The 229,561-nt window shown below is 46.4% G+C and carries 246 protein-coding genes, 1 other RNA gene, 2 pseudogenes and 2 riboswitches (1 of these 251 cut by a window edge); of the genes and pseudogenes, 153 read left to right on the top strand and 96 right to left on the bottom strand.

Annotated features, from left to right (window positions below):
• From cmk to AY633_RS01085, 28 genes are all read left to right on the top strand, one after another.
• Positions 1–168, top strand: the final stretch of a protein-coding gene (cmk, locus tag AY633_RS01220; protein ID WP_068485812.1) for a (d)CMP kinase. It extends 513 nt beyond the left edge of the window; 168 of the gene's 681 nt are visible here — the last part of the coding sequence; its start codon lies beyond the left edge, outside the window; the stop codon is at positions 166–168.
• Complete coding sequence (locus AY633_RS01215; protein ID WP_068485810.1) at positions 165–755, top strand: lysophospholipid acyltransferase family protein; 591 nt, start codon at positions 165–167, stop codon at positions 753–755. Before cmk ends, AY633_RS01215 begins: the two co-directional genes overlap by 4 nt.
• Positions 756–823: 68 nt before the next feature.
• Positions 824–1,969, top strand: a complete 1,146-nt coding sequence (gene rpsA / locus AY633_RS01210; RefSeq protein ID WP_068462672.1) for a 30S ribosomal protein S1 — start codon at positions 824–826, stop codon at positions 1,967–1,969.
• Positions 1,970–1,990: 21 nt separating this feature from the next.
• Positions 1,991–3,025 carry a type 2 isopentenyl-diphosphate Delta-isomerase gene (gene fni, locus AY633_RS01205; protein ID WP_290438390.1) on the top strand — a complete coding sequence of 345 codons (1,035 nt, stop codon included), beginning with the start codon at positions 1,991–1,993 and terminating at the stop codon, positions 3,023–3,025.
• Positions 3,026–3,118: 93 nt separating this feature from the next.
• Complete coding sequence (gene der, locus AY633_RS01200) at positions 3,119–4,429, top strand: ribosome biogenesis GTPase Der (RefSeq protein ID WP_068462667.1); 1,311 nt, start codon at positions 3,119–3,121, stop codon at positions 4,427–4,429.
• Between the two features lie 131 nt (positions 4,430–4,560).
• Entirely contained in the window at positions 4,561–5,580 is a 1,020-nt protein-coding gene (locus tag AY633_RS01195; RefSeq protein WP_068485805.1) for an NAD(P)H-dependent glycerol-3-phosphate dehydrogenase, read from the top strand.
• An 88-nt stretch (positions 5,581–5,668) separates the two neighbouring features.
• Entirely contained in the window at positions 5,669–5,872 is a 204-nt protein-coding gene (locus AY633_RS01190; RefSeq protein ID WP_068462663.1) for a DUF2768 domain-containing protein, read from the top strand.
• A 13-nt stretch (positions 5,873–5,885) separates the two neighbouring features.
• Complete coding sequence (locus AY633_RS01185; RefSeq protein WP_068485802.1) at positions 5,886–6,605, top strand: hypothetical protein; 720 nt, start codon at positions 5,886–5,888, stop codon at positions 6,603–6,605.
• A gap of 164 nt (positions 6,606–6,769) precedes the next feature.
• A complete protein-coding gene (locus AY633_RS01180) occupies positions 6,770–7,042 on the top strand; it encodes an HU family DNA-binding protein (RefSeq protein ID WP_052651392.1) in 273 nt (90 codons plus the stop codon).
• 238 nt (positions 7,043–7,280) lie between these two features.
• A complete protein-coding gene (gene folE, locus AY633_RS01175) occupies positions 7,281–7,856 on the top strand; it encodes a GTP cyclohydrolase I FolE (protein WP_068465715.1) in 576 nt (191 codons plus the stop codon).
• Positions 7,857–7,882: 26 nt separating this feature from the next.
• The gene (mtrB, locus tag AY633_RS01170) at positions 7,883–8,104 is read left to right on the top strand and encodes a trp RNA-binding attenuation protein MtrB (RefSeq protein ID WP_058380559.1); all 222 of its coding nucleotides are present in this window, start codon (positions 7,883–7,885) and stop codon (positions 8,102–8,104) included.
• A 75-nt stretch (positions 8,105–8,179) separates the two neighbouring features.
• Positions 8,180–8,956, top strand: a complete 777-nt coding sequence (locus AY633_RS01165; RefSeq protein ID WP_068485800.1) for a heptaprenyl diphosphate synthase component 1 — start codon at positions 8,180–8,182, stop codon at positions 8,954–8,956.
• Positions 8,957–8,961: 5 nt separating this feature from the next.
• Positions 8,962–9,660 carry a demethylmenaquinone methyltransferase gene (locus AY633_RS01160; protein WP_068487840.1) on the top strand — a complete coding sequence of 233 codons (699 nt, stop codon included), beginning with the start codon at positions 8,962–8,964 and terminating at the stop codon, positions 9,658–9,660.
• Between the two features lie 22 nt (positions 9,661–9,682).
• On the top strand, positions 9,683–10,657 hold the full coding sequence (gene hepT, locus AY633_RS01155) for a heptaprenyl diphosphate synthase component II (RefSeq protein WP_082799154.1): 975 nt from the start codon (positions 9,683–9,685) through the stop codon (positions 10,655–10,657).
• 86 nt (positions 10,658–10,743) lie between these two features.
• Complete coding sequence (ndk, locus tag AY633_RS01150; RefSeq protein ID WP_068485797.1) at positions 10,744–11,190, top strand: nucleoside-diphosphate kinase; 447 nt, start codon at positions 10,744–10,746, stop codon at positions 11,188–11,190.
• 237 nt (positions 11,191–11,427) lie between these two features.
• The gene (gene aroC, locus AY633_RS01145) at positions 11,428–12,600 is read left to right on the top strand and encodes a chorismate synthase (protein WP_068485795.1); all 1,173 of its coding nucleotides are present in this window, start codon (positions 11,428–11,430) and stop codon (positions 12,598–12,600) included.
• A 3-nt stretch (positions 12,601–12,603) separates the two neighbouring features.
• Positions 12,604–13,677, top strand: a complete 1,074-nt coding sequence (gene aroB, locus AY633_RS01140) for a 3-dehydroquinate synthase (protein ID WP_068485794.1) — start codon at positions 12,604–12,606, stop codon at positions 13,675–13,677.
• Positions 13,677–14,060 carry a chorismate mutase gene (aroH, locus tag AY633_RS01135; RefSeq protein ID WP_068462648.1) on the top strand — a complete coding sequence of 128 codons (384 nt, stop codon included), beginning with the start codon at positions 13,677–13,679 and terminating at the stop codon, positions 14,058–14,060. Before aroB ends, aroH begins: the two co-directional genes overlap by 1 nt.
• Positions 14,057–15,145 carry a prephenate dehydrogenase gene (locus tag AY633_RS01130; RefSeq protein ID WP_068485792.1) on the top strand — a complete coding sequence of 363 codons (1,089 nt, stop codon included), beginning with the start codon at positions 14,057–14,059 and terminating at the stop codon, positions 15,143–15,145. Before aroH ends, AY633_RS01130 begins: the two co-directional genes overlap by 4 nt.
• 14 nt (positions 15,146–15,159) lie before the next feature.
• Positions 15,160–16,443, top strand: coding sequence for a 3-phosphoshikimate 1-carboxyvinyltransferase (gene aroA, locus AY633_RS01125; protein ID WP_068485790.1), 1,284 nt, complete (start codon positions 15,160–15,162; stop codon positions 16,441–16,443).
• Positions 16,444–16,527: 84 nt separating this feature from the next.
• Positions 16,528–17,781: a tetratricopeptide repeat protein gene (locus AY633_RS01120; protein ID WP_068487838.1), complete on the top strand. Its 1,254-nt coding sequence runs from the start codon at positions 16,528–16,530 to the stop codon at positions 17,779–17,781.
• Between the two features lie 14 nt (positions 17,782–17,795).
• Entirely contained in the window at positions 17,796–18,359 is a 564-nt protein-coding gene (locus AY633_RS01115; protein ID WP_068485788.1) for a ReoY family proteolytic degradation factor, read from the top strand.
• A complete protein-coding gene (locus AY633_RS01110; protein ID WP_260804408.1) occupies positions 18,352–18,816 on the top strand; it encodes a YpiF family protein in 465 nt (154 codons plus the stop codon). Before AY633_RS01115 ends, AY633_RS01110 begins: the two co-directional genes overlap by 8 nt.
• Before the next feature lie 140 nt (positions 18,817–18,956).
• Positions 18,957–19,460 (top strand): QcrA and Rieske domain-containing protein, encoded by a 504-nt coding sequence (locus AY633_RS01105; RefSeq protein ID WP_068485783.1) that lies wholly within the window; start codon positions 18,957–18,959, stop codon positions 19,458–19,460.
• A 21-nt stretch (positions 19,461–19,481) separates the two neighbouring features.
• Positions 19,482–20,156 carry a menaquinol-cytochrome c reductase cytochrome b subunit gene (gene qcrB / locus AY633_RS01100; RefSeq protein WP_068485781.1) on the top strand — a complete coding sequence of 225 codons (675 nt, stop codon included), beginning with the start codon at positions 19,482–19,484 and terminating at the stop codon, positions 20,154–20,156.
• A gap of 36 nt (positions 20,157–20,192) precedes the next feature.
• Complete coding sequence (locus AY633_RS01095) at positions 20,193–20,975, top strand: menaquinol-cytochrome c reductase cytochrome b/c subunit (protein ID WP_068462636.1); 783 nt, start codon at positions 20,193–20,195, stop codon at positions 20,973–20,975.
• A gap of 60 nt (positions 20,976–21,035) precedes the next feature.
• Positions 21,036–21,644 (top strand): lipoprotein heptaprenylglyceryl N-acetyltransferase LhaT, encoded by a 609-nt coding sequence (locus tag AY633_RS01090; RefSeq protein WP_068485779.1) that lies wholly within the window; start codon positions 21,036–21,038, stop codon positions 21,642–21,644.
• A gap of 63 nt (positions 21,645–21,707) precedes the next feature.
• Positions 21,708–22,391 carry a zinc metallopeptidase gene (locus tag AY633_RS01085; protein ID WP_068485777.1) on the top strand — a complete coding sequence of 228 codons (684 nt, stop codon included), beginning with the start codon at positions 21,708–21,710 and terminating at the stop codon, positions 22,389–22,391.
• A 55-nt stretch (positions 22,392–22,446) separates the two neighbouring features.
• Here the strand turns inward: AY633_RS01085 and AY633_RS01080 are convergent, their stop codons facing one another.
• Entirely contained in the window at positions 22,447–23,310 is an 864-nt protein-coding gene (locus AY633_RS01080) for a YitT family protein (protein WP_068485775.1), read from the bottom strand.
• A gap of 125 nt (positions 23,311–23,435) precedes the next feature.
• Between AY633_RS01080 and AY633_RS01075 the strand changes: the two genes are divergently transcribed.
• From AY633_RS01075 to AY633_RS01005, 16 genes are all read left to right on the top strand, one after another.
• Positions 23,436–23,756, top strand: coding sequence for a nucleotide pyrophosphohydrolase (locus AY633_RS01075; RefSeq protein ID WP_249929530.1), 321 nt, complete (start codon positions 23,436–23,438; stop codon positions 23,754–23,756).
• Positions 23,753–24,553: a 4-hydroxy-tetrahydrodipicolinate reductase gene (gene dapB, locus AY633_RS01070; protein WP_068485771.1), complete on the top strand. Its 801-nt coding sequence runs from the start codon at positions 23,753–23,755 to the stop codon at positions 24,551–24,553. Before AY633_RS01075 ends, dapB begins: the two co-directional genes overlap by 4 nt.
• 18 nt (positions 24,554–24,571) lie before the next feature.
• Positions 24,572–24,976, top strand: coding sequence for a methylglyoxal synthase (gene mgsA / locus AY633_RS01065; RefSeq protein ID WP_068462627.1), 405 nt, complete (start codon positions 24,572–24,574; stop codon positions 24,974–24,976).
• A gap of 20 nt (positions 24,977–24,996) precedes the next feature.
• The gene (gene bshA, locus AY633_RS01060) at positions 24,997–26,130 is read left to right on the top strand and encodes an N-acetyl-alpha-D-glucosaminyl L-malate synthase BshA (protein ID WP_068487837.1); all 1,134 of its coding nucleotides are present in this window, start codon (positions 24,997–24,999) and stop codon (positions 26,128–26,130) included.
• Positions 26,127–27,260, top strand: a complete 1,134-nt coding sequence (locus AY633_RS01055) for a CCA tRNA nucleotidyltransferase (protein ID WP_068485769.1) — start codon at positions 26,127–26,129, stop codon at positions 27,258–27,260. The genes bshA and AY633_RS01055 overlap by 4 nt, the downstream gene beginning before the upstream one ends.
• Complete coding sequence (locus tag AY633_RS01050; RefSeq protein ID WP_068485767.1) at positions 27,238–28,218, top strand: biotin--[acetyl-CoA-carboxylase] ligase; 981 nt, start codon at positions 27,238–27,240, stop codon at positions 28,216–28,218. The genes AY633_RS01055 and AY633_RS01050 overlap by 23 nt, the downstream gene beginning before the upstream one ends.
• Positions 28,219–28,440: 222 nt before the next feature.
• Positions 28,441–29,277: a pantoate--beta-alanine ligase gene (gene panC / locus AY633_RS01045; protein ID WP_068487836.1), complete on the top strand. Its 837-nt coding sequence runs from the start codon at positions 28,441–28,443 to the stop codon at positions 29,275–29,277.
• 3 nt (positions 29,278–29,280) lie between these two features.
• Positions 29,281–29,664: an aspartate 1-decarboxylase gene (gene panD / locus AY633_RS01040; RefSeq protein ID WP_068485765.1), complete on the top strand. Its 384-nt coding sequence runs from the start codon at positions 29,281–29,283 to the stop codon at positions 29,662–29,664.
• A 141-nt stretch (positions 29,665–29,805) separates the two neighbouring features.
• The gene (gene dinG, locus AY633_RS01035) at positions 29,806–32,568 is read left to right on the top strand and encodes an ATP-dependent DNA helicase DinG (RefSeq protein WP_068485763.1); all 2,763 of its coding nucleotides are present in this window, start codon (positions 29,806–29,808) and stop codon (positions 32,566–32,568) included.
• 43 nt (positions 32,569–32,611) lie between these two features.
• On the top strand, positions 32,612–32,782 hold the full coding sequence (locus AY633_RS16310) for a YpmA family protein (protein WP_068462614.1): 171 nt from the start codon (positions 32,612–32,614) through the stop codon (positions 32,780–32,782).
• A gap of 8 nt (positions 32,783–32,790) precedes the next feature.
• Positions 32,791–33,264, top strand: coding sequence for a cell wall elongation regulator TseB-like domain-containing protein (locus AY633_RS01030; RefSeq protein WP_068485761.1), 474 nt, complete (start codon positions 32,791–32,793; stop codon positions 33,262–33,264).
• Positions 33,265–33,278: 14 nt separating this feature from the next.
• Positions 33,279–34,469 carry a pyridoxal phosphate-dependent aminotransferase gene (locus tag AY633_RS01025; protein WP_068487835.1) on the top strand — a complete coding sequence of 397 codons (1,191 nt, stop codon included), beginning with the start codon at positions 33,279–33,281 and terminating at the stop codon, positions 34,467–34,469.
• Between the two features lie 29 nt (positions 34,470–34,498).
• On the top strand, positions 34,499–35,794 hold the full coding sequence (asnS, locus tag AY633_RS01020; RefSeq protein WP_068485759.1) for an asparagine--tRNA ligase: 1,296 nt from the start codon (positions 34,499–34,501) through the stop codon (positions 35,792–35,794).
• 116 nt (positions 35,795–35,910) lie between these two features.
• Positions 35,911–36,612, top strand: a complete 702-nt coding sequence (locus AY633_RS01015; RefSeq protein WP_068485757.1) for a DnaD domain-containing protein — start codon at positions 35,911–35,913, stop codon at positions 36,610–36,612.
• Positions 36,613–36,623: 11 nt separating this feature from the next.
• Positions 36,624–37,304 (top strand): endonuclease III, encoded by a 681-nt coding sequence (gene nth, locus AY633_RS01010; RefSeq protein ID WP_068485755.1) that lies wholly within the window; start codon positions 36,624–36,626, stop codon positions 37,302–37,304.
• Entirely contained in the window at positions 37,279–37,611 is a 333-nt protein-coding gene (locus AY633_RS01005) for a YpoC family protein (RefSeq protein ID WP_145915645.1), read from the top strand. Before nth ends, AY633_RS01005 begins: the two co-directional genes overlap by 26 nt.
• Positions 37,612–37,701: 90 nt before the next feature.
• Here the strand turns inward: AY633_RS01005 and AY633_RS01000 are convergent, their stop codons facing one another.
• Positions 37,702–40,377 carry a penicillin-binding protein 1A gene (locus AY633_RS01000; RefSeq protein ID WP_068485751.1) on the bottom strand — a complete coding sequence of 892 codons (2,676 nt, stop codon included), beginning with the start codon at positions 40,375–40,377 and terminating at the stop codon, positions 37,702–37,704.
• Positions 40,378–40,404: 27 nt separating this feature from the next.
• Positions 40,405–41,007, bottom strand: coding sequence for a Holliday junction resolvase RecU (gene recU, locus AY633_RS00995; protein WP_068485749.1), 603 nt, complete (start codon positions 41,005–41,007; stop codon positions 40,405–40,407).
• A gap of 189 nt (positions 41,008–41,196) precedes the next feature.
• Between recU and AY633_RS00990 the strand changes: the two genes are divergently transcribed.
• From AY633_RS00990 to AY633_RS00935, 12 genes are all read left to right on the top strand, one after another.
• Positions 41,197–41,565, top strand: a complete 369-nt coding sequence (locus AY633_RS00990) for a YppE family protein (protein ID WP_068485747.1) — start codon at positions 41,197–41,199, stop codon at positions 41,563–41,565.
• Positions 41,562–43,832, top strand: coding sequence for a DEAD/DEAH box helicase (locus AY633_RS00985; RefSeq protein ID WP_068485745.1), 2,271 nt, complete (start codon positions 41,562–41,564; stop codon positions 43,830–43,832). The genes AY633_RS00990 and AY633_RS00985 overlap by 4 nt, the downstream gene beginning before the upstream one ends.
• 4 nt (positions 43,833–43,836) lie before the next feature.
• Positions 43,837–45,093, top strand: coding sequence for a ribonuclease H-like domain-containing protein (locus tag AY633_RS00980; RefSeq protein ID WP_068485743.1), 1,257 nt, complete (start codon positions 43,837–43,839; stop codon positions 45,091–45,093).
• 75 nt (positions 45,094–45,168) lie between these two features.
• Complete coding sequence (gpsB, locus tag AY633_RS00975) at positions 45,169–45,462, top strand: cell division regulator GpsB (protein ID WP_068462597.1); 294 nt, start codon at positions 45,169–45,171, stop codon at positions 45,460–45,462.
• Between the two features lie 48 nt (positions 45,463–45,510).
• Positions 45,511–45,891, top strand: an RNA gene (rnpB, locus tag AY633_RS00970) — RNase P RNA component class B.
• Positions 45,892–46,068: 177 nt separating this feature from the next.
• The gene (locus AY633_RS00965; protein ID WP_068462595.1) at positions 46,069–47,202 is read left to right on the top strand and encodes a THUMP domain-containing class I SAM-dependent RNA methyltransferase; all 1,134 of its coding nucleotides are present in this window, start codon (positions 46,069–46,071) and stop codon (positions 47,200–47,202) included.
• A 53-nt stretch (positions 47,203–47,255) separates the two neighbouring features.
• Complete coding sequence (locus AY633_RS00960) at positions 47,256–49,163, top strand: ATP-dependent DNA helicase (protein WP_068485741.1); 1,908 nt, start codon at positions 47,256–47,258, stop codon at positions 49,161–49,163.
• A 159-nt stretch (positions 49,164–49,322) separates the two neighbouring features.
• Entirely contained in the window at positions 49,323–50,816 is a 1,494-nt protein-coding gene (locus tag AY633_RS00955; RefSeq protein ID WP_068485738.1) for a carboxypeptidase M32, read from the top strand.
• 63 nt (positions 50,817–50,879) lie between these two features.
• Positions 50,880–51,638: an SDR family NAD(P)-dependent oxidoreductase gene (locus AY633_RS00950; protein WP_068485736.1), complete on the top strand. Its 759-nt coding sequence runs from the start codon at positions 50,880–50,882 to the stop codon at positions 51,636–51,638.
• 91 nt (positions 51,639–51,729) lie between these two features.
• On the top strand, positions 51,730–55,311 hold the full coding sequence (locus AY633_RS00945) for a dynamin family protein (RefSeq protein WP_068485734.1): 3,582 nt from the start codon (positions 51,730–51,732) through the stop codon (positions 55,309–55,311).
• 1 nt (position 55,312) lies between these two features.
• Positions 55,313–56,245 carry a sulfurtransferase gene (locus AY633_RS00940; protein ID WP_068485732.1) on the top strand — a complete coding sequence of 311 codons (933 nt, stop codon included), beginning with the start codon at positions 55,313–55,315 and terminating at the stop codon, positions 56,243–56,245.
• A gap of 79 nt (positions 56,246–56,324) precedes the next feature.
• Positions 56,325–56,804 carry a DinB family protein gene (locus AY633_RS00935; RefSeq protein WP_068485730.1) on the top strand — a complete coding sequence of 160 codons (480 nt, stop codon included), beginning with the start codon at positions 56,325–56,327 and terminating at the stop codon, positions 56,802–56,804.
• 202 nt (positions 56,805–57,006) lie between these two features.
• Here the strand turns inward: AY633_RS00935 and AY633_RS00930 are convergent, their stop codons facing one another.
• Entirely contained in the window at positions 57,007–58,320 is a 1,314-nt protein-coding gene (locus tag AY633_RS00930; RefSeq protein WP_260804404.1) for a hemolysin family protein, read from the bottom strand.
• Positions 58,321–58,487: 167 nt separating this feature from the next.
• Between AY633_RS00930 and AY633_RS00925 the strand changes: the two genes are divergently transcribed.
• The 4 genes from AY633_RS00925 to AY633_RS00910 all read left to right on the top strand — a co-directional run bounded on the left by AY633_RS00925 (position 58,488) and on the right by AY633_RS00910 (position 61,402).
• Positions 58,488–60,068 (top strand): amidohydrolase, encoded by a 1,581-nt coding sequence (locus tag AY633_RS00925; protein WP_068485728.1) that lies wholly within the window; start codon positions 58,488–58,490, stop codon positions 60,066–60,068.
• 2 nt (positions 60,069–60,070) lie between these two features.
• On the top strand, positions 60,071–60,790 hold the full coding sequence (locus AY633_RS00920) for an SDR family NAD(P)-dependent oxidoreductase (protein WP_253183146.1): 720 nt from the start codon (positions 60,071–60,073) through the stop codon (positions 60,788–60,790).
• 17 nt (positions 60,791–60,807) lie between these two features.
• Positions 60,808–61,008 (top strand): hypothetical protein, encoded by a 201-nt coding sequence (locus tag AY633_RS00915; protein ID WP_253183145.1) that lies wholly within the window; start codon positions 60,808–60,810, stop codon positions 61,006–61,008.
• 136 nt (positions 61,009–61,144) lie between these two features.
• Positions 61,145–61,402 carry a hypothetical protein gene (locus AY633_RS00910; protein ID WP_068485724.1) on the top strand — a complete coding sequence of 86 codons (258 nt, stop codon included), beginning with the start codon at positions 61,145–61,147 and terminating at the stop codon, positions 61,400–61,402.
• Positions 61,403–61,446: 44 nt separating this feature from the next.
• Here AY633_RS00910 and AY633_RS00905 read toward each other — a convergent pair whose 3' ends face one another.
• Complete coding sequence (locus tag AY633_RS00905) at positions 61,447–62,091, bottom strand: SDR family oxidoreductase (protein WP_068485722.1); 645 nt, start codon at positions 62,089–62,091, stop codon at positions 61,447–61,449.
• Positions 62,092–62,262: 171 nt separating this feature from the next.
• Between AY633_RS00905 and AY633_RS00900 the strand changes: the two genes are divergently transcribed.
• From AY633_RS00900 to AY633_RS00890, 3 genes are read left to right on the top strand one after another with little or no spacing between them, the layout of a single operon-like run.
• A complete protein-coding gene (locus AY633_RS00900) occupies positions 62,263–62,472 on the top strand; it encodes a hypothetical protein (protein ID WP_068485720.1) in 210 nt (69 codons plus the stop codon).
• Positions 62,473–62,484: 12 nt separating this feature from the next.
• Entirely contained in the window at positions 62,485–63,495 is a 1,011-nt protein-coding gene (locus AY633_RS00895; protein WP_068485717.1) for a S66 family peptidase, read from the top strand.
• A gap of 16 nt (positions 63,496–63,511) precedes the next feature.
• Positions 63,512–64,009, top strand: a complete 498-nt coding sequence (locus AY633_RS00890) for a GNAT family N-acetyltransferase (RefSeq protein WP_068485715.1) — start codon at positions 63,512–63,514, stop codon at positions 64,007–64,009.
• A gap of 35 nt (positions 64,010–64,044) precedes the next feature.
• Here the strand turns inward: AY633_RS00890 and AY633_RS00885 are convergent, their stop codons facing one another.
• The 5 genes from AY633_RS00885 to AY633_RS00865 all read right to left on the bottom strand — a co-directional run bounded on the left by AY633_RS00885 (position 64,045) and on the right by AY633_RS00865 (position 67,315).
• Positions 64,045–65,058, bottom strand: a complete 1,014-nt coding sequence (locus AY633_RS00885; protein ID WP_068485713.1) for a PQQ-dependent sugar dehydrogenase — start codon at positions 65,056–65,058, stop codon at positions 64,045–64,047.
• Between the two features lie 246 nt (positions 65,059–65,304).
• Positions 65,305–65,631, bottom strand: a complete 327-nt coding sequence (locus AY633_RS00880) for a hypothetical protein (RefSeq protein WP_068485711.1) — start codon at positions 65,629–65,631, stop codon at positions 65,305–65,307.
• A gap of 18 nt (positions 65,632–65,649) precedes the next feature.
• Complete coding sequence (locus AY633_RS00875; RefSeq protein WP_068485709.1) at positions 65,650–65,862, bottom strand: hypothetical protein; 213 nt, start codon at positions 65,860–65,862, stop codon at positions 65,650–65,652.
• 371 nt (positions 65,863–66,233) lie between these two features.
• Positions 66,234–66,623: a ribonuclease HI family protein gene (locus AY633_RS00870; RefSeq protein ID WP_068485707.1), complete on the bottom strand. Its 390-nt coding sequence runs from the start codon at positions 66,621–66,623 to the stop codon at positions 66,234–66,236.
• Positions 66,620–67,315, bottom strand: coding sequence for a queuosine precursor transporter (locus AY633_RS00865; RefSeq protein WP_068485705.1), 696 nt, complete (start codon positions 67,313–67,315; stop codon positions 66,620–66,622). The genes AY633_RS00870 and AY633_RS00865 overlap by 4 nt, the downstream gene beginning before the upstream one ends.
• A 142-nt stretch (positions 67,316–67,457) precedes the next feature.
• Here AY633_RS00865 and AY633_RS00860 point away from each other — a divergent pair, with 142 nt between their 5' ends.
• Complete coding sequence (locus tag AY633_RS00860) at positions 67,458–67,655, top strand: zinc-finger domain-containing protein (protein WP_068485703.1); 198 nt, start codon at positions 67,458–67,460, stop codon at positions 67,653–67,655.
• 116 nt (positions 67,656–67,771) lie between these two features.
• On the opposite strand, the gene AY633_RS00855 is transcribed toward AY633_RS00860, so the two are convergent.
• Positions 67,772–67,978: a cold-shock protein gene (locus AY633_RS00855; protein ID WP_058380613.1), complete on the bottom strand. Its 207-nt coding sequence runs from the start codon at positions 67,976–67,978 to the stop codon at positions 67,772–67,774.
• Between the two features lie 162 nt (positions 67,979–68,140).
• Between AY633_RS00855 and AY633_RS00850 the strand changes: the two genes are divergently transcribed.
• The 4 genes from AY633_RS00850 to AY633_RS00835 all read left to right on the top strand — a co-directional run bounded on the left by AY633_RS00850 (position 68,141) and on the right by AY633_RS00835 (position 72,188).
• Positions 68,141–68,776, top strand: a complete 636-nt coding sequence (locus AY633_RS00850) for an HD domain-containing protein (RefSeq protein ID WP_068485701.1) — start codon at positions 68,141–68,143, stop codon at positions 68,774–68,776.
• Positions 68,773–70,662: an ABC-F family ATP-binding cassette domain-containing protein gene (locus tag AY633_RS00845; protein WP_068485699.1), complete on the top strand. Its 1,890-nt coding sequence runs from the start codon at positions 68,773–68,775 to the stop codon at positions 70,660–70,662. The genes AY633_RS00850 and AY633_RS00845 overlap by 4 nt, the downstream gene beginning before the upstream one ends.
• Positions 70,663–70,682: 20 nt before the next feature.
• Positions 70,683–71,813, top strand: coding sequence for a conserved virulence factor C family protein (locus AY633_RS00840; protein WP_068485697.1), 1,131 nt, complete (start codon positions 70,683–70,685; stop codon positions 71,811–71,813).
• Between the two features lie 69 nt (positions 71,814–71,882).
• Positions 71,883–72,188 carry a hypothetical protein gene (locus AY633_RS00835; protein WP_068485695.1) on the top strand — a complete coding sequence of 102 codons (306 nt, stop codon included), beginning with the start codon at positions 71,883–71,885 and terminating at the stop codon, positions 72,186–72,188.
• A 101-nt stretch (positions 72,189–72,289) separates the two neighbouring features.
• On the opposite strand, the gene AY633_RS00830 is transcribed toward AY633_RS00835, so the two are convergent.
• The 5 genes from AY633_RS00830 to AY633_RS00815 form a co-directional block, all read right to left on the bottom strand.
• Positions 72,290–73,942, bottom strand: coding sequence for a hypothetical protein (locus tag AY633_RS00830; protein ID WP_186008730.1), 1,653 nt, complete (start codon positions 73,940–73,942; stop codon positions 72,290–72,292).
• 4 nt (positions 73,943–73,946) lie between these two features.
• Entirely contained in the window at positions 73,947–74,177 is a 231-nt protein-coding gene (locus AY633_RS00825) for an ABC-three component system middle component 6 (protein ID WP_068485691.1), read from the bottom strand.
• Positions 74,178–74,191: 14 nt separating this feature from the next.
• Positions 74,192–74,740, bottom strand: a complete 549-nt coding sequence (locus AY633_RS00820) for an ABC-three component system protein (protein ID WP_068485689.1) — start codon at positions 74,738–74,740, stop codon at positions 74,192–74,194.
• Positions 74,741–74,753: 13 nt separating this feature from the next.
• A complete protein-coding gene (locus AY633_RS16520) occupies positions 74,754–74,930 on the bottom strand; it encodes a hypothetical protein (protein ID WP_186008729.1) in 177 nt (58 codons plus the stop codon).
• A gap of 63 nt (positions 74,931–74,993) precedes the next feature.
• Positions 74,994–75,350 (bottom strand): helix-turn-helix domain-containing protein, encoded by a 357-nt coding sequence (locus tag AY633_RS00815; protein WP_068485687.1) that lies wholly within the window; start codon positions 75,348–75,350, stop codon positions 74,994–74,996.
• A 231-nt stretch (positions 75,351–75,581) separates the two neighbouring features.
• Here AY633_RS00815 and AY633_RS00810 point away from each other — a divergent pair, with 231 nt between their 5' ends.
• The 16 genes from AY633_RS00810 (at position 75,582) to AY633_RS00735 (ending at position 87,087) form a co-directional block, all read left to right on the top strand.
• Positions 75,582–76,016 carry a BrxA/BrxB family bacilliredoxin gene (locus tag AY633_RS00810; protein WP_068485685.1) on the top strand — a complete coding sequence of 145 codons (435 nt, stop codon included), beginning with the start codon at positions 75,582–75,584 and terminating at the stop codon, positions 76,014–76,016.
• Positions 76,013–76,795: a class I SAM-dependent methyltransferase gene (locus AY633_RS00805; protein ID WP_068485682.1), complete on the top strand. Its 783-nt coding sequence runs from the start codon at positions 76,013–76,015 to the stop codon at positions 76,793–76,795. The genes AY633_RS00810 and AY633_RS00805 overlap by 4 nt, the downstream gene beginning before the upstream one ends.
• A gap of 250 nt (positions 76,796–77,045) precedes the next feature.
• Positions 77,046–77,639, top strand: a complete 594-nt coding sequence (locus AY633_RS00800; RefSeq protein WP_068485680.1) for a YpjP family protein — start codon at positions 77,046–77,048, stop codon at positions 77,637–77,639.
• Positions 77,640–77,762: 123 nt separating this feature from the next.
• Positions 77,763–78,704 (top strand): thymidylate synthase, encoded by a 942-nt coding sequence (locus AY633_RS00795; RefSeq protein ID WP_068485677.1) that lies wholly within the window; start codon positions 77,763–77,765, stop codon positions 78,702–78,704.
• Between the two features lie 19 nt (positions 78,705–78,723).
• Positions 78,724–79,218: a dihydrofolate reductase gene (locus AY633_RS00790; RefSeq protein ID WP_068485675.1), complete on the top strand. Its 495-nt coding sequence runs from the start codon at positions 78,724–78,726 to the stop codon at positions 79,216–79,218.
• Positions 79,211–79,930 (top strand): lysophospholipid acyltransferase family protein, encoded by a 720-nt coding sequence (locus AY633_RS00785; RefSeq protein WP_068485673.1) that lies wholly within the window; start codon positions 79,211–79,213, stop codon positions 79,928–79,930. The genes AY633_RS00790 and AY633_RS00785 overlap by 8 nt, the downstream gene beginning before the upstream one ends.
• A gap of 48 nt (positions 79,931–79,978) precedes the next feature.
• Positions 79,979–80,818, top strand: coding sequence for a DegV family protein (locus AY633_RS00780; protein ID WP_068485672.1), 840 nt, complete (start codon positions 79,979–79,981; stop codon positions 80,816–80,818).
• 29 nt (positions 80,819–80,847) lie between these two features.
• Positions 80,848–81,645 (top strand): GDSL-type esterase/lipase family protein, encoded by a 798-nt coding sequence (locus AY633_RS00775; RefSeq protein ID WP_068485670.1) that lies wholly within the window; start codon positions 80,848–80,850, stop codon positions 81,643–81,645.
• A gap of 11 nt (positions 81,646–81,656) precedes the next feature.
• Positions 81,657–82,232 carry a YpmS family protein gene (locus tag AY633_RS00770; RefSeq protein ID WP_068485668.1) on the top strand — a complete coding sequence of 192 codons (576 nt, stop codon included), beginning with the start codon at positions 81,657–81,659 and terminating at the stop codon, positions 82,230–82,232.
• A gap of 16 nt (positions 82,233–82,248) precedes the next feature.
• Positions 82,249–82,779: a peptide-methionine (S)-S-oxide reductase MsrA gene (msrA, locus tag AY633_RS00765; protein ID WP_068485666.1), complete on the top strand. Its 531-nt coding sequence runs from the start codon at positions 82,249–82,251 to the stop codon at positions 82,777–82,779.
• Positions 82,776–83,201: a peptide-methionine (R)-S-oxide reductase MsrB gene (gene msrB / locus AY633_RS00760; RefSeq protein WP_068485663.1), complete on the top strand. Its 426-nt coding sequence runs from the start codon at positions 82,776–82,778 to the stop codon at positions 83,199–83,201. The genes msrA (AY633_RS00765) and msrB overlap by 4 nt, the downstream gene beginning before the upstream one ends.
• A 51-nt stretch (positions 83,202–83,252) precedes the next feature.
• Positions 83,253–83,468: a YozE family protein gene (locus AY633_RS00755; RefSeq protein WP_068485661.1), complete on the top strand. Its 216-nt coding sequence runs from the start codon at positions 83,253–83,255 to the stop codon at positions 83,466–83,468.
• Positions 83,469–83,537: 69 nt separating this feature from the next.
• Positions 83,538–84,242, top strand: coding sequence for a purine-nucleoside phosphorylase (deoD, locus tag AY633_RS00750; RefSeq protein ID WP_068462501.1), 705 nt, complete (start codon positions 83,538–83,540; stop codon positions 84,240–84,242).
• 105 nt (positions 84,243–84,347) lie between these two features.
• Entirely contained in the window at positions 84,348–85,907 is a 1,560-nt protein-coding gene (locus tag AY633_RS00745) for a lmo1851 family serine protease (protein ID WP_068485659.1), read from the top strand.
• Positions 85,908–85,969: 62 nt separating this feature from the next.
• Positions 85,970–86,851 (top strand): CobW family GTP-binding protein, encoded by an 882-nt coding sequence (locus AY633_RS00740; RefSeq protein ID WP_068485657.1) that lies wholly within the window; start codon positions 85,970–85,972, stop codon positions 86,849–86,851.
• On the top strand, positions 86,848–87,087 hold the full coding sequence (locus AY633_RS00735; protein ID WP_068485654.1) for a hypothetical protein: 240 nt from the start codon (positions 86,848–86,850) through the stop codon (positions 87,085–87,087). Before AY633_RS00740 ends, AY633_RS00735 begins: the two co-directional genes overlap by 4 nt.
• Here the strand turns inward: AY633_RS00735 and AY633_RS00730 are convergent.
• Positions 87,081–88,430, bottom strand: a complete 1,350-nt coding sequence (locus AY633_RS00730) for an MATE family efflux transporter (protein WP_068485652.1) — start codon at positions 88,428–88,430, stop codon at positions 87,081–87,083. The genes AY633_RS00735 and AY633_RS00730 overlap by 7 nt on opposite strands.
• A 108-nt stretch (positions 88,431–88,538) precedes the next feature.
• Here AY633_RS00730 and AY633_RS00725 point away from each other — a divergent pair, with 108 nt between their 5' ends.
• The 9 genes from AY633_RS00725 (at position 88,539) to AY633_RS00685 (ending at position 100,364) form a co-directional block, all read left to right on the top strand.
• Entirely contained in the window at positions 88,539–89,615 is a 1,077-nt protein-coding gene (locus AY633_RS00725; protein WP_068485650.1) for an undecaprenyldiphospho-muramoylpentapeptide beta-N-acetylglucosaminyltransferase, read from the top strand.
• Positions 89,616–89,638: 23 nt separating this feature from the next.
• Positions 89,639–90,583, top strand: coding sequence for a diaminopimelate epimerase (dapF, locus tag AY633_RS00720; protein WP_068485648.1), 945 nt, complete (start codon positions 89,639–89,641; stop codon positions 90,581–90,583).
• 18 nt (positions 90,584–90,601) lie between these two features.
• Positions 90,602–92,248, top strand: coding sequence for a diguanylate cyclase domain-containing protein (locus AY633_RS00715; RefSeq protein ID WP_068485646.1), 1,647 nt, complete (start codon positions 90,602–90,604; stop codon positions 92,246–92,248).
• A gap of 244 nt (positions 92,249–92,492) precedes the next feature.
• On the top strand, positions 92,493–95,321 hold the full coding sequence (locus AY633_RS00710) for a 2-oxoglutarate dehydrogenase E1 component (protein WP_068485644.1): 2,829 nt from the start codon (positions 92,493–92,495) through the stop codon (positions 95,319–95,321).
• A 24-nt stretch (positions 95,322–95,345) separates the two neighbouring features.
• Complete coding sequence (gene odhB, locus AY633_RS00705; RefSeq protein ID WP_068485642.1) at positions 95,346–96,632, top strand: 2-oxoglutarate dehydrogenase complex dihydrolipoyllysine-residue succinyltransferase; 1,287 nt, start codon at positions 95,346–95,348, stop codon at positions 96,630–96,632.
• A gap of 109 nt (positions 96,633–96,741) precedes the next feature.
• On the top strand, positions 96,742–97,311 hold the full coding sequence (locus AY633_RS00700) for a DedA family protein (protein WP_260804396.1): 570 nt from the start codon (positions 96,742–96,744) through the stop codon (positions 97,309–97,311).
• A gap of 76 nt (positions 97,312–97,387) precedes the next feature.
• Complete coding sequence (locus AY633_RS00695; RefSeq protein ID WP_068487832.1) at positions 97,388–97,585, top strand: DUF6501 family protein; 198 nt, start codon at positions 97,388–97,390, stop codon at positions 97,583–97,585.
• A gap of 55 nt (positions 97,586–97,640) precedes the next feature.
• Positions 97,641–98,498: an AAA family ATPase gene (locus AY633_RS00690; RefSeq protein ID WP_068485637.1), complete on the top strand. Its 858-nt coding sequence runs from the start codon at positions 97,641–97,643 to the stop codon at positions 98,496–98,498.
• Positions 98,499–98,669: 171 nt separating this feature from the next.
• On the top strand, positions 98,670–100,364 hold the full coding sequence (locus AY633_RS00685; protein ID WP_249929369.1) for a vWA domain-containing protein: 1,695 nt from the start codon (positions 98,670–98,672) through the stop codon (positions 100,362–100,364).
• 48 nt (positions 100,365–100,412) lie between these two features.
• Here the strand turns inward: AY633_RS00685 and AY633_RS00680 are convergent, their stop codons facing one another.
• Positions 100,413–101,582, bottom strand: coding sequence for a toxic anion resistance protein (locus AY633_RS00680; RefSeq protein ID WP_068485633.1), 1,170 nt, complete (start codon positions 101,580–101,582; stop codon positions 100,413–100,415).
• Positions 101,557–102,261: a 5-bromo-4-chloroindolyl phosphate hydrolysis family protein gene (locus tag AY633_RS00675; RefSeq protein WP_068485631.1), complete on the bottom strand. Its 705-nt coding sequence runs from the start codon at positions 102,259–102,261 to the stop codon at positions 101,557–101,559. Before AY633_RS00675 ends, AY633_RS00680 begins: the two co-directional genes overlap by 26 nt.
• Positions 102,262–102,675: 414 nt before the next feature.
• Between AY633_RS00675 and AY633_RS00670 the strand changes: the two genes are divergently transcribed.
• From AY633_RS00670 to AY633_RS00660, 3 genes are all read left to right on the top strand, one after another.
• Entirely contained in the window at positions 102,676–102,876 is a 201-nt protein-coding gene (locus AY633_RS00670) for a cold-shock protein (RefSeq protein WP_033541967.1), read from the top strand.
• Between the two features lie 114 nt (positions 102,877–102,990).
• Complete coding sequence (locus tag AY633_RS00665) at positions 102,991–103,218, top strand: cold-shock protein (RefSeq protein ID WP_260804395.1); 228 nt, start codon at positions 102,991–102,993, stop codon at positions 103,216–103,218.
• A gap of 24 nt (positions 103,219–103,242) precedes the next feature.
• Positions 103,243–103,719 carry a YkvA family protein gene (locus tag AY633_RS00660; protein WP_068485629.1) on the top strand — a complete coding sequence of 159 codons (477 nt, stop codon included), beginning with the start codon at positions 103,243–103,245 and terminating at the stop codon, positions 103,717–103,719.
• A 64-nt stretch (positions 103,720–103,783) separates the two neighbouring features.
• Here AY633_RS00660 and AY633_RS00655 read toward each other — a convergent pair whose 3' ends face one another.
• Both AY633_RS00655 and AY633_RS00650 read right to left on the bottom strand, forming a co-directional pair.
• Positions 103,784–105,391, bottom strand: coding sequence for an ABC-F family ATP-binding cassette domain-containing protein (locus AY633_RS00655; RefSeq protein ID WP_068485627.1), 1,608 nt, complete (start codon positions 105,389–105,391; stop codon positions 103,784–103,786).
• 106 nt (positions 105,392–105,497) lie between these two features.
• On the bottom strand, positions 105,498–105,731 hold the full coding sequence (locus AY633_RS00650) for a hypothetical protein (protein WP_068462468.1): 234 nt from the start codon (positions 105,729–105,731) through the stop codon (positions 105,498–105,500).
• An 85-nt stretch (positions 105,732–105,816) separates the two neighbouring features.
• On the opposite strand from AY633_RS00650, the gene AY633_RS00645 reads away from it, so the two are divergent.
• Positions 105,817–106,995: an MFS transporter gene (locus AY633_RS00645; RefSeq protein WP_068485626.1), complete on the top strand. Its 1,179-nt coding sequence runs from the start codon at positions 105,817–105,819 to the stop codon at positions 106,993–106,995.
• Here the strand turns inward: AY633_RS00645 and AY633_RS00640 are convergent.
• Together AY633_RS00640 and msrA (AY633_RS00635) are read right to left on the bottom strand one after the other, a co-directional pair.
• Positions 106,979–107,278, bottom strand: a complete 300-nt coding sequence (locus tag AY633_RS00640) for a hypothetical protein (protein ID WP_068485624.1) — start codon at positions 107,276–107,278, stop codon at positions 106,979–106,981. The two genes, AY633_RS00645 and AY633_RS00640, sit on opposite strands and share 17 nt — an antisense overlap.
• A 492-nt stretch (positions 107,279–107,770) precedes the next feature.
• On the bottom strand, positions 107,771–108,301 hold the full coding sequence (gene msrA, locus AY633_RS00635) for a peptide-methionine (S)-S-oxide reductase MsrA (RefSeq protein WP_068485622.1): 531 nt from the start codon (positions 108,299–108,301) through the stop codon (positions 107,771–107,773).
• A 227-nt stretch (positions 108,302–108,528) separates the two neighbouring features.
• On the opposite strand from msrA (AY633_RS00635), the gene AY633_RS00630 reads away from it, so the two are divergent.
• The 3 genes from AY633_RS00630 to AY633_RS00620 all read left to right on the top strand — a co-directional run bounded on the left by AY633_RS00630 (position 108,529) and on the right by AY633_RS00620 (position 111,208).
• Positions 108,529–109,473: an LCP family protein gene (locus AY633_RS00630; protein ID WP_068485620.1), complete on the top strand. Its 945-nt coding sequence runs from the start codon at positions 108,529–108,531 to the stop codon at positions 109,471–109,473.
• A 57-nt stretch (positions 109,474–109,530) separates the two neighbouring features.
• Positions 109,531–110,721 carry an AI-2E family transporter gene (locus tag AY633_RS00625; RefSeq protein ID WP_068485618.1) on the top strand — a complete coding sequence of 397 codons (1,191 nt, stop codon included), beginning with the start codon at positions 109,531–109,533 and terminating at the stop codon, positions 110,719–110,721.
• A 67-nt stretch (positions 110,722–110,788) separates the two neighbouring features.
• Complete coding sequence (locus tag AY633_RS00620) at positions 110,789–111,208, top strand: sporulation protein (RefSeq protein WP_068462455.1); 420 nt, start codon at positions 110,789–110,791, stop codon at positions 111,206–111,208.
• 90 nt (positions 111,209–111,298) lie between these two features.
• On the opposite strand, the gene AY633_RS00615 is transcribed toward AY633_RS00620, so the two are convergent.
• From AY633_RS00615 to AY633_RS00600, 4 genes are read right to left on the bottom strand one after another with little or no spacing between them, the layout of a single operon-like run.
• Positions 111,299–112,048, bottom strand: a complete 750-nt coding sequence (locus AY633_RS00615) for an energy-coupling factor transporter transmembrane component T family protein (protein ID WP_068485616.1) — start codon at positions 112,046–112,048, stop codon at positions 111,299–111,301.
• Positions 112,029–113,465, bottom strand: coding sequence for an ABC transporter ATP-binding protein (locus AY633_RS00610; protein WP_260804393.1), 1,437 nt, complete (start codon positions 113,463–113,465; stop codon positions 112,029–112,031). The genes AY633_RS00615 and AY633_RS00610 overlap by 20 nt, the downstream gene beginning before the upstream one ends.
• Positions 113,452–114,033: an ECF transporter S component gene (locus AY633_RS00605; RefSeq protein ID WP_068485612.1), complete on the bottom strand. Its 582-nt coding sequence runs from the start codon at positions 114,031–114,033 to the stop codon at positions 113,452–113,454. Before AY633_RS00605 ends, AY633_RS00610 begins: the two co-directional genes overlap by 14 nt.
• Positions 114,026–114,628 (bottom strand): YkoF family thiamine/hydroxymethylpyrimidine-binding protein, encoded by a 603-nt coding sequence (locus AY633_RS00600; protein ID WP_068485610.1) that lies wholly within the window; start codon positions 114,626–114,628, stop codon positions 114,026–114,028. The genes AY633_RS00605 and AY633_RS00600 overlap by 8 nt, the downstream gene beginning before the upstream one ends.
• A gap of 80 nt (positions 114,629–114,708) precedes the next feature.
• Positions 114,709–114,813, bottom strand: a riboswitch (TPP riboswitch).
• A gap of 182 nt (positions 114,814–114,995) precedes the next feature.
• On the opposite strand from AY633_RS00600, the gene AY633_RS00595 reads away from it, so the two are divergent.
• Complete coding sequence (locus AY633_RS00595) at positions 114,996–115,208, top strand: hypothetical protein (RefSeq protein ID WP_068485608.1); 213 nt, start codon at positions 114,996–114,998, stop codon at positions 115,206–115,208.
• Positions 115,209–115,256: 48 nt separating this feature from the next.
• Here AY633_RS00595 and AY633_RS00590 read toward each other — a convergent pair whose 3' ends face one another.
• Positions 115,257–116,717, bottom strand: a complete 1,461-nt coding sequence (locus AY633_RS00590) for a protein adenylyltransferase SelO (RefSeq protein WP_068485606.1) — start codon at positions 116,715–116,717, stop codon at positions 115,257–115,259.
• Positions 116,718–117,196: 479 nt separating this feature from the next.
• Between AY633_RS00590 and AY633_RS00585 the strand changes: the two genes are divergently transcribed.
• The 7 genes from AY633_RS00585 (at position 117,197) to AY633_RS16515 (ending at position 125,097) form a co-directional block, all read left to right on the top strand.
• On the top strand, positions 117,197–117,997 hold the full coding sequence (locus AY633_RS00585) for a hypothetical protein (RefSeq protein WP_068485604.1): 801 nt from the start codon (positions 117,197–117,199) through the stop codon (positions 117,995–117,997).
• 176 nt (positions 117,998–118,173) lie between these two features.
• Positions 118,174–119,349: a M20 metallopeptidase family protein gene (locus tag AY633_RS00580; protein ID WP_068485601.1), complete on the top strand. Its 1,176-nt coding sequence runs from the start codon at positions 118,174–118,176 to the stop codon at positions 119,347–119,349.
• A gap of 11 nt (positions 119,350–119,360) precedes the next feature.
• On the top strand, positions 119,361–120,689 hold the full coding sequence (locus tag AY633_RS00575) for an amidohydrolase (RefSeq protein ID WP_082799152.1): 1,329 nt from the start codon (positions 119,361–119,363) through the stop codon (positions 120,687–120,689).
• Entirely contained in the window at positions 120,670–121,917 is a 1,248-nt protein-coding gene (locus AY633_RS00570) for a M20 family metallo-hydrolase (protein WP_068485600.1), read from the top strand. The genes AY633_RS00575 and AY633_RS00570 overlap by 20 nt, the downstream gene beginning before the upstream one ends.
• A complete protein-coding gene (locus tag AY633_RS00565; protein WP_068485598.1) occupies positions 121,901–123,214 on the top strand; it encodes a helix-turn-helix domain-containing protein in 1,314 nt (437 codons plus the stop codon). The genes AY633_RS00570 and AY633_RS00565 overlap by 17 nt, the downstream gene beginning before the upstream one ends.
• 21 nt (positions 123,215–123,235) lie before the next feature.
• On the top strand, positions 123,236–124,750 hold the full coding sequence (locus AY633_RS00560; protein WP_068485596.1) for an AbgT family transporter: 1,515 nt from the start codon (positions 123,236–123,238) through the stop codon (positions 124,748–124,750).
• Between the two features lie 185 nt (positions 124,751–124,935).
• A complete protein-coding gene (locus tag AY633_RS16515; protein ID WP_171900892.1) occupies positions 124,936–125,097 on the top strand; it encodes a hypothetical protein in 162 nt (53 codons plus the stop codon).
• A 96-nt stretch (positions 125,098–125,193) separates the two neighbouring features.
• Here AY633_RS16515 and AY633_RS00555 read toward each other — a convergent pair whose 3' ends face one another.
• The gene (locus tag AY633_RS00555) at positions 125,194–125,391 is read right to left on the bottom strand and encodes a hypothetical protein (protein ID WP_068462427.1); all 198 of its coding nucleotides are present in this window, start codon (positions 125,389–125,391) and stop codon (positions 125,194–125,196) included.
• A gap of 509 nt (positions 125,392–125,900) precedes the next feature.
• Between AY633_RS00555 and AY633_RS00550 the strand changes: the two genes are divergently transcribed.
• The 4 genes from AY633_RS00550 (at position 125,901) to AY633_RS00535 (ending at position 129,478) form a co-directional block, all read left to right on the top strand.
• Complete coding sequence (locus AY633_RS00550; RefSeq protein ID WP_068485593.1) at positions 125,901–126,380, top strand: DUF2243 domain-containing protein; 480 nt, start codon at positions 125,901–125,903, stop codon at positions 126,378–126,380.
• Between the two features lie 31 nt (positions 126,381–126,411).
• Entirely contained in the window at positions 126,412–127,167 is a 756-nt protein-coding gene (locus AY633_RS00545) for a cytochrome c oxidase assembly protein (protein WP_260804391.1), read from the top strand.
• Between the two features lie 122 nt (positions 127,168–127,289).
• Positions 127,290–128,180: an HNH endonuclease gene (locus AY633_RS00540; protein WP_068485589.1), complete on the top strand. Its 891-nt coding sequence runs from the start codon at positions 127,290–127,292 to the stop codon at positions 128,178–128,180.
• A 314-nt stretch (positions 128,181–128,494) separates the two neighbouring features.
• Positions 128,495–129,478 carry a LacI family DNA-binding transcriptional regulator gene (locus AY633_RS00535; protein ID WP_068485587.1) on the top strand — a complete coding sequence of 328 codons (984 nt, stop codon included), beginning with the start codon at positions 128,495–128,497 and terminating at the stop codon, positions 129,476–129,478.
• A 46-nt stretch (positions 129,479–129,524) separates the two neighbouring features.
• On the opposite strand, the gene AY633_RS00530 is transcribed toward AY633_RS00535, so the two are convergent.
• Positions 129,525–130,256, bottom strand: a complete 732-nt coding sequence (locus AY633_RS00530; protein WP_068485585.1) for a YqcI/YcgG family protein — start codon at positions 130,254–130,256, stop codon at positions 129,525–129,527.
• A gap of 194 nt (positions 130,257–130,450) precedes the next feature.
• Positions 130,451–131,452, bottom strand: a complete 1,002-nt coding sequence (locus AY633_RS00525; RefSeq protein WP_068485583.1) for an ion channel — start codon at positions 131,450–131,452, stop codon at positions 130,451–130,453.
• A gap of 136 nt (positions 131,453–131,588) precedes the next feature.
• Between AY633_RS00525 and AY633_RS00520 the strand changes: the two genes are divergently transcribed.
• Entirely contained in the window at positions 131,589–132,278 is a 690-nt protein-coding gene (locus AY633_RS00520; protein WP_068485581.1) for an SGNH/GDSL hydrolase family protein, read from the top strand.
• 202 nt (positions 132,279–132,480) lie between these two features.
• On the top strand, positions 132,481–133,575 hold the full coding sequence (locus AY633_RS00515; protein WP_068485579.1) for an acyltransferase family protein: 1,095 nt from the start codon (positions 132,481–132,483) through the stop codon (positions 133,573–133,575).
• A 24-nt stretch (positions 133,576–133,599) separates the two neighbouring features.
• Here the strand turns inward: AY633_RS00515 and AY633_RS00510 are convergent, their stop codons facing one another.
• From AY633_RS00510 to AY633_RS00495, 4 genes are all read right to left on the bottom strand, one after another.
• Positions 133,600–134,019 (bottom strand): DUF2892 domain-containing protein, encoded by a 420-nt coding sequence (locus AY633_RS00510; RefSeq protein WP_068485577.1) that lies wholly within the window; start codon positions 134,017–134,019, stop codon positions 133,600–133,602.
• Between the two features lie 93 nt (positions 134,020–134,112).
• Entirely contained in the window at positions 134,113–134,679 is a 567-nt protein-coding gene (locus tag AY633_RS00505) for a TlpA disulfide reductase family protein (RefSeq protein WP_068485575.1), read from the bottom strand.
• Positions 134,676–135,266, bottom strand: a complete 591-nt coding sequence (locus AY633_RS00500; protein ID WP_260804390.1) for a hypothetical protein — start codon at positions 135,264–135,266, stop codon at positions 134,676–134,678. The genes AY633_RS00505 and AY633_RS00500 overlap by 4 nt, the downstream gene beginning before the upstream one ends.
• A gap of 237 nt (positions 135,267–135,503) precedes the next feature.
• Positions 135,504–136,358 carry an NAD(P)H-hydrate dehydratase gene (locus AY633_RS00495; RefSeq protein WP_068485572.1) on the bottom strand — a complete coding sequence of 285 codons (855 nt, stop codon included), beginning with the start codon at positions 136,356–136,358 and terminating at the stop codon, positions 135,504–135,506.
• A 384-nt stretch (positions 136,359–136,742) separates the two neighbouring features.
• On the opposite strand from AY633_RS00495, the gene AY633_RS00490 reads away from it, so the two are divergent.
• The 3 genes from AY633_RS00490 to AY633_RS00480 all read left to right on the top strand — a co-directional run bounded on the left by AY633_RS00490 (position 136,743) and on the right by AY633_RS00480 (position 139,757).
• Positions 136,743–137,882, top strand: a complete 1,140-nt coding sequence (locus AY633_RS00490) for a M14 family zinc carboxypeptidase (protein ID WP_253183167.1) — start codon at positions 136,743–136,745, stop codon at positions 137,880–137,882.
• 107 nt (positions 137,883–137,989) lie between these two features.
• A complete protein-coding gene (locus AY633_RS00485) occupies positions 137,990–138,925 on the top strand; it encodes an MBL fold metallo-hydrolase (protein WP_068485570.1) in 936 nt (311 codons plus the stop codon).
• Positions 138,926–139,034: 109 nt separating this feature from the next.
• Positions 139,035–139,757, top strand: a complete 723-nt coding sequence (locus tag AY633_RS00480) for a 3-ketoacyl-ACP reductase (RefSeq protein ID WP_068485567.1) — start codon at positions 139,035–139,037, stop codon at positions 139,755–139,757.
• 81 nt (positions 139,758–139,838) lie between these two features.
• Here the strand turns inward: AY633_RS00480 and AY633_RS00475 are convergent, their stop codons facing one another.
• Entirely contained in the window at positions 139,839–140,108 is a 270-nt protein-coding gene (locus AY633_RS00475) for a phosphocarrier protein HPr (RefSeq protein ID WP_068485566.1), read from the bottom strand.
• A gap of 142 nt (positions 140,109–140,250) precedes the next feature.
• On the opposite strand from AY633_RS00475, the gene AY633_RS00470 reads away from it, so the two are divergent.
• The 3 genes from AY633_RS00470 to AY633_RS00460 are packed head-to-tail and all read left to right on the top strand — an operon-like array spanning position 140,251 to position 143,854.
• Entirely contained in the window at positions 140,251–141,003 is a 753-nt protein-coding gene (locus tag AY633_RS00470; RefSeq protein WP_068485564.1) for a DeoR/GlpR family DNA-binding transcription regulator, read from the top strand.
• Entirely contained in the window at positions 141,000–141,932 is a 933-nt protein-coding gene (gene pfkB / locus AY633_RS00465) for a 1-phosphofructokinase (protein WP_068485562.1), read from the top strand. The genes AY633_RS00470 and pfkB overlap by 4 nt, the downstream gene beginning before the upstream one ends.
• Entirely contained in the window at positions 141,929–143,854 is a 1,926-nt protein-coding gene (locus AY633_RS00460; RefSeq protein WP_068485560.1) for a PTS fructose transporter subunit IIABC, read from the top strand. Before pfkB ends, AY633_RS00460 begins: the two co-directional genes overlap by 4 nt.
• 56 nt (positions 143,855–143,910) lie before the next feature.
• Here the strand turns inward: AY633_RS00460 and AY633_RS00455 are convergent, their stop codons facing one another.
• Positions 143,911–144,186: an HPr family phosphocarrier protein gene (locus AY633_RS00455; RefSeq protein WP_068485558.1), complete on the bottom strand. Its 276-nt coding sequence runs from the start codon at positions 144,184–144,186 to the stop codon at positions 143,911–143,913.
• Positions 144,187–144,402: 216 nt separating this feature from the next.
• Here AY633_RS00455 and AY633_RS00450 point away from each other — a divergent pair, with 216 nt between their 5' ends.
• The 3 genes from AY633_RS00450 (at position 144,403) to AY633_RS00440 (ending at position 145,795) form a co-directional block, all read left to right on the top strand.
• A complete protein-coding gene (locus AY633_RS00450; protein ID WP_068485556.1) occupies positions 144,403–144,768 on the top strand; it encodes a nuclear transport factor 2 family protein in 366 nt (121 codons plus the stop codon).
• 187 nt (positions 144,769–144,955) lie between these two features.
• Positions 144,956–145,159, top strand: coding sequence for a hypothetical protein (locus AY633_RS00445; protein WP_068485555.1), 204 nt, complete (start codon positions 144,956–144,958; stop codon positions 145,157–145,159).
• Between the two features lie 48 nt (positions 145,160–145,207).
• Positions 145,208–145,795 carry a histidine phosphatase family protein gene (locus tag AY633_RS00440; RefSeq protein WP_068485553.1) on the top strand — a complete coding sequence of 196 codons (588 nt, stop codon included), beginning with the start codon at positions 145,208–145,210 and terminating at the stop codon, positions 145,793–145,795.
• 76 nt (positions 145,796–145,871) lie between these two features.
• Here the strand turns inward: AY633_RS00440 and AY633_RS00435 are convergent, their stop codons facing one another.
• Positions 145,872–146,087, bottom strand: a complete 216-nt coding sequence (locus AY633_RS00435; RefSeq protein WP_068485551.1) for a hypothetical protein — start codon at positions 146,085–146,087, stop codon at positions 145,872–145,874.
• Positions 146,088–146,193: 106 nt separating this feature from the next.
• On the opposite strand from AY633_RS00435, the gene AY633_RS00430 reads away from it, so the two are divergent.
• Positions 146,194–146,649 (top strand): SRPBCC family protein, encoded by a 456-nt coding sequence (locus tag AY633_RS00430; protein ID WP_068485549.1) that lies wholly within the window; start codon positions 146,194–146,196, stop codon positions 146,647–146,649.
• A gap of 240 nt (positions 146,650–146,889) precedes the next feature.
• Positions 146,890–148,902 (top strand): ABC1 kinase family protein, encoded by a 2,013-nt coding sequence (locus AY633_RS00420; RefSeq protein ID WP_068485545.1) that lies wholly within the window; start codon positions 146,890–146,892, stop codon positions 148,900–148,902.
• Positions 148,903–148,983: 81 nt separating this feature from the next.
• Here the strand turns inward: AY633_RS00420 and AY633_RS00415 are convergent, their stop codons facing one another.
• Complete coding sequence (locus tag AY633_RS00415) at positions 148,984–150,207, bottom strand: MFS transporter (RefSeq protein WP_068485543.1); 1,224 nt, start codon at positions 150,205–150,207, stop codon at positions 148,984–148,986.
• Between the two features lie 138 nt (positions 150,208–150,345).
• Between AY633_RS00415 and AY633_RS00410 the strand changes: the two genes are divergently transcribed.
• On the top strand, positions 150,346–150,711 hold the full coding sequence (locus AY633_RS00410) for a winged helix-turn-helix transcriptional regulator (protein WP_390176108.1): 366 nt from the start codon (positions 150,346–150,348) through the stop codon (positions 150,709–150,711).
• A 507-nt stretch (positions 150,712–151,218) separates the two neighbouring features.
• Here AY633_RS00410 and AY633_RS00405 read toward each other — a convergent pair.
• The gene (locus AY633_RS00405; protein ID WP_260804386.1) at positions 151,219–152,109 is read right to left on the bottom strand and encodes a DMT family transporter; all 891 of its coding nucleotides are present in this window, start codon (positions 152,107–152,109) and stop codon (positions 151,219–151,221) included.
• Between the two features lie 323 nt (positions 152,110–152,432).
• Here AY633_RS00405 and AY633_RS00400 point away from each other — a divergent pair, with 323 nt between their 5' ends.
• From AY633_RS00400 to AY633_RS00390, 3 genes are all read left to right on the top strand, one after another.
• Complete coding sequence (locus AY633_RS00400; RefSeq protein ID WP_068485539.1) at positions 152,433–153,692, top strand: YeeE/YedE family protein; 1,260 nt, start codon at positions 152,433–152,435, stop codon at positions 153,690–153,692.
• A gap of 214 nt (positions 153,693–153,906) precedes the next feature.
• A complete protein-coding gene (locus AY633_RS00395) occupies positions 153,907–154,680 on the top strand; it encodes a helix-turn-helix transcriptional regulator (protein ID WP_068485537.1) in 774 nt (257 codons plus the stop codon).
• Positions 154,652–155,272: a VTT domain-containing protein gene (locus tag AY633_RS00390; protein ID WP_141705861.1), complete on the top strand. Its 621-nt coding sequence runs from the start codon at positions 154,652–154,654 to the stop codon at positions 155,270–155,272. The genes AY633_RS00395 and AY633_RS00390 overlap by 29 nt, the downstream gene beginning before the upstream one ends.
• 46 nt (positions 155,273–155,318) lie before the next feature.
• Here AY633_RS00390 and AY633_RS00385 read toward each other — a convergent pair whose 3' ends face one another.
• From AY633_RS00385 to AY633_RS00370, 4 genes are all read right to left on the bottom strand, one after another.
• On the bottom strand, positions 155,319–156,911 hold the full coding sequence (locus AY633_RS00385) for a long-chain-fatty-acid--CoA ligase (protein WP_068485533.1): 1,593 nt from the start codon (positions 156,909–156,911) through the stop codon (positions 155,319–155,321).
• Positions 156,912–157,268: 357 nt separating this feature from the next.
• Positions 157,269–159,695, bottom strand: coding sequence for a DNA topoisomerase IV subunit A (parC, locus tag AY633_RS00380; RefSeq protein ID WP_068485531.1), 2,427 nt, complete (start codon positions 159,693–159,695; stop codon positions 157,269–157,271).
• Entirely contained in the window at positions 159,692–161,662 is a 1,971-nt protein-coding gene (parE, locus tag AY633_RS00375) for a DNA topoisomerase IV subunit B (RefSeq protein ID WP_068485528.1), read from the bottom strand. The genes parC and parE overlap by 4 nt, the downstream gene beginning before the upstream one ends.
• A 116-nt stretch (positions 161,663–161,778) precedes the next feature.
• On the bottom strand, positions 161,779–162,192 hold the full coding sequence (locus AY633_RS00370) for a CoA-binding protein (protein WP_068487828.1): 414 nt from the start codon (positions 162,190–162,192) through the stop codon (positions 161,779–161,781).
• 129 nt (positions 162,193–162,321) lie between these two features.
• On the opposite strand from AY633_RS00370, the gene plsY reads away from it, so the two are divergent.
• Together plsY and AY633_RS00360 are read left to right on the top strand one after the other, a co-directional pair.
• The gene (plsY, locus tag AY633_RS00365; protein WP_068485527.1) at positions 162,322–162,912 is read left to right on the top strand and encodes a glycerol-3-phosphate 1-O-acyltransferase PlsY; all 591 of its coding nucleotides are present in this window, start codon (positions 162,322–162,324) and stop codon (positions 162,910–162,912) included.
• 21 nt (positions 162,913–162,933) lie between these two features.
• The gene (locus AY633_RS00360; protein ID WP_068485525.1) at positions 162,934–163,230 is read left to right on the top strand and encodes a HesB/YadR/YfhF family protein; all 297 of its coding nucleotides are present in this window, start codon (positions 162,934–162,936) and stop codon (positions 163,228–163,230) included.
• Between the two features lie 34 nt (positions 163,231–163,264).
• Here AY633_RS00360 and AY633_RS00355 read toward each other — a convergent pair whose 3' ends face one another.
• The 4 genes from AY633_RS00355 to AY633_RS00340 form a co-directional block, all read right to left on the bottom strand.
• Complete coding sequence (locus AY633_RS00355; protein WP_068485523.1) at positions 163,265–163,576, bottom strand: hypothetical protein; 312 nt, start codon at positions 163,574–163,576, stop codon at positions 163,265–163,267.
• Entirely contained in the window at positions 163,551–164,000 is a 450-nt protein-coding gene (locus tag AY633_RS00350; RefSeq protein ID WP_068485522.1) for an acyl-CoA thioesterase, read from the bottom strand. The genes AY633_RS00355 and AY633_RS00350 overlap by 26 nt, the downstream gene beginning before the upstream one ends.
• Positions 164,001–164,183: 183 nt before the next feature.
• Positions 164,184–166,898 (bottom strand): aconitate hydratase AcnA, encoded by a 2,715-nt coding sequence (gene acnA / locus AY633_RS00345; protein WP_068485520.1) that lies wholly within the window; start codon positions 166,896–166,898, stop codon positions 164,184–164,186.
• Positions 166,899–167,028: 130 nt separating this feature from the next.
• Positions 167,029–167,532: a DinB family protein gene (locus tag AY633_RS00340; RefSeq protein ID WP_068485518.1), complete on the bottom strand. Its 504-nt coding sequence runs from the start codon at positions 167,530–167,532 to the stop codon at positions 167,029–167,031.
• Positions 167,533–167,785: 253 nt separating this feature from the next.
• On the opposite strand from AY633_RS00340, the gene AY633_RS00335 reads away from it, so the two are divergent.
• The 3 genes from AY633_RS00335 to AY633_RS00325 all read left to right on the top strand — a co-directional run bounded on the left by AY633_RS00335 (position 167,786) and on the right by AY633_RS00325 (position 169,870).
• Complete coding sequence (locus AY633_RS00335; RefSeq protein ID WP_068485516.1) at positions 167,786–168,655, top strand: site-specific integrase; 870 nt, start codon at positions 167,786–167,788, stop codon at positions 168,653–168,655.
• A 316-nt stretch (positions 168,656–168,971) separates the two neighbouring features.
• Positions 168,972–169,514, top strand: coding sequence for a cysteine hydrolase family protein (locus AY633_RS00330; RefSeq protein ID WP_068485514.1), 543 nt, complete (start codon positions 168,972–168,974; stop codon positions 169,512–169,514).
• A gap of 92 nt (positions 169,515–169,606) precedes the next feature.
• Complete coding sequence (locus tag AY633_RS00325; protein ID WP_068485511.1) at positions 169,607–169,870, top strand: GlsB/YeaQ/YmgE family stress response membrane protein; 264 nt, start codon at positions 169,607–169,609, stop codon at positions 169,868–169,870.
• Between the two features lie 35 nt (positions 169,871–169,905).
• On the opposite strand, the gene AY633_RS00320 is transcribed toward AY633_RS00325, so the two are convergent.
• Positions 169,906–170,553: a lytic transglycosylase domain-containing protein gene (locus AY633_RS00320; protein WP_068485509.1), complete on the bottom strand. Its 648-nt coding sequence runs from the start codon at positions 170,551–170,553 to the stop codon at positions 169,906–169,908.
• A gap of 151 nt (positions 170,554–170,704) precedes the next feature.
• Here AY633_RS00320 and mscL point away from each other — a divergent pair, with 151 nt between their 5' ends.
• Entirely contained in the window at positions 170,705–171,094 is a 390-nt protein-coding gene (mscL, locus tag AY633_RS00315; RefSeq protein WP_068485507.1) for a large conductance mechanosensitive channel protein MscL, read from the top strand.
• Between the two features lie 40 nt (positions 171,095–171,134).
• Here the strand turns inward: mscL and AY633_RS00310 are convergent, their stop codons facing one another.
• The 4 genes from AY633_RS00310 to AY633_RS00300 form a co-directional block, all read right to left on the bottom strand.
• The gene (locus AY633_RS00310; protein WP_068487827.1) at positions 171,135–171,695 is read right to left on the bottom strand and encodes an SCO family protein; all 561 of its coding nucleotides are present in this window, start codon (positions 171,693–171,695) and stop codon (positions 171,135–171,137) included.
• A 98-nt stretch (positions 171,696–171,793) separates the two neighbouring features.
• Complete coding sequence (locus tag AY633_RS16305) at positions 171,794–171,922, bottom strand: YvrJ family protein (protein WP_082799150.1); 129 nt, start codon at positions 171,920–171,922, stop codon at positions 171,794–171,796.
• 60 nt (positions 171,923–171,982) lie between these two features.
• Positions 171,983–172,198: a DUF2922 domain-containing protein gene (locus AY633_RS00305; RefSeq protein WP_068485505.1), complete on the bottom strand. Its 216-nt coding sequence runs from the start codon at positions 172,196–172,198 to the stop codon at positions 171,983–171,985.
• An 18-nt stretch (positions 172,199–172,216) separates the two neighbouring features.
• Positions 172,217–172,435: a DUF1659 domain-containing protein gene (locus tag AY633_RS00300; protein ID WP_068485503.1), complete on the bottom strand. Its 219-nt coding sequence runs from the start codon at positions 172,433–172,435 to the stop codon at positions 172,217–172,219.
• 118 nt (positions 172,436–172,553) lie between these two features.
• On the opposite strand from AY633_RS00300, the gene AY633_RS00295 reads away from it, so the two are divergent.
• Positions 172,554–172,988 (top strand): DUF2621 family protein, encoded by a 435-nt coding sequence (locus AY633_RS00295; RefSeq protein WP_068462326.1) that lies wholly within the window; start codon positions 172,554–172,556, stop codon positions 172,986–172,988.
• A 21-nt stretch (positions 172,989–173,009) separates the two neighbouring features.
• On the opposite strand, the gene AY633_RS00290 is transcribed toward AY633_RS00295, so the two are convergent.
• The 7 genes from AY633_RS00290 to AY633_RS00260 all read right to left on the bottom strand — a co-directional run bounded on the left by AY633_RS00290 (position 173,010) and on the right by AY633_RS00260 (position 179,257).
• On the bottom strand, positions 173,010–173,516 hold the full coding sequence (locus AY633_RS00290) for a CcdC family protein (protein ID WP_068485499.1): 507 nt from the start codon (positions 173,514–173,516) through the stop codon (positions 173,010–173,012).
• Complete coding sequence (locus tag AY633_RS00285; RefSeq protein ID WP_068485497.1) at positions 173,509–173,832, bottom strand: thioredoxin family protein; 324 nt, start codon at positions 173,830–173,832, stop codon at positions 173,509–173,511. The genes AY633_RS00290 and AY633_RS00285 overlap by 8 nt, the downstream gene beginning before the upstream one ends.
• A 15-nt stretch (positions 173,833–173,847) precedes the next feature.
• A complete protein-coding gene (locus AY633_RS00280; protein ID WP_068485495.1) occupies positions 173,848–174,558 on the bottom strand; it encodes a cytochrome c biogenesis CcdA family protein in 711 nt (236 codons plus the stop codon).
• A gap of 229 nt (positions 174,559–174,787) precedes the next feature.
• Complete coding sequence (gene argH / locus AY633_RS00275; protein ID WP_068485493.1) at positions 174,788–176,161, bottom strand: argininosuccinate lyase; 1,374 nt, start codon at positions 176,159–176,161, stop codon at positions 174,788–174,790.
• Complete coding sequence (locus tag AY633_RS00270) at positions 176,158–177,390, bottom strand: argininosuccinate synthase (RefSeq protein ID WP_068485491.1); 1,233 nt, start codon at positions 177,388–177,390, stop codon at positions 176,158–176,160. The genes argH and AY633_RS00270 overlap by 4 nt, the downstream gene beginning before the upstream one ends.
• 226 nt (positions 177,391–177,616) lie before the next feature.
• A complete protein-coding gene (locus AY633_RS00265) occupies positions 177,617–178,219 on the bottom strand; it encodes a DUF3221 domain-containing protein (protein WP_068485488.1) in 603 nt (200 codons plus the stop codon).
• Positions 178,220–178,306: 87 nt separating this feature from the next.
• Complete coding sequence (locus tag AY633_RS00260; protein WP_068485486.1) at positions 178,307–179,257, bottom strand: MBL fold metallo-hydrolase; 951 nt, start codon at positions 179,255–179,257, stop codon at positions 178,307–178,309.
• Positions 179,258–179,628: 371 nt separating this feature from the next.
• On the opposite strand from AY633_RS00260, the gene proC reads away from it, so the two are divergent.
• Complete coding sequence (proC, locus tag AY633_RS00255; RefSeq protein ID WP_082799149.1) at positions 179,629–180,432, top strand: pyrroline-5-carboxylate reductase; 804 nt, start codon at positions 179,629–179,631, stop codon at positions 180,430–180,432.
• A 142-nt stretch (positions 180,433–180,574) separates the two neighbouring features.
• On the top strand, positions 180,575–181,591 hold the full coding sequence (namA, locus tag AY633_RS00250; RefSeq protein WP_068485484.1) for an NADPH dehydrogenase NamA: 1,017 nt from the start codon (positions 180,575–180,577) through the stop codon (positions 181,589–181,591).
• A gap of 497 nt (positions 181,592–182,088) precedes the next feature.
• On the opposite strand, the gene AY633_RS00245 is transcribed toward namA, so the two are convergent.
• The 6 genes from AY633_RS00245 to AY633_RS00220 form a co-directional block, all read right to left on the bottom strand.
• Positions 182,089–183,156: an ABC transporter ATP-binding protein gene (locus AY633_RS00245; RefSeq protein ID WP_068485482.1), complete on the bottom strand. Its 1,068-nt coding sequence runs from the start codon at positions 183,154–183,156 to the stop codon at positions 182,089–182,091.
• Positions 183,153–183,977: an ABC transporter permease gene (locus AY633_RS00240; protein WP_068485480.1), complete on the bottom strand. Its 825-nt coding sequence runs from the start codon at positions 183,975–183,977 to the stop codon at positions 183,153–183,155. The genes AY633_RS00245 and AY633_RS00240 overlap by 4 nt, the downstream gene beginning before the upstream one ends.
• A complete protein-coding gene (locus AY633_RS00235; RefSeq protein ID WP_068485478.1) occupies positions 183,977–184,861 on the bottom strand; it encodes an ABC transporter permease in 885 nt (294 codons plus the stop codon). The genes AY633_RS00240 and AY633_RS00235 overlap by 1 nt, the downstream gene beginning before the upstream one ends.
• Positions 184,845–186,089: an ABC transporter substrate-binding protein gene (locus AY633_RS00230; RefSeq protein WP_068485476.1), complete on the bottom strand. Its 1,245-nt coding sequence runs from the start codon at positions 186,087–186,089 to the stop codon at positions 184,845–184,847. The genes AY633_RS00235 and AY633_RS00230 overlap by 17 nt, the downstream gene beginning before the upstream one ends.
• An 89-nt stretch (positions 186,090–186,178) precedes the next feature.
• Positions 186,179–186,841, bottom strand: a complete 663-nt coding sequence (locus AY633_RS00225; protein WP_068485474.1) for a TVP38/TMEM64 family protein — start codon at positions 186,839–186,841, stop codon at positions 186,179–186,181.
• Entirely contained in the window at positions 186,838–188,721 is a 1,884-nt protein-coding gene (locus AY633_RS00220) for an FAD-dependent oxidoreductase (protein WP_068485472.1), read from the bottom strand. The genes AY633_RS00225 and AY633_RS00220 overlap by 4 nt, the downstream gene beginning before the upstream one ends.
• Before the next feature lie 184 nt (positions 188,722–188,905).
• Between AY633_RS00220 and AY633_RS00215 the strand changes: the two genes are divergently transcribed.
• The 4 genes from AY633_RS00215 to AY633_RS00200 all read left to right on the top strand — a co-directional run bounded on the left by AY633_RS00215 (position 188,906) and on the right by AY633_RS00200 (position 192,506).
• On the top strand, positions 188,906–189,487 hold the full coding sequence (locus AY633_RS00215; protein ID WP_068485470.1) for a CDP-alcohol phosphatidyltransferase family protein: 582 nt from the start codon (positions 188,906–188,908) through the stop codon (positions 189,485–189,487).
• 14 nt (positions 189,488–189,501) lie between these two features.
• The gene (locus AY633_RS00210; RefSeq protein ID WP_068485467.1) at positions 189,502–190,593 is read left to right on the top strand and encodes an FAD-dependent oxidoreductase; all 1,092 of its coding nucleotides are present in this window, start codon (positions 189,502–189,504) and stop codon (positions 190,591–190,593) included.
• Positions 190,594–191,098: 505 nt separating this feature from the next.
• The gene (locus AY633_RS00205) at positions 191,099–191,797 is read left to right on the top strand and encodes a DUF2294 domain-containing protein (RefSeq protein WP_068485465.1); all 699 of its coding nucleotides are present in this window, start codon (positions 191,099–191,101) and stop codon (positions 191,795–191,797) included.
• Between the two features lie 223 nt (positions 191,798–192,020).
• A complete protein-coding gene (locus AY633_RS00200; protein ID WP_068485463.1) occupies positions 192,021–192,506 on the top strand; it encodes a DUF948 domain-containing protein in 486 nt (161 codons plus the stop codon).
• A 71-nt stretch (positions 192,507–192,577) separates the two neighbouring features.
• Here the strand turns inward: AY633_RS00200 and AY633_RS00195 are convergent, their stop codons facing one another.
• The 9 genes and pseudogenes from AY633_RS00195 to gnd all read right to left on the bottom strand — a co-directional run bounded on the left by AY633_RS00195 (position 192,578) and on the right by gnd (position 201,672).
• Positions 192,578–194,383: a beta/alpha barrel domain-containing protein gene (locus AY633_RS00195; protein ID WP_260804385.1), complete on the bottom strand. Its 1,806-nt coding sequence runs from the start codon at positions 194,381–194,383 to the stop codon at positions 192,578–192,580.
• Positions 194,384–194,487: 104 nt separating this feature from the next.
• Positions 194,488–194,853, bottom strand: coding sequence for a cupin domain-containing protein (locus AY633_RS00190; protein WP_068485459.1), 366 nt, complete (start codon positions 194,851–194,853; stop codon positions 194,488–194,490).
• Positions 194,854–194,871: 18 nt separating this feature from the next.
• A complete protein-coding gene (locus tag AY633_RS00185) occupies positions 194,872–195,336 on the bottom strand; it encodes a VOC family protein (RefSeq protein WP_068485457.1) in 465 nt (154 codons plus the stop codon).
• Positions 195,337–195,394: 58 nt separating this feature from the next.
• Positions 195,395–195,835, bottom strand: coding sequence for a hypothetical protein (locus AY633_RS00180; protein ID WP_068485456.1), 441 nt, complete (start codon positions 195,833–195,835; stop codon positions 195,395–195,397).
• Positions 195,832–196,713, bottom strand: a pseudogene (locus tag AY633_RS00175) (phosphotransferase family protein). The gene AY633_RS00180 and the pseudogene AY633_RS00175 overlap by 4 nt, the downstream one beginning before the upstream one ends.
• 74 nt (positions 196,714–196,787) lie before the next feature.
• Positions 196,788–197,345 (bottom strand): P-loop NTPase family protein, encoded by a 558-nt coding sequence (locus AY633_RS00170; RefSeq protein WP_068485454.1) that lies wholly within the window; start codon positions 197,343–197,345, stop codon positions 196,788–196,790.
• Positions 197,346–197,807: 462 nt separating this feature from the next.
• Positions 197,808–199,352, bottom strand: coding sequence for a gluconokinase (gene gntK / locus AY633_RS00165; protein WP_068485452.1), 1,545 nt, complete (start codon positions 199,350–199,352; stop codon positions 197,808–197,810).
• Positions 199,353–199,415: 63 nt separating this feature from the next.
• On the bottom strand, positions 199,416–200,759 hold the full coding sequence (locus tag AY633_RS00160; RefSeq protein ID WP_068485450.1) for a GntT/GntP/DsdX family permease: 1,344 nt from the start codon (positions 200,757–200,759) through the stop codon (positions 199,416–199,418).
• A gap of 31 nt (positions 200,760–200,790) precedes the next feature.
• Complete coding sequence (gnd, locus tag AY633_RS00155; RefSeq protein WP_068485448.1) at positions 200,791–201,672, bottom strand: phosphogluconate dehydrogenase (NAD(+)-dependent, decarboxylating); 882 nt, start codon at positions 201,670–201,672, stop codon at positions 200,791–200,793.
• 130 nt (positions 201,673–201,802) lie between these two features.
• Between gnd and AY633_RS00150 the strand changes: the two genes are divergently transcribed.
• The gene (locus AY633_RS00150; RefSeq protein WP_068485446.1) at positions 201,803–202,654 is read left to right on the top strand and encodes a MurR/RpiR family transcriptional regulator; all 852 of its coding nucleotides are present in this window, start codon (positions 201,803–201,805) and stop codon (positions 202,652–202,654) included.
• 67 nt (positions 202,655–202,721) lie between these two features.
• Here AY633_RS00150 and cls read toward each other — a convergent pair whose 3' ends face one another.
• From cls to AY633_RS16510, 11 genes and pseudogenes are all read right to left on the bottom strand, one after another.
• Positions 202,722–204,176, bottom strand: coding sequence for a cardiolipin synthase (cls, locus tag AY633_RS00145; RefSeq protein WP_068485443.1), 1,455 nt, complete (start codon positions 204,174–204,176; stop codon positions 202,722–202,724).
• A 114-nt stretch (positions 204,177–204,290) separates the two neighbouring features.
• Positions 204,291–205,028: a YwaF family protein gene (locus tag AY633_RS00140; protein ID WP_260804382.1), complete on the bottom strand. Its 738-nt coding sequence runs from the start codon at positions 205,026–205,028 to the stop codon at positions 204,291–204,293.
• Positions 205,029–205,076: 48 nt separating this feature from the next.
• The gene (locus AY633_RS00135; RefSeq protein ID WP_068485441.1) at positions 205,077–205,820 is read right to left on the bottom strand and encodes an ABC transporter ATP-binding protein; all 744 of its coding nucleotides are present in this window, start codon (positions 205,818–205,820) and stop codon (positions 205,077–205,079) included.
• Complete coding sequence (locus AY633_RS00130) at positions 205,813–206,577, bottom strand: ABC transporter permease (RefSeq protein ID WP_390176114.1); 765 nt, start codon at positions 206,575–206,577, stop codon at positions 205,813–205,815. Before AY633_RS00130 ends, AY633_RS00135 begins: the two co-directional genes overlap by 8 nt.
• Before the next feature lie 2 nt (positions 206,578–206,579).
• Positions 206,580–206,873, bottom strand: a complete 294-nt coding sequence (locus AY633_RS00125) for a thiamine-binding protein (protein ID WP_068485437.1) — start codon at positions 206,871–206,873, stop codon at positions 206,580–206,582.
• Entirely contained in the window at positions 206,873–207,880 is a 1,008-nt protein-coding gene (locus tag AY633_RS00120) for an ABC transporter substrate-binding protein (protein WP_068485435.1), read from the bottom strand. The genes AY633_RS00125 and AY633_RS00120 overlap by 1 nt, the downstream gene beginning before the upstream one ends.
• Before the next feature lie 127 nt (positions 207,881–208,007).
• Positions 208,008–208,117: riboswitch (TPP riboswitch) on the bottom strand.
• 97 nt (positions 208,118–208,214) lie between these two features.
• Positions 208,215–208,511: a putative quinol monooxygenase gene (locus AY633_RS00115; RefSeq protein ID WP_068462260.1), complete on the bottom strand. Its 297-nt coding sequence runs from the start codon at positions 208,509–208,511 to the stop codon at positions 208,215–208,217.
• A gap of 29 nt (positions 208,512–208,540) precedes the next feature.
• Positions 208,541–208,969 carry a MarR family winged helix-turn-helix transcriptional regulator gene (locus AY633_RS00110; RefSeq protein ID WP_068485433.1) on the bottom strand — a complete coding sequence of 143 codons (429 nt, stop codon included), beginning with the start codon at positions 208,967–208,969 and terminating at the stop codon, positions 208,541–208,543.
• 107 nt (positions 208,970–209,076) lie between these two features.
• On the bottom strand, positions 209,077–209,721 hold the full coding sequence (locus tag AY633_RS00105) for a nitroreductase family protein (protein WP_068485428.1): 645 nt from the start codon (positions 209,719–209,721) through the stop codon (positions 209,077–209,079).
• Positions 209,722–209,878: 157 nt separating this feature from the next.
• Positions 209,879–209,980 (bottom strand): annotated as a pseudogene (locus AY633_RS16750) (GNAT family N-acetyltransferase); the annotation flags it as partial.
• Positions 209,981–210,180: 200 nt separating this feature from the next.
• Entirely contained in the window at positions 210,181–210,333 is a 153-nt protein-coding gene (locus AY633_RS16510; protein WP_186008728.1) for a hypothetical protein, read from the bottom strand.
• Positions 210,334–210,420: 87 nt separating this feature from the next.
• Here AY633_RS16510 and AY633_RS00100 point away from each other — a divergent pair, with 87 nt between their 5' ends.
• Positions 210,421–211,383 (top strand): LacI family DNA-binding transcriptional regulator, encoded by a 963-nt coding sequence (locus tag AY633_RS00100; RefSeq protein WP_068485426.1) that lies wholly within the window; start codon positions 210,421–210,423, stop codon positions 211,381–211,383.
• Positions 211,384–211,534: 151 nt separating this feature from the next.
• Here AY633_RS00100 and AY633_RS00095 read toward each other — a convergent pair whose 3' ends face one another.
• From AY633_RS00095 to AY633_RS00080, 4 genes are all read right to left on the bottom strand, one after another.
• Complete coding sequence (locus AY633_RS00095; RefSeq protein ID WP_068485424.1) at positions 211,535–211,840, bottom strand: hypothetical protein; 306 nt, start codon at positions 211,838–211,840, stop codon at positions 211,535–211,537.
• 65 nt (positions 211,841–211,905) lie between these two features.
• A complete protein-coding gene (locus AY633_RS00090; RefSeq protein WP_068485422.1) occupies positions 211,906–213,462 on the bottom strand; it encodes an AMP-binding protein in 1,557 nt (518 codons plus the stop codon).
• Positions 213,455–214,315, bottom strand: coding sequence for an SDR family NAD(P)-dependent oxidoreductase (locus tag AY633_RS00085; protein WP_068485419.1), 861 nt, complete (start codon positions 214,313–214,315; stop codon positions 213,455–213,457). The genes AY633_RS00090 and AY633_RS00085 overlap by 8 nt, the downstream gene beginning before the upstream one ends.
• A gap of 335 nt (positions 214,316–214,650) precedes the next feature.
• A complete protein-coding gene (locus AY633_RS00080) occupies positions 214,651–215,439 on the bottom strand; it encodes a GNAT family N-acetyltransferase (RefSeq protein WP_068485414.1) in 789 nt (262 codons plus the stop codon).
• A 965-nt stretch (positions 215,440–216,404) separates the two neighbouring features.
• Between AY633_RS00080 and AY633_RS00075 the strand changes: the two genes are divergently transcribed.
• A complete protein-coding gene (locus AY633_RS00075; protein WP_068485412.1) occupies positions 216,405–217,445 on the top strand; it encodes a zinc-binding dehydrogenase in 1,041 nt (346 codons plus the stop codon).
• 167 nt (positions 217,446–217,612) lie between these two features.
• Here the strand turns inward: AY633_RS00075 and AY633_RS00070 are convergent, their stop codons facing one another.
• Together AY633_RS00070 and AY633_RS00065 are read right to left on the bottom strand one after the other, a co-directional pair.
• The gene (locus tag AY633_RS00070) at positions 217,613–218,782 is read right to left on the bottom strand and encodes a helix-turn-helix domain-containing protein (protein ID WP_068485411.1); all 1,170 of its coding nucleotides are present in this window, start codon (positions 218,780–218,782) and stop codon (positions 217,613–217,615) included.
• Positions 218,772–219,323 (bottom strand): sigma-70 family RNA polymerase sigma factor, encoded by a 552-nt coding sequence (locus tag AY633_RS00065; RefSeq protein ID WP_068485409.1) that lies wholly within the window; start codon positions 219,321–219,323, stop codon positions 218,772–218,774. Before AY633_RS00065 ends, AY633_RS00070 begins: the two co-directional genes overlap by 11 nt.
• A gap of 181 nt (positions 219,324–219,504) precedes the next feature.
• On the opposite strand from AY633_RS00065, the gene AY633_RS00060 reads away from it, so the two are divergent.
• The 5 genes from AY633_RS00060 (at position 219,505) to AY633_RS00040 (ending at position 222,585) form a co-directional block, all read left to right on the top strand.
• On the top strand, positions 219,505–220,059 hold the full coding sequence (locus AY633_RS00060) for a sigma-70 family RNA polymerase sigma factor (protein ID WP_068485407.1): 555 nt from the start codon (positions 219,505–219,507) through the stop codon (positions 220,057–220,059).
• Positions 220,046–220,723, top strand: a complete 678-nt coding sequence (locus AY633_RS00055; RefSeq protein WP_068485404.1) for a hypothetical protein — start codon at positions 220,046–220,048, stop codon at positions 220,721–220,723. The genes AY633_RS00060 and AY633_RS00055 overlap by 14 nt, the downstream gene beginning before the upstream one ends.
• 96 nt (positions 220,724–220,819) lie before the next feature.
• Positions 220,820–221,386 carry a YcxB family protein gene (locus AY633_RS00050; protein WP_068485401.1) on the top strand — a complete coding sequence of 189 codons (567 nt, stop codon included), beginning with the start codon at positions 220,820–220,822 and terminating at the stop codon, positions 221,384–221,386.
• 31 nt (positions 221,387–221,417) lie between these two features.
• Complete coding sequence (locus AY633_RS00045; RefSeq protein WP_068485399.1) at positions 221,418–221,990, top strand: YcxB family protein; 573 nt, start codon at positions 221,418–221,420, stop codon at positions 221,988–221,990.
• Positions 221,991–222,180: 190 nt separating this feature from the next.
• The gene (locus AY633_RS00040) at positions 222,181–222,585 is read left to right on the top strand and encodes a hypothetical protein (protein WP_068485395.1); all 405 of its coding nucleotides are present in this window, start codon (positions 222,181–222,183) and stop codon (positions 222,583–222,585) included.
• Positions 222,586–222,756: 171 nt separating this feature from the next.
• On the opposite strand, the gene AY633_RS00035 is transcribed toward AY633_RS00040, so the two are convergent.
• Complete coding sequence (locus AY633_RS00035) at positions 222,757–223,200, bottom strand: hypothetical protein (RefSeq protein WP_068485393.1); 444 nt, start codon at positions 223,198–223,200, stop codon at positions 222,757–222,759.
• 261 nt (positions 223,201–223,461) lie between these two features.
• On the opposite strand from AY633_RS00035, the gene AY633_RS00030 reads away from it, so the two are divergent.
• A complete protein-coding gene (locus AY633_RS00030) occupies positions 223,462–224,079 on the top strand; it encodes a recombinase family protein (protein WP_068462214.1) in 618 nt (205 codons plus the stop codon).
• Positions 224,080–224,352: 273 nt separating this feature from the next.
• Here AY633_RS00030 and AY633_RS00025 read toward each other — a convergent pair whose 3' ends face one another.
• Entirely contained in the window at positions 224,353–224,763 is a 411-nt protein-coding gene (locus tag AY633_RS00025; protein WP_068462211.1) for a hypothetical protein, read from the bottom strand.
• A 155-nt stretch (positions 224,764–224,918) separates the two neighbouring features.
• Between AY633_RS00025 and AY633_RS00020 the strand changes: the two genes are divergently transcribed.
• The gene (locus tag AY633_RS00020; protein WP_068462209.1) at positions 224,919–225,488 is read left to right on the top strand and encodes a zinc metalloprotease; all 570 of its coding nucleotides are present in this window, start codon (positions 224,919–224,921) and stop codon (positions 225,486–225,488) included.
• Positions 225,489–225,505: 17 nt separating this feature from the next.
• Entirely contained in the window at positions 225,506–226,264 is a 759-nt protein-coding gene (locus tag AY633_RS00015; protein WP_068462208.1) for a hypothetical protein, read from the top strand.
• 342 nt (positions 226,265–226,606) lie between these two features.
• On the opposite strand, the gene AY633_RS00010 is transcribed toward AY633_RS00015, so the two are convergent.
• Both AY633_RS00010 and AY633_RS00005 read right to left on the bottom strand, forming a co-directional pair.
• Complete coding sequence (locus tag AY633_RS00010) at positions 226,607–228,019, bottom strand: ApeA N-terminal domain 1-containing protein (RefSeq protein WP_068485391.1); 1,413 nt, start codon at positions 228,017–228,019, stop codon at positions 226,607–226,609.
• A gap of 235 nt (positions 228,020–228,254) precedes the next feature.
• On the bottom strand, positions 228,255–229,013 hold the full coding sequence (locus tag AY633_RS00005; protein WP_068485389.1) for a hypothetical protein: 759 nt from the start codon (positions 229,011–229,013) through the stop codon (positions 228,255–228,257).
• Positions 229,014–229,561: the final 548 nt, after the last annotated feature.

Raw genomic sequence — 229,561 nt, 5'->3', positions numbered from 1 at the left:
GAGTTGCAGGAGGAAATCGCCATGCGGGACAAGATGGATTCTGAACGTGAAGTAGCGCCTTTGAAACAAGCGCAAGATGCCGTATTTTTAGATACGACGCCTTTAACGATTGCAGAAGCGGCAGAAGCCATTTTGAAACTAGCGCAAGAGAGGCTGATGGGATCATGAATTTGTATGCAGTAGGGAAAACGCTCGTGAAGACGGCATTGAGTCCGCTGTACCGTTTTCAAGTTGAGGGCATTGAAAAGTTTCCGGAAACGGGCGGCATTCTTCTTTGCAGCAACCATATCCATGCGCTCGATCCGCCGGTAGTCGGTATGACCGCCCCGAGAACCGTTCATTTCATGGCCAAAGAGGAATTGTTTAAAGCGCCAATACTCGGCTCGATTTTGCCGAAAGTCAATGCTTTTCCGGTAAAGCGCGGCATGAGTGACCGGGAAGCTTTGCGGACTGCTTTAAAGCTGCTAAAAAGCGGCGAAGTCGTGGGGCTATTTCCTGAGGGTACCCGTTCGACAGATGGCGTATTAAAAAAAGGCTTAAGCGGCGCTGGCTTTTTTGCTTTGCGGGGCAATGCGGATGTTATGCCATGCGCACTTATTGGACCGTATAAGCCGTTCGGAAAAGTCAAAGTAGTTTACGGTGATCCAATTCGGATGGAACCTTACCGTGAGCGTAAAGCTTCCGCAGAAGAAGTCACGCAAGCCATCATGGCCAGTATTCAAAAAATTCTGGACGAAAACTCAGAAAATAAGTGATTATTTTTGTTTTTATTAGAGAATTCGAATAAAATAGAAGATGGATAGTTTGTGAAGGAGGGCTACTTATGTCAGAGGATATGAATTTGATGGAAAACCGTGACTTCCAAACAGGAGATCGCGTAAAAGGAATAGTCGCCAAGATCGAGGAAAAAGCAGTGACGGTGACAATTGATGGAGCGCCATTCGATGGGATCATTCCGATCAGCGAATTATCGAGCCTCCATATCGAAAAAGCATCCGACTCGGTCCAAGAAGGTGATGAACTTGAATTGATCATCACGAAAGTGGAAGATGAAAACTTTGTCTTGTCTAAGCGCAAAGTTGATGCTGAATCCGCTTGGGACGATCTTGAGAAAAAATTCGAATCCGGTGAAATCATCGAAGCAGAAGTGAAGGACGTCGTGAAAGGCGGCCTAGTCATTGATTTGGGCGTGCGCGGATTCGTGCCGGCTTCACTTGTGGAAGATTATTTCGTCGAATCATTTGAGGATTATAAAGGCCGTGTTATGACCTTTAAAATTGTCGAAATGGAAAAAGAGAATAACCGTTTGATTCTTTCCCACCGTGCAGTGGTTGAAGGCGAAAAAGAGTCTCAAAAAGAGCAAGTGATGGATTCGATTAACGCAGGAGATGTACTTGATGGGAAAGTGCAGCGTATCGCTTCGTTTGGCGCATTCGTCGATATTGGCGGAGTGGACGGCCTTGTGCACATCTCTCAATTATCACATGAGCATGTCGATAAAGTATCGGATGTTGTCACAGAAGGTCAGGAAGTGAAAGTTAAAGTTCTTTCAGTGGATCGTGACTCAGAACGCATTTCATTATCGATCAAAGATACATTGCCTGGCCCTTGGGATGCCATCGATGAAAAGGCTCCAAAAGGCTCTGTTCATCAAGGTACAGTAAAAAGACTCGTCAGCTACGGCGCGTTTGTTGAAGTGTTGCCTGGTGTAGAAGGCCTTGTGCATATTTCACAAATTGCACACAAGCATATTGCTACGCCGCACGAAGTGCTCCAGGAAGGCCAGGAAGTTGAAGTGAAAGTGCTTGAAGTCAATAAAGAAGACAAGCGCTTGTCCCTCAGCATTAAAGAGCTTCAAGAAAAAGAAGCGGAACAGGATTTCTCACAATACGATATGCCTGAAGAAGCATCTGGATTCTCGATTAGTGATGTTATCGGAGATAAATTAAAAGGGTTCAAATCCGAATAAATGTCACGGGCTAAACGAAAGATGGACCATATCAATTATGCGTTGTCTACTGGGCAAGGTCGGGCTACTTGGCTCGACTGCGTCCGTTTTGTCCATCAGGCGCTGCCGGGAATCGGCGTTGCCGACGTATCATTGGAACCGAAAACAGGTGATTTGCAACTAAAATCACCTGTTTTTATTAATGCCATGACCGGTGGAGGCGGTTCCGAGACGTTGCAGCTGAATGCCATGCTCGCGCGGGCGGCGAAAGAAACGGGAATTGCCATGGCTGTCGGTTCACAAATGGCGGCCCTGAAGGACAAAGATGAACGCGAAAGCTATAGCATAGTTCGAAAAGAAAACCCACAGGGAATCATATTCGGCAATCTTGGCAGTGAAGCTACCGTAAAACAAGCGATAGAAGCGGTCGAGATGATCGGAGCAGATGCCCTGCAGATTCACTTAAATGTCGTCCAGGAACTGACAATGCCAGAAGGCGACCGCCAGTTTCAGGGAGCGCTTGAGCGAATTGAGATGATTGCAGAGGCTTTAGATGTGCCGGTCATCATCAAAGAAACCGGCTTCGGCATTTCACAGGAAACCGCCGATGCGCTCGACAAGACCCAAGTGGCGGCGATCGATGCGAGCGGATTTGGCGGTACGAATTTCGCCAGCATCGAAAATGAACGCAGAAAACGCAAATTGGCCTATTTCGAAGACTGGGGCATCCCGACGGCTGCAGCAATCGTTGAATGCCGAGAAGGCTTCAGCCGCACTGTATTGGCGTCTGGCGGGCTTCAAAACGCCGGTGATGTCATCAGGGCATTTCGTCTCGGCGCAGATGCTGTGGGCATTGCAGGCAGTTTTTTGAAGCATGCGGTGAGCCTCGGGGAAATCGGTTTGATTGAAGAAATCCATGGGCTTCACGAAGATTTGCGTATGCTCATGACTGCACTTGGTGCCCGTACAATTGAAGAGATTCGCTCGACCCCTGCTGTCATCAATGGCGAATTGCTGGCCCATTTGCAGCAACGGGGGCTTGAGACGAAGCATTTTGCAGTTCCTTTGAAAAACTGAATATTGGACAATTTAAGGGGATGGACATTATTCAGATGCCATCCTCTTTTTCGTGTATAATAGGCTTATCAGAAGTGGAAGGATGAATTAATTATGTCAAAACCGGTAGTAGCAATTGTTGGCCGGCCGAATGTAGGGAAATCCACGATTTTTAATCGCGTGGTCGGGGAGCGCGTCTCCATTGTGGAAGATATTCCAGGAGTTACACGTGACCGCATCTACAGTTCGGCAGATTGGCTGACGCATGAATTTAATATCATTGATACAGGAGGCATCGACCTTAGCGACGAGCCTTTCCTAGAACAAATCCGCAGCCAAGCAGAAGTGGCAATGGACGAAGCGGACGTTATCATCTTTCTCGTCAATGGGCGAGACGGAGTGACAGAACAGGATGAGCAAGTAGCGAGAATCCTGTATCGCACGAAAAAACCAGTGGTGTTGGCTGTCAACAAGATTGATAACCCTGATATGCGCCACATGATCTACGATTTCTATTCTCTTGGAATCGGCGAACCCTATCCGGTTTCAGGATCTCACGGGCTTGGCTTGGGAGACCTTTTGGACGAAGTGGCTAATCACTTCCCGAAAGAAGACGAAGAGGAATATCCGGACAATGTCATCAAGTTTTCACTGATCGGGCGTCCGAACGTCGGAAAATCTTCACTAGTCAACTCATTTCTCGGCGAAGATCGTGTCATTGTCAGTGAAGTGGCCGGTACGACGCGCGATGCAGTCGATACGCAGTATGAATATGATGAACAGCCTTATGTCATCATTGATACGGCGGGCATGCGCAAAAAAGGGAAAGTTTATGAAAGTACCGAAAAATACAGCGTGCTTCGCGCCTTGCGTGCGATTGAACGTTCTGACGTTGTCTTGGTCGTCCTGAATGCAGAAGAAGGCATACAGGAACAAGACAAAAAAATTGCAGGATATGCCCATGAGGCTGGGAAAGCAGTTGTTATCGTCGTTAATAAATGGGACGCCTTGAAAAAAGACGACAAAACCATGAATAAATTCACACAGCAAATCCGTGAACATTTCTTGTTCTTGGATTATGCCCCAATCATTTTCGTATCTGCTATCAGTGGGCAGCGTGTGCACAACATTCTTGAAATTATCAACCGCGTTAATGATAACCACTCGCGTCGCATCCAGTCGAGCATACTCAACGAGGTAATCGAAGACGCGGTAGCGATGAATCCGGCACCATCGGATAAAGGGCGTCGCCTACGTCTGTATTACGTGACACAAGTGGCCGTCAAGCCGCCGACGTTCGTCGTGTTCGTTAACGAGCCGGAAATGATGCATTTCAGCTATGAGCGTTTCTTGCAAAACCGCATCCGGGAAAGCTTTGATTTTGAAGGCACACCGCTGCGCTTGATCACGCGAGCGCGTACGTAATTTTACTTAGTGATTACGTCTGCTTTCAAGTTGATACCAATTGATCCAATCGGACTTTACTGAACAGCATGACTCCCACTTGAAGAGGTGGGAGTTTGGTTTTCTTAAAGCAGGATAAAGGAGAGGTAAAAATGGAAAAAGTCACTATATTTGGGGCAGGAAGCTGGGGGACCGCGCTTAGTTATGTATTGGCGCAAAATGGCCATGATCTGCTATTGTGGAGCCACCGCCAGGACCAAGCGGATGAGATTAATAACCATACAAATGAGCGTTATTTAAAAGGTGTCGAACTTCCGGCTTCCTTAAAAGCGACAGCAGACCTGGATGAGGCCGTAGCGCATGCTGATGTGTTCATTCTGGCGGTGCCGACAAAAGCCATCCGGGAAGTTTCACAGGATATCCATAAGAGAATGACGAAAAAAGGATTGTTCGTCCACGTCTCAAAAGGCATTGAACCGGATTCGCTTAAACGGATCAGTGAGATGATCCGTGAAGAAATTCCGGCCGACTTGATTGAGGAAGTAGTTATTTTGTCAGGCCCTAGCCATGCAGAAGAAGTTGTGCAAGAGCATCCGACGACTGTCACTGCAGCATGTGAAAATACGCAAGCAGCGAACCGTGTACAGGATCTATTCATGAACTCTTACTTCAGGGTCTACACAAATACCGATGTTATCGGGGTGGAAATTGGCGGTGCGTTGAAGAATATCATTGCCTTAGCCGTGGGAATCACTGATGGCCTTGGCTATGGCGATAATGCGAAAGCGGCGATCATGACGCGGGGCTTAGCGGAAATTGCCCGCCTTGGCGTGAAAATGGGAGCAACGCCACTGACTTTTTCCGGCCTATCAGGAGTAGGTGACTTGATCGTTACATGCACAAGCGTCCACTCGCGCAATTGGCGGGCAGGCAATATGCTTGGCAAAGGAAAAAACGTTGATCAAGTATTAGAGGAAATGGGCATGGTCGTAGAAGGAATTCGGACTACAAAAGCTGCTCATCAATTGGCAGCTGAATACAAAGTACCGATGCCAATCACAGAAGCTTTGTATGCAGTATTGTTTGAGGGCGTCAAACCGGAAAATGCGGTCGAAGAGCTGATGGGCCGCATGAAGAAAAACGAAATGGAAGATTTAATCGACTTGCTTTAATTGTCACAAACGGAGGGGCTGCTTGCTGCTGTCCCTTCTTTTTTTATGCTATACTATGGACTGAAACTCGACGAAAGGCGGCTTATTCATGAGTTCTTTGGATAAAATGTGGGTATCGTTTGCAGGCATCGCTTTTTTGATCATTTCGATGGGATTGATCTATTTAAGCCGATACAAATTGCAAAACGGCATCCTGAAATTTCTATTTGCGCTGATCGCGTATGTTCTGCTGATCCTGGGCTTCTTTATTATGGTTTTCACTATATTCAGCGGACCAACCGGTGGCGCCTGAGGGGATGGGCATAATGAAAAAAACAACAGCGCTGCTGATGACCCTGCTGACAGCAAGTTTGCTGACGGCTTGTGGGTATCCTAGCAGCGAGCGGGCAGAAAATCAGATTCCCTATGAAGATCAGCTAGAAACAGCACAGCAAGCGGTTGAACGTTACCAGGAAGCAAAAGGTGGCTTATTGCCGATCAAAACGCGGGATATGGACGTCGATCAATATATCAAATATCCAGTCGATTTCTCGAAAGTCGTTCCGGAATTTACCGCAGAGCTTCCGAGCAATGCGTTTGAAGTCGGTGGAATCTATCAGTACGTGTTAATGGATGTAGAGGAAAGTCCAACTGTCAAACTCGTTGACTTACGGGTTGCAGAGGGCATCCGTTCGGTCAATGTCAGAAAAAGCGCGAACGGGGGGAGAGCCCCAATCGCCGAGATCATTGCCGACAATGTATACAAATTTAATTACGAAGCAATGGGCTTCTCGGAAGAGCCAATGGTTCAAAGCCCATATAGCGGAAAAATGCTGCCAATGGTCATCACTGGACAAGGTGATGTCTACATCGATTATTCCATCGATTTGTATGAGGCGATCCAAAGTTACGAAGGTGAGCTCGAACCAGGGCAGGATATCCGATTTATCCTTTACGAAAACAGCCCGATTGTGCCTGCCTACTCGCTTCCTTATACTGTCGATGAAAATGGCGAGCCCATTTTTTTGGCGGATGAAAAACCCTGATACAGCACGGATTTGCCCGAAATCCACATGTTTTTGAAAATGTTGGGAGTATTTGGTGGTTTTCTTTGAAATGCGGCCTATTTGTTGTTGCTATGCGATTTTCGTTGTGATACTCTTTTTACAGGATTGATGGCAAGCATCCCCTTTGAGAGGAGGTGAATAGCATGAACAAAACAGAATTAGTGAACTCTGTTGCAGAAGCGGCTGAACTTTCTCGTAAAGATGCTGCGAAAGCGGTTGACGCTGCATTTGAAGCGATTCAAGATGCTCTAACTAAAGGTGACAAAGTACAATTGATCGGATTCGGTAACTTTGAAGTTCGTGAGCGTGCGGCCCGTAAAGGACGTAACCCACAAACAGGTGCTGAAATCGAGATTGCCGCAAGCAAGGTTCCTGCCTTTAAGCCAGGTAAAGCACTTAAAGACGCAGTGAAATAAGCTTCGGCTACTGTACATAGAATGGCTTTTGCGAGATCTGATCTTGCAGAAGCCATTCTTTCTTTTTGGCCCCGTTTTTGCCAATACCCCCCGTAAATGCTACAATTCAGGTGAGAAAAGCGGTGCTGTCTCTCGGTACGGCTATTATGGCGCGTGAAATGGCAATGGCCATTGGCCGACTTTAACCGCTGCCCCAAATAGAGTGATTTTCGCTACAGGAGGAAACAATGTGATTGATATGAAAAGCCATAACGTAGATCTGGAAAAAATAGAGCAAGCTGTCGGGATGATTTTGGAGGCAGTCGGAGAAGATGTGGGCCGTGAAGGGCTGCAAGATACCCCGAAGCGCGTCGCGAAAATGTATGCGGAAGTTTTTGCTGGGTTGAAAGAAGATCCGAAGGAATACTTCCGCACCGTATTCCATGAAAACCATGAAGAACTTGTGTTAGTAAAGGACATCCCATTTTATTCGATGTGTGAACATCATTTAGTGCCTTTCTTCGGAAAAGCGCATATCGCCTATATCCCACGTGATGGGGTAGTGACCGGGCTAAGTAAATTGGCGAGAGCGGTTGAAACAGTCGCAAAACGTCCACAATTGCAAGAACGCATCACTTCGACGATTGCGGACTCGATGATGGAGACCTTGAATCCACATGGTGTGTACGTCATGGTCGAAGCCGAGCATATGTGTATGACCATGCGTGGCATCAAAAAGCCTGGTTCGAAGACCGTAACGGCCGTTGCACGAGGCGTCCTAGAGACCGACGATATTAAACGCTCTGAAGTTATTACGTATATCAATATGGACTAAATACAATGGAAAAGCAGGTGTAGACTATGGCACAAACTGAATATGTGGTAATCCGCGCACAAGAAGACGGCGTCAATGTTATCGGGCTGACGCGCGGCAATGATACAAAATTCCATCATACCGAAAAGCTCGACCGCGGCGAAGTGATGATCGCCCAATTCACTGAACATACATCGGCGATGAAAATTCGTGGCAAGGCGGAAATCCATTCCGCACACGGCATCATTGAAAGCGACGCGAAAAAGTAAGCGTTAATGGTGAAGGCCATAAGGGCGTTATGCTATAATATGAGCTATGGCTAACCTACGAATGGAGCAGGCAGTATGAACGGACAACAAATACAATCCAAAATCATCTCCATGGAAATCGACGTACTAAAAGCAGTCCGCCAACGAACGCTAGACCAGTTGACGGAAGGGCCTTTTGTTAAAGAGGCTCGCCTGTTTTTCTTGCTGCTGCCGTTTTTTAACGGAGAGCAATGGTCGGATAAAATGGAGTCAAGCGCACGCACTGTCGCGATCGTCTATGCTGCGCTGCACTCGCATGATCGTGTGAGAGAAGAAATGCCCATCAGCAAAGAACAGCAATTGACCGTACTCGCCGGAGACTTTTACAGCGGCATTTATTATCAATTGCTGGCTGAAAGCAAAAATATTGAAATGGTTCAAAAGCTCGCGACAGCCATCATTCAAGTAAGCGAGAAGAAAGCCTCTTTCCACGAATCTGCACTTCAGCAGCCGGAGCAAGTGGAAGAAACGGCGACAGTAATCGAGACAGCATTGCTGAATGCGTTCTACGAGGAAAACGGATTCACCCATTACAAGCAGCTAATGGAGCAATCCCTGCTCTATATACGCTATACAGAAGAGTTGGAAGCACTGAAAAACGGCGAGTTCAGCCATATATTGCGCTTATTTAGCGAGACTTTGATCCAGTCAGCATTCATCGAAAGTTGGCTCACCGATCGCCTGGAAAGCTTGGGCAATGACATTGTGGTGTCGATCAATGATTGCGAATTGGATTTTGAACTTAAAAATGTTTTGCTCCACCAAATTATTCCGCATCGGCTTAGTGCTGAACCGCTGACGCGAGAAGGATGACGATGATGCCGAAAACAAAAGAACAACGAGTTCACGAAGTATTTGAGAAAATATCCGAAAACTATGATCAAATGAATTCGGTCATCAGTTTTCAACAACATAATAAATGGCGCAACGACACGATGCATAAAATGCAAGTAGCAAAAGGCGCGTCTTGCATCGATGTTTGTTGTGGTACAGCAGATTGGACGATTGCACTCGGAGAAGCCGCAGGGCCAACAGGGCGCGTGGTCGGACTGGACTTTAGCCAAAATATGTTGAATGTTGGGCACCAGAAAACAGGCCATATGCCACAAATCGAATTGGTACAAGGAAATGCAATGTCTTTGCCATACCCAGACAATTCCTTCGACTTTGCGACAATCGGCTTTGGATTGCGCAATGTGCCAGATTATGAGCAAGTGTTATCTGAAATGCATCGAGTTTTGAAGCCTGGTGGAATGATTGCCTGCCTAGAAACTTCGCAGCCTGAAAGTGTTGTATTCAAACCGTTTTTCCGAATGTATTTCCGGTTCGTTATGCCAGTCTTCGGCAAGCTTTTCGCTAAAAGCTATAAAGAGTATTCATGGCTCCAGGAATCAGCTAAGACGTTCCCGGGCATGAAAGACTTGGCGAAATTGTTCAGCAAAGTCGGTTTCGACAAAGTAAAATATAAACCGTATTCAGGAGGGGCTGCTGCTCTCCATATGGGATTGAAAAAGTAAACAAGCGGGAGAAGGTTATTAAGTGGAAAAGATGAAGTTGAAATTGCTCTATTCCGACCTAAAACCGGAACTGGAATTGATCGAAAAAGAATTGGAACAGGCAGTGGATTCCGAATCCCTTCTATTAAATGATGCTTCTCTTCATTTATTGCAGGCCGGAGGAAAAAGAATCCGCCCTGTTTTTGTTTTGCTTGCCGGAAAATTCGGGGAGTACGATATCGAATTGCTGAAGCGTGTTGCGGTGCCGTTGGAGCTTATACATATGGCATCTTTGGTCCACGATGATGTCATTGATGATTCGGAAATTCGTAGAGGACGCCCGACCGTTAAATCGGAATGGAACAATAGCGTGGCGATGTATACCGGCGATTTCATTCTAGCTAGGGCGTTGGAGCGAATCACGGAAATTGAATCGCCAAGAATCCATGACATTCTCTCGAAGACCTTGATCGAAGTGTGCCGAGGAGAAATCATTCAAATCGAACATAAGTACAGACTCGATCAAAGCTTGCGGGATTATTTGCGGCGCATTAAGCGCAAAACGGCGTTATTGATTTCCTCGAGCTGTGAATTAGGGGCTTTGGTGTCCGGCACCGATGAGAAAACGGCTGCGCATTTGCGTCGCTTCGGTTATTTCATCGGCATGTCGTTCCAGATTATCGATGATATCTTGGACTTCACCGCCAGCGACCAAGAATTGGGTAAACCGGCCGGCAGCGATTTTATCCAAGGCAATATCACCTTGCCGATTTTATACGCACGCCAAAATCCTGAAATTTATCAAATGCTCCGTGATAATTTGAATCTGGACATTTCCGATGAAAAACGTCTGGAAATTGTCCGCACGATCCGCACGAGCAGTGCGGTTGATGAAGCGAAGCGGATGAGTGAACGTTATTTGGAGAAGGCACTGAAAGAGCTGGATTATTTGCCAAAAGGTTCCGCGACGAAAACGATGCGTAAAATTGCGTTTTTCATCGGCAAGCGAAAGTTTTAGTTTCCAGTTGACAAATGATCGGACAATGATAGTATTTTTTAAGGTGGGCAAAGTGCCCGAGCTTTTTAACAGAGGAGTGTTCTATAATGGAAAAAACATTTTTGATGGTAAAACCTGATGGTGTCCAACGCAACGTCATCGGTGAAATCGTTTCCCGTTTCGAGAAAAAAGGCTATCATTTGGCAGGCGCTAAATTGATGCAAATCCCGACTGAGCTTGCTGAACAGCATTACGGTGAGCACAAAGAGCGCCCATTCTTCGGCGAACTTGTAGACTTCATCACTTCCGGACCAGTTTTCGCAATGGTATGGGAAGGCGAAAACGTCATCTTGACTGCGCGTCAAATGATGGGAGCTACTAACCCGAAAGACGCAGCTCCAGGAACAATCCGCGGTGACTTCGCAGTTACTGTCGGCAAAAACATGATCCACGGTTCTGATTCAGCTGAAAGCGCTGAGCGTGAAATCGGCTTGTTCTTCAAAGAAGAAGAATTGGTATCATACGAAAAAACAATGAATAACTGGGTTAACTAATCTACCCTTTGAAAATGCGGCCGTGCAATCGGCCGTGTTTTTTTATTTTATAAGAAGCTTTCAATAAGGCGGCAGGACTAGCAAGCGAACGAAGAAATGAAAGCGGTTGCTTTAGCAAACCTAGGTTTCTTGCTATTCGAATGTTTAGTTTTCTTCATATTTGGGATAGAATTGAACAAATGCCGTATGGTATAGTGTTAGTTAAATACTTTAGCACGTTGAAGGGAGAAAGCGTACATGCGTTACTTAACAGCAGGAGAATCTCACGGTCCACAATTGACCGCCATTATTGAAGGGTTGCCAGCGCAATTGCCTTTGACGGCGGAAATGATTAATAAAGAATTGAAACGACGCCAAGGAGGACATGGCCGCGGCCGCCGCATGCAAATCGAAACCGATACGGTGGAGATTGTTTCAGGCGTTCGTCACGGCAAGACTTTAGGGTCTCCGGTCGCATTGGTAGTCAAAAACGACGACTGGAAGCATTGGACAAATGTTATGGGAATCGAACCAATCGAGGAAACCGATGAAGTGAAGCGCCAATTGACACGTCCGCGTCCAGGACATGCAGATTTAAACGGCGGCATGAAATATGGCCACCGCGACTTGCGGAACGTATTGGAACGCTCTTCTGCTCGTGAAACCACCGTCCGTGTAGCGGTCGGTGCTGTAGCGAAGCAATTGCTCGCTGAACTCGGCGTGAAAATGGTTTCACATGTCACAGAAATTGGCGGCATCAAAGTTGATCCGCAAAGCTATATCGGAAAATCCGCAGATGAAATTCGTAACATCGTTGAGCAAGACGCTGTTTATTGTGCAGATGCCACAAAAACGAAAGAAATGACCGATTTGATCGACGCCACGAAGAAAAACGGCGACTCGATCGGCGGAACGGTAGAAGTCATCATAGAAGGCATGCCAGCGGGTATTGGCAGCTATGTACATTACGACCGCAAACTGGATGCAAAAATCGCGGCTTCAGTGATGAGCATAAACGCATTCAAAGGCGTCGAATTCGGCCTTGGATTTGAAATGGCGCGACGCCCTGGCAGTGAAGTCCACGATGAAATCGTCTGGGATGAGCAACAGGGATATAGCCGCAGCACAAATAACCTCGGAGGCTTTGAAGGTGGCATGACGACTGGCATGCCGATTATTGTCCGCGGTGTGATGAAACCGATCCCAACTCTCTACAAGCCGCTGAAAAGTGTCGATATCGAAACAAAAGAACCTTTCCAGGCAAGCATTGAGCGTTCAGACAGCTGTGCAGTTCCAGCTGCCTCAATCGTGGCAGAGCATGTCGTCGCCTTTGAAGCGGCGAATGCCTTATTAGAGCAATTTGATGCAGATCAATTGCCGCGTCTGAAAGAAAACATCGAAAGCTATAAAGCCTATACAAAGGAGTTTTAATCCATGAGGGAGTTACGCGTCGAGACTGAACATCCATATACAGTGCATATCGGCCAGGGAGCGGTCAAGCTATTGACAGAGCGCTATGGCGATTTGCTTGGAGCGGTTGATCGCGTCGTCGTGATTGCCGATAGCCAAGTAGCAGAGCTGCACTTAGATAAGCTGCTTGATGCGCTAAAGGGGCTGGAGCCGAAAGTTCTTCGAGTACCGGCAGGCGAACAGGCGAAATCCGTTGAAAGTTTTATGGATTGCCACAGCTTCCTGTTGTCGGAAAATTGCTCGCGCAACACGGTCATTCTTGCTTTCGGAGGAGGCGCAGTTGGGGATCTTTCAGGTTTTGTCGCATCGACTTTCATGCGCGGCGTGCCGTTTATCCAAGTGCCGACTACGATCTTAGCCCATGACAGTGCAGTTGGCGGCAAAACCGCTATTAACCACCCGCTCGGCAAGAATATGGTCGGCACTTTCTATCAGCCGCGAGCAGTCGTTTATGATGGCGACTTTCTCGAGACATTGCCTGAAAACGAGATCCGTTCCGGAATGGCTGAAGTGGTCAAGCATGCCTTTATTTCAAATGAAGGCTGGTTGGATCAATTATTGGCGTATGACAGTCTCGAGGCGGTTTCCGGCGAAGAACTCGAAGGACATCTCGAAAAAGGCATCGCGGTTAAAGCTGCGATTGTGGAAGAAGATGAATTTGAAGGAGGCGTCCGTAAATTCCTCAACTTTGGCCATACGTTGGCTCATGCTATTGAAGCGCATCTAGGTTATGGGAGAATGACGCACGGAGAAGCGGTCGTGCTAGGGATGGCCTATGCGCTGGAATTATCCAGCAGCCCTGAATTACCACGTTTCCTAAATTGGGCGAAGGTGAACCAATATCCGTTAGAGCGTTTGAAGGACATGCCGTTTGAAGAACTTTTGCCTTATATGAAAAAAGACAAGAAATCGACAGCTGCATCATTGAATTTTGTTTTACTGGGTGCTGTGGGCCAGCCCTATATTGAAACAATTCCAGAACAACGAGCGCAAGCGGCTTACGATACGTTAAGAAAAACGATCAAGGAGATGATCTGATGATTCGAGGAGTCAGAGGTGCGATCACCATCACAAAAGATGAGGCGCCTGAAATTTTGGAGCAAACACGCCGCCTGGTCTTGGAAATGGCCAAAGAGAACGGCATTAAGCCGGATGAAGTGGCTTCGGTCATTGTATCGACGACGACAGACATTTCTGCAGCTTTTCCTGCAAAAGCCGTGCGGACTATTGACGGCTGGACGTATGTGCCAGTCATGTGTACGCACGAAATGGATGTGCCGGGTAGCATGCCGCTATGCATCCGCGTCATGATGCACGTCAACACGAAAATTGGACAGGATAAAATTCAGCATATCTACATGAACGATGCTGTAAAACTACGCCCCGATCTATCACAGAAAAGTCAGGTGAGCCGAGCGTGAAAACAGAAGTCCTCATTATCGGCCTCGGATTAATCGGCGGTTCTTTGGCAAAGGCATTGCAGCGCAACGAAGATGTTCACGTATCGGGATACGATACGGATGCGTTGACTGCCAGAAAAGCGTTTAAAATGGGCATCATCCAAAGCTCGCCACCTTCTCTAGAGCAGGCGGCAGCGGCGGCTGATGTCATCGTTTTTGCCACGCCGGTCGGAGCGACTATTAAATTAATGGAGCGCAGTAAGTTTTGGGATTTAAAGGAAACGGTTATTTTAACGGATACCGGCAGTACTAAAGTGCAGATTATGGAAGCTGCAAAAAAACTGAATCGCAACTTTATCGGCGGACACCCCATGGCTGGGTCCCATAAAAGCGGCGTTGAAGCAGCCAAAGATGTGTTGTTCGAGAACGCCTTTTATATTTTAACGCCGGGTGAGAATGCAAGTGAGAACGATGTGAATCGGTTGATTGGGCTATTATCCGTCACTAAGGCGAAGATCAAGGTGCTCGAAGCGAAGGAACATGATCACATGACGGCAATCGTCAGCCATTTCCCTCACTTAATTGCAGCGGCTTTGGTCCACCAACTGGACCGGGAAGAGCAATTTCCATTTGCACGCCAACTTGCAGCGGGTGGTTTCCGCGATACGACTCGCATCGCTTCTGCCAATCCGGACATGTGGCGTGATATCACGACGCAAAACAATGAAATGATTGTCGAGCAATTGGACCATTGGATGGATCAGATGACGCATTTGCGTGAGATTCTGCGGAAAAATGAACCCGAGCCAATTCACCATTTTTTCGCCAAAGCGAAAGAAACACGTGATGAACTGCCGGTTGCGGGACATGGCGCCATGTATTCCGTTTTTGATCTGTATATCGATATCCCAGATGTGCCGGGGATCATCTCAGAAATGACCGGTTATTTAGCAGAAGCTGGTATCAGTCTTGTTAATTTGAGAATTTTGGAGACGCGAGAGGATGTTTTCGGGATTCTTGTCCTGAGTTTCCAGACAGCACAAGACCGGGAAAACGCGCAAAGCGTTTTTTCAGATCGTACTGCTTACGATACGTATATCTCCTGAAAGGAATGAAATTCATGACCAAAACGATCAGTTACGCGAAACCGGCTTTAACGGGCCATGTACAAGTGCCTGGGGATAAGTCCATTTCACATCGTGCCATCATGTTTGGTGCATTGGCACAGGGGACAACGACCATCGAAGGCTTCTTAATGGGTGATGACTGCTTAAGCACAATCAGCTGTTTTCGTTCACTCGGAATCAATATCCAAATAGACGGCGAATACGTCACGGTGGAGGGTGGAGGCAGAAAAGCCTGGAAAGAGCCAGAAGTAGTATTGGATACCGGAAATTCAGGCACGACGACGCGCCTGATGCTCGGCTTGCTCGCAGGAACTGGTTTCCATTCAGTCATGGCGGGTGATGAGTCCATCGCACGCCGCCCGATGAAGCGCATCGTTGAACCATTGCGTTTAATGGGCGCAGACATCCGTGGGCGCGCAAATGGCCATTTCACACCGCTCGCCGTACAAGGCACGCAGCTTCAGGCAATCGACTACACAATGCCTGTCGCAAGCGCGCAAGTCAAGTCGGCTGTGCTGCTGGCAGGATTGTCGGCAGAAGGGACCACTACTGTACACGAACCGGTACCGTCACGGGATCATACTGAAATTATGCTGAAGCATTTCGGGGCAGATATCTCCCGGGATGGAGAAGTTATTTCTTTAAGTGGTGGACAAGAACTGCATGCTGCGCATGTGCAAGTACCTGGTGATATTTCTTCCGCTGCCTTTTTGATTGGTGCCGCACTGATTGCAGAAGGCAGTGAAGTGACATTGGAAAATGTCGGGATTAACCCGACGCGCACAGGATTACTCGATGTGTTTGAAGCTATGGGGGCCGACATCCAGGCAAGCGGACATAAATCCGAAGGTGAACAAGCAGCTGATCTAACAGTCCGGAGCACAGCGCTTTTAGGAACGGAAATCGGTGGGGACTTAATCCCAAGATTGATTGATGAGATTCCATTGATTGCGCTTGTGGCTACACAGGCGAACGGCAAAACCGTTATTCGCGATGCGGAAGAATTGCGCGTTAAAGAAACAGATCGCATACAGGCGGTTGTCACCGAACTAAAAAAACTCGGCGCCGATATCGAAGCGACAGAAGATGGAATGGTCATCCAAGGACCGACGCCATTGTCTGGCGCCGCACTCACTAGCTACGGCGACCATCGCCTTGGCATGATGGCGGCAGTCGCAGCATTAATCGCGGACGGTCCTGTGTCGATTGATGAGCCGGGGTGTATTTCGATCTCCTACCCGAACTTTTTTGAACATCTGGATAAGCTGACACAATAACTCTCCTGCGGGGGAGTTTTTATTATGCTAGGATGATGGTTTCGTGTACGATAACTATATAACAGCAAGGAATAGGTGATGCAAATGGCAACTTTACAAAATATCCAAGAAGCGGTGCAGGCTGGAGACACGGCTGCACTCGATACATTGCTCGAACAATATTTACTGAAGGGTGATCCGGATGAACAATATGCGGTCATGGAATGGCTGCAAGAAATCGGATTTATCGAAGAAGCGCTCCGTGTAGTGGAGCATCTTCAATACATGTTCCCGGAAGAGGCGCAATTGCGTGTCGACCGTTCGAAATTGCTGATTGATGCTGATCGTGAAGATGAAGCACTCAATGAATTGATGGCGATACCGAAAGACGATGAACTGTATCCTCAGGCGCTTGTCACATTAGCGGATTTGTTCCAGCTCCAGGGACTTCTCGAGGCAGCGGAACTGCGCTTAGACGAAGCGATCGAGCTTATGCCAGACGAACCGCTCCTTCAACAGGCGAAAGCGGAACTATTGCTCGACTCTGGGCGCTATTTGGAATCGGCTCGCATTTATCAAGAACTGGAAAGCCGCAAAGTCGTCATCGAAGGCGTCAACTTGAGTGAGCGTTTGGCGGAAGTATATAGCGCCGGGGCAGCTTATGAAGAAGCACTGCCTTATTACGAACGTGCACTGAAAGACGAAGCACAGCCGGATGTCTTATTCGGCGCCGCATTTGCCGCTTTTCAGGCGAAACAATACGAATTATCGGTCAACCGGCTGGATCAGTTATTGGAAGCGGATCCCGATTATTTTTCGGCCTATCTATTGAAAGCACAATGCTACAACATGATGGAAGATTACAAGCGAGCTTATGACGCCATCAAAGAAGGGCTCGCACGTGATGAATTTGACAAAGAATTGTATCTGTTCGCAGGAAAACTTGCTCTGAAACTTGGCAAAGGAGAAGAAGGCGTAGAGATGCTGCGCCAGGCCATTGCGCTCGACCCCGAATACATGGAGGCATTGTATGCACTGATCTCTTATTTCGATGCTGAAGAGCGGGATGACGAGTTGCTTGAGCTTGCTTCTATGGCAGTCGAGAGCGGCAACGATTGGCATGCATTGTATCCGATGATCGCAAAGGCGTATGACCGGACAGAACAGTTTGGCAAAGCTTTCGAGTATTATGAGAAAGCTTATCCGGCATTTTCCGACGATCCCGAGTTCCTCGAATCCTTTGCCTTATTTTTAGTAGAGGAAGGGAAACGTGACCGCGCTCTCGAAATAATCAAACAGCTTCAAGTATTGGAGCCGGAAAATCCACAATGGTTCGATTGGCTGCAATCGTTTGAATGAAAGGGGGAGACGATATGACTGCATCTGTTTCTGTAGGGGAGAAAAAACAATTTGTCCGCTGGTTCCTCGGATCCTATAAGATGAAAAGGCGTGAATGCATTTGGATTCTCAATTATTTATTAAGCAATGACGAATTGCTGGAGAAAACGCATTTTGTGGAAGAGGCGCATTATTGTCCCCGTGCCATGGTCATGTCGACGACTGAATCCAAGCAAATCCCGTTCCAATTTTATAAAGGCAAGTTGATGACAGCCGACGCAGAAAAGTCGTTTCACGACCTCAGGCTTCATCCGGATGAGCCTTTGTATATCCAGTTGAACTTCCCAAGTATTCCGCCGGCGTCGCTTTATCTGGCGGTGCTCGAGGAAAATCCGCATATGCCAAAAGGAGCTTTGGTCAGTGAACAGGACCGCCTGTTGGCAGAACAAGTTTTGAATGAAAGTCTATCATCTTACCAAGAAGAAACGATCCTCAAAAAAATCGATGAAGCACTGGACGCGGGAGATAAAGAACGATTTTTCGAATTATCTGCCTTGCTGTCTGTTGTGAAATCGGCGAAAAAAATGGAGAGTGACTGAATACATGCATTTTAATAGCAAAGACATCGATTTATATGCAGGACAAAAAGAGTATGTCGACACAGCGGTCGTTCCGCTGATCGAATTGGACCTAACCGATGCTGGCATGAAAGCGAGCGCAGGGGCATCTGAATATTTACAATCCTTAACTGTTATATTGGAAAAGCAATTCAAAGGGCGGATCCTATTGCTTCCGCCTATTTCTTATGCTCGTGCCGCAGACCGGTCACAGCTTGGCCAGCAATTAAAAGAAGAGCTGTCGGAAACGGCATTCAAGCACGTTTTCTACTTGACGACCGATCCGAAATGGCGCTCGATTGAGGAATTGGAAAATGTCCTGTGGCTGCCGGCCATTCCGACAGGGGATATGGACCAATCTTTCAAAAAATCGGTCATGGAAGACCAGTTGCGCCAAGTGTTGCCACTGTTTACAAAGGAATGGACACATCATTCATGAAATGTTCACAAACTGTTGCAATAGACGGAATGCAATATTGACCTTAAGTTTTGATTGATATATCATTAGGTTGTCCTAGTAATTATATTTGAATGAGTATGTCCTTTGGACTGACCTTGAATGTTAGAGGGGGGAAAAGAATGAGTAATAATCGTGTATCACGACGCCAATTTTTAGGTTACACACTGACTGGTGTAGGTGGTTTCATGGCAGCAGGGATGCTTATGCCGATGGTGCGCTTCGCAGTCGATCCAATTCTGCAGCAACATGACGGCGGTGATTTTGTTTTGACCGACCAAGCTGTTGCCGATATCACAGAAGAGCCTGTACGTGTCGACTTTACATTTGAACAAGTAGACGCATGGTATACATCTGAAGTCACGAATTCAGCATGGGTTTACAAAGAAGGCGACAAACTAATCGCCCTTTCACCAGTTTGTAAACACTTGGGATGTACAGTGAACTGGGCAGGGAGTCCAGATTACCCGACACAGTTCTTCTGCCCTTGCCACGCCGGCCGTTATGAAAAAAATGGCCAGAACATCGCAGGTACACCACCGCTTGGACCACTCGATGAGTATCAAGTCAAAGAACAAGATGGTTTTGTAGCCATCGGAGCAGTAAGAGAAAACACTTTAGTTTAATAGTTAGGGGGTACGACACCAGTGCTAAACAAGTTATATGATTGGGTAGATGAGCGATTGGACATCACGCCGATCTGGCGCGATATTGCAGACCATGAAGTACCGGAACACGTTAACCCCGCACACCACTTTTCAGCATTTGTCTATTGCTTCGGAGGACTGACATTCTTCATCACAGTCATCCAAATCTTATCTGGCATGTTCCTTACAATGTATTATGTGCCGGATATTGAAAATGCTTGGCAGTCGGTTTATTATCTCCAGAATGAAGTCGCTTTTGGGGAAATCGTGCGCGGGATGCACCACTGGGGAGCTTCTTTAGTAGTCGTTATGATATTTCTTCATACGCTGCGTGTATTCTTCACAGGGTCTTATAAAAAACCTCGTGAGCTCAACTGGGTAGTCGGTGTTATGCTATTTGGCGTAATCCTCGGCCTATCTTTCACAGGTTACTTGCTTCCATGGGATATGAAAGCATTGTTTGCAACAAAAGTTGGGATTGAAATTGCAGCTTCTGTACCCGTGATCGGCGATACGATCAAAATTTTGCTTGCTGGGGATTCAACAATTCTCGGGGCACAAACTTTGACACGCTTCTTCGCGATCCACGTCTTCTTCTTGCCTGCTGCTTTGCTTGGGTTGCTCGCAGCACACTTTATCATGATCAGAAGACAAGGTATTTCAGGACCATTGTAATTCATCCTTGACCAAGGATTTTAAGGAGGGGACACTATGCATCGCGGAAAAGGGATGAAATTTGTAGGGGATTCACGCGTTCCGAGCAAAGAGTTTCGGAAGCCGAATATCCCGAAAGATTACTCCGAATATCCTGGCAAAACAGAAGCCTTTTGGCCGAACTTCCTTCTAAAAGAATGGATGATCGGTTCTGTCTTCCTAATTGGTTATTTGCTCTTAACTGTGGCTCATCCTTCGCCTCTTGAAGGCCAGGCTGACCCGACAGACACGGCATATATTCCATTGCCAGACTGGTATTTCTTGTTCTTATACCAATTATTGAAATATGAATTTGCTTCGGGTCCGTTTAACGTCGTCGGAGCAATCATCATTCCGGGCCTTGCGTTCGGAGCTTTGATGCTTGCACCGTTCCTTGACCGTGGACCGGAACGCCGTCCGTCAAAACGTCCATTGCCGACTGGCTTTATGCTTTTGGCCATCGCGTCGATCGTCTTCTTGACGTGGGAATCCGTCGCTAACCATGACTGGGAAGCAGCGGCTCGCCAAGGGGAAATCACGGAAGAAGTGGAAATTGATACAGCAGACCCTGGATATGAAATCTATTCAGGCGCCGCGTGTATTAGCTGCCACGGCGATAACTTGGAAGGGGCAGTCGGACCGACCTTGATCGGAACCGGCTTGTCAGCAGAAGAGATCGCTGAAATCGCTGTGAACGGTATCGAAAAAGACGGAGCGCAAGTTATGCCTCCTTCTTGGGATGGTACGGACGAAGATCTTCAAGTTATGACAGAGTTCATCGCTGGACTTGAAGCTGAATAAACTTACAGAAAAAGAGCCGGGAAACCGGCTCTTTTTTTCTGCACAGGAAAGGAAGATTGGATGGTGGAATTCACTGCAAAAATTTCGGCTTGGCTAATGTTCCGCCCGTTTTTGATGCTGTTGTTCTTCGTCAATTTAGGGGGAACGATTTATGGATACATCTGGTACGGCTGGCAACTGCGCATCACCGAACCGATATTTCTCATCTTCGTGCCGGATAGCCCGACCGCGAGTTTGTTTTTCACGATTGTTCTCGGACTATGGCTCATCGGCAAGCACAGCCCGCTGATTGAAGCGCTCGCTTTTGTCACATTGATTAAATATGGCTTATGGGCAGTGGTTATGAATCTGCTCACGCTTTTGCAAACCGGATCTATCGGCTGGCTCGGCTGGATGCTCGTGTTGTCGCATTTCGCTATGGCGCTGCAAGCCGTGCTCTACTTTGAGCATTACCGCTTTGGGTTTGTGTCGGTTGCGCTAACGGCCATTTGGACTTTACATAACGATGTCATCGATTATGTCTTCGGGCAAATGCCCATCTACTCGAGCTTAAGTGAGTTCAGTGCAGCAATTGGCTATTTCACGTTTTGGCTGTCGATTGCCTGCATCGCGTTCGCTTGGTTCACGGCGTCACAAAACCGCCACTTGGAGACGCGCCGTATCAGTTGACCAAAAGTCAGAAAAACAAGTAAAATAGACATATAGAAACACAAAGAGAGGTTGATCATTAAAATGGGATTGGGCGGCTATATAGTTTATTTTATCGTCTTGTTGATTGTGCCGATTTGGGCTCAAATGAAATTGAAAAGCACATATAAAAAATATTCCAAAGTCCGGTCGACTTCCGGCCATACAGGAGCCGAAGTGGCTCGCATCATTCTTGATCAGAACGGCCTGAGCAATGTCAAAGTTGTTGAAAGCCGTGGCATGCTTAGCGACCATTACAACCCGATGACGAAAACCGTTGCACTCAGCAGCCATAACTACCACGAACCATCGGTAGCCGGTACTGCGGTTGCAGCGCATGAAGTAGGACACGCCATCCAAGACGCGACGGATTATTCGTTCCTGCGTTTCCGTCACCGCCTTGTGCCGATGGTTAATATTTCTTCGAATATGTCGTGGGTATTCATCATGATCGGTATTTTCGCAAACATTAGTGGAGCCATGTTGATCGGTATCGCGCTTCTTGCCGTCGGCGTATTGTTCCAATTGGTCACTTTGCCGGTCGAGTTTAACGCTTCGAACCGCGCGATGGATCAGCTGTTATCGCATAATGTCATCCGCAACGATGAAGAACGACACGCGAAAAAAGTATTGAACGCAGCAGCGATGACTTATGTAGCAGCGACTGCAGTTGCGGTCATTGAACTTGCTCGTCTAGTATTGATCTACACAAGCATGGATCGTTCATAACAAAGTAAACGGGCGGGAAAAGCATTTGCTTTTCCCGCCCGTTTTTTATATATGGTTAAAGTGGTTGTTTTTGTTCATCTAGCGTGAAGCCTTCACCCATAACATCGTGTACTTCAATCAATGAAACAAATGCGTGAGGGTCGACAGAGTTAACAATATTCTTTAGCCGTACAAGTTCATTGCGTGCTACGACACAATACAACACTTCGCGTTCTTCTTTAGTGAAATGGCCATAGCCCCGAAGAATCGTAATGCCGCGGTCCATTTCGATGGCGATGCGGCTGGCAATTTCTTCTTGCGAATTGGAGATAATCAAAGCGCCACGGCCTGAATATGCTCCTTCCTGGACGAAATCAATGACGCGTGCCCCGACAAAGACAGCCACTAAGGTATACATCATGGACCGGTAATCGAGGAAAGTCAGCCATGACAGCATGATGACCAGTGCATCGAATAAGAACATCGTCTTGCCCATGCTCCAGCCGAAGTATTTCTGTACCAGCCTGGCGATAATATCCACTCCGCCGGTTGTGCCCCCGTAACGGAAAATGATGCCAAGCCCCACGCCAACGAAGACGCCGGCAAACAAAGCGGCAAGGAATAAATCATCACGCAACGGAATTTGAACTTCGTAGATGAGGAAGATTTTCAAAAAGGCGGAAACAGCGACCGTGCCGATGATTGTGTAAAGGAAGACTTTACGTCCGAGCAGCTTCCAACCGATAAAGAACAAAGGAATGTTCAATAAGAGGTTCATTAACGCAGGATCCCAGTTCCAAAGAAAATAGAGGATCAAGGTAAGTCCTGCAAATCCGCCTTCCCCGAGCTCGTTTTGGATATTAAAATGAACAAAGCCGAAACTATAAATAGCGGAGCCGAGAAGGATAAAAAAGATATTTTTCAACTGAAGATCTTTCATGGAATAGCAACCTCCTTTTTTGACAACAACTTCTGTATTATCTGCCATAATGCCGTTTTTGACAACACCCCCTGTTTTCTTTACGATTAGATTGGAGTGTGATGACAGTGAATACAGAAAAAAGTATGAGACAATTACAAGAGGAAGTGGACCGCCACATCGGGCAGTTCAAAGAAGGCTATTTTGCGCCGATGGAAATGCTTGCGCGAATGACAGAAGAACTCGGTGAATTGGCACGGGAAGTCAATCATGTATACGGGCCGAAAAAGAAAAAAGCCACTGAAGCCGAAAAGCTCATTGAAGAAGAAATGGGCGATGTGCTGTTTGTCTTGATTTGCATGGCCAACTCCATGGATATCGATCTACAGCAAGCCCATGATGGCGTGATGGAGAAATTCCGTACCCGTGATAAAGACCGCTGGACCAGAAAGGAAGAACAACAATGACAATAAAAGTGGCAATTGCCGGAGCCCGCGGGAAAATGGGCAAAGAAGCTGTACATACTGTGATGAAAAATGCCGATATGGAACTGGTGGCTGCGCTGGATTATAAAGACATTGGCGCGACTTTAGCGGAGACGGGCTTGTTTCCTGACAGCTTTCAAGTGCCGGTCTTCACCGACCTTGAAGTACTTCACAAACACCATTCACCTGATGTCCTTGTCGATTTGACGACACCTGAGCATGTCTATGCCCATACGAAGCAAGCATTGCAGCTTGGCATCCGTCCGGTCGTCGGAACGACTGGTTTTTCTTCAGAAGAATTACATGAGTTAACGGAGCTTTCGAAAACTTCAGGGCTTGGCTGCATCATCGCGCCAAACTTTGCCGTAGGCGCGGTCCTGATGATGAAATTTGCCGAGCAGGCGGCGAAATATTTGCCGGATGTCGAGATCATCGAAATGCATCATGACCAAAAACTCGATGCGCCCTCAGGAACCGCAATGAAAACGGCACATATGATGAGCGAAACGCGCACTGCCCATCAGCAAGGGCATCCTGAGGAAAAAGAGACCTTGCAAGGCGCTCGCGGCGCAGACTATGAAGGCATGCGCATCCATAGTGTCCGGCTTCCGGGCTTAGTGGCGCATCAGCAAGTATTGCTTGGCGGTGATGGCCAATTGCTGACGCTGCGCCACGATTCGTTTAACCGCGGCTCATTCATGTCAGGTGTCAGCTTGTCAATTCGCGAAGTAATGGAACGCAAAGAATTAATTTACGGCCTTGAACATATCATTGGCTAAAATAATGGAGGCGATTGGATGAATATCGCATTGGTGGCACATGACCGAAAAAAAGATGATTTGATACAATTTGCGTTAGCTTATAAGCCCATTTTGGCAAAGCATCAGCTCTATGCTACAGGTACGACAGGCTCCCGTCTGGTCGAGGGAACAGGCTTAGCGGTCCATCGCTTTCAATCCGGCCCGCTTGGCGGCGACCAGCAGATCGGGGCGATGATCGCTCAAAATGAAATGGATATGATCATCTTTTTCCGCGATCCGCTGACAGCCCAGCCGCATGAACCGGACGTCACGGCTTTGATCCGTCTATGTGATGTTTATCAAATTCCGCTTGCGACCAATATGGGAACAGCTGAAGTCCTCTTAAAAGGCCTGGAAAATGGCTTGGTCGATTGGCGGCTCTTGAGCGACCGCCGGAAATAGGAGGAGAGAGTTTGCGAAAAATGAAAATTGGGATTACTTGTTACCCGACCGTCGGAGGATCTGGCGTCGTGGCGACAGAACTGGGAAAAATGCTGGCTGAAAAAGGCCATGAAATTCACTTTATTACTTCTAGCACACCGTTTCGGCTAAACGGCTTGTATGCGAATATTTTTAGCCACCAAGTGGACGTTAACAGTTATTCGGTATTTCAATATGCACCGTATGACATTGCGCTGGCGACGAAAATTGCTGAAGTCATCAAAAATGAGGAATTGGATTTGTTGCACGTTCATTATGCAATTCCTCATGCTGTCTGTGCGATATTGGGCCGTGATATGGCAGGTTCTGATATTGGCATTGTCACAACATTGCATGGCACCGATATTACAGTACTCGGCACCGACAGTTCGTTGAAAGATGCAATTCGTTACGGCATCGAGAAATCCGATATCGTAACGGCTGTTTCGGATTCCTTGAAACAACAAACCTATGACATGATAGCGCCGGATAAACAGATTGAAACGGTTCATAATTTTGTTGACGAACGGGAGTATCATAAGCATGATTCCGTAAAATTAAAGCAGGAACTGGGCATTCCGGCACACGAAAAAGTGTTGATCCACGTCTCGAATTTCCGCAAAGTTAAGCGTGTGGAAGACGTCGTTGCTACTTTTGCGAAAGTGCAAAAAGCGATCGGGGCAAAACTCTTGCTAGTCGGCGATGGGCCCGAAATGAGCGGCATCCACCAACAAGTAAAAGACCTCCAGATTGAACAAGAAGTCTTATTTCTCGGCAAACGCGACAACCTGTCAGAGCTTTACAGCATGAGTGATGTCAAATTACTGATGTCGGAAAAAGAAGCCTTTGGGTTAGTCTTGCTAGAGGCAATGGCTTGTGGTGTGCCGGCCATCGGAACACGGATCGGCGGCATTCCAGAAATTATCGAATCAGGGGAAAATGGCTTTTTGGTTGGGCTTGGCGACACCGATGCGGCAGCTGATGCAGCGATCCGCATCCTAACAGACGATGCACTCCATGGGCAAATGTCTGTGAAGGCTTTGGAAACCGCAAATCAACGCTTCGGTTCAGAGAAAATTTTGGCCGAATACGAAGCCCTTTACGAAGGTTTGCTGAAAAAGGCCGAGTTACAATGAAACACGCCAAGTACATTATCAAGTGTTTAAAAGAAGCAGGCTTTGAAGCGTATATGGTCGGGGGGGCAGTGCGTGATTATCTGCGCGGTGTTGTGCCGCATGATATTGATGTGGCAACATCTGCTGCCCCTGAACAAGTGAAGGCCCTATTCGAGCGGTCGATCGATACTGGAATCGAACATGGCACCGTGATGATCCTCATTGAAGGGCAAGGCATAGAAGTCACTACATTCCGCACAGAAAGCGGCTATTCAGATAATAGAAGGCCGGATAAAGTGGAATTTGTGAATTCTTTGCATGAAGATTTAAAGCGCCGCGATTTCACCATCAATTCGATGGCGATGACCGAACAAATGGCCATCATCGATCCGTTCGGCGGCCAAGAAGATTTGGCTGCCGGGATCATCCGCGCTGTTGGCCTCCCAGAAGAGCGTTTCGCGGAAGATGCCTTACGCATGTTACGGGCCATCCGCTTTTCTGGCCAATTAGATTTCCAAATAGAGCTAAAGACGTTAGGGGCAATTAAAAGCCACGCGGCGAGAATTCAGTCGGTTGCGATTGAACGCATTAAAGCAGAGTTAGACAAAGTCATGATTTCTTCAGCTCCTGACATTAGCATGACATACTTGGTGGAGACACGCCTGAATCAATTCCTGCCTTCGGGCGGGTTATTTGAAGTGGACTGGTCAAGGTATACTCGTACCGATGACCCATTGGCTGGATGGTTCTACTTATTGAATCAAAATGGCGAAACGTTTGCTGCTTTGCGAGAGTACCGTTTTTCCAACCAAGATAAAAAAGACTTACAGCGTGCCCTTGAAGCAAAAGGTTTATCGGAATGGGATGCTTGGGTGTATTACAGCTTCACCGAGCGTCAATTGACGCTCGCGTTATCTGATTCGGACGCTAGACATTCCGTGAGAGAACAGCAAGAGGCCTTGCCCATCCGGTCTAAATCCGAGCTAGCCGCCAATGGCCGTGATTTGATGGAATGGACAGAACAAAAAGCGGGCCCATGGCTGAAAGAATGGACCCTATTTATTGAAAAAGCTGTGGTTGAACGCCGCTTGGCCAATGATAAAGAACACATAAAGGACTGGTTCATAGATGAATATCACCGTCACGCATAAATTGGCGACTCGGCTATTAGAAGCCGGGGATCAACCGGTCTCCGGACAGCAATTGGCCGAAGAGTTTGGAGTTTCACGAACGGCGATTTGGAAGCATATGAAAGAGCTGGAGGAAATGGGCTATGAAATTGAATCGGTGCGCAAAAAAGGCTACCGTATTCAAAAAAGTCCGGACAGCTTAGAAGCGTTTCTAGTTCAATCGGGGCTCAAGACGAAGCGGCTCGGCAGCCGAATCGAGTATTTGGAGCAATGCGCCTCCACGCAAATCGTTGCGCATCAGTTGGCGCAAGAGGGTGCGCTGGACGGGACGGTCGTCATTGCAGATTTGCAGACAGAAGGCAGAGGCCGTCTAATGAGGAAATGGGATTCTGCTAAAGGCCAAGGAATCTGGATGAGCATCATTTTGCGCCCGGATGTACCACCTCATAAAGCACCGCAATTTACCTTGGTCGCCGCGGTCGCAATTGTGCGGGCGATCCAATCCATCACGGGATTGGAAGCTTCGATCAAGTGGCCAAACGATATCTTGTTCGGGAACAAAAAAGCGACAGGCATTCTGACAGAGCTGCAATCGGACGCTGACGGTATTCAAGCGCTGATCATCGGGATTGGGGTCAATGTCAATCAAGAACGCGAAGATTTTGACGCTGCTGTAAAGGAGATCGCCACTTCGTTGCGACTCGAGTCCGGGCAAGCGGTAAACCGCAGAAAGCTAGTGCAGGAAATCCTGCGCTATCTTGAAATTTATACCGAGATGTATATTGAATTAGGATTCGGCCCGTTAAAAGAATTATGGGAAGGGCATTCTGCTACGATCGGCAAAGCTGTTCGTGCCCGCATGACACGCGAAACATTAGAAGGCATTGCAGAAGGCATCACAGAAGATGGTGTCTTGCAGCTCCGCACAGCGGACGGTAAGCTACACGGCATCTATTCGGCTGATATTGAATTGAAGTGATGGATATAGGCATTTTTCAGAAATTCTGCTATAGTGAAAATAGCGGGCGGTATCCGATGTGAACTGCACCGCAACCGAGCAGCACCCAATAAACTAATACGATTCTGCCTTGATCATGATGTGACAGGGACGGAGGAAACCGAACTGGAATTTTCTGTCCTTCTGTCTTCTGACAGAAGGATTTTTATATGGTTTTCTCCTAAAAAGGAGAGGAAAATGAATATGCAAGTCGTAAATACGGTCCAGGACTTGAAAAAATGGGTCCAGAGCACAACACAAAGTGGACGATCGATTGGATTGGTTCCCACGATGGGTTTTTTACACGAAGGGCATATGGCGCTGGTTGAAGCGGCGAAAGCGGAAAATGACGTGGTAGCCATGAGCATTTTCGTCAACCCGGCACAATTCGGCCCGAATGAGGATTTCGACCGTTATCCTCGCGATTTCGAGCGGGATAGCATGCTTGCTGAAAAAGCAGGCGTTGATATTATATTCGCCCCGTCCGTAAAAGAAATGTATCCGCACGACTCACAAATCACGATGAGTGCGGGGATGCTTGCCAATGTCTTGTGCGGAAAAAGCCGGCCGGGCCATTTTGATGGCGTGTTGAAAGTGGTGACGAAATTATTTCACCTGGTACAGCCTAACGCTGCCTATTTCGGCCAAAAGGATGCGCAGCAACTGGCGATTATCGAATCGCTAGTGAGGGATTTTAATTTTTCGCTCAAAATCCGTCGCGTTGAAACAGTGCGCGAACAGGACGGGCTTGCCAAAAGCTCACGTAATGTCTATTTAAGTAATGCAGAACGAAGAGAAGCACCAGAATTGTATCGATCATTGCAGCGTGGTGTGAAAGACGCAAGAGAAGGCCAAGATCCCATCCCGGAGATGATCCGCTTGATCGAATCCGAAACCTCGGGCACCATCGACTACATCGAGCTGTTGAGTTACCCCGACTTACAGCAAGAACCTAAGGAGCAGGCCATTCTTGCGCTCGCTGTCCAATTCCAAAAAGCCCGGCTTATCGACAATATCATTTTCAATTTAAAGGAGAACTGACTTATGCTTAGAATGATGCTTAATTCCAAAATCCACCGTGCCACGGTAACTGAAGCCGATTTGAACTACGTGGGCAGCATCACGATCGACCAGGATCTATTGGATGCAGTCGGCATGTTGCCGAATGAAAAGGTCCATATTGTTAACAATAATAATGGTGCCCGCTTCGAGACCTATATCATTGCCGGAGAACGCGGCAGCGGGGTTATTTGTGTCAACGGAGCAGCGGCACGCCTCGTGCAGCGCGGAGACATCATTATCATCTTGTCCTACGGTTATGTCATGGACAAAGATGCCCCTAACCATAAGCCGACTGTGGCGATTATGGACACAGACAACTCGGTCAAGGAAATCATTCATTACGAACCGGAAGCGACGGTCATGTAAGAATCGGAACGCCAATACGCTGAAAAGGGAAACGCTTCCCTTTTCAGCGTGTTTTTTATTTTGCCGTGCTCTTGCCGGCGAACAGCGGGCGAATATGTTACAATTTTTCCTGAGAGAATCACCTGAGAAAGAGGGGTTATCATGAATTCCCAAAAATATGTCGTTGTCGATATCGAAACAACGGGCCATTCCCCTGCAAAAGGTGACCGGATCATCCAATTGGCGATGGTGACGATCGAACAAGGCGAAATCGTTGATACATATACGAAATTCATCAATCCGCAGCGGAAAATTCCAGTTTTTATACAAGACTTGACCAATATTACAGAACGCGATGTGGAAAATGCCGAGCCGTTTGAAGCTTATGCTGAGGAAATCTACAAGCAATTGGAAGGCGCCATTTTCATCGCTCATAATATTCACTTCGATCTGCCGTTTTTGCAAGCGGAACTGAGCCGTGCCGGCATGCCGAAGTGGCAAGGGCTGGCCATGGATACCGTGGAACTTGCGCGACTCGTCTATCCAACAGCCTTCAGTTATAAATTACAGGACATTGCAGCCGAACAAGGCATAAGTTTAACGAATGCACACCGTGCCGATGACGATGCCTTGGCGACGGCCGAATTATTCCTGCAGGCGAAACAGGAGCTGGCTGAACTTCCTTATGACACACTCGTGCTGTTGCATAAACGATCTTTCCAATTGAAATCGGACTTATCCCGCTTGTTGTTTGAGATTACTCAGCACAAGCGCAACGAACAAGCCGATAGATATGGCCGTTTTCGCGGCATTCCAATTGTCCCGAAAGCGGAGCGGGCACAAGTCCCGAATGATACACCACAAAAGACAGAATGGCGAAAAGGGCTGGAGACAGTCAAGCAGGAATACGAACAGCGCCCGAGCCAAGTCGCGATGATGGCGGCGGTGGAACGGGCGATCCATGAACAGAGTGAACTGGTCATTGAAGCCTCAACCGGAATGGGTAAAACGCTTGGTTATTTACTGCCGGCAGCGGCTTATGCCAAAAATTCCGGAAAACAAGTGATTATCAGTACGTACACAACCCATCTGCAAGACCAGCTCGTCTCCAAAGAAGTGAAGCTCGCCGAAGAATTTCTCGGCGCTAACATCCGCGTAGCGCTTATCAAGGGACTATCCCATTACATCGATTTAGGCCGCTTTTTCGAATTGCTCCATGGGGAGGATGAGTCTTACGACGAAACCTTCACGATCATGCAGATGATGGTTTGGTTGACTTCGACAAGGACCGGAGATTTAAATGAACTGAACGTATCGAGTGGCGGACAGTTGCTAGTCGATAAAGTACGCCGCTCGCATATGAGAAAGTTGACGCGTCTTGAAAAAACGGTCGACTTTTACGAGCATGCGTTGACAGAAGCGGAAAGCGCACATGTCATCGTCACTAACCACGCCTTCCTATTGAATCCGCATAACCAAAAGCGGGCCATTTTGAAAAATGTCGATGCCTATATATGGGATGAAGCGCATCAAGTCGTGCAGGCAGCTGTGGGCCATAAAGAAAAAACCTTTGTCTACACGCAATGGCGCTATGTATTCGGCCAATTGGGCAGCTATGATGAAAACCAGTTATTTTCAAAATTTTATCGAGTCGCTGAAACCCAAGGCTTTGCGAGAGTGCCAGAACTATTGCAAATGGAATCCTTGTATTTGAAGTACACCGGCCTATTCGATGAAATCACGCTTTATCTCGCTCAAGCCTTCCAAAACAAGTTCCATAATAGCCGTACCCGTAAATGCGCCTCATTATTGGATGAATTAGAGTTCGAGCGCGAGCGTTTCATGGATTTCTTGAGATTGTTGAACAGCTGGATCGACATGGCCCAGACGATTCTGCAAAAATCAGAGCGTTTTACCGAATTGACGATGAACGAACGGCTCGTGCTCGCGGATTTCCGTTATTGGACTGAGGAAATGATGTTAAAAGCAGTGGAGTTCAGTGAAATCTTCCTGTTCCCGAAAGAAGATGAAGTGTCTTGGATTGAAGGCGACCTGCGCAGCATGCCGACGAGCCTATCGTTATACAAACGGCCATATGAAGTGGCGTCGCTTGTCGACAATATTATCGGCGAGGCAAGAGGTCAAAAGGCGATCATCTGGTTATCGGGTACGATGAGCGTCCCGTCGAATGAACGCTTTATCGTTAATCAGCTTGGCATCCCGAGACATGTGCCGATCGATAAGTTCGAACCTGCTGATCAATTTTATAGCGGGGCAAAAGTTTATATTGTTGAGGACATGCCAGATATTCAGCAAGTGTCCCAGCAAGAATACATCGAATCGGTTGCCGATGCCGTCACCCAGACGGTGCTTGTTACGGAAGGGCGTTGTTTTGTCTTGTTTACCTCGCAAGATATGCTCAGGAAGACTGTCGATTTAATACAGGATTCCCAGCTGCTCGATGATTATATGTTGTTTGCACAAGGCATGTCTTCAGGCAGCCGCATGAAGTTGTTGAAATCATTCCAGCGCTTCCAGAAATCGGTGCTGTTCGGGACCAATAGCTTCTGGGAAGGTGTGGATGTGCCCGGGGATGCGCTGCGGGCAGTCGTTGTCGTCAGGCTGCCTTTCACGTCCCCCGAAGAACCTGTGTTCAAAGCGAAATCACGGATCATCTCGAAAGAAGGCATCAATCCGTTTATGCATTACGCTTTGCCGGAAGCGGTATTGCGCTTGCGCCAAGGGTTCGGCCGGCTAATCCGCTCGAAAAAGGATAAAGGTTTATTCATCGTGCTAGACCGCCGGATCGAAACGAAATCATATGGTGAGGAATTTTTACATGCCTTGCCGGATGTGCCGATAGCCAAAGTGTCATTGGAAAAGATGGTAACGGATATTGAACATTGGTATAATAAGCAAGGATAAAGAGGGAAGAATGGTTCCTTCAACCGAAAGGAAGTGCCGAACAATGGAATCCAAAATCGAAGTATTAAATACCGTGCAAGTCGATTATCAATCCGATCTGTACAAAGTAGTCGATGCATTGAACCGGACATTGAAAGATCGCGATTTGATGTTTGGCCTAGCGCTTGATAAAGACGACCAGACCAAAGCGGTTTTTACAATTTATAAAACCTAGGTGATCATATGAAAGAGTGGATGAAATTCATCATCGTTTTCCTGTCTTTTTTGGCTGTTGCCATCGTCTTGGTTATTTTATTCTTTGGCAATAAGCCGTTTTCTGAAGCGGAACAAGCGGCCATCGAAAAAGTGCAAGCGGAAGGCTTGCTCGAGGAAGTGGAGCGGGCATATGTCTATTCCAGTTCGGCTCAATCGGTGACGGTACTTGGGACAGACGGCGAAGGCAAGATCAAAGCAGCCTTTGTTCCGGAAGAAGGAGACATGGAAGCATTGATGCTCGAAGACCAAGTGACCGCTCAACAAGCGCGTGAAATCGTTCAGGAAGACATGGAAGTCGAGGAAATCCTCCATACGAAGCTTGGCATGGAAGAGGCTGGCGCAGTTTGGGAAATTGCCTTTTTGAATGAAGCGGGCCGCTTGAATTACGTCTATCTTCTAGCTGAAGACGGCACTTGGTGGAAACGCATATTGAATTTGTGAAAGGGTTGATCAATTTGTTGAAATTAGCAGACCGCGTACAAAGCTTGACGCCATCTACGACTTTGGCGATTACAGCAAAAGCGAATGAACTAAAAGCACAAGGCGTTGACGTAATCGGGCTTGGTGCAGGCGAGCCGGATTACAATACACCCCAGAACATACTGGATGCGGCTAAACGCTCCATGGATGAAGGCAAGACAAAATACACGCCAGCGGGCGGCTTGCCTGCCTTAAAGCAAGCTATACAAGATAAACTGCAGCGTGACCAAGGCTTGAGCTATGAGAAAAACGAAATTTTGGTTGGCATCGGGGCGAAGCATGTCCTGTATACATTGTTTCAAGTATTGTTGAATGAAGGCGATGAAGTCATCATCCCGATTCCTTATTGGGTCAGCTACCCGGAACAAGTGAAATTGGCAGGGGGCTCACCGGTGTACATAGAAGCAACAGCCGGTCAATCGTATAAAATCACTCCCCAACAATTGCGCGAAGCAATTACGGACCGGACAAAAGCTGTTATCATCAATTCGCCAAGCAATCCAACCGGCATGTTGTACTCAAAAGAAGAATTGGAAGCGTTGGCGGAAGTATGCCGCGAAGCGGATATCTTGATCGTATCTGATGAAATATACGAGAAATTGATTTATGGGGACGCGGTGCATACTTCCATCGCGGAACTGTCGGAAGATGCCAAAAACCGCACCGTCATCATCAACGGCGTGTCGAAATCGCATTCGATGACTGGATGGCGCATCGGCTACGCGGCCGGGAATAAGAATTTAATCAAAGCGATGACGGACCTTGCGAGCCATTCGACTTCCAATCCGACGACCACCTCACAATATGCGGCGATTGAGGCATATAACGGGCCGCAAGATGCCGTAGAAGAAATGCGACAGGCTTTTGAAAGTCGCCTAGAAGCGATTTTCCCTAAACTGGAGCAAATCCCAGGATTCACTGTATTGCGTCCACAAGGTGCGTTTTATTTACTGCCGGATGTATCGGAAGCGGCGGCAAAAACCGGCTTTGATTCAGTCGACGACTTTGTAAAAGCCTTGCTTGAAGAAGCAAATGTGGCCGTAATTCCAGGTTCAGGTTTTGGTGCACATTCAACGATTCGCCTGTCTTATGCGACATCGCTCGAATTATTGGAGCAGGCAGTCGAGCGTATCAGCCAATTTGTTCATAAACATTGGAAAGAATAAGCAATAATTATTTGGAGGCTATTTGACAGATGAAAAAAATCACTATCGCCGAAATGGCAAAACATAACGGACAAACCATTAAACTTGGCGCATGGGTCGCTAACAAGCGCTCAAGCGGTAAAATCGCCTTTCTTCAACTTCGTGATGGTTCAGGATTTGTACAAGGCGTTGTCGTCAAAGCAGAAGCGGGAGAGGAAATATTTGCCAAAGCGAAAGCATTGACTCAAGAAACATCCTTGTATGTGACAGGCGAAGTAAAAGAAGACGAACGCTCGGCTTTTGGCTATGAGCTGGCCATTACAGATATTGAAGTGATCCACGAAGCAAAAGATTTTCCAATTACGCCGAAAGAACATGGCACTGAATTCTTGATGGACAACCGTCATTTGTGGCTACGTTCAAGAAAACAGCATGCCATCATGAAAATCCGAAATGAAATCATCCGTGCCACTTATGAATTCTTTAACGATAACGGTTTCGTCAAAGTGGATCCGCCGATTTTGACAGGGTCGTCTCCAGAAGGTACATCGGAATTGTTTGCGACGAAATACTTCGATGAAGATGCGTATCTGTCGCAATCCGGCCAGCTTTATATGGAAGCAGCTGCGATGGCACTTGGGAAAGTATTCTCATTCGGCCCGACATTCCGCGCAGAAAAATCGAAAACCCGCCGCCACTTGATCGAATTCTGGATGATCGAGCCGGAAATGGCGTTTGTAGAACACGCTGAGAGCTTGGAAGTCCAAGAGCAATATGTGTCACATATCGTGCAATCGGTCTTGAAAAATTGCCAACTTGAACTAGAGCGCCTAGGCCGCGATACATCGAAATTGGAGAAAATCCAAGCGCCGTTCCCGCGCGTCACATACGACGAAGCAATCAAATGGCTCAACGACAATGGATTCGACGACATCAAATGGGGCGAAGATTTCGGGGCACCACATGAAACGGCATTGGCGGAAAGCTACGATATGCCAATCTTCATCACCCATTACCCAACTGGCATCAAGCCGTTTTACATGCAGCCGCACCCAGAGCGCGACGACGTCGTTCTATGCGCTGATATGATCGCGCCGGAAGGATACGGTGAGATCATTGGGGGCTCTGAACGGATTCATGAGTACGAATTGATGAAACAACGGATCCAAGAGCATAATCTGGATGAAGCCGCCTACGAATGGTATTTGGACCTTAGCAAATACGGCGCAGTGCCGCATTCCGGATTTGGCCTGGGCCTCGAACGCACAGTTGCTTGGATCAGCGGGGCAGAACATGTCCGTGAGTCGATTCCATTCCCGCGTTTGTTGAACCGTCTGTATCCATAATAAATAGCTATTAAAACAGCTGTAGCAAGTCCCGTTCTGCGGGATTTTGACTCAGCAGAGAATATCCTGATAGACTTAGACAGCTAGAAATTTTCATACAGAAAGGTGGTTGGGATATGAGACAGTCTGACCGATTGCAGCAATGGATTGAGCAGGGAAATGTGACCATTTCCCAGCTTTTTTTTCAGTTTTACCGGCGCTTGAAAATTACCGATGAGGAAGCGATCATGCTTTTGCAGATCCATTCTTTCCAACAGGCAGGAAATGTGTTTCCGACACCGGATGAAATTGCCTCACGGATGTCCGCTAGCCAGAACAGCGTGACGACAATGCTGCAGAAACTGATGCAGCAAGGCTATTTATCGATTCGCCAGGAAACGGCGAATGGCATGCTGACGGAGACGATCTCGCTTCAGCCTTTATGGGACAAACTCGTAGATTGCCTGGAAGTTCAAGCGCAAACCGAAAAAGAGCATACACAAAAAGAACAGGAAGGCGAGATCTTCCAGCTGTTTGAACAAGAGTTCGGGCGTTTTCTATCACCGATGGAAATCGAAACAATTTCCATGTGGATGGACCAGGACGGGCATACACCTGAAGTCATTCGAATGGCTTTAAAAGAAGCCGTCATCGCACAGAAAATCAGCTTGCGCTATGTCGACCGCATCTTGTTTGAGTGGAAGAAAAAGAATATCCGGACGTCTAGCCAAGTATCGCGGCATGCGAATTCGTTCCGTGAAAAAAATATTCGCATCCAGCCGCAGGAAAGCACTGCGAAAAAAGTGCAATTCTATAATTGGCTGGAAGAGCGAAATTAGCAGGTGATAGGATGATGACGAAAAAAGAATGGCTCACTTGTCTGGAAGAAATGGACCATATGTTTCCGGATGCCCATTGTGAATTGATCCACCGCAATCCTTTCGATTTGGTTATTGCGGTCTTGCTATCCGCGCAATGTACCGACAAGCTCGTCAATAAAGTGACGGCGAATCTTTTTGAAAAATACCACACACCGGAAGATTATCTATCGGTTCCCTTGGAAGAATTGCAGCAGGATATCCGTTCGATCGGCTTGTTCCGCAACAAGGCGAAAAATATCCAAGCGCTCAGCCGCATATTGATCGACCAGCACGGTGGACGTGTACCGGAAGACCGGGATGTATTGATGACCTTGCCGGGAGTTGGAAGAAAGACCGCAAACGTAGTCGTTTCTGTCGCTTTCAACAAGCCGGCACTAGCCGTTGACACTCACGTTGAACGGGTGTCAAAACGCCTTGGCCTATGCCGTTGGAAAGATTCTCCGCTGCAAGTAGAAGAAACCATTATGAAAAAGACCCCTGCGGATGATTGGTCGAAAACCCATCATCAAATCATTTTTTTCGGTCGTTATCATTGCAAAGCGCAAAATCCGGGCTGTCACGTATGCCCGTTATTTGATCGCTGCCGAGAAGGAAAAAAACGCGATAAAAAAGGGCTTGTGAAACATGACGCTGTCACGGAAGTCAATTGATCAAGCGGTTTTGCCATTCTTTAACGAATGGAGTAGCTTGGCTGATGAACTCAAGTCTTGTATGGGGCAAAGAGCAGCTGGCTGTCATGAGCTCATTATCCAAGCTTGGAAGGTTTACGAGGGATTGAAAGAAACTTTGGCTAGCTTATTCGGTAGTGATGCACCGACTCCTTTAAATGAAGGCGAGCGGCTTGAGTTTGTAAAAAACTCCAAAAGCACGCACGCAGCTTCGCGCCAGCTGGAGCAATTATTCGGGGAGCTGAAGAAAAAAATAGCACGTACGAAGGTCGGCTACCCAGCCGAATAAATCATTCAACCCCCTGGCTACTGCCAGGGGGTTTTTGCATAGAAAAAGACCTGCCCTAAGAGGGGCAGGTCTTTTGTTTGAAATGCGCGATTACGATTCGTCGTCTTCGCGATTAGCATTATTGTTATCATCATTACCATTGCCATTGCCATTACCGTTACCATTCGATGTAGCGTTGCTTCCTGAGTTTTCTTCATCGCCTTCTTCAGGCTCTACGGGCTGTTCAGGAGTATCAATGGGCTCGTCAGGTGTCTGGACTGAACCTTCGTCTTCCAGCTCTTCTTCAGGCTGGTCTTCGTCGGCAGGTTCTTCCTCTGCCGGCTCTTCGGCAGGTTCTTCTTCCGGTTGTTCTTCTTCAACCGGCTCTTCTTCGGCAGGTTCTTCTTCTGGCTCTTCCTCAGGTTCTTCTTCCGGAGGAGGAGTGATTTCGATAGTAGTGGAAGCAGGGTCGCTGCGTCTGCCGTTTTGAGTGGCCACAACGCGGAATGTATAGGTGACGCCTTCTTCCAAACCATTATAGGAATAGCTGGTGTCGCCAGTTGTCGTCAGCACTTCGCCGTTGACAGACACTTCGAACGAGACATCATCCGACCCATGGCTCCAACTCAAGTTAGCAGTTGAGCCACTGACTTCTGCTCTTAATCCAGAAGGTCGGTCAGGGTCTGCCACAAATCGCTCTGATACTGTACTGGGCTCTGTCCCCCTGGCAAATAGCTCTTCGCTGCGCATATTCCACGGAGTGAAGGGACTTGCCAAACGGAGTGGTTCAGTGCCGATTTCAATGACTTCCTCTGTTACGGATTCCGGCTGTTGGAAGCTTGCCGTTTCAGGTGAAGAGATTTGGCTCATCACTTGTTTGAACAATCGTTGTGCAAGCAAGCGCTCGTCTGAAGCCGTGTCAATAGGCGTTTGGACATTCGGGTATCCACTCCAGACAGAAATGGAATAATCGGTCGTATAGCCTGCAAACCAAACATCCCGTGCAGAGCTTGCATCAAGATTGTATTCTTGAAGTTTTTCTTCAGAATAATTGGATGTCCCCGTTTTACCAGCCATATCAAGTCCACTAATAGCAGCTTCTTTGCCGGTCGCTCCTGCCATGCCTGTGTCCACGACGTCGCGCAGCATGTCCGTTACCATGTAAGCGGTACTGTCTTTCATCGCTGTCACAGGTTCAGGGGCGACAACTTCTTCTGTCGAACCGTCACGGAAGACGATTTTTTTAATTGTGTGTGGATCATTAAAAACGCCATTGTTCCCGAATGCTGCGAAAGCGCCGGCCATTTCAACAGTGGAAATTTGGTTTTCTGGCGTACCCAACGCAGCAGATTCATAAATTCCACCGAAATCCAAGCCTAGCTTTTTGGTGAAGTCAGTAGCATTATCAGATCCGACTTCTTCCAAAGTTTTGACCGCCGGGATATTACGTGAGCGATACAAGGCTTCACGCGCTGTCATTGGCCCGAGAAACTCGCCATCGACGTTGCGGATTTCCTGGCCACTGCTATAGGAATATTCTTCATCGACCAATGTCTGGCCGGTCGACCAATCCAAGTATTCAATGGCGGGTCCGTAGCTGACTAGCGGTTTAATCGTCGAACCGATAACGCGATCTTTAGAAGTGGCGTAGTTTCTGCGCACATCGCCTTCATACTCGCGGGCAGCTCCGACTGCGCTGATGCCGCCGGTTTTCGTATCGACAACAGTCATCGCGGATTCAACATCTTCATCAAAAAAGAGGTCCGATGCCATTGTTTCATTTACGCGTTCTTGAACATATGGCTCGAGTGTCGTGTAAATCGTTAAGCCTTCATCGAGCGAATAATCGCCTTCGAGCGCTTCGAGTTCATCGACGACCATTTCCATGAACGCTGTATATTCCGTGCTTTCTTCTGTAGCAGTACGTTGGTCTTCAGGAATAAGGGTCGATTCGACTGGCGTGCTCCATGCTTCTTCTTTTTGGGCAGTATCGATTTTTTCGTGCTGTTCCATCAAATTCAAGACCACATCGCGGCGCTCTTCAGCCGCTTGCGGGTTCTTGAACGGATTGTAGCGGTTTGGACTTTGCGGCATACCAGCTAGCAACGCAGCTTCGTGCAGTTCCAGTTCGGCTGCCGGTTTTCCGAAAAATTGCTGTGCCGCTGTACCGAATCCGTAAGTGTTGCCTGACATCAGGATTTTATTGAAATACATCTCGAAAATTTCTTCTTTGGAATATTCCTGTTCGAGCTTGTAGGCCAGGTAAGCTTCCTGGGCTTTACGTTTCAATGTTTTTTCATTGGACAAAAAGGAGTTCTTGATGACCTGCTGGGTGATGGTGCTGGCCCCTTGAGACCCAAAGCCGCCGGTCACGTTGGCGATAACCGCGCCGCCGAGGCGGATTACGTCGATTCCAGAGTGTTCATAGAAGCGATTGTCTTCTGTTGCTAGAATCGCGTCTTCCAACACTTTCGGAATATCGTCATATTCTACGTATTCACGGTTTTGTGCAGTGAAATAAGGGATTTCGGTTTCGCCATCATTGGCAAGGAATACTGGGCTAATCGGATCTCTCAACAGTTCTTCATCGAGTTCGGGCGCACTGGACGCATAAACCGCAAATAAGACGACCCCGAACAAAAATCCGGCAACCGCTAATGCGGCAATGGCCAAAAACCCTCTCTTGATCCAGGTTTTAGCACCGGATTTCTTTTGTTTGTTCGAATGCTTTCGTTGCCGTTCAATTGATTTTCTGCGTTCTTCACGCGATATTTTCTTGTCACTCACAAGCGCTTCCTCACTTTCATGTATATGCTATGTCATTAGCTGATGGAGCACGGATAGATAATCGATTCTCGGGAATGCACCCGGCTTCACTTCAATGGATGCTTCTTCTACTTCCGCCAAGGTCATGGACTTCCTGCCGCCTGCGATCATGCGGTTCCAATACGTCTCTAAAGTTTCGAACGGCAAGACGAAGTAACGGTCGAGAGAAGAGAATCGGATGATGAGAAATGCAAGGCCTCCGTGGCGGATAATGTCTGCCATATGATGCACTTGATGCTCATGGATGTTCTTTAGCGGGAAAGAGGTCCGGATTTCCGTTTCTTTCGCTTCAAAGTCGATATAGCGCCCTTGCCAGAGCCCGTTATAATCGGTCGTCGACGGAGCTTGGAAATAAGCTTCCCGGATGACCGCAGCGCTTCGTGACGGGTATTCGACTCGGACGATTTGCACCGGCACGGGCTTTTTATGGATGACGGCAAGCCCGCGCTGCAAATAGAAACTATTCGTTTCATTCAGCTCATCTTCAAGTGTTTTTCCGCGGTTACTGAAGGATACATCTTTTTTCTTTTTCTGCACCGGTTGGTCTTTTGGTGGAGAAAACTTTTTTCCGTTTGGGTAATTGATCGCCATTTGTGATACACCTCGCTTACTTTATCATATCACACGCTCCTAGACGATAAATATGATGAAAGGTTTCCGAACTTTATTCCTAATAATAGCGGATTTCTGTGCCATCTCCAACTGAAAAGAATGCTTGTTCGGCAAACTGTATCTGGCATGACAGATTGTGATAAACTTAAGGCTATGGAGGGGAAGAATATGGACCTCAAGCAATTATCAACCAAACTATACGAAGAATGCGATGTGTGTCTTTCACGTTTTAAGAAAATGCGTGAACTGGACGCAGATCCTGATTTTTTTCAAGATGTTAAACCGTATGCCGATGACTGGCATGCTGCCATAGAGGAATGGAAAGATGCTTCATTACTGTTTATTCGAAATGAACGACCGAAATATGTCCATAAGCTGCAAATCGATAATGCAGCGGAAGGCATGGGGCAAGTGTTCGTGCAAAGTTTCTATAAGGATACGAGCAAAAAGCGTTTTGTCCAAACGATACAAGCGGCTCAGTATACAATACAGACTTTGCTGACAGCGATAGATGAAAAAGGCGATGAGAAACAATGAGAATCAAAAAAACGATACCGGAAATCCTTGCAGAATGGAAAGTAGAACCGGAGATGATGGAGCGTATTTACCATTGGCACACAAAGCCTGAGAAACCGGCAAGCTACGCCGATTTCCCGGAAGCGATGCACGACAGCCTGAAACGGGCACTTCGTAAAAAAGGCATTGAACAGTTATATACCCATCAGCGCCAGGCGTTTGACTTGGCACAATCCGGCCAGTCGTTCACAGCCGTCACACCGACCGCATCGGGAAAATCGTATTGCTATCATTTGCCGGTGCTGCATAAAATATTGAATGACCCGAATGCGCGTGCTTTGTACTTGTTTCCGACCAAAGCGTTGGCGCAAGACCAAAAAAGTGATTTGCACGATTTGATCGAAAAAACCGAGCAGTCGATCCTGTCCTACACCTATGATGGGGACACGTCTCCATCGATCCGGACGAAAGTAAGAAAAGCCGGGCAAATCGTCATGACCAATCCAGACATGCTGCATTCCGGGATTTTGCCCCATCACACGAAATGGGTATCTCTTTTTGAGAACCTTCATTATATAGTGATCGATGAGCTTCATACGTATAAAGGCGTATTCGGCACTCATGTTGCGCATGTCATCCGTCGCCTTAAACGCATTTGCAACTTTTATGGCAGCGATCCGGTCTTTATCTGTACGTCAGCAACAATCGCCAATCCGAAGCAGCTGGCTGAAAGTTTGACCAATACCGCACACGAGCTGATCGACCAGAACGGCGCACCGGCTGGCAAAAAACATATCCTGTTTTATAATCCGCCGATCGTCCATCCGACGTTCGGTGTCCGTCGCAGTGCGGTCCTTGAAGTGAGGGATTTGGCGACTTATCTCGTCAAGCAAGGCGTGCAGACAATTGTTTTCGCTAAATCTCGCGTACGCGTGGAAATGCTGGTAACTTATTTAAACGAAATTACCAAATATAAGTTGCAGGATGAATCGATTAAAGGCTACCGGGGCGGTTATTTGCCATCCGAACGCCGCGCCATCGAAAAAGGCTTGCGCGATGGCTCGATTCAATGCGTCGTTTCGACCAATGCGCTCGAACTCGGCGTCGATATTGGCCAATTGCAAGCGTGCATCATGACCGGCTATCCCGGCAATATCGCGAGCGCTTGGCAACAGGCAGGGCGTGCCGGCAGACGCCAAGACGAATCGCTCGTTGTCTATGTCGCCCAATCGACAGCGCTCGACCAGTACATCATCAATCATCCGGAGTATTTGCTCGACCAATCGCCGGAAGAAGCGCGCATTCATCCGGAAAATATTATTATCCTGATGGATCATTTAAAATGCGCCTCGTTCGAGTTGCCGTTTTCGACAGACGATATGTACGGCGAATTTGATGTCCAGTCTTTGCTTGAATACCTTCAAGAAGAAGGCGTTCTCGTCCGGACGTCCGATCGTTGGCATTGGATGAGCGACCGTTTTCCGGCGCACGATATTTCCTTGCGCTCAGCGACACAGGAAAATGTCGTCATTGTCGACCAATCCGTACCAGCTGACACGCGAGTCATCGGCGAGATGGATCGCTTCAGCGCCATGACGCTTTTACACGAAGAAGCCATTTACCTTCACCAAGGCACCCAGTTCCAAGTAGAGATTTTGGATTGGGAAGAGAAAAAGGCATATGTGCGTGAAGTGGATGTCGATTATTTTACCGATGCGAACCTCGCGATTGAATTAAAAGTTATCAGTGAAGACAAAAACCGCAAGCTCCACCAGTCGAATGTATTCTACGGCGATGTAGCGGTGCTTGCGATGCCAACAATCTTCAAGAAAATCCGTTTTGATACGCATGACAATATCGGCTCAGGGCCAATATCATTGCCAGCAGAAGAATTGCATACGTCTTCGACTTGGCTCAGTTTCGACAAGCCCGCCGATTTCAGCGATTCGGATTTATCGGATATGATGACCGGCGCGGCTTACGCTATCGAAAGCTTTATCCCGATATTCGTCCAATGCGACCGTCGGGACGTCCACGTGGTGCCGCAAGTGAAATCGCCGCATAATGACCAACCGTCGTTTTTTATCCATGATTCATATCCGGGTGGCATCGGCATCAGCGAACGGATTTATGATTTGTGGCAACCGCTGCTCGAAAAAGCACGGCAACACGTTGCGGAATGCCCATGCTTTGATGGCTGCCCGGCATGCATCGGGGCACAGGATGCCGCGATGGACATGAAAGGGCGCGTCATTGAATTGCTTGTGGAATTGGAGAAAGAGGGGTGAGGGGATGTCTTTTGAAAACAAGCTGATGCAGATGAAAGGCATGTTAAACAAAAAACCGGCTGCCAAAAAAGCGCAAACCGCCCCCGTCCGTCCGGCTCACGAACAGCAATGGAAAGAAATCGGTTTGACCTTAAAAGAGAATCAATTTGGCTTTGTCTATGAGAAGAAAATAGAGTACCCGCTCGATTACCGCCACGGCAACGTCGTAATCGGTGAACTTGACCGTGTGCTCAACGCTTGGCAAGAGACCGATTACGAACATCCATTTAAACTTATGAAACAAGCCCCTTTGCTGTTTTTTGATACGGAAACGACAGGCCTCGGAGGGACGGGTGCGTATATCTTCTTGCTCGGTGTGTTGGAAAGAAAAGCGGACCGTTTTGAAATGACCCAATGGATCATGCCGGATCCGTCACAAGAAGCCGCGTTCCTCTATGAATCGAATTTGTGGCAAGCAGAGGACTCTGTCATTTTTTCGTACAACGGTAAAAGTTTCGACTGGCCGCAATTGCATTCGCGTTGGACGATGCACCGGGGCATCTTGCCCAAGTTGCCGGACCCTCACCAGCTCGATTTGTTTCATGGAACGAAGCGGATCTGGAAAAATGAATTGCAATGCCTCAAGCTTAGCGTCATCGAAGAAGAAAAGCTTGGATTCGCCCGCAGTGGGGATGTGCCCGGTTATTTGATCCCGGCCATTTATCTTGATGCGGTTAAAAGCGGATTTCCAGAAGGTTTGGCGAAAGTGCTGTACCACAACGAATTGGATATTCTTTCGCTCGTGTCGCTTTATATCCGCTCTTCCGATTTGCTGATGGAGGATCTCTCGAGCGAATCGAGCGGTGCTTATACGAACATCGGCAAATGGTATGCGGATTTGAAGCAATTCGACCAAAGTGCGGCTTATCTTGAGCATGTCACATTGGAACGGGGAGCTGCAGGAGCACTGGCTCGCTTTTTGCTAGCGGTACAGAAAAAACGCAAAGGTGAATATGCGGAAGCGCTTCAATTGTTTAAAGAAGCGGCGCCTCATCTGCGCGGCGCTGCGGAAGTAGAGGCGTGGGTGCATTTGGCGAAACTTCATGAACACCAGTTTAAAGACCTTGACCAAGCACTTGTCATGACTGGATTTGCTAAAGAAGCAGCCAGTCATACAAAAGTTCGACAGTCGATAACGGACGATTTGATTAAACGCGAATGGCGGCTGGAAGAGAAAAAACGAAAAAAAGCCGCTGAATCTACGGTTCACAGAACACGATAAATATTGCTTATGCTATACTAACCGTAAGGAATAGACATATTTCGCGAAGTTTCTTTTAATGGAAGGACGATTTGAATGGACATTAAATATGCAGCAAAAGACATTCTAGAAAAAGACTTTAAAACCGCCATGCGCGGCTACAACCAGGATGAAGTAGACCATTTCCTGGATGAAGTCATTCAGGACTATGAATTGTACAACAAAAAAATCGAGCAATTACAAAACGAAAACCGCCGTTTGCGCGCAGAGCTGGAAGAATCACCAAAAAAGCAAGCGACTCCAGCCCCTGGAACGACCAATTTTGATATTTTGCGCAGATTGTCCCATTTAGAAAATCATGTGTTCGGCAATAAACTCGATAATCGCTAGCAGACTTGTCAACGATAGCCGAATAGCGTATACTTAGTTAGCCATTTAAAATTCTGGCAATCGCTCCCGCACTAGAGGCGGGAGAGGAAAGTCCATGCTCACACGGATCTGAGATGACCGTAGTGATCGCGCCCAGCGAAACAATAAGCTGGGGCAGCATTTTTATGCTGACGGCGGGTAGAACGCCTAAGTCTTCGGATATGGCCGAAATACCCTGAAGGTGCCACAGTGACGGAGCTGTCTAGGAAACTATGCAGGTGGAACGAGGTAAACCCCGCGAGTGAGAAACCCAAATTATGGTAGGGGCACTTTTCCAAGGGAATTGAACCGACGGAAGAGGCGGAGTGAATCTGCAGATAGATGATTGCCATCCGCCAGTACGAGGCTTCGGCTGCTTGAGTACGCGGAGACAAAACATGGCTTATAGAATTTTGAATGGTCTTAACTTATCTTCTTGAAAGGCTCTCCTGTCGGGGAGCCTTTCTTCATATGAACAAAGAAAAAAACAAGGTCAAAACTGCATAAAGTATGGGCTGTCGCAAATTGAATTTGCTTATACCAGATAAAAAAATGCAAATGAGGCATGAACACAGAAAGGAAGTTGTTATGACTAGCTATAAATTACTGGCCACTGCTGCAATGGGACTTGAATCCATCGTGGCGAATGAAGTGAAAGAACTTGGATACGAAACGACGACAGATAATGGGAAAGTATTTTTCGAAGGCACGGCTCGGGATATTGCTAAAACAAACCTTTGGCTGCGCACCGCTGACCGCGTAAAATTGATCGCAGGCGAATTCGAAGCGACTACTTTCGATGAGTTGTTCGAACAGACAAAAGCGATCGAATGGGAAAAGTATTTGCCGGTCGACGCCGAATTCCCGGTACAAGGGAAATCAGTCAAATCGAAGCTTCATAGCGTGCCGACTTGTCAATCAATCGTTAAAAAAGCCATCGTTGAACGCATGAAAAAAGCCTATCACCGTAATGCCTTCTTGGACGAATCAGGCCCGCGCTTTAAAATTGAAGTCTCGATCTTAAAAGATAAAGTACAATTATCGATCGACACAAGCGGTGCTGGACTTCATAAACGCGGTTACCGCGTCGGACAAGGTGAAGCACCGCTTAAGGAAACTTTAGCGGCAGCCTTGATCAAATTATCGCGCTGGAGCCCAGACCGTCCATTTGTCGATCCATTCTGCGGATCAGGGACAATCGTTATCGAAGCGGCGATGATCGGACAAAATATCGCGCCAGGATACAACCGGGAATTCGACAGTGAACAATGGCCATGGATCGGCTCTAAGATTTGGGATGAAGTTCGCGCTGAAGCGGAAGAACAGGCGGATTACGATCAGCCGCTCAACATTCTTGGCACGGACATCGATCACCGGATGATTCAGATTGCTGAAGAAAACGTCATCGAGGCTGGGTTTGCAGGGCTAGTGCGCTTGCAACAACGCCAAGTAACAGATTTTACAACTACTGAAGAAAACGGCGTTGTCGTCGGCAACCCGCCATACGGTGAGCGGATCGGCGAAATCGAAGTGATTGAAGAAATGATCGGCGATATGGGACAAATGTTCTCGAAATACCCGACATGGTCTGTGTATATGCTGTCGTCAATGGAGGGCTTTGAAAAGCTCTACGGCCAAAAAGCGACGAAAAAACGCAAATTGTATAATGGCTTTATCCGCACGGACCTGTTCCAATTCTGGGGAGAGCGTCCAAAAAAATAAATGAGAAAACGGAAGGGCTGATCGCCCTTCCGTTTCTCTATGAGGGGTTTTATATGAGACAAGCATTGCCATTTCCATTATCTAAAGATAAAACATTCTTTGACTCATTGAACGATTGGATCGGGGATATCTTCTACGATATATTGCCTGAAAAAGGCTATGAACTCCGCGATGAACAGATTTTCATGTCGTTTCAATTGGAAAAAGCATTAAAAGAAAGACAAGTGCTGTTTGCAGAAGCAGGTGTCGGGACAGGCAAGACGATGGCTTATCTACTGCCCGCTATCGCTTACGCGCGCTACACAGGAAAGCCTGCACTCATTTCTTGTGCAGACGAAGCCTTGATCGAGCAATTGGTCAAAAAAGGCGGCGATATCGACCGGTTAGATGAATTATTCGACTTGAATTTGGATGTCCGTCTTGCCAAATCACGTGATCAATACCTTTGCCTGCAACGCTTTGAAGGGGCAAAAAAACGCAGCGAAGCGGATTTTCTCGACCATATCGAAGACACGCTACCTGAATTCGTCAACAAAACCTATTCGATGCAACAAATGTATCCTTACGGCGAGCGCTCGAGTTATCCAGAACTGACGGATGATCAATGGCAGCAAGTCAATTATCATCCAATCCAAAACTGCAATGCTTGCGATATGCGCAATAAATGCGGATTGACCTTGCACCGCAACCATTACCGGGAAGCGACTGACCTGGTCATCTGCTCACACGATTTTTTGATGGAGCATATTTGGACAAAAGAAAACCGCAAGCATGAAGGCCAAGCCCCGTTGCTTCCGGAAGTTTCTCAAATTGTGCTTGATGAAGGGCATTTACTCGAATTTGCGGCACAACGTGCACTGACTTACGAAGTACAGGAAAGTTCGCTTTACGACGTTACGGAAAAAGTCATGGTCGATGGCGTCCGTGAAAAGACGCTCGGTTTGATTGAACGGACAATCGATTTGCATACCGAATTTTTCCGTGTGCTGCGGAGCAATTTGATCCCAAGCGAGGAAGATCGCAAAGCGATTCAGGAAGATCCGCTATTGAAACGCATCGGAACGGAATTGATCAAAACGGTCGATACTTTGTTGGAAGAGTTCGTCTTCGAAGGCGAATTGTTCAGCATTCCCGAATACGAACTGAACTTGGCTGAGGAGTATTTCGAGCAATACAACTTCTCGATGGGCTTGTTTGTTGAAAACGGCGACGCCATCAGCTGGCTCGAAGAAAAAGATGAAATCGAAACTTTAGTGATCATGCCGCGCCTTGTCACGGATATACTCGAGGAAAAACTGTTTGAAGGCAAATTGCCGATCGTCTTTTCTTCCGCTACCTTATCCGTAGCCAAAGATTTCACTTATTTGGCGGATACGCTAGGCATCGACGACTTCGAATCATTCTCGGTGCCATCTCCGTTTGAATACGAAGAAGTGATGGAAATCTTCAAACACCCCGTTGCACAGGAAGAAAAAGCGTCCCGTGTCATGGAGTTGGCAGCGGAAGGTGGACAGACTTTAGTGCTCTTTAAATCTAAAGCCGCCATGCAATCTTTCAAACGTGCAGTGCCGACAGATTCATCAATTGCCATCGAATTTGAAGGCGACCGTGAATTGTCTTCTGTTGTACGTGATTTCCAAGAAGGCAAATTCCAAGTATTGTGCTCTCACCATCTATGGGAAGGCATGGACTTGCCAGGAGATGCCTTGACCAAAGTCATCATTGTCGATTTGCCAATGCCGCCAAGCGATCCGGTATTTGATGCCAAACGCAAATTCAGCGAACATCCGCTTGATGAGATTGACTTGCCATTCATGCAGCTGCGGCTGCAGCAAGGCGTCGGACGGCTTATCCGTTCTTCTTCCGACCACGGCGAAATTCATTTGCTATTGACTGAAGAAGAACTGCGCATTGAACACCTCTGGCAGAATGTTTTGCCGGTAGCGGCGAAAAACCGTTGAATAAGATATAAGCTATAGAACAGCGGGGAATTGCCCCGCTGTTTTTTTCATTTTTTCATTGATGTCCCATCTGGAAATTAAAATTGGCAAAGCTAGAGAAGCGAAGAAAAGCCTCTATATGGTACAATAAATCGGTAAAGAAGGAGGAATATTGTGTCAATGGAACAACAATTCAGGGAACTACACCAGAAAATGACAAGTTATAACGAAGCGATTTCCTTGCTGTACTGGGATATGCGCACAGGTGCACCGAAAAAAGGACAAGACTTACGTTCGGAGACGATCGGAACCTTATCTTCCGACCTGTTTGCACTGTCCACATCCGAGGAATATGGCAAGCTAATTGCTGAACTGAAAACGCAACAAGGCTTATCAACGGCCATGCAGCGTTCAGTAGAAGAGGCGGACCGTGAATACCAGTTGAATGCCAAAATTCCACCGGAAGAATACCGTGAGTTTGTCGTCTTGACAAGCAAAGCGGAATCCGTTTGGGAACAGGCGAAAGAACAAAAAGATTTCGCGATGTTCCAGCCGTATCTCGAGCAACTCGTGGAAACCACACGCCGCTTTGTCGGGTATTGGGGCATGAAAAACGGCAGTGTCTACAACACGCTTTTGGACCAATACGAGCCAGGCGTCACGACCGAACAGTTGGATAAAGTGTTTGGACAGTTGAGAGAACGCATCGTGCCGCTCGTCAAACAAATCCAAGAATCTGAAAATCAGCCAAATACGGAATTTTTGTATGGGCACTTCCCGAAACAAGCCCAACAGGATTTCAGTTTGGATGTCTTGCAACAATTGGGCTATGACTTCGAGGCAGGACGTCTAGACGAAACGGTGCATCCATTTATGATCGCTGTGAACCGTGGAGATGTCCGAGTGACGACCAAATATGATGAGCAGGACTTCCGAACGGCCGTCTTCGGTACGATTCACGAAGCGGGACATGCCTTGTATGAACAAAATATCAGCGGTGAATTAAGTGGTTTGCCGGTCGATGGCGGTTCTTCCATGGGTATCCATGAATCGCAATCTTTGTTCTTCGAAAATTTTGTCGGGCGCAATGAGTCATTCTGGCGCAATAACTACGAAAAATTCCTATCCTATGCACCCGACTCATTCAAGGCGGTAACACTCGACGAATTCCTTGCGGCGATCAATGAATCAAAACCTTCGTTAATCCGCATCGAAGCAGATGAATTAACTTATGCTCTTCATATTATGATCCGTTATGAATTGGAGAAAGGGCTATTCGATGGCGATTACGAAGTGAAGGACCTTCCAGCCTTATGGAACGATAAATACGAAGAATACCTAGGCATCCGTCCGGAACACGACGGAGAAGGTGTGCTTCAGGATGTCCACTGGGCAGGCGGCAGCTTTGGCTATTTCCCTTCCTATGCACTGGGTTTACTATATGCAGCCCAATTCAAAAAAGCCATGCAACAAGATATCCCGAATTTCGATGAGCTATTGGCAAATGGAGAAATCGGACCCGTCACGGCATGGCTAACGGATAAAGTCCACCAACACGGTGCGGTGAAAAAACCACTTGAACTGCTAGAAGAAGCAACGGGAGAGGGCTTGAATGGAAATCATCTAGCTGACTATCTCGAAGCGAAATATACTAAGATTTATCAGCTGAAGTAAGGCTCGACAACATGCAGAAGATATCGATTAAGTGAATAATAAATGACTAAGGGGGCTGTGCTTGTGTTGGCATCTTTTCGACTAGAAGGCAAGACCGCCATCGTGACTGGCGCAGGGAAAGGCATTGGGCGCTCTATCGCGCTTGCACTCGGTGAAGCAGGAGCAAACGTCCTGCTCGTTGCGCGCACCGAAAGCGATCTTGAACAAGTGTTACAGGAAATGGATAGCGAGCGCACGTCCTATGCAGTGGCGGATGTAACGAATCGCAACGACATCCAAACTGCAATCGAACAAGCCATCGAGCGGTTCGGTAGTATCGATATACTCGTCAATAATGCGGGGATGAATATCCGCTCAAAACTGGATGATGCGACGGACAGCGAATGGCATAAAATCATGGACACCAATTCACAAAGTGTATTCATGTTTTCCCAGGAAGCTTCCAAGCATATGAATAAAGGTGCGTCGATTATTAACGTCAGTTCCGTCGGTGGCGAACGCGCATTGAAAACCGGTGTCATCTATGCAGCTTCTAAAGCGGCAATTATTCAAATGACTAAAGTGATGGCAATGGAGTGGGGCGAACACGGTATCCGCGTCAATGCGATTGGCCCTTGGTACTTCCGCACGCCATTAACTGAGAAAGTGCTTTCGGATCCGCAATACATGGATGACATTCTTGCTGTTACACCGCTTAAACGTGTCGGCGAGTTGCCAGAAGTGGCTTCACCTGTCGTGTTCTTGGCTTCGGATGCTGCAGGCTATATTACGGGGCAGACTTTGTTCATTGACGGCGGCATGTCGATCCACGGATTTTCCTGACAAAACATCCTTCCAGTAATGGAAGGATGTTTTTCGTTCTGCCGGAAAAAATGATATGATGAATAGAAGTAACGGTGAAGGAGATATACATATGACAGCGACAGACCATAAACAGGAATTAATTGATACGGCGCATCTTTACCGGATTTTCAAGAGCAACGAAGACATAGAACGCAAAGAAAAAGCGGAATTGTTTGCGCGCAAAATCTTGAAAGACCAATTCATCATCGGCTTTGCCGGCCATTTCTCCTCCGGAAAATCGTCGATGATTAATGCATTGACGGGAGAAACTTTATTGCCATCGAGTCCAATTCCAACGAGCGCCAACATCGTCAATGTACACAAGGCAGAAACGGATTACGCTATCGTTAATCGAAGAGAAGACCGTCCTGTGTACTTCCCGGAGAATTACGATTTTCAGGCGGTCAAGGATTTCTGTAAGAGTGGCGATGTTACGCAAATTGACATTGGGCATTCGGCGTCTGTATTGCCAGAGGGCATCACGGTCATGGATACGCCAGGCGTCGATTCGACGGACGACGCCCATAGAATGTCGACAGAATCTGCCTTGCACGTAGCGGACATGGTGTTTTATGTGATGGATTATAACCACGTGCAATCCGAGTTGAATTTTAATTTCACGCGGGAACTGCAGAAATATACGGATCTTTACTTGATCGTCAATCAAATCGACAAACATCAGGAAAGTGAAATGAGTTTTGAAGAATTCGAGCAATCGGTGGCCGATAGTTTTGCAGCTTGGGGCGTCGAACCGAAAGGCATCTTTTTCACTTCATTAAAAGTCCACGACTTCCCAGGCAATGAATTTCCAGAAGTTAAACAGCTCGTCTCTTCGGTCATGGACAATTGGCAAGGGCATCTTGGTGAAGCCACCGCTTCTGCCATGCGCCAATTAAAGGATGAACATATCGGCTTTTTGGAAGATGAAAAAGCAGAGCGGCTGGAAGCATTCTCGACTGTTTTGTCAGAAGAAGAATGGGCTGCGCGCGAAGACCTAAAAAAAGAGCACGAACTGATCAAGCGCCGCAGTTCGGTTCAGGACTACGACAATTGGCGAGCGAATTTTGAGAAAAAGCGCAAAGAGTTGCTTGAAAACGCCAACATCATGCCCTATGAAGTAAGGGATGCGTTAAGTCCTTATATCGAAGCTCGCCAACCAGGATTCAAAGTGGGTTTGCTATTTAGCGGCAAAAAAACCGAGGAAGAGCGAGAGAACCGCAAAAAAGATCTTAAAGACAAGCTGTCGAAAACGATCGACTCCCAAATGTCGGGCCATTTAAAAAAATTGATGAAGACTTCGCTCCGAGAAGCGGGCTTGTTGACGGATAATGAGTCGCTGGAAATCGACAAAATGCAATTCGACTTGCCGTTTTCAGTCGTTGAAGAGAATGTTCCTGAAACGGCCACGATGACGGCGGATACGGTGCTGAATGTCAGCAAAAGTTTGACTGCCCAAGTGCAGCGCTGGCTCATCGCGGAGACCGATCCATGGAAAGCCCGCCAACAGGAAAGCTTTGAAGGACTGCCGGATGATGCCGGAGTAGAAATCGACATGAAATCCGAATCGCTCGAACAAAAAGTGCACGCAATCCGCACGCTTGAGGAAATGGATGAAGCGATCGATAAAGTCAAAAAATCGTTCACGGCCATATTGCCCAAGCAAATGGATGCGGCGGAACAACAAGTAGCCCATTGGCAGGAAGAATTCGACTTGTCGGCTGACGACATGGTGGAATTTACGCCGTCGATGCTTGAAGAGGCAGAACAGCAGCAATGGAACGATGAGGAGAACGTACAAAAAACGGAATTAGCTTCGTTCGATGAGCAGGAAGTGCTATCACGAGTCAGCCAAACCGCTGACATTCTGGAGCCGGTCCGTGGATTCGCGGAGACGGTCGCGTATTTGAAGCGCAAAGCGAAGCGTTTAGAAGGCCAAGAATTCACCATCGCCTTATTCGGTGCTTTCAGTGCCGGAAAATCTTCTTTTTCAAATGCTTTGATGGGCGAGACGGTATTGCCGGCCTCCCCGAACCCGACAACTGCAACCATCAACCGTATTCGCCCGGTCACTGAAGCGCACCCTCACGAAACGGCCGATGTGCGTTTGAAGACCGTTGCGGCAATGACGGAAGATGTCAAAAATTCGTTTGCGATCTTCGGCATACATGTTGCAACGCTAGAGGAGGCTTATGCCAAAACAGATACCTTGCCAGATGAAGCCACGACAGAGCAGCAAATCCATAAATCGTTTTTGCTGGCCTTTAAAGGCGGCTATGAAGCTTTCTCTGGAAATCTTGGTGAAACTGTGCGCGTCAATCGCGAAGAATTCAGCCTCTATGTCGCCAAAGAAGAACGCAGTTGTTTTGTAGAGGAAATTGATTTTTATTTCGACTGTGAATTGACGAGAAACGGCGTGACTTTAGTGGATACACCGGGGGCGGATTCGATCAATGCGCGCCATACGAATGTCGCCTTTGAATACATTCGCAATGCAGATGCTGTTTTGTTCATCACTTATTACAACCACGCCTTTGCCCGAGCAGACCGCGAGTTTTTGATTCAGCTCGGCCGCGTGAAAGATGCATTTGAAATGGACAAGATGTTTTTCGTTGTCAATGCCATCGATTTGGCGAATAACGAAGAGGATAAGCAGGCAGTCATCGATTATGTCGGCAATGAATTGCAGCGATTCGGGATCCGTTTCCCGCGCTTGTTTGGCGTATCAAGCCTGCAAGCTTTGAAAGATCGCGCTGTTTCCGGCATGCCAGAGTTCGAAGAAGACTTCCAACATTTTTTGAAAGAAGAATTGAAAGGGATGGCGGTCCAGTCGCTTTCTGAAGAAGAACAGAAAACGGTAGACCGTTTCCGCCATTTGATCCAGTCAACCGAGAAAAACTTGGAGCGCAAGGATGAACGGCTAGAAGAGTTAAAGCAAGTGGAACAAAAAGTCCGCAAACGCTATAGCGAGACGATGGCACCGGTATTGGAGCAAGAAGCGAGCCAAGAACTCGGTGAACTGCTGTATTACGTTAAGCAACGCGTGTTCTACCGCTTTAATGATTTCTTCAAGGAAGCCTTCAACCCTTCCTTGTTTTCAAGGGAATCATCTAAGCAAGCGCTCGAAACGGCTTTGCGCGATTTACGGGAAATGACGGCTTTTGATTTCCAGCAGGAGATGAGAGTGACCAATCTGCGTCTTGCGCGGTTTGTCGAGAAAAAGTTGACGGAACGCTTTAAAGACGATGCAGCCAAACTAAAGGACTGGAATGCGGAGTTTTCCTTGCTTCCATACGAAGTGAAAGAAGCCCAGCTCTTAGAAGCTGGGCAACCGTTTAACGAGGCCGACTACTCGACAGTCAAATCGTATTACAAAAACAATAAGAGCTTTTTCGAGAAAAATGAAAAAGAAGCGATGCGTGACGCCTTGCAAGGAATGATGGAACCGGACGCTGACCGTTATTTGGAGCAGGAAAAAGCTGCATTAATTGAATGGGCGGAGTTCTGGATTGAACAAGAAGCAGAAGGGCTGCGGCAGCACCTCTTGCGCCAGGCGATCGAACAGATCGAATCCGAGCGCAGCCTGTTACAGCAAAGCGAGATTTTGGCACAATGGAAACAATTGCACGAAAAATTGATGGAAGGCAGGGGATAACATGACTGTTTTTATTGAAACGATAGATACAGAAAATATTCGGTGGATCGATGCGCGTTTTGACTTGAAGGATTCCGCTTGGGGACGCGAAAGTTTTGCGGCGGAACATGTGGAAGGTGCGATTCATTGGGATTTAGAGAGCGATTTGTCTGATATGGCGTCAAACAACGGCCGCCATCCAATGCCAGGCAAGGAGCAGCTCACACAATTGTTCCAAGCGGCTGGCTTGGAGTTGACCGATACAATCGTCGTTTATGACCAAGGAGGCTCTCCTTACGCTGCGCGGGCTTGGTGGCTGCTCACTTATGCCGGATTTGAAAATGCCCATATCAGCCGCGTCGGGTTTAACGAATTGAAGCAGCAAGGCGTTGCCACTTCAACCGAACTGACAGAATACTCGGCGTCATCAGTGACTCCGGAGTTTCACGATCAATTGCTCGCGACAAGAAGCGATGTACAGCAAATCGTCGATGGCAAAGAACTGGGCGTCTTGATCGATGCTCGTTCAGCTGAGCGCTATGCAGGGACGAGCGAACCGATCGATGCGGTCGCTGGCAGAATACCGGGCGCACGCAATTATGATTGGTCTCAATTGGTATCGAATCAGGCGTTCCGCACCGACGAAGAGTTTGGCAACTTGCTGCAGCCAAAAGAACCGGCTGTCGTTTATTGCGGCAGCGGCGTCACGGCAGCGGCTTTATATGCCATGCTTACGGAAAAACAACACGAAGGTTTGAAATTGTATGTCGGCAGTTATTCTGACTGGATCTCCGATGAGGACAGTGTTGTGGAGTTTGACCGCGACGAGCATCCGGAGGCGGCTGATGATCAGACAAAAGCCGTGTTGGCGAAATTGATCGAAGAAGGTTATACAGGCGAGATGCTGATGAAGAAATTCGAATACGAGAAATCGTTGTTACAAGACAAAGAATAAGAAAAATGGGGGCGCCTCGATACTAGCAGGTTCCCCATTTTCTGCGTTGACTAGAACAGCAACCAGCAGGAGGTCGCCCATGAAGACGCTATTTCATTATAATTGGATAGTTAGAGAAGAATGGTACCAATGGTGCGAAAAAATCAGCGATGAAGAACTGTTGAAGAAACGAACAGGCGGTATTGGCGGTATTCTTGAAACACTGTTCCATATTCTAGACGTTGAGTGGAGTTGGATTCGTGTATTGCAAGGAAAAGCGGATTTTAAAGGAACTTTTGATGACTACCATAGCCTTGAAAAAATACGCGCACTGGATGCATGCTTCAAAGAGGAAGTCGAAGAATTTGTTGCCAATTGGGACAGCCACATGGAAGACCGAGTTCTTGTTTCTATCGACAAAGACGGTACCGAATACAGGGACCGCTGGGGCGATGTGATGCATCACATTATCGCACACGAAATCCACCATATCGGCCAATTATCCGTGTGGTCGCGTGAATTGAACCGCCAGCCGGTTTCAGCCGATTTGATGGGCAGAGATCTTGGCAGCACAGAATAGCAAGAGGGCAAAGAGGAGCATCTTTGTCCTCTTTTTTGTAAGGGAACGTAGTGGCTATGCTTGTGAGGATTGCTTGTCCTTTATATAAATAAAACGGCAGATTGGAAACTTCAGCGTCAAGTGGAAAATATGCATCGTGCAATATGAAAAGAGAGCTGTCTCAAAAGTCGTTTTTCCTGACTTTTGGGACAGCTCTCTAGTATTAGGCTGTAATTTTTTTGTTTAATTGGACAGTAATAATCTGGTGATTTTCCATCTCGCGCACGATAAAGCGGAAGTCGGTCAAATCGATGACCCCGCCTTCTGCGATGTCGGTGTCCATCATTTGGACCCAGCCGCCGACCGTATCGATGTCTTCGCTTTCCTCGAATTCGATCGGGAAGCGGGCTTCGAGCTCCGACAATAGCACACGGCCGTTGACGAGAAAATTATGGTGATCCACGCGTTTGATGTCGTCGGTTTCATCGTGGTCGAACTCGTCACGGATTTCGCCGACAATTTCCTCCAAGATATCTTCCATTGTGATGACGCCGGCCGTACCGCCGTATTCATCAACGACGATCGCCATATGGACGTGCTGGCTTTGCATGCGCAATAGCACATCCTGGATTGGCGCCTGATCATGGACGAACGGCAAATCGTGGATCGTCAAGCTTTTGGCAAGATCTCCGGCTGTCGTGTAGCTCGTCAATAACTCTTTAATGTTAACAAAGCCGATGATGGCGTCTTTGTCACCCTCTTCGGTGACAGGATAGCGTGTATATTGATGTTCTTCAATAATTTCCATTAACTCATCGTGGTCCATCTCTAGTGAAATAGTAATCATCTGCGTTCTTGGCAACATGATGTCTTTTGCCAGCCGCTCATCAAAGGAAAAGATGTTTTGCATATACGCTAGTTCATTTTGGTTGATCTCGCCGCTCTGATAACTTTCGTGCATCAAATGCTTCAAATCCTCTTCAGAATGGCCGTACTCCGGCTGCAATGTCCGAATGCCAAGGGGACGCAATAAGAGCCGTGCCGCCGCGTTAAGAAGCCAAAGCACCGGAGCAAACAAACTGCCGGCAAGACTCAGGGCAGGTGCGAGGCGAAATGCTGCGCGCTCTGCATACTGTGCGGCTAAAGCTTTCGGTGCCAGCTCTCCGATGATCGCACGGACGATAAAGACTAGCACGAGCACTGTGATATAGGCGACAGGCCCCGCCGCAGCGGAACCGGCATAATCTGTTACGGACCGCACGGCAGGCAGCTCGGCGATGTTTTTCGACAGCCAGCCCAGGCCAATTGCCGTGATGGCGATGCCGAAGCGCGATACGGATAAATAATAGTCGAGATTATTGCTGATTTTTTCCAGCCAACTGGCGTTTTTGCGCCCTTCCGATAAGGCTTGTTCAATACGCGATAAGCGCACCCGGATAATGGAGAATTCCGCTCCTACAAAAAAAGCGGTAAAAAATAAAAGAATACTTGCGGTTGTGATATAAAGATAAAATATACTGTCCAATTCGTCCCCCATGTCCGGGAGCTCACCTCAGCTTTCTAAAGTTGTGCATAGTATATCATAAATGGGGGATGCATGTATTTGTGTCTGTATGCAGAAAAAGTTTACTGTTTCCAGCCAAACTTATTGAATGCACTGAAAAATATATTTATGATGAACAAAGAGAAAAGGAGTGGTTTTAGATGAAGGTGCTTATTTACGGGGGACACATTTACACGATGACAACAGAGGGCGAAACGGTCGATGCGGTTCTCGTCTCTGATGATCGCATAGAAAAAACAGGTTCATATGAGGAATTGCATCAGCTAGCCGATAAGGAAATCGATTTGGCCGGCCGCACCATGTATCCAGGGCTTGTCGATAGCCACCTCCATCTGATCCAGCACGGAGAAAAGCTGATGCGCGTCGATTTGTCGAAAATCGACAGTTCAGACGATATGAGACAACAATTGATCCAGTCGACGCAAAACCATTCGGGCGATGAATGGTTTATCGGCGAAGGATGGAATGAAAACAATTTCCCGGACCGGAAAATTTTCCACCGCAGCGAACTCGACGCTATCTGTCAATCACCCATGATGCTAAAACGCGTATGCCGCCACGCGGTACTTGCCAATTCACGTGCGCTTGAGCTAGCAGGTATTACGAAAGAAACCGAAGATCCAGAAGGCGGCGTCATTGTCCGCGATACGAACGGTGAACCGACAGGCTATTTGCTCGATGCCGCACAGGATTTAGTGGCTAACGTCGTGCCGGAAGTGAGCGTCGAGTATTTGACGAAAGCGTTGAAAACCTCGGTTGACGATTTATTAAAACTCGGATTAACGGGCGGCCATACAGAAGACATGGGGTATTACGGCCATTATTCACGGCCGCTGCAAGCTTTCCATAATGTCATCGGCAAAGAGACGAAATTCCGTGCCCATTTGCTGCGCGCCCATGTGGCATTCGAGGAAATGATGGAAAACGCTGAGTATCTGGAGCCGTTTATCGACCCGGGCCCGATGAAATTATTTGCTGACGGTTCGATCGGCGGCAGAACCGCGCTGCTTAGCCGCCCTTATACAGACGACCCATCAACGAGCGGTGTGGCGATTCATTCAGATGAAGAATTAAAGCGCCTCGTGTCGGTCGCAAGAAAACACGGGGAAGCGGTGGCGATCCACGTTATCGGTGACTTTGCCATGGAAAAAGCGCTTGACGCCATCGAAGCCTACCCAACGCCTGAAGGCAAACGAGATCGTCTGATCCATGCCATGGTGTTGAGAGCCGACCTACTCGAACGTCTGAAACAGCTTGACGTGGCACTCGATCTGCAGCCGAGCTTTGTGCCGTCTGATTTCCCATGGGTCGTGGAGCGCCTCGGCGATGATCGACTTGCTTTGTCTTATGCTTGGAAAACACTATTGGATGAGGGCGTCATTTGCGCTGGCGGTTCCGATGCACCGATTGAGGAAGTCGATCCGCGCCAAGGCTTATTTGCGGCAGTTGCCCGCAGAAGCCCTGAAGAAACGCATGAAGGCTATTTGCCCGACCAAAAGCTCAGCCGTTTCGAAGCGATTCGCCTGTATACTTACGGCAGTGCACAAGCCATTTGTATGGAACATCGCCGCGGCTTGATCAAAGAAGGATTTGATGCGGATTTCACCGTGTTCGACCGCGATTTATTCGAAGGGCCCTATGAGCAACTGCTCGACGCCGAAGTGGAAATGACAGTCGTCGCAGGCGAAGTGATGTACGAAAAAAATGGAGTGGAGGTGTGAGCGTGGAAGCATTTATTATTACCGGTGCCTCAAAAGGCATCGGCCTAGCACTCAGCAAGCAATTAGCAGCATCCGGCCAGCAAGTGATCGGCATTGCCCGTTCGAAACCGACCGACTGGACAGGCGCGTTATTCATCACTCACGATTTAACCGATATTGACGGGATTTCCCATGTCGTGGCTCAAGCCGTACAGGCTATTTCGGCTGAAGCTGAAGCGGTCACGCTGATCAATAATGCCGGTACGGTTGAACCAATCGGCTTTGCAGCGGCCAACGAGAGCCAAGATATCGCGAAAAGCATCACGTTGAACTTGACCGCACCGATGAGTTTATCTTCCGCATTCTTGCGCGGAACAGAGACTTCAAACAACCGCCGCATCGTCAATATTTCTTCCGGCGCTGGAAGAAAGCAAGTCCAGGGCTGGAGCGCTTATTGTGCGGGCAAGGCGGGCCTTGACCATTACACCACTTGCCTCGATGCAGAATACGAAAACTTAAAAGCGGTATCCGTCGCGCCCGGCATCATCGACACCGGCATGCAAGAGCGAATCCGTGAAAGCGGAGAAGAGGATTTTCCGCAGATTGAGCATTTCCGCAATTACAAAAGCAGCGGCAAGCTCAGTAGCCCGGAAGATACGGCATCCGGCTTGATTCGATTGATGCAACGTGCTGATTTTAATGAACTTCCGGTCTTGCTCGATTTAAGAGAGCTGCCGCAATGACAAAGGGGGAAGCCCAATTGGCGACGAAACACGAAATGCTGTTAAAATTGCGCGAAGCAGACCAGGCGGGTATCGATTTGTCGAGCCCAAAAGCTGTGGTTACGCATATGCTGGCACAAGGCGACAAAAAAGCTGTACTGTGGTTTTATAAAAAAGGAAGCGTCGAATTCGATTTTGACTCTTACCGCAAGCTGGTTGGAGAATTGAAAGCGGACTGAGTACAACCCCCCATTCACTAGGTGTGGAGTGGGGGTTTTTACTTGTTGTTTTAGCTAAAAGCGAGCCGCTTTCCGAATTGGAATTGTGCTATAGTTGGTTTAGGAAATGACTTAATTTTAAAAAGGATGGAATTTAATGGACACATTGTTAATTATCGCAATAATCGGGGTGGCGATTTTTGTCGGCATCGCTTCGAAAAAATTCTACGCTAAGCCCTATATTCTCAATTTTGGGATTGCGGCTTTGATGTTGCTGTTGGTTTTACAGTCGCTCATTATGCAGCCGATTACGGTACTCGGCTATATCGCGATCGCAGTATGTTCGATCGCCTTCGTTTTCCAAGTGGTAATCGGCTACCGCAATTGGAAAAGCCAGGAGTATACGAAAGTATAGAAAAGCAGGTGAAGATGAGACTCTTCACCTGCTTTTTTGCGTTATTAAATTGTCTTCAACGCGTTTTCGATAGAACTGTCGCCCGAGGTCAACTCGAATACTTTATTCTCGAGTTCTGTGTCTTCGAGACAGGCTACTATCACTGCTGCAACATCTTCTCGAGAGACGCTGCCAGGCTCGAGGTGACCGGCTGCAGCGATTTGACCTGTTCCCGCTTCATCCGTCAACAAGCCTGGACGGACGATTGTATAGGCAAGACTGCTTGATTGCAGAATGCGATCGGCGTGGTATTTGGCAATGTAATAAGGTGTCATTTCCTTCGTCCAATGTGAGCGATCATCGGCACGAAGCGCACTGACCATGAGAAAGCGCTCAATGCCGGCAAGTTCTGCAGCTTCGATGGCCTTTGCCGCGCCGTCTAAATCAACCGTCAAGGTTTTATCCGCGCCAGTCGATGCGCCGCTGCCGGCGGTAAAGACGACTGCATCGCAATCCGACATCGCTTTTTGCAGCTCTTCTACGCTTCCCTCAAGACTTGCCAAAACGGTTTCCGCCTGCAGGTCTTCAAAAAATGCACGCTGTTCCGGTTTGCGGATCATCGCTTTCACCGTATGTTCCGGATGTTCCGCGAGCAAGCGTACCAAATGCTGGCCAATTTTGCCGTTTGCTCCGATTACTAGTGTTTTCATCTTAATGTCCTCCTTTAAATAAGTTTACCTCCACTCTATACCCGAAAAAACAAGCTATAGCCAAAATATAGGATATGATGCAAAAAACTAGCATGTTTTCTTCCCGCAGTTTTTAGTATAATTGTAAAAGTAAAATAATTTAAAAATGTTAAATTATAGGAGTGTTCATAAATGAGTAAGCGATATGATGAAAATGACTTGTCCGTTCAGCAACGCAATTTAAAAGAAACGCCTCCCGATTTCTCACAATTTAAAGGCAAGCGACTCGACAAACAGCCGAATCTTTTAGTCGATGGGCTGGTCCATGCCGTACTGACTGGTTTAGGTGCTGCTTTACTGTTAGGCATTGTTTATGTATTGTTCAATTATATTAATTGGTAAGGAGGAGAGACATTGATCCGTTATCCTGATCGAGCATTAAAAACCATCGGCGTCACAGCACCATCTTCTGGTGTGCCAAAAGAATTGCATCACGTACTGGAAACGGCAATCAGTCAGTTGGAGAAGCAAGGCTATGCCGTCAAAAGCAGCCCCAATAGTTGGACGCAACTGGAAGCCAAGTCATCTCCTGCAGCGGTTCGTGCTAAAGAATTGGTCAACATTTGGCGTGATTCGAGAGTTGATGCCATCATTCCTCCATGGGGCGGGGAGTTATTGTTCGAGTTGATGGAACACCTTGATTTCCAGAAACTGACGCCAAAATGGTTGCTTGGGTATTCGGATATCAGCCTGTTATCATTGGCGATTACCTTAAATACCGGCATTGCGACAGCTCATGGCACCAATATTGTCGATTTACGTGGCACGGAAACAGACCCGACCACTGCGCGTTGGGCGGATGTGCTTGCGTTGACAAAAGGCGCGGTCATTAAACAGGTTTCGTCGGAACGCTACCAAAAAACTTGGGACCACGACAAGCCGACACCTCAGGTCTTCCATTTGACGGAACCGACTATTTGGAAAACCGTATCGGGGCATGCAGAACGGCTAGAAGGCCGGCTACTAGGTGGATGCATTGACGTCATTCGCCACCTGATCGGGACTCCTTACGGTGGTATCGAAGCTTTTCGAAAGAAATTTATTCCGGGTGAACCAGTCATCTGGTTTTTGGAAAACTGCGACATGAATACGACCGATCTAAAGCGCAGCTTGCTGCAAATGAAATATGCGGGCTGGTTCGATAATTGTTCGGGTATCGTCTTTGGCAGAAGCGAAGCGAACGATCCGGTACAAGGCTATACTGCTGAGATGGTGTATCAGGAACTCGCAGAGCAGCTGAAAATTCCTGTTATATACGATGCCGATATCGGCCATCAGCCCCCGCAAGTGATCCTAATCAACGGGGTGAATGCGACTTTCCATGTTGAAGACGGCAAAGGGCGCATCTTCCAAGAGCTTCGTTAAAGAAAGGGTGCAGACAATGGAATTTCGGCGGTTAACGCAAGACGATGCCGATCAGTACCGGGAGCTTCGCTTAACGGCGTTGCAGACGGATGCCGATGCATTTTCGACTGATTTTAATGAAGCAAACGCAAGACCGGTAAGTGCGACAGCTAAAAATTTGGCCAATCCTTCAGCTGTGACATTCGGTGCGTATGACGACGGCCGACTGCTCGCTGTGATGACGCTGCTCAGGTTGTCGGGTAAGAAGACCAGTCACCGAGCCGAAGTACTTGCCGTTTATGCGGCGGAAGAAGCAAGAGGTACAGGAGTTGCATCCAAGCTATTGGATCATTTGCTGGTGTTTGCCGTTGACTGGGAGGGACTTGAACAGCTCGAACTGGCTGTGAATTCCGCTAACCCGCGTGCAGTCCGTTTTTACGAACGCTCCGGATTCGAGCGCATCGGCACGACACCGAATGCCCAAAAGGCAGGAAGCCGTTACATCGATGAATTGTTAATGGTGAAGAAGCTATAGAAATGAAAAAAAGCGGAGACACTGGTCTCCGCTTTTTACTGTTCATTTAAAATATACAGTTTGTCGTCGCCGTCTGTTGGGGTGCCGCGGCCATCTGTGTTATTGGTGATGAAATACAAATTGTCTCCGTCTGAATGGATATCGCGGATCCGGCCATAGCCTTCGATCGAATCGATGATTTCAGCGGATTCAGGATCCATCACTTTGATCGCAGTTCCGCGAAGCGCCGCAATGTATAATGCGCCGTTATGGAAATCGATTCCGCTCGGCGCCCATGTGTCGCCTGCGCCGCTAGTAGCAAGTGGCGTTTCAAGACCTTCTGCTGTTTCTTCCCCTTCGATATTGGGCCAGCCATAATTGGCATTTTGCTCGATGATGTTGATCTCATCATTCGCAGACTGGCCGTGTTCTGCGGCATACATCGTCTCGTCGTCCCATGCCAGGCCTTGTGGATTTCGGTGGCCGAGGGAATAAATTTCAAATTCGTCAAATTCGTTGAGCCGAAGAATTTTGCCGTTGACCGAAGCAGGGTCTTGGGCAAGCTCCGGTTCCGATGCGTCGCCGATCGTCGCGTAAAGGGTGCCGTCTTCACTAAACTCTAGCCTGCCGCCGTGATGGACATTGCCTGTCGGGATGCCAGATAACAGCACGGCCGTTTCCGACCAGCTTTCGCCGTTCAACCGGAACTCCGCAATTTTGTTGAAAGATTTGCCATTGTCCTCATACACATAATAGCCATAAGCTTCTTTGGAGTCCTTGAAATCAGGCTTCAGCACAAATCCAAGGAATCCCGCTTCGGAAGCAGAAGACAAAGGCGATGAGAACTCAACTTGCTGGCGTTCCATCTGTCCATCAGCATCGATATAAGCGACAGTGCCGGTTCGTTCCGATATATAGAAAGTATCGCCTTGCTTATTGATCGACCAAGGGGCTTCAAGGTCCGTCGCGATAACGTCTGCTGGAGCGGTCGCTTCATCGGGGTTGGCAGGCCCGTTGCTGCATCCGGCAAGCGCCATCGCAAGAATTCCGGGAAAAAGCCATTTTTTCAACTTGAAAACCTCCTTTTTATTTATCATAATCGAAGCAGGAAGCGATGGGAAATGAAATACAGTGAGGAGGAAAAAACATGCCGCTGCTAAAAGACGTAAAAGAACAAGAAGAGCTGCGCAAAAAACGCAATTTGGTCCGCATCATCACGTGGATCAGCATCGCAGTCGTACTGTTTGTCCTATGGTATGTGATTTGAATGAATAGAAAAAAGCGAAGCCCCATACAGGGAGCTTCGCATTTTTTGCTTACGCAGTTGTCTTTTGTTGTGGTTTGGCAATAATCCATTCGACGATGACGAACACGGCGACAAGAACAATCATCAAATTGACTAGCCCGGCGTCGAGATACTTATCTCGGAATATAATGGCGACCGTCAAGATATAAAAAACGGCCTGTGTCACTTTTGCCGCTGGAGGCACTTCGTTCTTCGGATAGCGTAACCGACCAAGCTGAAACGTTAAAAAAGCGAACAACAGCATCAAGTACTGTGGCCAAGTAAAGCTGTCGCTGACCAGGTTATTCATCAATGCATAAACGATCAATGGAACGAGATACAGTAAAAGCGTTTTCAAGGGAAATCCTCATTTCTGCTATTTTTTGCGGGAAGTGCTGTTTTGACGTTCTTTCAATAGTTGAACTAAATTATAGACGGCGAAAGCAAGCGCAAGGCCGACGATGATGACAGATAATAAGGGATAGAGCGATATGCCGTTTTGGATGAGTTCCACAATACGGGCATAGATGATGAATGGGCCGATCAGGATGATAAAAATATCGAGTGCTGTTCCTAATTTCGATCTCATATATAGCCTCCAGTAAATCAGTCTGTCCCTATCATATCAGAATTCGCTGTAGCTGACATGTCCCAAAAAAGCAGCCGTTAAAAGGAACGGCTGCTTTTTCTAGGTTGTCGAGAAAGTGATAAAGTCGTATTTTTCGAAGCTTATCGCACGACTCCGTGGGCTCGCGCCCAAGCCTCCTCAGCCGCTGCGCGCCTTGCGGGGTCTCGGTCGTCTCGCTGATCCACTGGAGTCGAGCGAACGCTTCTCCAAATACTTAGAGAGGTCATTGATTGCGGAAAATAGAAAAAACGCTCTTTTTCATAGTTGAGAGCGAACCATCGACTTCTTCAACAATCTGAAAAAAGCAACCGTTCAAAGGAACGGCTGCTTTTTCATTTATGCTCATTGAGTTTGTCGTTGGCCAGTGTATGGGCTGCCTTATTCTGCGAATCCGGGATCCACTTGATGAAGCAATAATCGAATTCATCCGCAATCAAGATCGATTGATCAAGTAGTGTTTTATAAGCCGGATTTTTCACGAAACGCTTTTCAAAAGCATCGACGACGAGTTTCGAATCCGATTTGATGGACACCATGCCGGTCGCAAGCGGACGTGCGAGCTCAAGCCCTTTTAAGAGCGCCGTGAATTCTGCCTGGTGATTGTCCATTTCACCGACATATTCGCTCCATTTGATAGAATGGCCTTCACCTCTCAAAAACACGCCGACTGCACTGACCTTGACGTTTCCAGCAGTAGAGGCATCGACGAATAATTCAATCATCGCGCGTCCTCCTTTTCATCGAATGGTGTGATTTTCTTCGCAAGATAACCAAAAGGTGTATCGAGGACTGAGACGATGAATTTCAAGACGTAAGTCGAAATGAAAATCTGGATCCAGACGTCAAACGGAAAAACGCCAAAAAAGGCAATCGATGTGAAGATCAAGGTATCGATCAATTGGCTGAGCAAGGTCGAGCCGTTGTTGCGTATCCAGAACTGATTGTCTTTCGGAAAGATTTTTCGCAAAGCAGAAAAGACGATGACGTCAATATGCTGTGCGAGCAGGTAAGCAATCATGCTGGCGATGGCAATCTGCGGCACCAGCCCAAAGACCGTCTCTAATGCGTCGTGTGCAAAATCGCTTTCCGCCGGAATGAATTGAAGCCCGAATTGCATCGTCAGGACCATGATCAGCAAGGAAGAAAATCCAAGCCAGACTGCTTTTTTCGCTTCTGTCTTGCCGTATTTTTCGTTGAGGATATCGGTCGCGAGAAAAGTTGAAGCGTACAAGCTATTGCCGAGCGTGGCGGTTAATCCGATGATTTCGATCGTTTTCGTCACTTGGATATTGGCTAGGATCGTGGCGAACGCTACCCAGGCGAAAAGCCCGGTTTTGCCAAATACTTTATACATGATGAGCAATAACACAAAATTGAAGAGGGCGAAGCCGAGCCCTAAAAATTCATTAAACAAACTGCTTCCTCCTTAGTTTTGGTAGAGCGGGAAGTTTCGAACCGCTACAGGACGAAAATGTCCCAAGCCAGTATACCGAGTGTTGCAGAAAAAAACAAATTCATAGTAGAATAATAGAATGACATTTTGCGGAGGGACCCGAATGAAAAAAGTATCCATCATCAACGAAATAGATGAAATGCTCAATACGTATTGCGAAGGCTGCTTTGTCAAAGCCCAACTCCGCAAGGATGAAGGAAAAACAGCAGCACATCGCTTTTGCATCAGTGAATGCACAGTCGGCACCCAATTGCAGTTTTTAGGACAAGAATTAAATAAGATGGGAATGGGCAATAAGTAAAACAATTAGTGACTGCGATTTTGTGGATACTAGTTTAAAACTACTATTAGTGCTGCACGTTCTTAAATAAAAAGAAGACCCAGGAAAAATCCCTGGGTCTTTTGCTATTTCAATTTTTACGGTTGGTCCTGCACAACGTTTGCTGCTTGTGGCCCGCGATTGCCGTCGATAATATCGAACGAAACAGCTGCGCCTTCTTGCAACGATCGGAAACCATCACCTTGGATGCCGGTAAAATGGACGAAAACATCATCACCGTTGTCACATTCAATAAAGCCATAGCCTTTTTCTGAATTGAACCATTTCACAATTCCGTGGTGCATGGACCTTCCCCCTAATATTCAGATTGTCGAACCCTCAGCTAAAGTGCCAATGGATGGCTTAACTATACATGATGGTGCATATAAGGTCAATACGGCGATAGGGCGGCGTTTTGGCCTCTTTCACGTTATAATGGAATCAGGACACCTTAAAGGAGAGAATTCATGAATCCCCAAGTCATCGCGGATTGCCGCGTACAAGTAAAACGCATCTATGAACAATTTGACGCCAGCCACGACTGGCAGCACATCGAGCGGGTGCTAGAAAACGCTCGCCATATCGGGCAAGCAGAAGGCGGCGACCAGGCATTGATCGAGCTTGCCGTGCTATTGCATGATGTCTCTGATCCGAAATACAAGAAACCAGGAGAAGATCCTGAACAAGAAATCCTTCAGAAGCTCGAGTTGACAGATACCGAGCGCAGCGAGATCCGCTCGATCATCCGGACCGTTTCCTTTAAAGGGGGAACGAATGATGAGCCAGAAACGCTTGAAGGCAGAATCGTCCGTGATGCCGACCGGCTTGATGCCATTGGCGCGATCGGCATCGCCAGAACTTTTGCTTACGGCGGCGCAAAAGGCCGTAAATTGTATGACCGAGACGAACAAGCACGCACTCAAATGACCGAAAGCGAGTACCGGAGCGGTGATACGAGCAGCGTGACTCATTTTTATGAAAAGCTTTTGCTGTTAAAAGAGTTGATGGTGACCGAAAGCGGAAAGCAAATGGCTGAAGAACGCCACCGATTTATGCTATCCTTTCTAGAGCAACTACAAAACGAAACGGATGGGAAAAAATGAGCCACTTACACGTAACAAACTTAAGCAAATCAGTGGGGGTCAAAACCCTCTTCACCAATGTCGAATTTTCCTTGTATCCAGGGGAGCGCGCCGGTTTGATCGGTGTCAACGGAACCGGTAAATCGACGCTGTTGTCAATTCTCGCAGGAGACCTTGAATCCGACACGATGGAAATGGACCATCCGAAAAAATACCGCATTACCTATTTGATGCAAGAACCCGAATTCGACGAATCCTTGACTGTCCTCGAGACGGTTTTCTCCGGCGATTCACCGCTGCTCGCGCTCAACCGGTCATACGAAAAAGCGCTGCAAAACATGATCGCCGACTCAGGGTCTGAACAATTGCAGGAAGAATTGATGAAAATCCAGGAAGGCATGGAACGCGAAAACGCCTGGGACATCAATGCCTTGGCGAAAACGGCCTTGACCAAGCTTGGCATCGATATGTACGACCAGCAGATCAGTGAATTGTCCGGCGGCCAGCGCAAGCGCGTAGCACTTGCGAAAGCCTTGATCGAACCGGCTGATTTAATTCTTTTGGATGAGCCGACCAACCATTTGGACGCAGGCTCTACGGAATGGCTGCAGGAAACGCTTCTGCGCATGAACAGCGCCATGCTGTTCGTGACGCATGACCGCTACTTCCTCGATGCCGTCTCGACACATATTTTTGAACTGGCAGACCAGACGATGTATACGCATAAAGGGAACTACGGTGATTACCTGGAAGCGAAAGCCGTGCGCGAAGAAATGGCTGAAGCGTCGAAACAAAAAATGCACAACCGTTTCCGTTCGGAGCTGAAATGGATCCGCCGTGGCGCGAAAGCCCGCAGTACCAAACAAAAAGCGCGCATCCAGCGCTTTGACCAATTATCGGAAGACATTCAGTCAACGTCCGATAACACGAGCCTGGAATTATCGATGCAAAGCCAGCGACTCGGCAAGAAAATCATTGAAGGGGAAAATTTGGCCGTTTCCTACGGCGACCGCGAAATTTTCCATTCCTTCGACTTTCTTTTGCAAGGCGGCGACCGCATCGGCATCGTCGGCCCGAACGGCGCAGGGAAATCGACGCTCATGAAATTGATCGCCGGCGACTTGGAAGCGACAAGCGGCACCTTGGACTACGGCAGTACCGTCAAAATCGCGCATTTCACGCAGCGTTTACCGGAAATGGACGAGTCCCAGCGCATGATCGAATACATCCAGGAAGTCTCGAGCGATTTCGAAGCGGAAAAAGGCGTACGTCTGTCTGCGACGCAAATGCTCGAACGCTTCCTGTTCCCATCGAATGCCCACGGCACCTTGATCGGCAAATTGTCAGGAGGCGAGCGCAAGCGCTTGTACTTGCTGAAATTATTGATGGAAAAACCGAACATTTTGATGTTGGATGAGCCAACAAACGATTTGGATATCCAAACTTTATCTGTTTTAGAGGACTTTTTGGAGAACTTCCCAGGCGTCGTCTTGACCATTTCCCACGACCGCTTTTTCCTTGACCGCATCGCGAAAAAGCTATGGACGCTCGGCAGCGGCACGGTCGACGAGTATCAAGGACTCTATACCGACTGGCTGAAAGAAAAAAAGCCGGTAGTTGAGCCGCAAGCTGCTACTGTGGCAAATGATACAACGGCTGTATCTGCAGCGCAGGCACCCGAAAAAAAGAAGAAGATGAGTTTCCTCGAGAAAAAGGAATATGACGGCATACTCGACAAAATCGCGGAAGTGGAAGAGAAAATCGAACAGACGGAAGCAGAGATGTCCAAAGCTGGATCTGATTTTGATAAACTGCAGGAATTGACCGACCAAATCGATGCTTACACCGCTGAGTACGATGAATTGATCGAACGGTGGAGCTATTTGCAGGAACTGGCAGAAGCGTAATTTATACAGGAGGGATTATCTTGAAAATACTAGCGATTGAACCGACACCAAGTCCGAATACGATGAAAGTGATCATCGATCAGGAATTGCCGTTCGGGAAAAGCCATAATTACAAGAAAGACCAGACGGAAGGCGCACCAAAAGAAGTCCAGCAAATCTTAGAGATCGATGGCGTCAAAGGCGTCTACCATGTGGCGGATTTTCTTGCAGTCGAACGCAACGCGAAATCCGATTGGGAAGGCATTCTTGCCGATGTGCGACGCGTCTTCGGCGAAGGCAATGGCGCTGAAGAAGAACTCGAGATCGATGAGCATTTCGGTGAAGTATACGTCCACGTCCAGGAATTTAAAGGCATTCCGCTGCAAGTGAAAGTATTCGATTCGCAATCGGAAGAGCGGTTCGCGATGCCAGAGCGCTTTGTGCAGGCGATGAATAAAGTCATGGACCCAACCGATGAAAACTTCATTTTCCAGCGCAAATGGGCGGATTACGGCGTCCGTTACGGCGAGAAAGCGGAAATTGGCCAAAGCATCGTTGAGGAAATCGAAGCGGCCTATCCGGATGACCGTCTGGAATCCTTAACGAGCAAAACCGAATCGAATGAAGCGGCTGGCAAAATCAATAAACGCCGAGTGTCGTTAGAAGAATTCGACGCACCCGACTGGGAGACGCGCTTCCAATTGCTCGGTCAATTGGTTGAAGCGGATCTCGAGGATTTGCCGTTATTAGGCAAGGCATTGGAAGATGACAAAATGTCGATCCGCCGCCAAGCTGCCATCTACCTCGGCGACATCGACGACGAAGCGGTCGTACCGTACGCTGAACAGGCGATGAGAGACAAGTCATGGGCAGTCCGACGCACAGCAGGCGACACCATCAGCGACCTTGGCTTTGTGGCGTTTGAACCGATCATGATCGAAACCTTGAAAGACAAAAACAAGCTCGTGCGCTGGCGTGCCGCAATGTTCTTGTATGAAACCGGAACGGAACAAGCGCTTCCGGCATTGAAAGATGCGGAAAATGACCCTGAGTTCGAAGTGAAGCTTCAGATCAAGATGGCGATCGCCCGCATCGAACAAGGCGAAGAAGCGCGCGGTTCGGTATGGAAGCAAATGACCGAAGCCCGCCAGACGATGAAAGACAATAAGTAAGAAACAAATGTTTCCCGCCTGCTTCCTTGAGGTAAAGAGCAATACGACGCTTTACTTGGAGGAGAGAAAATGGTGAACAATAAACAAGTGTATTCAATAGAAGTCCTTTGCCGCGGCAAATACGAATCATGGGAATTCGAAAAAGAAGAAGAGCGCGACAGGTTCTATGAGTCGGTGAAGAAAAAATTCGCTGATCACGCGTTCGAACAAGAACCGACAGATGTGGAAGATACCGAAATCCTGCAGCTGAGCGCCAATTCGATGCATATCGACGATGAAGGCGAAGTGGACCAGAAAATGCACTATGATTGGTTTCATTACGATAGTTTTGGGGATATGTTGTCGTATATCAACGCGCACTATAAATCAGTTTGAAATTTGTTTTATTTTAAAAGGTAGACAGCTTTAATTACTCAGCTGCCTACCTTTTTAAGTTACATCATTTAAATACTTCAATTTGAAGATTAATACCGTAACTAAATCATAAATAATTTGTCTTCAATAGATAATTTTAATCGTTTATCAGTTTCATTAATAAATGGATAATCACTTATTTTTTCATTTAGTATTGCAAATATGAACTGACTATTGTTTTCATTAATAAAATTAACGATATTTTGGAAATTATATTTATCGACAGTTTCAATAACATCATGAACAAAAAATCTCGGATAATCTAAATTCAACTCGTTTATAAACGAAACATAAGCAATATCCAGTAAAAGTGTTATCGTTTTTCTATGCCCAGTTCCTATGCCATCGTCAACATTCGATAATTTTACAGGGAAAGGGGAGTGAGGGCTTAAATAGAGACGTTGTCCAAAAATCAAATAGCTATATTGTATAAGATATTCGTTAAATTTCGATAGATTATCTGAATCAACTTCTGAGTCTTGAAATTCGTCTAATCTTTCCTCTTTTAACTTTAAATCAGAAGTCAAAGATTCATATATTGACTTAACTTTATTTAATTCACCCAAGAGTTCACTTTGATTTAATAATTCTTTATGGAGTTTCTCAAACTCAGTATAATTTTCTTCATTAATTAATCTAATAATATTCTTATTTTCATTTATAAAGGAATCTCTTTTCTCAATTATACTCTTCAGTTCAGCATTGAGACTTTCTAATCTTTTACTATAGTAACTTAGTTTGTTTTGCTTTATTTGGTTGTTGAATGAAACCAGTTCTTCAAAGTTTTTCGAAATATTTTCAATTTCTACATTTATTTCATTATAAAATTCGAGAAGAAGTTTTTCTTCTATTAGATTTTCTTGCTCTGCTTCTGCATTGAGGATCTGTTCAATCTTACTTTTTCTAAAATTTATATTGTTAATAGTATCGTTAATGATATTTAATTCGTCTTTAATAAAAATACTTTTTTCAATATTTTTTTCAAAATCTTTTATGTTAATTAGCGTGTTAACTTTTTTTTGCAATTGTTTAACGCTATTCATTACTATTCTATTTCTTTCTGATAAATCATTAATGTTTGCAAAGTTATGCAATTTTATGATTCTCTCAAGATCATTTTTTAATGATTTTATATCGTTTTGAAGTTCTAATTTTATTGCACTACTTTCATGAGACGACAATTTAAATAAAAACTCATATATATTTTGATAGGTAACATCAGTGGTATTGGTATGTAAATATTTTAAAAAAGTATTGCTATCTTCTTTTTGGTTTATTCTTACAAACTTACCAATTAGTTGTCTAAAGGTAGGAGGACTACTAATATCAAAGAAAATTTCATTTAACTTTTCGTGATAACTAGTAAGTGGATAAACTTGTCCATCGATATAGCGTTTGCCTCTATCGAAAAGTTCAACTCTTAAAGTAATTTGTTTTTTTGCAGAGGTAGTAACTTTTAATTCTGCGAAAACTTTTTTATCACTGATATAATTTTTCAATTTTGTAGTTTCACTACCAGTATCATTATCGGTCCATATATATTTTTTATCTTTTGCCCCAAGACAAATATCAATCAATTTTAAAAATGTAGTTTTGCCTACATTATTACCTTTTTCATTACGAGATGAACTTTCATCCACTATAATATTAAGACCCATTTTGAAGTTAACCTCTCTTATTATTTTCAGCTCAGGAGTACTTTCAGCAATTACCAAAGAGTTAAGGTACATAGACTAAATCACCATTTTCGATTTTGATTTTGTTGATAAGAAATAGAAAGTTTAAAGAAAGATTATGCTTATAGGCTGGCTGCTTTGAATCAACTTCTTCATACAAACTATCAATGAATACTACATTAATTTTTTCCTTTTTTTTAATTTCAAGTAGTAGTCTTGCTGAAAGGTAAAAAATTGTTTCCTCTGGTTTTGAATCACGGTCTATTAGTAACATAATTTTCTCCTTTCTTAAAGTTTTTTTGTAGGAATAGGGTCAAGAAGTTTACACTTAACAAATGCATGATACATTAAAGAGTGTATAGCTAAATCTCTATCTTCTACCATAATAGAAAATGCATTAGGATCATTATCCACTGTGGTAATCAGATAATCAAAAACGCGCTCACATAGTTCATCTTTACTGTCGGTCTTATATTGCATTTTAAACTTTTTATATTGAAAATTAATTCTAGTAAGTATTCTTTCTCTGTTAGGGATGTCAGCAAGTATTGTTTCGACATCTCCTAAATAAAAATCGCAATCGAGAAAAATATCTTTGTATAAATCGATTTCGTTATGACACATTTTATCATTTATATCATTAGCAAATTCGGTATTATAATTCTCAGGTGGGTTTTCCACGTTTGCAAATTTTAAACAAAAATCATAAAGATATGAGCGATTTAAAGATTTCTCGTGATGAAAATGATTATCTCCGAAGTGATTGTGATCTCCTGTATTGTTTGTTCCATTATCACCTCCACCTTCAATATTTCTATTGCCTCTAGGTTTAAACATAAAGAATTCCCCTTTAACGATTAATGTGTGAATTATCTCCAGTATTGTTTATTGAATTATCTCCTCTAGAAGATATATTCTTATCCCCTTTGAATGAATTAATTTCTTTGCGTAAACTAATATTCCAACCAATTGAAACAATAGATAGTATTGAAGCCGCAATACTTAATATCAAATTTAAATTTTCCAAAATAAAGACCTCCAACTTTTGAATTTACAAAATAATATTATTTATTTAAACTTACCATCAAAATTATCTATTAGTTTTTAATATTTCCCAAACCGCAAGTAAAGCTTTTTTTTCCTCTTCTGAACTAGAATCAAATTCTCTATAAAAGTTATATATTTCAGGAGTAACAGAATACATTTTATAATTTTCTCGGTCAGTCATATAATGAATTTTTTTGTCTTCACGTCCTAAAATTTGATCTATAGAAATATTAAAATAATCTCCCAGTTTTTGAAGAGTTTGATAATCTGGCTCACGCCTATCTTTCTCGTAGTGCGATAAGGAAGCACGAGATATCCCGATTTTTAGGGCAAGTTCTTCTTGTGTTAGTCGTGGTTTATTGTTTAACCTTAATTCGGCAATTTTTTTCCCAATACTCACTTTACCATCAACCTTTCAATTCTCTTATATTATACCTATTGTATCATTAAATATACGTATTGTATCATTAAATATACGTAATGTAGCTATTGGAAATTCTTTTCTAAAAACAACACTAACACTTTTGAAAAGATACCCATTTAATGAAATCAAATATAAACTAAGTTAGAATAAAAAGAGCAGAGGTAAAATAAACTCGCTAGAAATCAATTAAAGAAAGCAGGGAGATATATGAACGCATACGATGAGTACATGAAAGGCATTGTCGTCCCAATGCGCAAAGAACTGACCGAATCCGGTTTTACGGAGCTGACGACGGCAGAAGACGTCAACGAACATATGAGCAATTCACAAGGCGTGAGTCTCGTAATTATCAACTCGATCTGCGGATGCGCCGCAGGGCTTGCACGCCCGGCAGTACGCGAAGCAGTGGAATTGGCTGAACATAAGCCTGACCACTTGGTAACAGTATTTGCTGGACAAGACAAGGAAGCGACAGCGCAGATGCGCCAGTATTTCGAAGAAGTGCCGCCATCTTCTCCTTCGATTGCCATTGTAAAAGACGGGCAGCTTGCACATTTCATTCCGCGCGAAGAAATCGAAGGCTTTGAAATGGAACAAGTGCGTGATGCCGTGAAACAAGCGATCGAGGAAGCAGCGCAGTGAAGACGATCGTTACGACCGCTTACCGGCCGACGGATGTGACCAAGCGCCGTGCACAAGAAACCGCACAGCTTCTTGGACTGCAGGCAGTCGAGCGCAATAAGCGGCCGATCTACAAACTGCACGATGAACTAGCGACGGACATTCTCGTCTGCAAAAAAGAACGGCTCGAGCTTTATCCAGTCGGACAAAGCGAGCCGTTCTTTTTTCATCCCAATTCGGCGGCATTCCGCTCGAAGCGGCCGCTCGTAAGCGATCCGCTCATTGAAGTGTCTGGACTTGAGGCAGGCGATGCATTCCTCGATTGCACGCTCGGCATGGCGAGTGATGCGCTCATCGCTTCACTTGTCGTTGGGGATAGGGGAAGAGTGGTGGGCTGTGAAAGCGACCCGGTCATCGCCCATGTCATCCGTGAAGGCTTGAAAAATTATCAGGACATGCCGAAGCTGCACGAGTCGATGAGGCGCATTCAAGTCGTCACGCAACATGCGGTCGATTATTTGAAGGCGCTCGATGATGATTGCTTCGATGTCGTTTACATGGATCCAATGTTCACTGAACAGATTGCGGAAGCGTCGAACTTCGCACCGCTCCGCAACAACGCGGACCATGGCCAATTGACGGAGGAATGGGTAACGGAAGCGAAGCGCGTCGCAAGGAAAAGCGTTGTCTTGAAAGCGCACTTCCGCTCGACCGATTTTGAAGCGTTCGGCTTCAAGCGCCGTGTGCGCCCAAATACGAAATTTCATTTTGGCGTCATACAAATGGATAAGACCCACTAAAAAAATCTCCCAAAAAGGGAGATTTTTTTAGTCTGTAATGGATAGTGAAGTCAAATACACAAGCATAAACAATAGACCCAATCCAATCAATAATGACGCGTCCATGAAAATTCCTCCTTTTTGAAAAAAACAAGGCGTACTTACTGGCTTTATTGTACAATGAATTGGAAGAAGATGAAACCTTTCCACTCAAAAATCGTTTATTACAATAGTAAGCTTGACAAAATGTTCAAAATTGAAGGTGATGAATGTGAAAAGCTGGTGGCAAAAATCCTTGATGGTCGTAGTAGCGGTCCTGACACTGGGCGCCATTACACCGAACCATATGATTTGGGAATCCTTGCTCGATGAAAAAGGGGAGCCAAAATCACACGCAAGCCAAGGTGATACAAAACAGTACACAATTGAATGGATTGACCCAGAAGAATATTATGTAACGACGGATTCGATTTTAGCCGATTTCCGTCAAGCCGCTGAAGAGCAGTCTTACTTAAAATTCGGCTCACGCATCGGGCCGGTGATCGACTCGGAATTCCGTACGCGCATTTTGCCGACGATCCAAGACGTCATCGACACGGAACTGGCTGCATATGACAAAGACAGATTGCGTAATTTGGCGATTTCCGAAAAACCGTCCGGCGACCACGCCGAAAAGATTTTCCATGTTTACGACAAAGATAGCGGGCTAGACGAAATCCGCTTCCATGTCCGCACTGAGAAAAAACCGCTCGAAGGCTATTCGTTCAATTTCCATTACCATTTAGCAAGCGACGAGTACCAGAGACACATCAGCATCGGGGATATCTACTGGTCCAAAAACACCCCGCCTAAATGGCTTTCCTGAAACCGTTATCATCATAACGGTTTTTTTTCATGCGCCCACTTGCTTCTAGACATATGGTATTCTTAAAGTTTTTCTTATACGAGTTGTTTTTGTTATGATGTTACTAATAATGGAGGGAATTGCATGAAACAATATTTAGCGTTGTGTGAACATATCCTAGATCAAGGAGCCAAAAAAGAAGACCGCACAGGAACCGGCACGCTTAGCGTATTCGGTCATCAAATGCGTTTTGACCTAGCGGAAGGCTTCCCGCTCATGACTACTAAGAAAACGGCGTTTCGCCTGATCGTCTCAGAACTGTTGTGGTTCATTAAAGGCGATACGAATGTCCAGACCTTATTGAAGGATAATAACCACATCTGGGACGAGTGGGCATTTGCCCAGTGGGTCGAAAGCGATGAATACGACGGGCCGGATATGAAGGATTTTGGTCGCCGTGCACAGCGCGATCCGAAATTTGCGGAACTGTATAAAGAGCAAATGACGTTGTTTCAGGAAAAGGTACTAGCGGATAATGCGTTTGCAAGTAAATACGGGGACCTTGGGCCAGTTTACGGCAAGCAGTGGCGATCGTGGGCAGCAACTGACGGCGGCCAGATCGACCAGCTGAAAAATGTCATCGAATCGATCAAGAACAACCCAGACTCGCGCCGTCATTTGGTGACGGCATGGAATCCGGAATTTATCGATGACATGGCGCTTCCGCCGTGCCACATCATGTTCCAGTTTTATGTAGCAGACGGTAAATTATCGTGCCAGCTCTACCAAAGAAGCGCAGACGTGTTCCTTGGCGTGCCGTTCAATATCGCGTCTTACGCATTGCTGACACATCTGGTCGCCAAGGAATGCGGGCTAGAGCCAGGAGAATTTATCCATACAACGGGCGATACGCATCTCTATGTGAACCACTTAGAGCAAGTGCAGGAGCAATTGGGCAGAGAACCGAAAGCTTTGCCGTCATTGAAATTGGCAGAAGGCAAATCGATGTTCGACATGAACATGGAAGACATACAAATCGAGGGCTATGACCCACATCCGCGGATCAAAGCGCCTGTTGCAGTTTAATGGCCAAGGAGGAGAAATGATGATTTCATTAATGGTAGCGCATGACCCAAATCACGTGATTGGCAAAGACAATCAGTTGCCTTGGCATATTCCGGGGGATTTGGCTTATTTCAAGAAACACACCATCGGCAAAGGCATGGTAATGGGCCGCAATACATTCGAATCAATCGGCCGCCCTTTGCCGAAGCGGCGCAATGTTATCGTAACGCGCAACAAGCAGTATACGGCACAAGGTGCAGATATTACGCATAACTTAAGTGATGCGATTGAGTTGGCCAGAGAGCAGCACGAGGAAGTCATGGTCATCGGCGGCGAGCAGATCTTTCGTGAAGCCTTGAAGGTGGCTGATAGGCTTTATATTACCTTGGTTCACCAAGCATTCGAAGGAGACACGTTTTTTCCTGAATACGGCAGGGAATGGAAGTTAGTATCGGAGTCTGAACGCCACTATTCAAACGGTATCCCATACAGTTATTTAGTGTATGAGCGTTCAGGAGGACAAACAGGTGATTAAGTCGGCGAGAACTTTTTCGTATCTATTCGGCTATTTGCCGGTAGCTGCCACTAATTTGGCGAAATTCAAAAAGCGCAAGGCAGGAATGAGCCAACAGGATTACAGCCGGCTTATCCATAGTGAGCCCCAAAAATGGGCATCAGGCATCATGAAGCGCACCGGTAGCCAGGTCGAGGTGAGCGGGCTCGAACATTTACCAGAGGGTCCGGTCTTGTTTGTCAGTAACCATGAAGGGAATTTTGACATTCCGGTCTTGTTGTCATCGATTCCGAAACCGTTCGGCTTTATTTCCAAAGAAGAAGTGAAAAAATTCCCGATCATCCCGTCTTATATGGAAGAGATGAACTGCGTCTTCCTCGACCGGACGGATCGCCGCAGTGCTTTCAAGTCCGTCACCGATACGATCGAGAAATTGCGCGAAGGTCATTCCATACTGATTTTTCCCGAAGGCACGAGAAGCAAAGGCCAGGGGCTTAAAGATTTCAAAGCGGGCTTTATGCGCATCGCAAAAGATGCGGCCGTGCCGGTTGTGCCGATCGCAATTGAAGGCACGTCCCGCATCATGGAAGACAATAACAACCAAATTCGCCCTGCCTGCGTAACGGTCCAAGTGCTGGAGCCGTTTATGCCGGAACAATTGGAGTCTGCGGGCGTGAAAGCGGCGCAAGTGGTAAGAGACCGCATTGAACAAGCTTTAGATACAATTCAGTAAAATTTTCATAAAGCAATACCCATAAGTAGATGAAATGGAAGTGATCGAATGTCGAAAATTCACATTGTAACGGATTCGACTGCTGATTTAAAAGCAGAAGAAATAGCCGCATACGGGCTTCATGTTGTTCCGTTGTCGATTCAAATCGGGGGCAGCACGTATCTCGACCGCGTCGATTTGGAACCGGAAGCTTTTTTGAAACTGATGAAAGAGTCTGATGAATTCCCGAAGAGTTCCCAGCCGGCTCCAGGGGTTTTTAAAGAACTGTATGACGAGCTTGGCAAGGACGGGAGCCAAATCATTTCCATCCATATGACGGGCGGCATGAGCGGTACAGTGGAATCGGCGCGCACGGCAGCTGAACTGACGGACAGCGATGTCACAGTCATCGATTCGCGCTACATCTCCCATGCTCTAACGTTCCAGGTGTTTGAAGCCGCACAGATGGCAATGGACGGAAAATCAGTAGAAGAAATCGTCGAACGCGTTGAACAAGTGCGTCGCAACACGAAATTGTATGTCGTAGTCGACACGCTCGATAATTTGGTTAAAGGCGGACGCATCGGCAAAGGCCGTGCAATGATAGGCTCGTTCCTGAAGATCAAGCCGATTGCTTCGTTGGATGACGGCGAATATACGCCTGTCGCGAAAATGCGCAGCCATAAGCAAGTGGTCGATTATTTAGTAAAAGATTTTGCCGAACGCACAAAAGGCAAAGTCGTCAAAGGGGTCGGCATCGCCCAGGCGAACGGCCAAGCAATGGCTGAGCCATTGCGTGAAAAAATCAAGGAAACTGGCTTTGCCGATATCCGCTATGATTTTACGACTCCAGTCATTTCGACGCATACCGGAATCGGCGCCATCGGTTTCATGTATTACACGGGGTAAACGAAAATGTTCGCGAAGGAGAGACAGACGTGAAACGCATCCTGTATATTGTCATCGTTTTATCGATCGTGCTTGCGGGATGTGCTTCGACGTTCAATTTCGGCAAAGAAGAAGCGGCTCCGCGATTAGCGGTGGAATTTCCCCCTTACACGGTCCCGCCGAATTTCATCCCGCAGACCGTTATCATCACCGCTCTTGGCGATTCCTTGTCACAAGGAGTGGGGGATACAGAAAATCGGGGAGGCTATGCTGGACGTTTGGCGCTTGAAATGGCGGAGTGGCCGGGAGTAGAGGGCATTGCCTTGGAAAACACGGCAAAGCGCGGCAGAAGAAGCGATCAATTGCTGGCGTTATTCCAGCAAGGCAAACTATCGGGCCCTTTGCTCGCTTCCGATTACATCTTTATGACAATTGGCGGCAATGACGTCATGCGCATCGTGAAACGGGATTTATTTTCATTGAACGTCGACGCATTCAGCGAAGAGATGGTTTTTTATCAGAAACGCTTCGAGACCATCTATGCATCTATTCGTTCATTGAATCCATCTGCGCCGCTCATTGTTATTGGCTTGTATAACCCGTTTTCATTGGTTACCGACGAAGTGAAAGAATTTGATGAAATTATCGCCTCCTATAATGGAGTCATGGAAGAAACCTTGGAAGACGACCCGCACGCCTGCTTTGTGCCTGTCAGTGATTTATTTGTTGGCAATGACAATCTTGTGTACCATACCGATTTCTTCCACCCGAACAGCAAAGGCTACGACTTGATGGCTGAACGTGTATCGGAAACAATGGGGGACTGCGGCATCAGCTTTCAGGAATAGGAGGTGGAAAGATGAAAAAATGGCGTTTAGCTTTCTTCGTTTTAGTGGTGTTGAACTTACTTGCCATCATTGGGTTATTATTGTTCATCACGACACCATCCGACGATTTTAAAGCCTACCAGGCAGAGACAAGCCCCCCGCCTGAAGGCAATACGGTTGTTGTCAATACGACCAAAGCCGATTTTGAAGGCATTGCAAACACCTATATTGCAGATGCGATGGAAGGACAGCCCATCCCACTGCGGCTTTCGGTGACTGACAATGTTAGCCTATCGACCGAATTGACGGTGTTCGGCGTGACCTTGCCGATTCTCTTGACGTTTGACCCGGTCGTGCTGCCCGATGGCAATTTGCTATTAGAACAGCGCTCGGTTGAAGTCGGACAGCTCGACATTCCGCCGGAGTCAGCGTTAAAATTACTTCGAGACTCCGTTGACCTTCCAGAATTTATGGAAGTAATGCCGAAAGATGAAGAAGTTTTGCTAAGTCTAACGGATATTCCGATTAACGGCGGTGTTTCAGTACGAGCGACTTCGTTTGACCTTGAAGAAGACGACATCCGTCTATTGGTTACGATTCAACCATAATGTGAGGAGGGGTAAGATGAAGACAGAAAAAGCGACATTTGCCGGCGGCTGCTTTTGGTGCATGGTACAGCCTTTTGATACACTCGATGGCATCGAAGCGGTCGTCAGCGGATATACGGGCGGCGACTTGCCGAATCCGACTTATGAACAAGTGTGCACGAATGTGACCGGCCATAGAGAGGCGGTTGAAATCACGTTCCAGCCGGATATTTATCCTTATGAGCGATTACTTGAAGTGTTTTGGTCCCAGATTGACCCGACTGATGCAGGTGGCCAATTTTTCGACCGTGGCGATTCTTATAAAACCGCTATTTATTACCACACGGAAGAACAACGCATTGCTGCTGAAAAATCCAAGCAGCAATTAGAGCAATCCGGCAAATTCAATAAGCCGATTGCGACGGATATTTTGGAAGCAAAGGAATTCTATCCGGCCGAAACCTACCACCAGGATTATTACCAGAAAAATCCTGCTCACTACAACCGCTATGCGACAGGGTCTGGCCGCAAAGCATTTATCCAAAATCATTGGGGGGAATCGAAATGAAAGACGAGTTGAAACAGAAATTAACGCCGATGCAATATCACGTTACGCAGGAGAATGGCACGGAACCGCCATTTCAAGGTGAGTTTGACCAGCATTTCGAAGAAGGTATCTATGTAGATATCGTTTCGGGCAAACCTTTGTTCAGCTCGAAAGATAAATTCGACGCGCATTGCGGATGGCCAAGTTTTGCCAAGCCGATCGAAGGCGAAGAAGTGAAAGAAAACTTCGATACGAGCCATGGCATGAGACGGACAGAAGTGCGTTCTGCCTCGGCCGATTCACATCTCGGACATTTATTCCCAGACGGGCCGTCTGAACTTGGCGGCTTGCGCTATTGCATCAACTCAGCCGCTTTGCGTTTCGTTCCGAAAGATCAATTGGAACAACAAGGTTATCGCGAGTATGTGCAGCTATTCGAATAATTTACAGCCTGGACTGCGGTCCGGGCTTTTTGCTGAAAGGAGGAGCCTCTTATGAAGCGCTCGTTTTATCAATATGCCTTGAAACACCGCGGCAAGCTTGTGCAGGATGAGTATTCCCAATTTGCCGAGGCAATGTTTTTGGATCACAGCTTCCCTAAATCGAGCACCGATTTTCAAGAAGTCTCTCAATACCTTGAAGAAAAAGCGCATCCAGTTCTCCGAGCTTCCACATTTGACCGAATGTGGGAAGAATACGAGGCAGGTTGAGGCTCTTCATTGCACTCGGTGAAAAAAAACAGTATGATTAAATCGACTAAAATAAAGTGAGGTTTTATGATGAGTGTTCACATTAATGCTAAAAAAGGCGATATCGCCGATACGATTTTACTTCCTGGCGATCCACTTCGTGCGAAATACATCGCAGAAACATTCCTTGAAGATGTAACATTGTACAACGAAGTCCGTAATATGTTCGGCTACACAGGTACATATAAGGGCAAGCGCATTTCCGTCCAAGGAACGGGCATGGGTGTCCCATCAATTTCCATTTATGTTACAGAATTGATGCAAGAATACGATGTGCAGAAATTGATTCGCGTCGGTACTTGCGGTTCGATCCACAAAGACGTTAAAGTGCGTGACGTTATTCTGGCTCAGGCTGCTTCAACGGATTCGAAAATGAACGACATCATTTTTAACGGCATCACGTATGCACCGATTGCCGACTTCGGCCTTCTGCAAAAAGCTTATGCAGCTGGGCAAGAAAAAGGCTTGAACTTGCGCGTCGGAAATGTCTTCACTGAAGACGTATTCTACAACGAACACGCAGAGCACGAAAAATGGGCGCAATACGGAATTCTAGGGCTTGAAATGGAATCTTCCGCATTGTATACGCTAGCAGCTAAATTCGGCCGCAAAGCCCTATCGATTTTGACTGTCAGCGACCATCTTTTGACTGGTGAAGTAACATCTGCAGAAGAACGCCAAACAACATTCAACGATATGATTGTTGTCGCATTGGACGCAGCGATCCAAGACTAACAGGAAAAAAAGACTGTCGAGGCAGTCTTTTTCTTTTAACCCCGCCAAGTTTTAGAGGAATTTCTGGAACTTGCTGCCAGGTGAATGAAGAAAGTGGTGAAACATATGGACGACAAGCGACCGGGCGAAGAACACCAACCCGAAGCGCCGGCGGCAGAGGAACCAAAGCCGCATTTTATTCGAATGAAAACCTTTTATTTCATCATGCTTGTCTTTACCTTGATTATCGCGACAGTGGGCATCACCGTTTTCGCTTTAACTTTTGGAGAAGATAAGGCAGTGGAAGTAAACAGTCCTGAACGTCAGGAATTCCAAAAACTGTATTCAGCTTACGATCAAATCGAAGCGCAGTATTTTGAGAATGTGGAGGAGGAAGCCTTGATCAACGGTGCCATCAACGGCATGGTGGAGGCACTGGGCGACCCGTACTCTGATTATATGGATGAAAATGAAGCTGCGCAGTTCATGGAAGGCATTTCTTCCAGCTTTGAAGGCATCGGCGCAGAAGTTCAAGAACGCAATGGCTACGTAACGGTCGTTTCCCCGATCAAAAATTCGCCGGCAGAAAAAGCAGGCGTTTTGCCGAATGACCAAATTTTGGAAGTGGATGGCGAGAGCATTCAAGGCTTTTCCACAACCGAAGCGGTTATGTTGATCCGTGGTGAAAAAGGGACGGAAGTAACCTTGACGATCCAGCGCGGCGAAAATGCAGACCCGATTGATATCACCATCGTCCGTGACGAGATTCCGATTGAAACGGTGTATGCGGAAATGGTCAATGACCAAGTAGCCCATATCAATATCACAAGTTTCTCTGAAAACACATATGAAGAGTTGCAACAAGCTATTGCCGATATGGAAGAACAAGGCATGGAAGCAGCAGTGCTTGATGTGCGCCAGAACCCAGGCGGCTTGCTGAATACCGCACTTGATATTTCCAACCTTTTTGTTGAAGAAGGCAAGGAAATGTTCGAAGTACAGGCAAAAGGTGAAGAGCCTGAAGTGTATTTGGCAACCGGAGGAGACAAACTGGACGTCCCGGTCACTTTGTTGATTGACGGCGGCAGTGCATCAGCTTCTGAGATTTTGGCAGGGGCGATGAGCGAATCCGCTGGCGTCACACTAGTTGGCGAAAAAACCTTCGGAAAAGGAACAGTGCAAACAGCGAATGACCTTTCCGATGGTTCCAATTTGAAATTCACGACTGCCAAATGGTTGACGCCTGATGGCAACTGGATCCATGAAGAAGGCATTGAGCCGGATGAAGTGGTTCCGTATCCAGAATATGCATCTCTGCCATTCCTTGATACATCTGTCGAACTGAAGGACGGCAGCATTTCCGAACAAGTGCAAACAGCAGAGAAAATGCTGGATGCCCTCGGCTTTGACGTTGGGGAAATTGACGGCGTTTTTGAAGAAGAAATGGAACAGGCCGTTACGGAATTCCAGGAAGAAAACGACTTGGAAGCGGATGGCGTATTGAACGAAGAGACGATGTATGCGGTCATGGACCAATTGCGTGAAAAGATCAATACAGAAGATCCACAGCTTCAAGAAGCAACAGATATCCTGATGGAGCAAGCTGGCTTGGCAACTGAAGAAGCGGCTGATGAAGACGCTGATTCAGAAGAGGCCGACACAGAAGAAGCCGATTCAGAAGAATAAGATCATTGAAAAGGCCCGCTTCCGGCGGGCCTTTTCTTTCATAGCAGAGAAAGGATGAGTTGATGGTTGATGTGTATTTATTCAGTGGGTTTCTCGGCAGCGGGAAAACGACTTTGCTGAAGAAGATGATTATGGAATTTAAAGAACAAGGCTTGAAACCGGCCATTTTCATGAATGAGCTAGGATCGATGAATTTTGATTCAGAAGAAGTCGGGGACGGGGTGCCGCTGAAGGAAATCCTGGATGGCTGCATTTGTTGCAGCGGCTCGGAAAAATCAGAAGCGCAGATCCAGTCTTTGCTCGCGGAATCGGAGTTCGACGTCTTATTGATTGAAACAACGGGAGCTGCGCATCCGGTCGAAGCACTCGATGCGATTTTCTCGCCGCTGTTTGCCGAACGCTTGAACTTCCGCGGCATCGTCACGGTTGCGGACAGCAAGCGGTTTTTGGAGCGACAGCAATTGTCCCCGCAAATCCGCTCGCTATTTATCGAGCAGATCCGCCATGCCGATTTACTTTTGGCCAACAAAACGGATTTGCTGAGCGAATCAGAACAAAGCCAGGCCATTTTTGAAATCCAGCAAATCAATCCGACAGCGCGCATCGTTCAGACAGTACATGCCAAAGTGCCGCTGCAATTGCTTGAATCCATTAGCCCTGCAGAACGTGGGGCGGTCGAACAAGCACCTGTGTCGAAATTGAATTTGCAGACGAAGATCGTGTCGTTTGATCAGCCAATTGAGCGCGAAGCTTTTGAAGACTGGCTTCGCACCTTGCCGGATACCGTTTACCGCATCAAAGGCTATATCACGCTATCGGGCCATAGTTATCCGCATTCTTTCCAGTATGCGTATGGCATGGTGCAATGGCTGCCGGAATACTTGAAGCTGCGCAATCAGATCGTGTTGATTGGTGAAAACTTAGACGAGCTGGCCATGCCATGATCGAAGCATACAAACGCTTATGGCCGGACCGCCAAGGCATACAGCGCATTACGACACAAGAGGAATTAGAGAAGAGCATACTCGTTGAACTAAACGATGAACTGACCCATCCACGCGTCCGAAAATCCGTGGAAGAAAAGTTGGCATTGGCGACTGAACGCATCGGTCAGTCCAATCTTACGGAACACGAGAAAAACGCATTGCTTCAGCTATACAAAAAGCTTGCCGCTCATTGAGCGGCAAGCTTTTTTTGGATGATCAACAAGCGGATCGATAAAGTAATTGCGCCTGCCGTGAGACCGACGATTAATCCGACCCAATAGCCGAATGCGCCGAGATCACTGAATGTGGCAAACAGATAGCCCGACGGCAGCCCGATGACCCAATAGGAAATGAGCGCCATAATAAATGTGATGTTGACATCTTTATAGCCTCGCAAGGCCCCTTGAACGGGTGCTTGAACAGCATCCGACACTTGGAACAAGGCAGCGAAGATCAGGAACTGGACCGCGAGCCCAATAACGGCTGGGTCAGACGAATACAACTCAGCGATTGGTTCCCGCAAGAAATACAGGATTCCTGACGAGATGACACTGAGCGTCACGGCTGCACCGACGCCAAGCCAACTGTATTGCTTAGCATGTGATGCGCGTTTTGCCCCGACTTCAAACCCAACCAGTATTGTAGCGCCCATGGAAATGCTAAGTGGCAACATGTATAATAGCGAAGCAAAGTTTAGGGCAATCTGATGGGCGGCAATGGTGATGGTCCCGTATACAGACATCATGAATGTGACCGCTGAAAAGATACTCGTTTCAGCGAAGATTGAAATGCCGATCGGCACGCCGATGCCGGTGATTTCTTTCCATCGTACCACGGAAGGGCGAGCCCATTTGCGGAAGATTCCGAATGACTTAAACGGTTCATTCGTGTGGATGATGAAAGCGGCAATCGCCAGCACGAGCCAATAGGTGATTGCCGAAGCCATGCCCGCACCCGGACCGCCGAGTTCAGGGAATCCGAATTTGCCGAAAATCAATAGATAATTGAAGAATACATTGATCGGTGCCGACATCAAAGTGATAAACATCGTCACGCGTGTGGCACCGAGCGCATCGATATAGGAGCGCAGCGCGTTATAGGCAAACAGCGGCACGAGCCCCAAGCTCATAGCGAAAATATAACGGCTAGCTACGCCATTGACCGCAGGTTCGAGATCCATAAAGCCGAGCAGCCAGTCGATGCCGAAGAAGAAAAAGGCAAAGACGATCGCCGCGAGGATAATCGCCAAATAAATCCCTTGCTGCACCGCGTCTTTCACGCCATCTTTTTTCTTGGCTCCCATCAATTGTGCTACAATTGGAGTAATGGACATAAGGATGCCGGCCAAGCCAATATAGACTGGAACCCAAAAAGAGGAACCGATCGACACACCGGCAAGATCTTCTGTCCCGTAACGGGCGGTCATGTAAATATCGAAAAAAGTCACCATATACATAGCGACTTGGGTGATGAGAATCGGCAAAACGATTTTCATTAATAGCGTTAGTTTTTCTCGTGTCGTTTCTGTTTCGTACATGTTCATAGCCCCCAATACACTTGCAATACCAAATAACACGAGTATATCATACAAACCGCGCAAAGTGATGAAGTCACAGGCGCGTATCGTAGGAGAGTAGGACATATAATGGAAAACAAAACAATTATCTTAACGGGCGGCGGAACAGCCGGCCATGTTTCATTAAATCAAGCCATCATTCCGGAACTGCAAAAGCTTGGGTTCCGCGTTGAATATATCGGTTCCAAAGAAGGCATTGAAAACGAATTGATCCGAGATTCCTATCCGGATGTCACTTATCACCCTATATCGAGCGGCAAACTGCGCCGGTATTTCTCGATGAAAAACTTCTCGGACCCATTCCGTGTCGGAGCAGGATTGACGCAAGCGTTGAACATCATCCGCAAAGTGAAGCCTGTGGCAATCTTTTCAAAAGGCGGTTTTGTCTCAGTGCCGGTCGCCATGGCAGGACGTCTGGCGGGCGTGCCAGTGATTATTCACGAATCCGATGTTACGCCAGGCCTAGCGAATAAATTGGCGCTTCCGTTTGCAGATCATATTTTTACAGTCTTTAAGGAAACGATGGCTCATGTGCCAAAAGTCAAGTCAACGTGCACAGGCTCGGTCATCCGCAGTGAATTGCTCGACGGCTCTGCTGCGAGCGGCAGGGAATTATGCCATTTCGACAATACCCATAAAGTGTTGATGATTATGGGGGGGAGCCAGGGATCTGCGCTCATCAATGATGCCGTGCGTGCAAATCTGGAAACTTTGACCAAGCAATTCAACATCATTCATCTATGTGGAAAAGGCAATATCGATGAGCGCTTAGAAGGCCATGAACAATATTGCCAGTTTGAATACGTGACGCATGAATTATCGCATCTGTTGCATTTAACGGACTTGGTCGTGTCACGTGCAGGATCGAACTCGATATTTGAATTTCTTGCACTGAAAAAACCAATGTTGTTGATTCCGTTATCAAAACAAAAAAGCCGTGGCGATCAAATTTTAAACGCCAATTTGTTCAAAGCGCAAGGTTTTGCGCATGTGCTGGAAGAAGAACAAGTGAATGCCGAAAGCTTTATGGCAGCGATTGAGCACTTGGTAGCAAAAGAAGAACAATTGATCCAGGCCATGACTGAAGCGGAACCGCCAAAAACCGCCTATGAAATGGCGAAATTGGTAGCTGCTCACGCAAAATAAATTCGAGTTGAAGAGGTGTCGTTATGGAATTGCTAAAAGTACACGGTTCAATGAATACATTTTTCCTATATGAAGGAGACGATCGAGAGGATTTCCCGCAACTAACGAAGCGTTTGGCATCACTTGACCCAGAAATCGATGGTCTCTTGACGGTCTCCCCGTCCAAGCGAACTCATGCGAAAATGCGTGTCTTCAATACGGACGGCTCTGAAGCTTCCATGTGCGGCAATGGATTACGTTGTGTGGCACGCTTTGTGTGCGAGCGAGAAGGCATCGAACAGGCCTTGCTCGAAACGATGAAAGCAGATTTGGCTGTGCAGAAAGAACCGGAAATCGACGCTGGCGTAGAGATGTACGGTGTGGAGATTTCGCCAGTGTCATTTCAGCTTAGCGATTTGCCGATGGCTTACGATCAACAGACCGAATGGCAACAGCAAGCGCTGCCGTTTATCGATGCGGAGATTCCGTTTACGGCAGTCGCCGTACCCAATCCACATTTGATTGGGATTGTCGGAAAGGACTTGCAAAAAGACCCGTCACATCAAGAGAAATGGGCTGCTTATTTTAACGGCGACAACCCGTATTTTTCGGATGGTGTCAATTTAAGTTATGTGACCCCATTAAAAGAGGGGATTTTCGTCCGAACTTATGAAAGAGGCGTCGGCTTTACGGACGCTTGCGGTACAGCTATGACGGCGTCTGCTTTGGTCAGCTGTCTTGCCGGGATCGTGTCGTTTGGAGACGTTTCCGTTTACAACCCAGGTGGTATGGTTAATTGTTCGATAAAATCCGATGGCGGCGAATACCAATTGAAGTTGAGCGGCAATGCGAGCTATCTCGGTGTTTATCGCTTCGATGCAACGGGTGATGATGGAAATGAATTGGAGTTAATAAAACAGACAGACGAGCAGTCGGCTTATGAACGCTTTATAGAGAAAATCAGTGGCGCTACAGCAGAATTGGGATAATAGAAAGTGGTGGATTCGATGTCCGGACCTTTTACGAAAGAGCAAATGGATATGCTATATGGAAAAGCAGCCGATCCCGTCTATTATATGAGAAGGCAGGGAAACGGCTTTGTCTATGTTTGGGTAAATCCGGTGTGCCAAGAGCTTTTCGGAATCGATTTAACAGGACGCAGCGTCGAAGAGTGCATGCCTAGGGAATTGGCACTTGAAATTCATAAGCAGTACCGAATAGCGATCAAACGCAATGAACGCCACCTTTACAGGGATTACAGTTTATTCTCAAACCGCAGCAGCGCGATGGAAACCGAACTGACTCCTTTTAGCCATGAAGGTGTTCAATATGTGCTGGCCGTCACGAAAGATGTATCAGAACAAAAGAAAATCGAAGAAGATTATTTGTTTTATCAATCGCTTGTTCAAAATTCAGTCGATCCCATGTTGATGATTTCAGCGGATTTCACAATCATTGATATGAATCCCGCTTATGAAAAAACTTTTGGCGTGGAGCGGTATGAATGGATCGGGCAAAAGTACGATGATATCCCACAGAACAAGCAGAAATTTTTCGAAACAGGCAAACTACTTCTTGAAAATAGCCGCAGCTCCCATAAGTCGAGTTCTATTTTTTTGAGCCGCATCAAAAGTGACGGACGCGAGGCTAAGTTTTCTGCCAGCTATTCTTTGATCAAGGAAAACGGAATCGTTCGTGCATTCCATGTTGTTTTCCGTGAGCTGACAAATGAATTATTGCTCAAGCATGAACTGAAGCGGACGGAAAACCTGTTGGAAAGTTACAAAGACGCTCTAAATTACGCAGCTCTTGTGCTCATATGGGATGACTCCGGCAGGATTGAATTTGCCAATGATAACTTCAAGAAGCTGACGGGATTCGATGGCAGTGAATTGACAGGCGTAAACATTCAGTTGATTGGTCAAGCTGTTTTGACGAGACAGCAGCTGACCCAACTTCAAGCAGCCTTGAATGAAGGAGAGATCTGGCGAAGTGAAGTGCGCAGCCTTAAGAAGAACGGACAGGCTTTTTGGGTTGATGCCACTATCATTCCGCTATTCGATGTTGAGGGACGAATCTATCAAACCTTATCCATCTTATTCGATATCACGGACCGAAAAGAAATGGAAGAGCAATTGCATCATATGGCTTACCATGATCCATTAACCAATTTACCGAATCGTCGGATGATGGCCAGACATTTTCACGATATGGAGTCCAAGAGCAGCCGAACAGGGGACCTAGTCGCTGTATTGTACATAGATGGCGATAAGTTCAAAGAAATCAATGATTTGCACGGCCATGAAGTCGGTGATGAATTCATCCACCAATTCGCCCGCGCGCTTGAGCGCAGTATACGACAACGCGATGTGGCGGCACGTATCGGAGGAGATGAATTTCTTATCTTGCTGCCAGGCATCTCATCTTTCGATAGCCGAAAACAAATCGAAAGCATTATCTCACGTATTCAAGAAACGCTGAGAGAAGGATGGCTAATCGATGGCAAGCGATTCTCACCGACTTGTTCAATTGGCAGCGCCTTATATCCAGAAGATGGAAATGAATTTGATGAGCTGATTCAAAAAGCTGACAAAGCGCTTTATGAAGCCAAGAAAAAAGGCGGGGGCATCGTTTGTTTTCATGGAGAAGCGTGAGTTTCTTCCATTAGAAGAGTAGAATTCTGCCCCGTCATATGCATGTAAGCGCTTCAATTCGTCTCGATCGAATCTTTTCAATCAAAAGCATTGTTTTTTTCAGTGGAAGTAGTAAGATTGATATGGAAATTCGTTAAGTACCGCTACAGCCCTGCCGCTTTATGTAAGGCGAGGGGCGTGCTAAAATAGGAAAGACCTATAAATAAAAGTGAATGCCATAAGGCAAATAGTTGGAGGTTATTCAATGTCTACCAATCAACCAGACACAAAATCCCCATGGAATTCCATAACCGGACCGAACTTGGGCTATGTAATGGAGATGTACGAACTTTATCAAGAGTCGCCTGAATTGATCGACCCTGAGTTTGCAGAACTATTCAAACAATATGGCCCTCCTGCCGAGCAACCGGCTGTACAGACTGGAGATGCTACAGGTGCCACTGCTAGTGCAGCAGTTGAACCAAACCGTTTTGAAAAAGTGCTTGCAGCGGTCCATTTGGCAGAAGCCATTCGCGCACACGGTCATTTGGCTTCGGATATCTATCCGTTGAAAGATCAGCCGCGGGATACAGAGAGATTGGAGATTTCGAAATACGGCTTGACCGAAGCTGATTTAAAAGATGTCCCGGTATCCCTGATCCTGGAAAATGCTCCAGCAGAAGTGAAAAACGGTTTGGATGCAATCAATTATTTGAAATCACTTTATACAGACAAGATCGCTTATGAATTCGCGCATGTAATCCAATTGCAGGAACGCAGCTGGATCCAGTCGAAAATCGAAGCGGGCGATATGAAACCGAAACTCGATGCCGACAAGAAAAAACAGGTATTGGATCTTTTGACGCGCGTTGAAGGATTTGAGAAGTTTGTCCACCGTACATTCGTCGGGCAAAAACGTTTTTCTATTGAAGGTGTCGATTCGCTTGTCGTCTTGATGGATGAACTTGTCCGCATGTCTGAATCTGCAGGGACTGAAAACATCATGATCGGCATGGCCCATCGTGGGCGTTTGAATGTCCTGACACATATCCTCCACAAACCGTACGAAATGATGTTTGCTGGATTTGCCCATGTTGGCGATGAGGCATTTCTTCCGGAAGACGGATCGCTTGAAATCACTAAAGGCTGGTTTGGCGATGTGAAATACCATATGGGCGCAACCCATAGTTCGAAAGCGGGCACGAAAATCAAACTTGCCTATAACCCTTCTCACTTGGAAGTCGTCAGTCCGATTGTGACAGGTCAAACGCGCGCCGCGCAGGAAATGGCAGATAAGAGTGGGTTAGCTTCTCAGGACCCGAATAAAGCTTATTCAATTCTCGTGCACGGTGATGCCGCATTCCCAGGACAAGGCATCGTAACAGAAACCTTGAACTTCAGCCGCATCAAAGGTTACCAAACCGGTGGATCGATTCATATCATCGCCAATAACCTGATCGGTTTTACAACGGAGCAGCACGATTCCCGTTCAACCCATTATTCATCCGACCCTGCCAAAGGGTTTGAAGTTCCGGTATTGCACGTCAATGCAGACGATCCAGAAGCCGTCTTAGCGGTAGCCCGTCTAGCGTTTGAATACCGTGAGAAGTTCGGCAAAGATATCTTGATTGACTTAATCGGCTACCGCCGCTATGGCCATAACGAAATGGATGAGCCTTTAGTGACGAACCCGATGATGTACCACGGTGTTCATCAACATGATTCAGTACGTGAATTGTATGGAAAACAATTAGCGAACGAAAGTGTATTGTCAGAGGACGAGGTTAAGAAGTTAGACACAGACGTCCAAAAAATGATGCAAGAAGCGTATGACAAAGTTAAAGAAAACAAATCCGATGATCATCCGAAAGTGGAGATGCCGGAAACTGTTTTGAACGGTTTCCCGGAAATCGAAACAGGCGTCGCTAGAGATGTTCTTGAAAAAATGAACCATGAACTTTTGTCTTGGCCACAAGACTTTTCCGCGTTCGGGAAACTGGCGCGTATCTTAAAACGCCGCGAAGAGCCATTCAAAGGAAAAGGGAAGATCGATTGGGCCCATGCTGAAACATTGGCGTTTGGAGCCATTCTACAAGAAGGCAACCCGATCCGCCTGACAGGTCAGGATGCACAGCGTGGAACGTTTGCACACCGTCACCTCGTCTTGCACGATGAGAAAAACGGCAATGAACTTGTTCCTCTTCATCATATTTCCGACTCGAAAGCATCATTTGTCGTCTACAACAGCCCGTTAAGTGAGGCGTCGATCCTCGGTTTCGAATACGGATATAATGTAGAAAACGACAAAGCTTTGGTCATTTGGGAAGCCCAGTACGGGGATTTCGCCAATATGGCACAAGTCATGTTCGATCAGTTCATTTCATCTGGCCGTGCAAAATGGGGCCAAAAATCCGGTCTTGTCATGCTGCTTCCGCATGGTTATGAAGGACAAGGCCCGGAACACTCCAGCGCACGTCTCGAACGTCATTTGCAAATGGCTGGGGAAAATAACTGGACAGTAGCAAATCTTTCCAGCGCAGCGAACTATTTCCACATTCTGCGCCGTCAGGCCAAAATGCTTGGAGAAGAAGCCATTCGTCCGTTAATCATCGTGTCGCCGAAATCACTTCTGAGACATCCACTTGTCGGAGCTGAAGTCGATCAATTGGCAGAAGGCAAATTCGAGACGATTATCGAACAGCCGGGCATGGGGCAGGATGAGAAAAAAGTAAAACGTCTGCTATTTGCCAGCGGAAAGATGGCCATCGATTTGGCAGAACGCGTCAAAGATGGGAAAGGCTACGAATGGGCACATATCGTTCGCGTCGAACAATTGTATCCGTTCCCGGCCGAAAAAATTAAAGCGATTGTCGACCGTTATCCAAATACCAAGGAATTGGCCTGGGTACAAGAAGAGCCGCAAAATATGGGATCTTGGACATTCGCAGACCCTTACTTGCGTGAACTCGCAGATGGCAAAGAAGTAAAATATTATGGACGCATGAAACGCCAAAGCCCTGCAGAAGGCGACGGCGAAGCGCATAAAGTCGAACAGGCACGCATCATCGATGAAGCTTTAGCTAAATCGAAATGATGAACTTTTAAGGAGGAATTAATTGTGGCAGAGATCAAAGTACCGGAATTAGCAGAATCGATTACAGAAGGAACGATCGCCCAGTGGCTCAAGCAGCCAGGCGATACAGTAGAAAAAGGAGAATTCATCGTTGAACTTGAGACAGATAAAGTCAATGTGGAAGTCATCTCTGAAGAAGCGGGCGTCGTTCAGGAGTTGCTTGCAGAAGAAGGCGATACAGTAGAAGTCGGACAAGTCATCGCGACAGTCGGCGAAGGCTCTGGCGAAGCGGCAGCTTCAGCGCCTAAGGAAGACACTAAAAAAGAAGAAGCACCAAAAGAAGACCTTGCTAAAGAAGAAGCGAAACAAGAAGCCCCTGCAGACCAGGAAGCTGCGCCTACGGAAGAAGAGAGCAGTTCTTCAGACCGTACGATCGCAAGCCCTGCTGCACGTAAATTGGCCCGTGAAAAAGGTATTGACTTGGCTTCCATTACGCCAGTAGACCCAATGGGCCGCGTACGCGTCCAAGACGTTGAAGCGCATGCTTCTAAACCGGCTACATCACCGGCTCCAGCGAAACAAGAAGCGCCGAAAGCTTCCGCATCTGCAGCGCCTTCTTCTGATGAAGAAAGCGGCCGCGTTGTGCGTCAAAAAATGACGAGACGTCGCCAAACGATCGCTAAGCGTTTGCTTGAAGTAAAACAATCGACAGCGATGTTGACAACGTTCAATGAAATCGATATGACCAATGTCATGGAACTGCGCAAGCGCAAGAAAGACAAATTCCAACAAGACCATGACGTCAAACTTGGATTTATGTCATTCTTCACAAAAGCAGTTACCGCTGCATTGAAAAAATACCCATACGTCAATGCGGAAATCGATGGCACAGATGTGCTCTTGAAACAGTTTTATGATGTAGGGATTGCTGTATCGACTGAAGAAGGCCTTGTCGTGCCGATCGTCCGCGATACGGATAAAAAGAACTTTGCAGAAATTGAAGCATCTATCGGCGAATTGGCAACAAAAGCGCGCGACAAGAAATTGTCAATTGGCGATATGACCGGCGGATCGTTCACGATCACTAACGGCGGTGTTTTCGGTTCCCTATTGTCTACACCGATCTTGAACGGTACGCAAGTCGGGATTCTCGGCATGCACACAATCCAGAAACGCCCGATCGCAGTTGGCGACAATGTTGAAATCCGTCCAATGATGTACGTGGCACTATCGTATGACCACCGTGTCATCGATGGCAGCGATTCGGTTGGTTTCTTGAAAACAGTCAAAGAATTGATCGAAAATCCAGAAGATCTATTGCTTGAATCTTAAGTTACCATACTAAAAGACAGCTCCGTTGCGGGGCTGTCTTTTGTTGTGGGATAATGTGGATAGAGACGGGGGATTTTGGATGGAGCTGGATTTTTTATGGGAATTAGCGATGAGATACGGGTATTTAAGCATGTTCTTGGTGAATTGGCTTCTGCTGTTTGGTCTGCCAATTCCAAATGAATTCGCTGCTGCATTCTCGGGCGTCGTGACGGAAACGAGTGATTTCGAGCCGTTTCCTGCCTTTTTATCCGCATACAGCGGCTTGATTACGAGCAATTTGTTTGCATACGGGCTTGGATGGCTGTTTGGCCATCGATTGATCGAATGGCTGAAGACGACTTTGTTACACAGCGGTATCGAACGATTCCAGCAGTTTTTAGCTTCTAAAGGCAGTTGGGCGATCGCTTTTAGCTTTTTTCTCCCAGGAGTACGCTGGGCGATGCCTTATGTGGTAGGGGCCGACCGCTTTCCCCTAGGCCGCTATTTATTGTTCGCGCTCCCTGCCGGATTTGTCTGGACATTGGCCTATTTCTCGCTAGGCCGCAGTTTTCCATATGCTTATGAAGCGATTCTCGGTCAACTTCAATGGTTGTTAATCGCCTTATCGATTGTTGCCGTATTAAGTTTGCTGGCTTATTTAATTATTGTTCGTAAAGGTCGCAAGGATGGGCAAATTTGAATTCCCGGATATTTTTCCTTATACTGAGGAGAGTGGAAAAACATCAAATTCTAATGGACAGAAAAGGATGATCTCGATGATACATACTAATTGGCTGGAAAAAGAAACCGTTCGCACCGTAACGTGTAAGCATACGGATGCCGCCAAGTTTTTGGTGTCGAATGTGCTGACGGTTGGACAGCAATACGATGTGAAAAACGAAACGGACGAATTCTTGTTTGTCATCGACAACACAGGTAAAGTCGGCGGCTATTACAAAACTTATTTCGAGTGATCAATGAAAACCGATGATATCATCGGTTTTTTCTATGGAGATAGGAGTGAAGCAGATGACGATTATTGATGAAGAAATTAAAAAAAGAACACAGCGAAACCATGCAGAAGCTGCTAGCTTAATTGGCGAAGGAGGCTATATCCCTCCAGACGACAATTTATGGAACGACATCCTGACGGCGGTTGTTTTGAAAAAACCGGTTCTATTGAAAGGGCCGACCGGAGCAGGAAAAACGAAGCTTGCCGAAAGTATCTCCAGCTCTTTTCAGCAGCCAATCCAAAGCATCAACTGTTCGGTTGATTTGGACGCGGAAGCGTTGCTTGGTTTTAAAACTTTAGTGCAGCGTGATGGGCAAAGTGCCATCGAATTCGTGGAAGGGCCTGTTGTGACTGCGATGAAACAAGGCCATATTTTATACATCGATGAGATCAATATGGCGAAGGCTGAAACTTTGCCGATTCTTCACAGCGCACTTGACTATCGCAGAATGATGACGAATCCATTCACAGGCGAAGTAATTCAGGCACATCCTGACTTTTCGGTTGTGGCAGCAATCAACGAGGGATATATCGGTACCTCGCCGATGAATGAAGCATTGAAAAATCGCTTTATTTCCTATCCAGTTCCTTATTTGTCCGGGGAACAACTTCGGGATTTGTGGAATAGGGAGTTTCCGAATGCTGATCCGAAGCTGAAAACCTTCATGCTAGATTTGGCATCAGATTTGATGAAACAAGTGGAGACGGGCCTCATGTCAGAAGAAGCCGCTTCAATCCGAAGCTTGCTCGATGCGACAGCACTTGCTCTTCATATTGATCCATTGCGCGCTGTCCGCTACGCCATCGCTGAAAAGCTAGATGACGAAAGTGAACGAGAGTTGCTAATGGATTTGGCGAATACGTGGCGAAAGTAGGGATGCAGGATGACTTCAATCAATCGCTTTATCCAATTTAATAACGAAACGGTTGATACGAGGCTCCTGAATCGGATGGAACAGCTTGCGAGAGCGTTATCATCCGCGCCTTACCTAAGGCTGACCACAAGGAAGCTCTGGGAATTTAGGCCATCGGAAGGTGCAGTTTCCATGAGCGTATTCTGGCGCCATCGCCCAAAAGAGATTGAACGTGCTGGATATCTATCCGATATTTATTTAGTGAGTGCCGGATTTTGGCGCCATTTCCATTTGGGTTCTTGGCGGCGTTTTCAGCAGGCAGAGACTAGTTTGCCAGAATTGGCTGAGCAATTGCTGCTGATGGCAGAAGAATTTCGATTGAGTGACCGCATTGTAGCGGAACGCCCAGGGACCAAACACGCGTTTGACGTGAGAGAACAAATCGTTTCCGGGTTTCATTCCGACCAGCTAGAGCAAAATCGCAAAAAAGGGTTTTGGGCAGATGCTTTCCTAAATGCCGCTTATTTGAAATTGCGCGGCCAAGAGGTAAGTTTGAGCGATGAATTGGATCCTTTGTTCTTAATATGGACAGAATTGTTCAGTGCCGACTCCACGGAAGACTCTGTCCGCACCATCCATAAGGTCTTGCCACAGCTGGAATATTTACTGGGGGCCGATGCGCTCCATACGTATTATACGTTCGGGGAACCGGCCGATAAAACACCGCCACCAAGGTATCATGAAGGCATTGAAGCAGATCAATCTGAAGAAGAAGAAGAAATTGATACGATTGAAGAATGGTTCCAATCGTGGCATCGCGAGACCGAATTGAATGATGCGGCAGCTCTGGAGTATGAACTCGAGCGCGGTGATTCAAAGCTTGCTGATGGCGGCAGGGAAGATGAGGGCGCTGGGGAAGTTGAACAAACCGGATCTGGTGAATCGCAAGGCGAACACCGTGAAGACAATTTAGCTGATGAACAGAGAAAAGATGAAAAGAAACCGAAAAAAGCAAATGGCCGTTTCGGCTCTGCTAATGACGGTGTCGTTTATTATGAATCGCGCATTGAGGCTTTGCCTTTAGACCGCCAGCAGTTGCAGCGTTGGCGCAGCCAACAAGCGCCATTCGTGCGCGCGTTGCTGAAGGAAATGCAAAAGCGCATGCAGCAGCGTATTGAAAGCGAGCGGACGAATTTGCATGCTGGTCGGTTATCGAAAAACTTATTGCCGCTCGTTACCGACGAGCGACCAAAGCCCTTTTACCGTAAGACCGCGCCTTCAAAACAATTGGACGCAGTATTTAGCTTAATGATCGATGGGTCCGCATCAATGATTGACAAGCTCGACGAAACGAAGCAGGCCGTGTTGTTGTTTCATGATGTGCTCAGGGCTCTTAAAATTCCGCATGAAATGGCTGTTTTTTACGAAGATGCCTATGAGGCGGGGGATGCCCAACAACCCAATTATTTTGAATGGCTGCATAAATTCACTGATGGCTCGTCCGACCATGCAGCAGAAATTCTTTCGCTCGATGCCCACGAAGACAACCGCGATGGGTTTGCGATTCGCTGGATGGCCGATCGCTTGAAAGTGCGGCCGGAAAAGCATCGCTTCATGCTGGTTTTTTCAGATGGAGAACCATCTGCCTATAATTATGCCGACAATGGCATTATCGATACATCACAGGCGGTTTCAGAAACCGAGAAAATGGGGATCGAAGTGATGCATCTATTCCTGAGCGGGGAATCGACAAGCGAAGAGCAAGCTGCATTTTATCGGATGCTGTACGGCAACAAGTCGGTCAGCGCTGATTCGCTGGAGCAGTTTGTCGAACAGACATTGCGTTTATTGAAACGCACCTTGCATTTGGTCGTACAGTCATCATAAAAATCATCTGAAAAACCCCCTCCGCGCTTTTTTGCCGAGGGGGTTTGATCAGTTCTTTTCTTGTCCGTCGTGAATGGCGAGCAAGCGCTGCTTCAAGTCTTCTTCCATGCGGCCAATTTCCAGCTCTGCCGCTTTGCGGTTGCGTCGGCCTTCAGCCTGAATTTTCAAAGTCTCTTCAATCGTTTCAAGCAAATTCTCTTGCGTTTGCTTTAAAGTCTCGATCTCGACGATGCCGCGCTCATTTTCCCGTGCGGTTTCGATTGAGTTCATTTTAAGCATTTCTGAGTTTTTCAAAAGCAGCTCGTTTGTCGTAGCGGTTACTTGTTTTTGCGCCTCGACTGCTTTCATTTGTTTGTTTAAAGTTAACGCGATGGCAATCTGGTTTTTCCATAATGGAATGGATGTCATGATTGACGATTGGATCTTTTCGGCAAGTGTTTGGTTGGTCTGCTGAATCATGCGGATTTGCGGTGCGCTTTGGATGGTGATTTGGCGCGACAATTGCAGGTCATACAGGCGTTTTTCCAAACGGTCGACATATTGGACCATATCGTTCACTTCCTGATAGGCCATCTGATCATTAGAGGCTTCGGCTTTTTTCCGTAGAGCGGGTATCGTTTCGTTCATGATCTCGTCACGCTTGATTTCAGCTGCTGCGATATAGACGTTCAAGGCCTGGAAGTAAGTTTTGTTCTGGTCATATAATTGCTCGAGCATTTGGACATCTTCTAATAATCCCCGTTTTGAGTGATCGAGCTGAATGCTGATGCGATCAACTTGCGTGCTCAACTTTTGGTATTTGCTCATCATTTCCTGAACCGAGTACTTGGCGCGGTTAAACACTTTTCGAAGCCCTTTTTGCTTTTTCTGTGTCAGTTCCTCGGGATTCAATTGTTCGAGTTTTTTCATCAAATCATGAAGGACGTCGCCGACAGGACCAATATCTTTCCGCTGTACATGGTCGAGCATTTTATGGGAAAACTGGCTCAGCTGATTTTGAGCATTCGCGCCGTAGGTTAGAATGGCTTCGTGGTTGCCGGTCGGGATCTGTTTGGCCAGTTCACGCGCCTTATCCTGCTCTTCAGCACTCAAGCGGTCGAGCAGTGCAACTGGTTGTCCTTCCGTTTGCGCTAATTGTGTTTGCTGGGATGAGGGCTCCATGCCAAAAGGGGTTCCTAATAGTTCATCCAACTCATTTTTCGTCTGGTTGTTGGTCATTTTCCATGTCTCCTTTACGTTCGATTTGCTGTTGATGGTCAATCGATCTCGTCTGGTGTTGGTCGACAGCGAGGCGAGCATAATCGAGTTCCATGCGCAGTTGCTCGACATCGGTAGACAGGACGCGTTTTAGATCCGCTTCCATTACATGTTGCAATGACCGCAGCATTTCGCGAGTATCTTGCAAGGCAATGCGCATTTCCATGTCTTTTACAGGCTGTCCTACCAATAATGTATATTTTCCGGTCAATTCGATGGCTGAATCTAAATGGGAGTAGAAGAATGGCTCAGCCAGATAAAATTTACGCGGATTTTGCTGTACGATGAGCAAGATTTTATTGGCGATTTTGACCATGTCCATCAATTGTTTAAATGAGGAAATGGACCGCACTTTATAATATTGGCTTTGCAAAGTTTTTATTTTTTCTTTGCCTTCCTTAATTTGCACACGAACATGTCGGTATTCGCTCCTGGTCATACCGAGTTGCTTAGAATCGCTTGATAGCTGGTATTGCTTTAGCGATGTATTGCTGGCAATATAAGTGCCGGCAGCAACGGCACCAGAGGCGAGGAGTCCGATTTCTGCGCCCAAATAAAGGATTGGAAACATAGCGGACATGAGAGGGAGGCTGACCGATTGTCTTTTAATGAAGTTTTCGATCGGCTTGACTGGTTTCATGCTATAACCTCCTTAACGGCTACTAAACTATACGTGCAACGCAAGAAAAAGTTTCATCAGGCGCATTTCTATCCCTTATTTTACGTGAATGGCAGAACCAATACAAACTTCTGGACTGTGTATCGACTAGCGCATAAATCCTTTACAAATTCCCATATATTTGGCACAATGTTGATAAGGAATTAAACCGAAATAAAAAAAGTGAGTTGGAAAAATCAGAAAGTTTTTAGATTTGTTTGACTTTTGTACTCAATTTGGTATAATTAAGGTAATTCAACATATGAACTTCCGCAACAGCTATTCACATATTCCCAAAAGTGATCAGCACGTGTCGGTACTTTTGGGAATATGTGAATTTTTTTTATGAAAGTTCGCATATTGAAAAATTTTGTTTACCACAGGAGGTAATTTAAGATGCAAGAAGGTACAGTAAAATGGTTTAACTCAGAAAAAGGTTTTGGCTTTATCGAAGTTGAAGGCGGCGACGATGTATTCGTACATTTCTCAGCTATTCAAGGCGAAGGCTTTAAAACACTTGACGAAGGACAACGCGTAGAATTTGAAGTAGAGGAAGGCAACCGCGGACCTCAAGCTACTAACGTAACTAAACTTTAATTCTCCAATCCAAGAACTGCCCTTGTGGCAGTTCTTTTTTAATGCATTTATGGAGCGATAGCCATTGTTTAATCCTGCTGCCTTTTCGGGTATATCTAAAATAGATTGCCAAGAATGATAGAGGGGGATAAATCCATGCAAGGTAAAGTGAAAGAGTTTAATGATGATAAAGGATTTGGCTATATCGAAGGTGATACAGGAGAAGTGTTTTACTTCGAAACCATCAATATCAATGAAGAAGGCTTCCGCCGCTTCATGCCGAATCAGCACGTTGAGTTTACCATTTATGACGGGGCGCCAGGAAAAGAGCGTGTGGCGACAAATGTTACATTGGTGTTCTAAATGCCGGATGAAGGGGGAACATATATGGAGAACGAGTATTTAAGCAAACCATTGCCAAGTGAAGAAAAACAACGGGATTTCTATCAAAAGCTACGGGTTAAAGTACACAATTGGCTAGAGAATAAATCTTCGAAAATGGATTCTGCCGCTCAGTTTGTCTTGTTTGCGCCAGACCTTTTTCATCTATTGACTCGCCTATTGCTCGATAGCCGAATCGATAAGAAAAGCAAAGCTTATGTCGGGGCAGGCGTACTGTATTTCATGGCGCCCATTGATTTTCTTCCGGAAATCCTCGTTGGCCCAGGAGGATTCATGGACGATGTAATCGTCGCGGTATATGTCATCAATATGGTGTTGAACCGATTCCCGAAAGAAGTGGTGACAGAACACTGGGCAGGCGATGAAGATCTTTTGAAAGTCCTCAGCAAACTGGCGAACTCTGGTGACCGGTGGGCTGCGAAATTGCCGGCTGGAAAAGCCGTGAAGCGCTTTTTGAAATAAATGAAAGACATATAAAAACCCCTCAGAAATTTTCATTTCTGAGGGGTTTTGGCGTACTCGTAACTTATTTGGCAATGCCTTGCGTTTCTTTCCATTCCAAAAATTCATCATACGTCAATTGCTTATCAAGAATCGAACCATCTTCTTGAATTTCGATCACGCGATTGGCAACGGTTTGGATAAACTGATGGTCATGGGAAGTGAAGACCATGGCGCCTTTGAATGCAATCATGCCGTTATTCAAGGCTTGAATCGATTCGAGGTCCAAGTGGTTAGTTGGTTCATCCAATAATAGAACATTGGCATGGGCCAACATCATTTTCGATAGCATGCAGCGTACTTTTTCGCCACCGGACAATACAGAAGGTTTCTTTTTGACTTCTTCACCGGAGAACAGCATTCTACCGAGGAAGCCGCGGAGGAAGGTTTCGCTTTCGTCTTCAGGAGAGTACTGGCGCAGCCATTCCACTAAAGAAGTCTCGCTGCCTTCGAAGTATTCAGTGTTGTCGATTGGCAAATAAGCACGTGAAGTCGTAACACCCCAACGAGCTGAACCTGAAGCCGGTTCGTCTTCTTCGGCAAATACACGAAGAAGCGCTGATTTCGCCAATGGATCACCCATCAAAACGATTTTGTCGTCTTTGTTCATATTAAAGCTGATGTTGTTCAATAATTGATTGCCATCAACGGTTTGGCTTAAGTCTTTCACTGTCAATACATCATTGCCGATTTCACGGCCGATGGTGAAGTTGACAAACGGATATTTGCGGGAAGATGGGCGAATATCGTCCAACTCGATTTTATCGAGCATTTTCTTCCGTGAAGTTGCTTGCTTCGATTTCGAGGCATTGGCGGAGAAGCGGGCGATAAAGGCTTGAAGCTCTTTGATTTTTTCTTCTTTTTTCGCATTCTGGTCGGATGCCAAACGTGTTGCCAATTGGCTGGATTCATACCAGAAGTCGTAGTTGCCGACATAGAGCTGAATTTTCCCGAAATCGAGATCGGCGATATGCGTACAAACTTTGTTCAAAAAGTGGCGGTCATGCGAGACAACGATAACAGTATTGTCAAAGTTGATCAAAAACTCTTCCAGCCATTGGATCGCTTTCAAGTCCAAATGGTTGGTCGGCTCATCCAGTAGTAGTACATCTGGTTTGCCGAATAGAGCTTGTGCCAAAAGCACTTTAACTTTATCGGATCCGGATAGTTCCGACATTTTCTTGTCGTGAAGATCCTCGGTAATACCAAGTCCTTGCAATAGGATGGCAGCTTCCGATTCAGCTTCCCAGCCGTTCAATTCTGCGAATTCGCCTTCGAGTTCAGCGGCACGCATGCCATCCTCGTCGGAGAAATCTTCCTTCATATAAATGGCATTCTTCTCAGACATGACCTCGTAAAGTTTTTTATGGCCCATGATGACCGTCTCAAGGACTGCATGCTCTTCATATTCAAAATGGTTTTGCTTCAAAACGGCTAAGCGTTCGCCTGAACCCATAGAAACATTTCCGGATTGTGCTTCAAGTTCACCGGCAAGAATTTTGATGAACGTCGATTTGCCGGCACCGTTTGCACCGATTAAGCCGTAGCAATTGCCTGGGTTGAACTGGATGTTGACATCTTCAAATAATTTGCGATCGCCAAAACGCAAAGATACATCATTTACTGCTATCATTATTATTCGTCCTCCTAAAATTCACAATATGAATAGTATAACACGAATGTGCTTTAAACCGGTAGCGTTCAAAGCCTGTGTCGGATAAACTAATATAGGATAAGTGTTAGCGGCTTTTTCTTTGCAAATACGCGTCCAATTGGCCAAATTCTTTGTTCAGAAGGTACTCCATCTGTACATACTCACGCCTGCCCGGTATATGTTCCGGCGTCAGGCCTTTCATGGAATAAATAAAGTAATATCCGCCGATTTGGCGGAACAACACAACAACGTGTGGAAATTCATCAAAAGTGGCTTTTATATTATATCGTTTTGCGTAGCTCCAATTTATGAGCTTCATCCAGCAACCCGCCTTTCGAGTCTTATTTTAAGGCAAACGGCGGCAGGAACACAAGTTTGGTGCTGAGGGATAAGGAGAGAAGCAAATGAGGAAAGTTGGAAAAAAGTCAACTCTAGCAGGCGTCATTTTCGCCATTCTTTTAGTAGCGCTTAATTTAAGGCCGGCCATTTCTTCGATCGGCCCGATGCTCGAGCCGATCCGGGCGGATTTGTCATTAACCAATGGGCAAGTCAGTTTATTGACCGCTGTTCCGGTTCTTTGTATGGGATTGTTCGCGCCATTTGCGATCGTTTTCAATCGCCGCTTTGGCTTTAAGCGTTCCATCGGGTTTCTATTGGCCATCATTGGCTTGTTTACTTTAGGACGAGGTTTATGGCCAAGCTATTTTAATTTATTGCTTAGCTCGTTTTTTATCGGCATCGCTATTGCCATTATTGGGCCGATGCTATCCGCTATGATCAAACGGGATTTTCCGAACCGAACGGCTTCCTTGATCGGTGTCTATTCATTTGGCATGGGACTCGGTGCAACACTGGCGGCAGGGTTCACGAGTGTTGTTTATGCGGCGTCTGGTTGGCCGGCTGGGCTTGCGATTTGGTCAGGCTTGGCACTTGCCGCTCTCATCGTCTGGCTGAGAACGGCTGAACCGAAGTCAGATTTGGACGGGCAAGTGGTGCCGGAAAGCACATTGATAATCGCAAGAAGCCCGTGGAAAAACTTGAAAGCATGGTATATGTTGTTGTTTTTCGGCTTCCAATCGGCTTTCTTTTTCTCGATGTTGACTTGGCTTGCGCCAATCGCGATCGACAAAGGCTTAAGCGTTCTTGCTGCAGGAGCGGTCGTCACTGTTATGACCGCGGTACAAATCGTCTGCAATATTTCCGTTCCGCTTCTTTTCAGCCGTTACCCGAATCGCTTCCATTGGGTATTAGCGGTACTGTCATTCGGAACTGTCGGCATTTTATTGCTGATGTTCGCGGGAACTTGGTCGGTATGGCTGGCGGCAGCGTTGATTGGCGTGGCACTCGGTGGTTTGTTTCCAATTGCCTTGCTATTGCCGCTAGATGCAACAGATTCGGCTGATGAAGCGAATAGCTGGGCTGCGATGACACAATCCGGCGGCTATTTGATCTCAGCATTTATGCCTTTTATCATCGGTGTAATATATGACAACACAGGCAATCACGATATTAGCTTATGGTTGTTCTTGTCATTTGTGTTCTTCATGATTCTCTTTGCTTATTTGCTCAATAGAAAAGCTTGATTGTTTGTTTTTCAGCCAGTGCAACAGCCATCCACGAAAAGTAAAGTGACAAAAGTGGGAACAAGATGGCCCAGGAAGCGATCATCATCTGCGGGATATCAGCTTCAGGAAGGATGATTGAAAAATACCAATAATTCAGTTCCAGAGCTGAGATTAGGGTGACAAGCGGGCCGATATAAACACGGCTCGACAAGAGGGCGGATACGACCCCCAGCAAAATGACAAGAGGTGGGAAGAGGAACAATTGCACAAAAAAGATGTCCAAGGTACTAAGCCAGTGCATGTTTTTGCCTCCTGTAGAACGCAAATTAACGGGAAACCCGCGTATTTTGATTTTAAACTAATCGAATAATCTGTCAATGGAAATGAATAGGAAGGCTCTTCTGATGGCTGCTCGCGCACGCTGTAGTATATGGCAAAATAAAAGCCGACGCATTAAGCGTCGGCTTTCCAGGCTGTCGAGAAAGTGATAAAGTCGTATTTTCCGAAGCTTATCGCACGACTCCGTGGGCTCGCGCCCAAGCCTCCTCAGCCGCTACGCGCCTTGCGGGGTCTCGGTCGTCTCGCTGATCCACAGGAAAGATAAGGTCGACCTACGGGAGACATTATCTTTGCGAAAGTAAAGCGCAGCATTATTGAGCAGAAGGGTTTACGAGCGAACGCTTCTTCAAATACTTACAGAGGTCCTTGACTGTTGAAGAAAGCAAAAGACGCTATTTTTTTCATAGCCGAGAGCAAACCATAGACTTCTTCAACACTCTGAAAAGCCGACGCATTAAGCGTCGACTTTCTTCCAGGCAGTATCTAAAAATTCGTCGCGTCCGCTTTCGGCGCGGTCTTGTGCGTAATGTTCCGGGTTTTTTAAATAAAAATCCTGATGATAGTCTTCTGCCGGATAAAAAGGCTCGGCCGGCTGGATTTCGGTGATGACTGGTTTGTTGAAGCGTCCGCTTTCATCAAGCTGTTTTCTTGAAGCAAGCGCTAATTCCCGCTGCTTATCATTGTGGACAAAAATCGCCGGTCGGTACGAAGCGCCACGGTCTTGAAATTGTCCGTCGTTATCGGTTGGGTCAATTTGCTGCCAAAAGATTTCCAGTAATTGCTCGTACGGGAAAACAGCAGAATCAAAGCTAATTTCAACTGCCTCTAAATGGCCTGAATCGCCACTTTTTACTTGTTCGTAGGATGGATTTGTCAAATGACCGCCGGTATATCCGGAAACTACGGATTCAATGCCGTCAAATTGGTCAAATGGTTTGACCATGCACCAAAAACAGCCGCCAGCGAATGTTGCTTTTTCAATCATGGAATTGCCTCCTTTTAATGAATGGGCAAGCAGTTCCTACTATAGAAGCGTGAACAACCTGAACAACTAGAGCGCATTTTTGTAATAGTAGAAGTAAGTGCCTAAGAATAAGAAGAATTTTACCATCCCGGTAACGTTGAGACAACGAAAACGTTCTGGTATGGCAACCTACAGCTAATCATATACGTCTAAACAAGTTGAACAGCTCAGAAAGGAATGGACCCATCATGGAACCACAATACGAAACACGACAAGCCAGAAAACGAAGAAAATTCCGCCCGGGAGGCAAACTTTTCTTATTATTGATCTTATTATTGCTCGGGACGGGAATTTATTTTTTCATTCAATACCAACAAGGACAAGACATAGCCGGAGAAACTGAGATTGAACCGGAACCATTTGAGGGGGATGAAAACAATAGCGGATACCAGAATATCCTCGTGCTTGGTGTGGATTCACGCGGCGAAGCGCAATCTCGGACAGATACAATGATGATGGTCACCCATGACCGCGAGAATAATGAAGTGAAAATCACGTCGTTCATGCGTGACATTTATGCAGATATTCCAGGCTACCAATCTTATAAACTAAACACGGCTTATTATTTAGGGGGCGTCGATTTACTGGCCTCTACCTTACGTGACATGTTCGGAGTCGAAATCCATAATTATGCGCTCGTCGACTTCCAGAGTTTTGAAACACTTGTCGACATCGCTGCGCCGAACGGTGTTGAAATTGATGTTGAAAAAGAAATGTCCGAAAAAATTGGTGTCAGCTTATCGGCAGGCGTCCAGGAATTGAATGGCCAGGAATTGCTTGGCTATGCGCGCTTCCGCTCGGATAACGAAGGCGATTTTGGACGTGTCCGACGCCAGCAGCAAGTCATCGCCGCATTAAAAGACGAATTGATCAGCGTCTCGTCGATTCCGAAACTTCCAAAGCTCGCAGGAGCGGCGCAGGCTTATGTGCAGACCGATATGCCTTTGGTAGACCAAATTAAATTGGCGACACAGCTGGGTACTGGAGGCAGCGGCGAAATCGAGCGCTTGACGATCCCAGTAGAAGGCGGATATAGCTATGCCAATTATCCGCAAGCCGGTTCGGTTTTGGAAATCGACATCGAGCAAAACCGTCGTGCGCTGGAACAATTTTTGTCCCAGCCACTCAACTAATTTGTCAGATAATATGATAAACTATAGGTAGAAGCCTATAAAAAGAAGGGGATTGCCATGCCGCCAGATGACAATAGACCGCCATTTTTCGCCACCAACTATATTCGCTTTCTTGGTGGGCGCAATTCACTATTTACTTTACTCATGTTGATTTTGATCGGGTTGGTCGTGTTCATCTTCCGGGAAGTGTCGTTCATTTTCAATCCGCTTAACGTTTTCATGAAAACGGTCGTTTTGCCAGTGGTCCTGGCGCTTATTTTGTATTATCTGTTGCGCCCAGTGCTGCGTTTGTTGGAGCGATTCAAAGTTCCGCATATCTGGGGCATATTGATTATCTTCCTCGGAGGAATCGGCCTTTTGACGTTGTTGAGCGTCCTGGTGTTTCCTTTCTTAAGAGGTGAGTTTCAGAATTTGGTGGAGGAATTTCCGGACTATTTCATGCGTTTATTGAACAATCTCGACCAGTTCTTGCGCAATTCCATTTTCGGCAATTATTACAGGGATTCAAGTTTCAATATCGAAGAGTTGATCGCCACTTTGCCAACTGGTATCGCTGATACACTTCAAGCTACCGTGACGGGCATCATTACGCGAGTCACCAGTTGGATTTCGACCATTACCGGCGTCATCTTATCGATAGTCATTGTCCCGTTTATCCTGTTTTATTTATTGAAGGACGGCGACAAACTTCCAGGATATTTCCTGAAGCTATTGCCTCCACGATTCCGTGAAGACACGAAAGAAGTGCTTCGGGAAGCGGATAAGCAATTAGGGGCTTATATCCAGGGCCAGCTTATCGTTGCGTTTTGTATCGGCGTTATGGTCTATATCGGCTTTTTGATCATCGGCATGGATTATGCGCTCCTGCTTGGCGCGCTCGCGATGGTGACAAGTGTCGTGCCATACATTGGTCCAGCGATTGCCATTACGCCCGCCGCGATCATTGCGCTTGTGACGTCACCGTTCATGTTAGTGAAACTGGCAATCGTCTGGACGGTTGTGCAGCTGGTGGAAGGCAATTTGATTTCGCCGCAAGTGATGGGCAAGACAATGTATATCCATCCAGTCACCATCATTTTTGTGTTGCTGACTGCTGGATCGCTGTTTGGCATTGTCGGGGTCATTTTAGGAATCCCGATGTATGCTTTATTACGGGTTATCATCAGCCATTTGTACAAGTTGTTCAAAAGACGTTACAATCGCTATGAGACCAATTTGGACAAACAATACGACTATACTGAACTTTAAGCTTTCTGTTTGCAGAAAGCGCAATAGTGGTATGGAGAATTATCAAATTTTGGGGGTATAGATTTTTATGAAATTCAAAGACTTTTTATCTTCGATCGGCATCGGGTCGGTCAAAGTAGACACGGTAGTGGAGAGGCCGCATCTTGAAGAAGGCGAAACCTTGAACGGTACGGTCTATTTAGACGGCGGGAGCGGTGATCAAGAAATCGATTATATCGAATTGCAAGTGATTCGGTTGGTGGAAGATTACCGTGAAGACAGCGATTTCGATTTTTATGAAACGCCTGTCGCCAAGCAGAGCTTGGAATTTGCAGGTTCTGTCAAATCGAAAAACACCGTTATGCAGCAATTTGAGATTGTGCCAGATGAGCGTTGGGAGCTAGAGAATACCAATGCGAAATTGATCTTGCGTACCATTGTTCATGTGAAAAACGGCGTCAACGTACAGGACGAAGACGAAATCACTTATGGCAAGATCGACAGCTGAATTTCCACTATCGAAAGTCGAAGATAACTTTATTATGTAAACTAAAACCACATCCCCGCAATGATCAGTCATTGCGGGGATGTGGTTTATTCACGTCCAAAATATCGCGCTGCAACTTATGGTTAGCACCAGTGAGAATAGGGCGAACAATACGAAATCCTTTGGCGCTAGTGTGATTTCGCGGTAATGCGTTCTTGCTTCGCCGGTGAATGCTCGTGCCTCCATCGCAAAAGCTGCCCGCTCGGCTTTCCTGACAGCACCGGCAAGCAAGGGGATGAGCAATCGGCGCGATTCAGTTAAGCGTTTGAAGGTAGATGATCTAGAGCCTGTCCCTCGAATGCGATGTGCTTGCTGCAGCTGCACGAATTCTTTTTGGAGTACCGGAAGAAATTGATAGCTAATCAGCACGCTAAAAGCGAGTTTTGGAGACAATTTCCACTGTTGCATCAAACTTTGGATAAAATGGACCGGGTCGGTCGTAAAGGCAAATAACAAGGAGATGCTTGAAAATGCCAATACACGTAAAGACAAAGACCAAGCAAGTTCCCATTGCTGGACGGTGATGTCGATCGTTCCGATAGTCCATAGAACGGGGCTATCGCCGGACTGTCCGAAAACTAAGGTCGTCCAGAAATAACCGAATGCACCAATCAAAAAAGGCAGCATGGCAAGTGACCAGAGTTTCCAGTTGGTTTGACTGAGTAGTAGCTGAAGCAAGACGACGCCCGTAAAGAACAAGAGAGGGGTCCATGGGTTAAAGAAAAACGCCAATATCAATATGCACGCTGTGACAGCCAAAAACTTCATGCTTGGATTCATTTCATGCAAAAGCCGGCGCATAAAGATCCCCCTTTTTCGGCATATGGAGGCGATACTCCGCCAATAGCGCAGAATTTGAGAAAAGTTCCTCGGGCTGGTACGGGCCGGACAAGATGCCGTCTTTCATCAAGTGGACTTTGTCCGCAATGCTCGAGGCAAAATTCATATCGTGCGTCACTACGACCAAGGCACAGCCATCCTGCGCGCGGCTTTCGATTTGGCGATAAAGCTCCGTCAATGCCTTTAGGTCTTGTCCAGCGGTCGGTTCATCCAGCAGCAGCACCTGACGCTCATCAGCGAGCATCGCGCCGATGGCCACGCGGCGCTTTTGGCCGTGGCTTACGGAAAATGGATGGGCTTGAGCGATTGTTCTCAAGTCCAGTGCGGTCATTAGATGTCGCAGCTTTTCGGCAGAAGAGTTTCCGGAAAACGCTAATTCTCCCTCTACGCTCTTCGACAAAAACAATTGCTCGGGCGACTGAGGCACAAAGCCTACGCGCATTCCTGTAATAGTTCCGGCATCAATTTTTAAGATGCCGCATAGCGCTTTCAGCAAGGTCGATTTGCCGCTTCCATTTGGTCCAGCAATAACTGTGACTTCACCGGATTGTAGCTGGAGATCAATATTTCGAAGGATTGATTTCGAAGCATAGGAGACACAAACGCCCGATGCCTCGAACAATACTTTTTCGCGGATCGCTGATGTCCGATCTGGCAATATAGGAGCGTCTCTTTCTGTGAACAGCTGGTCTTTTCGAATCGTGCCATTTTCCGAAAGGGCAATTTCCCGCTCGAAAAATGATCCCCATAATTCCAGTTTGTGTTCGACAGCGACGACCGCAATGCCACTTTTCTGCTGCAGATGATTTAACCAAGAAATAAATTCTTTTGCCGTCAACGGGTCAAGATGGGCAAGCGGTTCGTCGAGCAATAGACATTCAGGCTCCATGATCAGTGCACAAGCTGTAGCGATGCGCTGTTTCATTCCGCCCGAGAAGCTCTGAATGACCCCATGACGCAGGTCCTCGAGGCCCGTCAAATGCAAGATTCGGTCGATACGTTGTGGCATTTCTTGCCGGGGCACTTGAAGATTCTCCAATGTGAACGCGAGTTCTTCCTCGACTGTCGGCATGCAAAATTGGCTATCGGGATCTTGAAACACCGTCGCTATTTTCCGGTTGACTTCACCGGAATCATAGTCCTGTGCCAAACGCCCAAAGATCCGGACAGCTCCAGACACTTCGCCATCGCAATTATGCGGGTACAGCCGGTTCAGCACATAAAGAAGTGTAGACTTGCCACAACCGCTGGGCCCTGTAATAACCAGTCGCTCTGTTGGGTTAATTGTGAGCGTGATATGGCGCAAGGTCGGCTCTAACAAATCCGGAAAGCGAAAGCTAAAATCATCCACTTGAAAAATCGGCTCAAGCACGGGCATCACTCTTTTCGGCTTTGGCGATGGCATAGCCGCGGAGTGAGCCGGTTGCAAGCAGTGAATCGGCGATGTATTTGCCGCCAATGCCTGCGATAATCGCACCGCTCAAAACGCGTAGCGTAAACATCAAAGCGACGAAGGACGGCTCCAAGGCGGCATAACCCGATAGGAAGTAGCCGTAAATAAAACTGAAAATACCAGCACCTGCTCCTGCTAGCATCAGGATGGCTAATTGAAAATGACGATAGCGAGTCAGCGCGAATGCAGCTTCAGCACCGAGCCCTTGAATAATGCCCGACAAGATGAGCCTTGGCCCAATTGCATTGCCGAGCATCACTTCAATGGCAGCCGCCAAGGTTTCGGGCAGTAAAGCGGCGCCAGGTTTTCTAATGATGTACATCGAAATGATTGAGACGATGAACCAGATGCCAAACATCCATTCATAGGCGAGTGGCCCGATAACGCCTGCCCATAAATTGCCGATATGCAAAAACAGCAAGTAGACGATGCCGAAGACGACGCCAAACAAGGACATCAAGACAATTTCTTTTAGTTTCCAGCCTTTAAGCATGTGGATCACCTGTCGTGTGGGAAGGACTGTTAAGACTCATGGAGACGGTCATCACGAGGTGCGGGTATTGATCAGAGCGTGCTTCTGAAAAACTCGCTTCGTAAAAAGAAAAGACCTCGTGAATATCCCCGTGAATGCCACTCGCATAATGCATGGAATCGTTCCATACGCCAAATTCCTTGGCACGTTCCACTTCGCGGTAAATGACTTCCATGTAGTCGGGATTGTTCATCGGATATAGAGCAAATTGAGACGACACGTATTGCGGGGTGCTGTCTTGGTTTACGGGTTCATCCGGTGCGTCTAAATACACATCACCTGCCGTATCGCCAGGACACCCGGCTGAGAAAGTGCCGGACATGGCAATGTGTTCGCCTGTCTTCGCGGCGTGGAGCGCCAGTGCCTTTGCGACATTGAAAACGTGCCGTTGTTTGCCGCGGATAACTGTTGAAACATCATCGGTCTGCATCCAAACGTGGGACGTGTCGGTCTCTTTTAACGCCCCTTTAATAATACTGATGAAATGGCCGCTCATCGGATGCAAGGAAAAGCGAAATCCGATGATTGGGCTGGTGCCGCATGAATATGGTTCCATATGGAATCCCTCCTAAAAATATGCACAAAAAAGCCGCATCCGTGAAGATGCAGCCACTATTCCATATTTCAAAGTCATGTTGGAAAGTCACCGCACTTCCTCACGCAGGTACTAACCTGATCGAGTTATAAGGGATCGGAGCAAAAGCTCTCATCTCAGCAAAATATGCACCCCCAGTGCAGAAAAACGGTATGCGGTTTTTGGTGTCGGGTTTTCCCGATGGCTAAAGTGTACGGCAAACCTCTTACCAAGTAAAGCGAATGTGAAAAATTCACCACAAACGAGAAAATCGCAATGGATGTGAATACGCGGTAAAAAATCGGGTAAACCTATAACAGATAAGCATTTGAGGAGGAATCCAATTATTATGGAACCAACAAAAAAATTTCGAGTCGTCTATCATTTCGGTGCAGGCGTCGAAGCAATTAGCACAGTCGAAGCCGACACCCCAAAACAAGCGGTTAGCGGATTGGATGCGGATGATTTCCGTGAATTTATCGGCGACCATAACACCTATTACCAATTCAAAATGAGCGAAGTCAAAATGGTTAGCGTCACTGAAGTGACAGAGGACCAGTAAGCGAACCGAGAAAATCCCCTGCCTATTCGGCAGGGGATTTTTCCATTTTCATGTGCCGCAATAAGTTTGGTATGGCGGTGTTGAAGGTGGCGGCGGTGCAGCAAAGGGCAGTTGCTCGTCTGAATGAGCATAGGGATCTCGAAGGATATCCAATAACTTCTCCATCACTTTGTAATCGCCTTGCGCAGCAGCTTCGAGAGCAGCTTCCACTCGGTGATTGCGCGGGATGACAGCTGGGTTTTTGCTCTTCATGAGTTCCAGAATTTCTTGTTTTGAACGCCCCTCTAGCTGTTGGCGGGCTGTCCAGCGATTGTGCCATTCTTTAAAAGCCGGGTCGTTTGCCAATGCTGGCTCTTCAACGGCTTCGAAGGTCAAGGCTCGGAAAGTATTGGTAAAGTCTGCTCGCTTGTGCTGCATTAATTCGAGCAAGGTGTCGATCAGGTGTTCATCTTCTGGTGTTTCCGTAAACAAGCCGAGTTTTTCTCGCATGCCCGTTAGGTACAATTGCTTTTGCAAGCTTACGTATTCTTCGAGCGCATCTTGCATGGAAGACAAAGCTTGTTGTTGTGGAATGTCATCCAAAAGTGGGAATAAGGATTCCGCAAAGCGCGCCAAATTCCATCCTCCAACAAGTGGCTGGTTGCGATAGCTATAGCGTCCGCCGGCATCGATCGAGCTGAACACCGCCGATTCATCGTAGTGGTCGAGAAAAGCGCACGGCCCGTAGTCGATCGTTTCTCCGCTGATCGCCATATTGTCTGTATTCATGACGCCGTGGACAAAACCGGCAAGCTGCCATTTCGCGATAAGGGAAGCTTGCCGCTGTGCTGTCTGGCGGAATAGTTCGATATAGCGATTTGACCCTGTAATATCCGAAAAATGGCGTTCAATGGTGTAATCCGCTAACGCCTTCAGGTCTTCCGTCGAGCGATATTTTGCAGCAAATTGAAAAGTGCCGACACGAATATGGCTAGAAGCTACTCGTGTCAGGATGGCACCAGGCTCTGCAGAGTAGCGCTGGATTTTCTCGCCTGTAGTGGCTACAGCGAGACTGCGGCTCGATGGAATGCCGAGTGCATGCATGCTTTCGCTAATAAGGTGTTCTCTCAACATAGGACCGAGTGCTGCCCGGCCATCTCCGCTTCTGGAAAAAGGAGTCCTCCCAGCACCTTTCAATTGAATATCAAACAGTTCACCAGTTGGCGTTTTTTGTTCGCCGATTAAAATCGCGCGACCGTCACCAAGCATCGTGAATTGGCCGAATTGATGGCCGGCATATGCTTGGGCAAGCGGGAAACTACCTTCGGGAAATCGATTGCCGGCAAAAACATCAAGCGCAAAGGGGCCATCTAGCTGTTCTGGATCTAAGCCGAGAGCTGAAGCTAAGGGTTTATTGACAAAGATTAATTTGGGAGTTGCGACTGTATTGGCTTGCATCGGTGCATATAAAGTTTTCGGCAGGCTTGCATAACTATTCTGCAAGTTCCAGCCAGTCCTTGTATCATTCATGGGAGCGCCTCCTACTATCAATTTTTGTGCCCATTGTTTCTGTTATTATAGCCACAATAAAAACCATGAAACAACCTTAGCGGGTTTTCAGGAAGAAATAAAAAAGGGCTCATCCTTTGATTAGATGAGCGGAAATTGTTAATGATGGATTTGTCTTTATGCGGACTGTCTTGACCTAAATGGGAGAAAAAGGACTAAAAAACAGAAATAATGTGTCAAAGCAGTGAATTAGGGTGCTGAAAGACTATTAAATTTCATTCTAAGCACATCAAATGGTACAGTTAACTATAACGAAAACACGAGGAAACCATGTGAGGATTTTTCAGACTGGTACTAGGAAAAAGCTCGTGTAGGGTAAAAAGGCGATAAAACCTGGCTTGTGTTTTCGAAAAGGTTTTTCTTACTATAAGGTGGACTAAAAGCAAATGGGAAATTTAAAAACAAGCGAATAATGGACATGAAGAGAAGGAGTTAAACCATTGAAGACTACGGAGCAAGGAATCCGCTATATTGAATTGACTGAAGGAGAGCCGGCAATGGACATTCCGGCAATGGTTAAACGGGCCAAAACAGCGTACAAACCGTTCAATTTCAAAGACAAGATTGAACTTCTCATCTTTTACAATGAACGCAAGGATTTCAGCCATACGATTTTTACCGAATACGGCATCATGGACGATGAATTTGATGGAAAGAAAGCGGTCCATCATCCATTTGGCGTCAAAAGCATTATCGGCATCGAACTTTCCGGAGAAGAAACGATTCCGTTGATTGCCTTCGTTATTGGCCGGACGATCGAACATTTTAAGCAAAACATGGACATAAGACACCATGAAGAATGGAGAGAGTTGGATAAAAGCGATAGTTACCAATGCTGGCAAACGTATTTCTGCCAGGTCCATAGTTCGGTCATTCGCTATAGGCTGGAAGGTTCGGCAGATTTGTTTTTGAAAAGTTTGCCTTTTGTTCTAGCGAAAAAGGAAGAAAGTTTCTCGCCCTCGCATATCACAGCGACATTTCGTCATATAATCCATTCCTTAAGCGAACTGTATGCCCTGCGGCAAGCGAACGAAACGGAACAGGCCAATGACCATATGAAAACGATCAGCGAGCTCACCGATCCGTCATTTATCGAAATTTATGACAAACTCTATACTGAACTGGCAGAATATCTGGAAACGCTTGGCGTCAAATACAATGAGGTGCACGACTTTTCGATTTTCTCTACCATCGAACAGAGAAAAAATCAGCTAGTGGCACTATACGAAACATCCACATAACAATAATAAAACGGCATTAAAAGAAGCCTCCGCAATAGTGGGGGCTTCTTTTTTATTGTACGGATATTCAGAAAAATCAAAAAGGGGCTAGTAAGTTGATGGCAATATACGGTACACTCTCTATTAACGGAATGATTAAGGTTTATTTCCTTAAATACAAAAAGCAGGTGACGGTTATGAAACTACAAGCACAACAATTATTTGAAGACATTCGCGCAATTCGTCGAGATCTACATGAACATCCCGAATTGAGCGGCGAAGAAACGGAAACCTCGAAAAAAATACAAGCAAAACTCGACGAATACGGCATCCACTATTTCACTGGATATGCAAAGACGGGCATCTTGGCTGTCATTGAAGGGGCAAGGCCTGGGAAAACAGTCGGCTTGCGTGCCGATATCGACGCTTTGCCAATTACGGAAAAGGCGGATGTTCCGTTCAAGTCCAAAGTTGATGGGAAAATGCATGCCTGTGGACACGATGCACATACCGCCATGTTGCTGGGGGTTGGAAAATTACTGCAAGAGCAAAAAGCGGAGATAGCCGGTACAGTCTTACTTATCTTTCAGCCTGCAGAAGAAAATGCGCCGACTGGCGGGGCAGAACAAATGATGGCAGACGGCATTTTTGACCGTTTCAAACCGGATGTATTGCTTGCGCAGCATGTGTGGCCAGGGCTTCCTGCTGGGCAAGTCGGTGTGATTAACGGGCCAATCATGGGGAACTCGGATCGTTTTCAAGTAACAATTCACGGTGCCGGTGGCCATGCCTCGATGCCGCATCAAACGGTGGATGCCATTGTTATCGCCAATCAAGTAATCTCAGCGATTCAGACCATTGTCAGCCGAAACGCCAACCCGATGGATTCTGGCGTCATTACGATCGGCAAGATCTCCGGTGGCTACCGTTACAATGTGGTGGCAGATAGTGTTGTACTTGAAGGCACAATTCGTTCGCTGTCAGATGACACGAAAAAATTATTAAAAAAACGTTTCCACGAAATTGTTATAGGCTCAGCTGAAATGATGGGCGGCACGTGTGAAATCAACTATTCGGACGGCTATCCGGCGACCGTTAACACGCAACGCTGGGCGGAAGTAGTCCGCGCCTCCGCAAAGAAACAATTGGGCGAAGCTGCTGTGCCCGAAGTGATCGGCAGCATGGCAGGTGAAGATTTCGGGCGCTTCCTGAAAAAATACGAAGGCGTCTATTACTGGCTTGGAACATCAGTTGGAGACGAGCAAAAACCACTTCACGATCCCGGTTTCATGATCAATGAACAGGCCTTATCAGTCGGCACTGGCTTGATGGCACAAGCAGCGCTTGATGTGCTCGCGGAATTGAATGAATAGGAGGAATCGACGTGGCAGATGCTATTGACCGATTCATGGAAGAAATCGAACCGTATCTTATCGAACAAAGGCGCAAGCGGCATCGCTATCCTGAAATCGGATTTGCGGAATATGTGACAACTTATGAGTTAAGCGTTCAATTAACCGGAACGGAATTGGCACTCTATTTCGGCACCGACCTATTAAAAAGCGATGAACGCATGGGCGTGCCGGACGACCAGTTTTTAGAACAGCAAGAACGGCGCGCGCTCGATTACGGAGTGCCGGGCGAGTTCATGCAGCGGATGAAAGGCGGCCATACTGGACTAGCCGCAGTGTTGGACACCGGCAGGCCAGGGCCAAATTTCGCCTATCGCTTCGATATCGATGCCTTGCCGATTGATGAAGACGCCACATCACAGCATGTGCCAGCCGAGCTCGCATTCCGCTCGCAAGTTCCCGGCATGATGCACGCTTGCGGCCATGACGGTCATGCCGCGATCGGGCTTGGACTGGCTAGATACTTAGCGAGTGAGAAAGACAATCTGCGAGGCACCTATACCATTTTGTTCCAACCAGCTGAAGAAGGCGGCAGGGGAGCGAAGGCCATAGTCGAAAAAGGCTGGCTGAATCATACTGACTATTTCCTGAGTGGCCACGTCGGCATCCACGATTTGCCCAGTGGAACAGTCGCTGCTGCGACATCACAGTTTTTAGCAAGTTCCAAACTCAATGCGACATTTACCGGCAAGTCCGCGCATTCCGGACTAGAGCCGAATGCCGGGCGCAATGCCTTGCTCGCCGGGGCATCGGCAGCTTTGCACTTGCACGGCATCGCGCGCCATAAAGACGGGGCAACACGCGTCAATGTCGGGACTTTTCAAGCCGGGACAGGGCGCAATATCATCGCCGATCAAGCTTTGATGGAGATCGAAACGCGCGGCGAGACCAATGCGTTGAATGAATACATGCAAGAAAATGCGTGGCGCATTCTAAAAGCGAGCGCGGCGATGTACGGGGTCGAGCTGGAAATTGAACGCATGGGCCAAGCAATCTCAGCGGTTGCAGACCTTGACCTTGCAAAAAATGTGGAGCGGGCTTGTGCTTCGTCGAAACGGGTGAACACCGTGCCGCATTTGCCGATTGGCGCTTCAGAAGATGTGACGTATATGATGGAGCGCGTCCGAAAACGCGGCGGCCAAGCGACCTTCATGATTTTTGCCAGTCCTATGCCAGCAGGTCATCACCATCCGCGTTTTGATTTTGAGGAACAAGCATTGTCGGCAGGATTGGAAACTTTAATCCGAACGACCCAACATTTGCTGAAGGAGGACGGGAAACATGAGAGAGTGGCTGATTGAACAATTGCTGAGGATGAATTTGAGTGATTCACTGGTCCGAGAGCAAGGTTTTACACGGGAAGGTTATACGGCGGAAGAAACCGAAGCGATCGAAGTTTTTAAGGCAATTGCTGAAGAACTGGGCCTTGCGGTTACGGAAGATGCTGCAGGAAATGCCCTTGCACGCTGGGAGGTAGTGGGCGGCGGCGCAGCGGTTGCGACAGGGTCGCATCTTGATACGGTGCCAAATGGCGGGGCATTTGACGGCGGGGCCGGTGTCGTCTGCGGACTTGGAGCTATCAAAATGCTAAAAGAAGCTGATTTCGAACCGCAAAGCCCGATTGAAGTCATTTGTTTCCGTTCGGAAGAATCGTCACGGTTTGGCGTCTCAACGATTGGCAGTAAAGCAATGAGTGGATTGTTGGACCTATCCATCGGCGAACTTAAAGACCAACATGGCATAACGCTCGCTCAAGCCGTCGAAAGCCAGGGCTTCGTATGGCAGGATTTGTTGAACGCCAAGCGGTCGAAAGAACAGTTGAATTGTTTTGTGGAATTGCATATCGAACAAGGGATGCATATCCTCAACCATCAAAAAGATTACGGAGTCGTCAAAGGAGTGGCCTGTCCGGTTCGTTTGGCGGTTACGTTCAACGGTAAAGCCGGCCATACCGGAACGACGCCGATGGATCATCGACAAGATGCATTAGCCGCAGCCGCGCCGTTTATTTCATTCGTTCAAGAGACGGCCTTGCAGATGAACGATGCGTATGGGAAAGCCCTAGTTGCGACGGTATCGACGTTAACGGCTTCGCCAAACTCGATGAACGTCATTCCGCAAACCGTCACAGCTGGAGTCGATATCCGCAGTGTGGACGATGGGCTTAAACGGAAGATGACAGACGCGATACATATGGAAGCAAAGCGCATCGAAGAAACAACTGGAGTGACAATTGATATCGAAGTGCTGGTCGATAATCCCTCTGTCTTGCTCGATGATGGAGTCGCAAGGCGACTGGCTGATGCCGGTGTCAGCGAAGCTTACACGGCCCACCGGATGGACAGTGGTGCAGGGCATGACGTTATGAATATGGCACAAAGTTGGCCGAGTGGTTTGCTGTTCATCCCTTGTAAAGACGGCTTGAGCCACCACCCCGATGAATACGCCAGCGCAGAAGATTTGAAGATGGGCGTCGAATTACTGGCCCGTTTTTTGATGGAGGCGACTTCAAATGACGGAAATCGTTAAAGTCGGATTAGTTGGGCCAAAGGATTCGGTCAATGAAACGATGAAAGCGGCTGCCGCTTTAGAAGGCATCGAGCTCATCCCGTTCATTTATAAGCATACTGAAGAAACGAAAAACATCATCAATCAACATTCTGAGCGCATCGGACATTGGTTGTTTTCAGGGCCTGCCCCTTATCATTTTGCCTTGAAAGAACAATTGATCGACGCAAATCACGGGGATTATATTTTGTTGCATGGGTCAAGCCTGCTCGGAACGATGCTCGATGCCTTTATGCAAGAAGGTGCTGTCTTATCAAGTATCAGCGTCGATTCTGTGGCACGCCAGGAAGTCTTGAAAATGCTCAAAGATTTCGATTTGGAAAAAATGGGAATCTATACAGCCCCAGAACTCGGTTATATTCCTTCTGAAGAATTAATCAACTATCACGAAAACTTGTACCGGTCCGGGCACATACAAGCAGCGCTCACCTGCGTCCACGCTGTCTATAAAGGCTTAAAGGAACGGGGCGTGCCGGTGTACCGGATCAGCGTATCGGAGCTGGCGGCACATCGTGCGATTTCAGTCATTAAGGAAAGAAGCTTATCCGATATGTACCGCATGAAACAATTGGCGATGATTGGGGTCGAAATCATTTATCCAAGCCTGTCCCAGCAGCGCAAGACACCGTTCAAGATTGAACGGCAGGAATTGGCAGTGAACCGTGTTCTGATTGACTTTGCTGAAGAAGTGAAAGGCTCGAAAGTGGGCATGGGCAATGGCATTTATTTCATCTACACGACTCGTGGTGAACTGGAATTATACAATAAATCCCACCACTTGGAAGAAGTAAAGGAAGAAATCTTTACCAACAGCAAATTCCAAGTCCGCATTGGCATCGGCTATGGACGGACCGTCACGGAATCTGAGCAGAACGTCCGGCTGGCACTGGACTATGCCCGAGAAAAAGAGAACGGCGTAGTCATCAATATTGACGAAGGCGGAACCGTCACGGAAATTAACTCATCTGGCGAGCGCTTGCGTTATAGCCGCCGCAGTTCCGAATCGAAATGGCAAGAAGCATTAAAAGGCGCAGCGATCAGCCAAACCGTCATCGCCCGCATTGAATCATTGTCTCGCTATTACGCCAAAGACGAACTCACCGCCTTGGAATTATCGCAGTGGATGAATAGCACTGAACGCAATGCGCGCAGAATTCTTACTGAGCTCGAGGGCATTGGGCTTGCGGAAGTGGCGGGAGAAGAATCAGGGCGTCGCGGACGTCCACGGAAATTGTATCGCTTATTGTTTGAGGCTTAAAACGAAAAGGGAGGAATGGGAATGACAACACCGACTGAACAACAAGACAAAAAAGGATTTTTGAATTTTATTGAAAAGTGGGGCAACCGCTTGCCTGATCCATTCTTCATTTTTGTATACTTAGCCGTGTTTGTCGTCTTGCTGTCATGGCTAGTGAGTTCACTCGGAACGACGGTCGTCCATCCAGGAACAGGTGAGGAGTTGGCGATTCAAAGTCTTGTCTCGGGAGAAGGGATCCGCTATATCCTAGCCGAGACCATCAATAACTTCACCGGCTTTGCGCCGCTCGGCCTCGTACTCGTTATGATGCTTGGTATTGGATTGGCAGAGCGCGTCGGATTGATGGAAACCGCCATTAAAAAATCCATCCTGAATGCACCGAAATCTTTAGTTACTTACGCCGTTATTTTTACGGGGATCATGGGGAACTTAGCTTCAGATGCTGCCTTTATCCTCGTACCGCCACTAGCTGCCATGGTCTTCGCCTCAGTCGGCAGACACCCGCTTGCAGGGCTTGCGGCAGGATTTGCTGGGACGGGAGCCGGCTTCACGGCCAACATCCTGATTACCGGAACGGACGCGCTACTGTCCGGGATTTCGACCGAAGCCGCCAAAGCCATCGATGATACGATGGTCGTCACCCCAGTCGATAACTGGTATTTCATGAGTGCATCTGTCATTATCATGGCGATCGTTGGGGCACTCATAACAGAGAAATTGATCGAGCCGCGTCTCGGTACATATACCGGCAAAAACACGAAATCGTTTGAGCCGGTAACCAAGCAGGAAAATAAGGGCTTGCGAAACGCTTTATTAGCTGCAGCTGTCTATATTGGCTTGATTGCTTTGCTGTTGTTTTTCCCAGGTTCTCCTGTCAGAAATGAAGGCGGTGGCATCATTCCGTCTCCCTTCCTGTCTGGAATTGTGCCAATTATCTTATTTTTCTTCATTACAGTAGCGGTTGCTTACGGCATCACCGTGAAGAAAATCACGGAATCAAAAGATATCCCTGCCTATATGGGCGATGCCATCAAAGACATGTCCGGCTATATCGTTTTGATCTTTGCCGCTGCCCAGTTTATCAATTATTTCAACTGGAGCAACTTAGGGATTTGGCTCGCCGTCAATAGTGCGGAATTTTTGACGAGCATCAATATGACAGGCTTGCCGATCATGGTCGGCTTCAGCGTCCTTGCAGCCCTTTTGAATCTCTTGATTTTCAGTGGGTCGGCTCAATGGGCATTGATGGCGCCGATTTTCATCCCGATGTTCATGCTATTGGATTACCATCCAGCGTTCGTTCAATTGGCGTTCCGCATTGCGGATTCATCGACGAACATCATCACGCCGCTCAATCCGTATATTCTTATTGTGCTCGCTTTCATGCGTGAATACGATAAAAAGGCGGGGCTCGGTACCTTGATTTCCTTGATGCTGCCATACAGCCTCATATTCTTTGGCGTCTGGCTCGTCATGCTGATCGTCTTTGCCTTGACCGGCATTCCGGTTGGCCCTGGCATTAGCTTGCGCATGTAATCGAAAAAACCGCCTCTTGAAGGCGGTTTTTTTGCTAGTACAGACGGCTGAACCGATCTTTCGCTCAGTTATCACGCAGTAAATAAAAATCGCTGGTTTGAAAAGTTTTTGCCATTTGTTAATAGTTTGTTCATAGTTGCCCTGTATACTTGTTTAGGAAGTCATCCGAGTGGAGGGTGTGTCGAATGAACCGTCAATCCAATCAATTGAAGCAGTTGAAAAGAATGTTCGATGAATCGTATGAAGCGTGCAGAAAAACCAACAGCGCCATCGTTTCCGAACTAAGAAAACAAGGCGTCAATGCTTCACTATGCAAAAAGCCGGAAATTCTTGAAGCATCCGTGTAAACTTACGACATATGTCGAATTGCCAATCACGAAATTAAAATGACCCCAAAAAAAGCTGTCCCTGCTGCCGATTCGGCAACGGGACAGCTTTTTCAGTTAATAGCTAAGCCCTTTTTCGTAAAGCCACATTTTCAGGCTGCCAAAAGAAGGGAAGGAGATGGATTCGCCGGTTTCAGGATGCTCGGCGCGGACGATGATGTCCACTTCGTTCGGTGTAAAAGACCAGCCTTCTTCCATTAGGGCACGCACCACTTTCACCATCATGCTCGAACCTTTAATTGTTCCCATTTCCATCGCTATCATCTCCTTCAGTAATATCTCCCATTATAACAGGGAAATCATGATGAGTAGTACACATATGCTTTCTGTAGTATTCCTGTAATCATCGTTTTCCAAACCTGTTTCAAAAGAAAGCTGGCAAGCAAGAAAAGGCAGCTGTTCAAAAGCCTATGGCAGTAAGCATTCGGGAAATAAGCTTTGCTCTATTCTCGTTTGATTCGAGCTTAGGATGAGCCGCGGTCAAACGACAGGAATTGGCAATTAATTGGTTGACTTCTGGCGGGAAGTCCCTATAATTCACAATAACAGCAGCATTTATAGAGAAGAGTTTCTGGCCTTCGGCGATCGACGGGCCTAGTTGATGAAGGCCATTCTTCGAAAATGGGCGGGTTCTTTCCTGCAATCGTGCCGAAGTTAGAAGAAACGGAGATCGGATATGGCAACCGCATCGACGCTGAGTCAAGAGTCTGGCCAGAGGCTCTTTTTTCAATGAATCAGCAGAAAAAAGAATGGAGGGGCAGCACATGGCAAGTAATGAACAGGCAGCCGCAGGCGAGTCGACCCACGCACTCAATAAACGGAGTTTGTGGTCCGGCATATTATTCGGCATCGGCTCGATGGCATTTATCGACGAAGTCATTTTTCATCAATTGCTCCAATGGCATCATTTCTATGATTTAGCGACACCGCAAATCGGCATTTTAGCAGATGGCTTGTTGAATTCTTTTGCCTGGTTTGCGGCGGTTGGCGGGCTATTCCTGTTCGCAGATTTGAAACGGCGCCAAGCGGTCCGCATGAAGTATTGGATAGCCTCTATCCTGATCGGTTCCGGGGCCTTCCAGTTATTTGACGGCATCATCGACCATAAGGTGCTCAAGGTTCACCAAGTCCGCTATCATGTCGAGCTCTGGCCTTATGACTTGAGTTGGAATTTGTTTGGCGCTGCCCTGCTCATCGCGGGGATCGCCCTTGCGGAATCGGCCAAGAAAGAGCGGCCTGTATAAAGCGATGCTACATCATCATCTTAGCCCCGCAGTGTTGTGGTTTCCGCTGGCAACGGTTGTAGTGCTCGCTGGGTCCTTGCTATTGTATACGGCGCTTGCCGCCTGGACCAATAGACGCTATAAACAATGGCCTCTGCGCCGGTACTTGTTTTGGTTTAGTGGCGTGGCAGCCGCCGGCATTTCATTGGCAAGCCCTTTAGCGGACGCAGCACATCGAAGTTTTTCCGCCCATATGGCAGGGCATTTGCTGCTCGGCATGCTAGCCCCTTTAATATTGCTATACGGCAAACCATTGACATTATTGATGAGAAGCTTGCCGGTAAAGCCTGCTCGGCATTTGAGTCGACTATTGAATAGCCGGTACATTTTAATCGTCAGCCACCCCGTCATGACCGCGTTGTTGAATTTCGGGGGATTATTTATTCTCTACCGGACGGATTTATTTGTATGGATGCACCAGTCAGTGTGGGTTTATGCATTGGTTCATATTCATGTATTGTTGGCCGGTTATGTATTCACTTGGTCCATTCTATACGCAGACTTGACAGTTCACCGGCATTCTTTCCGTTTGCGCGCTGTCGTCCTCATAATGGCGTTTGCGGCCCATAAAGTGTTGGCGAAAACCCTTTATGCCGCGCCGCCCACTGGAGTTGCGACCAGGGACGGGGAAATGGGGGCATTGATCATGTATTATGGAGGAGATGGCATCGACTTGGCGCTCATCGTCCTTTTTTGCTATAGCTGGTATAAAGCGGCTGCGCCTGGCCGGATCGCACGTGCAGTTTAACAGCCATTCTCTTTTAGGGGATGGTTTTTTCTTGTCCGCCATTCGCTTAGGTTGCCGTGCGCCCGCGCGGAAATGGCGAAATGATGGTAGAATAGAAGAAAGCAATTGTCAGGAGGCACGTAATGAATAGCTACATCGTCATGCAGGGGGAAACCTATAGAGAAGAAAAGCGCCTCGGGATAGTCCGGGCGCCTAAGAAAGATAAATCGGGAGCCACGCCGCATTCATGGGAGCGGGTCAACTCGCTGCAAAAAGGGGACCGCACCTTCCATTATGTCAGGGGCGCGCTCGTTGCGGTTGGCACTATACAAGAAGATGCGCGCGTTCAGTCGGAAGGGACGCCACAAGCTGAATGGCTTGCGCCTTGTGAATACTTGGAGCTGGACACCCCGTTGGAAATTGCGTCGTGCATCAAAGTAGTGGCAGATTATCTGCCACTCAAATATTCCGCTTTCCAGCCAGACGGAAACGGAAACTCAGGTTATGTATTCCCTTGCAATGAATCATTAGCATTGGTATTTTTGGAATTATTATCGTCATCAAAATGGCGCAATATCGAGCAATTGGAATTTGTTTACGATGCCGTGCGTGAGGAAAAATACAATTCCTTGACTGCCTGGATGATGGATTCTGAATACTTGCTGCGGCTTAAATTCAGGGAGTTGAAAAGCCAGTTTAAAGCATTGCAACTGGAGCGCTGGGAGAATAAATGCGCCATTTGCGGCCTTGACAATCTCGCACTGCTGAAAGCGGTATATAGCAAAGCGTGGAAAGACAGCAATGATGCAGAGCGAATCGATCCTGCGAATGGCGTGTTATTATGCGCCAACCATGCGGCGCTTTATGAAAGCGGGCAGATTTCCTTTACCGGAGCCGGCACGCTTAGGATGTCAGCAGAGCTCCAACCATTAGCGGGCCGTTATGGCTTGAAGAAAAACTTGCGCATCGCAGCGGATGAGGCAAACATTCCTTATTTCAGATGGCATAGAAATAATTTCTTTATAGAAGAATAACGACTCAGGCGTGCAGCGATTGCTGTACGCTTTTTTCATTTTTGATAATTCGCCACTAGAATGAATAAAATTTATTCATCGGAGAAGGCTCGCTCTGAGTTGTTGCGGAGCTGGTTTTTAATTGAATAAATTATATTTATTCAAACAAGAATTTATTTATGAATAATTTTATTCATAAATAAATTGGTCAATATCTGTTTCAAAAGGCTTGCCGACTTCTGTGCGGGAATACAATTTCGAATGTCCGGGTGAATATCTCGTTTTGATATGGTATAGTGTATTCAACGAATGAATGAATAGGAAGGATGATGAAAATGGTGTCGACTACAGAAGTGGCAAGGCATGCAGGAGTCTCTCAAACGACAGTGTCACGCGTATTGAACCGGCCTGAGCAAGTTAAGAAGGAAACTTATGACAAAGTGATGCAGGCCCTTGCCGAATTAAATTACGGGAATGCCAGCACGCCTCATGCGGCGCCTGAAGCTTCCAAGCAACTTATATTGCTGTTTTCGAAGGATTGCGCAGCTGATGATTTCTGCCGCATTCGCGAATTTACTGAAACAGCCCAGGCGTCCGGCTACCGGTTGGCGGCCCATGCTTTGACTGGCAGTGAATCGATGGAAGACAGCAAAGCTTTAGTGAGCGGGGCAGTCGGCGTGATTGGAATGGGCAGCCTGGCTGATGAATTCAAGAAGTATTTAAATGAAACTACCGCATTCTTGCAAGCAGAAGAAACAGTCGGCGAAGAGAAACCATTTGATGGCCGCAAAGCAGCATTCCTTGCCACTAGTCATCTTGCTGAGAAAGGCCACGAGCAGATCGCTTGGGTGGGGAGTGATGTGGCGGATAGCGGAGAAAAGCTTCAAGGCTATTACGAAGCGTTGGCACATCATCAATTGAAATTGCGTAAAAAGCGCATCCACTCGACGCAAAATGGGTCTGATTTTGATACCATAGCAAGTGAATTGCGTTCATTCAAAAAACCGACTAGTGCGTTTGTGGTGGCGAGCTATGCAGAGGGACAGCAATTATTCAATTCCTTGGTTAGCGCTGGCTTCAAAGTCCCTAAAGAGATCAGCATCGTGGCATTAGGGGCGGCAGAAGGTGGAGAGAATTCCGGTTTGACTGCCGTCAAGCCGCCATCCATTTCACAGCCATTTGCCCAGCAAGTGGTAAATCGCCTGGTTTCTCAGATTGAAGGAAAAGAACACGAGATCCAGGGCGTCGAGGACGAATTGCAACTCGAAAAAGGCGCTACGGTGAAGAAGTTCAAAGAGCGGCAGAAAAATAAAAGATGAGCAGAAAAAAGCGTCCGCACGGGAAAACCGTGCGGACGCTTTTTAGTTAAAGTTCTTTATGTGAAAACGGGCATTTGCCTTTGACCGGTTCCACATCATCCCCGATGAAAAACTGCTTCCATTCATTGTGTTCCGGATCGCCAAAATGGCTAATGTCCGGGTGAGTCGGCAATTCATCCCATTTCTCCACACGTTCCCGAACTTTCTCGCGCGACATGATGCCGCCTTTTTCAGTACCGGTCAGCCCTTCAAATATTCTTCTCGGCTGGAAACCGAGCACCATCGAATTGCCGAGATGGCGGGTGCGGCGTTGTTTGTAGGCAGGTGCGTTGCCAAAGATGAAAATAGGTTCGCCTTTGAAGTTAAAATCCCATAAATAATGATCGGGGTCCCGTGGCGCTTGTTCTGGCCATTCGGTATCGTCCATGTCGTGAAGATACTGGAGGATCTCCCAGAACTGCTTGCGGTAAGCATCTAGCTGCCCTTCAGATGCGAACGGTTCCACAAACACGAACAGCCCGTGGCGCTTATGCTTTGGGTCTTCAAATAAAGTTAGAAATTCCGCAACGGCTCCGGGCAAGTTTGACCAGTCGTCCTGGCTTATGTATGCATAGCGGAGCTCGCCTTTTAATTCGCCGCTTCTCCCGAAATAACACGGAAAGGTCTTATCGGTCACCGTCTCATGAAAGGTCTTGTATTCGCGCAGCAACCAGTCGGGCAAGTCGGTGCGGTTGGTGAAATCTTCTTTTGTCAATAAAGCAGGAATTGTTGTTTGCATTAAATAGCCTCCCATTTCAAAATCTCATCCTTCAAATTGTTCCCTGAAACGCAACAATTAAAACACCCTCTTCAAATCTTTTGGAAAAAACGACAAAAGCAGGAAATGTAAAACAGCGCCATGTGCACGCAGTATTTCTTTAACTCTGTCTAGAAAGTTCTCAAAGGCTATTCTTGTTTATTCAACCATTCATTTCATTTGGTTTTTTGAGTTGTGCCAGGCCATTGTTCCCCCGTCATCTCGAGAAGCCCCAAAAGCTTTCGCCTTCTCCATTCAAGTGATTCTATCGCTGTTGCATAGCTTTCTGGTTCGACAGTCGGGATCGCCTTGTCGAGAGTAGCCAGCACTTGATGTGGTGGCAATACAGCAGAGGCATCGATGGATGAGCTATGCAAGGTATCCAAATAACTGGTGATGGTACTTGAGAGTTCCTGCATCAATAAGGTATTAGGCTGAATCTCGTTAGGAATCCCATACTGCAGAAAAGTCAAAGATTCATCGAGCACTACGATGTTGACCGGCAGTGAGCGGTCGTGTGTCGAGCTGCGATAATAATGGAGTACAGGATATGCGTTATATTGCGACACCGAGTGGCTTAATTCGTTTGCGAACGTATCAAGGAGCAGATCCAAATTGTCGAAATTTTTCCCGTTCCATGATGCGTTAACGAATGAAGCGGGATCTTTGGCAATGCCGCTGATGCTAGAAGCGAGCGAACGCTTTTCCGAAACGGCGCTCAGTACTTGTAATAAATACGTCACGCCAAAAGTGATAAAAAGCATGCCGGTCCCCGTCGCGAAAATCGTCACGATTTGCCAGATGCCATCTTCCGGGGCAAATTCGCCATTACCAAGTGTGAAAATTAAATACCCTGCAAAATAGGCATATTCAAGCCATGAGAGTGGGCCGCCATCTTTGGTATCGACAATCATTCCAGAACTGGCAAAAATAAAAGTCCACCCCGCCCACAATAGGAAGATCCACGTCGCCAGGGTGAAGACCAAAATCATCGGCCCCGCGAGGCTCATGAGTGTGAAATGGTTTCGGCTTGCTTGTTTATGAAGTGTCCAGTAAGCGGTAGTGAGCGTGCGGGTCAATGGCCCTGCGCCGCCATCAACCCATAAAGTCGTCCAGATAAAATCGGTCAATGTGAAAGTAATAATCACCATGCCTACAATGAGATAAAGCAGATCCATCGCAATCCCTCCTAAGTGTTCTATCCCTCCATACCCGTTCGCTCTAGGACCGTATGCATACAAGCGGCAAAAAGGAAAGAGATCGTGAAACATGATAAAGTGGAGGGATACAAGTTTAAGGGGGGCGTACAAAAGAGTGGGTAAGAAATTCCTGGCGAGTGCGCTGGACAAAAAGGCATTCAGACGTAAACGACGCAATGTGAATAAGCCGCATCATATCGATAAAATTGTCATTCTCGGTGATTCGGTAGCATATGGCTACGGGACGAAAGGCGGAATCGCAAGACATTTGGCAGACAGTTTCCCAGACAGTGAAGTGCTGAACTTTGGCATCAATGGGTTAACGAGTGATGGACTTGTCGAACGGCTGCGGGCTGGCCATTGGCGGGAGGAGTTGGCACAAGCGGATGTTGTCTTGCTAAATATCGGGGGCAATGACTTGTTGCGTCAATACCGGGAAGGCGGCGTAAGTGAATTGATCCGCCAGTTTGTTCCATTGAAAAGAAAATACCGCCGCAATTTATTGGATATTTATGGAGCTATCCAACAAAATAACAAACACGTGCTCATTGTCCAAAACAGTTTATACAACTCGATGAAAAAAGAAGCACAGTATTTCGGTTTTACCAATCTCTTATTCCACATATGGAATTCGGCAATCGGCTCGAATGGCATTTTGGTCACCAATACACGAAAAATGGGGAAAGTGCCATCGATTTGGCTGGATTCGATTCACCCGAACGAAGAAGGCTATGCGATTATGCATCAATTACTGCTTGAAACACTTCAAACGACTGGCATCACAATTGCAAAAGAGCGGCAGTAAATAATGCCCGGGCCGACCAAGGCTTCTGGGCTTTTTTATTTGGTCATGTAAGCAAAAAAACCATTAGTCTACAGGGACAAATGCTTGTAGTTTAGCGTAAACGTGGTATATTATGTCTATAAATTTTTTAATTTTCTGATAATAACCGATAAATTTAGGTCTTTAAGCAGGCGCGTGAATCTTTGGTGGAGGAGGGAGGGGTATGAGAAGAAAGCTCGTGTTGATTCAATTGTCCAGGGCATTGGTGCCTGTATTGGTCATGCTGCACCATCTATCGACGACGATGATGGATTATTACGGATTCAATATGGGGAATCTTGCTTTTTTGCCGTTGACCGGTGGTGTCTATTATTTCTTCGCATTATCCGGCTTTATGGCCTATTATATCTACCGACATAAGTTCGGTAAAAAAGGACAATTAACGGATTTTCTGATTAATCGTTTCATCCGGATTTACCCACTATATTGGGCCGTGACTTTGGCGTTTTTGGTCTTAGCTTTGTTGTTGCCGTGGTTTGCGACCGGTGCGGAGCGGGATGTGGCCGTCATCTTGACTTCTGTCTTTCTAATCCCGAATCCGGAATGGCAAGATCCGTTTTTGATCGTTGCTTGGTCCTTGGAATACACTATTTATTTTTACCTCATGTTTTCTCTTCTATTTTTGAGCCCCCGTTGGATAGGAAAGGCGCTTTTTACCGCCTGGGGAATCCTGTCCCTATTTGGCATTATCGGCGTTGTTTATATTGACCATTTTCTCTTCGATTTTTTGTTTGCTTCTTATAATTTGATGTTCATTGCGGGAGTGTTTTGTGCGTGGCTCATTCTCCATGTCACTATTCCGGTTAATGCGGCATACTTATTCATTTTATTAGGGCTGATTGGTTTTCCGGTAACTTGGATGAATGCGTTGAATCCGTTCATGGCAATGAGCTTTGAAATGAGCGCTAGTCTCTCCATCGTGCTATTGTTGATCGGCCTAGGTGTGGTCGATTTGAAACAGGACGTCACCATGCCTAACCTGTTTCATCAACTTGGCAATGCCGCTTTTGCGCTTTACCTTGTGCACAATGTGGTGCTCGATGTTTTCTCGGAATGGATGGATCAGGTCGGCTTGCACGAAGTCCTCGGCGATGTTGGCATGAGCCTGGTTCTGATCGCTTTGATGATGTTTTTTGGGATATGGGCACATTTCAAACTGGAGCTGCCGCTGCACCGTCTGTTTAAAGGCTGGTTGCGGAAAAACAAATCGCTTGCTGCTGCACCAAGTGATAAAGAGGCTGTAACCAAAAACCCCTAAGCGGGAAGGCTTAGGGGTTTTTGGTTATTCAGGTTTATTCAATAAATTTTGCAAAGCCTTTTTTTCTCGATTGATTTCGTCGACGGTGCGAATGCCCATCTGGCGGAACAGCGCGATTGCCGGTGTCCAGCCTTGAAGCGCTTGTTGAATGAGGATGGCACTAGAAGCTCCAGCAAGCAGAGCCCATTTTCGATTGGCACGTACTGCCAATAACGAAGAAACAAATGCGATGGATGCCATATTCACTTCGAGCAGGCGTTCTGTATCCCATTCGCGATCCAGCTCTTTGATGCGTTCTTGAATATCGTGTTCGCCTTGGCGTTTAAAATAATTGACCGAGGCTTCTGTTTCCCGTTCGATTTGCTGGTTGATGTGGTCGGGTGTGTGTTCGTTCACTTTCGATTGTGTCGATGGCAATTGTTCTTTCGCTAAATCAAGTTCCATGAAAAAATCCTCCATTTCATTACAAGTCCTGTTTCTAGTATTCCGCAAATGGCTTTTCCTTAAACCCTCCTGCTAGACAAACTGCAAAAAAGCTTAGTCGATGCTGTCCGTCTGGTCTTTCATAACCTGTTCGTCCATCGGTCCGACAATCTTTTGGGCAATGTCACCTTTTGAATCGATGATGTATGTGGTCGGCACGGTACGTATTTGATACGTTTGGGCGGTGCTGCCGGTTTCGTCCATGGGAATGGAGAACGTCAAGCCGAATTGGTCAATAAATGATTGAATCGCTTCCTCGCCGTTGTCTTGTGCGGTCAAGTTGACAGCCAGGATTTCAACGTCGCCGTCCGCATTGTTTTCGTGGAACTCTTGCATATGCGGCATTTCGGCACGGCAAGGCGGACACCAAGTAGCCCAGAAGTTCAAAATGACTTTCTTGCCTTGGTAATCAGAAAGTTTGACTGTATCGCCGTTTTGGTCTGTCAACGTAAAATCAGGAGCTGCCTGCCCTATTGACAGTCCTTCCGTCACAGACTCGTCTTGCGCGTTTGCGGAAGAGGAGCTTGTATCGACCGGCTGTGCATCTTCTTTAAAGAAATTGATGGCAATAATGGCGATTGCTGCAAGGAGCAATAGGCCAATAATGGTTTTTTTAATCATATGCTCGGTCCTTTCTGTTCAAAACGTCTGTACATGGCAATCGTAACCGCACCAACAGTGGCAAGCGTCGCGTTTTGCCAAGTCCATAGCGGGCCGAATGTGCTAAGAATGAGCAATTCCATTGTGAATAGCGCGCCAAACAACAAGCCGTTCGGAACGTCTTGCCGTGTTCTTAACAGACGGATAGATACGATTGCCACTATGAAGAGCAGGGTTTGAAAGGCTGCTTGCATCCACTGCGCTTCAAGGAATTGCAGGATGGACTGGTATGCCAGAGAAAACAATAACCATGAAGCGGCCGCCTGTTCTGCTAAAGCGGCGTGTTTTCGTTGTGCCAGCAACAAATAACCGATGATAAAGGCTGTCGCAAGCAAATGGCCATACAGTCCGCCGTTAAAATAAAGAAGGGATAAGGGCATGTCTAGAAAATGCTGCCAATGAAAGACGATGTAGCTGAGCTTCCACACGAGGATGTAAAATGCCAAAGCGTTCCAGTACCAGTCGCCCATTTTTTGGTTAACCGCTACGCGCATCAGTAGATTGGCTACAGCGGCCGCCAATAACACAGCTACCCATACTGCGGGCACAGTTAAATGAAAAATCGGTACATAGCTCACAGTCTGGATCCTTTGCAGTCTCTGTTCATGGTAAAAACCCTCCAGTTGTATGGAAATGCTGCTGTCTATTGTTTACCATTATAGCGGAAAATGCGACGGTTCTGCGTTTCTGAAAAACGAATGGGCCAGCCGTTTCAGTGCGATAAAACAGCCAAAGCCCGTGTGCACCCGGGCTTTGACGCATGTGACGACTTTTCGAACATTGGCTCACTCGTAGTGTTTCCATACTTCCGGCAACAGCTCTGCGATATCATGCGCAAGCATCGTGTGGGGAGAGCGCGTTTTAATGAACTCGTCCGCACACGCCCCGTGCAAATGGACAGCATTCAAAACAGCATGCCGCCAGTTGTCGTGGCAGCACAGCATGCCGAGCATCATGCCTGTCAACATATCTCCCGTACCGCCTTTAGCAAGGGCGGCATTGCCTGTCGGGTTGTCAAACCGTTCGCCGTCCGGAAAAGCAATCGTCGTTCGGGGACCTTTCAACACGATCGTCAAGTCATGTTTTTCGGCAAACGCCGAAGCACAGGCTCCAGGAGATTCAGTAATCTGTTCTATAGAATAACCAGAGATCCGGCTGAATTCGCCGGCGTGCGGTGTCAAGATGAGCGGAGCGCTTCTTTTGGCATAGCTGCGCGCACTCAATGCACCTGCATCTAGTATAAGAGGATGTGGAGCCCTCAGTAATCTGTCAATCGCCGCTTCGGTCAAAGCATCGGGTGCTGTTCCAGGACCGCAAGCAATGGCTTTGTACGATGCGAGCGAATGGCTGCCATTAGCGATCTGTGCCAGCGCATCCGGCACGTAAGTCGCTTCCGGTACTGCGTGAGCAATGCTTTGGATCGTTTCCCGATATGTGCCGATTTCCAGTTTCCCGACGCCGCTAGTCAACGCGCCGAGCCCTGAGATCAAGGCGGCGCCGGGCATGTCTGGGCCGCCAGCAACCAATAAGGCCGTGCCAAACGTGCCTTTGTGGGCGTCTTGCGTTCGTTTTGGCAACGTGCTCCGCACCATATCTTGCGACCAGCTGGTGCTGTCTTGTAAATGTAGGGAATCTTTCATTTAGAAAACCTCCGTTCTAGGATTATGTCTTAACTGTAGCTGAACCCCGTCAATAGGGAAACCGAAACGCACGGGTTTTATTTACTGATGTGTGGTTGAATCTGTAAGGCCAGCGATCTTAGTAGCCAACAGGTCGATGCAGGTATTTCGTCTTACGAAATGATGAATAGTAGCAAACACGAGATTTCCCCCCTGGCAATGGTAACGAGCGGGAGCTCCCAAGCTTCATGGATTATATATCCAAAGCACTGAAATTTCTGACAACTATAGGCAAGCCTAACAAGCTTTGCTATACTCGGCCTATTCAAAGAAAAGGAGTGGGGATAGTTGAAAAAACACATATTCAAAACAATGACTATGGCGGGGCTTTGTGCGATGCTTGCGATGCCTGTACAAGCAGCAGAACCTGCACAGCCGACAGAACACCATCACGACAATGCCATTTCTGGTTTTATCGATTACAAAGAGTTGCAAAAAGAACTCCAACGCATCGAAGCCGCTAGCAAAGGCTCGGTTTCCGTTGATGTCGCAGGCCAATCATTCGAAGGCCGTGACATTTATACGGCGACTGTCGGGACAGGCGATAAAGTGCTGCTGATCCAAAGTGAGATTCATGGCAATGAAAAGACCGGCACTGTGGCCATTTTAAATATGTTGAAAACCTTATCCGGCAACTCGAAAACGGCAAAAGCCTTGCGCGAGGAAGTGACGATTGTCTTCATGCCGATGATGAATCCGGATGCATCAGAAGGCGATAAGCGCCGCAACAGCATGACGTGGAGTGATGTCGTGGCAGATTACCCGGAACTCTCTGCAGCCTCCCCGTCTTGGAATTACTTGGATCGCGGCATTAGCCAAAGCTATGACTACGGTGCCAACCCAGGTTTTGATGTTAATCGTGATTTCAATCCAGATTTGAATTACGTGCCTAAAGCCGAAGACTTCCCTGGCGCATCGAGCGAACCCGGCTGGTTTATCACAAAAGAAGCCCAAGTGTCACGCGACGTCTATCAATCGCTGCAAGCGGAATATGGCACCGTTGACGTCTTTATCGACCTGCATCACCAAGGAATGTATTATGTTGATGGCAGCTCGGATCCTGTCACCTTATCGCTATCGGCGCAATTTGTCCCGGATCCATCCAGTGCTGAAGGGGCCAAATACAGCGATTATGCAGACCGCTACAACTATGATTTTTCCCGCCAGTTGAATGTAGCGGCATATGAGGAGCTACAGTCCTACGGCAATTCGAAATTCACCAATATCTCCCTTTATTCACAAGGGCTCGACTTGCCGGGCACCGCACTTGGCAGTTATGCATTGAATGGCAGCGGTACGGTGTTATTCGAAGTGCGCGGCCAAACCCAGTCGCTCGGGCAAAAAGAAAAAGGTCAATTGGTTAAATCGGTGGAAAGAGGCTTGACGGGCATCATAGAAGGTGTGGCGGATGATAGCGTTTATTCATTGGACCCAGAAGATTATGAAGATATTCCCTTGACTTCCTATCGCCCGAGCAACAATTAAGATTTAAGATGAAAAGCCGCCATGCATCCTGGCGGCTTTTTTCGTGACACGCTGTTGGCATAAACCAGGATTTGATAGACTGAAGACAAACAGAAAGGGGTGCTTGCATGGCAATCAGCCAGTTAAACGACCGGATTTACTTGATCGACGGCTTCGATCTCGGACTCGAACAGCGCACGGGCAGTTATGTCCTGGTGGAGCAGCAATTAACCATTATCGAAACTGGTCCAAGCCCGTCGGTGGAGCATGTGAAACAAGGACTAAAAGAACTGGGGCGCTCACTCGATGAAGTCCGCTATATTATCGTGACACACATCCATCTCGACCACGCCGGGGGAGCGGGCTTATTATTGCAAGACTGCCCGAACGCCACGCTCATCGTCCACCCGAAAGGCGCCAGGCATCTCGCGGACCCGGGCCGACTGGTCGCTGGGGCTCGCGCCGTATACGGAGACAAATTCGATGATTTGTTCAATCCGATTGTCCCGGTGCCGGAACACCGCATCAAAGTGAAAACAGAGGGCGATGTCTTGCGCATCGGTCCAGACTGCACGCTCGAATTCTGGGACACGCCGGGACATGCCAAGCACCACTTCGGCATTTTTGACCCTGTATCAAATGGGGTATTTGCAGGAGATACAGCGGGCATCCGCTACGCGCAGTTGATCGAAGACAGCATCGATTTTTACTTGCCGTCCACTTCGCCGAACCAATTCGACCCCGTGGCGATGAGAGCTTCCATTGAACGGATGCAAAAGCAGCAACTCGACGTGCTTTATTTCGGACATTATGGCGCTACGGTCCATCCGCAGGCAGCGCTCGGCCAAGTGCTCGAATGGCTCGAGGTGTTTATGGAAGCGGGAGCTGCAGCCTATCAACACGATGAATCGGCGGAGCAATTGGCAAAACGTCTGGAGCTGAAGGTTATGGCGCAGTTAGCTGATAGTGGCGTTGAGCCGGAACACCGCGTCATGCCTTATATTGACATGGACTTACACGTCAGTGCACAAGGATTGCTGGATTATTTTCGCAAGCAAAACTAAGGCCGCTTGAAAAAATTCACCACTCAGGCAGACGCCCGGTTTAGCGGCGCCTATTTAGGGGCAAAGATTAGGGCAGAGAAAATCATTTACCTGAAGGGCGGAAAATATAGTGGGACAAGTATTAACGGAAAAAACAGCAATTATTACAGGAGCGGGACGAGGCATCGGCCGGGCAACTGCCCTGGCACTGGCCAATGAAGGCGTGGCCGTCGGGTTGATCGCGAGAACCCAAAAAGACATTGAACAACTGGCGAAAGAAATCCGTTCGTTGCGCGGGCGTGCTGAATTTGCGGTGGCCGATGTGTCGGATCCGAAGCAAGTCGAAGCGGCCGTTGAGAAATTGACGGGCGAACTCGGCACAATCGATATCCTCATCAACAATGCAGGAGTCGGGAAATACGGCAAATTCATGGAACTCGAAACCGAAGACTGGCAAAATATGCTCAATATCAATTTGATGGGCATGGTTCATATGACAAAAGCGGTGCTGCCGCAAATGGTCGATAAACAAGGCGGCGATATCGTCAATATTTCTTCTTCGTCAGGACTCAAAGGCACAAAAGGCTCAAGCGCCTATAGCGCATCGAAATTCGCCGTGCTCGGCATGAGCGAATCCTTGATGCAGGAAGTGCGCCCAGATAATATCCGTGTTTTCGCTATGGCGCCGAGCCGCGTTGTGACAAGCATGACTGATACGGGCAATGAAACTGAACAGGAAAAAGAAAAATTCATGCAGCCAGAGGACATTGCGGAATACATCGTGTCGCAATTGAAATTGAATCCGCGCATTTTTATCCCGTTGTCGAAACAATGGGCGACCAACCCGTTCTAAACATGCGAAAAACCCCTGAACGCCAATCCGGCGTTCAGGGGTTTTTCATGCTATCCATTAGAGATGCCGTGAAGCGAAGTATTAAGCGTTTGAAATGCCTTCTGCTTTTAGCACTTCGTCGATTTTCGCCATTGCTTGTTCTTCATCTGTGCCATCTGCCGCGATCGTCACGGTGGATCCTGATGCAATGCCGAGTGACATGACACCGAGAATCGATTTTAAGTTAACTTGCTTGCCGTTAAAGCCGAGTGTGATGTTCGATTGGAATTTCGAGATGGAGCCGACCAGTGCTGATGCTGGGCGTGCATGGATGCCCGCTTCGTCTGTAATTGTGTATTGTTTTTCTACCATGATGTTTTCCTCCTATAGATGAACGTATTTGAGCGGTTTTCATTCTTTTTTGAATGAATTTGACTGCTTATGAAAGATTATGATTGATTTTGTAAACGATTTCAAGTATTATCTATTTAATCAGAAAAAAAGAGGTGATGGAATGCTGACGACGGAGCGGCATCAACTGATTTTAGATCTCTTGAAAGAAAAGCAGAGCATTAAGATTCAGGAACTGGTGGAACTCACCTCGGCTTCTGAATCCACCATTCGAAGAGATTTGACAGAACTGGAAGACCTGCAAAAGTTAGAACGGGTTTTTGGCGGGGCGAGACGGATTGCGCAGAATATGCCAGAGCCGAGCCTATCGGATAAAGCAGCGAAACATTTATCGGAAAAACTGCGGATTGCCCGATATGCAGCGTCGCTCGTCCAAACTGGGGACGCGATTTTCATCGATGCAGGAACAACCACCGCCCAAATGATTCCTTTATTAAAAGACAAAGATGTAACCGTTGTCACGAACGGCTTGAGCCATCTGGAAGCCCTGACCGAGCACGGGATTACTGCTTATCTGACGGGGGGATTCATCAAAGCGAGGACGGGCGCATTGGTTGGCCCACAAGCGATTCAGTCACTGGAGAGTTACCGCTTCGATAAAAGTTTTCTCGGGGTCAATGGCCTCCATATAGACCATGGCTTTACGACACCGGACCCGGAAGAAGCGGCCGTCAAGCGAAGGGCCGGGGAATTGGCGAAGAGCTGTTATGTGCTCACGGATCAATCGAAATACGGACAAGTGAGCTTTGCCCATATCTTTAACTTAAGCGAGGCTGCACTCATCATCGATGGCTTGCCGGAAGAGACAGTAGAAGAGATCGAACGACAAACAACAATTAAGGTGGTGACACAATGATCTACACATGCACAATCACGCCATCCATCGATTACACAGCGTACTTGCCGAAATTCGAAAGCGGTACGTTAAACCGTTCGGAGGAAGTGTATTACTATCCTGGTGGGAAAGGCATCAACGTTTCGCGGGTGCTTAGCCGTTTGGGCTTGAAGAGCCGAGCGCTTGGATATGCTGGGGGCTTCACCGGGCGTTATATTGAAGAGTTTTTAGCTACAGAAGGCATTGAAACCGATTTTATCGATGCTGGAGACATTACACGGATCAATGTCAAAATCAAATCCGAAGCCGAAACCGAATTAAACGGGCCAGGTCCGGAGCTCAAACAGCACCAGCTTGAGCAGTTGACAGACAAAGTGGCTACCATGGCTGCAGGCGACTGGTTCGTACTCGCGGGCAGCTTGCCGGCATCCGTGCCGATCCAATTTTTCAAAGACCTGGCTGTCAGTTGTCACGAGCGTGGCATTCATTTCGTACTCGACACCTCAGGCCCTGCGCTTGAAGCCTTGCTCGACACCCAGCCTTTTCTCATTAAACCAAACGAACACGAACTGGGAGAGATGTTCGGAGTGACAATCACTACCCAACTACAAGCTTTTCACTATGCTGGCCTATTAGTGGAAAGAGGCATCCAGCATGTTGTCGTCTCGATGGGCGGCTCGGGAGCTATTTACGTTTCCCGGGACCATCGTTACCAAGCCAAGGCGCCACAAGGTAAAGCCGTGAATACGGTCGGCTCGGGAGACTCGCTCGTATCCGGATTTATCGCTTCTTATATCCATCACCAAGACCCAAAACAAGCTTTCCGGTACGGAGTTGCCAGCGGAAGCGCCACAGCGTTTCGGTCTGATTTATGTGAACTGGCCGATGTGGAACGATTACTGCCTGAAGTCAGCATCACCCCATTCGAAAAAAAGGATGTGACACAATGAGAATTACACAATTATTGACGGAAAACACCATCATTCTAAACTTGAAAGCTGGATCCAAGCGCGATGTACTGGACGAATTGGCTGGCCAATTGAACGAGGCGGGCAAGTTAAACGACCAACAGCAATTCACAAAAGACATCTTGGCCCGCGAAGAACAAAGCACAACCGGAATCGGCGATACGATCGCTATTCCTCATGCTAAATCTAAAGCAGTTAAAGAACCTGCGATCGCGTTTGGCCGTTCGCATGAAGGCATCGACTTTGAATCCTTGGACGGGCAGCCGGCACAGCTGTTTTTCATGATTGCGGCGACGGACGGAGAGAACGATGATCACCTAGAAGCTCTGTCGCGCCTCGCGACCTTCTTGATGGATGAAAAATTCCGCGTTAATATCCTGGAAGCCGAATCGAAACAGCAAGTGCTTGATATCGTTTCTGCGAAAGAAGCGGAAGTGGAGGGGCCGGAACAAACAGCTGATGCGCAACCAGTTGCCGGTGCACAAGATTCAGCAGGGGGCAAAATCTTAGCTGTTACCGCTTGTCCGACAGGGATCGCGCACACGTATATGGCGGCTGAGAAGCTTAGTGGCCGTGCAAAAGAACGCGGCATCAATTTGAAAGTGGAAACCAACGGCTCGAGTGGCGTGAAAAATCGCCTGAGCGATGCGGAAATCGCAGAAGCGGATGCCATCATCGTGGCAGCCGACACGAAAGTGGAAATGGCGAGATTCGACGGGAAACCGGTCATTCAAACACAAGTCGGCAAAGCCATTTACGAGACGGACCAATTATTGGACCGTGCTATTGCCAAAGATGCACCTGTTTACAAACATGACCGCACGAAAGATGCTGATGCTGGCACCGAGCCAAAGTCAGGATTCTACAAGCATTTGATGAACGGCGTTTCAAACATGTTGCCATTTGTCGTGGGCGGCGGGATCTTGATCGCATTGTCATTCTTCTGGGGCATTAATGCGGCAAATCCGGATAGCCCGGAATACAATGAATTCGCAGCGATGCTATCAACGATTGGCGGCGGCACGGCGTTCTTCCTTATGGTTCCAGTCCTTGCCGGATTCATTGCCATGAGTATTGCCGACCGTCCTGGATTCGCTCCGGGGATGATCGGCGGCTTGCTTGCTATTACGGTCACGGGTGTTGAAGGGGCAAGCGGTGGTTCTGGCTTCCTTGGCGGTTTGATTGCCGGTTTCCTTGCCGGCTATGTCACGCTTCTCGTGAAAAAAGCGTTCTCTGGCCTTCCGCAAAGCCTGGAAGGGTTAAAGCCGGTATTGTTCTTCCCGGTGTTCAGTATTCTGATCACGGGCGTTGTCATGATGCTCATCAATCCGCCATTGACGCAAGTGTATTCCGGCATTTCTGCATTCCTGGAAGGACTGGGCGGGACGAACCTCGTACTGGTCGGGTTGTTGCTTGGCGGCATGATGGCAGTCGATATGGGCGGCCCGGTCAATAAAGCGGCTTACACATTCGGCATCGCGATGCTCGACGCACAGAACTTCAATTTCATGGCTACGGTCATGGCAGCGGGTATGGTTCCGCCACTTGGCTTGGCCATCGCTACGACGATGTTCAAGAAGAAATTCACCAAGCCAGAACGTGAAGCCGGCAAGACGGCATATGTTCTCGGTGCTAGTTTCATCACAGAAGGCGTCATTCCGTTCGCTGCAGCCGATCCGGCACGGGTTATCCCGTCTGCGATTGCAGGGGCAGCCACAACTGGCGCGCTCGTCATGCTATTCGACATCGGGCTACTCGCACCACACGGCGGCGTATTCGTCATCGGTTTAGTTGACGGTGGAGTACCAAGTATTTTGATGTATTTACTGGCCATTCTCATTGGTTCTTTCGTGACCGCGATCTTGGTCGGGTTGCTGAAGAAAAACATCACGGTCGCTGCATAGATGAAAAACCGCCAACCGGCATATACCGGTTGGCGGTATTTTGATGTGTCTGGAGTTTATTGTTCGGCATCAATCATGTCTTTGGCCAGCAAGAGCTCGGTGGCCGCAACAAGGGCTTGCTGTTCATCTGGGCCGTCCGCATGGATGATAATCGCGGAGCGGGTCGGAATGCCAAGACTCATAACACCGAGTATGGATTTCAGATTGACAGTTCGGTTCTTGAACTCTAATGATAATTCACTTTGAAAGCGGTTGGCTTCACTGACAAGTGCTGCAGCTGGGCGTGCGTGCAAGCCTTCTTCGGCGGTAATGACAAATTGTTTTTTGGCCATATGGATAATCCTCCCCAATAATTAATGGATGCATTTTTCCATTATACCCATTCGAGTGCTTCGTGGACACAATCAAATCTAAAGAAATAAAGGGGACGAAAAATAGAAGAGATACAATAAACTAGGCAGTGTGCAGCAAAGAGAGTACACTGAAAATAAGTTGAATGTTCAGAAAAAAGATAAAAGAAATGATTTGAATAATAGGGAGGGAAAACGATGGAGGCAAACAGCGCCAGTAAATTTTTAAGAGAGTTCAATGATGCTTTTTTTAAAGGCAAAAAGGATTTTATCGAACAGCATGTGTCAGATGATGTTATATGGATCATGGTCGGGGCCATGCCCTTAAAAGGAAGGCAGGCCTTATTGGACGCCGCTTTCGGCATGCAGGATTATACGCAAATGGACTATGCAGTCGATATGGTTATTGCGCAAGGACAAGAAGGGGCGGTCAAAGGAGTCATGACCTCAAAAGGCGGAAATGATAGAGAAAGGAAATACTGTTATTGCGATTTTTACGAATGGCAAGAAACCGGCGAGCTGCAAATAACGAAAATGACTTCATTTGTGGTGGAGACGAAATAGAGCCAAATTCGGCTCTATTTTCTTTTGCTTAATTTAAATGTACTATGCTACATAAGGTTTATAAGGTTAGAAAAAAAACGCCACCAACACAATCAAGCCCTACAAGCGAGTGAATATTGACATTTCTTGCGTTCTGGAAAAAAATTCGGCAAGATGGATAAAGAGCAATAAGAAAGGGTGCAGGGCAGTGGATTATCTGAAATCTCGTAAAAATGCATATGGCGTTTTACTCAGCGGGCTTGTAGTGGGTGTGGTTATCGCATTTTTGATTAACGATGACCCGGATACCTCTACCTTGGTCGCAGCAGGCGCAATCGGTGTCGTGATCGGTGAAGCCATCATGTTCTGGCGCTGGAGCAAACAACGAAAAACCACACGGCACGAAGACTAAAGCCCGGCAATTATCAAGCAACGAGCAGCAGAAGGGAAGTAGAAGGCAATGACGACAATATGCCTCATTCGGCACGGAGAAACAGAATGGAATAAGCTTGGGCGCATACAAGGAACAACAGATATACCGTTAAACGAAACAGGCAAGCAGCAAGCGCGGGCATGCAAAGATCATTTGGACGGAGAAGCGTGGGACGTTATCGTGACAAGCCCGCTCAAGCGCGCCAAGGAAACCGCAGAAATCATTAATGAAACATTGCGGTTGCCGTTTGTCGAAATGAAAGAATTCCAAGAAAAACATTTCGGAAAAGCAGAAGGCATGACGGCAGATGAGCGCTACGGGCTATTCCCAGACAAGAATTACCCAGGGCAGGAACAGCCTGAAGAGTTTCACGGCAGGCTATTGATTGGCTTAACGGAGCTGCATGAACGTTTCAGTAACCAGCGTGTGCTCGTCGTGGCGCACGGAGGCGTTATTAACGCCATTCTTGGCCAATTGGCATACGGAGAGTACGACGGCGACATCCGGCTGCAAAATGGCGGCATGAATCACTTGTCATATGCCAACGAGCGTTGGGAAATACAACATTATAATGTTGTGGATCACCTTGAGGTATTGGATGCACAGACAAAATAACAGGCTTTGATAAAAAAAACACCGCCAGCGTTGGCGGTGTTTTCTAAGGGATGGAATATGTAGCAGCAACGAGAAATCATTTGCGCTTTTGAGCAGTTTCTGTCGGCGCATGCGCTTCTTTAGCATTGAATATCCCGCGCCGGAAGACGAACACAGCAAGTGCTGCCATAAACAAGGCAGAATTAAACCAGAACACTAAATCATATAACTTGCCTTCGAACAACAAGGTATTCAGAACGGTCAATAAATGCATCACCAGTAGAAAAAGAAACAGAATCGTCGAGGTTCTCATCAAATCACTCCATAATCAGTTTGCTGGTTCCATTGTAACGGAACTGGCACACGCCGGTAAGTATTTGAGGAAATTGTAGAAAAGAGTTCAAGAAAGGATGAGAAAAATGGTCAAATGGAAAGAACAAGTGGTCATCAATGCGCCGATCGACCAGACTTGGAGATTGTTTCAAGACGAGCACATCCACCGCATCATGCCGAAAGTAGAATCGCATGAATTGCTTGAAGGGAAAAACGATGCAGCAGGCGCGAAACACGCGCAAGTGTATACAGAAGGCAAACAGCAGCAACGGTATATCGTGGAAACCCTGGCCTATGTGGATGAACCGGCCAAAAAATACCGTGAAACGACCTTCGAGATGGGGCAGATGTTCAAAGTGCGTTATGCCTTCACTTTGGAGAAAGAAACAGAGAAGACTACACGGTTTATTTATGAAGGACATAATAAAGGCATCAGCGTTACAGCAAAGATGATGTTGCTGGCTGGAAGCAAAAAGGCAGCCCGCAATACGGTGTTAAATTTCATGAACCGAGTAAAAGAGCAAGCCGAACGCGAAATTTAAAAACAGATTAAGAGGTAAGAATGAATAAGTAGAATGAAAATAAAAGTAATAAACTACATAAGGTATTAGTATGAAAACAAAAAATAGCCAACAAGCAAATCTAGACACTATTAAGAAAAAGAAGGAAGGGCTTAGCGGCGTCTCGAAATTACCTATAAGCAAGGGTTACGGTTTTATTTCATCAAATCTGAATCAAACAGCGATGCTAGGATCCACGGTGCAGAGAAAGGAGTTACACAAATGCTCATTTATATTCGAGTGATTGCTGAAATACTGGTGATTGCTTTATTCATTTATTTTGTCAGCGGCCGGCTGATGGGCGCGAAAGTGAATTTCACCAAACGCCTATTATCTGTTGCACTCGGCATTGTCTTGACGACATTCGTTTATTGGTATTCCTATTTGCGTTATACCGAATTCATGGATGATGCTTTTTCTACGATGCTGACCGATACAAGCACCATTATTTGGATTGGCAGCATGTTGATGATTTCCATGCTGTTTTACTTGATACTAGAATTATTCGATCCGATTGAACTTGGAGACCGCGGAGAGCGCATCACAAACCGCAAGTTTATTTGGAAACGGCTGCGCAGCCGCTGGAGACGCCAAAAGCGCTTAAGCAAAGTACTGGAGATCGCTGTTAAAAACGGCATTTCGAGTACCTTGAAATATGCGCGGCATCGTGAGAATAACCGGGAACTGGCAGTTGCTTTTCGCAGAACGCTAGAAGAAAGTGGCGGCGTATTTATCAAGTTCGGTCAAGTGCTGTCGACGCGGACAGATTTGTTTGCACCAGTTTTCATTGAAGAGCTCAGCCAGCTCCAGCAAAATGTCAAAGCCTTGCCAAAAGAGCAAGTGACTGAGATCTTAGGGAAATCTATGGCACAACCCATCGAAGAAGTATTTTCAAAGCTCGACAAAGAACCGCTCGCTTCGGCGTCGATTGGCCAGATCCACCGTGGCGTGCTAAGGAAAACCAACGAAGAAGTTATCATTAAAATGCAGCGCCCTGAAGTGAGTGCCATTATGCGAGACGATTTGGACATTCTCTTGGAATTTGCGGAATGGGTTTCCAGTAAATCAACATGGGCTCAGAATATCGGATTCCTCGAATTGGCGATTGGATTCGCCAATGGCTTGCGTGAAGAAATCGATTTTGAAATCGAAATGCGCAATATGATCCAAGTCAGCAATGCTTTAGAAGACAGCAAAAACCACGTGAAAATCCCCAAAGTCTACCGGGAATATAGCAATTCAACGATTATCGTCATGCAGTATTTCCAGGGCAAAAGCATTTCGAAGGGCGAGGCTGTATTCCGCCATTTTAATGTCGAGCCTAAGCAATTCGGCCGTACGGTGCTATTTTCATTCTTGGAACAGATGCTATTTTCGGGCATATTCCACGCTGACCCGCATCCAGGGAATATTTTTATCGACGAAACGGACGGCAAACCGATCTTGCTTGATTTTGGTTCTGTCGGGCGCTTGACGGCGTCCCAGCAGGAAGCGCTCAATCATTTTATCATTGGCATCCAACAAAATGACGCCGGCATCGTTCACGATGCGGTCCGCAAGCTTGTGGAAAACAGTGATAAACTCGATGGAATACGATTTGAACAAGCTATTGGGGAAATTTTGCTGAAAATCTCCTATGTCGATCGGATCCCGACAGCCGAATTGATTCATTCTTTATTCGACGTTATTCGTGAATTCGGTTTGGCGTTTTATCCGTCTGTGGGGATCGCGCTCAGGTCATTGATTAGCCTCGACAGCACTCTGCACACCATTGATCCGAATTTCGATATGTTCACGGAAGCGAAAAGCTTCGCGAAAGAATATAAGACCACGGTGTTAAAAAAACCGTTCAAGCAACCACGAGCCACAAAAGAACGTCTGGAAGAGGAACTGGTGCTGATCTTGCCGGAAGTTGCCAAATTGCCGAAACGCATCGACCAATTGGTTCGGCGCGTAGAAGGCGGAAAAATCATTTTGCACCATGATGTGTTTTCCGATAAGCACAATTCAGGATTTGTCATGCAATTATTCTCCAGATTCGTCTTATTGATGTCAGGAATTACATTTGGCTTCATATCGGCCGCATTACTGGCTATCGCGCAATTCATCGAAACCGTGTATGCAATTTACCTAAATACCGCGGCGTACGGAGGCCTATTTTTATGCGTCATTTTGCTGGTCAGGTTGTCGATCCAAGCCATTCGCGATATGAAACGCAGCAACCAGTATAAATAAATAATAGTTTATAGAATAGCGAAAAACCCCATTCTAGAATCAATTCTAGGATGGGGTTTTTGGATGGCGTGGAACCCAATTTTAGTTAGCCGATTGGGGATTTTGAGCATTTAAAGAAGGTTTGCGCTCTGGACCTTGTTCCAAACGACGGCTCCATGCACTCAGCAAGACAGCACCAAAGACCATAACAGCGCCAATCCAAGGCGTATGAATCAGCCCGATCGTATCGGCCATAGAGCCGCCAAGCACCGCTCCAATGGCTATGCCGGCATTGAAGGCGGCGATATTGATGGCAGACGCCGTATCCACGGCACTCGGCACATATCGCTCAGCGAGCATGACCGCATACACTTGAAGACCGGGAACGTTCATAAATGCGAATAACCCCATTAAGAGAATGGTGATCAAGCCGGCGATTTTGAATGGAATCGTAAACGTCAAAACCAGCAAGATGACAGCTTGAATGAGGAACATATAGAACAATGCCCGAATCGGGTTGTGGTTGGCTAGCTTTCCACCGATCGTATTGCCCGCTGCAATGGCGATGCCGTAAGCAAAGAGAATGATCGTGACAGTTCCAGCGGCAAAGCCGGTGATTTCCTGAAGCAAGGGAGACAAATAAGTAAAGACAACAAACGTGCCGCCATATCCAAGAGCCGTAATGGCAAAGACCAATAGCAAGCGCCCATTGGTGACTAGTTTGACTTGATCGCGAAAGGTTGTGCGTGCCGCTTTTCTCAAATCACTCGGCACGAGCAACGCATTGCCGATAAATGCTGCGAGACCGAGAATCACAATGGCCATGAATGCAAAACGCCAGCCGAATTGTTGGCCGAGAAACGTGCCAATAGGAACGCCGGTTACCGTCGCCACTGTTAAGCCTGTGAACATCATGGCAATGGCACTGGCCCGTTTGTTTTCCGGCACCAAATCTGCGGCAATCGTAGCGCCGATTGCCATGAAGACACCATGCGCCAATGCGGATATGATGCGTGCAGCAAGCAACACACCAACCGTCGAAGCCGTCGCCGCTATTAAGTTGCCGATGATAAAGACAACCATAATCCATAACAGCAACGACTTGCGGGGCATGTTTGAACTAAGGGAAGTCAAGACTGGGGCACCGACCATCACACCAACCGCATATAGAGATACCGTCAGTCCAGCTGTACTAACCGAAATTCCTAAATCTTCAGCGATCAATGGCAGTAGGCCGACACTGATGAATTCGGTGGTTCCGATGGCAAAGGCACTTAGTGCTAGAGCTAATAGAGCGAAATTACTTCGTTTTTGTGTTGTAGACATTTTTTTCTCCTCCAATAATGGTTTTATCGATCTATTTCGTTCGATAAATGCTAGTATGGGGGATGAGGATATGAAACGGAAGTACGTACTTTAAAGTGCTGTAGGAACTTTTTAGTGCCTATTAGAGGAGATGAAATGATGAAAAAATATAATATCTCAGTAGAAGCCACATTGGAAGTGATCGGCGGTAAATGGAAAACAGTGATTCTTTGTCATTTGACACACGGCACGAAAAGAACGAGCGAACTGCGGCGCTTGATGCCAAACATCACACAGAAGATGCTGACGCAGCAATTGCGTGAACTGGAAACCGATGGCGTCATCAACCGAATCGTCTACAACCAAGTGCCGCCAAAAGTCGAATACGAACTAAGCGAATACGGCTGGAGCTTGCAAGACATTTTGGATTCCTTGTGTCATTGGGGCGAGATGCATATCGAGAAAGTGCACGGAGATAAATTCGAAGTGTTGGAAGAAGGCGTCTTGAACGAGCATTTGAAATAAAGACAAGCCGGTTTCAAGAACTGATAGATCTGGGTGATGGGGACCGGCAAGTTGTTCTTGATAGCCGTTTTTTAAATTTAGTTTACATAATATAAATTATAGGAAGTTTAGTTTCATTTAATAAGTATACTTTTGATATTGAGACGAAACGGATTTTTTAGTGAAACTGGCCAGTTTTTGGCTTTCTCATCAAAACGCGTTTTCTGCCGGTTTTCGTTAGATTGACTAGCTACAACTTAAAACAAACCCGAAATCATTTCAGCTGAATGTTAGCTGTTTGGATTTCGGGTTTGTTGTGCTATGAATGAATAAATTTGTGCACGGGCTGCATGAATTTCATTTATATTCTTTCTAGCCGTCTTATCAGTTTCTTTAGCAAGAATTACGATTCTCTGCTTTTTACATGTGGCGTCTAGATCTGCCTCCAGTTAGGCTTTTACAGCGACTTACCTTTATTGGATACAGTTTTATGTCTCTTGTCTCATTCCAAGTTCACCGTTCTTGGTGTCACAAGGCTTTACTGGGAATCGCCGCTTCCTGCCGCTTCTCAGGCCAATTTACTAGGAAAATCCCTAAGAATATCAAGGCCCCGCCAATGACCAATGAAATGCCGACCCGCTCTCCCAAAAGCAGCCATCCGGTTAAAACGCCAAAAAATGGCGCTAAAAACAAAAAGGCACTGACTTTCCCAGGGTTGCCATTTTGCAGCAAGAAAAACCAAATCGCAAATTGAATAATCGACGCGGGAATCGACAGCCAAAAAATGATGAACAGCGATTCCGGGTTAATCGCAAGTGTCGGCGTTTCCAATAAGCTACTGGCCATTAGTAAGATCAACCCGCCAAACAGCATCTGGTACGCCGTCAGCACCCACGTATCCAATTGAATGCCCCATTGTTTGATCAGCAAAGTCCCGATAGCCCAGGAGATGGCGCTGCCAAAACCGAACAGCGTGCCGATTTCCATATTCACTTGGCTGCCCATAGTGATGAATACACCGAAAAATCCAAGCAGCACCCCTCCCCATTGCACGACACGGTACCGGATGCCAAGTGCCAACGTTCCAAACAACACAACGAGCAAGGGATTCGTAAACGTTAAAATGGCAGATTCTCCGGCAGTGATCGTGCGGAGGCTTAGAAAAATACAGCCCATGACGCCGGCCGTCTGAAAAAAGCCGATCAAGAACACGCGCAGCCATTCAGCAGCCGTTTTGGGATGTTTGCGGCGGAACAGCTTAACGAACAGCGCCATCAAGCTGCCGGCAATCGTAAAGCGAATCCCTACCAACAACAGCGGCGAGACGTGTTCGAGGCCGATTTTGCCGACCGCAAACGAAGACCCCATCAAGCTGGTCGTCACAATAACAAGAAAAGCGAAAATAAATGGATTGTTCACAGTACATCGGCTCCTTACTGTATGAAAGCATTCAAAAAGTTTGGTCTATTGCTCTATCGTAACGCAGAATCGCCCCATTTGCTTTAACTTCTTTTAATGAAAATCTCATCCCCCTTAATGAAACAGCCTAGAAAGCAAAAAACGCTCCTCACAAACCCTGAATGCCAGACGATTGAGTCCTTCGCTAGTTCGAGTAATTCTTCTTGCTCACCCTGCTCCCCTGTGCTTTTAAAGACTAAATGCCCGTTCGTTGACTTTCGATAATGACTGCTTTACGATAATATTCTATTTCCTACTATTTCACTCAGGAAAGGATGATTTATATGACGACTAGCACTCGCGTTCAACCCGTTAATGAAGTCAACGATCCCGTCTACCGGGACACCACTGCGTTAAACGCCCCTCAAAAATCTTTAATTGCCGGGGGCATCGGGGTCGCCGCTTTACTGACCGTTTATTTGCTCGCCACACAGCATATCGCCCAAACGGTACTGCTCGGCATCGGGCTATTGCTCGGATACACCTTGTTTCACGCGCGATTTGGCTTCACTTCGGCCTTTCGCCGGTTCATGTCGGTCGGAAACGGCCAGGCAATGCGCTCGCATATGCTCATGCTAGCAGTCGCTGTGACCTTGTTTGCCCCGATTCTGGCATATGGCTACTCTTTCTTCGGAACAGGCGTCTCGGGCTATGTATCTCCGGTCGGCGTGAGCTTGGTTGTCGGTTCGTTCATCTTTGGAATCGGCATGCAGCTCGGCGGTGGTTGCGCTTCCGGAACCTTGTATGCGATCGGCGGCGGACGTTCCGTTATGTTCATCACCTTGTTGTTCTTCATTATTGGGACAACGATCGGTGCTTATCACCTGCCATTTTGGACCGAAGACTTGCCAGCATTTGAACCCATATCGCTAGCTACGTCAACAGGGCTCGGATATGGCGGGGCATGGCTCGTCTCCATCGCGTTATTTGGTCTTATTGCCTGGATCACGTTAATCATCGAGAAAAAGAAACGCGCTCCAAAAATGGCGCCGCTTCCGACAACAACTGGGTGGAAACGCATTTTCCGTGGCTCTTGGCCATTGTTCGCTGCAGCGATTGCACTGGCTGTACTGAATGCATTGACCTTGATGACACGCGGCACTCCTTGGGGCATTACATCCGCTTTTGCCTTATGGGGCTCGAAAATTGCCGCGTTTTTCGGCGTAGACGTGGCGAGCTGGGGCTATTGGCAAGGCGCCAATGCGGCCTTGCTTGAGTCGTCGATTTTCGCGGATTCCACGACCGTGTTGAATTTCGGAGTCATCCTGGGTGCATTCCTGGCATCAGCTGCAGGTGGGTTGTTCAAATTCACCAAAATCACGATGGGCAACTTCTGGGCGTCTGTCGTGGGCGGTTTGTTGATGGGCTACGGAGCACGCCTTGCGTTTGGCTGCAACATCGGCGCGTATTTCGGCGGCATCGCCTCTTTCAGCCTACACGGTTACATCTGGGGCATTCTGGCACTGGCCGGCACGTTTTTCGCCTTGTACTTGCGGCCGTTGTTCGGCTTATCGGTGCCAAAATCCAACGATTCCGTTTGCTAAGCACGGCACTAGAACGATCAAAAGGCTTCCGATCATCGGAAGCCTTTTTTCTATGCTTTTTAACCGGTTGCGGTCGTTTGGCGTAAACGAACGAGGTTTTTATCAATTCTTGCTATTTGAACAGATAGATTTCGTCTTTTCCCGAAATAATTCCGATTTTTTTCTTATTTCTTGCTATAATTGACAAAATCCCCGTTTAGAAAGTTGGCTGTTAATGACTTCTTCCCTCGCTTTACACGCAATTGAATTCAATACTTTGCCGCGAGGCCGCTCCTATCACGTTCCGATGCACCGACACCAACACCTTACCGAAATGCTTTGGGTCGAAGCGGGACCACTCGAACTAGTGACGCCTACCGGGCATCACGTCATTAAAAGCGGGTCGCTTGTGTTGATTCCAGCAGGCGCGTGGCATGCTTGGTCAGTTTCTGATAGCGAGGAACAACGCTGGCATCGGCTGTTGCTGACGGCCACTACAGCAAATGGCAAGATCTGCATCACGGCCCCTGCTGGTGCTGCTTTGATTCCTTCCTTGTATAGAGAATTGGCCCGGGAGTTTGAAAGCAAAAACACCTTGTCCAGTAAAGCACGCCTGCTAATTGATTGGTTATGGCTAACCGTTGCGAGACATCAGCCTCAACCGCTTCCTCCGGTGAAATCAATCAAGATGAGTGGTGTTATGCACACAATGGAAGAAAAATGCCACTCATCCTTTTCACTTGCTGACGCGGCAAACGAGGCGGGTCTCAGTAAATTTCACTTTAGCCGCTTGTTTAAAGAAGCCTCTGGCCACACACCGCTCCAATTTATCATCAGCTGCCGCATGGAACGAGCCCAGCAGCTATTGGCGATGACGGAAGAAACGGTCGCTGCCATTGCTGAACGTTGCGGCTATAAGAGCGTGACACAATTTCACGCTGCCTTTACACGCCATACAGCCATGACCCCGAAGCGCTGCCGTGAGCAAGGCTTGGAGGCAAAACGATGAGCCGCGTGCGATTTACAGGGAAAGCGGGGCGAAGATGATGAGCGAACTCTTTTCTGTCGCGAAGTTTTACATGCTGTTGATCCTCAATATCGGAATCGGCACACTTGGATTCATCCCAAGTATCCTCATCACCCCCATTAACCTTGACCGATTTGGGTTGATCGGCGGCAGCGCTTTGTCTGTCGTCGGCGAAATCTTCGGGGCATTAATCGGCTTTTGCTTGTATCGGTACGGCGCCAAGCACCTTCCGTCTGCTTGGCAACAGCAGCAGTGGTTTCAATTCTTTCTGCGCCAAAAGAACGGGGCTGTGTTTTTCGCGGTCATTGCATTTCGGCTCTTGCCTTTTGCTCCGTCGGGCGCGGTGACCGCCGCCGCTGCCTTGACAACCATTTCCGCACCGGCTTTCTTTTGGGCGAGTTCGATCGGGAAACTGCCAGCATTGGCGTTGGAAATCACCTTGGCCTTTGGCATGGTTTTCTGGCTGCCGCAATCGCTGTTGTATGGCGTAATCGGTGTTGGTTTCGTTGGGATGTTGCTAATGGCGCTAAAGCGAAAACGCAGTTCCACTAAATTAAATAGGCAAAGACGATAACAAAGCGAGCGCCCCGGTTTAGGAGGCGCTCGCTTTGTTTAGTCCCTTAATTGATTTTCTTGCCGCCGCTCCAGTACATTTCACGCAATTGGAATTTCTGCAGCTTGCCAGTCGCCGTTTTGGGTAAGGATTCCACGAAGTCGACCGATTTTGGCACTTTAAAGCGCGCCAAATGATCCCGTGTGTAATCCAGAATTTCCTGTTCGGACGCTTCGGCTCCCTTGTGCAGCACGATGATCGCTTTTGGTACTTCCCCCCACTTCTCATCCGGTACGGCAATGACCGCCACTTCCGCAATTGCAGGATGCTTGTACAGCACGCCTTCAATTTCAGTCGAGGAAATGTTTTCGCCGCCCGAGATGATCATGTCTTTAATGCGGTCCTGGATTTCGATAAAGCCGTCTGGATGTGTCACGGCGAGGTCTCCGGTGTAGAACCAGCCATCGCGTATCGCTTCTGCGGTTTTTTCCGGATCTTTGTAATAGCCGGCCATGACGACGTTGCCGCGGGTAATGATTTCCCCGAGTTCTTTGCCGTTCCAAGCGACTTCTTTGCCATCGCCTTGGTTGACGACTTTCGTTTCCCCGTTAAACGCCAACTCAATTCCTTGGCGTGCCTTGATGCTTGCCTGTTGATCGGCATCCAGTGCATCAAATTCATTTTTCCATTCACAGTACAAAATAAACGGCGAGGTTTCGGTCAATCCGTAAACATGCATCATGTTAAGGCCGAGCGTTTGCTGGGCTTTGGCGATGAGTGCCGCAGCAGGCGGAGCGCCGGCTGTGCCCATGCGGATAGAGGTACTCAACTGAATGTCTTTGGCTGTCGGTTCGTTGACCAGCATATTGACGACCGTCGGCGCACCGCAGAGTGAGGTGATGCCGTGGCTTTCGAACAATTCAAGGATAAGTGGCGGGTCGACTTTTCGAAGGCACACATGCGTCGCACCGGCTGCTGTGATCGCCCACACCCCGCCCCAGCCATTCGTGTGGAACATCGGCAAGGTGTGCAAATAGACATCATCGTATTTGATCTCCAAATGATGCAGGAAGTTCGCGCCGTTCAAATAATTTGTGCGGTGCGTCTGCATGACGCCTTTAGGATTCGAAGTCGTCCCGCTCGTATAATTGAGCGACAGCATCTGGTTTTCATCAAGTTCCACTAAAGGCATGCGCTCGCCAGCCGCTGTTGCGATAAATGCCTCATAGTCGACACCGGGAAGAGTCGTTTCGTGTCCTTCAGCCGGGGCAATGATGTATTTTTCGATGGGCAAGTCCCCTTGGATGTCTTCCAGTATCTTGGCGTATTCCGCATCAACAATCAGCATCTTCGCATCGCTATGTTGAATAATATAGCCCAAGTCTTTTGCTGACAGCCGGTAATTAAGCGGCACGATGACCGCTCCAAGAGCTGGGATGCCGTAAAAGGCTTCGAGCATATAATGGGTGTTCGGCAGCATCACAGCGACATGGTCATGTGGCTTGATGCCTGCCTGATGCAGGGCAGTTCCCAACTGATCAGATCGCTGTGCAAACTCCCGGTATGTAAAACGCTTATCACCGTCGATCACGGCGACTTTCTCCGGATAATACTTGGCTGCCCGCCGTTTCCAGTCCAGCGGTGTCAGTGGTACGATCATTTCAAAAACCCCTCTCCTGTCTCTTTATGTTCACCTGTTATAGATCAAGTATAAAAATCCCGACCCATGCTGTCAATGTAAGTTTCAGAATTGACAGAAAACACAAGGTGTCCAGTTCCTGTTATAATACAAGGCCGCCTCGGTACGCAATCACCGTAAGCTTCGTCATGTAGAGAAAGACTGCCGGCATGTCATCAATTCACTTATTTAGCGATTGAATAAAATGAATAAACCATACCCTAAGCCCTCTTCGGACCATTTACCCTTTCGGCGTAGGCTCCTCTTTGTAATTGCCAGTCAGTTCACAACTAAAATAAAAAAGGCATTGAATGAATTAATCATTCAATGCCATTCGGATTATTCAGCGGTCGGGATGCGATATATAGCCGTGACGGTACCATCGGTGGTTTCGTCTACGATGAATGACCCGTTGGAATAACGGTCGACTGCTTTTAGACGCCCCGGTGCGATCGGAACGCGCAATCCTTTGGTCGTTTCGAGCAGAATTTCTTCTTTTCCGGTCGTGCCGATGACAGCGACGACGCGGTGGGGATTGGATTTCAATTCCCGCAGCATGACCACGCCGCGTTTGGCACGGCTGCCGCTTTCGAATTCGCTGAGTTTCATTTTCTTGGCGGCCCCGCGCTGTGTCGCGAGCACGAGATCCGGTGTTTGTTGTGCATCAATCATGACTGCAGACACCGCTTCGTCGCCTTCTTTTAAGTTCAAGCCTTTGACACCCGCAGTCCGGAGTCCCGTCACGGGCACTTCTTCGAGCGGGAAGCGAACGCCGTAAGCCATTTTCGTAGCGAGGAACAATTCATTTTCCTTCGTCACCAGTCCGGCGAAGATCATGTCGTCGCCCTTTTTCAAGTTCATCGTCTTGATGGCACGCGAATAACGCTGCACGTGGTAATCTTTTAATGCCGAACGCTTCACTTGGCCAAATTTCGAGACGGTCAAAATGGTCGCGTCTTGTTCAAAGTCTTCGAATGGGAACACGGCAAGCACGGATTCGTTGGAATCGAGCGTGACGATGCTTGATAAATGCTGGCCGAGGTCTTTCCATTTGATGTCCGGCAGTTCATTGACGGGCTGGAACACGAAATTTCCACCGGTCGTGAAGATCAACACCGTATGCTGCGTATTGAGATTGCCTTCAAACAACAGATGGTCGCTGTCTTTCATGGCGAAATCCTTGCCGTTCGATGCCGCATGGGAGCGGGTGCTCGTCCGTTTCACATAGCCTTCTTTTGTCACGGTAACGATGACTTCTTCACTTGGAATCATGATTTCGCGCGTAATGGTCAACTCTTCGATCTTTTCTTCGATTTCGGAGCGCCGTGGCTCTGCGAATTTCTTGCGAATGGCCTGCAATTCTTTTTTGATGAGGTTTTTCAACTTTGTCGTACTCGTCAAGATGCCGGTCAGTTCGGCAATGAGTTTACGCAAGCTTTCTTCTTCTTTTTCGAGCTCGGTGATATCGGTATTCGTCAGTCGGTAGAGCTGCAAGGAGACGATCGCTTCTGCCTGCGCTTCTGAAAACTCGAACTTCGAGATCAAATTGTTTTTCGCGTCGCGCTTGTCTTTCGACGCACGGATCGTTTTGATGACTTTATCGAGAATCGATAAGGCTTTGATCAAACCTTCAACAATGTGCATGCGGTCGCTTGCTTTTTGCAAGTCAAATTCCGAGCGTTTCGTCACGACTTCTTTTTGGTGTTCGATATAGGCATCAAGCATCGTCGGCAAAGTCATCATCGTCGGACGGCGGTGGTGAATCGCGACCATATTGAAGTTATAGCTGATTTGCAGGTCGGTGTTCTTGTACAAATAGTTCAAAATGCCGGCTGCTTGCACTTCTTTTTTCAATTCGATGACGATGCGAAGGCCCGTGCGGTCGGATTCATCGCGCACTTCGGAAATGCCGTCGAGTTTACGGTCAAAGCGGTGGTCATCAATTTTTTTAATGAGGCTCGCTTTGTTCACTTCAAATGGAATTTCCGTGATGACGATTTGTTCTTTGCCGCCTTTTAACGGTTCAACGGCTGCTTTGGAACGGACGACGATTTTGCCGCGCCCGGTCTCATAAGCTTTTTTGATGCCCTCGACGCCTTGGATGATGCCGCCGGTCGGGAAATCCGGACCTTTGAGAACTGTCATCAATTCATCGATCGAAGCATCCGGCTTGTCGATGCGCATGAGGACCGCGTCAAGCGCTTCGTGTAGCGCATGCGGCGGGATGTCGGTTGCATACCCAGCAGAAATCCCAGTCGAGCCGTTGACGAGCAAGTTCGGGAACCGCGCCGGCAACACGGTCGGTTCAACGTCCACATCGTCGAAATTCGGGATGAATTCGACGGTGCGTTTTTCAATGTCGCGCAATAGTTCGCCGGAAATCGCGGAAAGCCGGGCTTCCGTATAACGCATTGCGGCCGGAGAATCTCCGTCCATCGAGCCGTTATTGCCGTGCATTTCCACCAGCATGTGGCGGATTTTCCAGTCCTGGCTAAGCCGGACCATCGCTTCATACACAGAGCTATCGCCGTGCGGATGGTAATTACCGATGACATTCCCGACCGTTTTGGCGGATTTCCGGAACGCTTTGTCATTGGTATTGCCTTCGTGATGCATGGCATACAAGATGCGGCGCTGCACGGGCTTCAGCCCATCGCGGGCATCCGGCAAGGCGCGGTCTTGGATAATGTACTTACTATAGCGGCCAAACCGATCGCCGATGACTTCTTCTAAGGGCAGATCTTGGAAACGTTCGGTTTGTGTCATACGAGTTCCTCCTCAGCGTGAATCAAATCATTTTCTAAGATATTGCTGTCGTCTTCAAGTCCGAAGTCGACGTTGTTTTCAATCCATTTGCGGCGCGGTTCGACTTTATCGCCCATCAACGTCGTGATGCGGCGTTCAGCGCGCGCGCCGTCTTCGATCGTCACACGGATCAAGGTGCGCGATTCCGGATTCATCGTCGTCTCCCACAATTGGTCAGCGTTCATTTCCCCGAGACCTTTATAGCGCTGGAGCATATAGCCTTTGCCGATTTTCTTAATCGACTTATCGAGGTCCGCTTCGGTCCATGCGTAATCGACCACTTCTTTTTTGCCTACGCCTTTTGAGACTTTGTACAGTGGCGGCAAGGCGATAAACACTTTTCCGGCTTCGATCAATGGCTTCATGTAGCGGTAGAAGAACGTCAACAGCAAGACTTGGATATGCGCGCCGTCGGTATCGGCATCGGTCATGATGATGACTTTATTATAAGCGATGTCATCGACGGAGAAGTCAGAAGACACACCGCCGCCGATTGCGTGGATGATGGTGGCGATTTCTTCGTTTTTCATAATTTCTTCCAGTTTCGCTTTTTCAGTGTTAACGACTTTCCCGCGCAGCGGCAAGATCGCCTGGAACGTCCGGTCGCGGCCTTGTTTCGCCGAACCGCCGGCCGAGTCGCCCTCGACCAGGTACAATTCATTCTTTTTGGCGTTGCGCGACTGCGCTGGTGTCAATTTTCCGGACAATAACGTATCGGATTTCTTGCGTTTTTTGCCATTTCGGGCATCTTCCCGCGCTTTTCGTGCGGCGAGACGCGCCTGAGACGCTCGTATTGCTTTGCGGACGAGTGAAGCACTGTGTTCCGCGTTCTCCTCGAGAAAGTACATCAATTGCTGGGAGATGACCGCATCAACCGCACCGCGGGCTTCGCTTGTGCCGAGTTTGCTTTTCGTCTGCCCCTCAAATTGCAGCAACGCTTCCGGGATGCGCACCGAAACAATCGCCGCCAAGCCTTCGCGGATGTCGGAGCCTTCAAGGTTCTTGTCTTTGTCTTTCAACAAATTGATTTTGCGTGCGTAATCATTGAACACACGGGTCATGGCCGCTTTGGCGCCCGTTTCGTGCGTCCCGCCGTCTCGCGTTCGGACATTGTTGACGAACGACACAATCGTTTCGGAATAGCCATCGTTGAACTGGAACGCAAATTCGACTTCCAAGCTGTCGCTTTGGCCTTCCATGTACGCCACTTTATGAAGGACGTCTTTTTCTTCGTTCAAGTATTCAACGAACGCTTTGATGCCGGTTTCATAAAAGAAGCTCTCGCCCGTTTGGTTGCGTTCATCGATTAGTTCGATGTTCATGCCTTTCATAAGGAACGCGGATTCACGCAAGCGTTCGCTTAGCGTGTCGTAATTGTATTTGGATGCGCTAAAAATGCTTTCGTCCGGCAAAAAGTGAATCAACGTGCCCGATTCTTTCGTTTTGCCGATTTCTTCTAAGGTCGTCGCGGGTTTGCCGCCGTTCTCAAAACGCTGGCGGTATTTGCGCCCGTCACGGTGGATCGTCACTTCGAGAAAGCTCGATAAGGCGTTGACGACAGAAGCGCCGACACCGTGAAGCCCGCCACTCGTCTTATAACCGCCCTGGCCAAACTTGCCCCCTGCATGAAGCACTGTCAAAATGACTTCCGGTGTTGGTTTGCCGCTTCTGTGCATTCCTGTAGGCATGCCGCGGCCGTAGTCACGCACGCTGATGCTGTTGTTCTCGTGAATGGTGACAGTGATGCGGTCGCCATAACCGGCAAGCGCTTCGTCGACTGAGTTGTCGACAATCTCGTAAACTAAATGGTGAAGCCCGCGGGAATCGGTTGAACCGATGTACATCCCGGGGCGTTTGCGTACAGCATCCAGCCCCTCTAGAACTTGGATCGCTTCTTCGTTGTATGCATTGTTGTTCGTTTTAGCCATCTATTTCCCTCCGCAAACATTTGTTCGTATACTCTCTTCTTTTAATCGTATGCCATACGAGGCGTTCCTGTCAATGTTCATAGAAAAAGAGCGCTAGGCGCCCTTCGTGAAAACTGCTATTTCAGGATGGCATGTTCGACTTTAATGCAACGGTCCATAATGACGGTGTAGCCGCCAGCTTGGAGGCGATCGAAGACCTCTTCGTCGACAACGTTCAGTTGCGTCCAGAACACCGGTGCCTTCATTTTGAGAAAATCTTTGGCAATGGCCGGCAAAAATTCACTGCGGCGGAATACATTGACGATGTCGACCGGTTCCGGAATGTCTGCAAGCGTCGCATAGCTCTTCTCCCCGAGCACTTCATCTGCCATTGGATTGACCGGGATGATGCGGTAGCCTGCGTCTTGCATCGCTTTGGATACCATATAAGAAGTTCTCATCGGATTCGGACTCAAGCCGACAACGGCAATGGTCTTAGCGTTGTCGAGTACTTCTTTGATTTCTGTGCGTTCTGGGTTTTTCAAGAAAATCACCTGTCCTTTTAGTCTATCATACATGAAAGCCGGCCGTTTGTTGAATAATCCGTCATCTATTGTTTCTGTCTCTTCGGTCATGGTAAACTATAGAAAAGAAAACAGTGTACGTCAAAGGAGTCAATCATGAACATTTTGCTTCCGGTAATCATCGCTTATTTACTTGGATCCATTCCCTCAGCATTATGGATCGGAAAATTATTTTACAACACGGACATTCGAACCAAAGGAAGCGGCAATTTGGGGGCGACCAATACGTTTCGCGTGCTTGGCCCTAAAGCCGGATTTGTCGTCACCATTATGGACATTTTAAAAGGCACAGCCGCAACATTATTGCCACTCGTGCTCACCACCGATGTTCACCCTCTCATACTCGGGGTGATCGCCGTTATCGGGCATATGTTTCCGGTGTTTGCGCGCTTTAAAGGCGGCAAAGCCGTGGCTACTTCCGGCGGGATCTTGCTTGGCTATCAATGGCCCTTGTTTTTACTTGCTGTCGCCGTCTTATTGATTGCGTTGAAGATCACGAAAATGGTATCGTTGTCTTCTATCATTTTGGCGCTTGTGTCAGTCGTCTATACGATCATTTACACGCTCAATACCGGTGATTACTTGTTTTTCGCCGTGATTTTAACACTCGCCACTTTTATCATATACCGGCATCGCGCGAATATCGCACGAATCCGCGCAGGTACCGAACCCAAGATCAAGTGGTAGGACCCGAAAGGACGTGTTTGCATGGAGATCCATTTGAGCAAAGATGCACGAGATTGGTTCCATAACGAAATGGAAGTTGAGGCCGGTGAAGCGGTGCGCTTTTTCGTCCGCTACGGAGGCGCTGGCTTGCAGCCGGGCTTCTCGCTCGGTGTCACAAAAGACAGTCCGTACGAAGCGGTAACTCGACTCGAAGAAGATCAAGTGCTTTATTTCATCGAAGAAGCCGATCAATGGTATTTCGATGAACACGACCTGCATGTCACCGTAGATGATACATTAGGTGAATTGAGTTATTCATACGAAACAAAAGAAGCATGACGCCAAATCGCGTCATGCTTCTTTTTTATTCATTTTATTCATTTGAGGATTTGGTCAATCGAGTCAATTGGTCCAAATGCCCTTCTGCCTTCAGGATTTCGGCTTGTCTATCACCGAATAAATCGAAATGCGGGTAGTCATTTCGTAAATCCATCCATTCACGTCTCAATCCGTAGCGACTGCCCCAATCAGCGAGTTTGTCGATGTCACTGCAGCCAACTTTCGTTACCGTGTTGCAGCCAGGGAACCGGTGGTCTAGCCAGTAATGGGTCAAAAACGAAATCTGGCCATTTTGCACATTCTGTTTCCAGCGCTCCAATTCAGGTCGTCGGATTCCAAATGCCATTGTCTGCCCCCTTCACCACTTCTTTGTATTTGGCATCCCACTCAGGCGCCACTTTGGCCAGCGGAACGGGACGGAAAGTGTCTTTTTTCACTACGACATGCTCGGAGGTCGCTTTTGCGGCGAGTGTGCCATCTTCGTGGAGCACTTCGTAGCCGTAGGTGGTCCGCAAGCGGCCGTGAGACTCTATCCAGGTTTTAACACGTGCTTTTTGCCCGTAGCGCAGCGCTGCTTTGTATTGGATGGAGATATCCGTCACCGGGGACAAGAACCCTTGCGATTCCATGCCGGCATACGTAAATCCGAGATCCTCGATCAATTGTGTGCGCCCGAGCTCGAGCCAGATCAAGTAATTGGCGTGATAGACGACGCCCATCTGGTCGGTCTCCGCGTAGCGGATTTCAATTTCTTTTTCGCTTATGTACATTTTCTTCACCTCTCTACTAGTATACAGGACATGCCTTCGGTTCAAAAAGCACAAGGCCCTGAGCCCAAACCAACTCGCTTTGAAATGGCTCTTGTCTAGTTGCTTACACTAGAAGGAAAATCGCTTGTCTGTAACCTGTCTCTGCCCAACAAAAAAAGGCCGCCCGAGGGCAGCCTTTTTATTTTATGCTTCTAGCAATTTGTTGCGGAGTACCATTTGCAGGATACCGCCATGACGGAAGTAGTCGACTTCCACTTCAGAATCGAAGCGTGCGAGGACTTTGAATTCCGTTACTTTGCCATCTTCAGCAGTAGCTGTAGCTGTCAAGACGTCGCGAGGTTTCACGTCGTCGGACAAGTTAACGCTGATGGTTTCGTGGCCTGTCAGACCAAGAGAATCTGCGCTTTCGCCATTGACGAATTGAAGCGGCAAGACGCCCATCATGACAAGGTTCGAACGGTGGATACGCTCATAGCTTTCTGCGATAACTGTTTTGACACCTAGAAGGAATGTCCCTTTAGCAGCCCAGTCACGAGAAGAGCCCATGCCGTAGTCTTTGCCGGCTAGAACCACCAGGCCAGTGCCTTGCTCTTGATACTTCATGCATGCATCAAAGATTGGCATTACTTCGCCAGTCGGCCAGAATGTCGTGAAGCCGCCAGTTGTGCCTGGTGCGACTTGGTTACGGATGCGGATGTTCGCAAACGTACCGCGCATCATAACTTCGTGGTTACCGCGACGAGAGCCGTAAGAGTTGAAGTTACGCGGCTCGACGCCATGCTCACGCAAGTACAAGCCAGCTGGCGTATCTTTGCCGATCGCGCCTGCAGGTGAAATGTGGTCCGTCGTGATGGAATCAGCGAATTTCGCCATGACACGAAGGCCAGAAAGCGGCTGAATCGGTGCCGGCTCTTTCGACATGCCTGTGAAGAACGGCGGGTTTTGAATGTACGTTGAGTTGTCATCGAAGGCATACAATGAATCATCATTTGTTTCGATGGCATTCCATTCTGCGTTTTCAGTGAAGACATGTTCGTATTCTTTGCGGAACAACTCAGGCGTTACTGTAGAGTGGACAACGTCTTTCACTTCTTCAGTAGAAGGCCAGATATCTTTAAAGAATACATCGTTGCCGTCTTGGTCTTGTCCGATTGGATCCACTTCAAAGTCGATGTCCACTGTACCAGCAAGTGCATACGCCACAACAAGCATTGGGGATGCCAAGTAGTTTGCTTTTACTAATGGGTGGATACGTCCTTCAAAGTTACGGTTACCGGACAACACAGAAGAAACGAGCAAGTCGTTTTCAACGATTGCTTCTTCGATTTCAGGAAGAAGTGGGCCGGAGTTACCGATACATGTCGTACAGCCGTAACCAACCAAGTTAAAGCCGATTTGGTTCATGTAGTCAAGCAAACCAGAATCGCTCAAATAGCCTGTAACGACTTTCGAACCTGGTGCCAGTGAAGTTTTCACGTATGCCGGCGGCGTCAAGCCTTTTTCGACTGCTTTTTTCGCAACGAGTCCAGCGCCAAGCATAACGTACGGGTTGGACGTGTTTGTGCAAGATGTAATCGCAGCAATCGCCAAAGCACCTGTTTTCATTTCAGCTGTTTTGCCATCGTTAAATTTCACCGTTGCGGTTTTGTTGATTTCTTCTTGGTCCAACGCAAAACCGTGTGGGCCTTCTGGGCCTGTGACAGCTGTGTTGAATTCTTTTTTCATTTGAGACAATGGAATCAAATCTTGCGGACGTTTTGGACCGGACAAGTTCGGTTCGATTGTCGTCAAGTCGATTTCGACAAGGTCCGTGTAAATCGGATCTTCGTTGTCGACCGTGAAGAACATATCGTTTGCTTTTAAGTATTCTTTTGTCACGGCAATTTGCTCTTCTGTACGGGCTGTCAAGCGCATGTAAGTCAACGCTTCTTCGTCTACTGGGAAGAATCCGCAAGTAGCGCCGTATTCAGGTGCCATGTTGGCAATCGTCGCACGGTCTGCAAGCGGCAATGTCGTAACGCCAGGACCGAAGAACTCGACAAATTTGCCGACTACGCCTTTTTTACGCAAAGTTTCTGTAACTTTGAGTGCCAAATCTGTCGCGGTTGCGCCGTTTGGCAATTCGCCAGTCATTTTCACGCCGATAACTTCAGGAATCGGGAAGTAAGAAGGCTGTCCAAGCATGCCTGCTTCCGCTTCGATTCCGCCAACGCCCCATCCTAGTACGCCGATTCCATTGATCATCGTTGTATGGGAATCTGTACCGACCAGTGTATCTGGGAAGGCTTCGAATGTGCCATCTTCGTTTTCGATCGCATGGACAACATTTGCCAAATACTCAAGGTTTACTTGGTGAACGATCCCTGTTGCTGGTGGAACTGCACGATAGTTATCGTACGCTTTTTGAGCCCAGTTAAGGAACTGGTAACGCTCTGCATTGCGTTCGAATTCAAATTCCATATTCGCGCGCAGTGCATCTTCAGTACCGTAACGGTCAACTTGTACCGAGTGGTCAATAACCAAATCAACCGGGATTTCTGGGTTGATCTTGTCTGGGTCTCCGCCCATTTCAGACATTGCTGAACGAAGCGCTGCCAAGTCGACAACGACCGGTACACCGGTGAAGTCTTGAAGGATGACACGGGAAGGTTTGAATGGAACTTCTGCTTCTTTGTTCGCATCTTTACCCCATTTTGCGAGTTCTTCTACATGTTCGTCATTGATGACATAGCCGTCGTGCTGGCGCAATACGGATTCCAATAGTACTTTTACAGAGTACGGAAGGCGAGATACTTTCGCGATCCCCGCTTCTTCGAGTGCAGCGAGACGATAATAATTATACGTCTTGCCGTTAAGCTCGAACGACGTGCGGCTGTTGTGCAAACTGCTCTTTGCCATAATCGTGTTCCTCCTTTAAATCTTCTGAAAAGGCGTGTTACCGCGTCTTTTCTCCTCTTCCATCATACCGAAACAATGTGCATAAGTAAATTACATTAAAATTATACATTCTGATAAGTTTTTCTAATGACTAATTCTTTTTCTCATCGATTTTGCTTAAGGTCTCTTCTAATTGAGCTAAGTGGCGTTTCTCGTGATAACCGACAAATGGAAACCATTGAACTAGCGGCACATCGCCGAAAACAGGATGAGGCATGGAGTTCTTCTGAAGCGTTTCCTGATCTGTTCGCGCATAAACTTCGTATAGGCGGTTTCTCGACTCATTTAATTTCTCTTTCATTTCAGCTAAAGTGATAAATGTTTCTTCAGGCACCGTGTGATCTGGCGCTTCAACTTTCACTTTGCGGTTGACCGATAGTTGAATCGGTTTCTTTATTGCTTTTTTCTGTTGATTTTTCTCTACGGTTTTAGCTACGCCAGCTGTTATGGTCTGCTCCATCTTATAGAGATGGTCCAAAATCTGCATAGCTGACCATTCATCAGCCGACGGTTTCTCGTTTAGTTCCTTGTCACTGAATGGTTCAACACTTTTCAAAATCGTGTGGCGTATTCTTGCGTTTTCTTCAGTTTGCAATTATTGCACCTCATTTCTACTTCCCATTATCTTTCTTTATACCCGCTTTGTCGATGATCATTCGTTTTTGCTGCCTTTTCAGTTAGTTTGGGGGCTGTTTTTTTCTTTTTCTTTAATATCCTTAAGTAGTTTGATACTTATGAATGAATAAATCCTCGCTTCAGTCATTTCTCGCTAAAACAAGGGAAAGTACGTTCTATTCTGCCTAAAAACTGGTATAATGAATAAAACCTAGTTAGAGAGGTGAATGTCCATGCCATATGGTTATGAAAAATACAGACTGGATAACGGCATTAGCCCGAATACAGTTGTCCATGAAGTCCAATTGATCCGTGCCCTGTTTGCTTTTTTGCGTAAAACCTATAAAAAATCGGTCGAGCCTCATGAAATTCGCCCTTCCGATATTCAGCAATTTCTATTGGAGCAAAAAGAAGCCGGCATCAAAGACAGCACCTTGAACCGCAAACTGATTTTTATCCGCCTCTGGTTCGATTACATGTGGCAAATCGGCAAGATCCCAAATGATTTTATGCCGAAGTTCAAATTGAACCATAAACTTGACTTAAAGCCTCACGACATCGAAGTTGATTATGGGCATCTGTTGGAAAAGAAACCAGATGTTTTGAAATCTATCAAATTGCCACTTAACGCTAAGCTATTGTATGTCTTTTACTTGAGAGGCTTGCGGCTTCGCGATATGGTGACGATCGATATCGATAATTTTATAAACGATGAAGATGGTCTCCACCTGGACGTCGAAAAGAAAGATGGCTACCATTGCACATTGCATTTTGACTCGTTAGAAGAAGCGGTGATGGAAAAAGGGATCGAACGGGCAAAAGCACGTGGCACTTCCTTCCTGCTGTCATCTAAAGTAAAAGACGAGTTTACCCATTTTCAAATGGGTTCTTTGTCCGACTACACCGAAGCTTTGTCAGAATTTGTCGGTGCGCCCATACGTTCCGGCGATATCCGATTTGCCTACGTCCACCACCTGTATTCGGTTGACCATAAGAATTTGGAAGAAATTCAGGAGATTCTCGGTGTTTCACTCGATTCAGCATCTCGTATGCTGAAAGATTCCCTTGTGCGCATGAAACGGCAAGCCCATCCGCCAATATAAAAACACACCCGATTCTAGCAATCGGGTGTGTTTTTATGTTCGATTTGAACTTGTGAAGGTTTTTTACACGAGAAAGCCGAAATCAAATGCAAAGCTGAAAATAACGAGTGTGTGGATGACTGTAAACCATACACCTTGTCTATTGAGTTTTTCCAAGTTTTCATATTTCATCAAACACACCCCTTTGCTGTTTTGTTTATTATAATAAGTTTTCAGAAAATTGGCAAGTTATTAATACTGCATATGTATTGAGCGTTTCCCCCATTAGCATATTGTGAAAACGGGTATACTAATAGAAAATTGGAGGCGATATAAGATGAACAAAGCATTACTAGTAGTTGATTACACAGTCGATTTTGTTGCACAGGACGGTGCTTTGACTTGCGGAGCACCCGGGCAGGAAATTGAGGAAGCGATCTGTGCGTTGACAGAACAATTTCTCGAAACCGGTGATTTCGTGGTCTTGCCCGTGGATCTCCACGAATCAGATGATCCTTATCATCCGGAGACGAAATTGTTTCCCCCACACAACATCAAAGGGACTGCCGGACGCAAATTATACGGACGTCTCCAAGCTATATATGATCGCCATCAAGAAGACATCGTCTGGATGGACAAAACCCGCTATAGTGCCTTCGCAGGGACGCGGCTCGAATTATTGCTTCGCGAGCGTAGTATTGAAGAAGTGCATATCGTAGGCGTCTGCACAGATATTTGCGTACTTCATACAGCTATCGATGCTTATAACAAAGGTTTTGAAATTGTCATCCATGAACAAGCCGTCGCAAGTTTCGACGATGCCGGCCACCGCTATGCCATGAGGCACTTTGAAACTATTCTAGGCGCACGAATAAAATAATTTTGCAGTTCTATGTTTTAAAAGTCCTATTTATGGTTATACCTAGAGTGTAGCATTTATAACAATAAAACATTTTGAAGGAGCTGGAAAGAATGGGATTCATTTTATATCTAATCGTAGGCGGTATCATTGGTTGGCTAGCCGGCCTGATCCTCGGGAAAGACATTCCTGGCGGCATCATCGGTAACATCATTGCAGGTATCATCGGTGCATGGTTAGGCGGCATGCTTTTAGGAGACATGGGACCATCCATCGCGGACGTAGCAATTATTCCGGCATTGATTGGTGCATTGATCTTTGTCTTCGTTCTTAGCTTGATCCTCGGATCAATGAACAAAGGACGCAAACGCGCATAATCAAAAAAAGAGTGGACTCCGGTCCACTCTTTTTTTTATGAATTATTGTATTGTTCTTCAAAGCGTCCGTAATAATGAAGAATGTCTTCCACGTATTCATCACTATGGTTGTAACGGTAAATTGCTTGTTCTAAGTCGCCTTCCGCTGCCCCGTTTTGCGCCAGGTAATTAGCAGCGCTGTAGAGTGCATCTGCCAAATCGTAAGGGTCCGCTACCCCGTCGCCGTTCGCATCAACGCCGTAGCCACCATATTTTGCAATAACTTGCGGGTTGGTTTTGTCCGCTTCCGGGATTTTTCCTTGCCCTTGCCCCGAACACGTCGGATGGCTCCAGCCGACAAATGTGCAAGGCATGAACTGCATATGCCCTTCCGCTCCGACCGGCGATAACAAGGGGTCCATCGTCGAAAATTTTGTTTCGATGCGGTGATGGGCCGCGAGTAAGGTCCACGGAATGTCGTAGCGTTCGGCTGCTTCCTGATAAAGCGCGATGTTTTCTTCTGGAAATGGGACTTCAAACATTTGGTCTTGCCCTTTTTGCACCGTTTCCTTGACGGTATCGCCGTAAGAGGAATATGCCATTACAGCGAGGAGCGTAAACGCGACAATCGCTGCCGGAATCAAAGCCACGACGAAAAGAAACTTTAAAGCAAGCGAAGGTTTTTTTCGTTTTTTCTGTTTCATATGTTCACACCTATAGTTTCTTTTGCCTCAGTTTACCACAGCACCTCCTTTATTACCTGTTTATCGCAAGGGACAAACGCAAGTTTGAAGCAGGAGAAGTAAAAGCAAGCGAGAATTATGTATAATCGGGAATCGGAAGGAGGAATAATTTATGTGGGAAGATTTTAAGAAATTTGCTTTAAAAGGCAATGTGCTGGATTTGGCAATAGCGGTAGTCATTGGTGCCGCATTCGGTAAAATTGTCACTTCGCTTGTTGAAGACATCATCATGCCTGGGGTCGGAATCTTGCTCGGTGGATTCAGTGTCGAGGATTTGACTTATACCTTTAATGGTGCAGAACTTCGCTATGGCGCATTCGCGCAATCCGTCATCGACTTTTTCATTATCGCCTTTTCTATTTTTATGGTGATTCGTTTATTTACGCGCATGAAACGCGAAAAAGATGTGCCGGCGGAAGAAGAACCGCAAGTACTCGACAAAAAAGAAGAATTATTGGTCGAGATCCGCGATCTTTTGTCAAAAGAAAAAACCGGCCAATGACCGGTCTCCTCTCAAGCTGCCGAACTCGTTCGGCAGCTTTTTATTGGTTTAACTGCGACAGTTCTTGCATATCCTTGATGATTTCTTCAGTCGGGACTTGCTCAAAGCCGTCGTAATTTCCGACGACTTCCCCTTTTTGGTCTACCAAGTAAAAAGAAGTACCGTGGATAACCTGGTCACTATTCGGGTCGTTCTTAACCAAGGATTTGAAATTTTCCGTCGCGAACTCTGCAATTTCATCTTGCGAATAGCCCGTCAGCAAATGCCATTTGCTTTCGTCAGAAATCGGATAATGCGACAAGTATTCCTGCATTTTCTCTGGCGTATCTTCATTCGGGTCTACACTGAACGCGACGATTTTATAATCGCTCAGTCCATTCGACTCCAAATCCTTCTGCAAATCAGCCATATTGAAAGTCATCGGCGGACATACCGTCTCACAGTTCGTAAAAACAAATGTTGCGAGCCACGGTGTCCCTTCCAAATCCTCATTGCTCAGTTGCTCACCTCGATGATCGGTGTAATGAAACTCTTCCACCGTTTCAGCGCCACATGCAGCTAAAAGCAGCAGCATACACAGTAGCGCCATCCATTTCCACATCATAGTATTGCCCCCACTCTCATAACTGCCTATATCATAGCTGAACAAACGCTTCAAAACAATCCGGGTTGTCGCTTCAGAAATCACAACTTTGTGAATTACGGCGCTTTCATGGTAATGAGCGCGTCGTGAATAGCCACAAGTTTGCCTTCCACGCGGTGCATCAGGTAAAACGAAACGAATATCGGAAACCCTAGCTCTTGTATCCATTGCATCCACTCTTGCATCGAAGCGCCTCCTTTCTTTGTAAAAAAAGCCCTCCCGCATTTGCGGGAAGGCCCTGTATATTAAACTTCGTATTCGACGATGTTGCGTTCAACAACACGTGCGCCTTTGACAAGCGCAAATGGCGAGCCGCCGACTGCAAAAATATTCTGGTCGACGATTGACTGCATGCCCGTAGCGATTTCTTGTGCCGTCAAGTTTTCGCGTGGTTCATCGACCGTCAAAGTGACGGCTTTGTTTGCGGCTGTTTCAAAAATCAATTCCAATGTTTTTGCCATCTGTAGACTCCCCCCTCATTATTGGTAAATGCTCGAACCGGAGATTTTCTCCAGTTCCATAAGCGGTTTTGTGCCGAATGCTTCCAACACTTGCGCTGCCTGGAAAATCCCATCAGCAGTGGCCGCTTCTGCCACGTTCGGATACGCCTTTACTTTACGCTTCAAACGTCCTTGCTCATCAAGCCCGTTGTCAAACGTCAAGCGCATGCTGGCGTTCTTAAAATCACTGAATGCCATATTGCTCACCCCCTTTCATTCGCTATATAGACATAAACGTGAAAAAAGGATACATTTCAGGTGAATTTTTTTTCGCTGGCTTCTATAATGGTAGAGAGAATGATTGAGGTGAGACAAAGTGGAATTAGCAGGCTGGTTTTTATGGTTCATATTATTTTGGGTCGTGGTGTTGGTCGGGCTGTTTGCGATCGGCGGCTATTTTATGTTCCGGAAATTCTTGAAATCGATGCCGAAAAAAGACGGCTTGTCCGATCTGAACTGGGAAGAATATTATGTAGAGAAAACGATTCATCTATGGGGCGCTAAAGAAAAAGAACTGCTCAATGAACTCGTGCAGCCGGTGCCGGATCTGTTCCGCCCGGTAGCGAAACAAAAGATTGCAGGGCGCATTGGCGAAATCTTGCTTGAGGAAAAAGCCAAAAAGATGGAAATGCAACACATCATCCGCGGCTATATCCAAGCAACGCCAAAGCGTGACCATAAATTTTTGCGCAAAAAAATGGGGGAACTCGAAATCGATCTTACTCCCTACGAACAATACTTTGATCAATGACTACACGAAAAACGCTGTCCCCTATTCGGGAACAGCGTTTTTTTGTTGTGCGATCGATTGATATTTGCGCAGCATCGCGAGGCGCCATGGCACCAGCATACCAAAAGCGAGCAGCCAAAACATGCCGCCTAGTTCCCCGACATCAATCGAGGAACTCAGAATAACTTTCGCCAGCAACCGCACGAGCAATAACCCAAGCAAAATGAAAACAAATGCTTTTGAGCGCTTTAAATAGATTTCCCCATCCCGCACCTCAAAATTCGATGTGCGGATCAAGATGATCGAAAACAAAATACCGACCAATAGCGCTTCAGCAATTTGCAGTGGCGCTACACGGAAAAACGGGAAAATGAACATCAATGCGCCGGTCGACATGAACAGAGGCGGCAAGATGATTTTCTTGACCGATGCCGGCTTTTTTGCCGATTTTGACCGGACAATGATTGCGAGCGTACCCATGATGAGTGCGCCGATCGTGGTCACCGCTAGAAACACGGCAGGCGGGATGCTATTGAATAATTCATCCATCCAGTTCTGCCTCCAATTCGCCGAGACGGCTCTTCAGCTCATCCATGCGTACAAAGCGGGCGAAACGCAATTGTTCTTTGCCGTGCTTGAATAACAGGACTACTGGCGCTGTAAACAACGTCAACTGTCCAGAAAGTTCGGGCACGCGCGCAGCATTTACCAAATAGAATGGGATCGAGGCATTTGGCTCCAATTCTTCCACTTGCGGCTTCAGCCCTTCGCACACCGAACAATGGTCAGTTTTAACGAACAGCAGAAACGATTCGCGGCTTGCTATTTTTTGTTGGAATTGATCCATTGAAGAAATGGTTTCCATCTCATCACCTACTTTTTATAATCCTTGGAAGTCTCCGAAAATCGGGCTCAAAATGCGAATAATGTATGTCATGCCATCAAAGAATAGCAAAACCCCTACGGCAATCATGATGAATCCGCCGACTTTCATGATGGTATTGTGGTGTTTACGCAACCAGCCAAGGCGAGTGACGAAAAACGATAAAACGAAAAACGGAATCGCAAAGCCGAGTACGTAAGCAAGCATATACCAGATGCCTGATCCCGGATTGGTCGCAGCAAGCGCATAAATCGCCGCTGTGATCGGGCCGGTACAAGGGGTCCAGCCAGCCGCAAAGGCCAGGCCGATGACAAAAGTCCCTAAAAATCCGGACGGTCGGTTCTTAAATGAAAACTTACGGTCTTGCATCAAGAATTTTGGCGTAAAGACCCCCACTATCATTAGTCCAAAAATGACAATGAACAAAGCGCCTACTTGACGAATCAATTCGTCATAACGCACGAACCATTCATAAAAGAATGATGTGCTGAAACCTAAGGCGATGAAGATTGTGGAAAAGCCCAGGAGGAAAAACAGGGTATGGAACATTCCACGCCGTTGCATTACTTTCCGGTCGTTTTTAATCTCATCCATGGTCATGCCTGTAATATAGGATAAAAAAGCTGGATACAAAGGCAATGTACATGGCGAGATGAAACTTAAAAATCCGGCACCGAAAGCCAATAATAAATTAATATCGGTTGCCATTCAAACACGCTCCTCTCTTACGAATTCTATCTTATCAGAGATGGTGCGTAAAAACTGTCAAATAGCCTGTGAAATCTTTATGGACATTTCGATGAACTTCATACTTTTCTTATTCCACCGATAAAGACATGCAAAGAAAAACCGGCTCTCTTTAGGGGGAAGAGAGCCGGGTACTGATGCTTGCTCGCTGTACCAAACAAAGCAAGCACAACTATAAATGGACTATCGCTCACCCGATGAGTTTCTTGGCTAGTCCCAATTGATGATGAACTTGATCAAATCCTGTCCCGCCGAGTGAATTGCGGCGTTTAACCGCCGTCTCGGGAAGCAAGGTTTCATAGATATCGTCTTCAATGAGCGGGCTGGCTGCCTGGAGATCCTCGAGCGGTAAGTCTTTTAAATAATAGCCTCGCTGGATGCACGTGAACACCAATTTACCTGTCACATCGTGTGCTTCGCGGAACGGCATGCCTTTTGCCGCCAAGTAATCGGCCAGTTCGGTGGCATTTGAAAAGTCGGAGTTAACCGCTTTTTCCATCGACGCGGTATTGACGTTCATCGTCCGGATCATGCCTTCAAAGATCGGCAATGAGCCCATTAACGTATGGACTGTGTCAAACATGCCTTCTTTGTCTTCTTGCATATCTTTATTATAGGCAAGCGGCAAGCCTTTCAAAGTCGTCAACAAGCCAAATAGATTGCCATAGACGCGACCGGTCTTGCCACGGACAAGCTCCGCCATATCCGGGTTTTTCTTTTGCGGCATGATGCTCGAGCCAGTCGAAAAAGTGTCGTCAAGCTCGATAAAACGGAACTCTTCGCTCGACCAGAGAATGATTTCCTCGGCAAAGCGCGATAAGTGCATCATAAGCATCGATGAATTGCTGAGAAATTCCAGGATAAAGTCGCGATCGCTGACAGCATCCAGGCTGTTTTGGTAAACGCCTGAGAAACCGAGCAGCTCAGCGGACAGTTCGCGGTCAATCGGGAAACTCGTGCCAGACATCGCTCCAGCTCCTAAAGGCGAAACGTCAATGCGCTTCAAGGATTCCTGCATGCGTTCTTTATCACGTTGCAGCATCCAGAAATACGTCATCAAATGATGGCCAAATGAAATCGGCTGCGCGCGCTGAAGATGGGTATACCCCGGCACGACCGTTTCTACATGCGCTTCCGCCTGTTCGACGATTGCCGACTGAAAACCTTCGATCAACTCGATGATTTCCGTTACACGGTTTTTCAAATAAAGATGCATATCGGTTGCGACCTGGTCGTTGCGGCTTCTGCCGGTATGCAGTTTGCCGCCGACAGGGCCGATTTCATCGATCAATAGTTTTTCTAAGTTCAAGTGGATGTCTTCGTTCGATACGCTGTACTCGAGTCCGCCTTCCTGCGCTTTTTGCTGAAGGGTCTGGAGTCCCGATAAGATCAGGTCAGCGTCTTGTGCCGGAAGAATCTTGCAGGCAGCTAGCATCTGTACGTGCGCCATGCTGCCCTGAAGATCCTCGAGCACTATTTTCTGGTCAAAGGAAATAGAAGCCCCGAACTCATCGACCCACTGTTCAGCTGTCTTTTGGAAACGACCGCCCCACAGTTTGGTCATAGCTGTACCTCCTCTTTAACTTGTGCTGTAATGGCCACTTCTTTCTTGTTGATTTTCGAATTGACGACAGTCGGCAAGCCCCATAGCTCGATGAATCCGACCGCAGATTCGTGGTTGAACGTATCATCTGTCGAGTAAGTCGCGAGTTCTTCGCTGTATAGGGAGTTTGGTGACTTACGCCCTTCTGTGATGGCATGGCCCTTGAACAGTTTGACACGGACTGTGCCGTTGACGAACTCCTGCGTTTCTTTTAAGAACGCTTCAAGTGCGACACGTAGAGGTGAGAACCATAGTCCCTCGTAAATCAATTCTGTCATTTTCTTCTCGATGACCGGTTTGAAATGAGCCATTTCCTTCACTAAAGTAATGTCTTCAAGCTCTTTATGCGCGGCGATCAAAGTCATCGCTGCCGGAGCTTCATAGATTTCACGTGATTTGATGCCGACCAGTCTGTTTTCGACGTGGTCAATTCTGCCAACGCCATGTTTTCCGGCAATATGGTTTAGTTCAAAAATCAAATCCGTCAATTTATAGTCAATGCCGTTTAATTTTGTCGGTACGCCTTTAACGAATTCAATTTCCACGATATCCGGTGTATCCGGCGTATCCTCGAGTGCGTTAGTAATATCATATGCATCCGCTGGCGGAGTCGCCCATGGATCTTCTAAAATGCCGCATTCGTTGGCACGGCCCCACAAGTTCATATCGATAGAGAATGGCGAATCCAAATTGACGGGAACCGGCACATCATGCTGTTTGGCATAAGCGATCTCCTCGTCACGTGACCATCCCCACTGGCGAACTGGCGCGACCACTTCTAAATCGGGATTCAGAGATTTGATGGATACTTCAAAACGGACTTGGTCGTTGCCTTTTCCTGTGCAACCGTGAGCAACAGCCGTCGCGCCGCTTTCCACTGCGATTTCCACCAACTTCTTGGAAATTAACGGACGTGAAAGAGCTGAGACGAGCGGGTATTTGCCTTCGTATAAAGTATGTGCTTGAAGTGAAATGAGTGCATAGTCTTCGGCAAATTCGTCTCTAGCATCGATCATATAGCTTTCGACCGCTCCGACCTGCAGCGCTTTTTTCTTGATAAATTCTAAATCTTTTCCTTCTCCGATATCGAGACACACAGCGACAACGTCGTAGCCTTGTGATTTCAGCCACGGAATGGCCACCGATGTATCTAGTCCACCTGAGTATGCGAGTACGATTTTTTTGTTCATATAATATGACCTCCTGTATTTTTATGCGTTATATGCGATGAATATACACATAATATCACGGCTTTTTTAATAACGCAAGGAAAGTCGCGTATAAATTTTCATTTTTTTAAGGTAATATGCAAAAAAAGCCGCATTTCTTCTATAAGAAAGAAAACATGCCGCGCATAAAAAAACCGGACAGCGCATGGCCATCCGGGTAAGACATTCCTATGGATTGCCGTTTGGCTTACTCCTCGGCATCCTCTGTTTCGTCAGTTTCTTCTTCGTTTTCTTCATTACTTAATGTGTATTCCAATGTATTCATATCGATGCGCACTTCCGTCAGCTCACCGGTTTCCATTTTACTGAATAAAAAGCCGATCTCTTCGCCGCGCACGAGTGGCTGCCCCAGTATAATAAGGTCGGACAATTGCTCTTCATTGATGAAAGCTTGCAATGCGTCTGTCTGGCGCTTGGACTCCTCGTCTTGCAAGATGGTGATCTTGTCCGCTTCGCCTTGCATCGGGTATGATTCTGCTAGCGGTCCTGTATAATCCGTTTTGACTTTCATGCCAGTACGCAAATCGCTAATAACGGCTTCTGTCGTTTCGCCGCCTTCAGCAAACTGAACTTCCACATCTTCTGGCACCGAGAAGTAAATGCTATTAATGAGGATTCGGCCATTTCCGATTTGCGTAATGAAACCTTCCTCTGTCATTCCCTCTTGTTCTACTGCAATTTCAGGTTCTTCTTCAGTACCTGCCGACTCAGCGGGTTCTTTCGTCGCTTCATCATCTGAGCACCCTGCCAATAGCAGAAATCCTGCAAGAAACAAACTAGCTTTTTTCACGTTATCCCAATCCTTTACGCTTAGATTCTTGTTGCAACTCTTAATTTTCAGTTTACCTGCTGGAGCCTATGCTTGCAACTTTGTTCCTTAGGCCTGCCGGTAGACAAAAATGCCTTCATCGTTCATACGTTCTTCAATTAAACCGTCTTCTAACAAGTAATCGACTTGGCCGATTGTTTCAGAAAGCGTCAAGCCGAGTTCTTTTTCATAAGCATGCGGAAACAGCTGTTGCGTCAGTTCATATACCGATTGTTCGCTCGTACGGTCTAGCATATCGAGCACTTTCATCGCCCGCAAATGCTGTTTCTCCAGACGCGTCGATACGAGTTCATGGACATTGCGCACCTCTTCCCCGTGCCCGCTGTAGATGACGTCAATTGGCATCTTCAATAGCCGGCTGAGCGAAGCATTGTATTGCAGCAAAGATTTCGGGCGTCCTTCTTCCGGATTGTAAGGCGGTTCAATGAGCGGGTTCGACGATACTTTGGCAATCACATGATCGCCCCCGATCATCGTGCGCTCTTCTGGATTCCAAAATGACAGATGGCTTTGGGCATGCCCCAGAGTCTCCAAAACATGCCAATCAGGATGTCCTGGAAGCGTATCCCCTTCGTTGATGGCCATATCAAGCGGGCGGTTTCCCAATAAATTGAGCGGGCGCTTCATCTTTTTCACCCAAAACATTAAATCGCCCGGCACGCCTTCCTCTTTCAATCGCTCTTGATAAAACGCATCATGATAGTCGAAAAAAGCTTCGTCGCGGCGCAGCCACAGATCATTATACGGATGGCCATAAAGTTTGGCGGCGTCGAAGCCATCGACCCATCCTGCATGATCCGGATGATGATGCGTCAGGACCACCTGTTCGATGTCTTCGGGAGTCACGTTTGCCGCTTTTAGCCCGGCTTTCAGCGCTTCCCAGGCTTCTGGTGTTTTCGGGCCAGCATCAATCAAAGTCAACACGTCGCCTTTTAATAAATATGAATTGACATCCCCGACCGCAAATGGCGTCGGGATGATGATTTTGATCGGTTCCATCATTCCCACTCCCTTAAAATGAATGTCTATTCACTTATCATACCTTGAATGGCGGGCGGCGTCACGCTGCCGAGCCAATTTGACAAATAAAATTTCATTACTTATAATTTAATAACATATGTAAGCGTAGATGAAGATTAGTACGGAAGGTGATGGGTACAAGAGAGTGCCGCCAACGCTGAAACGCCGCACCCCCGCTCCCTTCCTGAACCTGCTTCTGAGCTGCCGTGCAAACACGGCCGTCTGTCCGCGATAAGGATATCGAGTTGTGCAATGTGCAAACTTAGGTGGTACCGCGGAAACAAGCGTTTTCGTCCTTGGAATAACAGGGATGATTGCGCTTTTTATTTTGAGAAAAGGAAGTGGAAGGTATGAAAATTGTATGTGTAGGGGCCGGATCGATGGCCGAATCCATGATCCATGGGTGGATCAATAAGCGAATTATGAAACCAGAAGAAATCTCAGTCATGAACCGATCGGACCAGGACCGATTGGAATTTTTGCACGATGAATACGGCGTTAACATCGTGTGCGCTGAAAAAACCGAATTGAGAGATGCCGATTTCATTTTGCTTGCGATGAAACCGAAAGATGTCGAAGTGGCATTGAAAGGCATCCGCGAAAAATTGACCGGCGACACCGTCATCGTCTCCGTTGCAGCTGGGGTTTCCATCGAAACGATCCAAAAGCATGTTGGCGATTTCGCGGTTGCCCGTGCGATGCCGAATACATCAGCACAGATCGGAAAATCGGCTACAGGCGTCGCCTGGAGCAAATTTGTCACAAAAGAGCAGCAGCATTTACTGAGAAAGCTATTATCTTCGATCGGCGGCGTGACAGTCGTGGAAGAAGACCAATTGCACGCCGTGACCGGCATTGCAGGAAGCGGCCCAGCGTATCTCTATTATTTCGCGGAATCGATGGTACAGGCAGGAATCGACAACGGCTTGTCTTCTGCCGATGCGAAAAAACTCGTACGCCAAACCTTCGACGGTGCAGCGGAAATGCTTCAGCAAGAAGATTTTGGCGAATTGCGCAAACGTGTCACAAGCCCGAACGGCACCACAGCTGCAGGACTCCAAGCCCTTTACGATAACGACTTTAAGCGCATCGTCGGCGATTGTGTCACCTCTGCTGCTACCCGTTCCCGTGAACTCGGAAAAGAATTCGAATAAAAATTTATCAACCCCCATGAAAACGACTGTTTTCATGGGGGTTGTTTTTGGAATAGCAGCCAATGCGAGGCTTCCGAATCGAAGCTCGACAACTTTTCCGGTATACTAATTCCTTGTATAGAGACTGAAGGAGGAATTTTACGTGGCAAAACTTTTCGAAGAATTTGAGCTTAAGGGCGTCCATTTCAAGAACCGCATCGTTATGGCCCCGATGTGCATGTATCAAAGCGATAAAGAAGATGGCCATGTCACCGATTGGCACCGTGTCCATTATCCGACGCGCGCAGTTGGCGGTGTCGGGCTGATCATCACCGAAGCGACTGCGGTCCAGCCAATTGGACGCATTTCCTCGCGGGACCTTGGCATTTGGGATGATGCCCATATCGACGGGCAGGCAGAAATCGTCCGATTGATGAAAGCAAATGGTGCAAAAACAGGCATTCAGTTGGCTCATGCAGGGAGAAAAGCGACTGTTGACGGTGACATCCTGGCACCTAGCGCGATTGCTTTCAACGATCAATACAAAACACCGACAGCGATGACAACAGAAGAAATCGATGAAACCGTTCAAGCATTCCGGGATGGTGCGATTCGAGCCGAAAAAGCAGGATTTGATGTGATTGAAATTCACGCAGCCCACGGCTATTTGATCAACCAATTCCTGTCGCCTTTGACTAACAAGCGCACTGATGAGTACGGCGGCAGCAGCGAGAACCGTTACCGCTTGCTTCGCCGTGTCTTGGACGAAGTGAATGCGGTTTGGAGTGGCCCGTTGTTCGTGCGCATTTCAGCAGAAGATTATGCAGACGGGGGCATGAGCCCTGAACAATACATCGAAATGACCCAATGGATGAAGCAGCAGAACGTCGATTTGATCGATGTCAGTTCAGGGGCTGTCGTACCAGCTAAAATCCCGGTCTATCCTGGTTATCAGGTGAATTTTGCAGAAACGATTAAAAAGCAAACCCCGATTGCTACAGGAGCTGTCGGCTTGATCACCGAGCCGCGCCACGCAGAAGAAATTCTTCAAAATGGCCGTGCCGATTTCATCTTCCTGGCACGCGAATTGCTGCGTAACCCTTATTGGGCCTATACCGCCGCTACTGAGCTTGGAGCCGATATCGAAGCTCCTGTGCCTTATGAACGGGGTTGGATATGAGACAGTTGCAAAATAGCTGTAATTTAGTATACTTAAAGTAACAAAAAAACCGGATGCTGTGTGCACCCGGCCAGCTGCATGCCGCCTGTCGAGGGCGGTCGGCTGGACACTATAGGTTTACGAAATAACCGTCAGCCCACGCCAATGGGACGGTTATTTTTTTTTTGGAATGACCAGAATCAAGGATAAGACGAGCGTGAATGCACTAATCGTCAACCCGACACTCGTGAACACAAGCGAAAATGCTTCTGCCATGGTCATGCTACCACCCCCTTTCTATAGGGAATGGCCAAACCGCCCTCATGCAACTGTACCTTTATTTTACCACAAACAGAACATATGTTCTATCAATAACTGTGAAAATAATCAGTAAAAATAACCCAATTCCCCACAAATTTTCATACCGTTACAATGGTCTTAGCCGTAAGCTTGTGCTGGATAGACCAACGAAAACCCCCTTGCCAATCATTTGGCAAGGGGGGGTTCAAGTAGATGCGCTATTCTTTTAAAAACCAAACTTCTTTCATGTCCACTAGCAAATCGATCGATTCCCCGACCGCCGTTTGTTCGGCTTGAAAAGGAGTGAGCACACATTCCAACACCTGGGTTTCCGCTATGACCTTCAAATTGTACGAACCGCTGACATACTTCATTTCTTGGACGATTCCACGGATCGAAACATGGCCGGATTGGTCTGCTGCCGCTGCTTTAATCGATTCTGGCCTAATGATCATATAATAATCGCCGTCTGCTAGCGGGTGATGTACAGACGCGTCAATTATTTTATCAGAGGAGACAAACCGGCCATTAGTTACTTGGCCGCTCAAGATATTTTTCAAGCCCAGGAAAGAAGCAACCACTGTATTGTGAGGCCGCTCATATAACTGTCTGGCACTGCCGATTTGGCGCAATTGCCCCTCGCCCATGACCGCAATCCGGTCGGATAACGCGAAGGCTTCATCGCGGTCGTGCGTAACGAACAAGACGGTGACGCGAAAATCTTTTTGGATCTGGCTTAACAGCTCGCGCATCTCTTCTCTCAGGCTCGGATCGAGTGCACTGAATGGTTCGTCCATCAGCAAGACTCGTGGATTCGCTACTAAAGCTCTGGCTAAAGCCACACGCTGTTGCTGTCCACCGCTCAGTTCTTCAGGAAAACGTCGGCCAAACCCGCTGAGTCCGACATGATCAAGCATGCTACGCGCTGCGTTAAGACGTTTCTTTTTTCCGACTTTCTGCATTTTCAAGCCAAAAGCAACATTGTCTTCGATGGTTTTATGAGGAAACAGCAGCGACTGTTGGAACACCATAGCAAATTTTCTCGATTCGGGTGGCACATTGCTTAGGTTTTCATTTCCAAACCAAAGCTCCCCGCCATCTGCCTCTAATAAGCCAGCGACCAACTTCAGCAAAGTTGTCTTGCCGCATCCGGAAGGGCCAAGCAGTGAAAAAAATTCGCCTTCGCGGATCGTTAACTGGACCGGACTAAGCAAAAATGATGCCTCGTCCTTTGCTTGGGCTGACCGGTATTTCTTTTCGATATCGATAATGCGCAAATCACTCACGGTTTCACTCCTTTCTCTTGCTGCGGGACTCTAGACATTTGGTAATAGCGTTTCAATGCAGCGTCCATTCCCACTAAGGCCATAATGGCAATGGCGCCATACAGCAATGAGTACGCTGATGCTATGGCAGGGTCGCCTCCGCTGATAAACGGAAACAGCAAGATTGGCAAAGTGACCACTTGGCCGGCACCGATGATAAAGGTGATTAAGTATTGACTCAACGAAATCAAAACACTTAAGCTAGCGCCCGCCAATATACCAGGCAATAAATGGGGCAGCACGACATGGAAAAATCTTGGCATTGCGCCGGCTCCGAGCATGCGCGCCTGGTCTTCCCAATCAACCGATAAGGTTTGGTAACTGACCATGATTGCGCGGAACATATACGGCAAGGTCGGTGCAATATGCGCTAACACAACGCCGAGAACCGTTTCAGTTAAGCCAAACCGTAAAAAGCTTAAATGAATGCCCATCACCGAGATAAAGGGCGGAATGATAATCGGCGCAAAAATAATCGCTTCAAACAGCCATCTGCCGCGAACCGGATAACGCACCAATGCATTGGCAGCCGGAAGCGCTAATAAGAGGTTAACGAACGTGACGATCAAGGCAATCCATAAACTGATGCCGACTGCTTGCCATGTGCGAACGTCATTGACGACATATTCCCATGCGCGGAGGCTCCAACCTTGTGGAAAAACATCCGGCCAGCGCCAGCCGAATGACAGGCTTGAAAGTACCAAGGGAACAAACGGGACGAGAACGAAGATGAACAAACCGATGATCAATAATAATGATAGAAAGCGTGGTTGTTTTTTCATTAGCCCCACCCTTTCAATACGTTCCAGCGCTTGCTAATGTAATACGCTACTAGCCCCAGTAAAATGGTAATAGCAGCAAGGATCATATTGACGGCCAGCGCTTCCGGACGATCAGAAAGGGTGCCGCTCGTGTACAGTTGATACGAATACACAGGCAATACGCTTGGATAGGTGACCCCGAGCAGATATGGCACTTCAAAAGCCGAAAAAGTAAAGACAAAGACGATAAACGTCGCAATTGTCCATGCCGGCATCATGACAGGCACGACCACTTCGCGGATAAATTGCCAAGGGCCTGCACCAAAAACACGCGACACGTCACTCCAAGATCCATGTATCCGTGACAAAACCGGATACAGCATGAGCGCTACAAACGGCGCTTCTTTCCAAGCATAAGTGAGGATAATCCCCCATCCGAACGAATCGTTGACGAGTACTGGAAATTCTGTGATGCCGTCGATCCAGCCAACAGTCGCAAGCAGTCTTGATACAAATCCGCTTTGTGTGAATAACAGCACAACCATATAGCCGGCGACTAGATGCGGAATCGTCAAAGGCAATTGAAACAACCGTTGCCAAGGTCTCGGTATGGCCTTTTTCGTAGAATTGTTTACAAAAAACAATGCCACCGCAAGAAAGGCACCGATGATGGCGGATATTAACGAAGATAATGCTGCAACTCTTAATGTAAGGGCCATCGATTGCCAAAAATCTGAAGAATGAAGAAGTCTATCATAAGCGGTCAAGTTCAAACCAGTCTCTCCGATCGCCGGAAAGTAACCGAAGCTTTTCAGCAATCCATCAAAAATCCCCCCGAAAAACAGGAGGATGATGGTAAAGGATGCCGGCAGCAGCAAAAGATAGGGCTTACTCTTTTGCCACATATTCCGTCCACCCTTCTTCTATGATATCAATATAATCCGATGACAATTCGGGCAAGCGATTTTGCTCCAATTCTTCAATGGACAGCGTCGCTTCGCCGAGGTCTACCTCGTTCATCGCTTGTTGTTGTTCAGGAGATAATTTCTCCAAATCAAGCGCCGTCAAGTCGCCCCAGTTCTCAGGCGACAATTTAGCGGTTTGGGCGGCTGGTGACATCAATTCATTGATGGCGACAAGCGCTCCCGCTTTGTCGGATGCATTGAACGGAATAGACAAAAAATGCGTATTTGCGAGTGTGCCTTCATCCAACACATAGGTGCGGGTCGATTCTGGAAAACGCCCTTTCAACACTTCACTCGCTGCAAGTGCCGGATCGTAGCTCATCGTCATGGCGATTTCACCGCTCGCATACAATTGGTCTTGTTTTGCCAAGCTTTCCGGATAGGTTTCGCCTTCACGCCATAAATACGGCTCAATGCTGTTCAAGTATTGCCACATTGGCTCCAAGCGTTCCTCCAAATTTCCGATGTCTGCTGCGGGTTGCTGATATTGCTCGTGCCCACCGGTTGTTTCATATAACACCTGTCGGATAAAAGCGCTTCCCGTAAAATCAGGCGGTGCGGGGTAAGTGAACTGTCCTGGGTTTTGTTTGACCCAATCACCAAGTTCACTCATTGACTTGGGCGGATCTTCGTGTTGGTTCTCATCATGCACCAAAACAAACTGTGCCTTGCCCCACGGCGCTTCTAAGCCTTCCACAGGTTCTCCAAAATCCTCCGAGACTTCCGGTGCATCCGCATCGACATAATCATTGAAATTCGGCAATTGCCCGGTGAAATCTCCCCACAACAAATCGTTGTCTTTTGCGGCTTTAAAGTTTTCCCCGTTGATCCAAATAATGTCCATACTGCCTTCGGTCTTCCCGGCTATTTTTTCATCGAGCAATTGATTGATGATGTCCTGCGCATCGTTCATCGGGACCCGATTGAGCTCAATGCCATAGTCTTGTTTTATGCGCGGGGCGACCCACTCATCTAGATAATTGTTGATGTTGTCGCTCCCGCCCCACATGTACATATTGACTTCTTGGCCTTGCGCTGTGTCTTGAATGGCATCCCAGTCAGCTGTCAATAAACTGTCTGCATTTGTTGCATTACCGGCATCTTCAGAAGAACAAGCAGATAAGATGATGCCAAGCGTACCCAATGCCGCTAATGGATATGTCTTCATTACTCCCACTTCCTAATTCCTTTTAATATTGCTCATGTTGGTTTAAATTTAGCGCAGCCCTCTGAATCCTAGCCATTCATCCTGGCTGTTCACTTGATTGTTCTAGAGTTGCGGCCATTCTTTTTGGCCCAACGGTTGCGGATCAAAATCGGAACAACCGTTAAGACAATAAAAACTGCGACAGCTGCTGCAATAATTTGGGGGTTGCCGCTGACGAAGCTGCTGCCGAGAAAGTTATAAGCAAAGGTTCCCGGTATGATGCCGATCAAGGTGGCCAAAGCGAACGGCACAAAACGAACTTTGGCGATAGCTGCTAGATAGCTGACCAAGTCAAAATTAATGACCGGAATCAACCGGAACAATAAGACATACAAAAAGCCATTCTGCTCCATCTGCGTTTGTATCTTCGCCGCATTCCCTGTCCATTGCTTCTTGACCAAGCTCTTTCCCACTGTCTTAGCGACAATAAAAGACAAGGCTGCGCCCAAAGTCGCCCCAATGATGGTGTAAAGCGTACCCATCCAAGCCCCGAAGGCCAATCCGCCAGCGATTGACAACACCGAGGCTGGAAAGAAAATCAGCGGCCTGATGGTATAGGCAATGATGTAGACGAGCGGCGACCATAGCCCGAACGACAAAATCCAATTGCGGAGGTCCTCTGCGTTTACGTCGAAGACTGAGCGGCTGAGCCAAATAACAAGGGCAACCGCCAAAACCGCTAAAGACCATTTGATGATGCGTTTAGTATTCATGAATTGCGCGTGTGAGTCGAAATGCTTGAATAGCGTTTTCTCATCTCTTCATAACGCTTGCGGTTGACCCCTTGATCTGAATATCCGACACGCGAGGCGGAGCGGAATTCGATTTGCTGTGCTGCATCGTTAAAGTAGAACTCGATATCATCTTTGAATCTCATCAGTTTGCTCGTTTCGACTGCATAAATATAATTATGGCTTACTTGCACAATCCGAATGCCTTCATACCCTTTCAACATGCCGAGCACGTTTTTCTTCGCTTGTTCTTTGCTGCCGTTATACGGCCAAGCTGGAACGAATTTCCCTTTTACAGTCGTTTGCGACGATACAGCATTCGGCGTAGACGGCATTTCTTTTAAGCGCCCATTCTTCACGCCAAGCTGTGGCTTGCTATTATTTTGAACCGCCATATTGGCGATTCCTACCCCTGCTGCAGCCGCCGCTCCGTATAAGCCGATTTTTCCGACAGGCAGTTCTCCAGCTTTCGCTTTATTGAACGTTTTGACGACCGGTTGATTGAGCAAGTTATCGACATAGACTTTTTTGCCGATCTTCACTAATACTTCGCTATAAGTCGGATATGGATGGATAACACTTGATAGTTTGCCCATATTGATGCCGAGTGTTTTAAGGGTTTGGATCTGGCTGATGATTTCGCCGGCGCGGTCGCCCAAAATGCTGGCCCCGAGAATATAGCCTTTTTTATCCAAGACGATTTTGACTTTTCCGATAGAGTCTTTCTTAGTGTTGGCACGGTCGATATCGGCATAATCGTGTTCGTAGACGCGGATAGAATCTCCATGTTTCTCGCGTGCTTGCGCTTCGGTTAAGCCAGATTGGCCGAGTTCCGGATCCGTGTAGGTACACCAAGTCACGTGATCGTATTTCATTTTTCGATTGATCGGCAAAATGGCATTTTGCGTCGCTGTAATGCCTTGGGCGTTGGCCATGTGTGATAATTGATAAGGGCCGACCACATCTCCAATCGCGTAGATGCCTTTTGCAGTCGTTTCCATATGCTCGTCTACTTGGATGCGTTTCTTGTCGTACTCAACTCCGGCAGTTTCCAAATTATAGCCGGTGACGTTTGCCTGGCGTCCGAGTGCAACAAGCAGCCCCTCGTTCGACACCGTCATTTCTTGATCGTCTTTTTCAACTGTCAGTTTAATTTGGCTGCCTTGTTGGGAAGCTTTGACCGCTGTCGCGCCAGTATGGATCGTGACGCCTTCTTGTTTGAGTCTCTCTTGAATCATCAATGCAAGCTCTTCATCGTCGTTAGACAAGATACGGTCCGCCTTTTCCACCAGCGTCACTTGAATGCCGAGACGGTTAAGCGCTTGGCTCAATTCGACGCCAATTGGCCCAGCGCCGAGAATGGTCATCGTTTTCGGGAAGGATTCCAATTTGAAGATCGTTTCATTAGTCAGGTAATCCACATCACTCAAGCCCTCGATTGGCGGTACCAATGGAGTGGATCCCGTAGAGAGAATGATTTTTTTCGCTTCAATCGTTTCCCCGCCTACCTGCAATGTGTTAGGCCCAGTGAAAGTGGCATAGGCGTTCATAAAGTCGATGCCGGACTGCTCCAACACTTCCGGTGATTCCCCAGCATAAACTTTTTGGATAACGTTCTGAATATCTTTCAATACTTCCGAAGTATCGATCTTCAATTCCGGTGAATATTTTTTGGCGTGATGAACTTCCTTCGCGATATTAATAAGCGATTTACTTGGGATGCAGCCAGACCATGTACATTCCCCGCCTGGCAGATTTTTGTCGATCAGAACCGTTTTTTTCGAAAATCCTGCAGCTGTAAAAGCGGCTGTCAGGCCTGCCGCTCCTGCTCCAATTATTGCGATATCATATTTCTTGGTCATATTCGTCAAATCCTTTCTGAGTCGTGGATTAAATATATCTTAACAAAGCCTTCTGTATACTTACCCTTATTTGCACTTGAATAGTCTGTTTTTATTAAATCTACTTAGCCGAAAGAGCTCTGAATGGGGGAAATCACGGTTTTGCTTTATACTGAAATTATCTTTTTAGAAAAAGGTGATGGTTATGCTCGATACATACGCAAGAAAACATGTCCAACCTGCAGTCGACAAGACTGCCGATTACCTGTTGAAAAAAGGCTGGACCGCTAATGGCGTAACCAAGACCGCTTTTGCTATCGGCTTGTCTTCCGGCCTGTTCATTTATCTAGGGCATCCGATGTTAGCGCTTGTTGTGCTTTGGCTTTCTGGATTTTTAGATGTCGTCGACGGGACGATGGCCAGGAAAACGAAACCTTCTCCGTGGGGGACGCTGTTAGATATCAGTTTCGACCGGCTAGTGGAAATTAGCGTCATTCTTGGCTTGGCTTTCCGTTTTCCGGATTCGATGTGGGCACTGTTATTATTAAGCGCATCCATCATTGTCGCCATGACCATTTTCTTGACTGTCGGGGCATTATCTGAAAAACAAGGAGTGAAATCGTTCTATTATCAAGCTGGGCTTGCAGAACGTACTGAAGGGTTTATCCTATTTACGTTGATGATTGCCTTGCCTTCTTATCTATCGGTGATCACTTTATTGTTTGTCGCCGTGCAAATTTTCACCATCGTTCAACGCATGGCTGAAGCTAAACGGATTTTGTCTTAGATTGGAGTGTTGACATGAAGATCGTCGTATTGGTTGGAGGCGGCCATGCGCATTTGCATGGCCTCAAACAATTCGCAGAAAATCCGCGTGAAGATGTGCAATTGGTACTCATCTCTCCTGCGACTTATCAGTATTATTCAGGAATGTTTTCAGGATTCACAGAGGGTGTTTACGGCTTGGATGAAATCCGCATCGACTTGAAACGATTGGCTGAAAAAATCGGTGTGGCTTTTTATCAAGACACCATTTGCGCCATCGACCCGGTTTCCCGCACACTGACCGGTTTACACGGTCAGAGCTATCCTTATGATGTGGTGTCTTTCGACATCGGCTCCCAGACAGATAGCCCGGAAGCGCTGCGAAAATATATCTCACCGATTAAGCCCAATTACCATTTCCCGAAACAATTGCTAACATTCCGGGAATCCGCCAAGCCCGTCATCGTCGGAGGCGGCGCATCAGGGGTTGAACTAGCCTTGTCCACTCACGCCTGGCGAAAACAGCAGTACTTGCCGCTCAATGGATCGCTATTCAGTTCAGGCCCATTGCTATCTGCACAAGGAGCGGTGGCTTCCCAAAAAATTGAGGCGATTGCCCGCAAAAAAAATCTGCCCTTTTTCACCGATGTACAAATAAAAGACATTGATGAAACTTCTATCACCGCAAGCAATGGCACAACTTATCCTCAAACAGCTGTCCTTTGGCTGACAGGCCCGAAAAGCCCTGACTTTTTCGAGCGTTCGGGCATGCCTGTCGATCGTTCGGGATTTTTGGCTGTAAACGAGTCGCTTCAATCACTCCGCTTCCCCGAAGTCTTCGGCGCCGGTGATTGCGTCTCAATCAATCGGTACCCAAATCTCGAGAAAAATGGCGTCTATGCAGTTCGCCAAGGACCGGTATTGTGGAACAACTTAATGGATTTTCTTGATGGACGAGCCTTATCCCGCTTCGTCCCACAGTCAAAATACGTGTCGATTCTTTCTACTGGAGGCGGCGAAGCTTTTTTAACTTATGGGCGTTGGGCTTTACACGGCAAAGTTCCGTGGAAAATCAAGCAGTATATTGATCAGAAGTTCATGAAGGCTTATCAAGCGATCTATCAGTAATGTGAGCTCTTTTTCCATTTATGACACAAGCCATGTGCCCATCATCTTTGCTCTAAGTCCAGAGCATATGCGACCGTTGCCCAAAAGCGTCTTGAATTTTTTTCCCTTTCTCGCTATAATTCTTATTACAGGAAATGCATCACATCCCGTAAACATTGAGCGGGATCCATGAAAAGCAGTTAATTGGAAATAAAAACGCAGCATCGGCTGCCATATTGAAATTGCGCAGAGTATATACCTGACAATAGAGCTGGGAATAACGCCAAAGAGAATGAATCATTCTTTTTGGCGTCTTTTTTTATTTCATTAGCTCTCCTGGGTCAATTGACAATCCCTACAGGAAGCATATTCAGCCAATTCATTAATGGGCGCTACTGCGTTTGAAATCAAACAAGCTTTAAACGAGTCGTAACACGAGTGACAAGTATTAACAAATGCTTGCCAAAAGCGATCGAAAAAGCAAAGTACTAGCCGGCTGCTATATGCCGGGAAGGAGACAGTTACTATGCAGGAAGCACGACCTATCCAATCAGAAGTTTCGGGTTATATCTCAAACCTACTCCGCCAGCATTTTGGAAAAGGGCCCGCTTCTGTTTACGTTACAATCAAAAGGCCTTATATTACCATTCATTTCCGTGGATTCGTCAGTCCTATGGAGCAGATTCTTCTGGATCAAGAAGAAGACATACGAGTTCTAGAGACAAGAAACTTTATGTTCAATGCGCTGAAAACGGAAATTTTACAGGAACTCCTGAACATAACCCAGCTGAATTTCACTGAATTATACGTGGACTGGAACTTGTCGCTAAAGAGCGGCATGTTTATCGGGGTTATGAACGAAGAGCTTGCATGGGATTCGTTTGAGTGGCCGGAAGATACGCAGCGCGACGTTTTTCATAAACAAATAGAACGAGTGAACGAGAAAGCTGCACGCATTCCCGATAAAATCGACACGCTCTGGATGAGCAACCGGACATTGCTGCTAAAGCGCAGCGGGGTGTTGGTAGGCATTGAAAAAGCATTGATAGAGGATGGATTTGTCGATATGTTGAAATTGACGAAACGTCCGCTGGAGCACAAGCTGCTGAAAGCCGCTCCGTTACACCATGTGCTGCAAAGGAACGTAGACGAAATTTTCATGGATTGGAATTTCAGCCAGGATGTCGGATATATCGCCTTTATTTTGGCCGCCGAAACTCGCTAACGGAAAGCTGGTTACCGTAAAACGGCCATTGCCACGCGGATGACGCTGCGAACACAAGTCGCTCAGGACTAGTACGCACAACCTCGTTCTGTATGTTGCATCAAGATTTTTTCTATTTACTTAGCCAAATCCATCAAGTTTACCCAGCCTCTTTAAGTTTTGTGTTAAAAACTGCCCCAAACGGGTATGGCTTATTACATGACCGAAAAAGGAGGAAGTTTGAATGGATCCGATAATATGGCTTTACATAGCAATTGGAATCGTCGTACTAGGCCTGATCGTAGCCATTGCAGGTGTCTTCATGCTCCTATCTGGCATCAAAGAGCCAATGAAGGAAATGAAAGGTTCGGCCAATAACTTGAAAGGCCGCGTGGATAAGTTAATGCTCGAGACGACTCATTTACAGCATACGACAACTGAATTGCAAGAAGACATCCAGCAAAAATCAGAGAAAGTAGCCGTCTTGGTCGATGGAGCGAAAGGTACAATCAATTCGATCATCGATTTGAATTCGGTTGTCCGCAGTATTACCTCCGGCATTGCAAGAAAAGTCGAAGATGACCCTGCCAACCGCGCCCAAGTCAGCCAATACAGCAATAACGCTGCTGGCTTGATGAAGTACTTAGATAACCAAAAAGACCAAAATCAGCCGAATGCCACATACAACCCAGAACCTGATGCACCTAAGCAAGTATCAAAAAACTATTAATCAAAAACAGCCCTTGAGGCTGTTTTTTCATGCGAAAAAACTTGCCGGTGCGTTCGCCGGCAAGTTGCTTATTACATGAAAAAGAATTTTTTGGACAACCACAAGCCGCTTACAAACAATACTAAGGCCACATAAGCCGGCAGGATATGAATAAAGTTCGTATACCCAATTACGTAATGAATGAGAATCGCTGCACCGAACGCCGGCGAACCGCCCAATAAAAAGGTATACAATACCCAGCGCTGCCCTTCTTGAAATCCCCAAAGCGCGAGCATCAAAACGAGGAGGCCGACGCTGATCAAGGCACTGCCAAGACCCGCTCGATCGTGCGCAATCACCGGAATGAGCCGTTCGTTAATTGCAGATATTTGTTCAGGATTCATGCAAATATAGGCGATATCGGTTTGGACAAAGACGCCGCTCACGCCGATTGCCGAAATGATAAACCCTGCCGCTGCGAGTGCAGAACCAAGTACAACAAACGCCAACTGTCCCAAAAGACTGCGTTTCCAAGCTGGATGATTCTTGCGGTTGCGAGAAGATGAATGTTCGCTGTAATCTTTGGATACTAGATAGCCTTTCCAAAAGAATGGCAAGAGAACTAACCAAAGAATGCCGTGAAGCCAGTCGAAGTAACCGAATCCGATGAATAGCAAAATGCCAAGAAATCCGAGTACACCGGCGATGTGAATGGCGCGTTTTGCCCATTCCAAACCATGACGGACGCCGTATCTTGTCAATTGCATATACAAAATACCGCCAGACACCATCGTGCCGGCAACGGTCATGCGGTCATGCTGCATAAAATAATAGATATTCGGATTGATCGCCATGAGTTCTTCGCGTGATAAATTCAAAAATGCTTCATCATACGGCATTAGGACGATCGTCATGCTGACAAGCATAGCTGCTGCCCCGCCGAGAAACATGAAAAGCCCGAATAACCAATGCCACATCCATCCATCGTATACAGGGGGCGATGCGGTTCGCTGATTCAGTAAACCTTCATTGATTCGCTTGGGCAGCCCGGGACCGGTCCGCACATAGCCGCCTGTTAGCATCACCAAATCCGCACCTGCCTCGTACAAGTCCAAAGCATCTTTCGGTTCTGCAATCCCGCCAGAGACAAGGATCGGCACCTTGCTATGCCGTCGGATGGAAGTCAGTTTTTCAATCAACTGCCCTGACTGATCAAGCGGATATTCCATGCCTTGCCCTGTGTCTACGCCCTGTTCATCGAGGACAATTCCATCTATGTATGCTTCTTGAGACGCCACAAAAGCTGGCGAATCGATGCCACCGGCCGAACCGGCAAATAAGATCGGTTTGCCGTTGACCGCTTCTTTCAAAGTCTTCCATTGTTTAATGCCATACAGCTCTTCAACAATAAATGCTTGTCCAAAGGCCGATAAGGTTTTCAATAGGGACAAGGTTTGTTCGAAAGTATCGTTTCTGCCGATGCGGATAAAAATCGGCTTGTCGAAAGACTCGAGCTTCGACAACTTCTCGATCGTTCGCTTTATGCCGGGTGACTCTAACCGATACGGATAAACCATAGCGTCTTTGGAATCGGTGAACCTTGGCGTGCCCATCTCTACCGGATCCCAGGACACCGGCCCGACTTCGATAAAGCCCATCCCTAAATGGCCGAAAGCTTTCGTTCCAGAAAGCAAGGGGTCGATTTTCCCACTCAAGCCGACGGGGTTAGCAATTGTTAAACCGAAAATTTTTGTTTCGAGTTGCTTGGCAGGAGCCGTATGCCCCAAGTATTCGATTAATTTGCTTCCGCCTGGAATCGAAGCAATCCGGTGCATCCCGTTATGGATAAACTCTCTCCCGGTTTTTGCCGGCAACTTTGAAAGCGCGGGTTCAAACATCGTATGATAAGTCCAATCCGGCAAAAAATCACGTCCTAAAACAAAGTATATTACAATTTTACCTCATTTTAAGAAGCGGCAGGTTAAATTTAATGAAAAAGCCATTAGATCCACACATCATTTTCTGCTGTCTGTTCACTTGTCGCATCGCCTGTATTAACAACGCCTTTAGGTTCTACCAATAAGATACTCGCCTGCGTTTCGGCATAGGGCTTATGCTCCGTATTTTTAGGAACCACAAACATGTCCCCTGCTTTCAACGCCACTTCCCCGTTTCGGAACTCAATGATCAAAGCTCCTTCCAGTACAATGAACACTTCATCGGTGTCTTCATGCTTATGCCAAACAAAATCACCCTGCACTTTTACGGTCTTGAATTGGTAATCGTTCATTTCTGCAATGACCTTAGGCGACCATAAATCGTCGAATTTCGATAGTTTTTCATTGAAATTGATTGGTTTGAAATGCATTGAATTCGCTCCTTTTCATTACTTTTCCACGTGCATACGATCCCAGGCTTCCAAAGACATCATGTCGAATTCGTCTTCGACTGATAGCTGCAGCGGCGCAATAAATTCAAGCGAATTGCCATCCGGGTCATGGAAATAAATGGATGCGTGTGCATACGGATGATTTGGCAAGACAAGCGGCTGTTCTTCCGGTGAAAAACCGAAAGCTGTTCGTACTTCGATTCCTCTTTTGGCCAACCAGTTCTTAGCGTTGCGTATTGCTTCTCTATCCACATGAAAAGCGATATGGCGCAGTGAAGGATGATAAGGCGTTTCCGCTTTCTCCGATTCCCATAGGCCTATCCAGCTTTGCCCTTTGACAATCCAAAAGAAAGCAAGCTTAGGTGTCTCATAAGCGAGTTCCAATTCCAAACTAGTATAGAATTCAATGGAACGTTTTAAATCCCGAACCGGTAAATGAGCTTCGTAGAGACCTTTAATCATTGATCTGCCTCCTTTACATAGATAGTTTTCAACTTTTCTTTTGGCTACTTCCCTCTGCTTATTGCACTTCTTCAGCCGTCTTTCCATCTAACGAATGTACCGTGCCGACAAGCACTTCACTAGAAAACACAGGAAGAGACCAGCCACCGATTACCTGATTTTGATGAAGGTAGACAATGATTCTGGTTTTTTGGCTATTGTAGAGAAGTTCAAGCGGATGCCCTTGAATGATGAATTCCACCGCAGTCAGGGGTTGATCTAAATATTCAGCGGAGTCAAAGGGCTGAACTTGCCAGATTTGCGAATAGCCTGGATCCATTAAGGTTTTTGTATCCAGAAGCAAGGACTCTTCCCCCACTAGGGAAACCAATTCATATCCTTGACTCTCCAAATAAGCTTCCGCCTCCAAAACAGCGTTGCTCTTAGTGGGCACCTCATGACAGGCAGCTAAAAAACTAAGTGTACAAATGATGATGAACAAAAGGATTTTCAACTTCACTTCTCCACCTCCACATCTTGCAGCATCTCTTTCAAAATCTGCAAATTGGCTTCATAGAACGCAAAATTTTTCTCCAAGCCGCGCTTTTGGCTCCAGCCGATACTATTAAAGGCGTCGACGAAACGATAAAAAGGCAAGACAGCTTGCAAGTCGATTATCGGTCGAATGCTGTTATAGCCCTCCTGGTAGGAGTTGGACAAAGCAGGATCCGATTTCAAGAAATCACGGTGAATTTTGGTGAAATCGATTTCCGTTGACCCGAAACGCACACTTTCAAAATCGATCATCCCGGAAACTTGGCCTTCATCCACAATAATATTGGCTGGCCGGAAATCCATATGGACGAAGCTCGGCCCGTCTGGAGTTGGAAGCTCGCCCTTCATTTACTCAAACTTGCGCAAACTGGCCATAAATAACTCCTCATCCAATAGTTCTTTTACATGTTCCGCGAAGCTATAGAACTGCTTTTCGATAAATTCATGCCAATGGGGAAATTCATTTTGTATGGCGCCAGACTCTATCGTGTTTGAAGGTTGAATTTGATGCATCGCTGCTTGCAATGCGCCGATTTGATACGCAACTTCTGGAGAAGCCGTTTCGGACAAAGGGTGTCCTTTCAGTTCGGACAACAAAAAAGCTCCTGGACAGTTATCGTCACCCTCCCAAAAATCGAGCAGTTGTGGAATCGGGACGTGCCCAGCTAACATTTCATAGGCGGCCAGCTCGCGTTCATATTTCACGCGCGTATACGGAATTTTCACAAACACTGTTTCGCCGTTGCGTAAAACGCATTTGTAGACCATTGAACTGAAGGAATCTTCGACTTCATTAACAGTAACGATTTCCAAACGGAATTGCTTCAATACTTGATCCAACACAGGTCTCTCGCCTCGTTTCTAATAAATGTCCTAAGGTCTTCTGGCCAGTTGAACAACTGGCCGGCGATTGTTTTCTATAAGGTAAAGCGATCTTTGATCATATTGGCTACAGTTTCTGCAGCTAGCTGTGTGTTATCGATTCGCAGGTAATTTTGTTCTCGGATTTCATTAGGCCAAGAATTAAACCGGTTCATTTTGTGTGTTTCGATTAAATGGGCTTCGGATTCTGCGATATTGCGTTTTGTTGTTTTATGTGCGAGGCGGTGAGGCGTTCGGTTTCTTAGCAAACGTTCACTCTGTTGTGCTTCTAGTTCCACGAAATAGACTGCTCCACCTGCTTCTTCGAAAATAGAGCGGACATGGCTCACGAATTCCCAATCCTGTGATGACCCGAATGACCACACGAAGGTGAAAATGATGCCCTCTAATTCACTTTTAACGGCCGCTTTAAAAATTTCTTCCCGGATGATAGTGGAGATTCGCCATGTGTCTTCGCTAAAGCCAAAGAAAGGATGCAGCAAGTCGATCGTCATGTGATTGTGAAGTAGTTTTAAGGGCGTGAGCTTAGCCAATTCCTGCCCCACTGTCATTTTGCCGACTGCTTGCGGGCCAAATAATAATACAAGTTTCATAGCGTCTCCAATTGTAGATGCTGGTCACCATTACCTCCTAGCAACCACCTGTACTTGTAAATATTAGTATATCAAAAGCGCATTCAAATCCGCGGCGTTTTCAGAACTTTTCTACAAAAATACAGGTGTGCTCCACAACAAAAAAGAATCGAGCAATTAGAAAACCCGAAGCCACTGAGCTTCGGGTTTTCATAGTGTTGAAGAAGTCTAATAATCCATTACGAATCAGAATGGAGTCATTTTTTCCAGATTCCATAATAAATGACCTTTTTATGTATTTGGAGAAGCGTTCGCTCGACTCCAGTGGATCAGCGAGACGACCGAGACCCCGCAAGGCGCAAAGCGACTGAGGAGGCTTGGACGCGAGCCCACGGAAAGCGAGCGATAAGCTTCGGAAAATACGATTTCTTACCTCTCTCGACAAACTGAAAACCCGAAGCCACTGAGCTTCGGGTTTTCTTGTTATTGCATATGCTTGCGTTGAAAATCGGAAATGCTTTCGTATTCCTCTGTCAACAATCGCGATAAGCGAATATAAATTGGAAGCAGTTCGCGGTAAATCGTGCTTGCTTCCGTTTCCGGATGATGAGTATGGGTGCTGCCGATCATGTCGGAGACAATGCTGAAATCCTCAATCTCTCCAGTCGCATACATCCCAAGCACGATGGCCCCGAGACAAGGACTTTCGAAGCTTTCCGGAATGACGACCGGCTTATCGAAGACATCGGCCAACAACTGGCGCCATAGCTCAGAGCGGGCAAACCCGCCGGATGCTTGTATGCTTGCCGGTTCTCCCGTCAATTCTTCTACAGCGAGAAGCACAGTGTACAAGTTGAAGACGATGCCTTCGAGTACCGCGCGAATCATATGCTGTTTCTGGTGATGGATACTGAGGCCAAAAAATGAGCCCCTGGCATTGGCATCCCATAGCGGTGCCCGTTCCCCCGTTAAATAAGGGTGGAATAATAATCCGTCCGCTCCTGGTTTAACGGTAGCGGCGATTTTCGTTAACACATCGTACGTATCAATCCCGAGACGTTTCGCCGTTTCCACTTCGGATGACGCGAATTCATCGCGCAGCCAGCGTAAAATGATGCCGCCGTTATTGACAGGGCCGCCAATAACCCAGTGGTTTTCGGTTAATACATAACAGAAAGTGCGTTCTTTCGGGTCGGTTTTCGGCACCGGAGACACCGTTCGGATGGCACCACTCGTCCCGATGGTCACTGCGATGACGCCCGGATCAATGGCATTAACACCAAGGTTGGCCAACACGCCATCACTGGCGCCAATCACAAACGGGACGTCTTCCCGGATGCCCATGAAGGCAGCAAATTCTGCTGCAACGCCTGTGAATTGTTCCGTCGTTGGTACCAAACGCGGCAGTTTCTCGGTCGTTACACAAGATACATCCAGTGCGCCTTGGTCCCAGTCGAGCTGTTCGAGATTGAACAAGCCGGTTGCGGAAGCGATGGAATGGTCTTCGACGTATTCCCCGAAAAACTTATGGAAAACATAGCTTTTAATGCTGATGAACTTCGCTGTTTGCTGGCAAATTTCCGGTTTTTCGTCTGATAGCCACAATAGTTTAGATAACGGCGACATGGCATGGATCGGTGTACCCGTCCGCAAATAGATATCGTGTCCGTTCAAATTGTCTTTAATATGCTTCGCATGTTTCGAGCTTCTGGTGTCTGCCCAGGTGATGCTATTGGTCAATAGTTCCCCTTTAGCATCCACAGCGATCAAACTGTGCATCGCCGAACTAAACGACAGCAGCTTCAAAGACTCTTGGGTGATTTCGCTTTTTCTCAAAGTTTCGCGGACAGTCGTTAAAACCGCACGGAATATTTCTTCCGGATCCTGTTCAGCGGTCAATTGGTTCGGAGTGTGCAAAGGATAGAACACCGTATGGCTATCCTTAATCTGTCCAGCTTTATTAAATAAGACAGCTTTTGTGGAAGTGGTCCCTATATCGACCCCTAAATAATAGGATTGTTCAGGCATATTCTTCTTCCTTCCTTATAACAGAAAAAGAAAAAGGAGAATCCCTTTTTCTTTTTGCTGCAATCATGTGATAAAGAAACTCAAAATCAATACTACCACGAATCCGGTGAGGCCGATGATGGTTTCCATCATGGTCCAGGATTTCAAGGTGTCTTTTACGCTCATCCCAAAGTAACGGTTAACGAGCCAGAAGCCGGAATCGTTTACGTGGGACAAGACAGTTGCGCCTGCAGCAATGGCAATTACAATCAAACCAAGTGCCGGGCCGGTCGTACCGGTAATTTCCAGAAGCGGTGCGATTAAGCCTGCAGCTGTTACCATAGAAACCGTCGCAGAACCTTGCGCCACACGGACCGCGGAAGCGATCAAGAATGCCAGAACAATCGGCGGCAGTGCCGAGTCGCCCATCATTTCACCAAGTACATCGCCGACACCAGAGTCGATCAAGACTTGTTTGAATACACCGCCAGCTCCTGTGACAAGGATGATAATCCCTGCAGGTTCCAGCGCTTTTGTTGCAATGTCCTGAACTTCCTGACGCGAATAACCGCGGCGTGTGCCAAGGAAGAAAAACGTCAGGATCGTAGCGATCGTCAAAGCAACGAATGGATGGCCAAGGAATGTCAAAATCTCGCGGATTTGATTGCCTTCTTCCAAAACGACAGCTGACAAGGTGTTGAAGAGAATCAGTACAAGCGGAATCAAAATCAAAGAAATGATCATGCCAAAGCTTGGCAATTCCTTATCGTATTCCTGTTCTTTAATGTCCATATAATCTGGAATCGTTAAATGAATGCGCTTACCAATGAAACGGCCGAATAATGGGCCGGCCAAAATCATGGATGGAATCCCTGCAAGCACCCCGAACAGGATGACCCAGCCAAGTTCTGCCCCGACCAGTTCCGCAACCGCAATCGGCCCCGGAGTCGGCGGGATAAAGCTATGTGTTACAGCAAGACCCGCCAATAGCGGAATCCCGTAATGCAAAAGCGATTTGCCGGTCTTTTTCGCCAAGCTGTAGACGATCGGCACCAAGATGATAAAGCCGACATCGAAAAATACAGGAATGGCAACGATGAAACCTGTTACACCAAGAGCCCATGGTGCTTTTTCTTCTCCAAATTTTGCAATCAATGTAGCCGCTAAACGTTCAGCTCCGCCAGAAACTTCCAGCATCTTCCCGAACATGGCACCAAGGCCGACGACGACTGCGACAAAGCCGAGCGTGCCGCCCATGCCGTTTTGAATCGATTGAATGACATCCCCAAGCGGCATTCCCGCTGCGATCCCGAGCAGTAAACTTACCAATAATAACGCGACGAACGCGTGCAATTTCGTACGCATAACCAAGAACAATAGTACGAAAATACTTGCGACCGCGATGATTATCAATGTTGAACCTTCCATTTGATTTCCCCCTCTTCAGATAAGCATTAAGTTATTTTTTGACGACTGCGTGCCCGCCGAATTCGTTGCGAAGTGCAGCGACCACTTTCCCCGTGAACGTGTCGTCTTCAAGGGAGCGATAGCGCATCATCAGCGACATCGTGATAACCGGTGCCGGGACATTCAAGTCCAGTGCGGTTTCGACCGTCCATTTGCCTTCACCTGATGAGTTCATGACCCCTTTGATGCCATCGAGCTTTTCATCTTTCGAGAAAGCGTTTTGTGTCAAGCCCATCAAATAAGAACTGATGATGGAGCCATTGTTCCAGACGCCGGCGACTTTTTCGTAATCGTAATCGAAATCGCTCTTGTGGAGAATGTCGAAGCCTTCAGCAATCGATTGCATCATGCCGTACTCGATGCCGTTGTGGATCATTTTCATGAAATGGCCGCTTCCTGATTTACCGGCATAAAGGTAGCCGCCTTCGACTGAAATGTCGCGGAAAAGCGGTTCGATGTCATTGAATTTTTCTTCGTCTCCGCCGATCATTGCGCAAATTCCGTGGCGAGCGCCTTCTGTTCCGCCGCTTGTGCCACAGTCGAAGAAATAAATTCCGTTCGCTTTCAATTCCTCAGCGCGACGCACCGATTCTTTATAGTTCGAGTTGCCTCCGTCGATGATCGCATCGCCTTTATCCAAAAGCGGCACCAATTGTGCGATGACCGATTCCGTGATTTCTCCTGCCGGCACCATCAACCAGACTGTGCGTGGCGCCTGCAAGCCCTGCACCATTTCTTCAAGGGATTCAACTGTCTTGAAACCGCTTACTTCAGTAGCGTTGGCATCATGCCCTACCACCATATGGCCATGGTCTGTTAAATTGAGCGCAAGGTTCTTCCCCATCTTGCCCAAACCGATAATTCCGATTTCCATTGTAAAACCTCCTGTAGAATAAAAGAATATTTTTCCTTAATGAATTTATTATATCAAATATTTTTCCACATGCAAGCGTGTTATGATAGAAATATAAAATAATTCTAGCAATAGAAAGAGGCGTGGCAGAATGAAACAACAACAATTCGCATTAGCGGCCATCCGTGGCAGTTACCGCAATTTCAGTGAGAAAGAAAAGAAAATCGCCGACTACATCTTAAATGACCCCCGCAACATCATCCATTTGACGATCAACCAAATCGCTGACGAGCTCGGCCTTGCGGAATCCACTGTCTTCCGTTTCTGCCAGCGGCTTGGCTTTAAAGGGTTTCAAGCGTTCAAAATCGCACTCGCCGCTGAAGTGGTGGCACCGTTAAAAGACATCCATGAACAAATTGAAGAAGGCGACGAAGTCAAGACCGTCGCGGAAAAAGTGTTTCGTTCCAATATCAAGACATTGGAAGACACTTTGCAGATCATTGATGAAGACGCATTGAAGCAAGCAGTCGAGGCGTTGCTGTCTGCGCGCAAGATCGAATTTTTCGGAAATGGCGGATCCGCGATGATTGCGATGGATGGCTACCATAAATTTGTCCGCCTCGGCCTTCATGTCGCGATGAACATGGATGCCCATTTGCAGCTCATGTCCGCATCCCAGCTGGAAAAAGGCGATGTCGCCATCGTCATCTCCCATTCCGGTAGCACGCGTGATGTGCTTGAAGTGCTTCACGTCCTGAAGGAAAAAGAAGTGACGATCATCTGCATGACCAATTTCGCCAAATCGCCATTATCCAAAGAGGCGGATATCGTGTTATACACTTTATCGGAAGAAACGGATTTCCGCTCAGAAGCCCTCGCGTCCCGCATCGCCCAGCTCAGCTTGATTGACGCGCTTTATACGAATGTTATGATTGCCCGTGGAGACGAAGGCAAAGTGGCACTCCGCCATATGCGGGAAGCCATGTCGCAAAAACGGTTATAGACAATAACGGAAAAAAGCTGGAACCTAATGGCTCCAGCTTTTTTTATTTGCATTCAATAAGAATGAATCACAAAATCGGGCTCAGCAAGCGGGCAAACCCTTCTCTTAGCTTGATCGTCCAATTGCGCTCTGAATAGAACTCTTTCGTCAGCTTCCGACAATCAGCCGTATCGGACTCAAACAATGACTCCAACTCCAACGCGACACGGCGATTGAACACGAGCGCATTGATCTCGAAATTCAAACGAAAACTGCGGGCATCCAAGTTCGTTGTTCCAACCGTTGCAATCTCCCCGTCAACCGTCATTGTTTTGGCATGCAAAAAGCCGCGGTCATAGAGATAAACTTCGGCCCCATAATCAAGCAATTCGCCGAGGAATGACCAGGACCCCCACATGACAAACGGATGGTCAGGTTTACCGGGTATCATAATATGCATTTTCACACCACTCAATAAAGCCATCTTGCAGGCATCCATAAAGCTTTTATCGGGAATGAAATACGGCGTTTGGATATAAATTTCCCGCTTGGCCGAAGCAATCATTTTGATCATCATGTTCTTCAAATGTTCGGTTTGGGAATTCGGTCCACTAGTCACAACTTGCATCGGGGCGAAATTCTTGATGTGGTGTAAAGGAAAACAGAAAATATCTTCACGGTTTTTATAGTCATTGGCGTAATTCCAATCCAAGATAAAACGGCCTTGCAGATGATGGACCACATCCCCCTCGACACGCAAGTGGACATCACGCCAATAACCGAACTTCTTCACCTCACCCAAATATTCCGTGCCCACGTTAAAGCCTCCGATATAGCCGACCTTGCCATCAATGATACACACTTTTCGGTGGTTTCGGTTATTGACCCGCAAATTAATCATCCCGAGTGCAGATGGAAAGAATATTTCCACTTCTCCGCCGTGTTCAATCAATTCCGTGAAATCCGAATGCTTCAGACTCTTGGAACCAACGGCATCATACAGCAGCCGTACTTTAACCCCTGCTTTGGCCCGTTCGAGCAAAGCGTCAAAAAGTCGTTGGCCGAGCGCATCCCGCTTGATGATATAGTATTGAACGTTGACTTCTTCCTGTGCTTTTCCGATATCCTCGATCAAGGTATCGAACTTCTCGTGGCCGTCCGAAAAAATTCGAGTTTCGTTATAAAATCCTACGAGTGATCGGGTCGACTGCAAATTCATGACTAGCAATTGGCTATACTTTTTCAAGAGTTCCTGGTCGTACTCCGCTTCTCCCGCTTCGATGCTGCTGACTTGGGAATTGACTTGCCGCGTATAGTAAGACTGTTCGTCCTCGCTTAAATTATAGAAGTTTTTATCTGTCAAATGCCTGCCAAAAAACAGATAGACGATAAATCCGATGACCGGCAAAAAGAATAAGATCAAAAGCCACGCCCAAGCCGCCCCTGCATCGCGCCGTTCGTTAAAAATGATGACAATCGCAAGTGCAACATTCAGCAGCAAGACTGAATTCAGTGTCCAGCTCGCAATCAGTATCCAATCCATCCCCCTCCACCCCTTTCGTCCTGTTTCTTTTCTATTCTCTATCCATGCAAATAGTCCTTTTTTCAATAGACAAAAGCCGCCGACTGGAAATATCCAGCGGCGGCCAGGCAGCGCTCATTTACTTCTATTTCGCTTTTTATAGATTAAGTAGTGAAAAATTCCGTATTGCACCGCAAATAAAATCAATGCAGTCAGACATAGATTGACATAATACCACAGGCCATCACCGAAAAAGTCTAAGGGCGAAGCGGTAGATGGCCTTTGCGACAAGTAGAGGTAATTGGATTCCAACAAAGGATTGATCCAAAAGCCGATGAGTCCGGCGTAGGCCAGAAGCAGCCCATAAACGCTGAAAACCGAACGCCATGTAATCGATTGGGGGCTGGATAAGGCTAAAAACAGACTGGCCCAGGCGATGGCCGTGTGATGGACAAAGAATTTCCAGAAACGGAAATGCTGATAATCGTAAGGCATATCAGGCGTCACCAAGGCTAAAGCAGCCGGTGCGAGGCCGATGAAAAATGCCAGCCGAATCCAAAATGGGCGCAAAGTCCATAAGCCGATCATGGCAGTAATGGAAGCGGCGCCGCAAAGATGGAGCGGCATATAAAGGTTGAAGCTCCAGAACTCATGGGTGATTGCCCAGTATTGGTAAGTCACTTCAGATAGCAGCAAGACACTGAATAATAGCCAGCGCAATGGCTGAAACAAGGCGCCTTTGGCGGATAAATTGCCCTTAAAGAGAATCAGGCATACAAATCCGCACAAAGCGATTGCCAATACGACCAGATGGCTCGAGGAAAAAAGCGTAAACGGATAATCGGACCTTGCGCCAAACCAAGTTTCCATCATTGCCCTCCCCTCCAGCCCATTGGACAAACAGATCGATAGGCGTGATCCCTATACCCCTGTCCCTTTCTTCAATACTTTATAAATGTCCTTCTTGTATTGCAGAAACTCTTCAGTCAAGGTAATACCCTCTGCCCTTGGCCGCGTGAATTCGACCTGGAATTCGGCGACGACCTGTGCCGGTTTTTCCGACAATACCAGGATGCGGTCTGCAAGAAACAAAGCTTCTTCTATATTATGCGTGACAAAAAGAATCGATCGTTTATTGCTTTGCCAAATATCCAATAGCCATTTTTGCATTTCCGAGCGGGTGAATTCATCCAGCGCTGAAAACGGCTCGTCCAGTAAAATGAGCGGCTGCGGGCTCAACAAACTGCGGATAAAGGCAGCGCGCTGTTTCATCCCGCCCGATAATTGATGGGGATATGCCCGCTCATATCCAGACAACCCTGCTTTATCCATCATTTCCAAGGCGGCTTCCTTATCTTTACGTCCTGCCAGTTCCGCCCCCAAGAGGACATTGTCCAATATACTCCGCCACGGGAGCAAGGACGGGCTTTGCGGCATGTAGCTGACTGATCCTTTTTGGCCGTTGATCTTGTCGCCACCGAGTGCAATCGTTCCCTCATCCGGTTCGTAAAGCCCGCCGATCAAATGGAACAAAGTGCTTTTCCCGCTGCCGGAAGGACCGAGCACAGCGACAAATTCATCTTCTTGGATGTGTAGCGACAGCTCTTTGAGCACTTCAATTCCGTCAAAGCTTTTCGTCAATTGTTCAATCACCAGTTCAGCCATTCGAATCTCCTCCCCCGTTTGCGTTCCAGCGGATGAACCGCTTTTCGAGCAACACGATCGCTGCGAAAAACACCATGCTCAAACACATAATCAAGAAGATCGCGACAAATACTTGCGTAGTCCGGAACGACGAAGAAGCAAGCGTCATATAAACGCCAATCCCTTCTTGCGCCCCAAGCCATTCTGAAATGACAGCGCCCATAACGCTGTAGGTCGCTGCAATTTTCAAGCCAGAAAAAATAGACGGCATCGCATGCGGCCATTCCAGTTTCCAAAAAATCTGCCGTCTATCAGCTCCTGCCATTTTCATATAATGAAGCAATTCGCTAGTTGTCTGCCGAAATCCATCAAGTGCTGCAATGGTGATCGGAAAAAAGCACACGAGTATGATAATGATCAATTTTGGCACGACGCCGAAACCGAACCAAATGACCAATAGCGGTGCCAAGACGATGATTGGAATGTTTTGCGATAAAATCAATAGAGGATAAAAAGTCTCCCTCAGTTTCGGAACTAAATGGAGAACCATCGCGACGCCAAGTCCTACCGACGATCCAATAATCAAACCGAGTATAGACAAACGGATCGTCGCCGCTAAATGGCCGCTGTAATTAGGCCAACTGTTGATTACTTCGAGTCCGATTTGTTCAGGCGTCGGCAGCAGCCAAGCCGGTATGTCCAAAAGCGGCACCAGCACTTGCCAAATGATCAACAAAAGGATGAGGACCAGAACCGGTCTCCATCCTTTTTTCACTATTATCACGGCCGGTACTTCTCCGTCAATTTATCCATCGATGCGCCGCTCGGCTGATACAGCACCTTGATCTGGGAGATGACGTTTGGGCTGCCGTTTTCGATCATCACTTGGTTCATTTCTTCGACGATTGAAAACAAATGGGCCAAATCGCCTTCCATCGTTGTCTCGAGCGGGTTGACTTGGTAAGGCACGCCTGATTTTGCAATAACGGCGATCGCTTTATCCACGTACGGAATAACGTCTTCCCCATTTCTTGTTTTCGGAATGATTTGAATGCTTAGTAATGCGTTGCCCATCAGTTTTCCTCCTCAGGTAAAAATTCATTGGTGAAAGCCTTTTCGACATCCAGTTCCTTATCGAGCAAACCGTTATCCAACATCCATTCAGCATAGTCTGCCCATACTTGTTCTTGTTGCTGGCCGAATTGCGGGGAGTCGTCCTGATATTTTGGCGATAGCCATTCCTGGCTTGCCTTGACCAATTCCGGGTCCAAGTCCGGCACCGCCTCGATCAAGATGTCCGCTGCTTGTTCCGGCTCATCGATGGCGAATTCATAGCCTTGAGACACTGCTTCCGTGAATGCCCGAACCGTTTCTGGATCTTCTGCGATCATGTTTTCGTTCGTCATTAGGATTGGGGTATAATAATCCAGTTTGTCCGAGTAATCCGTTAAATACTGCATATTCAATTCATCGCCGCGCAATTCGGCTTCAATGCCTGTCCAGCCATAATAGATCCACGCAAAATCGATGTCGCGTTCGACGGCCGTGAAAAAGTCGCTATTGCCGATATTGACGATGTCGACTTGTTCTACATCGGCCCCTTCCTGCTCCATGATGGATCCAAGTACAGCCTTTTCGACCGGCGCTCCCCATCCGCCGTAGGTTTTCCCTTCGTAATCGCCCGGGGACTCGATGCCTTTGTCTATTGGAGAGGCAAAGCCGGAAGTATTGTGCTGGATGAGCGCAGCGATTGAGACAATCGGAATGTCCTGGACTCTCGCTTCAGTTAAACTTTCCTGTGCCCCGATGCCGAATTCCGCCTGATTGGAGGCGACCAATTGATTGGCGCCTGCTTCGCCGGGCAAGATAATTTCCACATCAAGCCCCTGCTCTTCAAAATAGCCTTTTTCCTGGGCTACATACAATCCGGTATGGTTGGTATTTGGCGTCCAATCCAAGACCATCGTTATTTCTTTTAGTTCCTGCTGTTCATTCGCCACATCGCTGCCTGTATTTTCCGCTTCGTCTGTGCAGGCGGCCATCAGCAATACCGGTGCGATGGCAATTGTCCATTTCTTCATGTTGTTTTCCCCCTCTAGATTACTCATAAAAGACGATTTCAGGAGCTGAGTCAGGGGACATATCCAATTGCAGATATAAAAAAGCGCCCAAGGTTTAGAAACCTTGGGCGCATATCATCGCAGAATAGACCGATTTGAATATGTTCCCTCCGCTGGTATTAGCCAGTTCAGGTTCCAAGGGTCAATACCTCACGGATATTCTCTCAATCGGCAACACCGATTCCCCCACATGTGTTTTATGAAATTAACATTTGTCTTTCAAAGTCTATCTTGTCACAAGTGCCTGATTTGTTCAAGCCCTATCCGGCATCATGACCAAACGAACAAGACATTCTTACATCGGGACAGCTTCGCCGCTATAGACTTTGAGTTCCATTGGCGCGCTCATGAATCCAGCCGCTTTTTTAGAAAACGCCACGAAATGTTCGCTCGTGTTGTGAGCTTCGATTGCTTGTGCATCTTTCCACACTTCGACCATTGTATAATGGCCTTCTTTTTCAACCGATTTCATCAAATCGTATTGAACATTGCCTGGTTCTTGGCGCGACGCTTCAATCAGCGTTTTGCCTTCATCTAAAAATGCTTGTTCTTGGTCGGGTTTTACTTGTAAATGTGCATGGATAATCATCATTTGGTTTCGCCATCCTTCAATTTGTATTGTTAATAATCAACGATATTGTCTTGCATGCGCTGGAGCATATCACTCAGCGCATCGACTTCTTCAGTAGTGAAATCGTGAAGCATTTGCTTTACGAATCCTGTATTTTCTTTTCGGTATTCGATGATGCGCTCACGGCCTTCATCGGTGAGGCTGACGAAAATCACGCGGTTGTCTTCTGGATTTCGGCGCTTTATGACCATGCCGCTCGCTTCTAATTGTTTCAAATGGCGGGTAATCGCAGCGCCATCGATATTAACCAATTTTTGCAGCGTCGACTGGTTGATTTCATCTACTTTGTAGAGTTGGGACAATAATTCATAGCGCGATGCACTGATGCCCGTGCATCGCTCGAACTTCGGGCTGATTTGATTGGTCAGGCCCTTGAACTGGTGCAGCACTTGTTCCTGCTTGGAAAATGAACACGGCATAGAAAGACCTCCTAAATGATGGATGGAGTCAATTGATAGCTGTGCCCACTACTCATTGACCAGTCAAATATAATACATAAATCCATATTTTTCAAGATATGGCCCGATTAGCTCCAAGTCGTGATCGTGTCGACCGGCAAGCGGTAAGACTGGAAGCCTTCATTCGCAGCTTTACCGATGGTGATCAGCATGACCGGTAAATAACGCTCTTTATCCAGACCGAATGTTTCAGCGATTTTTTCTTTGTCGTATCCGCCGATTGGGTTTGTGTCATAGCCATATGCACGTGCAACTAGCATCAATTGCATCGACACGAGACCTGAGTCCAACATGACGATATCTTTCATTTGCTCATCGGACATGCCTTCATACAAAGGCTTGAAGTATCCAAGCTGGAAATCTTTCACGTCTTCTGGCATATAGCCAAGCTCGACAGATTTTCCGTAAATTTCTTCAGCATATTCGATGTTGTTGCGGTCACCGAATACAGCGATTACAGCCGATGCGCTCATCACTTTATCCAAATTGAAAGATGCCAATGGGGCTAGCTTTTCTTTCCCTTCTTCGCTGTCGATGACAACAAAGCGCCAAGGCTGCATATTGATAGAAGATGGCGCTTTTGATGCTTGTTCTAGCATTTCCGTCATTTCCTCGCGGCTGATTTTCACTGTCGGATCGTACTGTTTAATGGAACGACGCCCATTGACGATTTCGTTAAAGTCATTTGTTTTCTGTTTTTGTACTGTGTTCATGATTAATTGCTCCTTTTTCTGTTATAGAGTATAGAGAGATTATTAATTGACCCCTCATTCATTGATGCCTCACTTAATATAAACCCGTTCGATTCAAAATGCAACCATAAAGTTTCAGTTCGATTTGAATCCATAAAAAAGAAAGGCCTATAGCCTTTCATGATTGCACTTTTAAATAGTCGCTTCGGAGAATCGCCATGATGATTTCGTCTGAAACTGTTCCGTTATAATAGAGTTCTTCTCTGAGCAACCCTTCCCTTTTAACAAGATCCCGGCTTTAAATAATGCATGTTAAAACGGGTATCATACCGTATACTCGACTTAGAGTGTACCGCTCGAGGGAATTTGAGAGCGAACTTGTTAATTATAGCTAGAAATGTAAGAATCTAAGTGTATAAAGCGATACAACTGAGATACAGTTATTGTTCTGCAGAACTCAATAATCAGGACATTCACTTCTTACTCATTGTAAATATTAAATAAATAGTCGTACGGATCCTTTCTGTTTTTTGTGAGTCCTTTTTTTGTGCGTTGCGAAATAGCTCCTCCTGCAAAGAAAATAATCAAAGCGCATAACAACATTAGCCAGCCAATCCCCACGATAATTGCCATATAAGATTCCTCCTTTGGTTATAAGCCCAGCTTAGTTTATGAAACGCGTTTCAGAGCAAGAAAATCTTTTAGGAAAAGGTGAAAAACATGGCAAACATAAAAGATGTCGCCCAAATGGCCGGAGTATCCGTCGCGACTGTCTCTCGAGTGTTAAATCATCACCCCTATGTCAGCGAGGATAAAAAGGCCGCCGTGTTACGGGCGATGGAACAAGCGAATTACAACCGGAACATAAATGCGGTTCATTTAAGCAAGGGACAAACGAATTTAATAGGCGTGGTAGTGCCTTTTTCAAACCATCCTTATTTTGGCCTGTTGATCGAAGGAATCGCCAATGAAGCATTGCGACAAAACTATAAATTGGTCTTGTTTCAAACGAATTACGAGACAGATAGAGAACTTGAAGCTTTGGCAATGTTGAAGGACAAGCAAATCGATGCGTTGATTATTTGTTCGAGAATCAGCCCGTGGCATCTGATCGAGGAATACTTATCTTACGGGCCCATCGTAGTATGCGAAAACACGAGGGGAACGAACGTATCATCGACCTTTGTCGACCATTACGGAAGCTTTTTTCAAGCCTTGGAGTATTTGCACAGCAAAGGCTATCGGAAAATCGGCTACTGCCTTGGCAGAGAAATGGGAGCCAATAGCGATTTAAGAAGAACCGCCTATCAGGACTTTCTACAAAAATATAAGCTGGCATTCAATCCAAACTTTGTCTTCTACAATTGCTTTAATTTCGAGGACGGGGAACACGTCTTAAACCGCATTACGGAGATGGAAAGCCCGCCTGCTGCGCTACTCATCTCCAGTGACCAAGTAGCTGCCGGAATATTAACCTGCTGCAAAGTACGAGACATGGCTGTGCCGGATCAGCTTGCTTTACTAGGCTTTGACAATCAACCGATCGCCAAAATAATGAACATCACAACACTTGAAATACCGTTGGTTGAAATCGGAAGGAAACTATTCGCCCAAGCCATAGAAGAGGGCATCAGTTCCCAAGAAGAAATTGCCGTGAAACTGATTGAGCGACAAACGGTCTAGCTCGTCATCTTCGGCCATTAGTCGACGCAAGGCGTATTTTAGCAAAGTGAAGTAATTGCAATATAAAAGAGAGAAAGCCACTTGTCGCTTTCTCTCTTTCCATAATTTAAATTGAGTCGCAGTCGTTAACAATAAATAAAATAGTTGACTACTACCCCCACCACATTGCTGTCACAAAAAATGACCAGCCAGATGCGTGAAGCGCTATTATAAATAGCAAGACCGCAATGGATTCTAAGTATTTGCATGTAAAATTTTTATTCTTGAGAAGACGAAATAGCAAAAAGGCGGTTTGCAAGTAAAGCAAGTATCCTAAAATAGTCACTCCTGTTAAGTAATAAACTGGCATAATCGGCATAAAGTGTTCACTTAAAGAATAAGCGATTCCTTGTCCACCGATACTGAAAATAGTTGCCAGCAAAAAGCTTGCCATCCAGATACCGTGATATTTCTTCATCTAATCCTCCTCTTTTGCATTAATCTATCAGTTCTTGGCTTACAAGGACGCTATTCTATTTATTTTTAATTCACTAAATATTTATACTTTTTAGCTGTTTCAACCTGCTTTCTATCCAACTTCCCAAGCTCTGTATAAGGCAAGTCGTCCACGAACACGATGTCTCTCGGTATCTGGAATTTCGCCAACTTCCTTCCCGACCAGTCTATTAGTTCTTCTTTCGCCAATGTTTTTCCGTGCTCCAGCTGAACGTAAGCTCTTAGCACTTGGCCGCTGTAGCAATCCTCAACTCCAATGATAGCAACATCTCTAATACTTGGGTGGTCGGTCAGTATGGCTTCAATTTCCATTGGATAGATATTATTGCCATTTGAAATGATCAAGTCATCGGTTCGCCCGCATAGGAAATAATAACCGTTCGCATCTCGATACCCAGTATCGCCCGTTTGAATCCAGCGGGTCGGACTGTTCGTCATCGACCACTTATTGCGGATGCATAATTGACCGATATTGCCTTGCCCAACTTCCTTCCCTTCAAGCGTTACCCGTAATCGGCCTCCCTTGATCGCTTTTCCAATCGTGTTGGCATGATAGTTTAAATCTTCAGGTACGGCAATGATATTCAATCCCGCTTCCGACGTTCCGTATAAATTGTATAGGACATTTCCCAGTCGATCGTTCACTTCCTTCACTAAAGCGGGATTCAGCTTCGCGCCTCCAGAGGCAATGCAGCGAAGAGAACCGAGAGCCACTTGGTCGTACGTCATCATCTTATGAAGCATAAGCGGAACTACCGTTATAGCTTCTACCTGATGATGCCGTACCAAGGCGCACGCTTGTTTCACCTCAAAGCTGTCCTGGATAATCACTTTCTTTCCGAGAGCAAAAAATGCCAACAATACCGCAATTCCATAGCCATGGTAAATTGGTGTCGCAATATAGGCAGTGCTATATTGAGACAATCGCAAACGGTCCAGCAATGCTGCAAAGGGATCAAGAAAATTTATGAGCGATGGACGATGGACCACTCGTTTCGGCTTGCCGGTCGTCCCGCCTGTCAGCAATACGATCTTCCCGCTTGAAGACGCCTTAAGTTTTCTATTTTTACGAAGAGACGAGTCAAGCCACGAGCTGATGGCTTCGTTGTTTTCATAATCACTGGCGATTTTAGGATTTTGGTATGGCGAGTTATTGATCAAACCGCTAAATTCATGATCATAAATCAATAAATCGTAATTATATTCTTCCACTCTTCTATCAAACTGCAATTGGCTTATCGAATTATTTAGCAGGTATACATTCGCTCCTAAGCGCGAAACAGCAAAAATGCCTTGTACGAGGGATGCGTGATTTTGACATAAAAAGGCCACTCGTTGATTTTTGCCCAGCCTATATTTTTCCGCTAATAGATAAGCCAGACTTTCACTCCGCTCCTGCAATTCCTGATAGCTGATCGTTTCACGGCTATCGACTAAAGCCGTTTTCTTTTTGTTCGTTTGGTCCGTCAGTGCAAATATCAGCATCAGGTTAATCCCGTTCTGACGAATGGCGACTACTAGACGGGCTATTTTGGGCGGCGACAGCAAATGGAGCAGCGACAATATCTTCATCAACTTAAGCATTCCCTCGTGCACGCTCCTTTTTCAATAGCAATTTGGGAACGATAAATGCCAATGGAGCTCTAAAGATCAATGAAGCCCATTGTCCAAAGATTAGCCACCAAGGCTTGTAGATTTGTCTTTTGGAATACAACGCGTGTCCGATAATTTCAGCCACATGCATGGGAGACATAGCCGGTGAATTTCGATAAGCCCTGGTTGGTTCAATCATCGGTGTTTTCACCAGCGGCAAATAAATAGACGTCGTAGAAATGTTTCGGGATCTCAATTCCGGCTCGGCCGACCTCAGCCACGTATCAAAAGCCGTTTTCGACGCTTGGTAGGCAGCCCAGTACGGCACAGGAAGCAACAACGCGTTGATCGTGGAAACGTTTACGATATGCCCCTTATTTTGTTCAAGCAGCGGGATGAGTGATAGCAACAACTGGACCGGCGCAAAATAATTGAGTGCCATCGTCCGCGTGAAATCGTGGTAACGATCTAGTGATTGAACAATTGGCCGATTGATCGAAAGGCCCGCATTGCTCACGACGATGTCCACTCCGCCTTCTAAAAGGTGCAGAAAGGCCAGCAATTCTTTTAAGTCTACGTCATTGCGTAGATCTGCTTGAAACACTGTAACTTTAGCAGAAGACTTTTCGATTTCGGTCTTCATCGCATGCATGAGGTCTCCTCTACGAGCCACGAGAATCAAATGCGCAGTGGTCTGCGCAAATAAAAAAGCCAGTTCCTTGCCGATTCCTGAACTCGCTCCAGTAATTAGGATAGTCTTGCCATCCACTTGTTTTTTCAGCTTCTCAAAACGTATGGGAGAAGGGAAAAACAATGCACTCTCTAATACGTTGTAGTTATGCATTTTGCCAGCACCTTTTCAATAAATGAAATGAGTGTATAAAGAATTTTCAGACTCTTTATTATAAATTTTACCATTTAAATTGATGAATGGAATAGCTTGTAGATAAGAAGTAGCACTTATTTTCATCAAATGTAGCGATGATCAAACCTTCATTAATCTCAACTAAAGTGTTTTATACATTAACAACACTATTTTTCCTTTGGAGAATCAAGAATCCAAGCAGAAAAACACCTTTCAAGTAAGATGAATTTCAGATTAGGAGCACAGACTTGAAAAAGACTAGGAACGGGCTTTGCCACTTCCTAGTCTTTTCTATAGTATATTTTTTCTCGTTTTTATTTAAAAACTTTGCCCATATAGACTTCGTTTTGCAGCGTACCGTGAACCGAGACTGAGCTTTTTCGAATGCCCTCTACCTTGTAAGCATTCTGCTCAAACAACTTACGGGCCTGCGCGTTTTCTTCTAATATCGTGATTTCAAAACGTTTGAGGCCTTTTTCTGCCGCCCACTCCTCTGATTTTTGGATCAAGGCAGAAAGGATATTCATATCATTATTATGAGCTTGTACCACCATATCGACTTCCGCCCGGTGAGCAGCTCGTTTTGAATCAGTCCCCACAATCTTCATATAGCCAACATGCTCGCCATTTAGAATAGCCAGTAAGATGACTGATCGGCCGCTTTGGTTCCACTCAATAATTTGCTGTCTGATTTTTTTCGCCGATGCTTCCTGTGGTTCTTGTCCATATACGAGAAACTTCGATTCCATTTTCGATTTTTTATACAAGACTGACAGAAAACGGGCATCTCCATGCAAAGCCGGACGGATGATCAAGACATCCTGGTGTCCCTCATTTTCCGGCACAGCTTCCGTTTTCTCGAACACGACATAGTGATTAGGCTGTACGTATTTCACAAAATAGCCTGCAGCTGTCCATGCCTGATAATGTCTCGCAGGGGATTTTGTTTTTTTCCACCAACTGTAATTCAAATAGGCGCTGCTAGGAAGGCTGTATCCCATAATCTTTTCAATTTCCTCAAACGTTAATGTAATCGTTTGATTGGTTGATTCTGAAAAGTATGCAGCCAACGAGCGATACTTCTTTTCCAATGCCAGTTCCATTCAATTACTTCCTTTCGAAAATCGTAATAAGTAGCCCCTTCATGAGGGCCTTAAAAAAAACGCCGCAAAGAATTCATTAATTCTTTGCGGCTTTACTTACAGCGCTATAATTTAAAGCATTTAACCTGTTAAATCATTGCACTAAGATGCTAGTTTTCTGTTGTACACACTGCTTACAAGAACCAAAATTTGTATCAATCGATGCGATTTGAATCTTTGTACGATTGCATTGATACGCAAAAAAGTGACCACGTTATTGATATCTTTTTATAGATGCGGCCAATTTTTTAACGTATTTTCAAAAAGGTAGTCATTTAGCATCTATATATACATACAAATACCCATTAAAATAGAAAACTAAACCTTTAAAAACTGACACCCCCTAAGAAAGTAGTGCTCTATATGAAAATATAAGCAATTCGCTTGGGGTTTCTGGTCAGAAATCGTGAAAGTTAGCATTTTTCAGATGACACAAAACATTTTGGATCGTCTACTCTAACTTGAACATTCAGTACTTATTAAAATTATCGCTAAAATGACTTCGTTAACATTGTAAAAAAGGAAATTTCTAATAACTAGAAATTCCCTCTCTCCTATCGCGCACTATTTGTTACATATTACTTACTCCCACAGGACTTCCTTGAACAATAGAAGGTTCTGGTCCATAGCCCAAATAATCAAATAGGTGGTAGGTCTCTTCATCCATAGTATCGACTAGTTTTCTTATTCGCATGTGAAGCTGGCAATTCACCGATTCGACAGCCTATTTTTCTATCTCATTTTTTATGCAGCTCAAGCTTCCATTTACAAGTCTAATCGCCAAAACCTTTAAGCATACATACATTGACTCTGACAATAACCTCCTCCATAGTTTAATGAAAGATCAAAGATGCAGTGGTTAACAACGAAAGGTCTAATTGCAGTCTGTACTATACCAAAATCAAACGTTAAGAGGTGGTCATTCGATGAAAGCTATTCAAGTGACAGGATATGGTGATGTAGACATGCTCCAGCTGGTTGAAATAGCGACTCCAGAACCAGCAGACAACGAGGTGCTCATCCAAGTAAAAGCTTGCGCCATCAACAATACGGAAATTTGGATGAGAGAAGGCGCTTATGGCACTGGCTCAAAGTCCGGATGGCGCCCAGAAGGTGTTCACTTCCCAAGGACACCCGGTTCAGATATAGCAGGCACCATCGTGAGAGCTGGAAAACGCGTAGACACATCCATGATTGGAAAAGATGTGGTCTTGTTCCCCTTCACTTCGAGCGGACAGGAAGGAGCGGAACACATCTCAGAAGATATGTCGTTTATCGGTTCGGAATATGATGGTGGATATGCGGAATACGTAGTTTGGCCAGCTGAACTTTGTTTTAATATGCCGCTCCCGAACTACACGGAAAGTGCCGTTTTTTCCGTTAGTGGAATGACTGCTTGGCATATGATAGAACAAATTCAAGCTCATCCTGGCGAGACTGTAGTGGTAACTGGCGCAAACGGAGGGGTTGGCTCGTTAAACGTCCAAATTGCCTCTAAGGTATTTGGCGCTAAGGTCATTGCGATCGTTGGCGACCTAGCTGTAACCGATAAATTAAAAAAGCTGGGGGCGACACACGTATTGTCTTACAAATCAGCTCACCTAGCCAAGGACATACTCGAGGTAAATGGAGGGCCAGTGGACTCTGTTTTAGATGTTGTAGGCGATGCCCTGTTCCCCACCTCTCTTCAAGTCCTGAAAAAAGGCGGGAAATTTTGTATTTCTGGCTCTGCAGGTGGACAACACACAGACCTTGACTTTAGAACCTTATACTTAAAACATCTTACGTTTTACGGATCTGTTTTGGGCACGATAGAAGAATTCAAACGTATGCTCCAAGCCATTTCAGAAGACAAAATTGAACCTGTCATCGATAGGACTTTCCCTCTCGAACAAGCGCCAGAAGCGCAAATGTACTTTAAAAAAACGGGGAAATTAGGGAAAATTGTCTTGTTGCCTGGAGAATGATCCAATACAAATAATAAAAGTGTGAAACGATCGCTTGTCGAACGGATTCACAGTGACTAACGGTGGATCCGTTTTTAACTATTGGGAATGAAATCGTTCATAGATGTACTGTTATACAAAAAAAGAAGAAACTCACGCTGGAGTTTCTTCTTTTCAGATACGGCATTTTATTTCAGCTCAATGGCTCGCAGGATCTCTTCCACTTGTTCCAATCCTATACTGTCTTCATCGCCTGTTACCAGGAAAGAATAGTTACCTTCTGCAAAATAGCCGGTATAATTTTGACCATCTGTCATTAACAGAATTGTTCTGTCTTCCAACTCGATTGTGCTGATCAAATCTTTAGAAGATAGACTGTGAGTGGCTAGTTTATGTTCGCCAGATGCTTCATACATTTGCTCTACTACGATATCGAAGCCCGTAATGGGTGATGTGTAATGATTCGCAATCCAAGAAACTCCCTCACCTTTAGATGCCAGCGTAATAGGTTGTGTACTGGCTTGCAGAAATTCAACACGTTCGTGGAAATCAACTGGAATGTAGTTCTTTTCTTCGATTTCCGTCAATTCGACCGTTTCCATGTTCGCAAATTCCAGTTCCTTGATTGCTATTGCAGCAACAGGTTTAGTTAAATCAATTAATGATGCAATTTCGAATAACTTTTCTTTCTCGGCACCAAAGACGGTGAAGTACCGTTCCTTTGTGAAGATATGCATCTCTTTTTGGTCTTCCGAATAAAAGGCAGTATGGCCATTCATTTCGACTTCCTGTTCATCTTCCGCAATTGGTACCCGATTCACTAATATATCTGCTATAAGATCTGGAGCTTCCACGTTTTCAACGAGTGCAATTTGATGGGTGTCTGACTCTATTGGATAATAGACACTCACATTATAGCCTGTCTTATGTGCAGTGGCTGCAACAGTTGGTTTTGCATTTACATACGGCAGCTCATCTCGAAGATTCAACGGGATGCTCAGATTTGCTCGAAGTTCTTCATTGATTTCGATGGGGGTGTCCTCTGCCAGATCAACTTGGATTGCTGATTGGCTGCCATCACTTTCCTCCCCTAGCGCATTTTTAGGTTCAGCTATTTTTTCTGTTTTCAAATTGTCGGCATTGTTAGAAGGGGAGTGTTCTCCACTGACCAAGTAAACACCAAAGCCTAAGAAGAACACCACAAAAATAATAGATAATGTACTGGGCCACCAGTGTCTCATGTTAGATTCAGCTTTTACTTTATGACGAATCATCCGTTTCTGCTGATCGCCAAAGCGCTGTTCCGCAAAAACGGTCTGTTTCATGGCAGAACGCAAGTTTTTCAGTTTATCTTCCATCAAATTCGCTCCTCTCCAATACCAATCGTAGCTTTTCTCTCCCACGGCTTAGTCGTGTTTTAACGGTATTTTCGTTCACTCCAATCAAGTCCCCGATTTCACGATTGGACATCTCTTCGAAATAAAACAAAAGAATGACTTCTCGGTACTTCACCGGGAGAGCCAAGACTCCTTTAACCAGCTCTGCGTCTTCTCCTTTTGTCATTATAAGAGCCTCTGGAGTCTTTTCTTTAGATTCAAGAAATTGAAAGAACTGGCTTTGCACTACAATCCGCTTGAGCAGGGAACTCCGAAGAACATCCTTGCAGCAGTTGATGGTGATACGGTAAATCCAGGATTTGAATGCACCCATCTCTTCGTATGTATCGTACTGCTTGTAAATCTTCACAAACACATCCTGGACGACTTCCTCTGCCATGCCCCAATCTCGCAAGTAGCTGTACGAAAGACGTGTCAGGTTTTCGCCGTATTCTTCCATGATGGTTTCCAGCCATGCCTCTTTCCCTACTTTGGACACCGGCCTTGCTTCAAGCCATTCCATCGGGTCACCTCCTTTTCCTATAGTTAAAACGGAATAGAATTGTTGATAGTTTCATTTGCTTTGAATTTATCCAAAAACAAAAAGAATAATCTTGAAATAGAATGTGTGAAATTATGCGAATACTACGGGTCAAAAGAGAAGTGACAACCGTCTAATTACTATAGAAAGGAGTTGAGTCTTGATGCCTTGGCCGGATAACGCTGATACAAATGGCGAACCTTACAATCATGAAAAAGTAATCGCCCAATTGATGGAGGATTATGGACTAGAATTAAAGCGAATTGCTTACCTATACATAAACGATTTAACTGAATGTGATGATATCATCCAAAAAGTCTTCATTAGCTGCTATCACCAGTTGGAAAATTTTCGATTTGAATCCAACATCAAAACTTGGCTAATTCGAATCACTATTAATAAATGCAAAGACTACCACAGGTTATGGCGGGTTAAGAAACTGATTTATAGCCCGTTCTCCTCCTCAGAGAAGAACGATACTTCAGCTGAGGAGCGTTATCTTGAAGAAGAAACCGCCTCTGAAATTCTTTCGAAAATTTCCATGTTATCGCCTAAGTATAAAGAAGTGTTGATTCTGTACTATTATCAAGAAATGACCATGCAGGAAATCAGCGATGTATTGTCTATTGGTATTAATATTGTTAAATCTCGACTATTGAGAGGCAAACGCACGCTTCAAACGCAACTAGAAAGGATGATTGCTCATGGACAGATTTGATCGTGAGATACGAAGCAAAATCAATCGAGATTTAGAAAAAGAAGTTCATTTCTCATCGGCTGAACGAATCAAAATTCAGCGACGTATTCGTGAACATAGAAACAAAAAGCTTTCCTTTAATCCTATTTATTGGACAGTTCTCGTTTCAGCTGTTGGGCTTATGATGGTGTTTGGACTTATCTATATGGGTGATCGCTCAGCTGCCCCCACTACTAATTTTCCTGCCATAGCTGCTGATGAAGAAGAGAAACAAACTACTTCTGCAATGATTCCTCAAAAACACGAGAGTGTATTGCCTGAAGAGCGAGAATGGACCATAGAGGATGCAGCAAACCCCAAGAGTGGTATGTACCAAATGGAAGTTTCCGAGTTTGCTAATGTAGCAGAGTACTTAACTGTTATGACGGAACATTGGCATCATGGCGATGATAGCGGAGATCCAGAAATAGACCGAAAAATTTCGATTGCCTTTACTACAATCAGTTACCTCAATTATTACGAAAAGGAACTCCAGGAGTTTGAGGCAACAGCGATAGCTGACGAGCTCCAACGAATTGCGCTTGCCATTAGCATGCACTATAGCGAACTAACTGATGAAGAACTACGAGTAGCCTTCCACGCATTTGAAGAACAGTTAGCTGATCTCAATGACGTGATACAATAAAATATGGTAAAAGAAAGGATCATCCATAAAAATACTTTATACTCCTACGATCGATGTTCTTGTGCATAGTTCTTCAAAAGAAAGGAATTGTATTCAGTGAGGTTGCATTATCAACTAACTTACTCTGACTTTTTAGCTCTTCAACAAGATTCTATTCAGCATTTGAGTTATCACAGAAAAAGAGCTCAGGTTACGTTCTGGATCCTTGAGTTGCTTATTTTCTGGGGCGGACTCAGTTTGACAAGGCATATATTGCCCACTGATTTATCTTCCAGTTTGATGTGGGGGCTTCGCATCAGTGCAGGAATTTTACTAGCTGTCTTACTTGCCCCTCTTAGCAAAAAAGGATATAGACCATTGACCATCTGGCAATATCGATTGTTGCTTCGCAAGGAAAAACATACAACCTGGCCAAAGGATGTTACGGTGGCTTTGGATCAAGAGGGGTTGAGAGTACAGACCCAGCAAAATGGAGTGAAAACAAATACTGAAATTCAATGGGAAAAGATCCAAAAAGTAAGTGAAGACCATCAGCATTTGTACTTATACTACGACGAACTAAACGTAATTGTTGTGCCGAAGAACAACTACAAGGCGAGTAATGAAGAGAAAGCAGAGATTGAAAAATTACTCGATCACAAAGTCGGCCATGTGCGGATCTAAAAAGAGATAAGGATACTAAAGGAGTGGAACGATGCAGATTCAATATCAATTGACATATGACGATGTGTTAACTTTTCAAGAATACGAAACACGCTATTCCACTCGTCACAAAATAAGAGGAAGGCTGTTTCACTTTTTAATCGTTTTGTTTGTCTTTCTGTTAGTTGTTTGGCTAATGATTCCACTAACGCCCGTCCTTTTTCAGTTTGAAAATCGGTCTACTTACTATATTTTGACCTTTGGTTTGGCGGTATTAATTGCTTTGATTTCAGCTCCATTTCTAAAGAAAATCTATGTACCGGTGATTCTATGGCAATATAAGCAACTCTTTAAAAAAACAAAAGACAGAAGATGGCCAAGACCGATTGCAATCATCTTGAAATCTGAAGGACTGAATGTAAAGTCTGTTCATAATGGTATCAAAGAAGACATTGATGTTTCGTGGGAATCCGTTCAAAAAGCAAGAGATTATGAGGACTTGTACTTTCTCTATATACAAAAAAGAGAAGCCCTCATCATTCCAAAAAAAGCTGGGACGATCACCACTGAGCAGCAGGAGAAACTGCGTGAGTTGCTAAAGCAACATTTCTCCAATATTAACTAAGTACATAATTCATCAGCTACAAGCTCTCGGTATTAGGGACTCGTAGCTGTTTTTTTATCTGTATCGTTCTTCTTTCTTTTTTACAACACTACTAATAATTTCATGAAATACAAATTCATGAAAGTAGATTATTTGGACAAGAAATGGAATATCCTGTGCTACAATAATGGGGATAAATAGGAGGTATTTAATGAAGAAAATTATGGTTGGTATTTTTATTGCTATATTCTCTGCCTTAGTACTGTTCATCACTTGGATTAATCTAGTACCGGAAGACAATGTTTCGACAGAGAAAACGACGGAGGAAGTAACTACTGAAGGAAATGCAAAAGAATATATAGCAATCGCTCAGAATCGTTGGAATGGCAGTACACTTGATGAAGACAATATTGAAAAGGAAACTACTTTTATTGCACTCAATTCGATTGATATTAGTGAAATGAAGGATTTGGGAGTGGCCACAGAATTTTCGGAACTTCAAGAAGTAGCTGGCATCATTAGCGGTGATTTCGGAAGACTTACAGATGAAGAAAAGCAAATTCACTATAAAGAATTCGAAGATATACTAAATAAAATCCACAACACGATTAATTAAAATAAAGGCCGTTGAATATAGGAATGGATTCCTACTAGGTTAGAAAAAAACTTTTTATCTTTTTAATGGAAACTCACAAACGGAAAGGGATAAAAGATGTTTCTCGATTAGCATCTTCTATCCCTTTGTATTTTTGCAGCTTCCGATAACTGATGATATGTAAACTTAAATTTATTCCACCTCTATCAAGAAAGCATAATTTCCATCCCCCTGATTCCAGTCAGCTATTACATGATATACATATATGCCACTTTCATTAGGCGTTTTAACTTTTTCTTTATTTATCTCAATAACTTTTGAATAATTCCCATTAATCCATTGCTCTAATCTTAGGGTTTCAGGTTGATAACCGATAGGAAATTCAATAGCGATTTCCTCATTTTTTGATACCCTAGTTGGGGTATGTGATTCTGTCATGTCGACTGGAGTAGTATGAATGGTATCTACACACTGCGCAAATAAAAATCCATCCCAACAATATGATCCTTGTGTTGTAGGAATTTCCGTCTCTGCTGTTGAAATTTTCGGAGTCGGCGGTTCTAAACGAAATGGTTTAAATATAACTATAGCTATGATTAGAATTCCAATAACTATAAACACCGATCTTTTTTTCATATCTTTCATCCCCCTTTACATAATCTTAGACGTTTATATTTGTAGAAAGTAGCAATATTTACTTTATTATGAAATTTAAACGTCGACTTAAGCGTTCGTAAAAGTACACTTTTACGAACGCTTTCAAAAGGGCTTAAAACGGTCGAAAAGAGTGTTCGTAAACGTGTCAAATGACTTTACGAACGTTCGCTCAATTGCATACACTTTTACGAACGGTTTTCAGGTATAATGAGAGGAAACAATCGTTTATAGAGGTGAATTATGGAACATCGCAAATTTGGCTACATACGTGTCAGCAGCAAAGACCAAAATGAAGGCCGTCAATTGGAAGCCATGAGAAAAATCGGCATCAATGAACGGGATATTTATCTGGACAAGCAAAGTGGCAAAAATTTTGAACGAGCGAACTACCAATTGCTCAAAAGGGTTATTCGAAAAGGAGACATTTTGTATATCCATTCGCTGGATCGGTTCGGAAGGAATAAAGAAGAAATCCTTCAGGAGTGGAATGACCTCACGAAAAATATTGAAGCTGATATTGTGGTGCTGGATATGCCCCTATTGGATACGACCCAGTATAAAGATAGTATGGGGACATTTATTGCGGACTTGGTTTTGCAAATTCTTTCGTGGATGGCAGAAGAGGAACGGGAACGCATCCGGAAACGGCAGCGTGAAGGAATCGACTTAGCGCTTCAAAATGGTATTCAGTTTGGCAGACCGACCGTTTTTATTTCAGAGGAATTCAAAGAGGTTTATAGAAAATGGAAAGCCAAAGAATTAACAGCAGTTCAGGCTATGCAAGAAGCCGGAGTTAAAAAGACCAGTTTTTACAAATTGGTAAAAGCGCTCGAAGAAGAGATAGTTAACACATTATAATAGAAAAAAATTTCAAACGCCTCCTTTTCTTTGATTGAAAAAGGAGGTGTTTTTTTCTGTAAAGGAAACCTAACATCTACATTAATTGAGAGGTTAAGAGTGAACAATGAGATTTTAGGTGCAAGTTAACACTTGAAATCAATGCACAATAACACTTGAATTTACAATTTCTCCTTGATTCAACAAAATAAGACGTTCGCAAGGTGGTTATCCATTTTTGCGAACGTCTTATTTTGTTAATTCGTTCTTTTACGAATGCTTTTATTCATTCGTTCACTCAATTAGCATGAGAGGAGATTTTGTCGTATATAGCAAGTCCTTTTCTAAATCAATTAAAGAGCTCTGTTCTCTTTCTTCATCTGCTGGGTAATACCCTAACGTTAGTATAAGATTATCATTTTGAATAAATCTTACTTTATACATAGGTAAACTAATATTGCTAGTTTTTAAGCTACTTACTTTTGCGCCTTCTATTTCTTTTATAATTTCTTCTATTTCTTTTTGATTTGTTATTTTTTTAATCACTTCGCCTTGACCACTTTGATAAACCTCTGGTGAAGGAGACACTTCCCCTAGGTCTATCACTTCAATCTGTGTAATATCTTCGTTTAATGTAAATGATTCGCTTTGGCATCCCATTAGTACTAATACCAACAAGCTACATAGTATATACCATGGTTTCAACAGATTCACCTCCTGAATACATTAAATATAATATAAATACAGAATTTATAAATAGTATAAAAGTCCTTGTTTCAAAAAATAAAAAGTTTCTATTTACTTATTTTAAGAATAGTTTTATAATTCTAATGCAAATAATAAATGGGAGGTTTTGTAATATGTGTAATTGGATAGGTAAAATTTTTTTAGTTAGGATATTTCTAATTGTTTTAGTTACTCTCTCTGTATTTTCTACTTCTGCAAGTGCTGACTATCATTCCGGAACAACGTCAACTGGAGGACATGCTAAAGTTAATTATTCAAGTTCTGTAGCTACCTATGGCTATACAACAATTTATAACAATGCTATTAATCGGTGGAATGGCATTTCTACTAAAGTAAGCGTAAAAAAGGCGAGTGCTTCTTACACTACTGATACTTACTATGTTGGCACTACTAGCGTCGCTGATCGAACAGGATTTATGCAGCCAATGGGTACAAGAGGAAGTGTTTGCCTCGATTGTACATGGACTTATACAAGGATTTATCTATATGACAATAATATGGATAAATTCGATTACACTAGCACAAATCGCACGGCAACTGCTGTTCATGAAATTGGCCATAGCTTAAAACTTGATCATACTCCTTCATCAGGTTCAACCTCTATTATGAAGCAAGGAAGGACGACCAATACGTATCCAACGATATATGACAAAGGACAGTTAAAGGCTAAATGGGGCAATTAAGAAGGAGGAATCATAACATGATAAAAAAATGGAAGAAAACAAAAATTATTCTAAGTATGGTGCTTATAACATCGATCGTGGCAGCTTTTTCTTTTGCAAAAGAGGATCAGATCTTAAAACGCATTTCTGTTCACGGTGACATGATTTCATATGAGGAAATGAAAGATTTAGAAGGTATGGCAGACCTAGTAGTAATTGGAGAACCAACAGCCGATTTCATCAATCGAGATCATATTATTAAAACTGGTGAAGACGAGTCCATTGAAGATTTTTACTCTAATACGGAAATTAAGATACACGAAGTTCTTCTAAATAATGATCAAAGTAACTATCATTCAGGTGATCTCTTATCCATCATTGAACCTTCTAGTGTTATAGAAGAAGAACGAGAAAGCTTTGAATTTGTGATGGATGAATATACGAGTGTAAATAAAGAAGCAGGCTACATATTTTTCTTAAAGAAAAATACGTTTGGTGAGTACAGCTTAATTGGAAATCAACTCGGGAAATTTAATATTGATGGAAATGACCATAGAGATTTAGCCATCAATTCAGAATCTTTGAGCGATCCAGAAGACATTTTATTATTAGAAGAAACATTTGATGTTGAAAAATTAGATGAAGAGTTTGACAACTTGCTAAAAAACACACAAGATGGGATGCACACGGAATCTGAACAACATGAAGAACTTCAACACAGTGCTGAGAAAAAGTTGAGTTTTTATGTAGAAATAACTGAAAAATATGACGAATCCATTGACAATTATGCAAATTAAATAAAATTTTTATCTATATTCTAAAGGCTTTGTATAGTTAACTATACAAAGCTTTTAGTTTTACAATTTTTTTCGCGTAGAATATAGAAGAATTTTTTCAAACGACTCCTTTTCTTTGAATGAAAAAGGGTTTTTCTTCTGTAAGGGTAACCTAACATCTACATTACTTGAGGGTTTAAGAGTGAACAACGAGATGTTAAATGCAAGTTAACACTTGAAATCAATGCATAATGACGCTTGAATTTACAGCAGGTTTTCACCCTCTTACAGATCCCTTCAAAAACCATCGTTTTTGATTGGTTAGTGTTTTCTATTTCTTCTTGCTCTACACCTTAATATTCACTAATTTTTATTTTTTTCAGTATGTCTAATACTATTTCTAATTTCTAGTGGTTGAGTCCGATCTCTAATTCGTTTACTTATAAATTCTTCATTAAATCCTAGTTCTCGAAGTAAATAGTATTCGAGTATATTGCGCAGCATACGATAAGCGTCCTCTAAGTCTGATCCTCTTAAAGCCTTTTTTTCAGTGATTTGATTATAATGGGTATAAAAATTTCTAGTATTAGCAATCACTTGAGGAAAGTCTAATTTCTCTATATCTCCTGTATAGAAAAAGAACTGAAAGTCTGCTAAAAACAAGTCTGCAATTCGATTTCGGAAAGTGATTTTACCGCGAGAACCTTCAGTTAAAAATCGTTTTGCTTTTTCTCTTGAACTTCCGTATTGGTTAGAAATTATGCCTTCTACTCTTTCTTTATAATCACTAAAGCTCCCATCACAAATCATTCTTGAGTGGTAAGTTTCTAATGCCTGGCTTATATTTAAAAAATGCCTATTAGTAGATAGACTTTGATTATACAAATCATCAATGTATAGCTCTATAACCGGTTCCAGTAAAGTTGATACTCTTTGCCAAGCAGAAAAATCACCACTTTCATGTAACTCTACTAAGTTAAAAAGGAATGGGATTCCGCGATATTCGATCTCTTCATCTCTATTCTCTGAAAACAGGAAATGTTTAATATCAATAACTTCTTTTCTTGCTTCTCTTCCCTCAATTTCTCTCACTATAGAAGGAGATTCTGCTGTCATTTTGCCAAAAGACAACGGTTTGCCCATCGCAATTTCAATCATATTTTTCATTTTTAATGCTATTTCAACGAACCAGAATAATGATTGGGCTTTGGTGGATTCAATCACAAGATATGGGGACTGTTTTAAAATGATTTCTTCTTTCATGAAGTCAAACCATGGAAAACTTGGAATTAGAGAGTAGGACAAATCATAGTGTGCATTAGAATAGATAGAAACTTCCTTTACTTCTTGTAGCTTTATTATATTCCTGTATTCATCATTTTCGGTTCTCCCGTAGTTTGATATTGCCCCCCATTTAATCACACCAGGGACTTGTATTTGTAGCTTCGAAAAAACTATATCCTCCTGCTGTTCAAAGGAAACATTTTCAAGCATGTACTCCACTCGGTAACCGTAAACATCTTCGAGACCTACTTTACTCTCCATGGCAATTCTAGAACAATTTAAAAGAGCCATTTTGGCGCCATTTACAGCTGTTCCTTGGATATAATCAACTTGCAGAGGAATCTCAAAATAGCTGCCTGGCGGCCCACTGTTGGGAACGCTAATATATATAAATATACCGCCTTCCTCTTCGTTTAGGTATAAGTCTCCTGAATACGTAATATCAGAAGTGCCAATTCCCCAATATCCTGAAGTAGTTAAATGAACTTTCAAATCACTCTTCCTTTCTATATAAATAAAATCTCAATCAAAACACTTAAACTATTAAGAAAGATAGTTTTCTCTAAGAAGCTTGAAGAAAGTGATTAATATATCCCCTAAACGGAATTTAAACCCTCTTTATACTACGAAAAACACCGTCTGATCTGCGCTTACTCTGGTAATTATTAAAATGGCAACCGCCAAGAGCAATCAAGAATACAGTCAACTATCTTCTCTCAGTGTAATATTAGGTATTTGTATTATTAGTTTTAATACCTACGTATTTATGTGACTCCATCCCTACAATAGGTGCATACCAAACATCTGAAATTCCCACTATGATCTTTGGAATATGATCTATTCTTATTACCTCAATAGATGAAGAAAGAAGGTTAACTAAAATTAAATAATTAACCTTTTCTTTGTAGCTATATATCCAATCTAACATATCCTTATCAACACTTATTCTATATGTATCAAAGACTTTTACTGACTCATTTTTTCTTGAAATTGCTGTTTGAATATTAATATCTATATACTCAATTAGAAATATTCCATGTTTAGGTGTAGTAATATTTTTACCATAACTTTCTATATGCTTTATCCAATTCTTCTTTATTGAATCTACAATATTACTATACGTATGTTCTTCAAATTTGCGACCATATGATCGACTAATTAATACTTTTTCTGCTTCACTATTTTCAAGTTTGCTTAAAAAATTAGTTTCACTTATATTTTTTAAAATATTAGATTCCCTTTTCTGCTTTGCGCCTTTTTTATTTTCTAATGAAGAAGTAATCGCAAAGTGTTCTATAAAGCCATTATTAAAAGTGAAATCAGGAAATCTATTGTTTGAATTAAGTTCAGAATCATTTAACCAGTTTTTCAACTCAATGTATTGGTCATTGGACAATCCAAAAGCATCCTTCTCATTCATGTTCCTCTTTACAAACTCTAGACAGTTTTGCTCGATCTTATCCTGATATTTTTGATTTTTACTCATTATTCCAATTCCCCTTGATTTATTTTATGTTTATTTGATGAGACTTTTTACAATCACTCAATATGATATTTCAATTGAATATAAATTTTAAAGTTGTAGCAGAAGCAAAAATTCATTAACTATAAAAAACTGTGACTTTCATTAACTTCAAACCAGAAATATAGTGGACACTTTTATAACATAATGGAAGTAAAGAAATGTCTTAAAAAATTCATTCAAAAGTCTTTCGAAATTAAATAGAATAGACCCTAGTATTAACAATTCCCTATTTTCTAAAACTAGGTAGTTTTTTACAAAAAGAAAGGTTAATCTTAAATAAAAAAACATTATATAGAATAGGAGTAGACAATAATGTCATCTATTACAATGAAGGATTTAGAATTAGACTCAAAGTATATTAATGATTTTAGTAGATAGTCTACACTTTGTTGGACAGAAAAATTAAGGGCGCGTAAGCTAGTACCACATTCCCCCCCGAAAAGGAGTCCTTATCATGTCTCAAGAACGTCGCGCTTTTTCGCGTGAATTCAAGCAACAGATGGTGGATT

It is taken from the genome of Planococcus maritimus, from assembly GCF_001592825.1.
GTDB lineage: Bacteria > Bacillota > Bacilli > Bacillales_A > Planococcaceae > Planococcus > Planococcus maritimus_C.
The sequence above is the reverse complement of the archived record's forward strand: the minus strand, read 5'-3'. Positions and strand labels throughout refer to the sequence as shown.

Excerpts from the sequence above, each read along its gene's own strand:
- AY633_RS00610 (WP_260804393.1), bottom strand. The coding sequence starts at position 113,465 with ATGCCCGTGCTTGAGCCGATTTTTCAAGTGGATGATTTTAGCTTTCGC.
- AY633_RS00135 (WP_068485441.1), bottom strand. The coding sequence starts at position 205,820 with ATGGCTGAACTGGTGATTGAACAATTGACGAAAAGCTTTGACGGAATT.
- AY633_RS00680 (WP_068485633.1), bottom strand. The coding sequence starts at position 101,582 with ATGACCAACAACCAGACGAAAAATGAGTTGGATGAACTATTAGGAACC.
- dinG (WP_068485763.1), top strand. The coding sequence starts at position 29,806 with ATGAATTCCCAAAAATATGTCGTTGTCGATATCGAAACAACGGGCCAT.
- AY633_RS00270 (WP_068485491.1), bottom strand. The coding sequence starts at position 177,390 with ATGAACAAAAAAATCGTACTCGCATACTCAGGTGGACTAGATACATCG.
- AY633_RS00325 (WP_068485511.1), top strand. The coding sequence starts at position 169,607 with ATGGGATTCATTTTATATCTAATCGTAGGCGGTATCATTGGTTGGCTA.
- proC (WP_082799149.1), top strand. The coding sequence starts at position 179,629 with ATGAAAATTGTATGTGTAGGGGCCGGATCGATGGCCGAATCCATGATC.
- AY633_RS00220 (WP_068485472.1), bottom strand. The coding sequence starts at position 188,721 with ATGACCAAGAAATATGATATCGCAATAATTGGAGCAGGAGCGGCAGGC.
- AY633_RS00530 (WP_068485585.1), bottom strand. The coding sequence starts at position 130,256 with ATGCAAACAACAATTCCTGCTTTATTGACAAAAGAAGATTTCACCAAC.
- recU (WP_068485749.1), bottom strand. The coding sequence starts at position 41,007 with ATGGCGATCAATTACCCAAACGGAAAAAAGTTTTCTCCACCAAAAGAC.
- AY633_RS00385 (WP_068485533.1), bottom strand. The coding sequence starts at position 156,911 with ATGATCGTACCACTGACACCGCTGGACTGGAAACGGCGGGCAGCCAAG.
- AY633_RS00150 (WP_068485446.1), top strand. The coding sequence starts at position 201,803 with ATGAAACAACAACAATTCGCATTAGCGGCCATCCGTGGCAGTTACCGC.
- AY633_RS01050 (WP_068485767.1), top strand. The coding sequence starts at position 27,238 with ATGAATATCACCGTCACGCATAAATTGGCGACTCGGCTATTAGAAGCC.
- AY633_RS00495 (WP_068485572.1), bottom strand. The coding sequence starts at position 136,358 with ATGAAAGATTCCCTACATTTACAAGACAGCACCAGCTGGTCGCAAGAT.
- AY633_RS00450 (WP_068485556.1), top strand. The coding sequence starts at position 144,403 with ATGGAGGCAAACAGCGCCAGTAAATTTTTAAGAGAGTTCAATGATGCT.
- AY633_RS00070 (WP_068485411.1), bottom strand. The coding sequence starts at position 218,782 with ATGGAAGATAAACTGAAAAACTTGCGTTCTGCCATGAAACAGACCGTT.
- AY633_RS00540 (WP_068485589.1), top strand. The coding sequence starts at position 127,290 with ATGAATAGCTACATCGTCATGCAGGGGGAAACCTATAGAGAAGAAAAG.
- deoD (WP_068462501.1), top strand. The coding sequence starts at position 83,538 with ATGAGTGTTCACATTAATGCTAAAAAAGGCGATATCGCCGATACGATT.
- fni (WP_290438390.1), top strand. The coding sequence starts at position 1,991 with ATGGACCATATCAATTATGCGTTGTCTACTGGGCAAGGTCGGGCTACT.
- AY633_RS00280 (WP_068485495.1), bottom strand. The coding sequence starts at position 174,558 with ATGGCAACCGATATTAATTTATTATTGGCTTTCGGTGCCGGATTTTTA.
- AY633_RS00900 (WP_068485720.1), top strand. The coding sequence starts at position 62,263 with ATGAGTAAGCGATATGATGAAAATGACTTGTCCGTTCAGCAACGCAAT.
- AY633_RS01080 (WP_068485775.1), bottom strand. The coding sequence starts at position 23,310 with ATGAAAGATCTTCAGTTGAAAAATATCTTTTTTATCCTTCTCGGCTCC.
- nth (WP_068485755.1), top strand. The coding sequence starts at position 36,624 with ATGATGACGAAAAAAGAATGGCTCACTTGTCTGGAAGAAATGGACCAT.
- AY633_RS01090 (WP_068485779.1), top strand. The coding sequence starts at position 21,036 with ATGGTGGAATTCACTGCAAAAATTTCGGCTTGGCTAATGTTCCGCCCG.
- aroA (WP_068485790.1), top strand. The coding sequence starts at position 15,160 with ATGACCAAAACGATCAGTTACGCGAAACCGGCTTTAACGGGCCATGTA.
- AY633_RS00505 (WP_068485575.1), bottom strand. The coding sequence starts at position 134,679 with ATGATTAAAAAAACCATTATTGGCCTATTGCTCCTTGCAGCAATCGCC.
- AY633_RS00225 (WP_068485474.1), bottom strand. The coding sequence starts at position 186,841 with ATGAATACTAAACGCATCATCAAATGGTCTTTAGCGGTTTTGGCGGTT.
- acnA (WP_068485520.1), bottom strand. The coding sequence starts at position 166,898 with ATGGCAAAGAGCAGTTTGCACAACAGCCGCACGTCGTTCGAGCTTAAC.
- AY633_RS01085 (WP_068485777.1), top strand. The coding sequence starts at position 21,708 with ATGGGATTGGGCGGCTATATAGTTTATTTTATCGTCTTGTTGATTGTG.
- AY633_RS00600 (WP_068485610.1), bottom strand. The coding sequence starts at position 114,628 with ATGGAACCATATTCATGCGGCACCAGCCCAATCATCGGATTTCGCTTT.
- aroH (WP_068462648.1), top strand. The coding sequence starts at position 13,677 with ATGATTCGAGGAGTCAGAGGTGCGATCACCATCACAAAAGATGAGGCG.
- AY633_RS00360 (WP_068485525.1), top strand. The coding sequence starts at position 162,934 with ATGGAGATCCATTTGAGCAAAGATGCACGAGATTGGTTCCATAACGAA.
- AY633_RS00755 (WP_068485661.1), top strand. The coding sequence starts at position 83,253 with ATGAAGCGCTCGTTTTATCAATATGCCTTGAAACACCGCGGCAAGCTT.
- AY633_RS00115 (WP_068462260.1), bottom strand. The coding sequence starts at position 208,511 with ATGATGATTATCCATGCACATTTACAAGTAAAACCCGACCAAGAACAA.
- AY633_RS00550 (WP_068485593.1), top strand. The coding sequence starts at position 125,901 with ATGGCAAGTAATGAACAGGCAGCCGCAGGCGAGTCGACCCACGCACTC.
- AY633_RS00645 (WP_068485626.1), top strand. The coding sequence starts at position 105,817 with ATGAGGAAAGTTGGAAAAAAGTCAACTCTAGCAGGCGTCATTTTCGCC.
- AY633_RS01120 (WP_068487838.1), top strand. The coding sequence starts at position 16,528 with ATGGCAACTTTACAAAATATCCAAGAAGCGGTGCAGGCTGGAGACACG.
- AY633_RS00980 (WP_068485743.1), top strand. The coding sequence starts at position 43,837 with ATGTCTTTTGAAAACAAGCTGATGCAGATGAAAGGCATGTTAAACAAA.
- AY633_RS00230 (WP_068485476.1), bottom strand. The coding sequence starts at position 186,089 with ATGAAGACATATCCATTAGCGGCATTGGGTACGCTTGGCATCATCTTA.
- AY633_RS00595 (WP_068485608.1), top strand. The coding sequence starts at position 114,996 with ATGGAACCAACAAAAAAATTTCGAGTCGTCTATCATTTCGGTGCAGGC.
- AY633_RS00735 (WP_068485654.1), top strand. The coding sequence starts at position 86,848 with ATGATCGAAGCATACAAACGCTTATGGCCGGACCGCCAAGGCATACAG.
- aroC (WP_068485795.1), top strand. The coding sequence starts at position 11,428 with ATGCGTTACTTAACAGCAGGAGAATCTCACGGTCCACAATTGACCGCC.
- AY633_RS00740 (WP_068485657.1), top strand. The coding sequence starts at position 85,970 with ATGGTTGATGTGTATTTATTCAGTGGGTTTCTCGGCAGCGGGAAAACG.
- gpsB (WP_068462597.1), top strand. The coding sequence starts at position 45,169 with ATGGACATTAAATATGCAGCAAAAGACATTCTAGAAAAAGACTTTAAA.
- AY633_RS00940 (WP_068485732.1), top strand. The coding sequence starts at position 55,313 with ATGACTGTTTTTATTGAAACGATAGATACAGAAAATATTCGGTGGATC.
- AY633_RS00460 (WP_068485560.1), top strand. The coding sequence starts at position 141,929 with ATGAGAATTACACAATTATTGACGGAAAACACCATCATTCTAAACTTG.
- AY633_RS00985 (WP_068485745.1), top strand. The coding sequence starts at position 41,562 with ATGAGAATCAAAAAAACGATACCGGAAATCCTTGCAGAATGGAAAGTA.
- AY633_RS16310 (WP_068462614.1), top strand. The coding sequence starts at position 32,612 with ATGGAATCCAAAATCGAAGTATTAAATACCGTGCAAGTCGATTATCAA.
- panC (WP_068487836.1), top strand. The coding sequence starts at position 28,441 with ATGCAAGTCGTAAATACGGTCCAGGACTTGAAAAAATGGGTCCAGAGC.
- AY633_RS00080 (WP_068485414.1), bottom strand. The coding sequence starts at position 215,439 with ATGGAACTGGCATTGGAAAAGAAGTATCGCTCGTTGGCTGCATACTTT.
- AY633_RS00435 (WP_068485551.1), bottom strand. The coding sequence starts at position 146,087 with ATGAGAACCTCGACGATTCTGTTTCTTTTTCTACTGGTGATGCATTTA.
- AY633_RS00745 (WP_068485659.1), top strand. The coding sequence starts at position 84,348 with ATGGACGACAAGCGACCGGGCGAAGAACACCAACCCGAAGCGCCGGCG.
- AY633_RS01160 (WP_068487840.1), top strand. The coding sequence starts at position 8,962 with ATGCCGAAAACAAAAGAACAACGAGTTCACGAAGTATTTGAGAAAATA.
- msrA (WP_068485666.1), top strand. The coding sequence starts at position 82,249 with ATGAAGACAGAAAAAGCGACATTTGCCGGCGGCTGCTTTTGGTGCATG.
- AY633_RS00335 (WP_068485516.1), top strand. The coding sequence starts at position 167,786 with ATGCCATATGGTTATGAAAAATACAGACTGGATAACGGCATTAGCCCG.
- AY633_RS00085 (WP_068485419.1), bottom strand. The coding sequence starts at position 214,315 with ATGCATAACTACAACGTATTAGAGAGTGCATTGTTTTTCCCTTCTCCC.
- AY633_RS00640 (WP_068485624.1), bottom strand. The coding sequence starts at position 107,278 with ATGCACTGGCTTAGTACCTTGGACATCTTTTTTGTGCAATTGTTCCTC.
- AY633_RS00990 (WP_068485747.1), top strand. The coding sequence starts at position 41,197 with ATGGACCTCAAGCAATTATCAACCAAACTATACGAAGAATGCGATGTG.
- AY633_RS00695 (WP_068487832.1), top strand. The coding sequence starts at position 97,388 with ATGATACATACTAATTGGCTGGAAAAAGAAACCGTTCGCACCGTAACG.
- mtrB (WP_058380559.1), top strand. The coding sequence starts at position 7,883 with ATGGCACAAACTGAATATGTGGTAATCCGCGCACAAGAAGACGGCGTC.
- AY633_RS00655 (WP_068485627.1), bottom strand. The coding sequence starts at position 105,391 with ATGATAGCAGTAAATGATGTATCTTTGCGTTTTGGCGATCGCAAATTA.
- AY633_RS00525 (WP_068485583.1), bottom strand. The coding sequence starts at position 131,452 with ATGGATCTGCTTTATCTCATTGTAGGCATGGTGATTATTACTTTCACA.
- AY633_RS00580 (WP_068485601.1), top strand. The coding sequence starts at position 118,174 with ATGAAACTACAAGCACAACAATTATTTGAAGACATTCGCGCAATTCGT.
- AY633_RS00260 (WP_068485486.1), bottom strand. The coding sequence starts at position 179,257 with ATGGAACCGATCAAAATCATCATCCCGACGCCATTTGCGGTCGGGGAT.
- AY633_RS00615 (WP_068485616.1), bottom strand. The coding sequence starts at position 112,048 with ATGCGCCGGCTTTTGCATGAAATGAATCCAAGCATGAAGTTTTTGGCT.
- AY633_RS00715 (WP_068485646.1), top strand. The coding sequence starts at position 90,602 with ATGTCCGGACCTTTTACGAAAGAGCAAATGGATATGCTATATGGAAAA.
- AY633_RS00040 (WP_068485395.1), top strand. The coding sequence starts at position 222,181 with ATGAAGAAAATTATGGTTGGTATTTTTATTGCTATATTCTCTGCCTTA.
- AY633_RS00890 (WP_068485715.1), top strand. The coding sequence starts at position 63,512 with ATGGAATTTCGGCGGTTAACGCAAGACGATGCCGATCAGTACCGGGAG.
- asnS (WP_068485759.1), top strand. The coding sequence starts at position 34,499 with ATGAAAAAAATCACTATCGCCGAAATGGCAAAACATAACGGACAAACC.
- AY633_RS00845 (WP_068485699.1), top strand. The coding sequence starts at position 68,773 with ATGAGCCACTTACACGTAACAAACTTAAGCAAATCAGTGGGGGTCAAA.
- AY633_RS00355 (WP_068485523.1), bottom strand. The coding sequence starts at position 163,576 with ATGGCATTTGGAATCCGACGACCTGAATTGGAGCGCTGGAAACAGAAT.
- AY633_RS00020 (WP_068462209.1), top strand. The coding sequence starts at position 224,919 with ATGTGTAATTGGATAGGTAAAATTTTTTTAGTTAGGATATTTCTAATT.
- AY633_RS00015 (WP_068462208.1), top strand. The coding sequence starts at position 225,506 with ATGATAAAAAAATGGAAGAAAACAAAAATTATTCTAAGTATGGTGCTT.
- AY633_RS00195 (WP_260804385.1), bottom strand. The coding sequence starts at position 194,383 with ATGTTTGAACCCGCGCTTTCAAAGTTGCCGGCAAAAACCGGGAGAGAG.
- AY633_RS00185 (WP_068485457.1), bottom strand. The coding sequence starts at position 195,336 with ATGATTAAAGGTCTCTACGAAGCTCATTTACCGGTTCGGGATTTAAAA.
- AY633_RS00725 (WP_068485650.1), top strand. The coding sequence starts at position 88,539 with ATGGAAAACAAAACAATTATCTTAACGGGCGGCGGAACAGCCGGCCAT.
- AY633_RS16305 (WP_082799150.1), bottom strand. The coding sequence starts at position 171,922 with ATGCAAGAGTGGATGCAATGGATACAAGAGCTAGGGTTTCCGATATTC.
- AY633_RS00665 (WP_260804395.1), top strand. The coding sequence starts at position 102,991 with ATGATAGAGGGGGATAAATCCATGCAAGGTAAAGTGAAAGAGTTTAAT.
- bshA (WP_068487837.1), top strand. The coding sequence starts at position 24,997 with ATGAAAATTGGGATTACTTGTTACCCGACCGTCGGAGGATCTGGCGTC.
- AY633_RS00330 (WP_068485514.1), top strand. The coding sequence starts at position 168,972 with ATGAACAAAGCATTACTAGTAGTTGATTACACAGTCGATTTTGTTGCA.
- AY633_RS00820 (WP_068485689.1), bottom strand. The coding sequence starts at position 74,740 with ATGTTTAAACCTAGAGGCAATAGAAATATTGAAGGTGGAGGTGATAAT.
- AY633_RS01190 (WP_068462663.1), top strand. The coding sequence starts at position 5,669 with ATGAGTTCTTTGGATAAAATGTGGGTATCGTTTGCAGGCATCGCTTTT.
- AY633_RS00105 (WP_068485428.1), bottom strand. The coding sequence starts at position 209,721 with ATGAACACAGTACAAAAACAGAAAACAAATGACTTTAACGAAATCGTC.
- AY633_RS00100 (WP_068485426.1), top strand. The coding sequence starts at position 210,421 with ATGGCAAACATAAAAGATGTCGCCCAAATGGCCGGAGTATCCGTCGCG.
- AY633_RS00905 (WP_068485722.1), bottom strand. The coding sequence starts at position 62,091 with ATGAAAACACTAGTAATCGGAGCAAACGGCAAAATTGGCCAGCATTTG.
- AY633_RS00395 (WP_068485537.1), top strand. The coding sequence starts at position 153,907 with ATGACTTCTTCCCTCGCTTTACACGCAATTGAATTCAATACTTTGCCG.
- AY633_RS00650 (WP_068462468.1), bottom strand. The coding sequence starts at position 105,731 with ATGAAGCTCATAAATTGGAGCTACGCAAAACGATATAATATAAAAGCC.
- AY633_RS00620 (WP_068462455.1), top strand. The coding sequence starts at position 110,789 with ATGAAATTCAAAGACTTTTTATCTTCGATCGGCATCGGGTCGGTCAAA.
- pfkB (WP_068485562.1), top strand. The coding sequence starts at position 141,000 with ATGATCTACACATGCACAATCACGCCATCCATCGATTACACAGCGTAC.
- AY633_RS00685 (WP_249929369.1), top strand. The coding sequence starts at position 98,670 with ATGAGCGTATTCTGGCGCCATCGCCCAAAAGAGATTGAACGTGCTGGA.
- AY633_RS00140 (WP_260804382.1), bottom strand. The coding sequence starts at position 205,028 with ATGATGGAAACTTGGTTTGGCGCAAGGTCCGATTATCCGTTTACGCTT.
- AY633_RS00305 (WP_068485505.1), bottom strand. The coding sequence starts at position 172,198 with ATGGCAAAAACATTGGAATTGATTTTTGAAACAGCCGCAAACAAAGCC.
- AY633_RS00590 (WP_068485606.1), bottom strand. The coding sequence starts at position 116,717 with ATGAATGATACAAGGACTGGCTGGAACTTGCAGAATAGTTATGCAAGC.
- AY633_RS00240 (WP_068485480.1), bottom strand. The coding sequence starts at position 183,977 with ATGAAAAAACAACCACGCTTTCTATCATTATTATTGATCATCGGTTTG.
- AY633_RS00555 (WP_068462427.1), bottom strand. The coding sequence starts at position 125,391 with ATGGAAATGGGAACAATTAAAGGTTCGAGCATGATGGTGAAAGTGGTG.
- AY633_RS00400 (WP_068485539.1), top strand. The coding sequence starts at position 152,433 with ATGACGACTAGCACTCGCGTTCAACCCGTTAATGAAGTCAACGATCCC.
- AY633_RS00430 (WP_068485549.1), top strand. The coding sequence starts at position 146,194 with ATGGTCAAATGGAAAGAACAAGTGGTCATCAATGCGCCGATCGACCAG.
- AY633_RS00005 (WP_068485389.1), bottom strand. The coding sequence starts at position 229,013 with ATGAGTAAAAATCAAAAATATCAGGATAAGATCGAGCAAAACTGTCTA.
- AY633_RS00700 (WP_260804396.1), top strand. The coding sequence starts at position 96,742 with ATGAGATACGGGTATTTAAGCATGTTCTTGGTGAATTGGCTTCTGCTG.
- AY633_RS01095 (WP_068462636.1), top strand. The coding sequence starts at position 20,193 with ATGCATCGCGGAAAAGGGATGAAATTTGTAGGGGATTCACGCGTTCCG.
- AY633_RS00965 (WP_068462595.1), top strand. The coding sequence starts at position 46,069 with ATGACTAGCTATAAATTACTGGCCACTGCTGCAATGGGACTTGAATCC.
- AY633_RS00170 (WP_068485454.1), bottom strand. The coding sequence starts at position 197,345 with ATGAAACTTGTATTATTATTTGGCCCGCAAGCAGTCGGCAAAATGACA.
- rpsA (WP_068462672.1), top strand. The coding sequence starts at position 824 with ATGTCAGAGGATATGAATTTGATGGAAAACCGTGACTTCCAAACAGGA.
- AY633_RS01115 (WP_068485788.1), top strand. The coding sequence starts at position 17,796 with ATGACTGCATCTGTTTCTGTAGGGGAGAAAAAACAATTTGTCCGCTGG.
- AY633_RS00075 (WP_068485412.1), top strand. The coding sequence starts at position 216,405 with ATGAAAGCTATTCAAGTGACAGGATATGGTGATGTAGACATGCTCCAG.
- AY633_RS00855 (WP_058380613.1), bottom strand. The coding sequence starts at position 67,978 with ATGCACCACGGAATTGTGAAATGGTTCAATTCAGAAAAAGGCTATGGC.
- AY633_RS00825 (WP_068485691.1), bottom strand. The coding sequence starts at position 74,177 with ATGTTACTAATAGACCGTGATTCAAAACCAGAGGAAACAATTTTTTAC.
- AY633_RS16515 (WP_171900892.1), top strand. The coding sequence starts at position 124,936 with ATGAACCGTCAATCCAATCAATTGAAGCAGTTGAAAAGAATGTTCGAT.
- AY633_RS16510 (WP_186008728.1), bottom strand. The coding sequence starts at position 210,333 with ATGGCAATTATCGTGGGGATTGGCTGGCTAATGTTGTTATGCGCTTTG.
- AY633_RS01195 (WP_068485805.1), top strand. The coding sequence starts at position 4,561 with ATGGAAAAAGTCACTATATTTGGGGCAGGAAGCTGGGGGACCGCGCTT.
- AY633_RS00235 (WP_068485478.1), bottom strand. The coding sequence starts at position 184,861 with ATGTGGCAAAAGAGTAAGCCCTATCTTTTGCTGCTGCCGGCATCCTTT.
- AY633_RS00420 (WP_068485545.1), top strand. The coding sequence starts at position 146,890 with ATGCTCATTTATATTCGAGTGATTGCTGAAATACTGGTGATTGCTTTA.
- AY633_RS00055 (WP_068485404.1), top strand. The coding sequence starts at position 220,046 with ATGGACAGATTTGATCGTGAGATACGAAGCAAAATCAATCGAGATTTA.
- AY633_RS01105 (WP_068485783.1), top strand. The coding sequence starts at position 18,957 with ATGAGTAATAATCGTGTATCACGACGCCAATTTTTAGGTTACACACTG.
- AY633_RS00850 (WP_068485701.1), top strand. The coding sequence starts at position 68,141 with ATGAATCCCCAAGTCATCGCGGATTGCCGCGTACAAGTAAAACGCATC.
- AY633_RS00290 (WP_068485499.1), bottom strand. The coding sequence starts at position 173,516 with ATGGATGAATTATTCAATAGCATCCCGCCTGCCGTGTTTCTAGCGGTG.
- der (WP_068462667.1), top strand. The coding sequence starts at position 3,119 with ATGTCAAAACCGGTAGTAGCAATTGTTGGCCGGCCGAATGTAGGGAAA.
- AY633_RS00030 (WP_068462214.1), top strand. The coding sequence starts at position 223,462 with ATGGAACATCGCAAATTTGGCTACATACGTGTCAGCAGCAAAGACCAA.
- aroB (WP_068485794.1), top strand. The coding sequence starts at position 12,604 with ATGAGGGAGTTACGCGTCGAGACTGAACATCCATATACAGTGCATATC.
- AY633_RS00675 (WP_068485631.1), bottom strand. The coding sequence starts at position 102,261 with ATGAAACCAGTCAAGCCGATCGAAAACTTCATTAAAAGACAATCGGTC.
- AY633_RS00945 (WP_068485734.1), top strand. The coding sequence starts at position 51,730 with ATGACAGCGACAGACCATAAACAGGAATTAATTGATACGGCGCATCTT.
- AY633_RS00710 (WP_068485644.1), top strand. The coding sequence starts at position 92,493 with ATGTCTACCAATCAACCAGACACAAAATCCCCATGGAATTCCATAACC.
- mscL (WP_068485507.1), top strand. The coding sequence starts at position 170,705 with ATGTGGGAAGATTTTAAGAAATTTGCTTTAAAAGGCAATGTGCTGGAT.
- AY633_RS00910 (WP_068485724.1), top strand. The coding sequence starts at position 61,145 with ATGGACACATTGTTAATTATCGCAATAATCGGGGTGGCGATTTTTGTC.
- AY633_RS01185 (WP_068485802.1), top strand. The coding sequence starts at position 5,886 with ATGAAAAAAACAACAGCGCTGCTGATGACCCTGCTGACAGCAAGTTTG.
- AY633_RS00630 (WP_068485620.1), top strand. The coding sequence starts at position 108,529 with ATGGAACCACAATACGAAACACGACAAGCCAGAAAACGAAGAAAATTC.
- AY633_RS00490 (WP_253183167.1), top strand. The coding sequence starts at position 136,743 with ATGCCTGTACAAGCAGCAGAACCTGCACAGCCGACAGAACACCATCAC.
- AY633_RS00790 (WP_068485675.1), top strand. The coding sequence starts at position 78,724 with ATGATTTCATTAATGGTAGCGCATGACCCAAATCACGTGATTGGCAAA.
- msrB (WP_068485663.1), top strand. The coding sequence starts at position 82,776 with ATGAAAGACGAGTTGAAACAGAAATTAACGCCGATGCAATATCACGTT.
- gntK (WP_068485452.1), bottom strand. The coding sequence starts at position 199,352 with ATGCCTGAACAATCCTATTATTTAGGGGTCGATATAGGGACCACTTCC.
- AY633_RS00485 (WP_068485570.1), top strand. The coding sequence starts at position 137,990 with ATGGCAATCAGCCAGTTAAACGACCGGATTTACTTGATCGACGGCTTC.
- AY633_RS00535 (WP_068485587.1), top strand. The coding sequence starts at position 128,495 with ATGGTGTCGACTACAGAAGTGGCAAGGCATGCAGGAGTCTCTCAAACG.
- AY633_RS01180 (WP_052651392.1), top strand. The coding sequence starts at position 6,770 with ATGAACAAAACAGAATTAGTGAACTCTGTTGCAGAAGCGGCTGAACTT.
- AY633_RS00090 (WP_068485422.1), bottom strand. The coding sequence starts at position 213,462 with ATGCTTAAGTTGATGAAGATATTGTCGCTGCTCCATTTGCTGTCGCCG.
- AY633_RS00035 (WP_068485393.1), bottom strand. The coding sequence starts at position 223,200 with ATGAAAAAAAGATCGGTGTTTATAGTTATTGGAATTCTAATCATAGCT.
- folE (WP_068465715.1), top strand. The coding sequence starts at position 7,281 with ATGAAAAGCCATAACGTAGATCTGGAAAAAATAGAGCAAGCTGTCGGG.
- cls (WP_068485443.1), bottom strand. The coding sequence starts at position 204,176 with ATGGATTGGATACTGATTGCGAGCTGGACACTGAATTCAGTCTTGCTG.
- AY633_RS00065 (WP_068485409.1), bottom strand. The coding sequence starts at position 219,323 with ATGGAATGGCTTGAAGCAAGGCCGGTGTCCAAAGTAGGGAAAGAGGCA.
- AY633_RS01015 (WP_068485757.1), top strand. The coding sequence starts at position 35,911 with ATGAGACAGTCTGACCGATTGCAGCAATGGATTGAGCAGGGAAATGTG.
- AY633_RS00210 (WP_068485467.1), top strand. The coding sequence starts at position 189,502 with ATGAAGATCGTCGTATTGGTTGGAGGCGGCCATGCGCATTTGCATGGC.
- AY633_RS00955 (WP_068485738.1), top strand. The coding sequence starts at position 49,323 with ATGGAACAACAATTCAGGGAACTACACCAGAAAATGACAAGTTATAAC.
- AY633_RS00930 (WP_260804404.1), bottom strand. The coding sequence starts at position 58,320 with ATGGGGGACGAATTGGACAGTATATTTTATCTTTATATCACAACCGCA.
- AY633_RS00410 (WP_390176108.1), top strand. The coding sequence starts at position 150,346 with ATGAAAAAATATAATATCTCAGTAGAAGCCACATTGGAAGTGATCGGC.
- AY633_RS00670 (WP_033541967.1), top strand. The coding sequence starts at position 102,676 with ATGCAAGAAGGTACAGTAAAATGGTTTAACTCAGAAAAAGGTTTTGGC.
- AY633_RS00565 (WP_068485598.1), top strand. The coding sequence starts at position 121,901 with ATGACGGAAATCGTTAAAGTCGGATTAGTTGGGCCAAAGGATTCGGTC.
- AY633_RS01165 (WP_068485800.1), top strand. The coding sequence starts at position 8,180 with ATGAACGGACAACAAATACAATCCAAAATCATCTCCATGGAAATCGAC.
- argH (WP_068485493.1), bottom strand. The coding sequence starts at position 176,161 with ATGACCAAACTGTGGGGCGGTCGTTTCCAAAAGACAGCTGAACAGTGG.
- AY633_RS00795 (WP_068485677.1), top strand. The coding sequence starts at position 77,763 with ATGAAACAATATTTAGCGTTGTGTGAACATATCCTAGATCAAGGAGCC.
- AY633_RS00205 (WP_068485465.1), top strand. The coding sequence starts at position 191,099 with ATGCAGGAAGCACGACCTATCCAATCAGAAGTTTCGGGTTATATCTCA.
- AY633_RS00300 (WP_068485503.1), bottom strand. The coding sequence starts at position 172,435 with ATGGCATTCAGTGATTTTAAGAACGCCAGCATGCGCTTGACGTTTGAC.
- AY633_RS00120 (WP_068485435.1), bottom strand. The coding sequence starts at position 207,880 with ATGAAGAAATGGACAATTGCCATCGCACCGGTATTGCTGATGGCCGCC.
- ndk (WP_068485797.1), top strand. The coding sequence starts at position 10,744 with ATGGAAAAAACATTTTTGATGGTAAAACCTGATGGTGTCCAACGCAAC.
- AY633_RS00200 (WP_068485463.1), top strand. The coding sequence starts at position 192,021 with ATGGATCCGATAATATGGCTTTACATAGCAATTGGAATCGTCGTACTA.
- AY633_RS00570 (WP_068485600.1), top strand. The coding sequence starts at position 120,670 with ATGAGAGAGTGGCTGATTGAACAATTGCTGAGGATGAATTTGAGTGAT.
- parC (WP_068485531.1), bottom strand. The coding sequence starts at position 159,695 with ATGACACAAACCGAACGTTTCCAAGATCTGCCCTTAGAAGAAGTCATC.
- AY633_RS00935 (WP_068485730.1), top strand. The coding sequence starts at position 56,325 with ATGAAGACGCTATTTCATTATAATTGGATAGTTAGAGAAGAATGGTAC.
- AY633_RS00470 (WP_068485564.1), top strand. The coding sequence starts at position 140,251 with ATGCTGACGACGGAGCGGCATCAACTGATTTTAGATCTCTTGAAAGAA.
- AY633_RS01005 (WP_145915645.1), top strand. The coding sequence starts at position 37,279 with ATGACGCTGTCACGGAAGTCAATTGATCAAGCGGTTTTGCCATTCTTT.
- AY633_RS00125 (WP_068485437.1), bottom strand. The coding sequence starts at position 206,873 with ATGGGCAACGCATTACTAAGCATTCAAATCATTCCGAAAACAAGAAAT.
- AY633_RS00560 (WP_068485596.1), top strand. The coding sequence starts at position 123,236 with ATGACAACACCGACTGAACAACAAGACAAAAAAGGATTTTTGAATTTT.
- AY633_RS00810 (WP_068485685.1), top strand. The coding sequence starts at position 75,582 with ATGAACGCATACGATGAGTACATGAAAGGCATTGTCGTCCCAATGCGC.
- AY633_RS00515 (WP_068485579.1), top strand. The coding sequence starts at position 132,481 with ATGAGAAGAAAGCTCGTGTTGATTCAATTGTCCAGGGCATTGGTGCCT.
- AY633_RS01075 (WP_249929530.1), top strand. The coding sequence starts at position 23,436 with ATGAGACAATTACAAGAGGAAGTGGACCGCCACATCGGGCAGTTCAAA.
- AY633_RS00160 (WP_068485450.1), bottom strand. The coding sequence starts at position 200,759 with ATGGAAGGTTCAACATTGATAATCATCGCGGTCGCAAGTATTTTCGTA.
- msrA (WP_068485622.1), bottom strand. The coding sequence starts at position 108,301 with ATGATTGAAAAAGCAACATTCGCTGGCGGCTGTTTTTGGTGCATGGTC.
- AY633_RS01215 (WP_068485810.1), top strand. The coding sequence starts at position 165 with ATGAATTTGTATGCAGTAGGGAAAACGCTCGTGAAGACGGCATTGAGT.
- AY633_RS00320 (WP_068485509.1), bottom strand. The coding sequence starts at position 170,553 with ATGAAACAGAAAAAACGAAAAAAACCTTCGCTTGCTTTAAAGTTTCTT.
- AY633_RS00285 (WP_068485497.1), bottom strand. The coding sequence starts at position 173,832 with ATGGAAACCATTTCTTCAATGGATCAATTCCAACAAAAAATAGCAAGC.
- plsY (WP_068485527.1), top strand. The coding sequence starts at position 162,322 with ATGAACATTTTGCTTCCGGTAATCATCGCTTATTTACTTGGATCCATT.
- AY633_RS00835 (WP_068485695.1), top strand. The coding sequence starts at position 71,883 with ATGGTGAACAATAAACAAGTGTATTCAATAGAAGTCCTTTGCCGCGGC.
- AY633_RS00510 (WP_068485577.1), bottom strand. The coding sequence starts at position 134,019 with ATGGAACTTGATTTAGCGAAAGAACAATTGCCATCGACACAATCGAAA.
- AY633_RS00215 (WP_068485470.1), top strand. The coding sequence starts at position 188,906 with ATGCTCGATACATACGCAAGAAAACATGTCCAACCTGCAGTCGACAAG.
- AY633_RS01030 (WP_068485761.1), top strand. The coding sequence starts at position 32,791 with ATGAAAGAGTGGATGAAATTCATCATCGTTTTCCTGTCTTTTTTGGCT.
- panD (WP_068485765.1), top strand. The coding sequence starts at position 29,281 with ATGCTTAGAATGATGCTTAATTCCAAAATCCACCGTGCCACGGTAACT.
- AY633_RS00625 (WP_068485618.1), top strand. The coding sequence starts at position 109,531 with ATGCCGCCAGATGACAATAGACCGCCATTTTTCGCCACCAACTATATT.
- AY633_RS00660 (WP_068485629.1), top strand. The coding sequence starts at position 103,243 with ATGGAGAACGAGTATTTAAGCAAACCATTGCCAAGTGAAGAAAAACAA.
- AY633_RS00350 (WP_068485522.1), bottom strand. The coding sequence starts at position 164,000 with ATGTACATAAGCGAAAAAGAAATTGAAATCCGCTACGCGGAGACCGAC.
- AY633_RS00870 (WP_068485707.1), bottom strand. The coding sequence starts at position 66,623 with ATGATTGAATTATTCGTCGATGCCTCTACTGCTGGAAACGTCAAGGTC.
- AY633_RS00960 (WP_068485741.1), top strand. The coding sequence starts at position 47,256 with ATGAGACAAGCATTGCCATTTCCATTATCTAAAGATAAAACATTCTTT.
- AY633_RS00925 (WP_068485728.1), top strand. The coding sequence starts at position 58,488 with ATGAAGGTGCTTATTTACGGGGGACACATTTACACGATGACAACAGAG.
- AY633_RS00045 (WP_068485399.1), top strand. The coding sequence starts at position 221,418 with ATGCAGATTCAATATCAATTGACATATGACGATGTGTTAACTTTTCAA.
- AY633_RS00770 (WP_068485668.1), top strand. The coding sequence starts at position 81,657 with ATGAAAAAATGGCGTTTAGCTTTCTTCGTTTTAGTGGTGTTGAACTTA.
- AY633_RS00060 (WP_068485407.1), top strand. The coding sequence starts at position 219,505 with ATGCCTTGGCCGGATAACGCTGATACAAATGGCGAACCTTACAATCAT.
- AY633_RS00875 (WP_068485709.1), bottom strand. The coding sequence starts at position 65,862 with ATGAGATCGAAATTAGGAACAGCACTCGATATTTTTATCATCCTGATC.
- AY633_RS01055 (WP_068485769.1), top strand. The coding sequence starts at position 26,127 with ATGAAACACGCCAAGTACATTATCAAGTGTTTAAAAGAAGCAGGCTTT.
- AY633_RS00415 (WP_068485543.1), bottom strand. The coding sequence starts at position 150,207 with ATGTCTACAACACAAAAACGAAGTAATTTCGCTCTATTAGCTCTAGCA.
- gnd (WP_068485448.1), bottom strand. The coding sequence starts at position 201,672 with ATGGAAATCGGAATTATCGGTTTGGGCAAGATGGGGAAGAACCTTGCG.
- mgsA (WP_068462627.1), top strand. The coding sequence starts at position 24,572 with ATGAATATCGCATTGGTGGCACATGACCGAAAAAAAGATGATTTGATA.
- AY633_RS00440 (WP_068485553.1), top strand. The coding sequence starts at position 145,208 with ATGACGACAATATGCCTCATTCGGCACGGAGAAACAGAATGGAATAAG.
- AY633_RS00690 (WP_068485637.1), top strand. The coding sequence starts at position 97,641 with ATGACGATTATTGATGAAGAAATTAAAAAAAGAACACAGCGAAACCAT.
- AY633_RS00475 (WP_068485566.1), bottom strand. The coding sequence starts at position 140,108 with ATGGTAGAAAAACAATACACAATTACAGACGAAGCGGGCATCCATGCA.
- AY633_RS00860 (WP_068485703.1), top strand. The coding sequence starts at position 67,458 with ATGAAAAAAGTATCCATCATCAACGAAATAGATGAAATGCTCAATACG.
- AY633_RS00310 (WP_068487827.1), bottom strand. The coding sequence starts at position 171,695 with ATGTGGAAATGGATGGCGCTACTGTGTATGCTGCTGCTTTTAGCTGCA.
- dapF (WP_068485648.1), top strand. The coding sequence starts at position 89,639 with ATGGAATTGCTAAAAGTACACGGTTCAATGAATACATTTTTCCTATAT.
- AY633_RS00730 (WP_068485652.1), bottom strand. The coding sequence starts at position 88,430 with ATGTACGAAACAGAAACGACACGAGAAAAACTAACGCTATTAATGAAA.
- AY633_RS00095 (WP_068485424.1), bottom strand. The coding sequence starts at position 211,840 with ATGAAGAAATATCACGGTATCTGGATGGCAAGCTTTTTGCTGGCAACT.
- dapB (WP_068485771.1), top strand. The coding sequence starts at position 23,753 with ATGACAATAAAAGTGGCAATTGCCGGAGCCCGCGGGAAAATGGGCAAA.
- AY633_RS00455 (WP_068485558.1), bottom strand. The coding sequence starts at position 144,186 with ATGGCCAAAAAACAATTTGTCATTACCGCCGAAGAAGGCTTGCACGCA.
- AY633_RS00780 (WP_068485672.1), top strand. The coding sequence starts at position 79,979 with ATGTCGAAAATTCACATTGTAACGGATTCGACTGCTGATTTAAAAGCA.
- AY633_RS00190 (WP_068485459.1), bottom strand. The coding sequence starts at position 194,853 with ATGCATTTCAAACCAATCAATTTCAATGAAAAACTATCGAAATTCGAC.
- AY633_RS00110 (WP_068485433.1), bottom strand. The coding sequence starts at position 208,969 with ATGCCGTGTTCATTTTCCAAGCAGGAACAAGTGCTGCACCAGTTCAAG.
- parE (WP_068485528.1), bottom strand. The coding sequence starts at position 161,662 with ATGGCTAAAACGAACAACAATGCATACAACGAAGAAGCGATCCAAGTT.
- AY633_RS00605 (WP_068485612.1), bottom strand. The coding sequence starts at position 114,033 with ATGCTTAAAGGCTGGAAACTAAAAGAAATTGTCTTGATGTCCTTGTTT.